Source organism: Candidatus Uabimicrobium helgolandensis (assembly GCF_041508025.1).
GTDB lineage: Bacteria > Planctomycetota > Uabimicrobiia > Uabimicrobiales > Uabimicrobiaceae > Uabimicrobium > Uabimicrobium helgolandensis.
On record NZ_CP165719.1, the window covers coordinates 225515 to 456200 of the forward strand.

159 protein-coding genes, 2 tRNA genes and 1 pseudogene (2 of these 162 cut by a window edge) are annotated in these 230686 nt (G+C 34.9%); 76 read left to right on the forward strand and 86 right to left on the reverse strand.

Going from position 1 to position 230686, the window contains the following annotated elements:
* Both UABHE_RS00765 and UABHE_RS00770 read left to right on the forward strand, forming a co-directional pair.
* Positions 1-654: the 3' portion of a sulfotransferase domain-containing protein gene (locus UABHE_RS00765; RefSeq protein ID WP_372368230.1), read on the forward strand. The gene continues 249 nt to the left of window position 1, outside the view; only the last 654 of its 903 coding nucleotides appear in the window; its start codon lies beyond the left edge, outside the window; it ends in the stop codon at positions 652-654.
* Between the two features lie 28 nt (positions 655-682).
* Positions 683-1522, forward strand: a complete 840-nt coding sequence (locus UABHE_RS00770) for an EamA family transporter (RefSeq protein ID WP_372368231.1) — start codon at positions 683-685, stop codon at positions 1520-1522.
* 143 nt (positions 1523-1665) lie between these two features.
* Here the strand turns inward: UABHE_RS00770 and UABHE_RS00775 are convergent, their stop codons facing one another.
* A complete protein-coding gene (locus UABHE_RS00775; RefSeq protein WP_372368232.1) occupies positions 1666-2253 on the reverse strand; it encodes a YigZ family protein in 588 nt (195 codons plus the stop codon).
* A gap of 212 nt (positions 2254-2465) precedes the next feature.
* Complete coding sequence (gene rsgA / locus UABHE_RS00780; protein ID WP_372368233.1) at positions 2466-3530, reverse strand: ribosome small subunit-dependent GTPase A; 1065 nt, start codon at positions 3528-3530, stop codon at positions 2466-2468.
* 447 nt (positions 3531-3977) lie between these two features.
* Between rsgA and UABHE_RS00785 the strand changes: the two genes are divergently transcribed.
* The 4 genes from UABHE_RS00785 (at position 3978) to UABHE_RS00800 (ending at position 9426) form a co-directional block, all read left to right on the forward strand.
* Complete coding sequence (locus UABHE_RS00785) at positions 3978-6137, forward strand: helicase HerA-like domain-containing protein (RefSeq protein WP_372368234.1); 2160 nt, start codon at positions 3978-3980, stop codon at positions 6135-6137.
* Positions 6130-6780, forward strand: coding sequence for a thiamine diphosphokinase (locus UABHE_RS00790; protein ID WP_372368235.1), 651 nt, complete (start codon positions 6130-6132; stop codon positions 6778-6780). The genes UABHE_RS00785 and UABHE_RS00790 overlap by 8 nt, the downstream gene beginning before the upstream one ends.
* Before the next feature lie 187 nt (positions 6781-6967).
* The gene (locus UABHE_RS00795) at positions 6968-8536 is read left to right on the forward strand and encodes a prenyltransferase/squalene oxidase repeat-containing protein (protein ID WP_372368236.1); all 1569 of its coding nucleotides are present in this window, start codon (positions 6968-6970) and stop codon (positions 8534-8536) included.
* Between the two features lie 308 nt (positions 8537-8844).
* Positions 8845-9426, forward strand: coding sequence for a molybdenum cofactor guanylyltransferase (locus UABHE_RS00800; RefSeq protein ID WP_372368237.1), 582 nt, complete (start codon positions 8845-8847; stop codon positions 9424-9426).
* 96 nt (positions 9427-9522) lie between these two features.
* Here the strand turns inward: UABHE_RS00800 and UABHE_RS00805 are convergent, their stop codons facing one another.
* The 4 genes from UABHE_RS00805 to UABHE_RS00820 all read right to left on the reverse strand — a co-directional run bounded on the left by UABHE_RS00805 (position 9523) and on the right by UABHE_RS00820 (position 13071).
* Positions 9523-10593 (reverse strand): tetratricopeptide repeat protein, encoded by a 1071-nt coding sequence (locus tag UABHE_RS00805; protein WP_372368238.1) that lies wholly within the window; start codon positions 10591-10593, stop codon positions 9523-9525.
* Positions 10583-11329 (reverse strand): L,D-transpeptidase, encoded by a 747-nt coding sequence (locus tag UABHE_RS00810; RefSeq protein ID WP_372368239.1) that lies wholly within the window; start codon positions 11327-11329, stop codon positions 10583-10585. Before UABHE_RS00810 ends, UABHE_RS00805 begins: the two co-directional genes overlap by 11 nt.
* Positions 11330-11557: 228 nt before the next feature.
* Entirely contained in the window at positions 11558-12682 is a 1125-nt protein-coding gene (locus tag UABHE_RS00815) for a mechanosensitive ion channel family protein (protein ID WP_372368240.1), read from the reverse strand.
* Positions 12683-12684: 2 nt separating this feature from the next.
* Positions 12685-13071, reverse strand: a complete 387-nt coding sequence (locus UABHE_RS00820; RefSeq protein WP_372368241.1) for a RidA family protein — start codon at positions 13069-13071, stop codon at positions 12685-12687.
* Positions 13072-13552: 481 nt separating this feature from the next.
* Here UABHE_RS00820 and UABHE_RS00825 point away from each other — a divergent pair.
* The 3 genes from UABHE_RS00825 (at position 13553) to UABHE_RS00835 (ending at position 15067) form a co-directional block, all read left to right on the forward strand.
* Positions 13553-13648 (forward strand) — tRNA-Sec (locus tag UABHE_RS00825).
* Between the two features lie 35 nt (positions 13649-13683).
* Positions 13684-14277, forward strand: coding sequence for a hypothetical protein (locus tag UABHE_RS00830; protein WP_372368242.1), 594 nt, complete (start codon positions 13684-13686; stop codon positions 14275-14277).
* A gap of 25 nt (positions 14278-14302) precedes the next feature.
* Complete coding sequence (locus tag UABHE_RS00835) at positions 14303-15067, forward strand: hypothetical protein (protein ID WP_372368243.1); 765 nt, start codon at positions 14303-14305, stop codon at positions 15065-15067.
* Between the two features lie 56 nt (positions 15068-15123).
* On the opposite strand, the gene UABHE_RS00840 is transcribed toward UABHE_RS00835, so the two are convergent.
* The 10 genes from UABHE_RS00840 to UABHE_RS00885 form a co-directional block, all read right to left on the reverse strand.
* Positions 15124-18090 carry a response regulator gene (locus UABHE_RS00840; protein WP_372368244.1) on the reverse strand — a complete coding sequence of 989 codons (2967 nt, stop codon included), beginning with the start codon at positions 18088-18090 and terminating at the stop codon, positions 15124-15126.
* A 97-nt stretch (positions 18091-18187) separates the two neighbouring features.
* Positions 18188-19207: a chemotaxis-specific protein-glutamate methyltransferase CheB gene (gene cheB, locus UABHE_RS00845; protein WP_372368245.1), complete on the reverse strand. Its 1020-nt coding sequence runs from the start codon at positions 19205-19207 to the stop codon at positions 18188-18190.
* Positions 19207-21414 carry a response regulator gene (locus UABHE_RS00850; protein ID WP_372368246.1) on the reverse strand — a complete coding sequence of 736 codons (2208 nt, stop codon included), beginning with the start codon at positions 21412-21414 and terminating at the stop codon, positions 19207-19209. Before UABHE_RS00850 ends, cheB begins: the two co-directional genes overlap by 1 nt.
* Before the next feature lie 20 nt (positions 21415-21434).
* On the reverse strand, positions 21435-22469 hold the full coding sequence (locus UABHE_RS00855; RefSeq protein ID WP_372368248.1) for a chemotaxis protein CheW: 1035 nt from the start codon (positions 22467-22469) through the stop codon (positions 21435-21437).
* A 3-nt stretch (positions 22470-22472) separates the two neighbouring features.
* Positions 22473-24266, reverse strand: a complete 1794-nt coding sequence (locus tag UABHE_RS00860) for a methyl-accepting chemotaxis protein (RefSeq protein ID WP_372368249.1) — start codon at positions 24264-24266, stop codon at positions 22473-22475.
* 111 nt (positions 24267-24377) lie between these two features.
* A complete protein-coding gene (locus UABHE_RS00865) occupies positions 24378-25718 on the reverse strand; it encodes a CheR family methyltransferase (RefSeq protein WP_372368250.1) in 1341 nt (446 codons plus the stop codon).
* Positions 25719-25930: 212 nt separating this feature from the next.
* Complete coding sequence (locus UABHE_RS00870) at positions 25931-26908, reverse strand: hypothetical protein (RefSeq protein WP_372368252.1); 978 nt, start codon at positions 26906-26908, stop codon at positions 25931-25933.
* Between the two features lie 134 nt (positions 26909-27042).
* Positions 27043-27115 (reverse strand) — tRNA-Ala (locus UABHE_RS00875).
* Between the two features lie 124 nt (positions 27116-27239).
* Positions 27240-27761, reverse strand: coding sequence for a hypothetical protein (locus UABHE_RS00880; protein ID WP_372368254.1), 522 nt, complete (start codon positions 27759-27761; stop codon positions 27240-27242).
* Between the two features lie 66 nt (positions 27762-27827).
* On the reverse strand, positions 27828-29489 hold the full coding sequence (locus UABHE_RS00885) for a serine/threonine-protein kinase (protein ID WP_372368255.1): 1662 nt from the start codon (positions 29487-29489) through the stop codon (positions 27828-27830).
* A gap of 40 nt (positions 29490-29529) precedes the next feature.
* Between UABHE_RS00885 and UABHE_RS00890 the strand changes: the two genes are divergently transcribed.
* Positions 29530-34746: a HEAT repeat domain-containing protein gene (locus UABHE_RS00890; RefSeq protein WP_372368256.1), complete on the forward strand. Its 5217-nt coding sequence runs from the start codon at positions 29530-29532 to the stop codon at positions 34744-34746.
* 345 nt (positions 34747-35091) lie between these two features.
* Here the strand turns inward: UABHE_RS00890 and UABHE_RS00895 are convergent, their stop codons facing one another.
* The 4 genes from UABHE_RS00895 to UABHE_RS00910 form a co-directional block, all read right to left on the reverse strand.
* A complete protein-coding gene (locus UABHE_RS00895) occupies positions 35092-37932 on the reverse strand; it encodes a response regulator (protein ID WP_372368258.1) in 2841 nt (946 codons plus the stop codon).
* 311 nt (positions 37933-38243) lie between these two features.
* Positions 38244-39011 (reverse strand): response regulator, encoded by a 768-nt coding sequence (locus tag UABHE_RS00900; RefSeq protein ID WP_372368260.1) that lies wholly within the window; start codon positions 39009-39011, stop codon positions 38244-38246.
* Positions 39012-39051: 40 nt separating this feature from the next.
* Positions 39052-39801, reverse strand: coding sequence for a response regulator (locus UABHE_RS00905; RefSeq protein ID WP_372368261.1), 750 nt, complete (start codon positions 39799-39801; stop codon positions 39052-39054).
* A 235-nt stretch (positions 39802-40036) separates the two neighbouring features.
* The gene (locus UABHE_RS00910) at positions 40037-40636 is read right to left on the reverse strand and encodes a hypothetical protein (RefSeq protein ID WP_372368262.1); all 600 of its coding nucleotides are present in this window, start codon (positions 40634-40636) and stop codon (positions 40037-40039) included.
* A gap of 198 nt (positions 40637-40834) precedes the next feature.
* On the opposite strand from UABHE_RS00910, the gene UABHE_RS00915 reads away from it, so the two are divergent.
* From UABHE_RS00915 to UABHE_RS01005, 19 genes are read left to right on the forward strand one after another with little or no spacing between them, the layout of a single operon-like run.
* A complete protein-coding gene (locus UABHE_RS00915; RefSeq protein WP_372368263.1) occupies positions 40835-43852 on the forward strand; it encodes a protein kinase in 3018 nt (1005 codons plus the stop codon).
* An 8-nt stretch (positions 43853-43860) separates the two neighbouring features.
* The gene (locus UABHE_RS00920; protein ID WP_372368264.1) at positions 43861-44331 is read left to right on the forward strand and encodes a hypothetical protein; all 471 of its coding nucleotides are present in this window, start codon (positions 43861-43863) and stop codon (positions 44329-44331) included.
* Positions 44332-44370: 39 nt separating this feature from the next.
* The gene (locus UABHE_RS00925) at positions 44371-47808 is read left to right on the forward strand and encodes a protein kinase (protein WP_372368265.1); all 3438 of its coding nucleotides are present in this window, start codon (positions 44371-44373) and stop codon (positions 47806-47808) included.
* Between the two features lie 11 nt (positions 47809-47819).
* Positions 47820-51296: a serine/threonine-protein kinase gene (locus UABHE_RS00930; protein ID WP_372368266.1), complete on the forward strand. Its 3477-nt coding sequence runs from the start codon at positions 47820-47822 to the stop codon at positions 51294-51296.
* A gap of 9 nt (positions 51297-51305) precedes the next feature.
* Positions 51306-54782 carry a hypothetical protein gene (locus UABHE_RS00935; RefSeq protein ID WP_372368267.1) on the forward strand — a complete coding sequence of 1159 codons (3477 nt, stop codon included), beginning with the start codon at positions 51306-51308 and terminating at the stop codon, positions 54780-54782.
* Positions 54782-55645 (forward strand): AmmeMemoRadiSam system protein B, encoded by an 864-nt coding sequence (gene amrB, locus UABHE_RS00940; protein ID WP_372368268.1) that lies wholly within the window; start codon positions 54782-54784, stop codon positions 55643-55645. Before UABHE_RS00935 ends, amrB begins: the two co-directional genes overlap by 1 nt.
* Positions 55645-56190 (forward strand): class IV adenylate cyclase, encoded by a 546-nt coding sequence (gene cyaB, locus UABHE_RS00945; protein ID WP_372368269.1) that lies wholly within the window; start codon positions 55645-55647, stop codon positions 56188-56190. The genes amrB and cyaB overlap by 1 nt, the downstream gene beginning before the upstream one ends.
* Positions 56191-56198: 8 nt before the next feature.
* Positions 56199-57119 carry a serine/threonine protein kinase gene (locus UABHE_RS00950; protein WP_372368270.1) on the forward strand — a complete coding sequence of 307 codons (921 nt, stop codon included), beginning with the start codon at positions 56199-56201 and terminating at the stop codon, positions 57117-57119.
* Positions 57120-57127: 8 nt separating this feature from the next.
* Positions 57128-57991, forward strand: coding sequence for an NAD(P)H-hydrate dehydratase (locus tag UABHE_RS00955; protein ID WP_372368271.1), 864 nt, complete (start codon positions 57128-57130; stop codon positions 57989-57991).
* Between the two features lie 3 nt (positions 57992-57994).
* Positions 57995-59206: a serine/threonine protein kinase gene (locus UABHE_RS00960; protein WP_372368272.1), complete on the forward strand. Its 1212-nt coding sequence runs from the start codon at positions 57995-57997 to the stop codon at positions 59204-59206.
* 5 nt (positions 59207-59211) lie between these two features.
* On the forward strand, positions 59212-60255 hold the full coding sequence (gene lpxK, locus UABHE_RS00965; protein WP_372368273.1) for a tetraacyldisaccharide 4'-kinase: 1044 nt from the start codon (positions 59212-59214) through the stop codon (positions 60253-60255).
* Positions 60256-60264: 9 nt separating this feature from the next.
* Positions 60265-60765, forward strand: a complete 501-nt coding sequence (locus UABHE_RS00970) for a hypothetical protein (RefSeq protein WP_372368274.1) — start codon at positions 60265-60267, stop codon at positions 60763-60765.
* 13 nt (positions 60766-60778) lie between these two features.
* Positions 60779-62761: an arginine--tRNA ligase gene (gene argS, locus UABHE_RS00975; protein WP_372368275.1), complete on the forward strand. Its 1983-nt coding sequence runs from the start codon at positions 60779-60781 to the stop codon at positions 62759-62761.
* A gap of 1 nt (position 62762) precedes the next feature.
* A complete protein-coding gene (locus UABHE_RS00980) occupies positions 62763-63959 on the forward strand; it encodes a pyridoxal phosphate-dependent aminotransferase (protein WP_372368276.1) in 1197 nt (398 codons plus the stop codon).
* A 12-nt stretch (positions 63960-63971) separates the two neighbouring features.
* A complete protein-coding gene (locus UABHE_RS00985) occupies positions 63972-64697 on the forward strand; it encodes an FAD binding domain-containing protein (protein ID WP_372368277.1) in 726 nt (241 codons plus the stop codon).
* Positions 64698-64747: 50 nt separating this feature from the next.
* The gene (locus UABHE_RS00990; protein WP_372368278.1) at positions 64748-65191 is read left to right on the forward strand and encodes a (2Fe-2S)-binding protein; all 444 of its coding nucleotides are present in this window, start codon (positions 64748-64750) and stop codon (positions 65189-65191) included.
* Positions 65184-67505, forward strand: a complete 2322-nt coding sequence (locus tag UABHE_RS00995; RefSeq protein WP_372368279.1) for a xanthine dehydrogenase family protein molybdopterin-binding subunit — start codon at positions 65184-65186, stop codon at positions 67503-67505. Before UABHE_RS00990 ends, UABHE_RS00995 begins: the two co-directional genes overlap by 8 nt.
* A gap of 1 nt (position 67506) precedes the next feature.
* Entirely contained in the window at positions 67507-68547 is a 1041-nt protein-coding gene (gene ansA, locus UABHE_RS01000; protein WP_372368280.1) for an asparaginase, read from the forward strand.
* Between the two features lie 27 nt (positions 68548-68574).
* Entirely contained in the window at positions 68575-69708 is a 1134-nt protein-coding gene (locus UABHE_RS01005) for a hypothetical protein (protein WP_372368281.1), read from the forward strand.
* Positions 69709-70319: 611 nt separating this feature from the next.
* On the opposite strand, the gene UABHE_RS01010 is transcribed toward UABHE_RS01005, so the two are convergent.
* The 3 genes from UABHE_RS01010 to UABHE_RS01020 form a co-directional block, all read right to left on the reverse strand.
* Positions 70320-70538: a hypothetical protein gene (locus UABHE_RS01010; protein WP_372368282.1), complete on the reverse strand. Its 219-nt coding sequence runs from the start codon at positions 70536-70538 to the stop codon at positions 70320-70322.
* A 58-nt stretch (positions 70539-70596) separates the two neighbouring features.
* Positions 70597-71808: a patatin-like phospholipase family protein gene (locus UABHE_RS01015; RefSeq protein WP_372368283.1), complete on the reverse strand. Its 1212-nt coding sequence runs from the start codon at positions 71806-71808 to the stop codon at positions 70597-70599.
* A gap of 277 nt (positions 71809-72085) precedes the next feature.
* On the reverse strand, positions 72086-73600 hold the full coding sequence (locus UABHE_RS01020; protein ID WP_372368284.1) for a sigma-54-dependent transcriptional regulator: 1515 nt from the start codon (positions 73598-73600) through the stop codon (positions 72086-72088).
* Positions 73601-73798: 198 nt separating this feature from the next.
* Between UABHE_RS01020 and UABHE_RS01025 the strand changes: the two genes are divergently transcribed.
* Together UABHE_RS01025 and UABHE_RS01030 are read left to right on the forward strand one after the other, a co-directional pair.
* Positions 73799-75100 carry a diguanylate cyclase domain-containing protein gene (locus UABHE_RS01025; protein ID WP_372368285.1) on the forward strand — a complete coding sequence of 434 codons (1302 nt, stop codon included), beginning with the start codon at positions 73799-73801 and terminating at the stop codon, positions 75098-75100.
* On the forward strand, positions 75084-77831 hold the full coding sequence (locus tag UABHE_RS01030) for a response regulator (protein WP_372368286.1): 2748 nt from the start codon (positions 75084-75086) through the stop codon (positions 77829-77831). Before UABHE_RS01025 ends, UABHE_RS01030 begins: the two co-directional genes overlap by 17 nt.
* Positions 77832-77981: 150 nt before the next feature.
* Here the strand turns inward: UABHE_RS01030 and UABHE_RS01035 are convergent, their stop codons facing one another.
* The 7 genes from UABHE_RS01035 to UABHE_RS01065 form a co-directional block, all read right to left on the reverse strand.
* Positions 77982-79250, reverse strand: a complete 1269-nt coding sequence (locus tag UABHE_RS01035; RefSeq protein ID WP_372368287.1) for a cytochrome P450 — start codon at positions 79248-79250, stop codon at positions 77982-77984.
* A 31-nt stretch (positions 79251-79281) separates the two neighbouring features.
* Positions 79282-80004, reverse strand: coding sequence for a hypothetical protein (locus UABHE_RS01040; RefSeq protein WP_372368288.1), 723 nt, complete (start codon positions 80002-80004; stop codon positions 79282-79284).
* A 3-nt stretch (positions 80005-80007) separates the two neighbouring features.
* Positions 80008-81144 (reverse strand): acyl-CoA dehydrogenase family protein, encoded by a 1137-nt coding sequence (locus UABHE_RS01045; protein WP_372368289.1) that lies wholly within the window; start codon positions 81142-81144, stop codon positions 80008-80010.
* A 6-nt stretch (positions 81145-81150) separates the two neighbouring features.
* On the reverse strand, positions 81151-82332 hold the full coding sequence (locus tag UABHE_RS01050; RefSeq protein WP_372368290.1) for an acyl-CoA dehydrogenase family protein: 1182 nt from the start codon (positions 82330-82332) through the stop codon (positions 81151-81153).
* Entirely contained in the window at positions 82313-83458 is a 1146-nt protein-coding gene (locus UABHE_RS01055; RefSeq protein WP_372368292.1) for a cyclopropane-fatty-acyl-phospholipid synthase family protein, read from the reverse strand. Before UABHE_RS01055 ends, UABHE_RS01050 begins: the two co-directional genes overlap by 20 nt.
* A 493-nt stretch (positions 83459-83951) precedes the next feature.
* On the reverse strand, positions 83952-85379 hold the full coding sequence (locus UABHE_RS01060) for a sodium:solute symporter (protein ID WP_372368294.1): 1428 nt from the start codon (positions 85377-85379) through the stop codon (positions 83952-83954).
* Positions 85380-85544: 165 nt separating this feature from the next.
* Entirely contained in the window at positions 85545-87410 is a 1866-nt protein-coding gene (locus UABHE_RS01065) for a serine/threonine protein kinase (RefSeq protein ID WP_372368295.1), read from the reverse strand.
* A gap of 748 nt (positions 87411-88158) precedes the next feature.
* On the opposite strand from UABHE_RS01065, the gene UABHE_RS01070 reads away from it, so the two are divergent.
* Positions 88159-88344 (forward strand): hypothetical protein, encoded by a 186-nt coding sequence (locus UABHE_RS01070; RefSeq protein WP_372368296.1) that lies wholly within the window; start codon positions 88159-88161, stop codon positions 88342-88344.
* A 453-nt stretch (positions 88345-88797) separates the two neighbouring features.
* Positions 88798-89646, forward strand: a complete 849-nt coding sequence (locus UABHE_RS01075; RefSeq protein ID WP_372368297.1) for a leucine-rich repeat domain-containing protein — start codon at positions 88798-88800, stop codon at positions 89644-89646.
* 632 nt (positions 89647-90278) lie between these two features.
* Here the strand turns inward: UABHE_RS01075 and UABHE_RS01080 are convergent.
* Positions 90279-90677, reverse strand: coding sequence for an STAS domain-containing protein (locus UABHE_RS01080; protein ID WP_372368299.1), 399 nt, complete (start codon positions 90675-90677; stop codon positions 90279-90281).
* 249 nt (positions 90678-90926) lie between these two features.
* Between UABHE_RS01080 and UABHE_RS01085 the strand changes: the two genes are divergently transcribed.
* On the forward strand, positions 90927-91112 hold the full coding sequence (locus tag UABHE_RS01085) for a hypothetical protein (RefSeq protein WP_372368300.1): 186 nt from the start codon (positions 90927-90929) through the stop codon (positions 91110-91112).
* Between the two features lie 8 nt (positions 91113-91120).
* Here UABHE_RS01085 and UABHE_RS01090 read toward each other — a convergent pair whose 3' ends face one another.
* The 4 genes from UABHE_RS01090 to UABHE_RS01105 form a co-directional block, all read right to left on the reverse strand.
* On the reverse strand, positions 91121-91648 hold the full coding sequence (locus tag UABHE_RS01090) for a YdcF family protein (RefSeq protein ID WP_372368301.1): 528 nt from the start codon (positions 91646-91648) through the stop codon (positions 91121-91123).
* 379 nt (positions 91649-92027) lie between these two features.
* A complete protein-coding gene (locus UABHE_RS01095) occupies positions 92028-93401 on the reverse strand; it encodes a hypothetical protein (RefSeq protein ID WP_372368302.1) in 1374 nt (457 codons plus the stop codon).
* Positions 93402-93474: 73 nt separating this feature from the next.
* On the reverse strand, positions 93475-97206 hold the full coding sequence (locus tag UABHE_RS01100) for a hypothetical protein (RefSeq protein ID WP_372368303.1): 3732 nt from the start codon (positions 97204-97206) through the stop codon (positions 93475-93477).
* A gap of 2 nt (positions 97207-97208) precedes the next feature.
* Positions 97209-98510, reverse strand: coding sequence for a DUF5690 family protein (locus UABHE_RS01105; protein ID WP_372368304.1), 1302 nt, complete (start codon positions 98508-98510; stop codon positions 97209-97211).
* 125 nt (positions 98511-98635) lie between these two features.
* On the opposite strand from UABHE_RS01105, the gene UABHE_RS01110 reads away from it, so the two are divergent.
* The gene (locus tag UABHE_RS01110) at positions 98636-99598 is read left to right on the forward strand and encodes a CDP-alcohol phosphatidyltransferase family protein (protein ID WP_372368305.1); all 963 of its coding nucleotides are present in this window, start codon (positions 98636-98638) and stop codon (positions 99596-99598) included.
* A 70-nt stretch (positions 99599-99668) separates the two neighbouring features.
* Here UABHE_RS01110 and UABHE_RS01115 read toward each other — a convergent pair whose 3' ends face one another.
* From UABHE_RS01115 to UABHE_RS01130, 4 genes are all read right to left on the reverse strand, one after another.
* Entirely contained in the window at positions 99669-100361 is a 693-nt protein-coding gene (locus UABHE_RS01115) for a rhomboid family intramembrane serine protease (RefSeq protein WP_372368307.1), read from the reverse strand.
* 2 nt (positions 100362-100363) lie between these two features.
* Positions 100364-101935 carry a tetratricopeptide repeat protein gene (locus UABHE_RS01120; protein WP_372368310.1) on the reverse strand — a complete coding sequence of 524 codons (1572 nt, stop codon included), beginning with the start codon at positions 101933-101935 and terminating at the stop codon, positions 100364-100366.
* A 4-nt stretch (positions 101936-101939) separates the two neighbouring features.
* Complete coding sequence (locus UABHE_RS01125) at positions 101940-102515, reverse strand: hypothetical protein (protein ID WP_372368311.1); 576 nt, start codon at positions 102513-102515, stop codon at positions 101940-101942.
* A gap of 242 nt (positions 102516-102757) precedes the next feature.
* Positions 102758-103789 (reverse strand): serine/threonine protein kinase, encoded by a 1032-nt coding sequence (locus UABHE_RS01130; protein WP_372368312.1) that lies wholly within the window; start codon positions 103787-103789, stop codon positions 102758-102760.
* A 227-nt stretch (positions 103790-104016) separates the two neighbouring features.
* On the opposite strand from UABHE_RS01130, the gene UABHE_RS01135 reads away from it, so the two are divergent.
* Positions 104017-105102, forward strand: coding sequence for a hypothetical protein (locus tag UABHE_RS01135; protein ID WP_372368313.1), 1086 nt, complete (start codon positions 104017-104019; stop codon positions 105100-105102).
* 8 nt (positions 105103-105110) lie between these two features.
* The gene (locus tag UABHE_RS01140; RefSeq protein WP_372368314.1) at positions 105111-105686 is read left to right on the forward strand and encodes a hypothetical protein; all 576 of its coding nucleotides are present in this window, start codon (positions 105111-105113) and stop codon (positions 105684-105686) included.
* 145 nt (positions 105687-105831) lie between these two features.
* Here the strand turns inward: UABHE_RS01140 and UABHE_RS01145 are convergent, their stop codons facing one another.
* The 4 genes from UABHE_RS01145 to UABHE_RS01160 all read right to left on the reverse strand — a co-directional run bounded on the left by UABHE_RS01145 (position 105832) and on the right by UABHE_RS01160 (position 114091).
* The gene (locus UABHE_RS01145) at positions 105832-106233 is read right to left on the reverse strand and encodes a dual specificity protein phosphatase family protein (protein ID WP_372368315.1); all 402 of its coding nucleotides are present in this window, start codon (positions 106231-106233) and stop codon (positions 105832-105834) included.
* Between the two features lie 11 nt (positions 106234-106244).
* Positions 106245-109355 (reverse strand): WD40 repeat domain-containing serine/threonine-protein kinase, encoded by a 3111-nt coding sequence (locus tag UABHE_RS01150; RefSeq protein ID WP_372368317.1) that lies wholly within the window; start codon positions 109353-109355, stop codon positions 106245-106247.
* Positions 109356-109546: 191 nt separating this feature from the next.
* Positions 109547-111679, reverse strand: coding sequence for a protein kinase (locus UABHE_RS01155; RefSeq protein WP_372368318.1), 2133 nt, complete (start codon positions 111677-111679; stop codon positions 109547-109549).
* A 69-nt stretch (positions 111680-111748) separates the two neighbouring features.
* Positions 111749-114091, reverse strand: a complete 2343-nt coding sequence (locus tag UABHE_RS01160) for a HEAT repeat domain-containing protein (protein WP_372368319.1) — start codon at positions 114089-114091, stop codon at positions 111749-111751.
* A gap of 140 nt (positions 114092-114231) precedes the next feature.
* Here UABHE_RS01160 and UABHE_RS01165 point away from each other — a divergent pair, with 140 nt between their 5' ends.
* The 4 genes from UABHE_RS01165 to UABHE_RS01180 all read left to right on the forward strand — a co-directional run bounded on the left by UABHE_RS01165 (position 114232) and on the right by UABHE_RS01180 (position 124646).
* Positions 114232-116778 (forward strand): protein kinase, encoded by a 2547-nt coding sequence (locus tag UABHE_RS01165; protein ID WP_372368320.1) that lies wholly within the window; start codon positions 114232-114234, stop codon positions 116776-116778.
* A gap of 146 nt (positions 116779-116924) precedes the next feature.
* Positions 116925-118721 (forward strand): translation elongation factor 4, encoded by a 1797-nt coding sequence (gene lepA, locus UABHE_RS01170; protein ID WP_372368321.1) that lies wholly within the window; start codon positions 116925-116927, stop codon positions 118719-118721.
* 742 nt (positions 118722-119463) lie between these two features.
* Positions 119464-122667, forward strand: a complete 3204-nt coding sequence (locus tag UABHE_RS01175; protein WP_372368322.1) for a protein kinase — start codon at positions 119464-119466, stop codon at positions 122665-122667.
* A complete protein-coding gene (locus UABHE_RS01180; protein WP_372368323.1) occupies positions 122667-124646 on the forward strand; it encodes a S8 family serine peptidase in 1980 nt (659 codons plus the stop codon). The genes UABHE_RS01175 and UABHE_RS01180 overlap by 1 nt, the downstream gene beginning before the upstream one ends.
* Before the next feature lie 185 nt (positions 124647-124831).
* On the opposite strand, the gene hemF is transcribed toward UABHE_RS01180, so the two are convergent.
* Entirely contained in the window at positions 124832-125722 is an 891-nt protein-coding gene (gene hemF / locus UABHE_RS01185) for an oxygen-dependent coproporphyrinogen oxidase (RefSeq protein ID WP_372368324.1), read from the reverse strand.
* A 1-nt stretch (position 125723) separates the two neighbouring features.
* Entirely contained in the window at positions 125724-127262 is a 1539-nt protein-coding gene (locus UABHE_RS01190; protein WP_372368325.1) for a sodium/solute symporter, read from the reverse strand.
* A gap of 130 nt (positions 127263-127392) precedes the next feature.
* Between UABHE_RS01190 and UABHE_RS01195 the strand changes: the two genes are divergently transcribed.
* From UABHE_RS01195 to UABHE_RS01205, 3 genes are read left to right on the forward strand one after another with little or no spacing between them, the layout of a single operon-like run.
* A complete protein-coding gene (locus tag UABHE_RS01195; RefSeq protein WP_372368326.1) occupies positions 127393-129051 on the forward strand; it encodes a hypothetical protein in 1659 nt (552 codons plus the stop codon).
* A gap of 21 nt (positions 129052-129072) precedes the next feature.
* Positions 129073-129999: a hypothetical protein gene (locus UABHE_RS01200; protein ID WP_372368328.1), complete on the forward strand. Its 927-nt coding sequence runs from the start codon at positions 129073-129075 to the stop codon at positions 129997-129999.
* A gap of 7 nt (positions 130000-130006) precedes the next feature.
* Positions 130007-130687 carry a M15 family metallopeptidase gene (locus tag UABHE_RS01205; protein WP_372368329.1) on the forward strand — a complete coding sequence of 227 codons (681 nt, stop codon included), beginning with the start codon at positions 130007-130009 and terminating at the stop codon, positions 130685-130687.
* Positions 130688-131242: 555 nt separating this feature from the next.
* Here UABHE_RS01205 and UABHE_RS01210 read toward each other — a convergent pair.
* The 6 genes and pseudogenes from UABHE_RS01210 to UABHE_RS01235 form a co-directional block, all read right to left on the reverse strand.
* Positions 131243-131464, reverse strand: a complete 222-nt coding sequence (locus tag UABHE_RS01210) for a hypothetical protein (protein ID WP_372371724.1) — start codon at positions 131462-131464, stop codon at positions 131243-131245.
* Between the two features lie 12 nt (positions 131465-131476).
* A pseudogene (locus UABHE_RS01215) lies at positions 131477-131545 on the reverse strand (hypothetical protein); the annotation flags it as partial.
* A gap of 23 nt (positions 131546-131568) precedes the next feature.
* A complete protein-coding gene (locus UABHE_RS01220; protein WP_372368331.1) occupies positions 131569-132132 on the reverse strand; it encodes a hypothetical protein in 564 nt (187 codons plus the stop codon).
* Between the two features lies 1 nt (position 132133).
* A complete protein-coding gene (locus tag UABHE_RS01225) occupies positions 132134-132541 on the reverse strand; it encodes a reverse transcriptase domain-containing protein (protein WP_372371549.1) in 408 nt (135 codons plus the stop codon).
* A 946-nt stretch (positions 132542-133487) separates the two neighbouring features.
* Positions 133488-134216: a transposase gene (locus UABHE_RS01230; RefSeq protein WP_372368332.1), complete on the reverse strand. Its 729-nt coding sequence runs from the start codon at positions 134214-134216 to the stop codon at positions 133488-133490.
* Between the two features lie 129 nt (positions 134217-134345).
* On the reverse strand, positions 134346-137045 hold the full coding sequence (locus tag UABHE_RS01235) for a hypothetical protein (RefSeq protein ID WP_372368333.1): 2700 nt from the start codon (positions 137043-137045) through the stop codon (positions 134346-134348).
* Between the two features lie 219 nt (positions 137046-137264).
* Here UABHE_RS01235 and UABHE_RS01240 point away from each other — a divergent pair, with 219 nt between their 5' ends.
* The 5 genes from UABHE_RS01240 (at position 137265) to UABHE_RS01260 (ending at position 143049) form a co-directional block, all read left to right on the forward strand.
* Positions 137265-137789 (forward strand): RNA polymerase sigma factor, encoded by a 525-nt coding sequence (locus tag UABHE_RS01240; protein ID WP_372368334.1) that lies wholly within the window; start codon positions 137265-137267, stop codon positions 137787-137789.
* A complete protein-coding gene (locus UABHE_RS01245; RefSeq protein WP_372368336.1) occupies positions 137789-138241 on the forward strand; it encodes a zf-HC2 domain-containing protein in 453 nt (150 codons plus the stop codon). Before UABHE_RS01240 ends, UABHE_RS01245 begins: the two co-directional genes overlap by 1 nt.
* On the forward strand, positions 138238-138552 hold the full coding sequence (locus tag UABHE_RS01250; RefSeq protein WP_372368337.1) for a YbjQ family protein: 315 nt from the start codon (positions 138238-138240) through the stop codon (positions 138550-138552). Before UABHE_RS01245 ends, UABHE_RS01250 begins: the two co-directional genes overlap by 4 nt.
* A 35-nt stretch (positions 138553-138587) precedes the next feature.
* Entirely contained in the window at positions 138588-140957 is a 2370-nt protein-coding gene (locus tag UABHE_RS01255) for a CocE/NonD family hydrolase (RefSeq protein WP_372368338.1), read from the forward strand.
* 460 nt (positions 140958-141417) lie between these two features.
* The gene (locus UABHE_RS01260; RefSeq protein ID WP_372368339.1) at positions 141418-143049 is read left to right on the forward strand and encodes a DNA alkylation repair protein; all 1632 of its coding nucleotides are present in this window, start codon (positions 141418-141420) and stop codon (positions 143047-143049) included.
* A gap of 70 nt (positions 143050-143119) precedes the next feature.
* On the opposite strand, the gene groL is transcribed toward UABHE_RS01260, so the two are convergent.
* A complete protein-coding gene (groL, locus tag UABHE_RS01265) occupies positions 143120-144808 on the reverse strand; it encodes a chaperonin GroEL (RefSeq protein WP_372368340.1) in 1689 nt (562 codons plus the stop codon).
* 18 nt (positions 144809-144826) lie between these two features.
* The gene (groES, locus tag UABHE_RS01270; protein WP_372368341.1) at positions 144827-145117 is read right to left on the reverse strand and encodes a co-chaperone GroES; all 291 of its coding nucleotides are present in this window, start codon (positions 145115-145117) and stop codon (positions 144827-144829) included.
* A gap of 417 nt (positions 145118-145534) precedes the next feature.
* On the opposite strand from groES, the gene UABHE_RS01275 reads away from it, so the two are divergent.
* Positions 145535-147433 carry a HEAT repeat domain-containing protein gene (locus tag UABHE_RS01275; protein ID WP_372368342.1) on the forward strand — a complete coding sequence of 633 codons (1899 nt, stop codon included), beginning with the start codon at positions 145535-145537 and terminating at the stop codon, positions 147431-147433.
* 75 nt (positions 147434-147508) lie between these two features.
* Here the strand turns inward: UABHE_RS01275 and UABHE_RS01280 are convergent, their stop codons facing one another.
* Positions 147509-147883: a group 1 truncated hemoglobin gene (locus UABHE_RS01280; RefSeq protein WP_372368343.1), complete on the reverse strand. Its 375-nt coding sequence runs from the start codon at positions 147881-147883 to the stop codon at positions 147509-147511.
* A gap of 210 nt (positions 147884-148093) precedes the next feature.
* Here UABHE_RS01280 and UABHE_RS01285 point away from each other — a divergent pair, with 210 nt between their 5' ends.
* From UABHE_RS01285 to UABHE_RS01300, 4 genes are read left to right on the forward strand one after another with little or no spacing between them, the layout of a single operon-like run.
* Positions 148094-148510 (forward strand): Rrf2 family transcriptional regulator, encoded by a 417-nt coding sequence (locus UABHE_RS01285; protein WP_372368344.1) that lies wholly within the window; start codon positions 148094-148096, stop codon positions 148508-148510.
* A 43-nt stretch (positions 148511-148553) separates the two neighbouring features.
* Positions 148554-149945: an aldehyde dehydrogenase family protein gene (locus UABHE_RS01290; RefSeq protein ID WP_372368345.1), complete on the forward strand. Its 1392-nt coding sequence runs from the start codon at positions 148554-148556 to the stop codon at positions 149943-149945.
* A gap of 7 nt (positions 149946-149952) precedes the next feature.
* Positions 149953-150930 (forward strand): flippase-like domain-containing protein, encoded by a 978-nt coding sequence (locus UABHE_RS01295; RefSeq protein WP_372368347.1) that lies wholly within the window; start codon positions 149953-149955, stop codon positions 150928-150930.
* 8 nt (positions 150931-150938) lie between these two features.
* Positions 150939-152312, forward strand: a complete 1374-nt coding sequence (locus UABHE_RS01300) for a phenylacetate--CoA ligase family protein (RefSeq protein ID WP_372368349.1) — start codon at positions 150939-150941, stop codon at positions 152310-152312.
* 16 nt (positions 152313-152328) lie between these two features.
* Here the strand turns inward: UABHE_RS01300 and UABHE_RS01305 are convergent, their stop codons facing one another.
* Complete coding sequence (locus UABHE_RS01305; protein WP_372368350.1) at positions 152329-153306, reverse strand: YHYH protein; 978 nt, start codon at positions 153304-153306, stop codon at positions 152329-152331.
* Between the two features lie 368 nt (positions 153307-153674).
* Here UABHE_RS01305 and UABHE_RS01310 point away from each other — a divergent pair, with 368 nt between their 5' ends.
* From UABHE_RS01310 to UABHE_RS01350, 9 genes are all read left to right on the forward strand, one after another.
* On the forward strand, positions 153675-155975 hold the full coding sequence (locus tag UABHE_RS01310) for a protein kinase (RefSeq protein ID WP_372368352.1): 2301 nt from the start codon (positions 153675-153677) through the stop codon (positions 155973-155975).
* A gap of 86 nt (positions 155976-156061) precedes the next feature.
* Positions 156062-156910 (forward strand): hypothetical protein, encoded by an 849-nt coding sequence (locus UABHE_RS01315; RefSeq protein WP_372368353.1) that lies wholly within the window; start codon positions 156062-156064, stop codon positions 156908-156910.
* A gap of 35 nt (positions 156911-156945) precedes the next feature.
* Complete coding sequence (locus UABHE_RS01320; RefSeq protein WP_372368354.1) at positions 156946-157869, forward strand: exo-alpha-sialidase; 924 nt, start codon at positions 156946-156948, stop codon at positions 157867-157869.
* A 251-nt stretch (positions 157870-158120) separates the two neighbouring features.
* Positions 158121-161453, forward strand: a complete 3333-nt coding sequence (locus tag UABHE_RS01325; protein ID WP_372368355.1) for a protein kinase — start codon at positions 158121-158123, stop codon at positions 161451-161453.
* Positions 161453-162010 (forward strand): nucleotidyltransferase family protein, encoded by a 558-nt coding sequence (locus UABHE_RS01330; protein ID WP_372368356.1) that lies wholly within the window; start codon positions 161453-161455, stop codon positions 162008-162010. The genes UABHE_RS01325 and UABHE_RS01330 overlap by 1 nt, the downstream gene beginning before the upstream one ends.
* 23 nt (positions 162011-162033) lie before the next feature.
* Complete coding sequence (locus UABHE_RS01335; RefSeq protein ID WP_372368357.1) at positions 162034-163230, forward strand: PQQ-binding-like beta-propeller repeat protein; 1197 nt, start codon at positions 162034-162036, stop codon at positions 163228-163230.
* A 100-nt stretch (positions 163231-163330) separates the two neighbouring features.
* Positions 163331-166789 (forward strand): protein kinase, encoded by a 3459-nt coding sequence (locus tag UABHE_RS01340; RefSeq protein WP_372368358.1) that lies wholly within the window; start codon positions 163331-163333, stop codon positions 166787-166789.
* Positions 166790-166942: 153 nt separating this feature from the next.
* Positions 166943-170479, forward strand: a complete 3537-nt coding sequence (locus tag UABHE_RS01345; RefSeq protein ID WP_372368359.1) for a protein kinase — start codon at positions 166943-166945, stop codon at positions 170477-170479.
* Positions 170480-170567: 88 nt separating this feature from the next.
* On the forward strand, positions 170568-171644 hold the full coding sequence (locus tag UABHE_RS01350; protein WP_372368360.1) for a serine/threonine protein kinase: 1077 nt from the start codon (positions 170568-170570) through the stop codon (positions 171642-171644).
* 340 nt (positions 171645-171984) lie between these two features.
* On the opposite strand, the gene UABHE_RS01355 is transcribed toward UABHE_RS01350, so the two are convergent.
* On the reverse strand, positions 171985-173652 hold the full coding sequence (locus tag UABHE_RS01355; protein WP_372368361.1) for a cyclase family protein: 1668 nt from the start codon (positions 173650-173652) through the stop codon (positions 171985-171987).
* Positions 173653-173912: 260 nt separating this feature from the next.
* Here UABHE_RS01355 and UABHE_RS01360 point away from each other — a divergent pair, with 260 nt between their 5' ends.
* On the forward strand, positions 173913-175133 hold the full coding sequence (locus tag UABHE_RS01360) for a hypothetical protein (RefSeq protein WP_372368363.1): 1221 nt from the start codon (positions 173913-173915) through the stop codon (positions 175131-175133).
* Positions 175134-175199: 66 nt separating this feature from the next.
* Positions 175200-176282, forward strand: a complete 1083-nt coding sequence (locus UABHE_RS01365; protein WP_372368364.1) for a hypothetical protein — start codon at positions 175200-175202, stop codon at positions 176280-176282.
* Here UABHE_RS01365 and hpnA read toward each other — a convergent pair.
* From hpnA to UABHE_RS01385, 4 genes are all read right to left on the reverse strand, one after another.
* Positions 176272-177267: a hopanoid-associated sugar epimerase gene (gene hpnA, locus UABHE_RS01370; protein WP_372368365.1), complete on the reverse strand. Its 996-nt coding sequence runs from the start codon at positions 177265-177267 to the stop codon at positions 176272-176274. The genes UABHE_RS01365 and hpnA overlap by 11 nt on opposite strands.
* Positions 177268-177280: 13 nt before the next feature.
* On the reverse strand, positions 177281-178603 hold the full coding sequence (locus UABHE_RS01375; protein ID WP_372368366.1) for a BamA/TamA family outer membrane protein: 1323 nt from the start codon (positions 178601-178603) through the stop codon (positions 177281-177283).
* Between the two features lie 222 nt (positions 178604-178825).
* Positions 178826-180523 carry a membrane dipeptidase gene (locus UABHE_RS01380; protein WP_372368367.1) on the reverse strand — a complete coding sequence of 566 codons (1698 nt, stop codon included), beginning with the start codon at positions 180521-180523 and terminating at the stop codon, positions 178826-178828.
* 221 nt (positions 180524-180744) lie between these two features.
* A complete protein-coding gene (locus tag UABHE_RS01385; RefSeq protein ID WP_372368368.1) occupies positions 180745-181332 on the reverse strand; it encodes a nucleoside triphosphate pyrophosphatase in 588 nt (195 codons plus the stop codon).
* 23 nt (positions 181333-181355) lie between these two features.
* Here UABHE_RS01385 and mvk point away from each other — a divergent pair, with 23 nt between their 5' ends.
* Genes mvk through UABHE_RS01400 form a run of 3 tightly spaced genes read left to right on the forward strand, consistent with a single transcriptional unit; the run spans position 181356 to position 184802 of the window.
* Positions 181356-182297 carry a mevalonate kinase gene (gene mvk / locus UABHE_RS01390; RefSeq protein WP_372368369.1) on the forward strand — a complete coding sequence of 314 codons (942 nt, stop codon included), beginning with the start codon at positions 181356-181358 and terminating at the stop codon, positions 182295-182297.
* A gap of 16 nt (positions 182298-182313) precedes the next feature.
* Positions 182314-183744 carry a hypothetical protein gene (locus UABHE_RS01395; protein ID WP_372368370.1) on the forward strand — a complete coding sequence of 477 codons (1431 nt, stop codon included), beginning with the start codon at positions 182314-182316 and terminating at the stop codon, positions 183742-183744.
* A gap of 20 nt (positions 183745-183764) precedes the next feature.
* On the forward strand, positions 183765-184802 hold the full coding sequence (locus tag UABHE_RS01400; RefSeq protein WP_372368371.1) for a transporter substrate-binding domain-containing protein: 1038 nt from the start codon (positions 183765-183767) through the stop codon (positions 184800-184802).
* A 215-nt stretch (positions 184803-185017) separates the two neighbouring features.
* Here the strand turns inward: UABHE_RS01400 and UABHE_RS01405 are convergent, their stop codons facing one another.
* The 7 genes from UABHE_RS01405 to ribA form a co-directional block, all read right to left on the reverse strand.
* On the reverse strand, positions 185018-185506 hold the full coding sequence (locus UABHE_RS01405; protein ID WP_372368372.1) for a CAP domain-containing protein: 489 nt from the start codon (positions 185504-185506) through the stop codon (positions 185018-185020).
* Positions 185507-185514: 8 nt separating this feature from the next.
* The gene (locus UABHE_RS01410; protein WP_372368373.1) at positions 185515-186276 is read right to left on the reverse strand and encodes a class I SAM-dependent methyltransferase; all 762 of its coding nucleotides are present in this window, start codon (positions 186274-186276) and stop codon (positions 185515-185517) included.
* Complete coding sequence (locus UABHE_RS01415; RefSeq protein ID WP_372368374.1) at positions 186263-187291, reverse strand: glycosyltransferase; 1029 nt, start codon at positions 187289-187291, stop codon at positions 186263-186265. The genes UABHE_RS01410 and UABHE_RS01415 overlap by 14 nt, the downstream gene beginning before the upstream one ends.
* Positions 187292-187669 carry a 6-pyruvoyl tetrahydropterin synthase family protein gene (locus tag UABHE_RS01420; protein WP_372368375.1) on the reverse strand — a complete coding sequence of 126 codons (378 nt, stop codon included), beginning with the start codon at positions 187667-187669 and terminating at the stop codon, positions 187292-187294.
* A 531-nt stretch (positions 187670-188200) separates the two neighbouring features.
* Positions 188201-189169, reverse strand: coding sequence for a zinc-binding alcohol dehydrogenase (locus UABHE_RS01425; RefSeq protein ID WP_372368376.1), 969 nt, complete (start codon positions 189167-189169; stop codon positions 188201-188203).
* Positions 189166-190122: a RibD family protein gene (locus UABHE_RS01430; RefSeq protein WP_372368377.1), complete on the reverse strand. Its 957-nt coding sequence runs from the start codon at positions 190120-190122 to the stop codon at positions 189166-189168. The genes UABHE_RS01425 and UABHE_RS01430 overlap by 4 nt, the downstream gene beginning before the upstream one ends.
* A gap of 3 nt (positions 190123-190125) precedes the next feature.
* Complete coding sequence (gene ribA / locus UABHE_RS01435; RefSeq protein WP_372368378.1) at positions 190126-190710, reverse strand: GTP cyclohydrolase II; 585 nt, start codon at positions 190708-190710, stop codon at positions 190126-190128.
* A gap of 399 nt (positions 190711-191109) precedes the next feature.
* Here ribA and UABHE_RS01440 point away from each other — a divergent pair, with 399 nt between their 5' ends.
* Positions 191110-192204, forward strand: a complete 1095-nt coding sequence (locus tag UABHE_RS01440; RefSeq protein ID WP_372368379.1) for an SPFH domain-containing protein — start codon at positions 191110-191112, stop codon at positions 192202-192204.
* On the forward strand, positions 192204-193265 hold the full coding sequence (locus UABHE_RS01445; protein ID WP_372368380.1) for an SPFH domain-containing protein: 1062 nt from the start codon (positions 192204-192206) through the stop codon (positions 193263-193265). The genes UABHE_RS01440 and UABHE_RS01445 overlap by 1 nt, the downstream gene beginning before the upstream one ends.
* Positions 193266-193505: 240 nt before the next feature.
* On the opposite strand, the gene UABHE_RS01450 is transcribed toward UABHE_RS01445, so the two are convergent.
* The 7 genes from UABHE_RS01450 to UABHE_RS01480 form a co-directional block, all read right to left on the reverse strand.
* Positions 193506-194894, reverse strand: coding sequence for a hypothetical protein (locus UABHE_RS01450; protein WP_372368381.1), 1389 nt, complete (start codon positions 194892-194894; stop codon positions 193506-193508).
* 78 nt (positions 194895-194972) lie between these two features.
* Positions 194973-197150 (reverse strand): hypothetical protein, encoded by a 2178-nt coding sequence (locus UABHE_RS01455; protein ID WP_372368382.1) that lies wholly within the window; start codon positions 197148-197150, stop codon positions 194973-194975.
* Positions 197147-198595 (reverse strand): patatin-like phospholipase family protein, encoded by a 1449-nt coding sequence (locus UABHE_RS01460; RefSeq protein ID WP_372368383.1) that lies wholly within the window; start codon positions 198593-198595, stop codon positions 197147-197149. Before UABHE_RS01460 ends, UABHE_RS01455 begins: the two co-directional genes overlap by 4 nt.
* A 421-nt stretch (positions 198596-199016) precedes the next feature.
* Positions 199017-200891, reverse strand: a complete 1875-nt coding sequence (locus UABHE_RS01465; RefSeq protein WP_372368384.1) for an STAS domain-containing protein — start codon at positions 200889-200891, stop codon at positions 199017-199019.
* 268 nt (positions 200892-201159) lie between these two features.
* The gene (selA, locus tag UABHE_RS01470; protein ID WP_372368386.1) at positions 201160-202515 is read right to left on the reverse strand and encodes an L-seryl-tRNA(Sec) selenium transferase; all 1356 of its coding nucleotides are present in this window, start codon (positions 202513-202515) and stop codon (positions 201160-201162) included.
* Positions 202508-203230, reverse strand: a complete 723-nt coding sequence (locus UABHE_RS01475; protein ID WP_372368387.1) for an RNase H family protein — start codon at positions 203228-203230, stop codon at positions 202508-202510. The genes selA and UABHE_RS01475 overlap by 8 nt, the downstream gene beginning before the upstream one ends.
* Before the next feature lie 15 nt (positions 203231-203245).
* Complete coding sequence (locus tag UABHE_RS01480; RefSeq protein WP_372368388.1) at positions 203246-205330, reverse strand: tetratricopeptide repeat protein; 2085 nt, start codon at positions 205328-205330, stop codon at positions 203246-203248.
* A 643-nt stretch (positions 205331-205973) separates the two neighbouring features.
* On the opposite strand from UABHE_RS01480, the gene UABHE_RS01485 reads away from it, so the two are divergent.
* Entirely contained in the window at positions 205974-206822 is an 849-nt protein-coding gene (locus UABHE_RS01485; protein WP_372368389.1) for a lysophospholipase, read from the forward strand.
* Here UABHE_RS01485 and UABHE_RS01490 read toward each other — a convergent pair.
* The 6 genes from UABHE_RS01490 to UABHE_RS01515 all read right to left on the reverse strand — a co-directional run bounded on the left by UABHE_RS01490 (position 206817) and on the right by UABHE_RS01515 (position 218603).
* Complete coding sequence (locus UABHE_RS01490; protein WP_372368390.1) at positions 206817-208145, reverse strand: protein kinase; 1329 nt, start codon at positions 208143-208145, stop codon at positions 206817-206819. The two genes, UABHE_RS01485 and UABHE_RS01490, sit on opposite strands and share 6 nt — an antisense overlap.
* A 313-nt stretch (positions 208146-208458) precedes the next feature.
* Positions 208459-209457, reverse strand: a complete 999-nt coding sequence (locus UABHE_RS01495) for a PrsW family intramembrane metalloprotease (protein ID WP_372368391.1) — start codon at positions 209455-209457, stop codon at positions 208459-208461.
* 455 nt (positions 209458-209912) lie between these two features.
* Positions 209913-210275, reverse strand: coding sequence for an STAS domain-containing protein (locus UABHE_RS01500; RefSeq protein ID WP_372368392.1), 363 nt, complete (start codon positions 210273-210275; stop codon positions 209913-209915).
* A 178-nt stretch (positions 210276-210453) separates the two neighbouring features.
* Entirely contained in the window at positions 210454-211569 is a 1116-nt protein-coding gene (locus UABHE_RS01505; protein WP_372368394.1) for a prenyltransferase/squalene oxidase repeat-containing protein, read from the reverse strand.
* A 374-nt stretch (positions 211570-211943) separates the two neighbouring features.
* A complete protein-coding gene (locus UABHE_RS01510) occupies positions 211944-216602 on the reverse strand; it encodes a tetratricopeptide repeat protein (RefSeq protein WP_372368395.1) in 4659 nt (1552 codons plus the stop codon).
* Between the two features lie 12 nt (positions 216603-216614).
* Positions 216615-218603, reverse strand: coding sequence for a SpoIIE family protein phosphatase (locus UABHE_RS01515; protein WP_372368396.1), 1989 nt, complete (start codon positions 218601-218603; stop codon positions 216615-216617).
* Positions 218604-218997: 394 nt separating this feature from the next.
* Between UABHE_RS01515 and radC the strand changes: the two genes are divergently transcribed.
* The 3 genes from radC (at position 218998) to UABHE_RS01530 (ending at position 220958) form a co-directional block, all read left to right on the forward strand.
* Positions 218998-219684, forward strand: coding sequence for a DNA repair protein RadC (radC, locus tag UABHE_RS01520; RefSeq protein WP_372368397.1), 687 nt, complete (start codon positions 218998-219000; stop codon positions 219682-219684).
* Positions 219685-219808: 124 nt separating this feature from the next.
* Positions 219809-220087: a hypothetical protein gene (locus tag UABHE_RS01525; RefSeq protein WP_372368398.1), complete on the forward strand. Its 279-nt coding sequence runs from the start codon at positions 219809-219811 to the stop codon at positions 220085-220087.
* A complete protein-coding gene (locus UABHE_RS01530; protein ID WP_372368399.1) occupies positions 220014-220958 on the forward strand; it encodes an agmatine deiminase family protein in 945 nt (314 codons plus the stop codon). Before UABHE_RS01525 ends, UABHE_RS01530 begins: the two co-directional genes overlap by 74 nt.
* Before the next feature lie 185 nt (positions 220959-221143).
* Here UABHE_RS01530 and UABHE_RS01535 read toward each other — a convergent pair whose 3' ends face one another.
* Together UABHE_RS01535 and UABHE_RS01540 are read right to left on the reverse strand one after the other, a co-directional pair.
* On the reverse strand, positions 221144-224341 hold the full coding sequence (locus UABHE_RS01535; RefSeq protein ID WP_372368400.1) for an SUMF1/EgtB/PvdO family nonheme iron enzyme: 3198 nt from the start codon (positions 224339-224341) through the stop codon (positions 221144-221146).
* 394 nt (positions 224342-224735) lie between these two features.
* Positions 224736-226568: an efflux RND transporter periplasmic adaptor subunit gene (locus UABHE_RS01540; RefSeq protein ID WP_372368401.1), complete on the reverse strand. Its 1833-nt coding sequence runs from the start codon at positions 226566-226568 to the stop codon at positions 224736-224738.
* Positions 226569-227361: 793 nt separating this feature from the next.
* On the opposite strand from UABHE_RS01540, the gene UABHE_RS01545 reads away from it, so the two are divergent.
* Positions 227362-228120: a prepilin-type N-terminal cleavage/methylation domain-containing protein gene (locus UABHE_RS01545; protein ID WP_372368402.1), complete on the forward strand. Its 759-nt coding sequence runs from the start codon at positions 227362-227364 to the stop codon at positions 228118-228120.
* 109 nt (positions 228121-228229) lie between these two features.
* Positions 228230-228961: a prepilin-type N-terminal cleavage/methylation domain-containing protein gene (locus UABHE_RS01550; RefSeq protein ID WP_372368404.1), complete on the forward strand. Its 732-nt coding sequence runs from the start codon at positions 228230-228232 to the stop codon at positions 228959-228961.
* Positions 228962-229050: 89 nt separating this feature from the next.
* On the opposite strand, the gene UABHE_RS01555 is transcribed toward UABHE_RS01550, so the two are convergent.
* The 4 genes from UABHE_RS01555 to UABHE_RS01570 all read right to left on the reverse strand — a co-directional run.
* Positions 229051-229305, reverse strand: coding sequence for an FmdB family zinc ribbon protein (locus UABHE_RS01555; RefSeq protein WP_372368405.1), 255 nt, complete (start codon positions 229303-229305; stop codon positions 229051-229053).
* 4 nt (positions 229306-229309) lie between these two features.
* Positions 229310-229849 carry a hypothetical protein gene (locus UABHE_RS01560; protein ID WP_372368406.1) on the reverse strand — a complete coding sequence of 180 codons (540 nt, stop codon included), beginning with the start codon at positions 229847-229849 and terminating at the stop codon, positions 229310-229312.
* Complete coding sequence (locus UABHE_RS01565) at positions 229842-230447, reverse strand: HEAT repeat domain-containing protein (protein ID WP_372368408.1); 606 nt, start codon at positions 230445-230447, stop codon at positions 229842-229844. Before UABHE_RS01565 ends, UABHE_RS01560 begins: the two co-directional genes overlap by 8 nt.
* Before the next feature lie 74 nt (positions 230448-230521).
* Positions 230522-230686, reverse strand: the end of a protein-coding gene (locus UABHE_RS01570; protein WP_372368409.1) for an ATP synthase subunit C. Its footprint extends 258 nt past the window's final position; only the last 165 of its 423 coding nucleotides appear in the window; its start codon lies off the right edge, out of view; the stop codon is at positions 230522-230524.

A 230686-nucleotide genomic window follows, 5' to 3' on the forward strand; every position in this document is an offset into this window, starting at 1 on the left:
ATATTTCAACCGTGGTTTATGCATTCACGAGGGAAAAAACATTTTAACAAACGCAAATTCTACACTTTTGAAAAATCTCCGGCCTACTTTAATAGCTTAAATTATCAAACCCCTACAGCAGAAATTGTGGAGCAAATGATGCCTAGCGCAAAATTAGTTTTATTATTGCGCAATCCCACGGACAGAGCGTATTCTGCATATCAAATGGGAAAAAGAAATACTAGATTTCGTGAGGCTAATAAAAGTTCACAACAGAGTTTCGCAACTTTGATAAAACGCAAAATGGAATGTATAGAGGAAAAACCGAGTGATCTCATTGATCTTGGCCATTATTCTCTGTATTTACAGAGATGGCTAGATGTATTTCCTCGCGAAAATATATTTATCATTTTTCTGGAAGAATTTAAGCAGGAACCGGTTACAGTAATGAAAAACTTACTGTCTTTTTTAGAATTGCCTCCACTGGATTATACACCGTTTATTGAAAAAAACTTTCGCGGTTTGTGGGTAATAAAGAACAGATCTTCAAAAGGAAATCGCAAGCCTTACAAATCTATGTCGAAGGAAGCAAAAGAGATTTTGGATGAGCACTACTCTTCGTGGAATGAGAAATTGAAGAAATTATTACCTGATCGCAATATTCCGTGGAGTTAACTTAGAATCGTTTGGGATTATTTAAGTCATGCACAATAATATCTATTTTTTAGTTTTTTTGTCTGCTTTCATGCACGCACTATGGAATATTGCTGCGCGAAAAGTAAAAGGAGATATGGGCGTTTTATGGATAAGCATTGTCTTAGCAACAATGATTAGTCTTCCTTCATATTACTTTATTTCTATAGACACACCAACGTATTTAAAAGCATTGCCATATATACTGGCCACTGGATTTATTCACGCTTTTTATTTTATCTTTCTTGCTAAAGCTTACGAAGAAGGTCATATTTCATTTGTCTATCCTATTGCGCGAGGGACAGGTGTTGCTGGAACTGCAATTATTGCTCTTTTCTTTTTAAACGAAGAAATTTCGATGTTTGGTTTTCTTGCTATTGGCTGTGTTCTTGCTGGAATAGTAATTATGGCTCTAGGAAATTATACATCAGACAAAAGATCTGCACTGCTTGCTTTTGGGGTGGGAATTACTATTGCTCTTTACTCTATTATCGACAAACTTGGAGTGGAACAGATACATCCAATAATTTATATTTCGCAAATGTTTTTGTTTTCTATTTTTTTTACAGCTCCTTATATTGCTTTTAAGTACAAAGATTTGTGCCGCAACGCTTTGATTGATAAAAAGAAATATATTTTTATCGTTGGATGTGGAACAATATCGACATATGCATTAATATTATTTGCCTTTCGCTTGGGAAATGTGAGTTATATTGTTGCGCTCCGTGAATGCTCTGTTGTTTTAGGAGCACTTTTTGGTATTTTCTTTTTCAAAGAACGAGTGAACGCTTTAAAAATAGTAGCAATTGCAATGATTGTATTAGGTGGTGTGCTACTTAAGGTTAGCTAAGTTAGTTCTGAGCTTGTTCTACACTTTTAAATATAGAAAATATTTTGTGCAATTTCGTGACTTTGAAAACTTGATGCCAACGCATACAAGAGCGAAAGACATAGCAAAGAAATAGAGAATCATTAGCCAAAAAGCAAGCATAGTTATTTTTTAATCTTGATAAAATGATTGTTTTTTGAAAGAAATTCTTGTAAACCCAAATGGTGCTTTTCTTCTGCTGATAAGTGTAAAATAACGTTACTACTATATTCAGTGTTGGTAATATCTACACTTAGTTGTTGAAGTTCATATTGTATTTTATCGTTATGCTGATAGTCACATTCGATTGTGTAATCGAATGTTTTCACTTGTTTGATCAAATTTGCAGCAAGAATTGCTTCTTCGATAGCTCCTCCGTAAGCATCAATAAGACCACGCACTCCCAATTTAACTCCACCAAAATAACGCGTTACCACAGCAAAAACACCTACTAATTCATACTTGTGCAACATACGAAGTATAGGTTGGCCTGCTGATCCAGAAGGTTCGCCATCGTCAGAACAATGTGATTTTTCTCCGTTTTCTCCGATAATGTACGCCCAGCAGTGATGTCGCGCTTTGTTGTGTTTTTTACTGATCGATTTTATATGGGCTTTATTTTCTTCTGTAGTTGTAATTGGAATTAAATGTGCTATGAAACGCGAACGTTGTGTTTTTATTTCCGCTGAAGTTGTTTCCTCGATTATATTCATAAATATTACCTTTGTGTTAGATTTGATTATTGTTGATTTAAGCAAGTCGCAAAAATTTTTTGAGCGCGTTTCAAGTCAGCGTAGAATTTGAGTATTATAGCGGCGTGCTTTAAAAACTTTTTACGACTCACTTAAGAAGAATACTTCCGAACTGATGCAAAGACTAGGAGAGCGAAATTCGCTCTCCTAATTCTGAATCCAAAGTAACTAAATTAATCGCGATACTTTAATTTCATTTTCTTGCGAATCATTTTCGAGAGTTGCTTGTGGCGCTTTTTCTTGTCGCGTTTTGTTTTGTGATCGTCTGATTTTTCAAAGTACTGGACTTCGCGCTGTAGTTTATAATAACTTGCCAAACGTTTTTTGTCTAGTTGCCCTTGTTCAATGGCCTCTATTATAGCACACTGTGGCTCGTTTTGATGCGTGCAGTTTCTGAAAAAGCACTGTTTCGACAAAGATTCAATTTCGCCAAAAGATTGGTCGATTGATTCGCTAGAACTCCATAATTGTAATTCGCGTATTCCTGGTGTATCAATTAGAAGTCCGCCGTTTGGTAAAAGAAACATCTCTCTGTTTGTTGTTGTATGTTGACCTCGATCGCGAAATTTTCGTACTTGCTGCACTTTTTGTACATCTTCTTGAAGCAGAGCATTTACTAATGAAGATTTTCCAACACCTGAAGAGCCGACAAAAGCAACAGTTATGCCCTCTGATATATGTTGTTTTAATTCGGTGATTCCTTGATTTTCAGTTGCTGAAGTTGCGAGTATAGAAATATTCGGGTAGGTGTCGTGCAACCCTTCGATAACTTTTTGCGCATGAAGACAGACATCACTTTTATTCAATATAATAATTGGTTCGCAATCGCTTTCGTAAATCAAAGCAACAAATCGCTCTAAACGTCGGAGATTTAAATCATAGTCTAGACCCATTACTACAAACACTTTATCTAAATTTGCTGCAACGATTTGTTCTTTTATTTTTGAACCGGCAGCCTTACGCGAAAATTTATTCTTGCGCGGTAGTATGGAAGTTATTTGATAGTGACCATCTTGAATATTTGTGGTTACCCAGTCGCCTACGGCAGGAAAATTTCCTTCAAGTTCATAGAATAGTTTTCCAGAGAGTGTAGCTTGCACTGTTGCTTCTTCAACATAAATTGTGTAAGCATTTTTGTATTGTGCAGCAACTCTTGCGACATTGTTGTTGTCTAGAACTAGGTTTTGTTTTTTATGATGACTATGGAATTGGCACCATCCTAAATGTTTGATATTCAATGTTTTGATTCCTAAGAGAATTATTAGTGTAAGGATAAACTAAATGAATTAGGAAGCAAAGTGATGGTGAGAGTAAAAATTAAGGAAAAGATAATAAGTTATTGTCTTAAGATAAAATTTTCTTAAGTGAGTTTGGAGGGATTTTAAGCTGGCCTGAGGTTTGAGTATAACATTAAAAGAGCCTGAAAGTTATGTTTAACTACACAGGTTGATATATTCAAAGACAGGCAGGTATCCCAAAAAACTTTTGCGGCTTACTAAACTACCATCACCTTGCTTCCATTGAACGGTCTCTTTTTTGGCTTTCATAAAACTTCTCCTTTAAAAAGGTTTTTATTTGCGTATATATTTATTTTGATAAGTTGTTATTCCTGATGGATTTTTTTCACTACCGAATGATACAATGACAAATACAACTATGCAAGATTTTTTTATGAGGAAATAAAAATGAATATATCCATTGGCAAAACAGACGAAGCTGAAGATATTCAAATTCGCGATAAAACTTTTTTGCGCCATATGGTGTGTCTTGGTGCGTCGGGAAGTGGTAAAACTGTTGCATGCAAAGTAATATGTGAAGAATTTATTCGCAATCAAATACCAGTAATAGCGATTGATCCTCAGGGGGATATAGCGAGTCTACTTTACCCATCTCTTCTTGAAGATGTCGAAGATAAGGGGATTTCGCAGAAAATGATTGATGAATATAAAAAAAATGCGGAAGTTATCATTTGGACACCAGCAAGTTCTGTAGGGGTTCCGTTATCTTTAAATCCGATAGGCCTTATTCAGGATATTGTTGAGCAACAAAAAAGCTATGAAGAATGTTTGCGCTCAATCTCGTTGTCCGCTGACAGTATTATTGGTCTTATAGGCGAAGATATTGATAACGATAGTGGTCGTTTACTTTCTGCTATTTTAAATATTACTCTTACTTATGTGGTTGAACAACGTTTAGAAATCGAAAGCTTTTCTGATCTTGCAGATTTACTACTTGACTGTCCTGAAGCCCTCAAGAAAAAAATTGCAGCGATTGCTTCGGCAAAAGAATTATTGCGTTTATCCAAAAAAATACGCTTGTTAACTGTTGGTGCAAAAAAATTACTTTTCGATTTAGCAAAGCCTCTTAATGTCGAGGAGCTTCTCGGTTTATCTTCTCCCAGAAAGTCGAAAAAAACAAGACTGTCGGTTATTTATTTAAACACTTTGTCTTCGCAAGAAGAGAAAGAATTTTTTGTCGCGCGCATTACCAGTGCTTTATATGATTGGATGCTTGCTAATCCAAGTAATGAGTTACAAGCTCTATTTTACATAGACGAAGTAGCTCCTTTTATTCCTCCTGTGAGGAAACCAGTATGCAAAGATATACTGAAGATTTTGTTAAAGCAAGCACGAAAATATGGAGTAGGGTGTTTAATTGCAAGTCAAAATCCTGGGGACATTGATTACAAAGCTATTTCGCAGTGCTCAACCTGGAATTTAGGGCGACTTATTTCGCGCCAAGACATAAAAAAAGTAGAAAAAATATTAAGATCTATTTCTCCTGAAGATGCAGAAAATATAGTAAGTGAGCTCCCTACTCTTAATGCCGGACAGTTTTTACTTTTTGCGCCAGATGAATATACCTCTATGAAAAAATTCCAAGTGAGGTGGTTAATCACCGAACACAAAACTTTAGATGAAGAGCAAGTAAAAGAAGCTGTTGATGATGATTTGCGAAAAAAGTATCTTAATAAAAATACGCTTCCTAAAAAGGCAAAAAAACAAATTCAAGAAAACGCAGTTAGCAAATCTTATGACAATAGCGATAACAAAAACATTCAAGATTTGCAAGTTAGCGAGCGTATACTTGCGCTGCTCACAAAAGAGGCTTGTTGTTTAACATGCGCAGAAATAGCTGACAACCTAGAACTAAATGCTGCAACGATACGTAAATATCTAGGTAAACTGACGAGCAAAATAGCGCGCGCAAAACATGGACGCTCTTTTGTTTACTGGTTATCAGAGTATAAGTTTTTACCTCAGTATGGGTTAACACAACGCATAGAGGTTGCCAAACTACAAATTTTAGAGCAAGAAGCGGTGTCTCTCGCTCAAAAAAGGTTAAAAAAGCAATTGATTTTTTTCGATATTGAAGAAATCAGTAAAAGCCATTTAATTTATATTCCGCTATGGCAAGTCCATTTTACAGAAGAAATAGAATCTTCGTTTCTTATTTTTTCAAAAACGAGCAGTAAAGATGAAAATATATACTTTGATGCCTTTAATGGAAAAATAGCTCTCTATGATAGAGGGCAAGGTTTCTCATTTGTCGATACGCCAAAAGATAGCCCTTCTGTTCTTTGTGATTTGGATGATGTATGCACATTTCAAACGATTTTTCCAGGAGAGATGGACTTCAAATGGTCTCTATATAAAAAAATGCTTACTGAAAATCAAATTCAAAAACTGATTGCGCGCAAATTTCATATCAATGTACATCATACTCTAATTACATTCTTACCTGTATGGCAGTTTGAAATTGTGGTAAAAGATACGCAAAAGAAAAAGCGTTTATTGTTTCTCGATGGTGTTACAGGTATGCCTATCGAGGTTCAGTATGAGTAAAGTTGCTATTATGTCAGGAGGAACAACTCCACAAGAGGATCATTTTTTTAAATCGTTACTTCCAAACTACCAATTTTATGTAGCTGTTGATATGGGAATGGATGTTTTTCATCGTTTGGGTATTAAGCCAAATATTCTTGTAGGAGATTTGGACTCCATCTCTTCGGATATCGATATTGAAGGTATCGAACTACATAAATTTCCATGCGACAAAGACAAAACTGATACTGAATTAGCCGTAGATTATTGTAATAGCAGCGGTTTTTCGCATATAGATATTTTGGGTGGAATTGGAGATCGTTTAGACCACACTCTAGCAAATGCTTATCTTTTGGTGTATGCCAATAAACCAAATAACCGAGTTCGTTTACTAAACTCAATCAACACTATTTATTTGTTAACAGCGGCAAAAGCGGTCGAGATCAAAGGTAAAGAAAACGATATAGTGTCTTTGATTCCAATAACGGAAAATATAGAGGGATTAACTATTAGAGGATGTCGCTGGAATTTAGAGAAAGGTAGTATTTCTCAAGGAAGAACTCATGGTCTTAGTAATTATTTAAAAAATACCACAGCAAATTTATCTATTGCAAAAGGTATGACCTTTGTATTCCACATACAAAGCCGCTCTGAAAAAATTTAAAATTTTTTTAAAAAATATGAACTATCTAATAAAAAATACGTTTTCTTTATAAGAAAACAAAATATTTTGAGGTAAAACCCCTATAATAATTTATCTATTTGAGGTTTTTTATAAATAATGTTAAGCTGTAATTATCTCAAAATTTACAATTTATAAAATAAAAATTGATTCGTTGAAAGGCCATAATATGTCGGAATATCTTGAAGATGATGATTATGTTGAAGATGATTATGTCGAAGAAGATTTTAATGATTTTTGGCAAGAACAACTCCAAAGAACTCCATGGTGGATGATTTCTTTAGTTGTACACACTATTGCCGCTTTTATCGCCACACTCATTGTATTTGAAAAAGCTCCTGAAGCGCCAGAATACGAATATGTGGCAGAAATACAAGAAGCCAAAAAAGAAGAAGTAAAACCTGAACCTAAACGCGATGTTTTCAAAAAGACAAAGCCTGTAAAAGAAAACGAACCGACAGTTGAAGATCCTGTAGTAAAAGAAGCTAAAGTTTCCGATCATAATGAAAGTGATGATAACGAAGAAAACTTTACGATGAAAGGAAACGAAGACGCTGCCGCAGACAGTCCATTGCAGGGAAATTTTGATAGTAGTTTTATCGGAGCAGGGGGAGCAGCAGGAGGAAAATTTGGTACGCGTTTTGGTGGAAAAGCAAATTTAGTAAAAGAAGGTGGTGGAAGTGCTGCGACAGAAAGCGCTGTAAAAGCTGGCCTTGAATGGTTAAAACGTCACCAAAGCGATGATGGCGGTTGGGACGCAGATGGCTTTATTTCTAAATGTGGATCTGATCCTAAAAATCCTGGAGAATGCGACGGCGCAGGTTACAATTGGGTAGATCCAGGAGTAACAGGGCTTGCTCTATTATGTTTTCTAGGAGCGGGAAATACAGCAACTACTGGTGAGTTCAAAGAAGTTGTTCGCAAAGCCCAAAAATATCTAAAAGAAAATCAAGATGAAGAAGGATGCTTTGGAAAACGCCAAAGTCATTATATGTATAATCACTCTATCGCAGCTCTTGCGATGGCTGAAGCATATGCTCTATCGAATTATAATCCTTTATTGCGTTCCTCTGCACAAAAAGGTATTGATTTTTTAGTGAAATCACAAAACCCAGGAAAAGCTTGGCGTTATTCTTACCAATGCGGTGACAATGATACTTCTGTTACTGGTTGGGCGGTAATGGCACTTAAATCTGCAAAAGTTGCGGAGCTAGAAGTTCCAGAAACTAGCTTTACATCAGCATTAGTATGGGTCGACGAAGTGACAGATGAACACTATTATCGAACAGGTTATATCCAAAAGGGTGATACCGGTGCGCGACTTCAAGGGGTTGAAGGTTTCACAAAAGGTGAAGCAATGACAGCAGCGGCAATGACTTCTCGCGTTTTTGCGGGGACAGAAAGAAGCGATGCACGACTACACGGTGGCGGTGGATTACTTTCGAACTCTTTACCTGCTTGGGAACAAGATGCTCAAGGTCAAAGTCTAGTAGATTTTTACTACTGGTATTACGGAACACTTGCAATGTATCAAATGGGTGGTGATTTCTGGCAAACATGGAACGATAAAATGAAAGTAGCTTTAGTTGAGAACCAAAAGACTGCTCAATGTGTAAATGGTTCTTGGGACCCTGCGGACCCTTGGGGAAAAGCAGGTGGTCGCGTTTACTCAACAGCAATTAATGTTTTATCACTAGAAATTTATTACCGCTATGCTAAAGTATTTGGAGCAAAATAAGACAAGCTCTAAAATCATAATCATCACAAATATTTGATAATCAATTTTTGTTGAGCTGTTTTAAAACTATTTGCAGCTTGCTTGATGTAAGAAGTGTCCCAGAAAAAAATACCTTATTTTCTGGGACATTTTTATTTAGGGTCTGTTATTAATTAAATGGCCACTGCGATCCAGGCTATTTTGAAATCGGCGTGACGATTACGGTAATTTGTGGTAATTCATTAGAGTTTTGAAGTTTGATAGAACATAAGAATTTTTCTTATTTGATGACATGCCTTAAACAGACATAATTTTTAGGAAGTAGTATTGTGCCAATCTGTGGAGTGGTATTAAGTGGTGGTAAAAGTTTGCGTATGGGACATGACAAGGGACAACTTGTTTATTACAGTTCTCCGCAAGCAATTCACTGTTATAAAATGCTAGAAACTCTTTGCCCTACTATTATTTCGTGCCGTAAAGAACAGTCGAAAAACTACCACGGATGCAAAATTGTTACTGATAAATATGAAAATTGTGGCCCAATAGCAGGATTACTTTCTGTATATGAAGAAACGGCAAGTGCCCTTCTTGTCATCGCTTGTGATTTACCTTTTGTTACAGTGGAATCTATGTCACAATTATACCAAGAACGAGATAGAACTAAAGCAGCTACGATTTATAAAGATAAGAGTAATAAATTACAGCCACTTTGCGCTATCTGGGAGATTGCGGCTCTTGAAAAATTAAAACAAAAACTTCAGTGTGGTCAATACAGTTTAATGAAGACGCTACAGGAACTACCTTGTAAACACATTACAGTTACAAATCCAATGACATTTATCAACGTAAACGATAATACTGCACGCCAAAAAACTATTTCTGTTTTGCTTGAAGAGCGTGACCGTATTTAGGATTTTACCATAGTGTGTTTGCAACGAACTACAATCTATTTACTAGCGAATTTTGGGTTGTGTCTTTCAAAAGTGGCTCTAAAATTTGTAACTTATCTATTTTAGCGCATGTAAGTTTTGACTAAGAGTTTTAGCTAGTTTTGAAGCTTTTTGCCCTGAAACAGTAATATCAACTTCAGAATAAAAATCAGTAAGTTGTATTATCACTTCTTCTATTTTTTGTAAAGCTTCTTTACTACGATTTGAACGATTAGCAACTTTAATAAACTGCTTTATAAAAGTTTCTAGTCGTTTAAATTGATCACGCATACTTTGTTCAAAATTGTTAGACTGCTCTTGAGGAGTGTTTTGGCCTTCTGCTTCAATACAAGCTGTCAAAAAAATAAAAGCGTCACTGTACTGTTGGCGTTCCTCGGACAAAGATGCTAGGTGAGCATAGATATTTGCTTGTTCGGCATTATTTCCTGTTTTTTGGTATGCTTGTAAAGACTCTTGCAAATATTTTTTTCCTAGTTTTTCTCTTTTATTTTCAAACAAATACTGTGCATAATTTTGATACTGTTTACCTGCTGAATTGTGATTTCCATCACTCGTATCAACACGTGCTTGTTCAAGTTTATATTTCCAAAGATCTTTGACTATAGCACTACGTTCAATATTATTTTGAGCATTTTTTAGAGCTAAAGAACACACTTCAATTGCCCCAACAAAATTACCTATTTCTTCATAAGCTCTACCTGCATTTACGCGGTATTTATTCGCAAACAATTTGTTTTCTGTAAGCTCAGAAGCCTTAATATAACATTCAGCGGCCAATTCCCATTTGCGAGCATCTTCATAGTAAAGAGCTGCATAAGCCATCCATTCCTGCTGTTGTCTTTTGGTCTTTTTCTCTGATTCTATCAATTCACAAGCATAAACATAGCAGTCTGCTGCCATTAGTTTTTCACCCATTCTGGTGTAACAGTGAGCTATTCTTTCATAAGCTTTTGATGCAATGAGTGGTTTATCTTCATATTTTTCACTGATACCTGTGTAGTATTCAATTGCTTGTTCCCAGCTATCATTTTCTAATGCTTGCCCTTTTTCCCACAAATCATTAGCAAAAATAATAGTTGGTAGTAAAGTTAAAATAGTCATTATTGTAATAAATGTCCTACTTTTCATTTTTATTTTCCTCTACTATTAGTTTTGGTAAGTTCATTTGTTTCGCATAACTTTGATACACACGTTTTGGTAATTGAATAATCCGAGGTTCTTTTTTGGGATCTATCCAGGTAATAAGTTTTAGGATGTTCTTTTCGGTCATTGCTGTGCAGCCAGAAGTATCAGAGTCTGGAGATTGCCACAAATGGATGAATATACAACTACCATCTCCTTTAGTTACTGGTGTAAGATTGTGCTCAACGACAAGAACCCAACGATAAAGATGATCTTTGCGCCGCATATGCTCAAATGAATCCCAATCTTTGTCTACATTACGACTATCAATTACTTGGTTGTAATATTTACTTTTAGAATCATCAACACCTACCCAATCGCTAGAAAGAGGTGTATATTTTAATTTCGTGTTCTCAGGTGGCTTTTCAGCATAACCATATAACATATCTGTAATTTTAAAAATGCCAGCAGGAGATTTTCCATCTCCTTCTTTTTTAAAAACAATATCTTTTGATGGTAGAGTAAAATCACCCTTGCCCCACGCAAGTCCGTTGCGTCCAATAACTGCAGGCCAGGATTCTTTTTGTTGCCAACTATCTTCTTCTTTTTCTAATAAGTACAAAGTTGCTTTTGAGTCTTCCCATTTGTCATTCACAACAACAATTACTTGTTCTGTAGAGCTACTTATTTGGGAAAAAGTAAAGCTAAGTAATAAACTTAACGTTGTTAATATTTTTATCATTTTATATCTCAATTTAAAATTAACTTTGTTATTTAATCAATGCACAAGCCCGTTAATAACAATTTGCGCTACATCCTTTAAGGGAATTGGGTATTTTATTTCACCCACACACAAGCCACCCTTAATTAGGGCGTGTTAACATTTATTTTTCCAATAAATCGGTAATTTGAAAAACCTAAATGTCGACGCGCCCTACCAATAAATAATGCAACAAAATTCAAAGGAATTCTAAGAAATAAGTTCAAGTTTCGGAACCTGTCCTTTTTCTCCAGAGCGTAAATAAACGCTGAGAGAATCAAATGCAAACTCAACTCCAACTTCTTGTAGAGCTTTCATTATACCTAGATTAACTTTCTCGCGTATTTCCACAAACTCCATCCACACAAGTGTATCTGTGAAGTAATAAAGCATAACTTCTAGAGAACTGGCACCAAACCCAGTAAAGCTAACAGCGTAAAAATCTTGGTGCACACCTTTGGTATTTTTAAGAACATCTTTGATGGCAGCTAAGGCTTTTTCCATTTGTTCTGCTGTTGTTTCATAGGTAAAACCGAGTGTTGTAGATACACGACGACGATGCATACGTGAAAAGTTGTCGATAGTTGCATTTGCAACAACACTGTTGGGAATACTAACTTCCGTTTTGTGAAATGTTCTTATGCGTGTACTGCGAAAACCCACCGCTTCAACGATTCCTTCGTGACTATTGACCTTAATCCAATCTCCAACTTGAAATGGTTGATCACTGAATATAGTAACAGAGCCAAATAGGTTAGACAGAGTATCCTTTGCAGCCATAGCAAGCGCCAATCCCCCGATACCTAAACCAGCAAGAAGGCCAGAAATTGAATACCCTAGGTTTTGTACGATTAACGCAAAAGCAATTAGTACTATAAATATTTTTAATGATTTTGATATTAGAGGAACGAGTTGGTCGTCTAATTTACTTTCCGTAGCACTTGCGTGCTTTTTCATATAAACCATTAAAATATCGACAAATCTAATAAACATCCATGCTGCTGAAAAAGCGATTACCGTAGCAAAAAATGTAGAAATAAAGGCATTTATTTTGCCATTTTCATCTGAAAATGTTAAAAATTGGACTGCTATTCGCAAACCAATAAATAGAATAATATACCCTAGTGGTTTTTTAATTTTTCCTAATATTTTTGCGTCTAGATCTTCGCTCTTACTTCCCACCCAATTCATCAAGCGATGATAAACTACTGAGCAAATAATAAAACGCAAAACAATAGCAATAAATACTATAATAAATACTGTTAGGTATTGACCAAGAGTGTTTCCTAGATAAGGATCACGCCAATTTTGTAAAAGTTCTATAAATTCTTTCATTTTTATTCCTTACACAATGCGACAGCTTCTATTTCTATATTTACATCTTTAGGTAAACGGCTAACCTCTACACATGCGCGAGCAGGTTTACTTTCGCCAACATATTTTTCATAGATATCATTAAATTCTACAAAGTTATTCAAGTCTTTTAAGAAAACATTGACTTTGACTAAATTTGTCATAGAGCTACTACCTGCTTCGAGGACTGCCTTGAGATTTTCTAAGACCACTTTGCATTCTTCAGCAAAAGTAGTGTTTTTTAACTTACCACTTTTAGGGTCTAGCGCAATTTGTCCAGATAAAAACATTAATTCACCAACGCGAACAGCTTGCGAATAAGGGCCTATAGGTTTAGGGGCGTTTTCCGAAAATATCACTTTTTTATCCATGATTTCTCCATAAATATAATTTTATTAAAGCGTGTCCTTTAAATTTGGATTAAGGGATGTGGTAGAAAATGATTTACTATCACTGTATTTAATCGCTATATAATATTGTTTCTACTAGCTTTAGTAAAGCACAATCCGCCGCTTATTTTACAAACAAATTCGTTCTTTTATTTCGGAATGTTGGTATTTAAATTTTTACAAAATACGAGTTATTTTAGTTAGTAGCAAGGTACTTGGAGAGCGTAGAGTTGTGCTTTGTAATCAGAAAGTAATAACAAAAGTCTAAAATAACTTGTGTTTAAGCAAGATAAATGTTGACGCACCCTATAAAAATATCATTGACAATACATATTCAAATGTCTTATTATAATCAAACAATTTAAATCTTAATATTTGAACACAAAGATAATTTATTATTTTTTGGTATGGTGTTTGATTATATGTTTTTTATAAACACATCTAAATAATAACAAAATTATACGGGAGTAGAAAAGTCCTGGCGGGCTTCGCTGGCTTCAACCCAGTTGAAAGGTCGTTAAACATCTTTGGTGGGTTCGATTCCCATGTACTCCCGCCACACCCTATTTGGTACAGAAAGACTGTAGGTGTTATATGTCATCTGAAGACACATCGGAAAATAATGACTCCCTTCCTAGTGATGATGCAGTCGTTTTTTATTGGCGTAAGTTAATACTTGCAGGGATTTTAGTTTTATTTATTGCTACAAATATAGCACTAGTTAGAAGCTATCGTCGTGAAAAAAGCAAACGTATTGAACTAGATAACAAATACAAAAAATACCAAACTAATCTTGGTGCTATCGGACTTCAAGAGGCTGCGAATTGGCAAGCAGAATTGCAAACATGGCCTATCATTGAAGAAGGAGCGATGCTTATACAACAACAAAAGTATAAAGAAGCTCTAACAAGATTCGATATTATTGCTAATACTAATTTTGAGCATGTACCTATCGTATATTTTTTTCGAGGACAAGCGTTATACGAGTTAGGCGAATATAAACGTGCGATACACGATTTTAGCAAGTACTACGATATAATAGCTACCTCTCACTACACTCTTTTTCTCAGAGCAAAAAGCTACCTAAAAATCGGAGAAAAACAGCTAGCAACCGAAGATTTAGAACAAGCAATTCAACATGTTGGTACCTTTGAAGAAGCTGAAACATTGTTGAAGACATTAAAATAATCAGGGATAGATTAAGGCTAGACAAATGCTAGATACAATCATGATAGGTATGGTTCGTTTAAATAGTCGCGACAAGATGATTGGTTATATGCGTAGTGCAAAAAGCCAACCAGGAATTGAAGTGACGAGCTATTTTCGTATACCTATTCACGCTGTATTCGACAATGAGGGTTATAATACTTATAAAGACTATCTCAAAAAAGAAAATCCTGAATTCAAAACTTGGGTAAGTGACATAGTTATCCAAAGCCCTCCTCCTCTTCGAGAAGCTCGTTACTACGCTAAAGCAGGCAATGAAGCATTTCTTCAAGATTTATATGAAATGGAAAAAAAATCCATTCGCTTTCCTAAAAAACTCAAAGACGCAATTTATCAATCTATTGAAAAATACAATCGCGTAAAAAACGATAATGACTCTGATTCTGATGAATTTGAAAACGAGTATGAAGATCATATAGGTAAAGAACAAATTGTAGCTTCGCAGGAAGCAATAAAGCTATATGGTATGCTGCAAAGATCTCGTTTTGATGGCGGACGCCCAGGACAAAAAGGGGAGTTTCGTATTTTACCTTTTGTTCGAGTGAAGGGTGATAAAACAGCACGCGAACTTCTTCAACATTCAACAAATCTTGTCTGTGATTTTTTACTCGAAAATCCTCGTGTAAGTAAATATTCAGAAGCTGAAGGGGTCGGACTCAAGCGAAAACTAGGTAATCTATTTTTGGAGATTCTTTATAAAGAACAGATTGAATTCATGCGCCATCGTCTAAAGTCGATGACTTACTACTAAGTCCTACCTCTATTCAAACCTATTCAGGCGTATTCAAAGCAAATAATAAATTGTTTTTACAGATTCTTGCTATTTTCACAGTGCTTTTTTATCAAATGCTGCAATATATATTGTTTTACTTGTAGAACTATATTTTCAGAGGTGATTGGTTTTGTAATATAGCCGTGAAAGCCAGCATTGTAAGCCTTGTTTGTGTCTTCAACGCGAGCCATTGCACTGCAGGCGATTATTGTTATTTTGCGATCTAATTTTCGTTTTTGCAGATTTTTTAGTAATTCAAATCCTGTCATTTCAGGCATAGCTATGTCTGTTAGAATCACCGTTGGAACTCTTTCTTCTGCTATTTGTAAGCCTTTTTTTCCATCTACTGCGTTATAGATTTTGTATCCTGAGCGCTCAAAAATATTGTTTGCTAAATCAAGATTCATTGGAGCATCATCAATAATAAGTATGTCTTTAGCAATATTTTTAGCGGTTAATAAAGCATCAAGCGTTTTTTCTGATTCTAAAATATTTTCCAAAAAAAATTTGGTATGTGCCGTTTTTTTTCCAATGTGTATTATTGGTGCGCTAAAGGAGGATTTTTTGAAAAGGTTTGTGGATTTTGAACAGTTATTATCTATGAAAATAGCAAAAGCGTTTTGTGTTGCTATGTTATCAGTGATATAAAAAGGCAAGTTGCGCAAACTTTGTTTTATTTTTTTTTCTATATTCGTTCCTAAACATACTAAGACTGCCCGTTGTTGTTCTGCTCGTTCTTGATTTGATTGTTCTAGGGGAGAATTTTGTTGTAATTGCTTATTATGTAATGGAATTTCTATTGAAAATATGGACCCTTTCCTCAATTCACTTACAACTGAAATTTTAATTCCCAAAAGTATACACAGTTTTTTTGTAATTGTAAGCCCTAGACCTGTGCCACCGTATTTTTTCGCTATGGAATTGTCACCTTGGTGAAAAGATTCGAAGAGGGTGCTTATTTTATTGTCGTCTATTCCGCAACCGGTATCTTCGATATCAATTTTTATAGAAGTGTTAGTTTGAATTGCTTTTAATGTGATGTGCCCTTCACTTGTAAACTTTATTGCATTTCCTACCAAATTATTGAGTATTTGATGAATTTTTAAGCTATCACTTTGTATAGTTACTAGTTTTTGAGGAATTTCATAACGCAACTCAACATTCTTATTTAAAGTTAAACCTTCACTTGTCAAAATAACATTGTCAATGATTTCATTAATATCTACTGGACTAATTGAGACTTTCATTTTTCCAGCCTCTATTTTAGAAAAATCAAGAATATCGTTGATTAATTGCAGAAGGGTTCTTGCTGCTACTCTTGCATTGCTAAGGCTTTTAAAGTATTTTTCTGGTAAATGAGTTTTACATCCTTTTAAAACTAGAGAAACATAACCTATGACTGCATTTAAAGGAGTGCGAAGTTCATGACTCATATTGGCGAGAAACTCATCTTTGTAAACATTTGCCTGTTTTAATTCGCGATTTTTTTCCTCTAAAGCTTTTTGTTCTAATATCTGCTTTTGTTGCATTTCGATTTCTTGGTATTGTTTTTGTAAAGATAAATTTTTATTTTCTAGAGTGGAAACCAACTGCTTTACTTTTTCTGTTTTTATTGCGTTACTTATGGCTATTGCAATATTGGTGCTCATAGGTGTGATGTGCTGCATTATTTTTTTCGAATATGCTGAAATACTGCCAAGAACTAAAACTCCGAAAAGTTTTGTTTGGAAGAATATCGGAACTAGTAATATGTTTTTCGCTTTGATTTTGCCTAAACCAGTATCAATTTCTAGTTCGAATGGAGTCTCTTCTCCAATCAAGAGAGTTTCCCTGCTTTTTGCAACTTGTCCAACTAAACCTTTGCCTATGTCAAAAGATTGCTCCAATATATCTGAATTAACTAAGTTATAAGAAGCTTGAATAGATAAAGTTTTTTGGTCTTTTATGAAAAAAGCACCTACTTGGGAATTACTAAAATGTGAAATTTCTTGGAGAGATTTTTGCAAAAGAGAATCTAAATTAGGCGCATGATTAAGTGTTTCAAGGAGGCTATTATATGCTTTTAGAGGGGCAAATAACTTCATTTTATTTTGGGTAAAAATATTCTGGACAAGATTTTTTGCTTCTTCGCATATTGTGCTCAAAGCAATCTCTGTTTCTGTAGAAATCTGCACGTTTGCTAGGCCAATCAAACCCTGTATGGAAGAATCGGTTTTAAAAGGCAGAACGTCAGAGTAAAAATTCAATTTTGTATGATCGATTTCTTTGTTTATCTTCCAGTAATAATTATCGCCATCTTTTATGTTGCGTTGTGTTAAACTGTGAAAAGTTGAATGGATGTAAGATTTTACACTGTCTAAGGTTGAGCTCGATTTTTCAAAGGAACTAAGAAATGCGGTATATGATTTTTGACCATCGTCAATCATGATAAAATAAACACTTGCTGGAAAAGTTTTTTGTAAAAAAATCAGAGTTTGTTTCTGGAAATCTTTGATTTCTTTTATTTGAGAAAGGCATTGTGTAAAGTTAAATTTCAAACTAGATGCGAATAATTGCTGATAAAACAGTTTTAATATTCGTGATAAAACATCTTCTGTTGTGTTTCTTTTCTCTGCTACAGAGTGATTTTCAAGTAAAAACTGTATAATATTTTCTACCGTTTTTTCAAGATCAAAAGCTCCTGATGGTTTTATAAAATAAGCATCTGCTCCAAGAAGATAGCTCCAATGTTGTTGATTGTAACTGTCGTTGCCAGTTAAGATAATAATTGGAATATTGCGGAAATAATCATCTTCTTTTAGAATGCGACAGGTTTGAATACCATCAAACCTCGGCATTTCTAAGTCAAGAATAATTGCATCTGGAAGTTCAGAGTATGCTATTCTTATAGCATCAATACCATCTGTGGCAGTAACAACTTCCATTCTTTTGTTTTCTAATGCTTTTTTGGTCATTAACAATGATATTTGGCTGTCATCAGCTAATAAAATTTTCCAATGCATTTTTTTTCCTAGTTTTATTAAGGTGTCTTATTATTCATCTTTTTTTGTTTACAAGATGATACACCTATTCGACAATTTTATTGAGATCTATTTTTCATTACTTGTCAATTAGATTGCTCAAAATAACGGGAATCTCTTTTAGAGGAACTATATGCTGTGCAGCACCTATTTTAATCGCTTCTTGAGGCATTCCAAAAACAATACAACTTTCTTCGTTTTGGGCAATGGTTACTCCTCCTAGCAATTGCACTTTTTTTAAGCCAGAGGCTCCATCATCACCCATTCCAGTGAGTAGAACTGCTATTGTGTTTTTTTTGTAGTGTTGCGCAGCAGATTGAAAAGCCTTGCTTATGGAAGGGCAGTGCTCATTTTCTAACGAGCCTTTATTCGAATAAAAAGTGCCATCTTTACTTAATTGTAAATGATGCCCTTCTAGAGGAAAATATACATTTCCACTTTGTGGTTTTTCGCCTATTTTCATTGTTTTTATAGGTAGTTTGCATGAAGTAGAAAGCCAATCAATAAAGCCTTGTAAGAATCCTTTACTAATATGTTGAATGCAAATGATTGCTGCAGGAAAATTTTGCGGGAGTTGCGACAAAATACTTTTAATCGCGACAGGACCGCCAGTGGAAGCTCCAATAATGATAATTTTGTTATTGGGGGCATTTTGAATTGGTGATAACTGTCTAGTGGTAAGACGTTTTCTTATGGGGACTACTCCTGAAAGAATCTTTATCTTGCGTATTAGTTTTTGAACTAACTCAGTATTATTGGGATTTAATCCAGCTTTGGGTTTTGCGAAAAAATCTATAGCCCCGGCTTCTAACAGCCGAAATAAGTTTGTCTTATCTTCGTTTTGTACGGAAGAACTGATCACTAAAATGGGACGAGGATCACGTTCCATAATGATTTTTGTTAGTTCTTCTCCATTGATATTTTCCATATGTAGATCGGTGCAAATAACGTCAGGCTGGCATAAAGGAATTAATTCTAGAGCCTCTTGTCCACTTTGAGCTGTTCCCACCACTTCAATTTCTGGTGAATACGACAACATTTTTTTTAAGACAAATAACGCAACACGCGAATCGTCCACAAGTAATACTTTGTAAGCCATTATACTAGCCTTCTTAAGGTATTTATAAGTAATTCTTGCTCGAAGGTTCCTTTTGTTATGTATGCGTTCGCTCCTACTTCAGCACCATGTTTTCGATGTTCGATTGTTGCCAAACTTGTCACAAGAATAATCGGTAGGTTTTTGTATTTTTTCTGCTTGCGTAATTGCGCTGTTAGTTCAAAGCCATTAATATGGGGCATTTCAACATCCGAAACAATAGCGTCAACAGTTGTTGTTTTTAACTTTTTTAAAGCGTCTGCACCATCAACAGCAATAACGACTTCGTAATTTGCTGCTTCAATAATTCTCTTTTCCTGGGTTCTCGTTGTAATAGAATCTTCAACAAGTAGAACTTTTTTCTTTGCGCTTTTTTGCAAATACGTTTCTGTAGAAGATGAACATTTTTGTACCGATTTTATTAAATCTTTTGGGTTGAGTACTGTGCAAATTTGTCCTGAACTAAGTATCGTGAAACCTGATATATTTGGTACTCTCTTGAGTATATTGCTGTTCTGTTTTACAACGACTTCTTGTTCATCAATAAGCTCGTCGACAAAAATTCCTAGTAATTCATTATTTTGACGAATTACAATGCACTGATATTTGTTTAAACGCGTAGTTTCTTTGTTCAATATTTCCTCTAGGCTTATAACTGACAGAGGTTTACCTCCGAAATTGATTGTAGCGCGCGATTCTAAAAAATAAATATCACTACTGTTAACAATACATGAGCTGTGTATGTGTTCTATAGGCAATGCATATACCTGTTCTTTGATAGAGACAATCAATACTCTCGCTGTAGCTAAAGTAACAGGTAAGCGTATGATAAATGATGTTCCTTCTCCTAGCCGGGAGTGTACATTTATTGTTCCTTTTAATCGTTGTACATTTTTTTGCACAATATTTAAACCTAAACCGCGTCCAGATAGTTCTGTTAACGTAGTGGCCGTTGAAAATTCGGGTTCAAAAATAAGTGATTGAATTTGAGAATCGCTCATTTTTTCTAGTTCTTCAGTATTGTATATATTTTCAATTAAAGCGACTTTTTTTATGTTGTCAATATCAATACCTCTGCCATCGTCTTTTATCTCAATGGTAATGTTCGCTGTTGTTTGTGAAGCTGTAAGTTCGATAGTGCCTTGTGGTGCTTTGCCTTTTTTTTGGCGTTGATTTTCGTCTTCGATACCATGACAAAAGGCATTGCGAATAAGATGATTTAAAGGTGCTTTCATACTTTCAAGAATAAGTTTGTCTGCCTTTGTTTCTCCACCGTTAATCACAAGGTTTACGTTTTTATCTTGTTCATTCGCTAAATCACGAATCATACGTGGAAATAAACCAAATATTGTCGAGAGCGGCAGAAGGCGAATGTCGCAAATACCTTCTTCTATTTCGTGCGTTACAAAATCTAATTTTGCACTGTTTTCATGTGCCGTATTCAGTATTGTTTGTAGATTATTTCCCATATTATCTAAATAATCTTGTTCTTTTTTGTTCCATTGCTGTAATTGATGAGCAATATGAGGATGTTTTCTTTGTAGTTCGCGATAATAAAAACGTTTTTCGTAAGAATCTTTATTCCATTCTTCCCACAAAGTAATTAATTTGTCTATCTTGTCACTCCAACGCTCAATTTGCTTTTTTGTTACAACAAGTTCTCCTACTTGGACCATTAAACTATCTAACTTTTGCGGTTCAACACGAATAGTGTTTATATCATTGATTTGCGATGGTGGAATTTGTTCCTTAAGCTTATTTGAGCTGGTTATATCTATTTTTTGTTGTGTTTTTTGTTCTGCTTTGAGTTCTGCTTGATTTGCTGGAGGATGATTATCTTTACCTTCTAGTTTTGAAACTACCTTCGCGACATCAATAAAAACTTTTTGCGATGAAACAGTTCTAAAAACAAGTTGGCGTAAATCATCTAATCCGTGATAAAGACGATTTAGTGTTTCTGAGGATAGTGTTGATTGCCCTTGTTTAGCAGCTCCTAAAACACTTTCAAAGATATGAGCAACTGTCTCTACTTCTTCTGCTCCAACTAAACGTGCTGCTCCTTTTAGGTTATGAGCTTCGCGAAAAACTTCGTGTAAAATTGTGGTGTCGTGTATGTGTTTTTCTAAATGTAGTAGGCCGTTCTCTAGTTTTTGAATATGCTCTTCGCTTTCAATGCGAAATAAGTTACGCAATTCTTTATCTTCTATCATTGGCGCAAAACTTCCCCTCTTTAAACTTGCTCCTCAACAACTAAGTAGCTCAAAATATTCGTTATATCTAAAATGGTAAGTGTTTTGTCTTTGTAGTGGGTAACTCCTTTGTGGTATTGCTTATTCTCTAGTTGAGCGATAGGTGTGGAAGCAATGTTTTTTCTATCTAAGTTTGCAACAGCAAACACATTATCGACAGGAATACCAACGAAGAAATTATCCATATTAATAACAATAGCTTTTGCGTACTCTTTAAAACTTGTACTAAGTTGTAATACACTTCGTATGTCTACTAAGGTTAAAATTTCTCCACGTAGATTAATGTTACCTATGATATATTGCGGACAACAAGGAACAGGTGTTACCTTGGAGAGCGAATAGGTACAAAATTCGCGAACATAATTTACATCTACACCGTAGTATTCGTTGTTTAGTGAAAATACGGCAAGAGAAATTGTATCAGTGTTGTCTTCTTCTACAATAATAGGTTGTTTTAATATTTGCGCGCGTTTCGCAAAGATTTCTCGCTCTTGAATTGTAGCTTGAGGAGAAAAGTATTGTGTTTCTTTTGATAATTGTTCTGTTTCGCTTTCTTGTATATCTAGATCTTCTTTCTCTTCTATAGATACATCTGTTATGTGGTTTATGAGAAAAGAGTGATCTAGTAACATCGCTATGTCGTTTTCAATCCGGGCCATGTTTTTTACAAATAGCGATTGTTGACCCTCTCCGTAAGAAGGGGTCGAGGTTATATCTTCTTTCATTATATCGTAAACATCGCAAATCTCGTTGACAATAAGACCTATAAGTATATTCGAAAACTCCAGAATAACTATACTGTCTGTAGTTGCATATTTTATGGGAGAATATCCTAAACGGACATTCAAATCCATAATAGGTATTATTTTTTTACGAATATTTATAACTCCAACGATGTGTCTTGGAGTTTCAGTAACAGGAGTTACTTCTGGTAACCACAAATTTTCAACGACAACACTTGCATCAATCGCATAAAGGAAACCGTGCACTCGAAAAATAAGATATGTTTTTTTCATAGTTTAGACCATTGCTTTTAATTTCTTTGAGGCCTGATTGAGTTGCTGAACGCCTGTTCGCGTTTTCTTAATTCCAAGAGCTGTTTCTTGAGATCCAGATTCTAAATCATTCATAGATTCACCCACTTGTTTTATTGCAGTGGCTTGCTGTTGCATGTTTAGTGATATTTGCTGAGTATTTTCGTACAAACTGTTCATTGCAATTGTGACTCTTTGAAATGACTCTGCTGTTTTTTGAGCAAGAACAGTGCCTCCTTCTACACTTTTTGTTCCCTCTTCAGTAACCATTACTGTTGAATTCGTCGCTTTTTGGATGTCAGCAACAAGTGTATTTATTTTTTCGGCTGATTTTTTGCTTTGATCAGCAAGCTTACGAATTTCGGCAGAAACAACGGCAAAGCCTTTGCCGTACTCTCCTGCTCTCGCGGCTTCGACAGCGGCATTCAATGCTAACATGTTTGTTTGTCCAGCAATTTCAGTAACAAGATTTGTAATATTTCCTATTTGACTTGTTTGCTCACTTAGGCGTAGGATTCTGTCAGCAATGGCCCCTACTTTTTCTTTAAGGTTGGACATTTCCATTAACGTTTTTTCTACTGTTTTTGTGCCTTCTTCAGTTAAGACTAAGGTTTGATTTGCTCTTGCAGCAGCTTCTTCTGCTTGTTCTGCGGATTTTCGAGAAGATACCCTTAGTTCTTCCATGGTAACAGTAGTTTCACCGACGGAAGATGCTTGCTGAGCCGTTGTTTGCTCATGCTCATCGACAGTTGTTGATATTTCAAAAGCTACATCGCTAAGACGATTAGCAGCTTCATTGATTTGTTTTGTCATTCCCACAGATAAAACAATGGCAACAACTAAAGCGATAACAACAAGTGTTACCATCCAAATATTTGCCCACATTTTTGAAGTGGATAAACTTTGGAACCCTTCGTTCATCGCACCGTGAATTAAATCTTCGACTTCTTCTGTTATTTTGTTAAAACTCATGAAAATTTTATCAAAATTTTCATCTTGCTCACCACCTATTTTACTTACACCTTGGTTTTTTTGCCAAATACTATAACGATTACGTGCAACTTTTTTAAATTCATCTATTTGACCTAACAGTTTCTTTTTTGTTTGCGGTTGCATATTCCAATTTTGCACATTGCGTACAACAGTATCTATTTCGTCAAAAACAACTTTGATCGTTTCCGCTTCATCTCCACTTAAAATTTCTTCTAAGAAAAGGTGAGCATTCGCAATTAAGTATTTTACTTTACCAATTTCTCTAACGTCTTTGATATTTGTACTTTGTTTTGAAAATAGATCTAGATTATCTTGGATACTATGATATAGAACGTCAAAACGTTGGTCTGATTGACTTCCTGTTTTTACAGATTGTTGTATTCCAAAGCGTTTGTAGCGTTCTTGCGCGATTTTTATAAACTCGTTGAGTAGACCCTTTACTTGAATTATCTTTTTTTTGACTTCTTCGTTGTTACTTGGAATAAATACTTGTTTACTGTTTCTCCCACCTTTGATGATTACATCGCAGTACCAAGTGCAACTATTGAGTAATTTCCATATATCTTCTATATCTTCTTGTCCACCACCCATAATTTCTTCAAACCATAAGTGCGCTGTTGTTGCATTTAGTCTTATTTCCATTGCAGCACTTGCCAAAGGTACTAATTTTTCTCCAACGTCTTCACCTTTGTTACCAATAATATTAGCGAAATACATGTTACATAGTCCGATAAAAACACCTAGCAGCGCAACAAGCATAAAACTACGAAATAATTTGTTTTTCATCCTTTTCCCCAGCGATTATGAAAATATTTTTGGAATAGCGATTTGACATTCTATGATTAAATTCTAGTGGTAAGAGTCATGGTTTCATTCGATTTGTTTTTGTCAGGCCGCTTATTTGGATTGAGTCTCTTTTTTTATGTACGATATAAGTTCTTTTACTGTGTTTTTGCCCTCGATGACAAGATCATCAGGTAGCTTTTGTAAAAGTTCTAACATACTATAGCGTATTTTTATAAAATTTTCATTTTCTTTTTTTATTTTATATATTTCACTTAATTCAAGATATGCAGTTATTTGTCTTGGATCGAGATATATAATTTTTTTTAAAAAGACTTTTGCTTCTTCTAAATGTCCTTGTAATTCCGCTATTTGCGCAAGTAAGTAATAAGGCTGTATCATTAGATTATCTTGGGCGAGGACTTGTTTGCAAAGAGATATAGCAGTCTTATATTCTCCTGTATTTGCATAAGCTTGCGCAAGTAGAATATGTAGTGGTAGATTTTTACTATCATCTGCGTCGATATAATTCTTCGCTTTTTCAATAGCCTTATAATGCTCTCTTGCATCAAGTAATTTTTGAATATGTAGGAGGGAATTATTTTTATGGAGAACAGGTGTTGTTTGTGTAATTTTAGTGTGATTAGTTGTCAAAGATGCTTTTTCTCTTTGATAAACTATTGATTCGAGAAAAACCGTTGTTTTTAAGTTAGGTATTTTCAAGTAGCTAGGAATTTCGTTATGGCCTGTTATTAGGAAGCCATTGCTTGCTAGACATAACGCAAATTTTTTGGCGATAGTATTTACAACAGGACTAGAAAAATAAATAAAAACATTGCGGCAAATAATAAGATGGATATTTTGATACTGAAATTTATCGCGGTGTAAATTACAGTACCGGAAATTAGCCATTGTACGAATTTTATCTTTGAGTTGCCACTCGTTATTTTTTTTATAGAAGTATTTATCACGTATTTTAAATTCATCTAAACGAAAGGACCAGTCACTATAAGTAGCTTGTTGGGCTTCTTTTAAATATTTTTGATTTATGTCTGTTCCTAGAATAGAAATATTCCATTTGTGCCACTGAGGTAATAATTCATTTACTAGTATTGCCAACGAATATACTTCTTGTCCACTAGAACATCCTGCGCTCCATATGTGCAATGTTTTATCTTTGCGTTGTTGTGAAATTAGTTGCGGCAGGATAGTTTCGCGGAGTAACTTAAACTGTCCTGTATCTCGAAAAAAATAACTTTCACCAATGGTAAGAACATCAACTAGTTGTTCCCATTCTTTCTTGCTCTCAAGGCTATTAGTTTCTAAAAGATTACATAGTTGTTGTTCTGTACAAGTGTGCTCTTGTAAATAGCGTTGTATTTTTTGCTTTATGCTTTGGGAACCTTTGATTTGCATTCCCGTTTTTTCGGTGATAATTCGCATTAAATTTTGCAATAGATTTGTCCTAGACGTTTGATAATAAATTGGCTTATTTTTGTATGGAAAAAACCATGATAATCATTGGATGATACTCTAGGATGATGAAAATGAGGTAGTAAACTTAATCGATTTGATTCTGTTGCGATAATTCAATAACAAATTTTGTGAAATCAATTTGTTAAATATTTAACAAATTGATTTCACACAGTGCAACAAATTAGGTTTTCTTAAAAATCAGAATCATCGCTTGCTTCTTGTAAACTTATTTGTATTAGTTTGGTGTTTTCGCGTTCACTTGCACGAACATTGATGTTTAAACCTTCAGCTTCAGCTGTATCTGTAAGAAGTTCTGCTACTCCCCCTACATTTCTAGTTGGGTTAGAAATTTCATATTCAAAATGCGCAGACTCAGCAATCACTTTTTTGATACGAAAGTAATTTTCACTTTCGAGGTCTTTTAATACAGTTTTGAATATCTGAAGTTTTTCTGGTATTTCAATAACACCGCGAATACGAAAGCTACTTTTTATAATATCACCCAAGCGATTTTCTAGAGTAGTTTGAAGTTCGGAAGCGAGTTGCGGCAGGACTGTTTCGACAGCTCGTCTTTGTTTATCATCTAAACTTCCACTAGGGTAGTATTTTCGACCAGAACTTTTTACTATGTTTGCCAAGTTTTGTTTGCTAAACATGTCAACAACACGACACCCTAGGCGCGCCTCATAAAATCGTTTAGGCTGACCTCCTATATTTCCATCATACGGATTGACCTCGCACCATAAGTAAACACAGATGTCAGCAGCGCTGAATTTACGAAAAAGAATATCTTGATATGTAAGCATACCACTACCTGTCGTCGACATTACTTCATCTTTGATATCTTTATCAAGTTGGTGAGTGTCTATTATTGTAAAAGTACCACTTAATGCTTGTGTTACCTCAGCAAAAATCATTTCTTGTTGGACAAGTACTTTTTTTACATGATCTCCCGCAAGAATCACTGGGTATTCTTTTACTTTTCTTCTAAGCTCTTCTTGTTGCCAAGAATTCGAATCGTTATGTACAGGATCTGGAGTTGCATTGCCTCCGCCCATGTATGCAGGAGTTTGTTCTCCTGGATCATTGATTGGTCGTGTTACCGTAGTTTCTGCGCATGATAGTATAAAAAAAATCATGCTAATAAGAACAAGAGAAATATTTTTCATACTTTTTCCGTTTCATAAAATATAGCTTTTGCTAACAAAAATTGGTTTGAAGTGGTGTGAAGGATGTTTTGGTTGTTAGAGTGGGTTTGTTGATTGGTCAATCGGGTAAAAATTTAGTTTTTGTGTGTTTTCGATGGAGAATAGGGGATTCGAACCCCTGACCTCAACAATGCCATTGTTGCGCTCTCCCAACTGAGCTAATCCCCCTAGATTTGAAATGAAATCATAACGTAAATTATCGTTTTTTGTCAAGGAAAATATTAAGTTCGCTGCAAAAAAAATTAGAATATGTTTTGGGTTTTGTTATAACTGTGTGGATGATTAAGATCTTTTATTGTTTACGGTATAAATTACCGCCTTTTCTGTTTAATTGGTTTCCTGACATTCTAAATGTTACTTTTTCAGAGAGAGTTTTTTCGCGAACAATATTAATGCCATCGCGAATGGTGGTTTCTGATGTATACTTTACTAATATTTTTGCACTCTTTTGTTTCCAAAGAAAATCACGATAGTAAGTATATAAGTGTCCATTAAAATCTTTGTCTCTCGTTGCTGTGCCGCGCCCGCCTTTTTGAAAACTCATATGAAAATTTTTATCTGCCGCTTCCCAATTCCCTACAACGCTTTTTGTTCTTTTTTTATTTTTTCGAGTTCTTCTCGTATTTTTTTTCTTACGTTTTTTAGTGGGCTTTGTTGGTGTAGAAAGACTTGTGTTTTGAGATGAGTAGTTACTTGTGGAATTGATTGACGAGTTGTAACTTAGATCTACTGTCGATTCTGAAGTTTCTTCACTACTACTACATCCGTTTAATATGATAACTAATGCGAAAAAAAAGATTATTGTGTCTTTCATGATTTTCTAATGAACGAGAGTTTTCTCGGTCATCCTTTCAACTTAGTTCGGGCGTGTCGACACGCTCTAGGGAAGCTTCTTTATTCTGAGATTTTTTACGTATACTAGTGCTGGAACATTCTGTATTTCAGGGGCTAAACCAAATCCAACAATACCTGGATTGGCTGCTGGTATGCTAAAGCGTGTTAAACGATGATTTGTGTTATCTATCTGTATTAGTATTTTGTTATTTTGAGCAATGGCAGTTACGCTGTACCAACGATTTTTATGAGGAAATACGCGCATTTGTCCTAAAAAATATGGGAATTGCGCGGAAGATATAAAATTGCGCACAAAAATGCCTAGCTTTCCTTGTTTAATAAAAACATCTGCCTTGAATTCATAGTTTTTCCATTGGGGAAAATCGCTAATTTTCATGAGTCCAAATGAGGTAGTTACAGTACCTATCCACACTCCATTTTTCTGAGTCCATTTAGCATTATAAACAGACGATATATTACTAACTTTTTTGAACTGTCTATTTGAGTCACTAACTTTTTTTTGATTTTTGTTGGCATTTGTGTTCAGATTCTTGCTTTTGTTTTTATTCGTAGATGTGTCCATTTTTTTGGGTATTTTTGTGCTTGTTGTAATTTTAAGTTTTTCTTGTTGTGTCTCAGGAGAACTTAAAAATGGGTATATACAAACAAAAGCAATTATAATACCTATACTAAAAGAGAATAGTAAGTGAGTATAATTTCGAGAGTAAGTAGTCGTTGGGTTATTTTTGCGATGAGATGTTTTAATATTCGGTTTCGCGCGACGTTTAGATAGAGCTTTTTGAGGAACTACATTGTTAGTATTAATATTTTGCTTTGTCGAGGCCTCTAAGTTTAATGTTGCGTTGTTAGAGTTCAGTAGTTGAGAAATCTGTACAATATTTGTTAACAGTTCATTTATACTTTGGTAACGATTGGCGATGCCTTGGTCTAAGGTTCTATTTATAATTGATTGGCATTTTACTGAGATTTTTATGTCATAATCATTTATAGAGCGAAGATTATTTGTTGCGAGATTGTGAATAACCTCAATATCAGTGGAGGCATCAAAAGGGGCGCAACCTGTGAGTAGATGATAGAGTACTGCTCCTAATGAATAAATATCACTCCAAGGTCCTATTCTTTCGATATTTCCATTTGCTTGTTCTGGAGAAGTATAGTGTAAAGATCCACTGATTTCACGTAGTTGCGCGGATTTAAGCTCTGAGTGATGAATAGAAGAGCCACAACCGAGTAGGTAAACTTGTTTTTTTGTTAGAAAAATGTTTGTAGGAGAGAGACTACAGTGGAGGGTTTGTTTTTCGTGTATTTGTTTTACAATTAAGGAAAGATCTTCTATAATCTTGACAGCTTCTTGCTCTGAAAAACGTTGATTTTCCTTAATGTATTGGCTGAGCAGGGAACCTTCTAAGTATTCCATTACATAATAAGGGTTGCGATTGATTTTTCCGCAAGTAAGTATTTTTGGAATACCATTTATGTTAGAAAAAGCGTTTAAAAATTGTACTTCTCTTTCAAAGCGACGAAGGCGTGAAGGTGTCGAGCTTTGGTCTATGATTTTTAAAACGCGGTAATGGGCATTGTCGCGCACTTTGTAAATTTTAGTAGTTGCTTTAGAGTAAATTTCTTCAACCACAACATAACCAGAAATGTTCTGTATGTCTTTATAAAATTGGTTTGAAGCGGACATTGTGCCCTCCACTACTTTGAGAAATATGCAGGAATAAATTATGGAAAACATTTATCAAACATGTCAGCGCTGTAAACAAGGAAAGATAACGCATTATTCCACTAAAAACAAATGGATAAATATTGCGCTTGTGACTTTCTTCGTAATAATGGGTTACTTTTTTTTCACTACGGCAGCTTCTATTATTGCTGATAAATTAGTTGACAAAGAAATTCCACTCACAGATTCAAGACTTAAACAGTTACTAATAACAGCGATTCTTACAGCTGTTGTTGTTATCCCAGCACACTATTTTTACAATATCTTAAAACATCTGCGTTCATGGCTTACAAAAGAATGCCCGTATTGTGAACAAGGTTATATTATTGCACAACGCGCGTCTAATATTCAAGCAATTATTTACTTCTTCGATTTATTTCTTTTTCAGCAAATTTTGCTGCCGATGTTCAAAACGTTAACATTCCAATTTTTAAGAAAAACCCATAAAAAAGTATATCCTATTATTGCGTTTTTGAAATTTATTTTTTATCTGTCGTTATTTTTCGGAGCGATTCCATTTTTAGTATTTTTACTAGGCCGAGATCATCTACTTGGTTTGGTTGTTGCTATTTTTGTGATGGTGTATATTTTGGGGCTTATTTTCTTTGGAAGCGAAGAAAATCGCGTTTATCAAAAAGGCACTATTTTTCTTTCCATACCCTTGTATTATGTGTGTATGGTTGAAATATTTCGCTGGTCGTGGTTTTTATCGTCAAAAGATTTGTCGATAATTCCAGACCAATCTAGTTTTTTGTGGATGGGGATTGAAAACTTAATTCGTACACAACTATTTATGGATTTGTTTGAAGTCTACGATCTTGGCATTGCCACTATGAGTGCAACTACTTTTTTGACTCACAGTGCTATCTTTGCTACGAGATTAGTTATTGATATTGCTTTAATTGCGATGTTGATTCAGATGGCTATAGATAGTTTTCAACGCGCACGGCACTACAAGTTCACAGGAGAAAAAGTTGAGAATATAACCGAAGGTGAAGTTCTAACAGATTTAGAGAATTTGGTTCTGACAGGCAGCCCTAAGAATATCCACGATGTAAAAGAAAATTTAGAAACTGTTCTCGGAGTCGTTCAACAAGTAAAACCATATGTAAAAAGTGTACAGCAAGTGGCTTTTAACGAAGAAGATAAAAAAGCTGCTGAAGAATGTAGTTTGCAGATTGATCAATTGCAACCAGGTGAAAAAGAGGAAAAGCAACCCTACTCTATTCATTTCTTACAAAGAATTTTGGCGATTGTTTTTGTGTGTGCTTGGGCCTCTTCTTTTTCTTTAGGTATCAATACCTTTATCCGTAATGTTACGGCTCACGAGATATCTTTGCTGATGGCTGCTGCAGAAAGAGATCAATTTAAACTTGATCCTATTGCGCGACAAAATTTTTATTTAAAAGCGATTTCAAAAGATCTTACATATCATCCTGCCATTTGGAAATCCGCACAAACATATTTGAAAATGGCTGATGCGAATTTGAATTTGTTAGATACCGATGAGGCGCTAAACAATATTGAAGGATATTTCGAACAAGTCTCACTGTTGCGCGAAACTAAAGAGTATGAGAATTTATATCAAAGTAAAGTGACTGACTTGCAGCCTGAAGCTTACATGTTGCGGGGATTGGCATTTTTATTACAAGAGCGTACTGATCTAGCCATTGCAGAATTACGCCGTAGACAAACCCTTGTGAACAGACGTTTGATATTTAATATTATGCTGATGCAAACATCGCAAGGTCTATTTACAAAAAGCGCTGGCGATTTACTAGAGAGTGCTTACTCGGAACTTGGTTTTGATGCGGAGAATCCTTCTCTTGTTTATGGGCAACTTTTGGATTCTATTATAAATGGAAAAAATAACCGTTGGTATAAAGTAATTTATGATCTAGAACGAGTTTTAGAACAAAATAAAATTAAAAATTCTAATTTGAAACAAAAATTTTGTTTGTATCTAGCGCAAGCAGCGATGAGGCAAGGTAAAAAAAGCTACGATGTTGCTGAGAAATATTTTCGCGAAGTTTTGAAAATGCAACCTAATAATTTAGAGGTAGTACTTGGGTTGGCAAATTTATATCGCTTACAAAAAAAGTATCAGCAAATGTATGATATTTTACTCACTGCTCCCCAAGAAACGCGAAAAGTTTCTTACAATGCTTATTTACTATCAACTTATGTTTTGTTAGGAAAAAAAGATAAGGCCCTTGAGTTATTAGGCTATATTGATACTTATCCGGTGCGTAAACATCTTAAAGGATATGTGAAAAAGTACTTGTATGATAGTTTTCCTGAGGAAAGTCTTCTTGATGCTGCATTTTCATGGGATGTTGCTTTAGTTAAAAAACAACGAACTGTTGCTTATTTTTATTTAGCACTGCAAAATATACGCAAAAAATCATATGGAAAAGCTGCTGACTACCTGCGTCAAGTTATTTTACTTGGCCAAAGAGATTTAGTCGAATACCATCAAAGTAAAATCGAGTTCGAAAATATACAGATACTTCTAGAAAATAAAAACTATCAACCATATCTGTTTTTCGAAAAAGCATATTTTGAAAAATTAAATGATCTGGTAAAAACGGAATTACAAAATATTATTTCACCAGAAAAGAAGGCTATTGAAGGGTTAAAGCTCATAATGGAGAGCTCGTACCAAGAAAATAAAAGGCGTGGTATTCGTGCTTTAACTATTCGTCCGATTGTATCTGCAAAAAACTTTTTGCCGTTTTTGGTAACAGCTCTTCAGGAAAATGACGATGAGCTTAAGAAGGTAGCTCTAGAAGGACTTGTTGGGATAGGAAGCCTTAGTCTACCAGCAAAAGAATATGTCGAAAAAGAACTTGCACACTCACTAGAAGATATTCGTTTGCTTTGTGTGAAAGTTTTTGCTCAGTGGGGGAAAGAAGGGATCGAGTCTCTTGTTAAGGCGTTGGAAAATGATAGCGAGTATGTGCAACGTGATGCTGCGTATGCTTTAGCTCAATTAGGTGAAACGGCCAAATCAGCGGTAAAAGAGTTGCAAAAATTATTGAGTAATGAAAAAAGTATGGTGCGATTTGCGTCATTTACCGCACTAAGACAGATTGGTTCTCCGCATAACAAAGAAGCTCTTTTTGGAATTTCACTGAAACACAATGATCGCGATTTACGTTTAGCCGCAATGAGTGAAGTGGAAAAACATTATTCTGGTTTTTTTGATGAATATAAAAAAGATATTGTCCCATTTTTGATTGAAACATTACTGCACGATAAAGATGGACAAAACCGAAAATGGGCCGCTCTAAGATTACTTATTTACCAAGATAAGAAGATTTTAAATGATAAAAAAATCTTTTCCGAACTGGAACAAAAAACAAAATTGTCTTTATCATCATCGAATTTAGATGAAAAACTTAGAATGGCTATATGGCTACTTAATACTTACGATTTATGGAAACAAAAAAAAGAGCTTGCGCTTTCAGCAATAACAGAAAGGTGGAAGTTGGGCGATACTGAAGATCAACGTCGTGTTACTAAGCGTATTCTTTCTCAAGTAGTGAATAAAAATGTTCTTTTATTGCGCGCAGCATTTGAAGATAAAGATAAACATGTTAAAGATGCTGCACAATTTATGGTGGAACAAATGGTAGAAGCGCAAAATTTTTCGCAAACAGTTTCCGCTGTCATTGCTTTTTGTGCGGAGATAATGAAAGATAAAAATAATCATGTTAGAGCACTTAGTATGATTAAGTTTGCTTTGCAAAAAAAATTAAAAATATCAATGCCTGTTTGTTTGAAGTTTATACACCATGAGCAAAAACAAGTTCAAGAGCTATTCGTTAAGGCAATCGTTTCTGTCAAAAATGATTATCAGTGGACGATATCAGATATCAAAAATATTTTTACTGGTTTAAATAAAAAATATTCAGTGGTCTCATCTTGTAAAGTAGCGCACCATTTTCGTTTACAACATCCGCGGTTATTTTCTACGTACGCGCGGCTTCTTGAAAGCGAACAAAAAGAAGTTTTATTGTACTGTATTGATCTTGTTGCACTTTATTCGAATAAACAAGAGGTGAACAAACTATTTTCAAAATTGGCTAGTACTGTAGAAAATAAAGCAGATGTAGCGGACTATTTGTTTCGCAAGTGGTCCGCTATATCTACTTTTAAAGAATGTTACGATATGTCTCAGCAATATCCTTTCGCAGCTGGAAAATTCCCCTCTATTGTTTTGGAGCTACAAAGAAAACGCAATTTACAAGAAAATGAAATCACTGAATTCTTGTTTGCGTGGATGAAAGGGGCAAACAAAGATGCTGTGGTAAGCGCTACTGCTATACTTCCGCGTTTAAAAGTTTGGCCTGCCGAAGCAATGACAATTCTATTAGATTTGGTACAAACAAGTGATGAAGCTGTTAGTAGTGAGGCGCAGCGTGTTCTTTTGGAAATGACTTCAATATATGCTATTGAAGACTTGCGTACATGGTTGAAGGATGTGAGCCCAAGAATACGATCTGCAGCAGTAAAAGCAGTTGGTAAAATGGGCGTGCGTGCAGCAGAGCTTTTCCCTATTGTTCTTTCTCTGATAGATGATGAAAGCACACAAGTACAAGAGACTGTGGTTTCGGTGTTTTCTTCTATTGGAAACCCAGTAATACCATTTTTAGAGCAAGCATTAAGTAGTAGTGATCGTAAGAAAATCAATGCTATTGCATGTTTACATCAAATGGGTGAGCAGGACTCAGAAGTGGCGATAAAAACGTTAATTAAGTACATGAATTTAAAAGAAGATAATTTTACGCTTCTTAGTTTACGTGCACTTGAAAAACATACTTCAATTCGCTTCCAACCGATTGTTTTACCAGCACTACAGAAATTGAGTCTTCGTTCGGAAGAGTCGCAAATTATTTATTGGTATTTAATGTATGTTATTGGCGAAAAGCAGCAAGCTTTAAAAGAACTGACTAATCTTCTAGAAGTGTCGCAAAAAAATAGTCTAAAAATATTAGATCGTTTAATTAAAGTATCACCCAAGTATGTTGTTACTTATTTAAAAAAAGCCATGCAGCAGCGTTATAGCCGAATAGACGCTATACAGGCAATGGAAACACTTGCTAAGATAGAAAATGTTGCTGGTGTGACGATTATTTTGAATGAGATGAAAAAAGACGCAAATCCCGATGTACAACGTAAAGCACAAGAGGTTTTAGATTTATTATCCAAGTGATAAAGTTGTTTGTTTTTAGCTATAGATATAGGGCGTGTCATCATTCAAAATATTGTGTGTTTTTTCGAGCCCGAGCCCGTTTGCGAGCCCGTTTGCGAAACTTTCACTAACAATTTATCAAAGAAGCAAAGTTTCTTTTTCCATCGCAAAAAACTAGTATTGAACCAATAAATCACTTTCTGTCGCTCTCAAAAAGTTTTCGGGCGCGGGCTCGCAAACGGGCTCGGGCTCAATACTACTGGCGTGTCATCATTAAATGAATCCGTTATATTTTTATCTGTATTGAATGATGACACGCCCTAGCTAGTTCAATGATTGAGCCTATTTTTTTAAAGTAGGCTCAATCTAGTCACTTAAGTCATCGAGGATTTGTTGCAAAAGAATCAAAGTTCTGTGGAAAATGTCTTTAACATTTTGAAAAAGTTTTTCTAGGAGAGCAAACTCTGCTGTCTTAGCTTTCATTTCAATATCGCGGGCGTTGATGGATACTTCTTTCGCGCCTATATTTGCAGAAGATCCAGCAATTTTGTGAGCAGCGAGCATTATTTGTTGCCTGTTTTGGTTTTTGATTGCTTGTTCAAGGATGTTTATTGCTTTGGGTGTATCCTCTAAGTACAAGTTAAACATTTCTTTGACAAAATCTTCTCCATATAGTTTTAGGTCTGCAATTTGTTTTTGATCTAGTAAGATTTTGTTATTGATGGCTTTTTCTCCTAATTCTTGAACTGTAGATGTTGTTTTTGCTGTAGAGGAAAAGCATTCTTGTATAGTGTTTGATATATCACCTATTTTAATTGGTTTGCTTATATAACCGTTCATGCCAGCAGTAATACATTTTTCTTTGTCGCCCTGCATAGCATTTGCAGTCATTGCAACAATTTTTGGTCTATCATCACTATTCCATTTTTTTATAATGTGTGTAGTCGTTTGTAAACCATCCATTTCGGGCATTCTGATATCCATAAACACAAGATCGTATTTTTTTAGTTTTAGCGCTTCAATTACCTCTAGTCCATTTCCTACGGTATCAGGTAAGTACCCCAATCGCTTTAGGGCATGTTGGGCTATCAACTGATTTACAACATTGTCTTCTGCTATTAAAATTCGCAATGGAATTTTGGTAGACAAATGTAGGTTTCCTCTTACTTCTGAATTTTCCGAAGCAGATGTTGTTTGTTGAGAATAAATATTTATAAGACCGCTGTATAGAGAAAACTGCTTAATTGGTTTTGTGATTATCTCTACAATATTTATTGGTATTTTATCAATAAGAGTATCTTGGTCTGAAAGAAGAATAATAGGTGTAGTGCAAAATTCTAATGTTTTTAGTGCGAAATTTACTCCATCCATTTGAGGCATTTTCATATCAGCAATAATAATGTCAAAGAATTTTTGTGACAGTGTTGTTAAAGCTTTTGTTACCGATTGTTCAATTTCAACTTGCATTCCCCAGCTTTTACAAAGATCTTTAGTTATATTAAGACTTGATTCGTGGTGACTTATGATTAATATCTTTCGGTTTTTTAATAGCGTATTTGTGTACGAGCTATTTATTTTTTTGTTGGAAATAATTGATTTTCCGACAGTTATTGTAAAGTGGAATGTACAGCCTTGGGTTTGATTGTTTTCGCACCAAATTTTTCCTCCCATAATTTGAATAAGTCTGTGACAAATACTTAGGCCAAGACCTGTGCCTCCTTTTAAGTGTTCGTCTTGAAAGAAAGGACTAAAAATATTTTTTATCTTGTCTTTCGATATTCCTATACCAGTGTCTTTAACAGAAAATTTCAAGGAAATATTTGCCTCTGACTCCTCTTTTTTTTGCACTGAAATTTCTATTTCCCCTTTTTGGGAAAACTTTATAGCATTATTAACTAAGTTTATTAATATTTGGCGTAAACGTGTAACATCTCCGTATAACTGATATGGAATAGTCGGATCGATTTTGTATGTTAAGTTATTCTCTTTTATTGTTGCTTGTTGTGTTAGTAAATCGAGGAGATCTTCAATACATTTTACAAGTTCAAAATTTTGGTATTCTAACTGCATTTTTCCTGCTTCAATTTTAGAAAAATCTAGAATATCGTTAATTATAACTAATAAAGATTCTCCGCTTTTTCTTATGATATTGACAAACTCTATCTGTTTTTCTGAGAGTTCTGTTTCTAAAAGTATTCCTGCTATTCCAATTACTCCATTCATCGGAGTGCGAATTTCGTGGCTCATGTTGGCTAAAAATAAGCTTTTAAGATTATTAGCGGTTTCTGCTTCTTCTTTGGCTGTTTTCCATTCGTTTTCAAGTTTTTTGCGTTCAGTGATGTCCCTAAAAACAACAACCCCTCCTTTTAATTCTTTATTACTTTTAACAGGAGATGCTGTGGCAATTACATGAATCCCTTTAGGTAGAGATTGATTGCGAATTACCATTTCAGTAGGTTTAGGACTTATTCCTTTTATTGCTTGAAATAGGGGCAATTTATCAGAGGGAAAAGGAGTTATTTTGTCTGGAAAAAAAATACCGTACTGCTCTTGCCATTTTTTAGGGTTATTAGAATTAACTTCGCCACCTGTGAATTTTTTAGCCGCTTTATTAAATAATTTGATGTTGCCTTCGACATCTGCAAAAATAACGCCTTCTCCCATACTTTCAAGAACCAATTGTAGTAATTCTTGTTGTGTTGTTAGTTCTTTTTCTAGTTGTTTCTTGGCTGTAATGTCTGTGATAATAGCTAGGAAACCGAGTGGATTATTTTCTACATCTTTAATTAATAGTCCTACTGAATCGCTAACAAAAACTGTGTCATCTTTTTTTTTGTATTTGATTTGATAAGATGACGAACTTACCGTAGAGGATTTGTTGAATCTTTGTTTCCCTTGCTTTTGATAATCGTTTTTTGAAGTGTATAATATTTCGGTTTTTTTTGAATATACTTCTTGTTGTGAGTATCCAAATAAGTTGCTAAAAGCTGGATTTGTCAGTACAATTTCTCTCTCAAGGTTAGCCATCACAATTCCGTCAGGCATAGCATTAATAATACTTTGAAGTTGTGCCTTGGTTTCTTGTAGAATTTTTTTTTCTTTTACCCTCATAGCAATCTCTTGCTTGAGTTTTTTGTTTAAAGTGACTACTCCAGGTAGTTCTAGCGCTTTTGGAAGAATCTGAATAATTGAGATTGCTGCTGCCATTGAAATGAAGCCTGTGAAGATCTTTATCAAGCCAGAAAATCTATAAACAGGATAATAAAAAGTCCAAATTTCAAGAAAATGAGTAAAACCACAGCTGACAATAAATGCTGAAAATAAAAAAAATAGTGCAGGGAATGATTGCTCTCGTTTTTTTAAAAAAAACAAAATTATAGTAAAAGAAATTATCATGTACGCAATCCAAGTAAGTGCATCTGCTGTTATATGGAGCCAAACTAGCTCTGAATTCCAGCCTCCTCATGCGGTACGAGGCATAAAGCCTGTAGTGTCAAATAACTTACTAAAAAACTCTATCATTGTGATTGTCCTGAAGAAGAATTTTTATTTTCGTCCATACGACATGCAGCATTTAATATAAGAGGGGTAATTTCTAATTGTCTTTCATATTCTTCTGTTGATAGTACTTTCTTAAAAAAATGATATTCTCCTGATGTCCATGTTAGTATCTCGTGAATAATGTCCACGTATTCGTCAAATATTTTACCTTCGATTTCTGCTTTTACAAGAAGACCTTCTGATATGTTGAGACGACATATTTTTTTACCCTCAATTGTGTCTTTTAAAATGAACAACCCTGTTTTCTTATCATTTTCTAAAAATGTTAAGAAAGAGGCTATGCCTAGTTCGTCAACTAGACCATATATTTCAAATTGCTCTTGTTGTAGTTTGGAGTAAAAATATTCTTTTATTCTTTTGCTATAACCAATAGCTTTATTTACTCTAAATATCAATTCTTGTGTAGGAAAAGGTTTTTGCATAAAATCATCTGCGCCATTTCGAAATACGCAGGCTCGCGTATGAAGAGAGCTAAGAGATGTCATAAAGATAATAGGAATGAACATAAAGTCGGGTAGTTGGCGATAATTTTTAGTAAATTCCCACCCGTCCATTTCTGGCATTAGTATGTCTAATAAAATTACATCGGGGATAAAATTTTTAGCTTTTTCTAGTCCATCTTTGCCATCTTGTGCTTCAAGTACTTCAACATTTTGATTTTGAAGTACAGTTTTTACCATGTGGCAAATTATTCTGTCGTCGTCTACTACTAATACTTTACTCATAGCTCTTCCTTAAAAGTTGATTTTAAAGTTAAAAGTAGATTTATTGTTTACTAATTGCTTGTAGTAGTAAATCTGTAGGAGATAAATCAATGTTTTTTTCTGTTGTTGCTGATAAAAATTGAAATTCTCCTTTGTCAATATATAAAACGAAAGATAAAAGTTCCTCGATAGATTCTACCTCCAGAGTGGATGTGTAGTTTGTTATTCGTCCTTGTTCAAAACCAAAAGTATACTTTTGGCCTTTACTTTTTAATTTAAATGTTCCTGAAACTTCCGTTGATTCAAAAAAGCTAAGCAACGATGCCACTGATATTTCACATACTTCGCCTGAAAAAATTACTTTTTCTTTTAATTTTTTAAAGCGACCAGTTACATTTCTCTTAATTTTTCCCGATTGAGAAATAGCTTTTTCTACGCGGTAAATAAGTTCTTCTGCAGGAAAGGGCTTGTTGATAATGTCATCAGCACCAATGCTGAATACTTTTTTGCGTATATCTAGCGAGTCGGAGGCTGTCATCATAATTGTTGGAACAAAAATATATCTTTTACTTGAGCGAATTTTTTCTACGACTTTCCAACCACTCATTTTTGGCAAAGCGACATCGAGTAAAATTAAATCAACTTCTATTTTTTGTTTTAAAGCCGAGATGAGTTTTTCTCCTGAAGGATAAGATTTAGTATTTTCATACCCCTCTTGCCATAATATATTTTCGATAAAATTACAAATGAATTCATCATCGTCAGCAATAATTATTTTTTTGTCGTTGTTTTTATTTGGCTTACTATTCATTTTGTGGTCCTTGTATATAAGGTTGCTAACCCAAGGTGGAATTCTTAAATAAAATACCAATAGACATAGGTATACTATATCACTTGGGTATTTTCTAGTTTAAAACAGTTGGTGTGTTAAAGCTATAAGTATTTGGTTTATTTTGAAGATCTGTATGAAAAAATTTAGAGGTATTTAGATGAATTAAATAGAGTTGGTGTTCAACTCTATTTATTTAAATAATGAGGTCGTGTTACTAAACACTACAATTGATATTGTCGTAGTCCATTTCCCACTTGCGACGTCCATTATATATTAAACAGAACTGGTTTAATACTCTCCATTTACGTTTTTCACTATAATATTCTAAATAGGCAAGGTGTTTTTGTGCTTCTTCGTGTTTTTCCATTGCCGCAACAGATGAACCACCTTTGTTATCTGATTGAAAACCATAAATGCGGTTGACACTTTCGTAAGGTTTTATTGTTGGTTGCGCTGGAAAATTTCCGATGCCTATATCTTGAAGCAAAGAAACTTCTTTGTATTCATAGATCCAATCTAGTACTAGATCGTTTTCTCCAGGAACCACAACGCGGATTCTCATATCATTTACCGCACGGGTTACCGCACCGTTGTTTATAAAAGTAACTGGAAGCACCAATTTTACAAGACGAATATCTTTTGAGTTGAGTGGTTGAGCAACGTACATTTTTAGTGGTAAAGCTTTTAACCTACCTATTTTAAAGCGGCTATAGTATAAAGATACCAATGCTACAATTGATCCGAAGATTGATAACATAAAAGAAACATTGTCGCTAATTTCGAACGCTGATAGTACAAAAAATAAATGTTCCATTGAAGGCTCCTGACAACAAATAACGATACAATCCAAAATTTAAATGTTCTATGCCTATACAACATAAATCCTTCATAAAGTCAAGATACTGTTGCGATTATTTTCCTTACCCAAAAAATAGTCGCTGGTTATTAAGGATACTTTTGATTAAAATATACACCGCTTAACAACTTGAAAAATTAGCAAGGGGTTTGTATCTTGAAAAATTGGTTTGTAAAGTCGAACAACAGTGAGCAAGTTTTTGGGCCATACTCTCAAGAACTTTTACAACAGTACGTTAAAGAGGGTAAAATTCGAAACGGAGAGCATCTTGTCTCGACGGATCGCAATTCTTGGAATAGTATTGATGTTTTTTGGCAATCTACTGCTGAACTATCTACACAGATGATCGGAAAATATCGTGTTATAAAAGAACTTGGTCGCGGAGGAATGGGCGTTGTTTACCGTGTATTTGATACTGAGTTAAAACGAGACTGTGCTTTGAAAATGTTACTACCTGAGATTGCTAATGATTTGAAAGCAACAGAACGTTTTCAAAAAGAAACTCTCGCATTAGCAAAAATTCATCACTCGAATATTGTTCAAATCTATGAAGTACATCAAAAAAAGCCCTACTTTTTTGTAATGAATTATGTTGATGGGCAATCTTTTAGCGAGCATATTAAACAATTAAATATTTCGCAAAGATTACAGCTGTTTAGCAAAATATGTGGTTCTGTTGCTTTTGCACACAAACAAGGTATTTTACACCGCGATTTGAAGCCCGAGAACATTTTGGTTAAGGCAAACGGTGAGCCTGTTATTGTGGACTTTGGAATAGCTAAAAATATCGAATGTAGTGTAGATTTAACAAAAACAGGAGATCTCGTTGGTACGCCGAAGTACATGTCACCAGAAGTTGTGCTTGGAGAGATTGTTGATCATCGTAGCGATGTGTATTCTTTGGGAGTTATTTTATATCAAATACTCACAGATCGTTTACCTTTTATTGGAGGGCATGTGGTTGAAGTTATGCTGAGAATTACCTCAGAAGATCCGATAGCTCCTTCGCTTTTGAATGCATCTATTCCAAAGAATAGTGATTTAGAAATAGTATGTTTAAAAGCTTTAGAAAAGAAGCCGCAACAACGCATACCTAATGTTCTTTATCTTCAATCAGAAATAGATAATATTATTCACAAGCACCCAATAAAACTAAAGCCACCAACACTATGGCAGAATTTTAGTAAATGGCGAAAAAAAAATCCTTTACTATTAGTGACAGTAACAGCGATGTTTATTATTACTTGTTTAACTACTATTTCTATGTGGTTAGCACAGCGGCACAATAATTTTTTGCAAGAAGAAATCAAAATTTCTAGGGAAAAATTGCAAGAAGAAATTAAGACTTCTCAAAAAGAAATGGTCAGCGCTAAAAAAAGTGCTATGTACAATATACTTGAGACATTAAATTCTGGTATGGCAATACAAAATATATTTGTTGGTTATAAAAAAATAAAGCGTAGTTATCGTTATCTATACGAAATTATGGACAAGGTTCCTTTAGAAGAAGTGAAAAAGGATTATCGGCTCCTAAATATGCATTTACAATTTAATATTTTGAGTAAATTTCCTACCTTAACAGAAAAAAAAATGCCGGAGAGTTCATTTCCTTGTGTTTTTTCTCCTCAAGGAAAATACATTGCCAAAATGTATCGTGAAAATTCAAAAGCGATCTTATACATTTGGAAAAACAATAAAAAAAATTCATTGCTTAAAGATAACGCTTTCTTGAAAATCAAAAATGTAAACCATCCTAGAGTTTTATTTTCACCAAACAATAAATATATTGTTTATGAAGGTGTAAACAAGGAAAAAAGCAACACAAAGGGTGAAGAAATAAAAGAACTTTATGTTTTGCATTTGGAAAAACAAAAGAACGTTTTTTCGTGTAGAAATGGTTCTATTTTAAAGTCTACTTTTTCAAAAGACAGCCGTTACTATGCTTTTCGTTTACAACAAAAAAGAACTTGTTGTTTAGTTGATTTACACGATAAACGCAATTTTGTTGTTCGTACTTTTCCTGTAGGAAAATATACTGATATTTTGATTTCGCCCCAATCAAAATGGCTAATTGCCCAAAACAGGGCAAAAAATACACTGGTTATGCATAACATCCCAAAAAATATAACCAAAGAATATAAAGAAGAACTTTTTTCACGAACTTGCCGAATGTGCTTTTGCGAAGAGCATAAGATACTTATTGTTTCTTTCTCACGTATGCAAGTATTTGACCTTCGTAATCAAAAAATGTTTGAGTCATCCAGCTTATTAGGAGCCTGGCTACAATCCGCGCCCATACCTTTAGTAGGATCGTATTTTGCCATGGGAGAAAAAGATGGTCGCCTTATTTTAGTAAAACGAAATAATGACGATTCTATTTCTCAGGAAAGATTAGCTCACTATTCAGAGGTTCCTAATTCGAATTTGGTGTTTGAGCAGCCCATTTTTCTCGCAGCTAGCAAAGATAATGTTATTGAGCTTCGTAATATACGCGGAAAGAATACTATTTCTACTTTTGGTGAAGGTAGTAAAATACACCAATTGCAATTGACATCCGATAAAGAAGGGCTAAAAATTCTATTTTCTACAGAGCAAAACTACAAAGAATATAGACTCCCCTTCACAAGGTTAAGGATTTCAGATAAAGGTGTAAAACAAATTCTGCAGAAATTTACCGATATAACCAGTGATTTGAATCCTATACACTCTCTTGCTGTAGAAGATAATACTTTTATTTATGGTAGTAATGTAGGCTTTATTATTTGGAAAGATGATGCTGCGGTATGTTCACATACTTTTGATAATGTTCATTCGGTAAAATATAATAAAAAGCGTAACCAAGTTTTCATAAATACTATCGAAGGTAATGTTAAAATTTATGATGCAAAGAACGGTTCGTTCGTTAAAACATACAAAAAGCCTAAACTCAAAGGAATTTATGGCTTTGAGTTTTCTTTAGATCGAGACTATCTGTATTTTTTTTGTTCAAATCCTTCGGGAATACACAAACAAAATATACAAACAAAAACTACAAAATTTATTGCCCAAACCCAACGAATAGGAGCATTCTTAGAACTAAAGAATCAAAATTTGCTAGTGGGTCGTGGTGGTTGGTGGAAGAATGACAATAAGGTATATTTCATAACCCCTGGCAATAAAAAAAGCGAATACTAAAAGATGTAATGTTTAATCAAATAAATGCCTTAGCTACAAATAAACAACAAACGGTTTTTGCTGTAGGAGACATAACAGGTCAAGTTATTATATTTAAAGATATTTTCAATCCTAAACTGCAATATAAAATCAAAACAAGTAGTAAGATTACTAAACTATCTTTTTCTCCATATGGAAATTACCTTGCTGTATTCTCAAAAGATAATTGTTATGTCTACGATTTAGAAAATCCTAAAAATAGATTCAAAATGTATGAAGGATTCTACAAAGAAGATTGTACTACTTTTCATAATAATTGGTCAAAAGCGTATGTTTTAGATGGTGTTGGCGAAGTTATTGTTTTTGATCAGTCTTATATAGTTAATAAAAATAAGTTTCGTGAGAAAATTATCGATTGCGAAAAAATCATATCAAGCATCGATAGTGATTCTAGATCTCTTATACAATATATTGAAGATATTGAGAATATATTGAAATAAAACAAAGAAATATAATTTACAAAAATAAGGGACATTTATATGGTAAAAACGTGGTTTATTAAGTCTTCTAAAGATAGAAAAATTTTTGGACCATATTCGCAAGAAATCCTACAACAGTATATCCAACAAAATAAAATTGATTGTAGTGAATATGAAATATCAGATGATGGTAATACTTGGCGCGACTTTAGCACTACTCATATTTCTGTTCCTGTTCGTAAAAAAAGTCCAACGCAAATGTTAGGTAAGTATCGCATTATAAAAGAACTTGGGCGCGGAGGAATGGGAATTGTTTTTCAGGTAGAAGACACACAATTGCAACGTAAGTGTGCTGTTAAGATTCTGTTGCCGGAAATTCGCGAGAGTTTAGATGCTGTTCAACGCTTTCAAAGAGAAGCAAAAGCTGTTGCGCAGATTCAGCACCCAAGTATTATTCAAATTTACGATATATGCCAAACTCCGCAGCATTTTTTTGCGATGGCTTATGTTGAAGGAGTCAACTTGCAACGGTACATTGTTGGAAAAACTATGCAACAAAAGTTGCAGGTGTTTCGACAAATTTGTCATGCAATTGAGTTTGCCCATAATAAAAATATCATACACCGAGATTTAAAACCCGATAATATCATTGTTGACAGTAATGGAGTACCAGTTGTTTTAGATTTTGGTATTGCAAAATATATTGGTGAGTCTACTGACCTAACAAAAACCGGAAACATATTTGGAACTCCGAAATATATGTCTCCTGAAGCAGCAAAAGCGCAAAAAACAGATCATCGCAGCGATATCTATTCTTTGGGAGTAATTCTTTATGAAATATTGACGGGGACAGTTCCTTTTACAGGAGAAAATCCAATAGAGTTACTATTTCACTTAACCACAAGTGATCCCATTGCTCCTTCAAGACTCAATGTTTCAATCGCTAAAGATAGTGATTTAGAGGTTGTTTGTTTGAAAGCTCTCGCAAAAGATCCTCAAAAACGCATTGCCAATGCCAGTTTTTTCCATTCAGAAATAGATAGTATAATTCACAAACGTCCTATTCAGTTAAAACCACCAACATCGTGGCAAAAGTTTAGTAAATGGTGTAAAAGAAATCCTGTGCCGTTTGCGATTGCGATAATCGCTTTTGCTATGGCTGTTGCTATATTTGTAGTGCAAAAAGATGTAAAAAAAGCACAGACAGAAATTGCTAGAGTTAAAAAAAATGCTATTGATAGTACACTCGAAACTCTCAATGCTGGGTTGACAGCACAGAATATATTTACTAATTACCGGAAAATAAAATTGTGTTATAGCTACTTGAAGGAAATTTTAGAGGATATTGATGCCTCAAAAGCGAAGGAAACTTACCGAAAACTTAACATGCATTTGAAATTCAATATACTTTCTAAATTTCCCAAAATGCTTGAGAAAAAAATGCCTGAAAGTGATTACCCTGCCAGCTGCTCTCCTCAAAATAAATACATCGCAAAAATGTATAATAAAAACTCCACTTTGTATATTTGGAGGAATGACACCAAGCTTTCTTTTACAAAAAATAATGCTTTTCTAAAAATAGAGAAACTTCGCAATCATAAAATAGTGTTCTCTCCTGACAACAAATATCTTGTTTACGAGAGCCCTGGGCAAAATCGTATCGTATTTTTCGATATAATTGAGAAACAAGCCAAGTTTTCACATGTAAACAGCCGGGTTGATAATATACACTTTTCTTCTGATAGCCGTTATTGTGTTTTTCGTTCGTGGGTAGAGAAAGGTGGAGAAATTGAAAAAGTCTGTAATTTAGTAGATTTGCGAAATTTTAAAATACGTACTTTTATAACAAAAAAGTATTCTAGTATGGTTATCTCACCGCAAACAAAATGGTTAGTTATACAAGATAAAAAACAAAGCCGGTTGATTATCCACGATATTCCGCAAAATAAAACAGAGTATTACGGGGAAGAAATTTTTCGCCACGATTGCCCAATGTTTTTTACAAAAGAAAAAAATAAATTGTTCTTCATTTCTTTTTTTACAATAGGTGTATTTGATCTTGAAACACGTAAAATAACCTCTTCTCCTTCTATTTCTGTAGGTCATCAAAAGAATACTCCTTTAATAGAAACTTCATCCTCTTATATTGCGATAGGGCAAAAAAATGGAGGCGTTGTTTTGGCAAGACCAAAGAAGGATTTTATTGCTCAAGAAAGTATGTCTAACTACTCAGATATTCTGGTTTCTGAATTAGCTTTTGAGCGTGCTGCATTTCTTGCTGTTACTAAAAGAAAAACTATTGAATTGCGGGATATATACACAAAAAATATAACTTATATTTTTAGTGAGAATGAAAGAGTGCAGCAATTACAACTCCAGCTATTTTCAGAACAAGGTCTAAAAATTTCGTTTGTAAAGAAAAATTCTTATAAAGAATATATTTTGCCTTTTACAAAATTAAAAATAGCTGAAAGTATAAAAAATATATTAGAAAAAAGTAAAAAAATAACTTCTGACCTAGATATCACACATACAATGATATTAGATAAAAACCTTTTTGTGTATGGAGGGAAGCTTGGTTTTATTAAATGGATGGATGGAGTTTCTGAGCTTAAACATTTTTGGGTAGAGGTTACCGGCATTCATTACAATCGAAAGTTAAAACAAATTTTTTTGCGTTTTCAAAAAGGAAGCAAAGTTAAATTTTGCAATCTGTCTAATATACAAGATATTAGAAGATATGAACATGGATTTAAAGAGAAAGACATCAAGGATTTTGTTTTCTCTCAAGACAAGGAACATCTTTACTTTTTTGCCGAATCACCAGAGCGTTTAGTTAAGCAAAATTTACGAACTAAAAGGAGTGAACTAATAACTAAAACTGCGCATCCAATAAAAATTCTTTTGGAATTAGAGAATGATACTCTTGTGATTGTTAGCCAGGGAGGGGATATAAATACTTGTGAAGTGTATGTCGTAAAGCCAGGTAATCAAAAAATTCGCATACTAAAAAATAGTAATCTGGATCAGATAACTTCTCTTGCTACAGATAAAGCGCAAAACTTTTTTGCGGCAGGTGACAAAAATGGTAACATTGTTTTGTGGGAAGATATTTTTTCTCCGAAGTTGCTTAGAAAAATCAAAGTTAGTAGTGAAATAACTAATTTGTTTTTTTCTCCTAAAAATGATTATCTTGTTGTCGTTGCTAAAGACAATTCATATGTGTACGATTTAAAAGATCTCAATAATCGATTTGAGATTTATCGTGGATTTTACAAGAAAAAAGGTATTGTTCTTGCGGATGATTGGTCCAAGGTATATATTCCTGACGGAGCCGGTGAAATAATGATCTTTGACCAAACTTTTTGGGTTGACAAAGGAGCTTTGTATCAAAAAATATTAGAATGTGACGAGATAGTTCAAGCGATGACGGGACAAAAAAAAGGTTTACTTCAAGATATCAAAACGATTGAATCAGCACTTGTCAATGCCAAATAAGGAATAGTTATATGCCAAAAACATGGTTTGTTAAATCAAATAAGGATGGAAAAATTTTTGGACCATATTCCGAGGAGATACTACAGCAATATGTCCAGCAAGGCAAGATCAATCGCAGTGAATATGAAATATCAAGAGATAGTAAAATTTGGCATTACTTTAGTGCTTCTGATAGTCCAGTACAAAACTCAATACAAGAATTGGGTAAGTATCGTATTATAAAAGAACTTGGTCGTGGAGGGATGGGAATTGTTTTCCAGGCAGAAGATACACAATTACAGCGTAAATGTGCTCTTAAGGTTTTACTGCCAGAGCTTCGCGGGAGTTTAGAGGCTGTAGAGCGCTTTCAAAGAGAAGCGAGAGCTGTAGCTCAGATTCAACACCCAAATATTATCCCGATCTATGAAATATGTCAGACTCCACAGCATTTCTTTGCTATGGCCTATGTTGAAGGGGTAAATTTACAGAAATACATTTTTGATAAAACTATACAGCAAAAACTGCGTGTGTTTCGTCAAATCTGCGAGGCAATTAAATTTGCTCACGATAAAAATATTATACACCGTGACTTGAAACCAGACAATATACTTGTTGATAATGATGGCGTTCCTATTGTTTTAGACTTTGGTATAGCGAAGCGTATTGACGAGTCGACCGATTTGACAAAAACGGGAAATATATTTGGAACTCCTAAGTATATGTCTCCTGAAGCAGCGCGGTCGCAAAAAACAGATCATCGCAGTGATATATATTCACTAGGAGTAATCCTTTATGAAATGCTAACTGGAACTGTTCCTTTTACTGGCGAAAATCCAATTGAATTATTATTTCACTTAACAACAAGCGAGCCGACTCCTCCTTCAAGATTAAATGTTTCTGTGGCAAAAGATAGTGATTTAGAAATTGTGTGCTTGACAGCTCTTGCAAAAGATCCTGAGAAGCGTATTTCTAATGCTGCATTTTTCTACTCAGAAATAGACAATATTATTCACCGACGGCCTATTGAGTTAAAACCACCAACATCATGGCAAAGGTTTAGTAGGTGGCGTAAGAAAAATCCACTACCATTTGCGATAGGTATAGCAGCGATCATTATTCTCAGTTTAATGACTCTCGCTATATTTGTAGTGCAAAAAAAATATGAAAGTTCTACGCAAAAAGCGCAAGAAGAAATCACCAAAATAAAAAAAAATGCAATCAAGAATACTCTTGAATCAATTAATAATAATTTGGGTGCACAGCGCATATTTGAGAGTTACGAAAAGATCAAAGAATGTTATCAATATTTACGCGAGATTTTGCATGATATTCCCTCTACAAAAGCTAAAGAAATTTATCGTGAACTAAACACTAATTTAAAATTGAATATTTTGGCTAAATTTCCAATAATATTGGAAAAGAAATTACCTCCAAGTCCTTATCCATTAATCAGTTCACCTCAAGGTAAATATCTTGCTAAAATGTATGTCAAGGATTCAGTTAATACCCTGTATGTTTGGAAAAACGACAAACATTTATCTTTAACAGAAGAGAATACTTTTCTCAAGTTGGATGATGTTCACAGTCACAAAGTTGTATTTTCACCTAATAATAAATATCTTGTCTATAACGCTAGACGTGATTTAAGCATTGTTTTTTATGACTTAGTAGAAAAGCAACCAAAGTTTTTGTATTCGAATAGTGCTGTTGATAATGTACAGTTTTCTCTCAATAATGATTATTGTATTTTTCGTTCATGGACAACTAAACAAAAAGAAGAGCAATGTAACTTGATGAATTTACATGACTATGCTATTCGTTCTTTTTCATTGGAAAAATATTCAAGTACTCTTATCTCTTCTCATTCCAAATGGCTTGTCATCCAAGATAAACGGAAAAAAGGACTCCTTCTCCATAATATTCAAAAAAATAAAACTTTCTTTTATGAAGCTCCAATTTTTTTATTTAATTGCTTTATGTGTTTTAGTGAAAACGAAAATAAAGTTTTTGTTGTTTCTTCTACAAGAATGGGCATGTTATCTCTGGAAAAATGGAACAGCAAAGAAGGTATTCAGTTTTATACTTCAGCTTCTCTTGTGTTTGGTGACGAGCTGAGCTTTCCTCCTATACGAACAGCCCCATTTTATTTTGCTATGGGTAAGAAAGATGGAAGTATTCTTTTAGCGAAACAAAGTAACAATTCTATTTTTCAAGAACGATTATCTAGCTATTCAGATGTAAGTATTTCACTGCTTTCTTATCAACCAGATGTATTTCTTGCTGCTGTAAAAAACAATATGGTTGAGTTACGTGAAATTTACACAAAGAATATTATATCTTCTCTTAGAGAAGACGGAAAAATATATCAATTAGAATTGGCTTTGGCTAAACAAGGATTAAAAATCATGTTGGCGAAAGAGCAATCTTACAAGGAATATACACTACCGTTTACAAAATTGGAAATTAAGGACAAAAATATAAAGAAGATATTTCGTGGCTTCAAAGTTTTGAGTATGGATTCTAATATGACACATACAATGATTGCGAGTGGTCATACTTTTATATATGGTGGTAATATTGGCTTTATTGTGTGGAATAATAACGGTGTTAAGCATAAGCATATTTTAGCTGATATTGCTCAAATCAGGTATAATAAGAAATATAAGCAGCTTTTTTTGCGTCTAGAAACAGGAGAAATTGAGGTTTATGGTGAAGAAAATATAGAAAAAAGATTACAATATATTCACGGCATAGACAAAAGAGGAATCACAACCTTTGAATTTTCGCAAGACCAAGAACATATATATTTCTCAATAAACAATCCTTCGCGACTTATAAAACAAAACATAACAACGAAAAAAAATGAAACAATGTTATTAACAAGATATCCTGTTTTAAAAATTTTAGAGTTAGATAAAAATGTTTTTGTTCTTGGATGCCAAGGATGGTCTCCAGACTCTTGTGAGATATATTTAGTTGGGCCAAATAATTCAAAAACATTGCTATTAAAAAATACTGGTTTGGAGGAGATAAAAGCACTTGCAACAAATAAGTCGCACAATCTCTTTGCTGCCGGAGATAAAAATGGCAAAGTGGTGTTATGGAAAAATTTGCGATCGCCTAAAATATATAAAGAAATTATGGTTAACAGTGAAATAAAAGCACTCTCTTTTTCTTTTAAGAAAGACTATCTAGCGATAATATCTGTTGATAAAATATTTATATATGACTTACTAAATTTAAGCAAACGATATGAAATGTATCATGGTTTTTCTAAGATAAAGGGGGTTGTCTTAACTGATGATTGGTCAAAACTATATATTCCTAACAGTGTCGGAGAAATAATGATTTTTGACCAAGATTTTTTATTGAATAGAAAGGCTTTTTACAAAAAGATATTTGAATGTGATAGTGCAATTAAAAGAATGGGACAACAGGCAGAACGAAAAACAAAAAATTTATTAGAGTACATAAAAAGAATTGAATTAGAACTTGCCAAAACAGAATAGTGAAAAGACATGAAAAAAATAAAACAATTACAAGAGAAGGGTGTTATATTACCGCATCCACAGACTGTATCAATTGCAGAAGAAGTAAAAATAGAAAATATAGAACCAGGAGCTGTTCTTTATCCTGGAATTAAAATCGCAGGAGAAAAAACCTTAATAGGCTCTGGTAGCAAACTAGGAGCTGAGCACGGCGGTATTTATACTAACGTTCGCTGTGGACGTAATGTTACTCTTGGAAGTGGTAGTTATAGTAATAGTGTATTTTTGGATCATGTTGAAATACGATCTGGTGCTGAAATGCGTAAAGGAACGCTGTTTATGGAGCACGCTAGAGCTGCACATACTGTTGGATGTAAGATGACAATTGTTAGTATGTATGCAACTCTTGGAAGCTTGATTAATTTTTGCGATGTCTTTGTTAGCAGTGGAACAAATGCCCCTTATGCTTTTACTGAAATTGGCAGTGGGGCTATTCACTATAATTTTACTCCTGAGGGTTTGAAATTTGGTTCACTCATTGGCAGTGGAGTTTTGGGAGAAATGGGGTTGTCTCCACGGGTATTTGTTGGTGGACAAACGCAAATAGTGGCTCCATGTCGTATTGGAAGTGGTAGCCTTATTCCTGCAGGTGTTGCTATCCGTGGCTTTGTGCCCGAGAATACCATGGCGGTATCAACAAATTTAAAGCCTGGAATGAAACCTTATCATCCTGAATTACTAACTAATAGTAGGCAAAAATTTTTGGCCACTACAGAACTAATGATTCATTATGTACTTCTCGAAAAATATTTTAGAAAAGTACGTTGTGCACACGCTAAAAAGAACGATGATAACTTTCTCTACAGGTTGTATAGCTGTGCCGCAGATAATATAAATGATAATTTTTTAGAGAGAAAAAAGTGGTTGTTCAGTAAAGCTGAGAACAATTCCCCTATTCATTTTATAGCAAAATTACCAGAGTCATCAGATAGGCATGCAAAATTACAGAAAAAAAGTTGGAAGAACAAAGCTTTATTTCACGAAAAAAACATTAAAGAACATCAAACAATAATAAGTACAAAAGACCTTCTTGGCTCAAAAGTACAACAACTAGCAAATTTAGATTTGAGTATGCCAGATTTGTGTTTTGACAATACCTCTTTTGAAGAATGGATTTATAGCTTAAATGAAAACACCAAACAGCAAATTTCTAATATGTGGCAACAAACGATTGATGAGCAGCAATCGTTGTTTTCTAAGATATTCTCAGAAGAGGTAGAAAAGAATACAGAGCCTTATGATGATTATTTACATATTTTGCGCGATCAAAAACAGCTTATTGTCGATTTTGATCATGTTGACGAGGAACTTGGAATCGTTAATGATTGCAAGCGTCGCAGTAATGAAGAACTTACTGTTACACTTGGACGTGGTTATGGAGACATTATAAGGCACTTAGCATCTTTCGATTATCCTTTTGTTGTTGATTGGAACTTGCTACATAGTTTTTCAGCGCAAACAAAAGAATTGCAAAATTTTGTTAGTAAGTCACTGTTCCGACTCCACGGAACAGATGGAATCCGCGGAAATGTACACTATTCGAATAATTCTTTTGCCGATTCAGTGGCTCGTTACATAAGGTGTGGTGACTTAACACCACAATTGTGTAGTTTACTTGCATATTCTAGTATTCTTGCTTTTGAAAAAATATATGGAAAACCAGCTGTTGTTGGAGTTGCAAAAGATACTCGCGATTTGTATATCGATGATTCGCTTCGTAGTGACTGTTTGTATGAAGCTTTAAAGCAAGGAGTCGCAGCTACAGAACGCACTGTATATGATTTAGGGATAATGCCGATAGCTAACGCTCCTTATGTTCTAGCAAGCAGTGTTTTCAAAGAGAAACAACAAACAATTAATTTAATTCTTTACAAAAGTGCATCGCACAATCCAGCTTCCCAAGATGGCTTAAAAATATTTATTGAAGATGAACATGGCCGCTTTGTCAAGGCAATGTCTAAAATGGAAAATACAATTACCGCATTGATTTTTTATTATGCTGTAAATTTTAGATTGCCAGACAAGTATAACAATGTATGTTTATCGTCAATTGCAGAACATATATTTACTTCGGTGGTTAACAGTGGAGCTAATTTGCCTGGCACTACGGATAGAGATGTTGCTATTGTTTGTGATTTGTCTCACGGAGCTTTGTCTGCTCCCTCTTATAAGGATGCTCTTTCGTCTGCGATTAAAAAATGTGGTATCCAAAAAATTGAGTGGGTAGGTGATAAGCCAAACGGCACAAATATTAATAATAATAGTGGTGATGACCGAGTTGGTGCAGGCCATTTTGAAAATGTGGAAGAAATAAAACGAAATGATATTGAACTGGGTGGTAAATACAATGGTTTTCCGGCGCTCAAAAAGTTATTTGCTTATAAAGAAAAACCACAAACAATAGCTTTTGCTATTTTCATGGATGGAGATGGTGATCGTGGAATTACCGCTGTTTATAATCCGTTTACTGATATTGCTTATATTTTTGATGGCGACAAGTCTCTGTTTTTGCAGATTCGTTCTGCAGTAGATAAAAAAAGTTTAACAGTAGGAACAACCATTGCCTTTACAGTTGATTCTAGTATTCCATTTATGAATGCGATGCGAAGCTGCGTTGAGGAGCTTCACCCTACGGAACTGGTTATGGGACAAAATACTACAATCGACAAAGTCAATTTACAAATAACGCCTGTAGGTGATAAATATATACTAGAGCAACAATGTTTTGGTGGAGAAAAATCAGGACATATTATTCGTGGTAATCATATAAATGATTCGCAACAGGTATATGTTGGTAATGGTTTCTTGGCGAATATCCATACAGTGTTTTCTCTTTTAGATTTAATCAAGGCAAATAACAGTGATAGTTTTCAAGAAATAGCGCACTTATATCCTGTACCAAAAAGTATTAGTGTTTACGTATATTTTGTGAAGAAAGAACTTTGGTATTATGAAAGTTCTTTGTGGAAGAAAGTTGTTAGTTGTATACAAAAACATTTTTCAGATTATGTTTTAGAATGCACGAAATTTGCTCAAGAACCAGACACATTATTCTTTTGTAGTGGTAAAGATGATACTCTGCAATTTTCTATTGTTGCACGGCCATCGGGAACGGAAAACAAAATGGGGGTCAAGTTTTCTGGCACCTTGGACAATATCAATTCTTTTGCTGAAGTAAGCGAGGAAATATTCTTTCTTTTAGTGAATGAAATGAAAAATACTGATTTAAGTTCGACAAAGATGGAACACAAAATAATGAAAAATCTTGGAGATAAAAAACAAGATGTTTCTGATGTTAAATCTCAGTTAGTGCCGCAGGGGGATCCGATAATGGTTTCTCATTTCTTTACTGTAGTCGAGGCGCTTGCAAAGCAAAAATTGGTGGTTTACGATGGTGTCTCTATCTCGCCAACAGCAAGAAGTAGTAAATATTTAGGAGCAATATAATGCGCCGCGAAGCAGCACATGCCGGTTTTTTTTATCCCGAAACTAAAAAAGAGTGTGAACTTGTGTTTCAGCAGTTTTCAGAGAGAAGTAACGAAGTGGAGACGATTTTAGATATTTGCGCTGGTATTGCTCCTCATGCTGGTTGGAGTTTCTCTGGCTATACTGCGTATTTGGTATTTGAGGCGCTAAAAAAATCTAGACCGCAAATACAGACATTTATTGTATTTGGAGCAGTACATGTTGCAGGTGTTTATGCACCGTGTACTTGGGGGAAAGGCGTTTGGAATACTCCGCTAGGTGATATACATGTTGATGATGAGATTATAGAGGAGATCGTTGCCAACGATCTCGTCGAAATAAAGCCTCAGCTACATCTACGTGAGCACTCTATCGAAGTTCTCGTACCATTTATTCAACATTTTTTTCCGCAAGCAAAATTAGTTCCGATAATGATGCCAGTAACTGAGTCGGCAAGTGCGTTTGGCGATAAAATTGCGCAAATGGTTTCTGGAAATGATGGACGGAATTCTGTTGCGACAATTTGTTCTACAGATCTTACACACTACGGGACGCGTTTTCAGTTTGTTCCGGTCGGCATCGGGCAAAAAAGTATCCAGTGGGTAAAAAATAACAATGATAAAAGAATTATTGATTTGATGTTGGAACTTCAAGACGCTAAGATTGTAGAAGAAGTGCAACAAAATTACAATGCTTGTGGTGGCGGTGCAATCGCAGCTACTTTAGCTTTTGCAAAAGCTACGGGGAAATCTCGCGGGAAATTGTTGCACTATACCACAAGCTGGGATGTTGATCCTTGTGAAGTAGTTGATAACTTTGTTGGTTATTCAGGAATTGTAATCTAATGGCGACAGAAATAGAGATAAAAGTTCTAGACATTTGTAAAGAAAATTTAGAAGATAAAATACAAAAATTAGGAGCTTCCTTGGAAGGCGATTGGCTGATGGAAACACTTATTTTTGATTATCCAGACAGACGTCTTACTCAAAATAAGTCGTATGTGCGTATTCGCAGTGAAGGTAAAGACATAAAGTGCACTTATAAAACACCTCTTGGTCAACAACTTGAGCACAAAATTATGGAAGAGCACGAAGTTGTTATCGATAGTACCGCCAACATGAAAAGTATTCTCTGCGGATTAGGTCTAGAAGTTATTTTACATTTCGAAAAAAAACGTCAACACTATGTTTACCAAGAATTTGTTTTTGATATTGATACATTACCTAATATACCAACATTTTTAGAAATAGAAGCTCCTTCTAGCGAAAAGCTAGATGAAATTCTTTGCCAATTAGATATTCCTAAAGAAAAAGCGAACACTATGGGGCCAAAAGAAGTGCTAGCACATTATGGGCTAAACATAGACACAATTACAGAGATGAGATTTTAGGTGCAAAAATGCATAAAGATATTATCAAGGAAATTCATACTCTAAATGAAAAACTGCTACAAAAAAATATATTTAAAGGTGGTAAGGGCTTTTATCAGTTACTAGATGAAAGACCAAACGTAAATAAACGAAATGTATTTTTTTGCTTATCAATGGAAGAAGGTAAAAAATATATACTTGAGTTTGCACCGCCAAATTTAAACCATGTTGAGCTTCAAAAGTATTTACGTCGAGCTCTCTTTTTACTAATTCTTGACCCACGGCGCAATGTTGTTTCTGCAAGAGATTTTTCTATCGATCCAAACCAAGGGTTTGTGGTTCTTGATTGGGTTGCTGGCGTAGAGTTACATGCTATTTTGCGTAAGTCATCTTTGATCACAATAAATGAAGCTCTGTGGATATTGACAGATCTAACCAAAGCTCTGGAGCACTTAGCCGATTTTTCTTTTGTGCATCGTAATATTCATCCACGCAATATCATTATTCGCAAACAAAGTGCGGATGCGTATTTGTCTGGACTTGAATATCTTGCGCAGTCTGATTTTATGGAAACAAAGCTTGTCGATATAAATACAAATTATATATCTCCAGAGCTAATGCGTTCTTTGATATTTCCCGATACGAATATATATTTAACACCAAGTAGTGATGTATATAGTATTGGCGCTATATTTTTTCATATGCTTACAGGAGTACCTCCTTTTAGTACAAAGAGAAATTTGGAAAAATGGAGCTCTAAACGATATAAAGTTCCCAAATTAGAAGACGTACAGACAAGTCGAAAACAAAAGAAAATGTTGCAATTCCTTATTAAGAAGATGATGGAATTTGATCCTCATAAGAGATGGTCAACAATGGAAATTCGCGATTATGCATATGATTGTTTAGATGTTTCTGATCGCGATAAAGATATGCAGCGCTTTTTATAGGAGCATTTATGCAAGAAGTACGAGATCTTCCTAAGCTGTATCCTCGTCAAAAAGATGCGCACAAGGGAACGTGTGGCAAGGTCTTTATTATTGCTGGTTCACGGGGAATGATGGGGGCAGCGTATTTAGTGACGGAATCTACCTTGCGCTCAGGAGCAGGACTTGTAACACTCGGAACTCCTGCTAGCGAACAACGTGTCGCGGCAACAAAAGTTACTTGTGCTACAACTTATCCTCTTGAGGCAACTTCTACAGGTTCTGTATCTTTGGAGGCGAGTGACCAAGTTGTTGATATGACTCGCAAATGTAATGCAGTAGCAATAGGGCCAGGAATGTCTCAAGAAGCGCAAATGTTGGTTCGCGATGTACTTCCTCGCATTAAAGTACCTATAGTTATTGATGCTGATGCTCTTAACGCTATATGTGGTTATACTGATATTTTAAAAGAGCGAAATGCTCCGACAATTATTACTCCTCATCCCGGAGAATTTAGTCGTTTAATTGATCAACCAATTGATTATATTGTCGAAAATAGTGAGCAAGAAGCGTTAAAATTTGCAAAGGATTACAACTGCATTGTTGTTTTAAAAACAGCTCCGTGTAAGGTCGTAAGCCCACAAGGTGAATGTTTTAATAATATAACGGGCAATCCAGGCATGGCAACAGGTGGAAGTGGTGATGTTCTTACTGGTGTAATAACTGCTTTACTTTCTCAGGGGCTTTCTGCTTTTGCTGCAGCGCAGTTGGGGGTTTATCTTCATGGAGTTGCTGGTGATTTAAGTAAAGAATATATAGGTGAATATGGGATGATTGCCAGTGACATATTACAGTTTTTACCACATGCTTTTCAAATACATTTAAGTCAGGAATAAATAGTGGAGTATTATCTTTCGGATAAAGAGTTTATGCACGCAGCACTCCAAGGAAAATACCTCACTGCGGAGCAAATGGCCAAATGCAAACAATCACAAAAAAATGTTGCCAAACACAAAGATAAGATGTTGCACGAATTGGCTTTATATCACAACTTAATCACAGTAGAACAAATGGATTTACTGTACAAAGAGACTCGCAAGAAAAATAAATCTTTGGCTATCGGTAACTACGAGATTAAGTCTATCCTTGGTGAAGGGGGATTGGGAGTTGTATATCTCGCGAAGCAACTTTCGATGAAGCGCAATGTCGCACTTAAAGTACTTTATCGCAAATGGGTGCAAGACGAAGAATTTCGCAAAAGGTTTCTCCTTGAAGCACGTATTGTTGGTAAATTATCGCATACAAATTTAATACAAGTTTTTGATATTGGATATGACAAGGGACATTATTATTTTTCTATGGAGCATGTCCCTGGGCGTACTTTAGAACAAATGATAATGAAGGACGGTTATATTTCTTTAGAAAAAGCGATTGAAAATACTTTTCAGCTTTTGGATGCTCTCAACTACATTTGGAAAAAGAACTTGGTACATCGCGATATCAAACCAAGTAATATTATTGTGAATAAAGAACAGATTGCCAAGTTGGGAGATTTTGGATTTGTAAAGTCTAAGATGGATGAGCAACTTGTTCAAAATGAAGACTTTGTTTTGGGAACACCTGATTACATGTCCCCAGAGCAAGCAATGGGAAAAAGTGATCTTGACTATCGTAGTGATATTTATTCTTTAGGTGCTACGATGTATCACATGATTACCGGTTCAGCTCCCTACGATGGTTCGGAGTCGGTAATTATTAGGCAACATATCAAGGCCGCTATCCCTTCTCCATTAACTATTCGCTCGTCTATTCCTCCTGGTGTTTGCCAAATTATTGAAAAAATGATGGCGAAGGAGCCTCATGATCGTTACCAAAGTTATGAAAGTCTAAAACGCGACTTACTTTTAGTAAAAGAAGGAAATTCGCCAAAAGCAAAAAGACTGGACATTAACAAGTCAACGATAGCAAGGCAAGATTTTTTTGGGCTTCCAGCTCAGATGCACAAATTAGAACAAGAAATTAAAAGACTAAAATATCGGGAAGTATACTATCAAATTTTAATAGTTATACTTTGTTCAACACTAGTAATTATTCTACTGCTCGCTGGCTAAATTATATGAGTAAAACCTCTTTTGTTCACCAATTACAAACAAGTAACAAGCCTATATTTTTTTTGTTACGCCCCATTCTTAAAATCACTTCTGCGATTTACGGACTTATTACTCATGGAAGAAATGTAGCTTACAGATATAATATTTTAAAAAGCAAATCTTTGATTACTCCTGTTATCAGTGTTGGGAATATTATTGCTGGAGGAACGGGTAAGACGCCTACGGTTATTTGGTTAATTCAAAACTTTCCGCTAGATTTTCCAAAAGCAATATTGTTATCGCGTGGTTATGGAGGAGATGAACAACAAATTTTTGCAAAGACTCTTCCTGATGTTCCGCACTTTACAGGCAGTAAGCGTTTTGACGCAGCGCAACGTGCTTTGAAGGAATATGGAGAAAATATTGTTTTCGTACTTGACGATGGTTTTCAACACCAACAATTGCAGCGAGACCTTGATATTGTGTTGATTGATGCAACATGCCCTTTTGGTTATAAGCATATGTTGCCGCGAGGTTTTTTGCGCGAATATTTGAGCAACCTGAAGCGGGCAGATGCGTTTATAATAACTCGTAGTGATATGGTTACAGCACAACAATTAGAAAATATTCAGCGTAAATTAAAGTATATTGCAGGTGAAAAACCACAAGCTATTTCTCAGCATGTTCCTGCTTATTTTGTAGAGCATAGTTCTAAACGGATTTGCGATAAAAATTCTTTTGTAGGTAAAAGAGCGTTGTTGTTTTGTGGAATTGGTAACCCTCAAAGTTTTTACTATTTAGTCGAAAATCTTGGTATTGAAGTAGTAGAATTAAAAATCTTTGACGATCACTATCAATATAATGCTGAGGACATAGCTGATATTTGTTCTGCAGCAAGAGAAGTTGATATGATAATAACTACATCGAAAGATGCGGTTAAAATTCGCGAACATGATCTTGAGGGACCTCTTTGGATTTTAGAGATAACTATTGATGTTATTAAAGGTAAAGAGCAACTTATGAAGTTGGTTGAAGACAAAATAAAAGAAAGACAAGATACACAAGGTTAGGAAATAATTATGATTCTAGTACAGATGGTTGAGATAAAATGGGGAAAAGAATATCGCGGAGCGCCGAAAGCTGCCATTCGTAACAGCGTTTCTGAAGCTTATGAATTCTTACCTTTTCTTTCACGAGAAAAAAAATACGGCTACCAATCATTTTCCTGTTACGCATGGAGTGATTTCATAAAATCGCACATCGAAACAAAAGAGCAAGATGAAACTCCACAGCAAGAAACTCATATTGGATTTTTTTTACAAGAAAATGAATTAAAAACATACTATTTACCCAATTGTGACCAAGGTGAAAAATTCGCGTGGGAAAAAAGAAAGTTTGCTTTTAAACTTAAAGAAAATGAGTGGGGACAGATCAAGTTCAATGGGCGTTACGAAGTAGACGAAGAATGGATTTATACCAAAAATATATATAATATAGGTCGCTTTACAAATCCGCCGTCAAATGTGTTTATAAGCAGCAAAGCGGATTATCTTTACGAAGATATGAAAAATATATTATAATTAGGAAACAACTATGTTTTTACAGGAATTCACAAATAATTTAAAAACGGAAATTTGTCAAAATATCAATTGCGCTTTCAAAGATGCAGATGATGTATCTGTAGACCTGGTACATTTTAGTACTCCGCCAAATAGCGATATGGGAGACTATGCTATTGCATGCTTCCCCTTTGCCAAAAATCTTAAAAAATCTCCTGTAGCGATTGCTACAGAAATTGCTAAATGTTTTAGTTCATCTACTGTTATTAGCAAGATGGAAGCTGTTGGACCATATGTAAATATTTTTATTGATAAAAAATTGTTTACTGAAGTAGTATGTCGCACTGTTTGGAAAGATGGAGAGAACTTTGGACGGGGTGATGCCAAAAACAAAACAGTAATGATTGAGTACTCTTCTCCAAATACTAATAAACCTTTACATCTGGGTCACTTGCGTAACAATATCCTTGGCATGGCGATAGCCAATATACTAGAATTTTATGGGTATAAAGTAGTTAAGGTAAATCTGGTCAATGATCGCGGTATACATATCTGTAAATCAATGCTTGCATACAATAAATGGGGAGATGGAGAGACGCCAGAAAGTAAAAAACAAAAAGGCGATCACTTTGTTGGCCATTATTATGTTCTCTTTGATCAAAAGTTAGAGGAAGAAAAATGCAACTATGCTGAGAATAAAAATATTGATCTTAAAGAACTCAGTAGCGAGATAGCTAGCTTAAAACAACAAGTACGCACAGTTAAAGATGCAGCAGAAAAAAAACAATTGCGTAAACAACTAAAAGAGACAGAGCAAAAACAAGAGCAATTTAATGATGATTTTTTGGCAAACTCTGAACTCTACAATGAAGCTCTTGCAATGCTGCAAAAATGGGAAAATAACGATACTGAAGTTCGCGAACTATGGAAAACAATGAATTCATGGGTTATGGAAGGCTTTCATCAAACATATGACAAGTTGGGATGCAAGTTCGACGATTTTTATTTTGAAAGTAATACTTTTTCCCTTGGAAAGGCATGCGTTCAGCAAGGCGCTGAGGACGGCGTTTTTATAAAAAAAGAAGACGGTTCTATTTGGGTGAGTGGTGAAGCTTTAAAAAAACAAGATCCACAGACATTCAAAAAGTTTGTGCCAAAAGATAAGTTGTTGTTGCGCGCAGACGGTACCTCTGTATATATTACCCAAGATATAGGAACTACAATATTAAAAAACCAAGCCCAGGAAATAGATCAGTGCTTGTTTGTGGTTGGAGAAGAGCAAGAACTACATTTTAAAACATTATTTAGTATTTTAGGAATACTTGGCTACACGTGGTCAGAAAAATGCCGCCACATTTCTTATGGAATGGTTAATCTTCCAGAAGGCAAACTTAAAAGTCGTAAAGGAACAAGAGTAGATGCAGATGAACTTGTATCTGAGATGCAAGAACGAGTCACTAATATTATTACCTCAAATGAAAAAATTGATATTCCCGAAAGCGAAGTAAGTAGTGTTGCTGAGGATATTGCTCTTGCTGCACTCAAGTTATTTTTGTTAAATATTTCGCGAGAAAAAGCATTGTTATTTGATCCTCATAAAGCTATATCTAGTGATAGCGAAGACTCAGGGAAAAGTAATGCTATTGCATTTACAGGTGATACGGGTCCTTATATTCAGTATGGTTATGCACGTATTTGTGGAATATTTCGCAATGCTGATAAAGAAGCGACTACCGATATTGATTACTCTCTTTTGAATTCTTCACATGAACAAGCGCTTTTGTATAAAGTAGCGAACTTTCCGCAAGTAATTTTCAATGCTGCTGAAAATGATAGTCCGCATTTTATCACAATGTATCTTCTCGATTTAACCAAACTATTTTTCAAATTTTATGGCGCGCACAAAGTTATAGGTACAGAAGAAGAAGCCGCAAGATTACTACTGTGCAAGATTGTTGCCCAGGTAATTCACAATGGTATGAAACTTTTAGGGATGAATGTTCCCGAAAGGATGTAACATGGAGCTTAACCGTACGCTAAGTAAAGTGACCCCTTCTCTTACCTTGCAGTTAGTTGCTAAGGTAAGTGAATTAAAAAAAGAAGGAAAAGATATTGTCGGATTTACGGTTGGTGAACCCGATTTCTCTACGCCAGAGCATATAAAACAGCAAGGTATTGAAGCAATAAAAGACAACTTTACTCGTTATACTGCCGCTGTTGGAATAATTGAGTTAAAAGAAGCGATTGTCAATAAACTACAAAATGATAACGGTTTGACATACTTACCAGAGAATATCGCAGTTAACTGCGGTGCCAAGCATTCGGTTTCTAATGTACTAATGGCCCTTATCAACGCGGGAGATGAAATAATCATTCCCGCACCTTATTGGTTGAGTTACCCAGAAATGGTTACTTTGTGCCACGGCAATAGTGTTATTGTTCCGACCACCAAAGAGTCAGGATACAAGATGACCGCCGAACAGCTTAAGAAAGCTATTACACCAAAAACAAAGGCTGTTATTATTAATAGTCCAAATAACCCGAGTGGGGCTGTTTACAGTGAAAAAGAGTTGGAGAGTTTAGTCTCAGTTATTGCTGAAAGTGGAATATGGGTAATTAGTGATGAAATTTATGAAAAATTGATTTATGATGATAATAAACATTTTTCTTTGGCAAAATACCCGCAGATAAAATCGCAAGTAATTGTTGTTAACGGTGTTTCAAAAGCATATGCAATGACTGGATGGCGCATTGGCTATATTGCTGCACAAAAAGAAGTTATTCAGGCTGTTGCTAAAATTCAAAGTCAATTTACTTCTAGCCCTTGTTCTATTTCGCAGCGAGCTGCAATAGCAGCTATTTCGGGTTCCCAACAAGAGGTCGAAAAGATGAGAGGGGTTTTTGAAGAAAGACGTAACCTTGCCTGTGAATTGTTATCAAAGATACCGGGCTTAAGTGTTGATAAAGCGCCAGGAGCTTTTTATCTTTTTCCACAGTGTGATGGTTATGGCAAGGTAACTGCTGATGGAAAGGCGATTAATAACTCTCTTGATTTAGCTGACTATCTCCTTGAGAAGCATCACGTTGTCGTTGTTCCAGGGCAAGCTTTTGGTTGTGATTTGAACTTTCGCATATCATATGCTACTTCCCAAGAGCAAATTAAAAAAGGTATTGAGCGTATACACCAAGCTTTTATTGAGTTACGCCAAGCGTAAGGAGCTAATTTTATGTGGACAAGTGTACAAAACATTGAACAACCAGCAACTTTATTAGAAGCTAGTAAACTGAATAATAGTGAGCATTCTACTTTGTTTAGTGGAGGCACCTATCTAGTTGCACAGAAAAACAAGAGCATTCATACTATTATAGATATCAACCATTTAGTGGAAAATAAAATAGAAGAAAAAGAAGAAACTATATCAATTGGGGCAGGTGTTACTCTTCAACAAATAGCAGAGCATTTTGCAAAGAGTGTTATTGGACGTTGTGCACAACAATCTTGTTATTCAAAAAATATTCGCAATCAACGTACTATAGGTGGAGAAATTGCTCAGCAAAGTTCTACGTCCGACATTAATGTGTTGTTGCGTACCATAAATGTGAATCTAAAAGTTTTTGTGGAAGACCAATTAATCGATGTTTCCATATGTGAGTGGAATGGTAAGGGTATTATTAGTGAAATTACTTTTGCAAAAGATGCGAATATCGATCTTAAACGCTATGCGGTGATTCCTTCTGCTCCACCATTCGTGATTGTTGGATATAACTATACTACAAAAAATTGTATTGTTGGCGGAAGAACAGATAGATTTGCGACTTTTGTAGTAGACAAAAATGAACAAGTCGATAAAGCTTTGGAAGGCTGTTTCACAGATGATCATAATGGATCAATAAAATATAAAATACACGTAGTTAAAGTCGCGCTAAACGATTTTACCGAAGGTACACCTTAAGGAACGTGGCCAAAATAAATCAAAGTTTTTAATTTCGAATAGAGGTTGTTATGAAAATAGCATTTACGTTAAATGGACAAGAGACGAAAGCAGAGTTTACACCTGGGGAAACTTTGTTTCATTATCTACGCAGTGATGAAATTTATAGTGTAAAAAATGGTTGCGAACTAGGTGAATGCGGTGCTTGTACAGTTCTTGTTGATAATAAAGCTCAAAATTCCTGTCTTATTTTGATGCATACGTTAGAAGGAACTGTAGTAGAAACGATTGAGAATTTAGGTAGTAAAAGTAATTTGCATCACCTTCAACAAAAGTTCATTGATGAAGGAGCTGTTCAGTGTGGGTATTGTACACCAGGAATGATTTTAGCTTCAGAAGCACTGCTTCGCGAAAGTGAACAACCAACTTCAGAGCAAGTGAAAGATGCTTTAGCAGGTAATCTATGCCGTTGTACAGGATATGTTAAACCGATAAAGGCGGTGTGCAATGAATGATAAAAAAGAAGATAAAAAAGAAGATAATGCAGAAATGAAGTATGTTGGTAAAAAAACCGCACGAGTAGATGGTTTGGCTTTGGTGTCGGGACAGCCTGTATTCGCTGACGATATTAAGTTACGTAATATGTTGCATGCTAAAATTTTACATAGCCCTCATGCTCATGCACATATAAAAAGTATTGATACTAGCGTCGCAAAAAAAGTACCTGGTGTTAAGCTTGTTCTTACGCATGAGGATTTTGATTTACATTATTACACAACAGCAGGCCAAGGTTACCCGGAACCATCTTCGCGTGATACGCGCATTTTGGATTCTACGGTTCGTTTTGTGGGAGATCGTGTTGCTGTTGTCGCTGCGGATACTATTGCTGCTGCAGAAGAAGCAATAGAAAAAATTAAAGTCGAATACGAGGTCCTTGAAGCGATTTTTGATCCACGTGAGTCGATGACATCGAAAATTTTAGTTCACGAACAGTCCGATTTAACAATGGTTCACGATCATAAACGTAATTTAATTGCGGAGCTGAAAGCTGAACTTGGTGATGTCGAAACAGCGATGAAGGGTTGTGACCACGTTTTTGAAGAAGAATATTCTGTTCCTTATGCACAGCAGTCTCATATTGAGCCGCATATTGTTGTCACATGGTTTGATGAGCATAATCGCTTAATTATCCGGACAGCAACACAAGTACCGTTTCACGTACGACGTATTGTCGCTGAGGTTTTAAATTTTCCTGTTGGTAGAATACGGGTAATCAAGCCGCGTATTGGAGGTGGATTTGGTAGCAAACAAGAAATCCTCAATGAAGAATTATGCGCTGCAATTACCTTGAAAACAGGTCAGCCGGCAAGAATAGAGTATACACGTGAAGAAGAACTGTATGCTGCTCGTTCGCGACACCCTCAGATTTTGAAGGTGCGCATGGGAGTCAAAGATGACGGTTTTATCGAGGCGATTGATCTAAATATTCTAGAAAATGGTGGTGCTTATGGAACACATTCTTTAACAGTGATGTCAGTAACCGCAAACAAGGCTCTATCATTCTATGCTGCCCCGCACAAAAAACTTCTTGGACAAGCTGTCTATACTAATATGTCTGTACCTGGTGCTTATCGAGGTTATGGAGCTCCGCAAGGGTTTTTTGCTATGGAAGTAATGCTGGACGAAATTGCTGCAAAATTAAAGATTGATCCAACAGAGTTACGCCATAAGAACTATGTAAAAGAAGGTGATGATGTTCCAATTGCGAAGATTTTAGGTGAAGGTGGCGAAGGCTATCCGATGGTAATTTATACTAGTGGAATGGCGGATTGTATTGAAGAAGGCAAGAAGCTTATCGATTGGGATAAACTATACAGCGAAGAGAAAACAGGCCGCGTACGTCGCGGTGTGGGTATGATTGGTTGCGGACAGGGTTCTGGAATTCCTGGCATAGATATGGCTGCAGCTTTTATTAAGATGAACGAAGACGCGAGCTTTAACCTTCTAGCAGGAGCTACTGATATTGGAACGGGTTCTGATACAATGATTGCGCAAATTGCTGCCGAAGTTCTTGAAGTTCCTGTCGAAAAAATTATCGTTTATTCCTCAGACACTGATATGACGCCATTTGATACAGGGGCTTATGCTTCAAGTACTACATATATTTCCGGTGGAGCTGTGAAAAAAGCTGCCGAAAAAGTAAAGCAACAAATACTTGATATGGGAAAAAAGCTTCTTAAAGTGGAAGAAGCGAAGATTGAAAATGGTAATGTTATTGCCAATGATGGTCAGTCTGTTTCCTATGAAGAAATATGTACAAAAGCTTTTTACACACATGAACAACATCAAATTATGGCGAATGCTTCTCATATGAGTTATGATTCACCTCCACCGTTTAATACAACTTTTGCTGATATTGAGGTGGATACAGAAACTGGTATTGTTCGCGTTCATAAAATTGTATCGGTTTCCGACGCTGGGCAGATTATCAATCCACAGATGGCAGAAGGGCAAGTTGAAGGAGCTATTCCGCAATCTCTAGGTTATGCTCTCTCTGAGTTTATGGTTTTTGATGACAAAGGTGCGCCAATTAATACCAATTTTTTTGATTACCACATTCATACAACAATTGATATGCCTGAGATTGTTGTAAAATTTGTGCATACTGATGAGCCAACGGGTCCTTTCGGAGCGAAAGCAATTGCCGAAATTCCAATCAATGGACCTGCCCCAGCTATTGCCAATGCTATTTACAATGCTTGTGGTGTAAGAATTCGCGAATTGCCAATTACTCCAGAAAAAATCCTACAAGGACTAGGAAAAATTTAGGATGAAAAAGAAAATCTCCATTCTCTACACGGGTGGAACTATTGGTATGATTAAGGAGGGCGGGAACTATGTTCCTGCCCCTCCAGGGTATATTTCTGAAGCGCTTAATGGCATTCAGGAGCTTCATCGCAGTGATATGCCAGATTTTACGATTGAAGAATATACACCAGTTATGGATTCAGCGAATATGGTTCCAAAAGACTGGGTAGCAATAGGGGAGTACATAGCCAAAAATTATTCTTTCTTTGATGGATTTATTGTACTCCACGGAACAGATACTATGTCCTATACAGCATCAGCGCTTGCTTTTATGCTCAAAAACTTAAGCAAGCCTGTTATCTTAACAGGAGCACAGATTCCTCTTTCGGAATTGCGCAGTGATGGACGTGATAATATTATCGCGGCGGCTATTATAGCGCAGAAATTTGAAATTCCTGAGGTTTGTCTATATTTTGGCGAAAAATTATACCGAGGCTGTCGATCTATAAAAGTAAATGCTTCTGGATTTGGGGCATTTGCTTCTCCTAATTATGAACTGTTAGCGAACTCTGGCATTGAAATTAACGTTCGCAATGACTTACTTCTTCCTATGCCAAGTTCTGACAATGTTTTCGAGTTTATACCTTTTGCAACAGACATCATGATCACATCTATTCGTATATTTCCAGGAATTTCACCACAGCTCTTGCAAGAAATTGTAAGTTCTCCTATCCAAGGTCTTATAATCGAGGCTTACGGTATAGGCAATATTCCTGAATCACCGCAATTATTATCTATTTTTGAAGAAGCTGTAAAGCGCGATATACTCATCACTGTTTGTAGTCAGTGTTTGTTAGGCGAAATAAGTTTAGAGTACTATCGTGGTGGTTCGGCATTGCAAAAATGTGGAGTTGTTAATGGCGCTGATATGACTATTGAGGCTACTTTGGCGAAAATAATGTATCTTTTTACATTAAAAAATGATATAGCAAAAAAGCGATTATTAATGTCGAAAAATTTACGAGGTGAATTAAGTTGTGAATTATACAGCACTCTGATTTGAGGTCATTTATTTTTATTTGGAGAAACTATGCGTACTTTTATATTTACAATTATCCTTTCTCTTTTTATACCATTTGGTTTTGCTAGTACTAGTTACATCCAGTGTGTTGAGGGAGAAGCTAAGTTTATTGCTGAAATAACCGAAGAAAAAGGCCAACAATTTGTACTGGCAAGCCTTGAAATTAAAGGAGAATCAGTTACTGCTGCAAAAATTTGGCTAAATGATGTACCATTGAAACGCTTTTTGTCTCTTGAATTTAGCACAGAAAAACGCTCTTCAATGCAGTGCGACTTGCAAGTTTACAATGTTCACACAGATAAACTTGATTCACGTTTATTTGACATATTAGTCGCATATAAACAAAAAATTTATCGTTTTAATCATGTTGCGTCAATTCCTGTATTAACAGAAGACACTCTAGACAATGATCCAGACCCTGATCCACAACCCTCTACAGAACCAATAGATATTGCATTTGAAGATATTCGCGTGGAGTTAGGTGGTGGTATAAAGGTGATTCATGGAAAGATATACGACTTTACCCAAATGGAATACCACGGTATTGCGCGTATACGCGGCAAGACAAAAAAATACAATCCATTTTGTCTTTTTGGTGTAGGCTCTATAGATTTTAGTGGTAAAGCAAGTGTTTTGGTGTATCATCACAGTTTTAAAGGCAATAGGTATTTGGAAAGCACCGTAGAGGTTGACGGCTATTCTCCACTCATTTTTATCCATACAGGTGTTCGTTATCGTTTTGCAAAATACGCTTCCACAAAAACAAAGCGCATTTTAGTTAACAAATCCGCGGGACCAATTACTAACATTAAACTATCTCTTCGTTACGAAATAAAGGGTCAAAAACATAGTTTTATTAAAACGTTACCTAATTTTGAACCAGTAGTACTAGATTTGAACCCATACTATCAATTAAATCCTGTACTAGGTAGAATTACTCCTCCGATCCAAGAAACATTAACTAAATTCGAAGTAGAAATTCCCGACGGTCGCGAAGAGGAAAAACAAATCACCATTTTAAATACAAGTGGTGAAGAAGTGAGTAATTTAAAGATAGATGTTTCGTTTTCTTCAGGTAAAGGCCAGCAAAATAAGGAAGTGACTTTTGAGCTAACTGGAGAAGAAGAAGTTATTTTAGAATAGTATTCTGGGCCGTGTAAATAGAATTTTTCCTTGCAATTCAAGGGATCTCTTGAATTGCAAGATATTTGAAGTAAAACAATAAAATGAAAGAAGTTTAGCAAATTATTTTATTTCGCCCAATAAACACGAGTACTTCGGATGTTCGCATTAGAAAAGAAGTCGGATGATTAAATATATGGTCAAGGTCATTTAATTCTTTTTTTGTTGATTTTTCAAGAAATGCATAAGGTACTTATTTTGCTTGCTATAGAGCTAACAATAGCAAAAATCTTTTTTTGAAATTTAAGATAAATTGAAGACAAATAAAAAATCTCAATTATAAGCTGCTACCTTCGTAACATCGAAGAAAAAAATGAATGTAAATTATCAAGAAAAAAAGAATTAAATGACTGTGACCAAATATATTTATGTGGAGAATTATACGCACCAAGTGTTGGCTTTCAATTGGGAAATAAATTACAGAACAATATGAAAACTATAGCACTAGAGATTATCCTAAAATAACAGCAATGTTCCCCTACAATCACAGACCACATGGTACCAACCCAACTTGCTTTTTTCCAATAATGTCCTTACACAGTAAAAAGCCTCCCGCAAGGTCATAGAAAACATTAGCGAGTAATGATGCTTTTGGTATTAAACCAAGCAATAATAGGATTGGGAATCCAAACTATTGTGTATCCCAAGAAACTACTTTTTCCCGACAATTCTATTTTTTTAATGGAACTATTTTGATTGTCTATATCTGATATTGGTCGTTTTTTTAGATGATTCAAGTCGACAGTAAAAGATGGGTTGTCAATTTGAGAAAAATCTTTCACTTTTGTCATATTTTTTCCTCTTGGATTGGTGTTAAAAGTGGCTTGGGCATTTGGGAACGATTTATTGTTAAACACATACTTTCATTTGTTCACAGCAGTTTTTGGACGTTATGTGTTGCTGCGAACAAAAAAGTTTTTTTGCGTAATGGTAAGATGTTTGATAGACGGCATCTAGAGATTTAATTTCTTGGTTAGAAAGTTTTTGCAGTGGAGGTCGTAAATAAAAGTTAGCTATTTGTCTACATTTAGAATGATTGGCGATGCTATTGATTGTACAACTACGCGTAAGTAAGTCAGCAATAGAGGGGAATGATTTCTTTTTTGTACGAGATTTTAATATTTTCCATGGCGATGGAGTCTTGGCAAAATCACAGTCAAAAGGTTGGTAAGAACTAAGGTCGGAGATGATGATTGTACCGCGACAAAGTTCTTTTAATGTTAGCGCTGGAACGTTTTCAATCACTCCGCCATCAACTAATATTTGAGAATTATGAACTACTGGTGGCATTAGTCCTGGTATAGCACTAGAAGCTTTGACCGCTTTCCATAGCTTTCCACGACGATGAATAAAACGCTTAGCACTAGAGAGGTTTGTCGACACGCATACATAAGGAATCCATAAGTCTTCTATATGCAAATCGCAATAGAGATTTTTCAGAAAGGAATCGTGTTTTTTGCTACTAAATAAAGAAATCAATGGTAAGGTATATTGTTGTAAGTATTTCTCTTGGCGTTGGAAGGATGCGAGTAATCTATAAGGTGAAATGCCCATAGAAAAGCATGAACCAAAGCCAGCGCCACAACTCACACCAACAATCATATCTATTGGAAGTTGAGTTTCTTCCATCGCTTGCCATATACCTAAATGTCCAACTCCCATCGTTCCGCCGCCGCTCAAGGCAAGTCCAATTTCATTTCCTGTTAAAAAACGTGCAACGCGTGTAAAGTCTCTATCTTTATGCCAACGAACGTGATAGTGCTTTTCGAAAACTGGTAACCATACTCTAGTATTTTTTGGTAAAGTGTCATCTTTGTGAAGTAACACAAGAGTTTTTTTGCATTTAGGAAAAATAGATTGTAGTTCGGATAAATGAGGCTTTTGATTACCCCATGCAACTACAACCACAGATTTTTCAGAAAACTTTTCTTGATTGGATCGATCAATATCAATTTTTATAAAAGGTGTTAGTTGGAGTAGTTCTTTTTCTAAGCGTTGTTTGAACTGTAATAATGGCACATCGTTACCATATGAGCACATGGTAATCCATTCCCTATCCATAGTATACTTCCTTTGCATTTGCGTTTGTAAAAATCAATTTGACAAAAAACAAAGCAATTTGTGTGCCGTTAATAGTAGATGATCTGAAGTCTTTGTTTGGTTTAGGTTTAAGAGAAAAAGATAAAGGGAGAGAAGTAGTAATGCTAATAGAATTCCATAGAAAACGCCATTAGTGCTAATATCGTTTTCTATGAATGATTGGTATAAGTTTGTCGACACACCCTAAGTATATCATTTATAGTATTGATATGATGGAAGATAGATCGTATATGAGTTTCTAAGGCAGTCTGTAGTAAGACCATCTTCTTTGGCCTTCACGTACAAGGTTACCGGTTTTATGTAATTTCTTTAGCAAATAGGAAGCGTTATTGATATCAATTTCTAGCAAATCGCGACATTGGCGATTGTTAATTGTTCCTCTTTTCTCTACATACTGTAGAATAACTTGCTCTTTGCTTTGTACGCTCAATAAAGACGGAGCTTCTAGTTTTTCTTCTGTGTCTTCATCACTTTCGAAAAGTTGGAGATGTTCTGGGTGGATCGTTGCTCCGCAGCGAATTAAAGCGTTCTCTATGATATTTTTTAATTCTCGAATATTTCCAGGAAAATAATATTGCTCTAAAATAGCAACGACCTCACTAGATAACTGTGGTGGTTTGCGTCCCATTTCTTTTGCTAGAATTTCTATAAAGTGGGAAGTGAGTAAGTGGATATCATCACGGCGTTCTCGTAAAGGAGGAAGCTTCACGATAAATCGTGCAATGCGAAAGTACAAATCTTGGCGAAAACTACCTTCTTTGACTTGTTGAGTAATACTACTGTTTGTCGCGGCAATTATGCGTACATCTACCTTGATAGATCGATTGCTACCAACAGGTGTAACTTCGCCGTTTTCAATAGCACGCAATAATTTCGTTTGTAGATTTAAAGGCATGTCGCCGATCTCGTCGAGAAAGAGAGTTCCTTTGTCTGCGCATTCAAAAACACCTTTTTTGTTGCTTGTTGCTCCTGTAAAAGCACCAGCAATGTGTCCAAAGCACACGGATTCAAATAAGTCGCTGGGAATAGCACAACAGTTGAGTGCCATAAAAGCTCCCTTACGACGTCCACCAAAATGAATGGCGCGTGCAATGAGTTCTTTTCCAGTGCCACTTTCTCCTAAAACGAGAACATTTGTCGATTTGACATTTTGCACTTTGCGAATGTCACTTAAGATACGCTCCATTGTTTTGCTTTTGCTGACAAACCCAGAAATTCCCCATCTTTTCGCTTCTTCTTCAGAAAGAAGTGATAATTTACTATCCACTTTTCGCAACTGCTCTCGTGCTTGTTCGCGTTCTTCAATAGTTTTTTTCAAATCGTGGATGGTCTGCTGTAACTGATCGTTTTTCTCTTGTAGTTGAATTGTTAGGTTATGAATTTTGAGGTGAGTATGAATTCTCGCTAACACTTCTTCGGCATCGAATGGTTTTGTTATGTAATCAACTCCACCAATGGAGAATGCTTTTGTTTTGTCGAATGTTTCATTGAGAGCGCTAATAAAGATAATCGGTATATTGCACAAATCAGCATCTTTTTTGAATTTTTGGCAAACCGCGTAGCCATCCATTTGTGGCATGCAAATATCTAGTAATATAATGTGAGGAGCTTTTGCTTTTGCTGCCCGCAAAGCATTCTTGCCATTTGTGGCTGGACGAACACAAAAACCTTTTCCTTCTAATAGAGAAGATAGGTATTGTAAATTTTGCGGCACATCATCCACAATTAAAACTTCGATTAGGGAATTGTCCATTTTTTCCTCTACATTAGCAAATTTTCTCAATAGAACGGGTAAACGCCAATAGATTTCTTGGAGATTCTTAACTCTATGATCAAGTAAAAGAAGGGATTGCCGAAAGTTTTTTGTTTAAAACACATAAGGCACAAAATTTGATTATATGTACAGTATCAAAATATTATAACTTTATTTTTCTTGATTGCGAGGTCAAAAATGATCTACCCCAAAGCTAATATTGTTGTCGTTGACGATACGCGGGCAAATTTGCATCTACTCAACCAAATTTTGACTGAGGCTGGATACCAGATACGTCCTATTCCCGATGGAGAACGTGTATTAAAAGCCGTAGAAAAAAGTCCTCCAGACCTTATTTTGCTTGATATCATGATGCCTGGTTTAGATGGTTATAGCATTTGTGAAAAACTCCATGCAAATCAGAATACGCGTGATATTCCGATTATTTTTACCAGTGCCCTAAGCGATGCTTTGGATAAAGTAAAAGCATTTGAGGTCGGTGGTGTTGATTATATTACCAAACCTTTCCAAAAAGAAGAGATTCTAGCGCGGATTGAAAACCAACTTACGATCCAACGTCAAAAACACCTTTTAACAAGTATTTTAAATAGCTCTCTAAATGGAATTATGGCACTTGAAGCTATACGTGATAACGATGATAAAATTGTTGATTTTCGTTGGTTAATGGTCAACTCTGCGACAGCGAATATGTTTAAATTTTTATCACAAAATATCGTTGGAGAAAATTTAATAGCACATTTTCCTGGTGTACAGGAAAATGGTTTATTAGAGAGCTTCATCACTGTTGTCGAAGCAAACTCTGTTCTCAATAAAGAAATTTATTATGATTATATAAATTTTCGTGGTTGGTTACAAATTGTCGGAATGAAGTTGGGAGATGGTTTGGTTGTTACTTTTTGCGATATAACTTCACATAAAAAACTAGAACTCACTTTACAGGCACAGGCAAACATTGATGGTTTAACAGGAATCGCCAATCGACGTCTTTTTGATCATTATATCCAGCAAGAATGGCAACAGTGTTATAGGAAAAGCGAATCTATGTCTTTGATTTTATGCGATGTCGATTATTTTAAGTTGTATAATGATCATTATGGTCATCAAAAAGGAGATGAATGTTTAAAAAAAATAGCGAAGGAAATAGAAAAAAGCGTTTGTCGCCCTCGTGATCTTGCTGCACGTTATGGCGGCGAAGAATTTGTCATTGTGTTACCTACAACAAACAGCATGAATGCTCTACAAGTAGCAAATGCTATCAAAAAAAATATTCAGCGATTACAGATACGCCATGAAATATCTCCTACCAGCAATTATGTAACTATAAGCATGGGAGTAACTACTGTTACTCCAGCACAACAGCATGGTTACCAGGAATTAATCGCCAGTGCTGACCAAGCATTGTACAAAGCGAAAAAACGTGGACGTAATACCATTGAACAACAAACTATTGAGAGTAGAGCACATGTTAAAATTATCTAATATTTGGATTGTATTTGCTTTGTTATTGACCTCGACATCTTGGTGCGAATTAAATAGTTCTAGTTCTTTAGTTCTTGATTCTAATACAAAAGTAGATCAACGCTACTATTTGTACTCAGTTTTAGAAATTTTACCTGATCCAGAAAATAAATGGAAGATAGATGACATTCTAAAACAAGAACACAACTTTCGTCCTAATGATACTGCTCAAACAGGACTCTCTTCTCATATTTATTGGTTGCGGTTAACAATAAAAAATCGTTCTATGCAAACAAAGAAACTCATCTATTACCTATATCCCAATCACGAAATAGAACAATATTCATTTTCAAGTAGTGGAGAAAAATTATACCAGCGCACAGGCATTCTCGTGCCCATTCCTGGCCGTTCTCAAGTGTTAAATCATGACGAGTTTTCTGTTTTACCTCTTGTTATCGAAAGCAAAAGTACGCAGACATTTTACTTTCGTCTGGCTTGTGATTCTAAATTTTTGATGCGCTTTACCAATCAAAAAATTTACGGAGAAGCTTTTGACAATGATAGTTTTTCCAAAGCATTTTTTTACAAAACGTATTGGCGAGGAATTGTATGCGGCATTTGTCTTCAAATTGCTCTATATCATCTTATTTTTTTTGTTGTAGTTGGAGGACGAATATATTTATTTTTCAGCGTTTATATTTTTTCATTTGTGTTGGGGGATCTTTCTTTCTTCGGTTTTGCAACCAGAATTTTATGGCCAAATACCCCAGAGTGGAATTTTTATTTCTTATGGATAGTATCTGGAGTATGGACAGTTTTTTTTATCCACTTTAGTGTTGAATCTCTAGATATAAAAAAATATGCACCACGTTGTTATCAAATCACCAAGTTTTTAAAATCTATAACATGGTTGAGCATTGTTGTTTTTTGTGTTTTTCCTGGATGGATGTCTGGGCCTTTGGTGTTGTTTTTTACGATGAATTTTGCGTGGCTTTTTGCTATCGCTGGCTATTTGTTTTGGAAAAAATTTTCTCATGTTCGTTTGTATTTTTACGCTAATATTCTGTTTGTTTTGTCTTTGTCTTCAGCATCATTTTATATAACAATGGGTTTCTCTAGATCCCTTTATTATGTTGCGATTGCTGATTTAGGTGTCATTCTTCAAATGTCGTTGTTTTCAATTAGTATTGCGCAAAAGATCAATCAGATTCGCAAAGAAAAAGAAGTCGCTCAATTGGAAGCTCTACAAGCCGCGCGCAAAAATGAAACTTTGATTTATGAACAAAACTTAGTTCTTGAACAAAGAGTAGCCCATAGAACTATTGAGCTCAACAAAGCGAAAGAGAACGCTGAAGCATCTAGTCGAGCAAAAGGTTCTTTTCTTACCAATGTCAGTCATGAATTACGTACACCTCTGAATGCGATTCTTGGTTTTACTCAGTTACTCCATCAGAGCCAAAATCTACCAAAAAAGGAACGTGAACATCTGCAGATTGTACAGCAAAGCGGACAGCATCTTTTGAAGCTGATTAATGAGGTTCTTCATCTTTCTAAAATAGAAGCAGGTTACCTGTCAATAGAGGAAACGAGCTTTGATCTACATATTTTGCTCGAAGATTTAAAAAAGATGTTTCACATTAAAATGGAGAATAAAAACTTACAGTTTGTAACGGAATTTTCGCAAATCCCTCAGTACATCTACACTGATGAAGCAAAGTTACGCCAGATATTGATCAATTTATTGAGTAATGCTGTTAAGTTCACTTCTTGTGGGGAAGTTAGATTACAGGTAAAAGAAAAGCATACTATGTCCTCACAATCGCGAATGACTAGTTTGATTACTTTTGAAGTTGTTGATACTGGCCCAGGAATTTCTTCACGGGAAATAAAGAAATTATTTGATGCGTTTGTTCAAACAGAAACGGGACGTCTAACCAAAGAAGGTACAGGTCTTGGACTGAATATAAGTCAGAAATTCGCACATTTATTGGGGAGTGAAATCAAGGTAGATAGTTCTATCGGACAAGGAACGACCTTCACCTTTGATCTACAGGTGGGAATTTCTAAAGAAGTGGATGTAAAAAACTCTGATCCAAAAAATGTTATTGGATTATCACCAGGGCAAACCTCATATCGTATTCTTGTTGTAGATGACAATGCAAATAATCGCCAACTACTTGTCGAAATTTTACAACCACTTGGTTTCGAAATCAAAGAAGCCGCTGATGGCAAAGAAGCTGTATCTCTTTGTGAACAGTGGCAACCTCATCTAATTTGGATGGACATAAAGATGCCGATCATGGATGGCTATGAGGCAACAAGGTGCATTCGAAATATACCCATGGGGAAAAAGACTATAATTATAGCTCTTACTGCCAGTTCATTTGAAGAGGATCGCACAAAAATTCTAGCAGCAGGTTGTGACGCTTTTATTCGCAAACCGTATAACGAGCAAGAAATTTTTAAGTGTTTGCAACAACAGCTAGGAGTAGAGTATATTTTACACGACACTGCCGTTGAAACGAGCATAAATTTAAAAGCAGAGAGTTTAAGATTTGAGAGCATGGCACAGTTACCAAAAGAATGGTTGCTTAAGTTTGAAAGTGCCCTCACAGAGGCAAATGTTCGTAGTATGCGTAATCTAATCACTAAGATTCAGGATCAACATCAAGATACTGCTCGCGTATTGGAGAAATTACTCACAAATTTTCAGTATGATGAAATTACCCAATGGATAGATAATAATAAGTAAAGATTGGTTTTCGATACTTGAGGTTCGCAATCGTAAATGATGGCTTTTCGATAAAACAATCACGAACACATAAATCGAACTGCACATCGTTCAGTGGATATAGCTTTAAGTTTGAACTGAATGTGCTTGCAGATTTCAGAAACGGGGAACCTAACGATTTTTTATTTCGATGTGAATGTTATGTTTAGGAACTAGTGCACTTGAAAAACATTTTTCTACTTTTATCCCTTCTTGCAGTTTAAAATCAAATCGTTTTCCTAATTGAGCTAAAGCAATTTTTATCTCCATCATTGCAAAATGCTTTCCAATGCAAATTCTCGGTCCATTTCCAAAAGGAATGTATGCTTTTTTCTGATTCGGTGTGAGTTTTTTGGCAAATCGTTCAGGTATAAACTCTTGGGAGTTTTTCCAGTATTTTTTATTGTGATGTAGCATATAAGGTGAAAAAAGTATGATGGATTTTGCCTTGATTCTATGGCCATCTAGCATTTGTTTTTTAGGGATATAACGGGAAATTAGCCAGAAAGCAGGTGAATAGCGCATCGATTCGTTGATGATTTTTTCCATATAATCTAACTGGTGAAGTTTTGCTAAGGTTAAAGGTTCTTGTCCTACTACTTCATCAAGTTCATCATGAAATTTCTTTTTTATTTCGTTATTCGTGCACAAGTGATGTAATGTCCAGGATAGAGTGAGCGCCGTGGTTTCTATACCTGCCATAAAAAACAGTAGTATTTCACTAACGAGTTCTTGTTCATTCATGTACACTTTTTTATCCATATAGAAAGCCTGGGTAAGGTCGTAAATAAAAGAGTTTTTCTTTACTTTATGGCGAATGATATTTTTTACAATAGAGCGAAATTTCATCAGAGAGGCGTTTAACTCCCTATTCTGTTTAGATGGGATCCACAATGGTAGAAAAAAGCCCTTGCTGATTATTTTTTCTACTGTTACCACTAATAATTGGATATTTTCAAGAATTTCTTTACTATCTTTTTCGGTGAATGCCGTACCAAATACAGTGTGTGAGAGTGTTTTTAATGTGTAATGGAAAGACATAGAGCTTATATCTACTGTTTGTTGGTGGAATATTTTGCCAGTTTCCTGCTCAAAGCACGCACAGATATCATTAAAGTAGCTCTCTATTTTTTTTCGAAAAAACATTGGCGAAAGCGTCTTGTTCCTTGATTTCCAACGTTCCTCATCTATCTCGACAAGAGAACCTTTGATGATTTTTTTACCAATAGCATATATTGGCCCACCTTTTATATAATTCTCTCGTTGTTTAAGAACTTGCTCTATACCGCTTAGTGAAGATATATAATAACATCTCATTGGACCCAGTCTAAATTTAGCAACAGGTGATTTTTTTTCTAAATTAGCTAAAAAACTAACTGGATCTTGGTGAAAATTTTTCATCTTTTTCTCTTATTAAAGAAATATAAATATGTTAGCTTCTACCGAAAATAGGAACTAAAAATAACCTACTAAACGGATATACAGAGTAGAAGTCATCGTAATGTTCTTTGGTATAATGGTGATTACAGTGAGCCTGTGCAAGGCGATCAAATTCCGACGAGCAAAAGAAATAACGCAAATACCATGGACATATTTCGCGCCGTGATTGCACATCCATGTGATAGTAACGATGATTGATTTGGGTGAAGATGGCCAAAAACGAAGGTAATATGGCAAAAATGGCAGGATAACCCCATAGAAAATATATTACTAAGCATATGTAAGGATGCGGGGTTAGTACAAAGAGAGAGTAGTAATTGATCATACAACTGATATTGGCGATACTTAACCCGTGATTACTACACTTTAAAGCTCTGATAACCCACGGTTGATCGGAGAATCTTTTTTCCATTGTTTGTTTGAACTCTTGGGGAACAATACCTGTCGAAGTTAACTCTGATCGTGCGTCCCAGGCATGTTTATGATGAGCAATCAAGTGATGAACATAATGAGGATATAGCCACCACTGAAAAAATTTGCTGCGCACAAATCTCCACTTACCATGCCAGATATAGCGATGAATCATATAATCGGCAATAACAGCACATACATATCCGAGAAATAAACTAATGGTAATTTGTGTTGCTGTGTACCAAGAAGCGAATATGAGAGATAAAAAGAAAGAGAAAAGAAAAAATAAACCAAATATTATCATCGTTTAATCCCCCAAAGTTATTTTGCCATATCTGATGCGATGAAATATCGAATCACCAAAAAGAGCTACTTGCATTTTTGCTCGCTTCAAATAGAAGCCCAGATCTAACTCATCTGTCATTCCAATACCACCGTGCATTTGAATAGCTTCATTGCTAATGAGTTCTAATGTATCATTTGCTTTTGTTTTTACTAAACTGGCCAAAGTGGCAATATCCGATGAAGATTTACGTTTTTCTATTGTATCGATGGCTGCTAGTAAGGCTGCCTGACTCATTTCTAAAGAGCTGTACATCCGTGCACAGCGATGTTGCAACGCTTGAAAAGATCCAATGTTGACACCAAATTGTTTGCGAAGTTTCAAATACGATAATGTAGTTTCTAGTAGATGTTGTGCTGCTCCTAACATTTCAGAAGCTATTGCGATCCTCGCGCGATCCAAAATTTGCTCCAAGGCCTTTTGTAATACTATGCCTTCGCCTAATAGATTTTCTTTAGAGATTGTAGCATCCACAGAGAGATTGCCATAATTGCGATTGTCAATCATGGATAGAGGTGTTATAGAAACACCATCTTGCGTAGAGTTTATGATAACGATAAAGAGGTTTTTGTTGTCATCACGACATACGACAAATACAATATCTGCTCCGATAGCATCGATGACAAATGTCTTCTTGCCTTGTAGTCGATAGCTATTGTTCGTCCTACACAATCTTGTTGTTATGTCGCTTTTTAAGTGCCTTTCCGATTCTTCTATAGCAAAAGCGACTTTCAATTGCCCTTGGGCAATTCTAGGTAGCATAGTTCGTTTTTGTCTTTGTGTTCCCAATATATTGATCGCAGATACACCAAGTAATCCTGAACTAAGTAAGACGGTTGGTGAAAGATACCTTCCCATTTGTTGAGCTAGTAAACACAGTCCTTTAAAATAGGGACCTGTGCCACCATATTCTTCATCAATGTCAATGCCAATCCACCCCAATTTGGCTATTTCAGCTAGATGCTCGGGGGAATAACGTTTGGGATAGTGATCACCATCATCCCTAATTTCGCGAAAATGTTTGGCATCCATGTATTTGCCAAGATATTGTTGCGCACTGTCGAGTAACAATGTATCTTGCGTGTTTAATGTAAGTTCCATATGACCTCACTTTTTTGGCAGCTGTAGAATTTTCTGAGCAATAATATTTAACTGAATTTCGCTAGTTCCGCCCTCAATGCTATTTCCTCTCGATCGTAACCACTGTCTAGTAAATACTTGTTCTTTATTTCCCAAAGTAGGCTCGTTCCATCCTAGACCACTACAACCTAGTATTTTTAATAGTGTTTCATATCTGCGTTGTTGGATTTCTGAACCTAACAATTTAAATAACGAAGCTAGGGAGGTAAGATTTTTCTGTTGCACAGCTCTTAACATGGTGAGGTCAAAACATTGGATGTCCATCATTAACTTTACTAGCTCATCACGGCGTAGTGAAAGCGATTCCTTCTCTGTTTCATTACTTAAGTATTTCTTGACTACTTCGCGAATTTTGAACTTGTAAGGCTCATTTTCTAACAATTGAGCAACTTCAGCAACGGCTTGACGTTCATACTGCAAAAGATACATTGCTACTTCCCAACCATCATTCAATGAACCGATTAAATTGTCAACTGGTACCTTTACGTCGTCGAAGAACACAGCAGAGAATTGCGTGCTACCATCAATTAAAGTAATTGGCCTTATCGATACTCCAGGGCTTTCCATATCAATAAGAACCAAAGATAATCCAGCATGTTTTTTTACTGTTGTATCTGTTCTCACTAAACAAAAAATCCAATCACAGTGGTGGGCATTGGTCGTCCATATTTTGGCTCCGTTGACAATGAAATCATCACCTACAAGTTGCGCTTTGGTTTTCAAGCTAGCTAAGTCGGAACCCGCATCAGGTTCAGAGTATCCCTGGCACCAGCGTATTTTACCGCTTATAATAGGAGGTAAAAAACGTTGCTTCTGTTGTTCTGTTGCGAATTTGAGTAAAACAGGTCCAAGCATCCATAAACCAAAGCTAAACAATGGTGGACGTGCTTTTATCGCTTTCAATTCTTCTTGTAAAATTTGGTTTTCTTGTCCAGAGAGTCCCCCTCCTCCGTATTTTTTTGGCCAAGTCGCAGCAATCCAGTTTTGGTTGTGCATTGCTTCAAACCATTTTTTTGCATCTGGGTGAGGCCATGTTGTCGTTCTTCCTCCCCATGGCCACTGCTCATATGTAATGGGAGTACGCATTGTAGGAGGGCAGTTCTCTTGTAACCAATTTTTGACTTCGCACCTAAACTTTTGCAACTGCACTGATATTCCTTTCATTTAGCGAGGAGTGACTTGTATTCGTTAGACATTTTTTGTCGTTTATATTTTTGTCTTGTAAAACAATCCATTGCGGCAGCATGGGAGGATTCTTTCCTGCAAATTGCCATCCCCAAGAACCATGTTTGTTTAAAAATGGGATTTTGGTTTTTTCTTTAATCTTATGGAGATAGTAAGGATCATTTAATAAAAATATTGGCATGTATAATAGATATTTTGGCAACCACCTCCAGACTTTAGTTGAAGCACGCTTACTCCACTCTTGTGTTGTTAAATGATAGTCGAGAGTCACATCTTTTATTACTTTTGTACTATATTTATCGCTGTATTTAACTAGGCCATCTTTTTCTAGAGGGTACCATCCACCATTGGCTCGCTCAATAATATAAGAATTGAACCTTTCAGAGAGTGTAATCATGGGTCTTCGAAAGTGAATACAAGTAATCATTACTTTTGCTACAGGTGAGTTTTTATTTAATAGTAGATGAATTCGATCAAGGATATCTTGGTAGAGCTTTTTTGGGTTTTTCCGAGTGACTACAGTTGGCATGTGTTCCAGACAACCATTACAGATAACAAGATCATATTTGTTGTGAAAACTCTTGTCTAGTTGGAAAAAGTCTATATTGTGCACCTGAATATCCATATTTTGGCATAAAGTCATTTGTTCAGGAGAAAGCGTGATTCCTTCGCAAATACAACCAAAGTCTTTGATATACTTAAGTAAATCTCCATTACCGCAACCTATTTCTAACACTTGCATTCCTTTTTTGATATCTGTGTGATCAATGATCCATTGGTATTTTTCTTTTTGGGCTTGTTCAAGGCTTTTGCTCTTATCATTATTGTAAAATCCCTCGGTCAAAGCTTTGTTTTCTCCCATAGCAATTGGCCAAATCAAATCTAGAAAAGAATACATGTTGATCACTTTATTGGAGTGTGGGTCCAATACTATCATTCCTTTGTTATGAAAAATTTCGATAGTGATTTCAACTAAAAATGGTAATAAGAATACAGGCCATGACCAAGAATGGGTACACAGATAAAATATCGTAAAACAGATAATACTGTTTCTTATCAAGCAGTGAATAGATAAACCAGTTTTCATCATTCAACTTTCTGTTGGCAACTATTTTGGATGTTCTTTTAGACGTTGTTGTTGTCTATGAAAATAGTATGCCAAGGTGTGTTGGTTTTTTGAACTACTCGTTTGTGAGGGAAGTTTTTATTAGAGTTAAAGAAAGTTTCGTTTTTGTAACGTTTGGAAAGAGATTCTAATATTGCTAATAGACTCCAATAGGTAGCTAATAGACTCCAGTAGCAAAGTGGATTGAAAGGCATCAGAAATTAAGGCAGATTCTTTTGAGTTAACAGGAAAGGAAGTTCTTTTAGAATAGTATTCTGGGTCGTGTAAATAGAATGTTCCTTGCAATTCAAGGGATCCCTTGAATTGCAAGATATTTGAAGTATAAACAATATAAAATGAAAGAAGTTTAGCAAATTATTTTATTTCGCCTAATTAGAAAAGAAGTCGGGTGGTTAAATATATTTATGTGGAGGATTATACGCATTGAATATTCTTGAGTTGAGTTTTGTTCAATGGATTATACGGCTTTCAATTCCAAAGAATAGTTGTCGTTGGGAAATAAATTGCAGAGTAATATGAAAACTATAGCACTAGAGGCTAATCCTAAAAAAATAGGTTTTAAACCAAGAAATGTTAGCATTTCTTGTTGAGCTAAGATAACAGCAATACTCCCTACAATCACAGATCCCATAGCACCAGCCCAACTTGCTTTTTTCCAATAGTGTCCAACTATGTAAGGAAAAAAAGCGCCACCTGCTCGCAAAGTCATAGAAAACATTAGCAGAGTAATGATGCTTTTGGTATTAAACCAAGCAATAATTGATCCTAACAAACCAATCATTATCATACTCATTTGGGTCATTTTAAGTACTTCTTTATCAGAAGCTTGTTTGTTTATGTAGATTTTATATATGTCGTTTGCGAATATTGAGCCTGCTCCAAGCATATTTGAATCGGCGCTCGACATTGTTGCGGAGATAATACCAGCGAATAAAAATCCAGCTAAAATAGAGGGCATTGTTGCCATAGCTAGAGAAGGTAGAGCATATATTGCCCCTTGTTCCATGAGTTTAGCATCCATTTTACTCTCGGAAACCATGGCAAATGCAATTAGCCCTAAAATAACGGGGATAAAAGCAAAAATAACATACACGCCGCTCGCGATTAGCGATCCTTGGACAGCAGCTTTTTCATCTTTAGCGGCATAATATCTTTGTACTGCTTCTTGTCCTACCGCAAAAGAAGTAACGTAGATCACAACAAGAGAAATAATAGTGCCATATCCTATTCCCTCAGTGAAACTTAGCTTTTTAGCTGGCATGCTTGCTTTTACTACTTCCCAACCACCAACTGCATCTAGAGCATAAGGAACTGCGATAAACATACCACCTACAATTAAAAACATCTGTACAAAATCAGTTAGGGTAACGCTCCAGAGTCCCCCTAGTACAGCGTAAACAGTAACAACAATAGATACAATGAGTACGCAAGTGGTGTAATCCCACTGAGTCATTACCTGTAAAACTACAGCAGAAGCAATAAATTGAGCAGCTGTTAGGCCGATTAGTGGCAACATCATGATGAGAGCGGTGATAAATCCAGGAGCATTTCCATAACGTCTTCGAAAGTATTCCGGTACGGTTTTAACCATGGACTGTCTCAGTTTTGGCGCAAAAAATGAAAGAATAATAAAAGTAACAGCCATAGCTAAAACATACCATACAGCGCTGAGACCCCATTCTCCATATGCTTTTTCTACAACACCTAAAGAGCTTCCTCCACCTATTTCTGTTGCTGCCAATGTTCCGGCCATCATTACGGGTCCTAATCTACGACCAGCAACCATAAAATCATCATTGGATTCTATTTTCATCGAAGCATACCAACCAATGCCAATCATTCCCAATAGATAAAAAACAACGACTGTTATTACTATAGTGTTCATGTTTTCTCCTTGTAATTGACAATAAACATAATAAAGTTGATTCTAATCTAGTAAATATTATTGTGAAGGTGTTGCTTCGCTAAGATTTACTCTAACTCACATACTTACTTGTTTTTCGGATTATACGGTTTTGAATTGAAAATTTGCTACCCTCTACAAAATCGGTCAATTCCTTTTGGCTAAAAGAATTCCAATAACAGCTAAAAGATAGCTTTCCACAACAAATGGCATGGCAATCATGTGCGGAGGAAAAGGTATACCTAATAATAATTTTGTTAGGAAAAAAACGACCACAGCTGCGGTAGCGGAGGTTAGACCGACGATTAAAGCTATTTTTCGTTTGTAAGGTATGGTTATTCGAAAAAGCGCGATTAAAAACGATGAAGCATAAACACCTGTTATTGATGCTTCGGGACCATGATCTAGCGAGGCAATGAAAAATGCCATGGCAGTAACCGATGATATTTCGAGAAGCACAGAAAGAGTAAGCAGGGGTTTCATACGCGTATAGCCTTTTCTTAGAAGATATAATGCTACTAAGAAAAATCCAATTATCAGTATGCTACAAAGGAAAGATCTCATGTTATTTTGTGAAAGATATACTTCTACAGGAGGAGGAGGAAGAGTCAAAACGGCAATTTGTCGAAAAATGAAAGCAAAAACTATCAATTTTGATATTTTAATCAGTCTTTCTGAAATAGCATTACACTCCCTCGTTTCTGCTGCATTTTTTATTTGTTGTTGTAAATTGATAACAAGTTTGTCTTCTGGTGATAAAATATCAATTTGCGATTGCGCCAGCCCTAAATCGAGATTCTTAATTGCTGTTTGAGCATACTCTAACCGCGCGTTGTATGCACCTTCTTCTGCTTCTTTGTTCTCTTTCCACAATTCAACAGCTTGACAAAACCCAGCAATTGCTCCAGAGAAATAGTTGTAGATAACCCCATGTTCTCTATCCGAGAGATCTGCTTTTTTAATTTTCTTTCTTGCTGCCTCAAACATTTTCTGAGCGTTTTGCGAAACTATGATACTCTCTTTGTGTTGTATGTAACCTTCGATGTCTTTTTTTAGTTCGGATATACTTTTATAGCGATCTTTTGGCTTAAATGACATCGCCTTTAAGCATATTTGTTTCAGCTCCCGAGAAACATTATCGTTCCACTTTAACTCCTTGTGTTGCATTACAGAACTTAAAGTCATAGTAAACTCTTCTGCAAGATGAGGAGGTTTTCCCATTAAAATTTCGTAAAGAATTGCCCCTAATAAATATATGTCGGTCCATGGTCCTAGCTGTTCTCCGTCTCCGTTTGCCAATTCTGGAGCCATATAAGAAGGTGTTCCGAGAGGATTTTTTACTAATTGTTTAGAGGGAAAATTACTATTTGGTTCATCTCGAAAATCAACTGCAATTCCCCAATCCATAAGAACGACTTCTCCATACTCTCCAATCATTACATTATCAGGCTTTAAATCATTATGTACAATCCCCTTATCGTGGGCAAATGCAATCGCATTCATTAAATCGAGCATAACCTCTAAATTTTTTTCTAAGCTATATGTTTTATGGCTCATAATTTCGCGCCACGATTTTCCTTCTACCAGCTTCATCACTAAAACAAGTTCTGAGTCTTCGTTTGCTCCAAGATCATAAACTGGTATGATATTTGGATGATCTAAATAAGCGGTTATTTTTGATTCAGAAACAAATTGATATCTAGAACCTGTTTGTTGCGTATTCGCTATTATTTTTTTAATCGCTACTTTTCGCCCAAGGCTAGTTTGGTAACCTTTGTATATAATTCCCATACCTCCTCGCGCAATTTCTTCTTCAATTTCAAAATCGAGCCCTTTTTTATCAGGAGATGAAGGCGATTCTTGCGCTACTTGATAATCAATAGAAATTGTTTCTAGTTTTTTCTCTGCATCGTGGTTGAGATCATCTTCCCATTTATTAGAGTTGAAAGTGGCATCAGTAGTACCATCCCAATTATTTAAAATTTTTTTCCAATGTTCGTCAAAATTGTCCATAAATTTTACCTCGCTAAAAATTGCTTGTGCATGTTCGTTACTTAGGGCGTGTCATCATTCAATACAGATAAAAATATAACGGATTCATTTAATGATACGCCAGTAGTATTGAGCCCGAGCCCGTTTGCGAGCCCGCGCCCGAAAACTTTTTGAGAGCGACAGAAAGTGATTTATTGGTTCAATACTAGTTTTTTGCGATGGAAAAAGAAACTTTGCTTCTTTGATAAATTGTTAGTGAAAGTTTCGGAAACGGGTTCGCAAACGGGCTCGGGCTCGAAAAAACACACAATATTTTGAATGATGACACGCCCTAATTCAATTTCTATTATTTATTCTCTTTTGATTTCTACCTAGATATTTTATATATTTTGGCAAGCTTTCTAAAGCTTGAAAAGTGTATTTCTAGCATTCCGAACACAAATATTTGTAAATTTTGTTATTGTACACAGAACTTAGATAATATCCAGAAGCATATTATCCATAAAATATTCAGATTAGAAAAGCGATGAAGAATGTTTTGAAGTTGATTCAGGAGCGGTGTGTGAAAAATCTACTTGGCTAGAACAGCTATAAAATAACGAATACGGTCGCTCGCCTTGTCTTGTTTACTATTTTTGCTGCCCTTTGTGCTTGTTGTGCTCAGAAGTCTAGTAAATATAGTGCTTGAACGTTTTGGGTGAGGTGAACATTTGGTTTTGTTATTATATATACATAAATAAAAATCATACATTCTTAAAGGGAGCAAAAAATGAAATCATATCTAATAAAACTAGTTATCTGTTTACTAACACTTTGCTGTTGCCTATACTTTTCTAAAAACCAAATCACTTTTGATGTTGTTGCCATTTCTATTCTTTCTTGCCGTTATTTTGCAGTGTTTTGTGTTGAGTGTTTGTACACAAGATTGGAAAAGAAAGATATCTTAGCTGTATAACTATTCTACAAATCAATACTACACCTACCAAAAATATCAGTTCTTGCTAAAACTTTTTACAAAACCTATTGGTTGAATGGTATTCTACAAAATTCTTTTATGGAATTTATGTTTATAGAACATTTCCAAACTCACCGAGTGTTTAAAACCTAATAGTTTTATTCTGTTTGCTTGAATAGGATTAGGTTTAAAGTTCAGAAATCGATTCAGAGCATTAAAATTATTCACAAGTAATCTTCTCGTTCCTTCAAACTTCTCTTTATCGCAGATCATATCTTCAGCATATGTTTCCAAGCGAACCATCTGCTCTAGATAGTTCATCAACCATGCCTTCCCAGTAACTTCTAGGACTCATTGCTCCCATTCCTTTGGTCTGTCCACAGGTTTAAAATTATAAAACAACTTGAGCTTTTGCCTTTTTGATTTTATAATGTTTTTATTTTGAGGTTTATTTTGAACGGATTTAAAAGTGAATCATTAGAGTATGTTAACAGTAATACGAAATATAACGCTTGCTCTTTTTATCTAAACCAGTTGTACAATATTAAAAATTCTACTTTTGATAACTGTTCTTTTAGGAGCGATGCAGAGTTTGGGGATCTTGAACATTGTAAGTTTAACAACTGTGGATTTTCTAAAAATTTTAAACTTTCTCTGGCTTGTAAAAAGCTAGAAAAAATACCAACATATATATTCCAATTGGAAAATCTTTCAGAACTAAATCTGTCGAGCAATGAACTGAGCAGTGTGCCTTTTGAAATTACACAGTTAGAGAATCTTTCGAAATTAAATTTGTCTTCTAATAAACTTTGTAGCTTACCTCCTGGTTTTGGGCAGCTAAAAAACCTCTCGGAGTTAAATCTGTCGAGCAATGAACTGAGCAGTATGCCTTTTGAAATTACACAGTTAGAGAATCTTTTGAAATTAAATTTGGCTTCCAATAAACTTTGTAATCTACCTTTTGAATTTGGACAGCTAAAAAACCTCTTAGAGTTAAATCTAGCTTATCATCAATTAGAAACTCTACCTCCTGAATTTGGACAGCTAAAAAATCTCCTCAAATTAGATTTATCTTACGGCGAACTAAGTACTCTGCCTTCTGAATTTGGGCAGTTAAAAAATCTATCTGAATTAAATTTATATTCTAATAAACTACTAAGGACTCTGCCTTCTGAATTTAGACAATTAAAGAATCTTTCGAAGTTAGACCTAGAGCGTACGGAAATAAGTACAGAGTTACGAGGATTCATTCAGTGGTCTTTGCCTTACTGCACTGTTAAGGAATACTGTGACTTGTATTGAGTGGGTATGTGAAGTATTTAGTATTGCTTTGTAAAAAAAATAGGTCACGGTCATTTAATTCTTTTTTTCTTGATAGGGCGTGTCATCATTCAAAATATTGTGTGTTTTTTCGAGCCCGTTTCCGAAACTTTCACTAACAATTTATCAAAGAAGCAAAGTTTCTTTTTCCATCGCAAAAAACTAGTATTAAACCAATAAATCACTTTCTGTCGCTCTCAAAAAGTTTTCGGGCGCGGGCTCGCAAACGGGCTCGGGCTCAATACTACTGGCGTATCATTAAATGAATCCGTTATATTTTTATCTGTATTGAATGATGACACGCCCTAATTTACATTCATTTTTTTTCTTCGATGTTACGAAGGTAGCAGCTTATAATTGAAATTTTTTATTTGTCTTCAATTTATCTTAAATTTCAAAAAGAGATTTTTGCTATTATTAGCTCTATAGCAAGTAAAATAAGTACCTTATGCATTTCTTGAAAAATCAACAAAAAAAGAATTAAATGGCCTGACCAAAAAATAAAGTAGAGGAATACCAACGCTCTTGGTATAATTAAGTTGTGGCTTTTGTAGTTTATGTAGTAAAACACTGTTTCTTACAGAGCAGCGGATGCATGCCCCGCCAGAAGTCACTCACGCCTGTTCATTGTCTAATTCAATTTTCGCTTCTATTATTTCTTTTCCTTTGATTTTATCTCCCAGAAATTCCAAACATTGTTTTAAGCTTTTAAAGGTTTGGAAAAAATCTGCTTCTAGAATTCCTAGTATATCAAATATTTGTAAATGTTGTTGTTGTGCGCATAGCAAAAGAGTGATTTTTTTTCTTTTAGCTTTTTCTGATATTGTTATTAATAGCATTGTTCCTGCTGAGCTTAAATAGCATCCGTTGGTTAAGTCTATAATGATAAAAGAAGATCTTTTACATGCTGTTTCAAACGAGTTAAGAAGATTTTTATAGCAAATCCAATTTTCACTTGTTCTTTGTCCATCTACATAAACCATTTTGGTTTGGATGATAGTTAGGTTGCTCATTTTTAATCCTAAAAATGTTTTGAAATTGATGTTAAATGCTATTTTGAAAAAATGTTTTTGGCTGTAAGGCTATGTAAATTAGCTTACGTGGAGTATCATCGCGTCTTATTGACTTATTTTATTGACTTTGAGCCTTTTTGTCTTTTGAAATGTAGTAAATATAGTGCTTACGGGTTTTGGGTGATAAGAGTATGGCGTTTTGTTACTATGTATACATAAATAAAAATCATACTTATTAAAGGAAAAAAAATGAAATCATGTCTATTGAAACTAACTGTATGTTTACTAACACTTTGTTATTGTTTATATTCTTCTGAAAACCAAATTACTTTTGATGTTGTTGCAATATCTATGCTTTCTTGCCGTTATTTTGCAATTTTTTGTGTTGAGTGTCTATATACAAAACTAGAGAAGAAAGATATTTTAGCTGTATAGTAAAACAACTATAGTTCTCGAAAGTAAGAGCTTCGCTTTTGAGGTTCTTTAGAATTCCAACAAAAACTTAATTTTTCCAAGAAAATTTTTTCAAGCGAATACAACTGCTTTTTTTGTTCTTCACAAACACAATCTTTTGCTCCTACAAAGGTAATATTTATACCTTTACCAATAACATTACTAAATATTTGTTGAGCTCTTGCTATATGAAAATTAGAGGTGATCACAATAATATGTTTCCATTTGTAATTATCGATGAAATTTTTTTTAACAAAATAAGCATTGCCGATTGTTTCCATTGATTCGTCTTCCATGAATATATCTTTTTGTGGCACTTGTAGTATTTGCAAGTATTCTTTCATTGCCTGTGCTTCACTTTTCTTAGTAAGCCCTCCACCACTAACAACAACAGGACAACGATATTTATGGTAGTAATCCACAGCTAAAATCACTCGCGCTTGCGCTAATTGGTTTAGTTGGTCTTGTTCATCAAGCGCCATTCCTAAAACAACAATTGCTTCGTATTTTACATCCAAATTACATTCCTTAAATAAACTTTACTAAAAACAATGTTTTTAATGAATTGCTTGTTTCCTTTATTTTTCGCCAGCGCACATCTCTTTTATAGTAGTTATTTGTATTCTTTATAGGGCGTGTCATCATTCAATACAGATAAAAATATAACGGATTCATTTAATGATACGCCAGTAGTATTGAGCCCGAGCCCGTTTGCGAGCCCGCGCCCGAAAACTTTTTGAGAGCGACAGAAAGTGATTTATTGGTTCAATACTAGTTTTTTGCGATGGAAAAAGAAACTTTGCTTCTTTGATAAATTGTTAGTGAAAGTTTCGGAAACGGGCTCGCAAACGGGCTCGGGCTCGAAAAAATAGACAATATTTTGAATGATGACAGGTCCTACTTAATTCCTGATTTTTTATTAGTAGTTTTGAGATATTCGCGTAAAAACTCATATATCTTTTCAGCGGCGATTTGGTTTCCTTCTGCGTTGTAATGAGTATTTTGCTGTAGATATAATTCCTTATTATTACTTTCAAAATAAGGTAGAAGATCTAGGTACTGAATGTCGTTTTTTTGGCAGTAAACTGATAAGAATTTTTGTGGAAGTTTTAGTTGGTAGTCTTGCCACTTAATCTCGTATTTAGTTTGCAACTGTGATTGTAAAACTCTGTCACTTTGGAATTGATCTGGATGAATTACCATTATATATTTTGCTCGTATATTTTGTGTATGTTTGCGTATTTTGTCTATAATCGCAATCGTTTCACTCCATTTTATTTTTGGAGGAGGAAACGGGCGACAAATTTGTAATCGTTGGTATTCGATTGTTAGAAAGGTGTTTTTTTTGAACATTTTCTTATTGTTAATAACGTTTTTCCGAGTTTTGTAATAATTGCGGAGCCACTGTGACAATCCCCAATAGTGCGGACGAAATTTCATAATACCGCTGCGCTTACGAACACTAATTTCGGCAAACTGAGAAGTATTTGTGTCTGGATTAGCAAAATCATTACCTACAAAAAATCCATGTACAACAATATCAGGCTGGTATTTGGCGGCAAATTTTTGAAGAATATATAATTGATGTAGTGGCTCGTAGCCTCCTACAGAAAAATTAATGATCTCTACTTTTTTGTTTTCTTTTGCAAATAGGTTTTGGAGCAGATAGTGATAATTTTTGTGACCACCAGCGCGCCCAAATGAATCACATAGCCCTAATATTCTCAAGGTATTTTTAGGCTTGTTTGGTGAAATTTTTTGCGGCCACGAAGATGATATTTCTCGTTCAAACGATTTTTCGTTCTCCGGAATTTTAGAGGTCAATAGAAAAGTATTAAAAACAACTTCAGTTAAGGCAATACTTACAACTATAGTTGTAGCAGCTAAAGTGATTTTAGTAATAACTTTTCGTGGATGATGGCTTGCCAGAAAAACAAGAGCAAATATAACGAAAAATAGGAGAAGTATAGGTGCGGGTACGATCATTAGATCAATAAAACAATCGGTAACGAGCAGAAGAGCTGTAATGGTAATGGCGATTGGAATTACTTGGTAAGTAAGTAATCTTTGGTAAAATATCTGGTAACGCTTTTTATTGATAAATATCCAAGAAATAACAATTATATTGATCGCTTCTATACATAAAAGTGTGAAATAGTTATAGCTGTAACGCGAAAAAACTTGGGGTTCATGGCTCTTATGGAAGAATAGAACTAGGAGCACACATAGATTTATCGTAACAAATCCCCAGCGAATGATATTTGCAAGCATTTTTTTCCTCAGAGGTAGATTTATTCTATTTTATTATAGGACACGTTCTATATAGAGCGTGTCCTATATTTGTCTAATGCGGAATTTGTGCTTCTAAACTAATGATGGGGCTTGCGATTACTCGGTGCTCATTTTCAAAAGCACGTTTTATCGCATCTAAAGCTCTTAAATACTCGCGTAGAGTATTTTCTTCTACCCACCCTCCTAAGCGAAGTTCGTTGCGCAAATTACTTACAGCAGATTGCAGTTGGAATATTTCACTGTCAACATTTACGTTGATAATTTTATTTTGTAAGTATTTTGCTAGTTGCTTCTTTTTTGATAAAGACACTTCTTTGTTAATATTTTTACCACGGCTTTTAATAAATTCGAGGCTGTAATCAATCTCAGCTATTTGCTCTGGATATTCCTTAATTGTGCGCATACGTTTTTCTATTGTTGAGTGTATTATGCGACTTCCTCGTCCTTTTAAAGAGCTTACTATTTGCGAAGCAAGCGATTCGTATTGTACGAATATTTGGCCGATATCATCGTACCAATTTCCAGGAGAGCGTTGTAGCTGTTTTAAGCGATTTGCTTTTTGTTGTTGTGCTAGTAGTTTTTTCTCCATTTGTTGTTTTTGCTGTGGATTTTGCATTTTATTGATAATATTGCGCGAATTTTTTTCCAGTGTTTGTAGAGTTGATAAAACAGAAAGACCAGGGGATTCTTTTTGGCTGTATGGCTTTAACATCGTAACAACAGCGGCGAATTTTTTTTCCATCATTAAAATTTGCGCTTCTTGTAATAATTCGTTTATCTCTTCTATTTCCTGTTTACCAAAATCAACGTATTTTTCTGCACCAGAAAAGCCTACTGTTTCTTTTAAAACTTCAGGATAAATATTGCGCAAAGTGATTAGATCATTTTGAAGAGTTGGAATTGTTTTACGAAGGCCAGCACGTCTTTTTTCTAGTTCAACAATAAGTATTTGCGCTGTGTTTGTTCTTCCTTCACTTTGCTTTTGCAGTTTAGCCTGACTTAATTGATTATTTAAATCTGTTTGTAAGTCTTTAAGGTCTTGCGCAAAATTTGCTGGGCTTAGACGCTTACCTTCGTATTTTTCAAGTACTGTCAAAGCCTCTCTGTACATTTTTTGATTACTTAGTCTTTTACTTTCGCGTAGTTTTTTGCTGTAAAAACTATATACTCGCTTTGCAACAATTAATGTTTGTTTAGAAGAAATATCTATGTCTTTGTGCCCTTGACTTGTTGGAAATTCTTTTTTGAGACGCACCGCTTTTTTTTCTAGAGGCAGTAAGATACTTTTTAGTTTTGTTGTGTATTTTTGAATTTTATTTTCTATGTGAATTACGCGCTTAGCTAACTGAAACTGCTGTTTTTGTTGATCAATAACGGCAATAAATTGTTTGATCTCGCTTAGAGATTGAGTAATTTCACCAATACTTGTTTTTACTTTAGTTGTAAGAGATGTATTTGTAGAAACGAGCTTTAGAGCATCAGCAATTTTTTTATTTTGGAAGTTGTTTTGCGCGAGTTCTATTTTCTTTTGTACTTGTGTGTTTAGCTTTTTAAATGAAGAATATTTTTCTCGGTATTGTTTTAATTCTGTTATGAAAGCGTGATTTGAAGGAAGTACTTTGTCAAAGTTATCTATTTGCTTTGAGAAGTTTGTTAGCATTGTTTGCAGAGTATTTTGTTGTTTTTGTATGTAAACGATACGCTTCGAGTATTGTTTGGCGCGCTTACTATTTTCTACTTGTAATGCTTTTGCTGTTTGGCGAATTTCACGCATGATGTCTGATGCAGCGTTAAGATCTTTCATTATTTCTTCGTATTTGTTATTACTGTTTTCTAGTTTTTCTTTTGCATCAGCGGTATTGTTATTGTCTAGGTGTTCATTAGCTGTTGCTATTAAATCACGTAGGTACTTAGTATGATTTTTCGCTAGATCAATACTTGCAGCTATTTGCGTTGGTGGTTGTTGAATTCCCAAATTAGTTGGAATATTTTTTATTTCTTGCAATAGATTTTCCACACTAGGAGTAATCTTTTTAAGATCGTCGTATTGCTGTGATTTTTGGACGATGATTTGTAGTACTTCACCTTTATCACTTTTTTTCTGTCTTAAAACTTCTAGCCCTTGGATTTTTTGGTCTATATCTTCGTAAATATTTGTTAAACCTTTGATAATGTCCGATTGAAATTTACTGTACGGTGCAATGATCTCTTCTATTGTTTGAGAGGATTTTTCGTTACCGCTTAGTATTCTCTCGGCTATTTTGTGATCATTTTCTTCGACAATAGATTTTTCAGCTTTGCGTATGGTCTCTTCTAGGTTATCAACTTGCTTTTTGTAAATTCTCATCTTAGTTGCGATATTGATGTCCAAAGGAATTTTGTCTTTAAAATCTTCGTATTTTGTGTCTATGAGTAGTTGTTCTTCTTCAATGGTGTCAATAAGTTCTTGTGCGCTAAATGCATAGTTGCGTAGTTTACGAAGAACAGTAGTAATATTATCTTCTTGTAACCATTCGTTTTTTAGAGCGCGATTAATATAGCGCGTTGTTTTTAGGCTAGAAACTATACGGCGAATAATATCTAATTTTATTTGATAATGTTCATCGTGTTGGTCGTTATGAGGTTGCAATACTTTTAGAGCTTGTTCGTGTTGCCCCTTTTGAAGAAGCTCGTTACTTTTGACTATAGTTTTTTTAAATTGAGAGACAAAGCTTTTGCTTTTTACTATAAGTGGCTGTATACGTGGATGGGGATCGATGTATCCCAATGTTGCAGGGTATTTGTCGACAATTAACTGATAGAGTTTGTCAGCTTCTTGTGTGTACTCTTCTATATCACGTAACTCTTGCTTTACATGTGCTACTTCTAGATTCGCTTGTATTTTATTTTTTTGTTTACCAAGATAGTGACGAATAGCTGGGCCATAAAAATGCCAGGTTGTTCCACCAATAATGACAAGAGTAATAATAATTACTGAAAAGCGTTTTAATAAAGCAGAGCGCGTTAAAGGTAATCTTATTTTTCCTTTTGCTTCTCCTGATGGAGCAAAAGTAATTCCATATCTACGAAAAACAGCAAGGTCCTCAGGAGAGATTGTCATTCCTAGTTTACCGTTAATGGTATTTCTTTTCACTTGCTCACATAGAGTTTTATATTTGGTTTTTCCGCGATCAATATTAAATCCATAGCGAGTGAAAATAGCGCTATCATGTTCGCTAATTTCTATATCATCTTTTTTGTTTTCTTCTTCGAAAACCATGAGTAGCGGTTCTATGGGTTTTGAGTATTTGTCGACTACTTTTTTGACATCAGGTATATTTTTGTCATCACCAGTAATTGTTTTGGCGTAAGCATCATAAAGAAATTTCCTTGTGGTTTTTTTCTTTTCTATATTAATATTATGCCGTGACAATATTTCTGAATCTTCGCGACTTAGATTGACTTGCTGTTCCATAAAACGATGGCTATCTAGCCATATAATCATTTCATTCAATGAAACTTGATGACAAGTTACATTGTAATTTTTAGATTCATAGCGAAGCGGAGAGCTTACATGTTTTTCTTTATAAAATTTATTTTTATAGAAATAAATAACCCAATATTTTGATCCAAAAGGAAACAATATTGCGTGTTTGTTATCACCAGTAATGACTAAGACTTTACTTTCAAGACCGTACTTGGATATCAATTTTGATAAATTTGTCGCATTTTGATTCTCATAGACTGTGACTTGAGTAATTCCTTTTATAAAGTCGCGGCATTCACCATAAGTTAAGTTTTTCATAGTTATTCCTTTTTATGTTTGTTTCCAGCAAAATACATAAAATACAATAAACTTGCAGCGAAACACAAACTACAAAATACGGAAGTTACATAAGAGAAAAGTCTAAAGAAAGAAAGCATCGACATCTCTCCGTGCCAAAAGTTTTTATAGAGATTAATAGCAATAGTTCCAATGTAACCAACGGAGTCTGTTAAATAAATCATAAATACAGCAGTGGCGGTTACCCCAAAGGCGGCGATTAAGCGATCAAAGAGAACGCAGCCGTATGGCACATAAGCGAGGTAAAGCCCTAACCCCACTAAAATCATCCACACAGAACCATCTATGATTTGTGCATCAAAAAGAAGAGTGCTAATGCCTATAAGTAAAGTGCCTGCTAACATTATATAGTGTGTGACAAATAACCCTATACGATTATTCTTTACTAAATACAAAAGGGCAAGAAAAAACATTACCACAAATGGAATAGGAGCTTCTGCTTTTGTGAAAATGAGAGGTTCAGAACCGTATCCAAGACCAAGCCAAATTTCTGCAGCAAAATCATCACGTACGCCTCGGTAGGCTGTCAAAAAGAAATATAGAATTGTTAAAAATAGTAAGCCAGGAAAAAACATTTTGATAAATTCACGACGTTGACTACTATTCATTGGAACGCGTTTAGTCCTTGCTTCCTGATCTTTAGGGGTAGGATCAGGCATTAAACTTAGTGCCCATATAGAGAGTAAAAAAATAGGGAAAAAACAAGCGCCTGTAACAAAAGGCATCCAGAATTGTGAGATGCCATGATTTAGCCACAAAGCACCTACTGTTTTTACTGCTCCGCTTGCAATAATGTAAGAACAACTAAGGCCAGCTCCTAACAACTCTGATGTTTGCCGTCCTTCCAAAAATCCAAAAACTAAACCCCAGACCATTCCTAGTGGAATGCCATTTAAAAATATGGCTATCGTTCGGACTACAGGATCGTCAACAACAGCAAATAGTAATAATGCTGCTTCTGCCCAAGAGATCATTAGAATTAATCCCCACGCACGATACTTGGCTTTCATCTCGGACACAAATTTTACACCAAGACATTTTGATAGTGCGTAACCGATGAGTTGACTAATGATTAAAACAATTTTAAAGTCTATTCCCCAGAGACTAAGTCCCTCATATGTGGCAACAGTAAATGGTTTGCGAAATCCGTACATACAAAAATACGTCATAAAAGCAGCAATGATTGCATATGAGCAAAAGACAAATACTGAAGTATTTTCAAGACGTGTAGTGATGTTGCGATTTAGCTTTGTGATTATTTTCATATTTTTTCTCTTCTATGAATATGTTATGCTTGTTTTTCGTAGCATGTCTATGCTCCCTAAGTCGCCTAGAGAGCAAAAAAAATGTTTTAACACTCTTTCTCTCTGTATTAGTATTAGGTTAGATTATGGAAGAATATAAATATACTGTAGATGAAAAATCTTTGATGCAGGGTTTTTTAACGCAATTTGTGTGGAAACCTATTGTACAATGCTTACCAACGAAGCTCAAACCAAATACAATAACTATTTTTGGTTTTTTTTGTATGCTTCTTAGTGGTGTAAGCGTTTATTTAACTTTTTATGGGCACAATTGGGCTTTTTTGACTGCAACCTTATTATTGTTTATTTATACTGCTAGTGACAATATTGATGGTATGCATGCACGAAGTACAGGCCAATCTTCTCGGCTTGGAGAGTTTCTTGATCATTGGTTAGATTCTTTTAGTTGTATAGTTGTTAATATGGGAATGGCGATTGTGCTTGGTCTTCATGGATGGATTCTTGCTTTATATTGTATTTCTATTGGAATTGCATTTTTTTGTACAATATGGGAGCATCACTATACCGGCGTTTTTCATAGTGGTCGTTTAGGAACAAATGAAGGTTTGTTTATGGTGATGGGCGTTTATTTAGCCGCTTTTATTTTTCAAAGACCATCATGGTTACAATATGATGGAACAACAACTCATTTTGTAACTATTGCTATTATTTTTGCAATGATTATTAGTTTTTACACTGCGTTGAGGTGTATCTTGCGTGTACGAAAAAATCTTTGGGAGTGCATTCTTTTACTTTTTGCAATGTTCACAATTGCAGCAGCTAACTACTTGCTTTATATTCCTGATGTTTTGGCTGCAGTTTTAATTTTGGCATACAATACGATGTTTTGCGGAAAGCTCTTTGTTGAACATCTTGTTCAAAAAACATCTCCATATCGACACTCTATAACTCTTTTACTTACTTTATTAGCAATTATTGTTATGGTTTTCGGAATGAATATTTTTCCTTATGTTCTATACGGAGCGTTTGTTTTTGCAGGGATTGCATTACTTCTTGATGGCGCGAGGGGTATTTATTATTTGCGTTAAGAGTGATCCTGCGTTTTTTTGGTTGGAGTACTGCGATCGCAAATTGCAAACTTCAATCAGAATTACATTCCTAATATTTTTTTCGAATTTTAAGGTTTTTTCGAAAAGGATTTTGACCAGTTTTGGTTTTTTTAGGAGTGGATTTACTTTTTTTCTTGGCTAGAAGAGGTTTAGGTTTTGGCTTTAACTTTGGCTTAGCTTTTTTAGGTTTTGTAATGATAATGATTTTTTGCGGTGCTTTTTTTGAGAATCTGTGTGCTGTAAATATACCTGCCAAAAAACCAAAAAGATGGCTTTCCCAAGACACACCTGGTTCCCCTGGAAGCACTTGAAAAATCATACTTCCATAGATAAAAATTACCAAAATAGAGACTAAAACAAATACAAATTTTTTGCGAAAAAATCCAGCGGCTACAATGTAGCCAAAAACACCAAAAATAACACCACTAGCCCCAATATGATTTGCTTCCCGGGCAAAAATCCAAGTAGCAAACCCTCCTATTATCATTATGTTTATTAAAATAGAGAAAAACAAAGCAGGTTCGATAAGAGCTAAAATACAACCAAATATAAAAAAACTGGTGGTATTTGCCATTAAGTGGTATATATCACCATGAAGAAATGGTGCAGTAAATATACCAGCAATACCAACAGTTTCTCTAGGTATAATTCCATATTGGCGAATATCAGTAAAAATAGCAGATATAAGATGAACAATCCATAATACAACGATAATTTTTACAACGTTCACCAATTTATTCATAATTATTCTCGTAAGAGCTGTAAGATAAAGTTAGCAAACTCATCATCAGGAACTCGTTGTACAAGTCGTTCAAAAATAATCTGCGCTTGTTGTTTATGTCCTGTTGTCGCTAATATATATCCAAAAATGGATAGAACTTTTATATTCGTTGGTTGTTGTTTGACAATATCAGCTAGCTCTTTTAGGTGTTTTTTAAAAGTAGACGCTCGAGGATAATATTGAGGCCAATCTAAAACCGTTAGTTTTTTATCAATGACTGTTTTTTTGAGAAGTCCGTATGTGCCCTCATATTTTTTCATTGCAAAACTTGACATACATAGTAACCATAGAGCTTCTTTCCCATCGTTACTTGTAATTTGTCTGGTAAAGAATTGCGCTGCTTTTTGATATTTTTCCTGATAAAAAAGTTCTAGTCCTTCGCGAAGTGTAGGACGATATAATGAGAAATCTCTTTTAGAAGATTTCTTTACTCGTCGCGGTTGTTCTATACGTTTGCGAGGTTTTTTTTCGGTATCTATTTTTCGTGATGTTTCTTTGGGTGTTTTTGGTCCTTGAAGAAACTTTTCCCACAAAAAATCAATTTGTTGTGGATGATATTTTTGTTGGCGTAAGTGTTCAATTGCAATTTGTACGCGCTTTGTTTCTCCGCGCAAAAAAGATAAATAAGCCCATAGAAAAAGAAGATCTAAGTCCTCTGATTTTTGTTGAATTTGCTCTTCTAGTTTTGCAACAGTTTCCTCAAAGTAACGTACTTCTCCAAATTGCTTTTCCAAAGAAAATTGTTCGTCAAATGCTTGGGGAGCAAGCTGAAAAGCTTTGAGTAGAGATTTTACAGCGTGAGGGAATTTTTTAACTGCGGCGAAACTGTGTGTTAGATTATAGAGCGTTTGTGGGTTTTCAGGATATAACGCAAAAGCTGTTCCCCACTGCTCTACAGCATTTACAAATTGCCCTTGTCGTAGATAGCTATATCCAATTTGTTCTATTTGCTCGTAACTTAAATAAAAAGAATTGGCTTTTTCACCGCTTACCATTTCATAGAGTTTTTGAGCTTCCATATGGCTGTGGTTTTTAGCTAAAACTAGTTGATAAGCTGTTTGCGCTTTTTTACGATTTTCAGAAAATTGACACAAAAATCCAAACAATAAGTAAGTGTTTTCTGGACGATTGGTGGTTAATAGCCAACGTTCAAATTCGTCTCTTTTCCTTAAAAATTCAAAATTGTCGGGAAAAATAGCTAAGAAATTAAAACGCGCCTGTTGCCAGTGAGGATAAAGATTAATAGATCGGCGGAGGAGATCTCCGCCCAAAACATACTCTTTGTTTGCAAAACTACACAGGGATAGATAAAAAAAGGGAACAGGGTGGTCGGGGCTTTTCAAAGCAGCAGCAGCAAATTTAGAAGTAGCTTGCGAAAAGTTGCTGCTTTGAAAAAAATTTTCTCCAGCAGTAATATCTTGCTGAGAGTCTGTGATGTTTTGCTTTTTAGCATAACGATGCAAGTCATTAATATTACTTTGAGCTTGCAACGTTGTTATAAGTATGATAAAGGAAAAAAGTATATATTTTAGCATAAATCTAGAATGTTTCTGGTGAGAAATCTAAAGCGTCTGCTTCCTCTGTTTCCTGTTCTTTTTTGATTCCCGCTTGCGTAGGAGTCGCTGATCTTCTTGGTGCTTGTTCTTTATGTGTAACTGGTTGCCATGCTTGTCCACTGTATGTGTTAACCTGTCCGCTCATTACATCCATAATTTCATTATATAAACGAGCTTCCATAGCGGCGTTACTACCAACATTCACCCAATGATGATTTGGTTGATAATTTGAGTGTCCCCATGCCTTAGGCTCAGATACATCAAGTTGTTCTAGAACGCGAACAGAAGGGGCATAATAACCGTCTTCGTCCTGTACTATTCGTGTAACCACTTTTACGCGATTTTTGTTTGATGCAAAATCACCTTCTACGCGGCTTACAGCAATAAGTGTATCTTCTCTTGTTTTTGAAGGTTTAACTGCTAAACCGTGACGGTTCATTACGGTTTGCGAAGCAACCCAAGCACGATCATAGTCATCGTTGCTTATAAATATATTACGACCGCAACCTGTAACTAGCAGCATGGAAAATAAAACAATGGTTACTGCAAATAATCTCATATATATTCCTCGCTTAAGTTTAAGTTATTAGATAAGGATTTAATAGAATATAAATTCTATGTCACTGCGTATAAGTGACACAATAGCAAGTAATTATTCCTATAATAATAGTAGCACAAAATCTTTTTTTTGCAAATGTATTTTGTGATTAACGCACGTTATCTTTTTGCTCGAACATGTTGATAAATAATCCTAAGATAATTAACAAATGGCAATTAGCTTTGAGTTAAGTGGCTTATCACTTATTTCATGGTTGTGAGGGTTTCCTCTATTTTTATTTTTAACTCAGCGTAATTGTTGTAGCGGTTTTCTTTTTTTGGAGCCATGGCTTTCTTGGTAATTTCAATGAGCGCTTCTGGAATGTTGGCATTGAATTCTCTCATGGGCCTTAGTTTTTTATTTTTTATTGCGTGCATTATATCTACAACATCGGAAATATCATGAAAAGGTTTATGTTTTGTCGCCATGAAATACAAAGTCGCTCCTAGAGCATAAATATCCCCACGATGATCTAAATCTTTTTGGGTAAAGTATTCTACAGGCATAAAATGAGGTGTTCCAGCAATTACTCCGTCTAAGGTGAGTGCATGGTAATGGTTACCAAGGCTCTTAGCTAAACCAAAATCAACAAGCATTGGCATATTTCCTTGATCACGGTGCATAATGATGTTTTGCGGCTTTATGTCACGGTGGATGATCTTGAATTTTTCATAACCGTATTCTAAAGCAGAGGCTAGGCGATGTATAACAAGTAGTTGCATTGGGTAATCGTCGTATAGTTCATCAATCGCTTCATCTAGTGTCGGTCCTGGAATATAGTCCATGGACAAGTAAGGGTTACCAGAGATATTACCGCTACCTTTTACCTTTACTATATTATGATGATTGAGTTCTAAAAGAATCTGAGCTTCGCGAATAAAATAATTTACAAAACTTCGTGACATTTCCGATTTATTTTTTCCTTGGATATACTTTTTAAATTTAAGTAGTTTTAGTGCTATTTTTTCATTGCGATCAGGATCATACGCCAAATAAACTTTTGCAAAAGTCCCTTCTGATATTTTTTTTATTACTCGGTATTTACCAAGAAACATTGCTGACGTACCTTGTTTAAGAGGGGAATCATAAACTTTGCGCGTATGTAATTTATCCTCCGCACCAGGAAAAGTGAACATCACTTTTCCACATTTTCTACAGTTTATTTTTACAACGGAATTCTCAGTCACGTGAACTTCTATTTGGTTCTCACAGCAGCTAGTCTTATAGGTTTTCAAAAGTTTCTCCGTTTCGCTTTTGCCGAATAGATATTACTACGCAAATTTTTGCAACAATATAATTTTATAGTTCTTTAGAATTTAACTGTCGCGGATAAAAAAATCAAAAATATTTGAAAAAAAATCTCAAATAGGCCTGTTTTGTCGGAGCAGTCTTTATACTAGGTTTTATAAATATTAATATTTTATTGTGTGGATGATCTTTTCGATTTTAAAAGGAGAAACTTATGTTTAAAACAACATTTTTGATTTTTTTATGCGTAGTTACAAATATTTTTGGTGATGAACAAGATAACTTTGATCCAAGTCAATTTTTAGATACAGTAGTGAAGTTTCCGCATTTGTTAGAAAAAGAGCGTTTACTCTCTTCGCCTAAGTCTAAACAAAGAACAAATACGCGTCGAAGTTTTCGTACTAGAACTCGTTCTCTACCAAAACGTATTATTCGCAAAGGCATTACTGACCGAGATGTTATTGGCAATAGTGAAGTTGCAAATGATGTGTTTGTTATTGGCACTCATCTTGGAAAAGAAGTAACTAAATCTTTAAATAAAAGCTTTGCGAATACTTTTTCAAAAAAGCAAATCAATCAATTACAACAACAAATTACAAAAGCGGTAAAAAGTACTACACGAAGTTTCGATAATACAGCTTTTTTTATTGATAGTAAAAATGCAGAATTAAAAGCTTTTGTTCGTGCAGATGATTTTGCTGGTCGCTCAGGAAGGTCTTTTGAAAGATCTGATTTATTAGGTAAAACTGTTGCTGTTGGAAATGAAAACTTTACAGTAGTGGCGGCAAAAAACTTTTCTCCTATTGTTATTGATTTGGATTGTAATGGTAAACCAGATGTTGCTAAAAATGAGTGGCGTCCTCATGCTCCTAAATTTTTTGGCGAGCGTACAGCTTTATTTGATATCTCAGGAAATGGAAACTTGGAACTAATGGAATGGTTGGGTAAAAACGATGCTTTACTTGTACTTCCTGAAATCGATGGTAGTGTAGTCGATGGTCATAATTTATTTGGTACGGCAGGTGGATTTAAAGATGGTTATGCAAAGATGGCTATCATATTAGATGTTGATAAGAACGGTTGGGTTGAAAAAGAAGAACTAGAAGGACTTTATTTATGGCAGGATCGAAATTCGGATGCCTATGCGCAAAAACAAGAAATGATTGAAGTTGTTGACTATGGTATCGAAAAAATAAAAGTATCTCATAAAAACTTTGTTTCACATTGCTATATCAAGGGGAAAAAGGTAACTACATGGGATTGGTGGCCAGCAGCATTTGAATTGCAAAAAAACAATTAGGTAAATATATGAAATTTTTCGGATTTTTATTTTTATGTACTTGTTTATTTTTTTGGCAATTAGGAAGTGAATCTTCAATAACGAACAACCAACGATCTATTTTTTTGCGAGATATCGATGAAAGTAAAATTTTACATAAAAAATTTGATGTGGGTGGGTTTAAATCTAGTGACGAGATGGTAAAAAGTATTTGTGTTGCTCTTTTTACTGATAATCCTAGCCAAGAATTGTTTAATAGAGAGCTAAAAAAAATTTATTTCTACTCTTTAAAAAAACAACTATCTGCTGATTTACTTAATTTACAAGGGCGTCTCTTTTGGTATAAAGTACATTTGAACAATCAGGAAAAAATGTGCGCGGATTTCTGGTCTATTCGTTGGAAAGGTTGCGCAGCGCAATCTTGGAGAATGGCGAAACAAAGATACAGTAATGATTTCTCTAAATTTTGTTTGTATATTCAAGAATGGATGCCAGAAAAAGAGATGTTTACTATGGAAGAATATAAAAAATATATTTGTAATGAAAGCGCAAAAGATATGGTTTTTTTACTGCGTAGGGCTTTTGACGCGTCATCAATTGAATAGTCATTGTGACTTTTGGCCGTTAACGTAATCGTAGTGGTAGCCGATCAATTTTAAAGTGCAATTATTTTAATACCAGAAATAACTATAATCACTTATGAGGCTACCTTGGTTTAGACTATTTTGAAATGGATTAATTTCATAAGAATCATATGCAGTATAATAGTTCTTTGAGTCCTGTAGCAATATTTATTTGACGTTTTTTAGATATAAGATTAACAGCTTTGTCTACATCCATATTTTGGTATTTTATGAAATAGCCAGCAACAATACTAGGAGAACGACTACGTCCCGCATGGCAATACACTAACACAGGAGAATTGTTTTCTATAAAGTCGGCAAGCGTGTCAACTGCTCTTGTGAATAGCTGTATAGAGTTGCCATAACCATCAATGAAATTGAATACTTCGCTATCTTCTATATCGTTTATTTTTTTGCGCTTTTTTCCGTCGAGTCCAAGAATAGACTTCATATTGTGCTCTTGAAGTAATTTCTTGTTTTGAGCATCAATATGATTTCCTATTGCTATTTTATCTGTGATCCAATTCATGTTAAGTCTTCCTATTTTATAACAGAATAAATATCTTGAGGAACTTTAAAAATCAAAACGTTACCGTTAGTTGAGGGAATTGCTATTTTTGACCAATCGGAAAAAATATCTGCACTATGACCTTTGAAGTAACCATCATAAATTTTTCCGGAAAAATCATTGATTAAATCAAAAATCACAATATCTTTTCTTGAGAATACAGCAAAATATGTTGCATCACTGCTTGGTTTAAAAGACATTTTCTTTATATCTTGTGTAAATTCGATATCCTTCCACTTTGTCCATTTTGAGTTTTGGCGAAAGAAAGAGATTGTATTATTAGCATACACCACAGCAAAATATTTCTCCGAAGGATGCCATTTTATGGCTGTAATTTTCCCTTTATGCGTTCTAAAGTGAAAACCGTTATTGAGTTTTCCTTTTAAAAATTCTTTATCATATATTCTTATGTCACCTTTTTGTGTTCCGATGGCAAGTAAGTTTCCTTTTGGACTTGGGGCGGCATAGGAATTTTCTAAATCAATCGTTGTTCTGTTTCTTCTATCGATATTACAAACAAATATTTGTTTCCCACTACTTACAATGATATTTTTATCATCATGTGAAAACTCCAATGAATTTATTGTGTTATTGAGTTTAATTGTTTGTTGTATTTTCAAACTATCCATATTAAGTAAAACAATTTGTTTTTCTTGGGCATTTGCTAGTATTTTTTCATTATAGCTAAAGTGAAGAGTTCCTATATTTCTTGCTCTAAATTCGCGTAAAAGAAAGAATTTATCTTGTTTGTTCCATATAAAAGAACCTATTAAAAAAGGTTGTACAACAAAATTTCCTCTAGGGCTAACGATAAGTGGTTGAGAAAAAGTAGCGTTGATTTCGAAATTATGAGATTTTTTTGCATTAAAAAAGAGCTCTTGAAATTCTTGGTTTGCTAATAATTTTTTTGAAAAGTAGTTTGCAGTGTTCCATTTTTGGACAATAACGTCTTTTTTGTACAAAGAGTGAATCCATAGATTGTTGTTTTCAAAAAATAAAGAAAATGGAATATACTGCAATTCTATCATTGAGATAAGTCTCTTCGTAGTGTCCCATAACATAGCGCGTTTATCTTGGCCAATGCTAGCCATAATTCTACCATCATTACTGAGTTTAATGTCTTTTATATTATTAATATGCTGTCCAATGATTGTTTCTCTTTTTCTGGCAAGATCATATACAAATAACTGTCCAAATGAATCGCTTGCAGTTAAATATCGATTTTCATGACTAAAAGTTAAACTTGTGAATTTGTTTCTATTATAGCTAAGAGAATGTTTTTCTTTTTGTTTTTGTATATCCCAAATAGATATTCCACCACGCACACAAGCAGCAAGTAAGGAACTATCTTTACTAAAACAAATATTTCCTTGCGCATGTTCTATAATTGTCTGCCTATTATTTTTTTCGAAAGAGTGAATTTTTACTTTGCGACCTTCGGTAATTGCTAACCATTTATTATCAGGAGAACACGCAATTTCACTTATGTGACCTGTTACGGGAAAAAAAGTCAGTGCTTTTTTGAGTGAAAAGTCGTATGCGCTTATTGTGAAGTTTTTTACAAAATAGGCTCTTTGAGAATTATGAAACAAAACATATTCACTTTGGCATGGAGTGGTGAAAAAATTTTCATCGAAATGATAAGCGTTCTTGTTTGGAGAGAATTTACCACAAACAAATATAGGCTTGTCTTTATAGACGATGCCTGCAAAGTATTTCTTGTTTTGCGAAACAATTGCTTTTCTGAATTTTACAAAACGGTATTCTTTTTCTAACACTGGAGTATTAGGAAGTACTGTATGGAGATAGAAAGAAAGTTGTTGACTATAATCTTTTTGTGGTAGTTTTTGGATAATAACATGGGCGTTTTTTATATTGTTTAAAGCTTGAGGATAATTTTTTATTACGATATTTGCTTTGGCAGTTTCGAAATGAGCTTTAATTAAACTTGCTCGGCCGTTATCTAAGGCTTTTGCTAGCTCGTTTTTGGATAAGTTTTCATTGTATAGAAACAAAATAGTCAGTAGGGGAGTTACAAAAAAGAGAATAAAAAGTAGAGTTACTGGAAGAGGATGATGGTAGCACCACAAGCTAATCTTTTTTAATACATGAGGTGGGCGAGTTATGATTGTTTGGTTGTTGATAATACGTTCTATTTCCCGACGTAACAAACTAACTTTTTGGTATCGGGCCTGATTCTTTCTCTGTATACAGTGCATACAGACTACTTCTATATCTTTATTGATTTTAGGAGAAAAACTAGAAAGAGTAGGTGGTTCTGACGTTGAAATTAAATATAATAACTGTAAGGCACTTTCTTCTTCAAAAGGAGTTCTGCCGGTGAACATTTTATAAAGAATAACACCTAAAGCATATAAGTCACTGCGTTCATCAGCCTTAAATCCACTGAGTATTTCAGGAGCAATATAATGTGGTGTTCCTATAATTTCTCCTGTTTGGTAAAATGTATTTTGGGTATCAAGTTGTCTAGCAATACCAAAGTCCATAACTTTAATATTTGTGCCGTTAATCATAATATTCTCAGGTTTGAGGTCACGGTGCACAATTTTATTTTTATGAGCGAATTCTACAGCTAGGCATATTTGTTGGAATACTTTAAGTCGCTTTTTTATGGTTTGCTTTTTTTGCATCCACGTTTCTAAAGTTTCGCCATCAATAAGTTCCATAGCAAAAAAATGTTTTGGTGAAGTTCCTGTATCGTATATAGATACAATATGAGGATGATCAAGTTTTGCCATTGCTTTGGCTTCTTGAATGAATTGTTTTTGAGACTTTTCGTTTGCTTTTATCAAAATTTTAAGCGCACAATAACGATTCAAAGATGTATGGTGGGCTTTATAAACAACACCCATTGCTCCTCGGCCAAGTTCTTTGATAATGGTATAGTCACCGAACTGCTTTGATGCGAAAAAAGAATGCACTTCTTGCCAATTTTTTTGATCGCAAGATAAAAGATCATGACTTTGTAATAGGTGTTCTTGTATATATTTTTTTATTTGATGTATTGAAAAAGGTCCTTGGGCTGTAGTCGTTCCTTTTTTCTTAGTGTACCAATTTTCCATATGACATTCCAAACTGGTTTATTTGATGGTATTAACAGTGAGTTGCAAATGTGCGTTTTATGCCTACCATTTGAAAATTGTTGTGATTTTTGTTGAATTAAAAACTTTCGAACGTATTGTTTTTTCCAAAAGTACATCTTCGTAACACTACAATTACCAGATGTAAAAAAAATTGAAAAGACAACGATTTCTTATTTCTTTCGTCTTTCTTTTTTCTTAGGAAAAATACTAAAAATTCGTTTTCCAATTATTAGACGAAAACCAAGATCAGGAGCTCTGAACATATTTCCAGCAGAGCCAAAACGCTGTGTTTCTTTTTTCCCTAAAAAGCTGCTTCTGTGTATTTTTTTAAAAATCTTAGTCTTATCTTTGGGCCATTTTGATCCATAGATCCAATTTTCTAACCATTCTCCAACATTACCGTGAAAACTACATCCCCCCCAAGCGTTAGCAAATTTTTGGTAAGTATATATAGGAACAGGTTTGCCATAATTAATATTTGCTTGTTGGTGATAGAGTTTGTCGCCTACGTTGTATTTATAAGTAGAGCCTGCTAGACAAGCATATGCCCATTCTTTTTGGTGTGGAACTCTTATCGAAGAGTATTTTTTTGATTGTTGGTTGAGTTTGTTGCAAAATCGTTCTATTTCAATCCAGTTCATTAGTGATGCTGGTAGGTTATTTCCTCTAAACTTTGAATGGTTTGTCATTTTCATTTTTAACCATTGTTCTTGAGTAACTTCGTATTTCCCCATGAAAAAAGCTTGAGGAAAGGTTACTTTTTCAGTAACCTTTTTTGATTTTTCTTGAAATACGATACCTGGTGGAACTAAGAAAAATTTCATATTGAGTTTGCGAATCTCTTTTTTGATAGGCAAACCATATTCGTTTGCAAACCATATTTGGTATTTTTTTGCATAATCTTTTTGTTTCGAAAAAGGTAAGCTTTGCCACTTTGTTACTGTAAAATCAAATAGTCTTAGTTTTTTGTTCCATCCAGCTTCCCATACCGACTTTGTAAAAGCAATGTTTTCCAATTGCTTTTCTTGTTCGGGAGGAGTTTGTTTTTTGTTGTTTGATTGTTGCTCTTTGTTTGGTTGTGTTACTTTTTTTGCTCTAGATGGTGGATTTTCGTCGATGGACTTCCCTAGAAAAAAGGCAAATATTATCATAAAAGGTATTAAGGCGAATACTAAGGGTGTTTGATTTTTCTTTAAAATATTTACTATTTTGCGCATAGTTCCTGAAGATGCTTCTAGTTTTTCGCCACGAGAAAAACGTTGTAAGTCTCTTTTTAAGCTCGCTGCATTTTGGTAACGCTTTTCTTTCTTTTTTTCTAGGCACTTTATACATATATTTTCTAAGTCTTTTGGGATGCGAGGCTTTATTTTGCAAGGAGAGGTGGGATGTGTGTTTATGATTTGGTTTAGCATTTGTGCATAACTTCCTGTGGTAAAAGGAGGTTTACCAGTAAGAATTTCGTAAAAAATGGCTCCTAATCCATACACATCACTTCTAACATCTATGTCTCTTGTCCTCCCTCCGGCCTGTTCAGGTGGCATGTATTGCAAAGTTCCCATAATCATTCCTGTTCGGGATAATTTTTTACTAGCTTGAGATGTTTTTGCTAAACCAAAATCCATAACGATAGGTTCGTTTTTATCGTCGAACATTATATTTGCTGGTTTTAAGTCGCGATGAATAATACCTTTGCTGTGAGCGTGGTGTATAGCGTCGGCAATTTTCTCCATTAATTCTACAGATTGGCGTATTGATAAACTCTTGGTACGGTCTTTTAAGCAATCTCCTTCTACTAAGTCCATTGTAAAATAAGGATGTTTATCTTCGATACCAATGTCGTAAACGCGAATAATATTAGGGTGGTTAAAATTAGCTGTAGCACGTGCTTCTCTTTGGAATCTTTGAAAATCTATACTGTTTTCCCCTGCATCCAGTAACAACATTTTTAAAGCAACTTCTCTTTGTAGTTGTTGATCGTAAACTTTGTAGACTCTTCCCATGCCACCACGACCAAGTTCAGATATTATTTCGTAACGATTAAAAGATGGAACCGATTCTTTTTGTTTTATTTGTGATATCGGGCCAACGGTTTTTATGTCTATTTTAGTTTTTTGTTGTATTTGCGATGCTTCTCGCCAAAGATCATTGATTTGCTGTTGAGAAATATAACCTTCGCTATTTAAAATATTAAGTAGAGATGTTTTTTGTTGTTTCTGTATCGCGAGACATTTTTGTATCTGTTCTGTATTTAAAATACCTAATTGCAAAGCATGAGAGATTAAGTTTTTTTCATTTGTTGACATGCTACTACCTCTATTTGCGATTATTTTGTTTAAATTTAGTGTAGTTTATCTCTGTTTTTCTAAGTAGAGTTATTCGTTTTCATCGTCTTTTTTGCGAATATTGAGTTTTATGTTTGTTTTTTGCCCTAGACTAAAGGGAATTTTTTTCTGATCGGTTGATTTTTTTTCTGTTTTAGGTTTTGAAAAAATTGTTGGTATATGCGATTTTGCTTGCGAACTTTGCTCTGAGTCATTTTTGTGTAGCTGGAATGATTTTTCAGACGCATTATTTGCTTGTATACTAAACGGTTGGGCTTGTTGTTCTGGGCTATTTTGTTCAGAAAAAGTAGGTTCTGTCATTTCTTGAGTTGATTCTTGTGTTTGAGAATTGGAAGTGATGCGATGAAAACGCGAGCGAAAATTATGGAGCATCGCCTCATTTTCCTGCGGAGAGTCTTGCGGGTTAGGTTTTATTGTCTCTTTTTTAATATTGTGGATTTGGGATAAATCAGGTTCATCAGGTATAGCAAGAGTATTTTCATATTTAGTGTTTGACTGAGACTCATCGGGTATAGCTACCGTATCTTCATATTTAGTGTTTAGCTGAGGTTCATCAGGTATAGCGAGAGTATCTTCATATTTAGTGTTTGGCTGAGGTTCATCAGGTATAGCGAGAGTATCTTCATATTTAGCGTTTGTTTGAGGTTCATCAGGTATCGCTATTGTATTTTGCGGCTCAGAACTAGAGTTTTTATTTTCAAAAGTAGGACTTTGGTAAGGAATATTGTTAGCATTACGCTCTACGAAATTAATTGGATCTTGGGAAAGAGGAGGAACATTTGCAATTTGTTGATTTGGTTGTGGTTGAACTTGTGGGTTGTATTGTGGTTCTTCTATAGCTGCAGATTGTATTGGATCCGCTGGTTCCTCTGGAGGAAAAAAAGCATCTCTATGGGATAAGTTATCTATGCCTAACACAACGGATTGTTCTTGGTCATCATTTTCGTTTGAGGTATTATTTTCTAAGTGAAGCCCCATTTTTTCCATTTCCACGCGAAGTTCTTCTTTGTCATTTTTTCTCTCTAAATCAGGAATAGCAAAAGGAAAGGGATTTTTTTCGTTCATTAGTTTCATTTCAGTGTGGAGAAAAAGATCACATTGTGGAGTTGCTATTTCTTCCAAAATCTTCATTGCCTCGGGTGTTTCAAATTTATATATAGAGTGAAGAGCTGCGCGCCGAATGTCTTTCGATTCATTGGATAAATGTTGTTGTAGAAAAGGTAGTTTTTCTGTGAATTGTAATTGTCCATATGCGCTAACAATTGCCCACTCTAAAAAGAAGTCTTCTTCATGTTCTTGTAAAATAGAAATCGTTTGTGGTAGTTTGTAACTTGCAAGTATTTCAATTCCCAATAATTTAATCCACCATTCTACGTTTTCGCGCAAAATAGAGCCAATTCCCTCAGGTATACGTTCATCATTTAAATTCATTGAGATAATGAGGGCGTCTACTCGATGGTTAAGATCTTTGTCATGCAGTAGTAAAACGATAACTTCTGTTATTTCCTTTTCTATTGTTTGGAAAGATTTAAATATTTTTTTCTTTATGTCAAAACTGAGATTGCGCATGCGGTTTAATAAAAGAACCGTTGACTTGTGCAGGTCAGGTAAACTTGCAAAGAAAAGAGCGCTCGATTTGCGAATGCTTTGCTGATTGTCCATCAGGGCAGGGATAATTAAATCCACAATGTCGACATTCATTGCTAGAGCGATTTCCTTTAATGCTTCGATCAGGAGTCCTTGGTTATCCTTAGTTTCGCGCGACATAATTTCAAATATTACAGTAATGATTTTTATATCTTTTACTTTTGTTAATCTTTTAATAATACGACGACGAATACGTTCACTTTTATCCATAAGTAAAGGGCATAATAAAGTAAAAATTTCATTTTTTTGTATCGAGCGACTAAGTATGTGAACGCATAAGGATCGTACTTCTTCGTTGGCGTCTTTTAAGCTAATTGAATACATTGGAATGTAAGGTTCGATGTTACCCATGTTTTTTAATATTTTGAGAACTGTTATTTTTTGTTGAGGTTTTCCGAGTTTGATGTGTTGTTGTAAAAAAGAATCTAAGCCAGTTGGAGCTAAATTGGCGATAATCAAAGACATCTTCTCTATCATTTCATCATTTTTGCCTTCCATTTCACCCAGGAGAATTTTCATAGTCTCCTTGCTCTTGCTTTTTGAAAAAATAGCATAGCTAAAATCGCGATAGTTTTTGTCTTCTGTTGTTAACATCCATGCCGTATTTTGTAGTGTTGCTTGATTAGTTGCCTTTAGCTTGTCTAACAATTCTATTTTTTCTTGGGCATTATTGTACGAATGGGTTCGTAGATGTGTCAAAATACTTCCTACACTTTGTAAACTCATTTTAGGCCTCCTAGTATTTGTGCTTGAAAACTCGGAATTTTCTTTACAAACTTTTGCTTAATTATACAATACAATTCAAAAATCAAGCACTGAAAAAATCAAGTATATTTTTTTAAGGGGGGGCACATCGCCCTAGGTTTATGCTAATAAAAATTATTCTGATATCTGTCATTTTGTTGGTAGTTATTTATCTTTATTTAATGGATATTAAAAGTAGAAATAAAGAAGAAAAAAGTGTACCAGCAACAGACGTAACCCCAAAGAAACTGCGTAATATTCCCGCTGATGTCAAGGTTGAAATTCTCAATTTAGAGTTACCTGAAATAGTAGAGCAAGCTCAGAGAATGTGTGAGATTAGTTTCACTATAAAAAATAATAGCTCAGATGAGGTCTCTATTGAATCAGCAGATTTGTTGTTTAAGAATGACAAAGAAGATGTTTCTCACGAGTATATTGTTTTGCCAGATAACGAAAATGATTCTACGATTGCCGCTGATAGTAGTATTACTATAAAATTAGGTGTTGATGTTGGTTATAAAGCTTCTCTAGGAAAAGTAGAAGCGACCCCAGAAGTTTTTGTATCAAAAAATCAACAAACTTATAATGTGAGTAATAGTGGTAGTAAAAGCTGGCTTATCGAACCTCGTGGTAGAACTTTTGTTATTTCTTCAGAACATGACAATGAAGAAATAGCTGGTGAAGCTTTTAGTCTAGCTCTTCAAACAAATATTGACGGAGTAACGGATAGTTCGTACAAAGGAGTTCGTCGCATATACTTTACAACTTCTCAAGGAAGTTCTGATGTACATACGGCTGAAATTCCGGCCTATATGGATGTTGAGTTTTCTGATGGGTGTGCGCGCACGCAAAAATGTTTTCGCTTTTACAATATAATAGAAAAGCCAGTGATTACGGCAAGTGATACTAAGCCTGGTGGTGCACAAGGGTCTACGACAGGTGTACTTATCCGTCCTGCTGAAACAGGAAGTTTTCAGCTAGTTTTAACTTCGCCTCAAACTACGGGAGTTCCAGTTCAAGGTGAAAATAGTTTGTTAGCACTTGACGAATATAACAATCTTAAAATAGATTATCAAAGTGATACGGTTATTTACACTAATGCTAAAGACTGTAGGGTAAGTGGCCTTAGCGGTGGAAATGAAGATACGGTTAGTGGTACTAGTTTTGTCGATGGAAAAGCAGATTTGACCTCTTTGGGGCTTGTTTTTGACATACCAAAACTAGATGAACCTAACATGGTAAAGTTCATCGTCGCAGGCGATGAAAAAAGTGGCGAAAGTAATGAAATTCTCATTTTACCGAGTTCTCCAGCTCAAGCTTCTGTCGAAGAGCAACGTAAAACGCGCACAATTTTAAAGAAAATGATGAATTTTCGTAAGAAGCGCATTTTTGTCGCAAATTGCGAAGAAAATGTTTTTAATATGCTGCGCGAAAGTTTTGCTAATCTTTACGATTTACAACAAGTAAAGGTATCAGAGGACAATTTAAATGTACTTATTGATAAAAAACCAAATCTTCTGTTTTTAGATGCTGGAAATCCAGACTTAGATGGTTATAAGATTCTAAAGAAATTGCGTTTACAAGCAGAGCTAGAGAGTCTTCCTATTTTATTTTTAGGTTCACCATACGAATCAGAAGATAAAATTCTTTCGGTTTTGAAAAGCGGCTGTGGTTATGTAACAAAACCTCTTACAATTCCCGACTTAAAAGCACGAGCGATAGAACTTCTAGAAAAATCAGCTATTGTACAAGGAAAGCTTCCTGTTAGAGGTGGACGACTTCAAGGAAGTGACCACTTAGACTACCAAGTTGTTGGAAAAATTGGTGAAGGTGGAATGGGACATATCTATCAAGCTATTCGTTTGCGAGATAATGAGAAAGTTATTGTCAAATACTTACCACCATCTGATTACAAAAATCGTAAAGCGGTTATGCGCTTTATGCAAGAAGCTTTAACTGTTATCAATTTTGACCACGACAACCTAATACGTGGATATGACTTGATGATGGACCGCAACAAGTGTTTTTATGTAATGGAGTTTATTGATGGTGAGACTCTAGAAGAAGCGATACGTGGTGATGGAAAACTTGCTCCTTTAAAGGCTCTTGAGATTACAATGCAGGTTTCTAGAGCATTAGAGTCTTTGAACCAAGAGCATCATTTAGTTCATCGCGATATAAAACCAGCGAATATTTTACTCACTAAAGAAGGTGTTGTTAAGCTTGTTGATTTTGGAATTGCTAAGGTAACAGATCAGCACTGTTCAATGACTACGCGCGGTATTATTTTAGGAACGCCGTATTATCTTTCTCCAGAACAGATCTTAGGGAAAGACGTTACTATTCAAAGTGATATATATAGTCTTGGAGCAACATTTTATCATATGTTAGTTGGTGATGTTCCTTTTGAGGGAAATGACGTTCTTGATATTATTCATCAGCGCTTGAGTAAAGATCCTCGTGATCCTCGTGAGATATGTCCTGACATACCGTTGGCGATATCAAGAATTGTTATGAAGATGATGCAAAGACGTCCAAGTAAACGTTATGAAGACGCAGAAGAGTTGACAGATGAACTTAAAAAAGTTTTAGACTGCATAAAAACAGGGCGTTTAGAATCTCTAGAGCAAGAGTTATTAAAAGAAAAAGAAGAAGAGACACAAGAGTAATTTTCTTTGAATCGTTTCATGAAAAGCAGATATAATATTGTGCGTCTATAAGTAGAACTGGTTATGAAATTGGATATTGGTTCCTTGTGCATTACTAGTTGTAGACACACTCTATATCTGCTTTTTCGTTTATTAAGTGAAAAACAATGGAAAATATTAGAAATTTTAGCATTATTGCGCATATAGATCATGGTAAGTCCACTTTAGCAGACAGAATGCTACAAATCACCAAAGTGGTTGCTGATAATGATTTGCGTGAGCAAACCTTAGATACATTGGATATAGAACGCGAACGTGGAATTACGATTAAAAGTCAAACTGCGGCACTACCGTATGTTGCCAAAGATGGAAAAGAGTATTTACTTAATTTGGTAGATACGCCAGGACACGTAGACTTTTCATATGAAGTATCACGTGCTTTAGCATCGTGCGAAGGAGCTGTTTTACTTGTCGATGCCTCACAAGGTGTCGAAGCCCAAACCGTTGCTAACCTGTACTTGGCATTAGAAAATAACCTTGAAATCATTCCAATCATTAACAAAGTTGATTTACCTTCTGCTGATGTTGAAGGTGTACTGTTGCAAATTGAAAATGAATTAGGTCTTCCCGCGGACGAAGTGATTCTTGCTTCAGGAAAAACGGGAATAGGTGTTGAAGATATCCTAGAGGCAATTGTTGAACGTGTACCGCAGCCAGAAGGAAATGAAGAAGATAAGGTTTCGGCTCTTATTTTTGACGCGACTTATGATGCTTATCGCGGAGCGGTAATTCACATGCGTGTTTTTAATGGTGTGTTAAGGCCGGGTGATAAAGTGAAATTCATGTTTTCTGGTGAAAGTCACGATATTGAAGAATTGGGGTATTTTCGAATACATCGTGAAAAACGCGATTCACTCAAAGCAGGAGAAGTAGGCTATATTATTCCTGGGGTTAAACGAGTAAGTGATATTAAAAATGGTGATACGATTACTCTAAATAGTGACCCTTGCGAAGGACCACTTTCTGGATTTCGCGAAGTAAAACCGGTAGTATTTTCCTCTTTTTACCCTATTGTTTCCGATGATTATGAAGACCTTGCACAAGCAATGGAAAGATTACAACTAAACGATGCATCTCTTGTGTATGAGAAAGATACTTCCTCTGCTTTGGGTTCAGGGTTTCGTTGCGGTTTTTTAGGTTTGTTGCACTTAGAGATTATCCAACAACGTTTAGAACGAGAGTTCAATCAAAGTATTATTGTGACTGCTCCGTCAGTTCGCTATAAATTTTTGCTGTCCGACGGGTCAACAAAGTTTATAGACAACCCTGTTGAATATCCCGATTTAACTTTTATAAAAAAATCTGAAGAGATTTTTATTCGCGCAAATATTGTTTTGCCGGCAAAATACCTAGGTGCTATCATGCAGTTATGTATGGAACGTCGTGGAATCCAACAAAACATGAGCTATATAGATACAAAACGCGTCGAGCTTATTTTCGAGTTGCCTCTGGGTGAAGTAATGTTTGATTTTTATGATCAACTAAAGTCTATGTCTCGCGGTTACGCTTCTTTTGATTATGAAATTCTAGACTATCGAGAAAGTGATCTTTCTAAAGTAGATATTTTGGTGTCTAGCGAACGCGTAGATGCACTATCTATTATTGTTCACCGTTCGCGAGCTGAAAGCCGTGGTCGTCACATGTGCGAGCGCCTCAAGGAAACAATACCGCGACAAATGTTCAAAGTTCCGATTCAAGCAGCTATTTCTGGTAAAATCATTGCACGCGAAACTATTTCTGCGATGCGTAAAGATGTATTGGCAAAATGCTATGGTGGTGATGTCAGTCGTAAGCGTAAATTATTAGAAAAGCAGAAAAAAGGTAAGAAGCGTATGAAAATGGTAGGAAATGTCGAAATCCCACAAGAAGCCTTCCTTGCTGTTTTGAAAACAAAAGAAGATTAAAGCAACGATTCTAACTCACCACTATCCCTATATTTAAAACTAACCTAAAATTTATTCACTATTCTATTTGCAAATAGAATAGTGAATAACATATCTAAATAACAATACTACTTTTCCTATACTTACACATTGCCTATCTCCTACACCTGGATCCTTTTCCTTGATTGATTTAATTAATGACGCTTCTTACTAAGAATAATAATCCCTAGAACACTGAATACTTTTGTTTCAGTATCAGAGCAGCGAAAGACACCAAGTGCTTATAAATACTACATTTTTAAAATTTTGGATTTTATTTAGAATTCATAAGCTCAGATATTTTAAAAAGTATTAATTTCTGGGCAACTAGGAGTGGCATAGGTATCAATTGTCTTCAAACCCAGATAAAACTATTCGGTGTTCTAGGGCGTGTCATCATTCAATACAGATAAAAATATAACGGATTCATTTAATGATACGCCAGTAGTATTGAGCCCGCGCCCGAAAACTTTTTGAGAGCGACAGAAAGTGATTTATTGGTTCAATACTAGTTTTTTGCGATGGAAAAAGAAACTTTGCTTCTTTGATAAATTGTTAGTGAAAGTTTCGGAAACGGGCTCGCAAACGGGCTCGGCTCGAAAAAACACACAATATTTTGAATGATGACACGCCCTAATATATAAAAAATATTTACAAATGTTTAAAAACAGATATCATTGTATCTTTCATTTCCATTAATATAGAATCTTGATCGGAGTTTATTATGCGGGCGGTCATTTTTTGTACATGCGGAGAGGAACTCTCACTAAAAGCAGATAAATGCTTAGGTTGTGGTTCGCCAATATCTCCTCATGCACGACAACAGCTAGAATTTCTTAATCAAATGCTAGCCAACAATATACCTAATAACACAGAAGAGACCACAGCAACAGTAGTTGATGTCAAAGCTATAAAAGCTACACTTAGCACTAAAGATCAAATTAGCGAGGACGCTACAGGGGCGATAGTTGATAACATCAACACAGTTACCGATAATGTCAAAGATGTAAAAACTACACTTGGCACTAAAAATCAAATTAATGAGGACACTACAGCAACAATTGTTGATAGCACAAAATATGTCGAGACAAAAAATCAAACAATTGCTAAAGAAGCTATTGATAATTACCAAAATAGCACAGAAACAGGTGCAGATAATTTAAACGAAAAGATAATTTTAAGTAATGAAAATAATGAATCTGATGACGAGATAGAAAAACATCAGTTTGGTGGTTATACTTTAAAAAGAGAACTAGGTCGTGGTGGAATGGGAATTGTCTACGAAGCTATAGATAATAAACTCGAACGAACAGTTGCTCTAAAAGTACTAATTAATAAAGAAAATACCAATGAAACAGAAATAAAAAGGTTTATTCGCGAAGCTAGAACAGTCGCCAAATTAGATCATCCTAGTATTGTAAAACTATATAGCGTTGAAGAAACACCGCGTAATTTTTTTACAATGGAGTACGTTGACGGCAAATCACTGAAATGCGCTTTAAAACAAGGTAAAATTTCTTTTCGCGAAATTTCTATTTGGATAGAAAAAGTAGCAAGCGGTTTATATCAAGCTCATGAACAAGGAATTATTCACCGCGATATCAAACCGTCAAACATAATGATCGACAAGAACCACATGCCAAAATTAATGGACTTTGGTGTAGCAAAAGAAGTCAGTTCTGAAGATAGTTTATCAAAAACAGGAGATATACTAGGAACTTTGATGTATATGCCACCAGAACAGATAAATAATGAAGATGTAACACCAGCATCTGATGTCTATTCTTTAGGAGCTACTTTGTATGAGGTGATTACGAAAGTACCTCCTTTTACAGGAGATAGCTTTTTTAACATCATTAACAAAGTATGTCATCAAGATGCTATTGCACCAAGGCAGATTAATCTCTCCATTCCTGTGGATTTAGAATCAATATGTTTAAAATGTTTAGAAAAAAATCCTAAAGATCGCTACTCTTCTTGTTTAGAATTAGCAAAAGATCTACGTAAATTCCGGTTGAACCTACCAATTTCTGCACGTCGAAATACACGATGGCTGCGAACTCAAAAATTTGTAATGCGCAATAAATTAATGTGCACAATTGGTACTTTTATAGCATCTCTACTAATAGTAACAGGGTCTATGTTTTGGGTAAACTCTCAAGTATATGATTCTCTTTCGACGGCAGAAAGAGAAAAACTTAGTGCCCAAGAAAAAGCCAAACAAGAAATGTTGGCAAAAGAACAGGAGAGATTAGCAAAAGAGAAAGCTTATCAATCAGCGATAGATGCTGATACAATGAGGGGGAAAGCTGAGAAAAAAGCAGCTCTTGCAAAATCAAGAGAAGCTAAAGCTAGAGAAAAATTATTGCTCGAAAAAGAGCAAAAGCTCGGAGAAAAAGCCGAAAAGGAAAAGCTATTAGCTCAACTCAAAGAAGAATATTTGCGCCAAATACAAAAACAAAATTCTGATGTTCCACTGGAAGTACTAGAAGACAAATCTATACAAATAGCAGTGGGAGACAATTTTGATATTGACGAAGATACTAGTGGCAAATCATCACAAACCGATGAATTATTGTTAGCTGATCGTCTTTTTCCAATCAATGCGCCACCAAGCTCTATTCCTACTCCTCCTGATACTCAACCAACGCCGCCAGGAGACAATTCTCCACCAGAAGGTGAAGAAGCAAATATTATACCTGATGATGGTTCTCTTATTACACCAGCTGTCAATACAGAGGTTAATCCAATTCTCACACTCAATCCAAACAGAAAACTAGAAGAACAAGAAATCATTTCTTTTTCTTCCTCGCGATTTAATACCACTCGTCCTTTTGTTACGCAAGGAAGCATAAGCCCAACCACAGAAAATAATACTTCGGAAAATACAGAAAGTAACCAAGAAACACTATCAAATAATCAAATAGTTATTAATCAACAGTCGCTGCAAGAAAATAAAAACAACAGAATCAACAATGAGTCATTGTTACAAAATAACAATATTATAAAAACAGACTCGCCGCCAAATAATACATCTAATCAAAAAGCAGCGATACTTAACCTTGCTTTTTCTGCTGATGGAAAAATGGTAGCCAGCGGCCACATAGATGGAACAGTGACTGCTCACGATATTGGGTACGCACAAGATATTCAATTTACTATAGAAAGTGAAGTTGTTGCTGTAAAAATATCTCCCAATAATAAATACATTGCTGCAACAGGACGTAGTGGTACAGTGAAAATATGGGATTTTGATTATTTTGAAGGTATCCATTCCGTGTCACTGGACAACGAACATGTAAAAGACTCTTTCATAATCGACCCTCCTGAATTTCATGAACAATATAATACAATAATGGACTTTATAGTATATTCTCGAAAATTAGAGTCGATTATCTATGGTAATGAAAATCGTGTACTGGTAGAAAAGCTAGATTTTAATGATGGTCCTATTATCGTTGAAGGTGGAGGAAGTAGTGGAGATGAAGTAAAAAATGATCCAAAGGAATACAGAGGAATTAATCCAAGTAATATTCGTAGTCTCATAGAAAAAAAAGAAGAAAACTATGTTGTTGCGATGTCAATGTTTATTTCTAATCGCTACACTATTACCGTTGACATGGATGATCGTATAAAATTGTGGAAAATAACAAAGTCTCGCCAACCTATTTTTTTAACTGAAATAGAGCACAATACAAAAAATATTGTTAGTTGTGCTGTTTCTCGTGATGGAAGTGTTTTAATCACCGGTTTAGAAGATGGTTCCGTTAGATTTTGGAGCATTCCGCGGCGACAACAAATTTCAGTATTTGCAGGTGTGCATAGTAAATCAGTGCAAGCTGTTGCCTTTTCTCCAAAAGGTAATATTGCTGTTTCTGGTGGTCTCGACGGAGTTATGCGTTTTTGGTATTTTGAGAGGAAGAAATAATGAGTAGATTTATAATTTTAACTATCTTTTTCTCTACGACTGCACTTTGCTTTGCACAGCAGAGAATAGGACAGCTCTTACAGGAAAAGTTGGTTGCGGAAGATATCCAGCAATATGCACTTGTTGAGTTGCATCAGCACATTGATATAAATTCCCAGGCGCATCGAAAATCTATCAAAAATATGTGCACGATGCTAGAACAACAAGGCAACATCTCATCTTATTATTTTTTTGATATGGTGAATATACTAGCAGTAAAAGCAAATAAAGTCGCAATTGAAGAGCTAGCAAGCCATCCTGATATTCAAAGTATCACTTGGGACAAAAAATATAAATGGATAAACCTACCAGATGTAGAGCATTCTGCAACAAGTAACTGGGGGCTCAGTTATATGAAAGTAAAAGAAGCTCAGCATCTTAGTATTGGTAAAGATGTAACTATTGCTCTTTTGAGTACAGGAGTAGATTTAGATCATCCGCAGATCAAAGAGCAAATCATTTTGCAACGCGCGAAATCCTTTATTCCCGATACTACTCCTTTTGATGACCACGGGCATGGTACTTACTGCGCTGGTATTACTGTAGGTAAAAACTTCGGTGTTGCTCCTGGAGCAAATTTACTACCTGTAAAAGTTGTCGACCATAACGGTAATGCTCGTTTATCGCAAGTAATTCGTGGTATTGAATATGCCTGTAAACAAAAGGTCGATGTTCTACATTTGCCAATAGGGGCTAATCTAATTCATCATTCAATTATGGAAAGAGTTTTCTCCAAAGTTGAAAAATTAGAGATTGCTTGTGTAGTAGCTGCTGGAGACAACGGGCCACAATTATCAACTATCCAAAATCCAGGATCAATAAGTTCTGTTATTACTGTTGGAGCTATAGATGATAGACAACAACTCGCTCAATTTAGTAGTCGCGGGCCAACAGAACGCGGAGGAGAAAAACCGGAGATTGTAGCTCCTGGAGTTGGAATTCCTTCCATATGGCCAACAGAGTTTTTACAACAAAATAAAGTTATTCATGGTACGAGCGTTGCTTCTTCATTTGTTGCTGGCATCATTGCTTTAGCTCTAAACAAACAAAAAGTATCGACAGTAAAACTAAAAGAACTTTTTGTCACCAATACTTTTCACAATCAACAGCGCAATTCTTTTGGATATGGTGTTATAGACGCTCTTTCCACACTACAATCATTAAAAAAAAATAAGCCTATCTCTACAATATCAGATAATGAAGTGATTAATCAAATTCCGATTAAAGACAAGGACTTTAAACCAAAAGCAAACAATTTCAAACAACAAATTTATCATTATATTCAAACTTTGCTAGGAGAGGCAGGTCTATTTACAAGAGTAATTATCAAAAACTTTGTATTAGAAAACCGCATTGATCGCGACATTGCATTTTTTGATATGCGTTTTGTTCAAATGCGTTTTCCTCGTAGTATAAAAGATATTAAGGGTTTTTCTGTAAGTAGAAACAAAGAAACAAAAGAACTATATCTCCATTCACGTTTTGAGGACTCCCACATGGCACCATACTATTCTACGATAACACCTCAAACACTAACATTTTTAATCAACAATAGACGTAAAGAGTCGACTTCCCTTAGAAAAGGACTAGGACTTCCTCGATTAGAAAAACTAAACAAGAGCGATATGTTAACACTAGTTGCAAAACAAATGGCTGAAAATATAGAAGAAATCAACGAAATCAATTACTTCAATATTGGCCGTAGAGCTCAAGAGTCGGGATATAAAGGGCGAGTTGCTGTTAATGTATCATTCTTTAAAGAAGCGCAAACAGAAACCGAAAAAGACAACCAGGCTAAAGCTATTGGTTTTGGATGGATGAAAGATATTGAAACAAGGAAAAACTTGTTAGGAAATTATAACGAAATAGGAATAGCTATTATTGATAGCTCTCTTAAAAATGGGAAATGTGTTGTTATTATTCTCGGTAAGCAGGAATAAAGAGGTTTGTGGTTGTGACTTAATATTTTATGTAGACTACTAATTTTGAAAATATACAAATTATTTAGTAAAGTAGTTTTTACTTTGTATTCTTGTTTGATTTACTATTTAAAGGAGTTTTACTCCTTTAAATAGTAAATCAACAGCGCTAAATTGTATTGTCCTAAAATTATTATACTTTGTAGCTATTTTGCCCAATCTTGCGCTTGATAGTATTCTATCATTTCTGCGTATGGTGAACCTGGTTGTGGCTCGTGCATATACTCATAACGAACGCTTGGAGGAAGTGATGCCAAGATAGATTCTATTCTTCCATTGGTCTTCAAGCCGAAAATAGTACCGCGATCATAGATCAAATTAAATTCCACATAACGACCACGCCTGTATAATTGAAAATCGCGATCCTCTGTTGTGTATTCTTTTTCGAATGTACTTTCAAATATAGGTAGATAACAATCTATAAATCCTGTAGCAAGTGATTCTACCATTTGCCAATTTTGCTCTGTCACGTCTATGTAATCATAAAAAATACCACCGATGCCGCGCATTTCTTTGCGGTGAGGTATGTAGAAATAGCGATCACATTCTTCTTTCATTTTGGGGTAGTGATTGTTATCGAAAGCATCTAGTTTATTCTTCCAGAAGTTGTGAAAAAAAGTAAAATTTTTTGTGTCGGGAAGATATGGTGTTAAATCCGCTCCACCTCCAAACCACTGTTTCTCTCCTTGGCGAATATAACGAAAATTCATGTGCACTGTCGGCGCGTGAGGATTTCTCGGATGCATGATAAGTGATACACCTGCTGCTTCTAAGTAGCTATCGTCATTTTGTAATTTTTTGGCAAATTCGGGATTGATATGTCCTTTAATTACTGATGTATTGACAGCTCCTCCTTCGATATGTTTTCCACTTTTAAATATACGAGTGATTCCTCCACCTCCTGGGTTACCATAGTGGTCTTTACGTTGCCACTCGTCTCGTAGGAAATTATCTCCTGTAAGTTGTTGGAGTTTTGTACATATATTTTCGGCAACTTTGTGTATTATATTTGCCATTTTTTGCGTGTTTTCGTGCATTTTATTCGCCTTTTTTCATTGTCCATATTGTTAATTTGTCTAAGTTTTGTTGACTAGGCTTTTTGATCCATGATGTCGTGTACGCTGCAGCAACGAAAACTATATTGACTATTATTCCTGTCCAGTAACTGTCAACATCTATAACTAGCATCTCTGGTAAAAGCTGGCTGCCACTAAGTATCAAATATATATTTGCAACAATAGCAATTACTAAACCAATACTTGCGCTGGTATTATCTACGCGTGTTGTGAATAGACCTAACAAGAATAGGCCAACTAGGCAACCTCCTAGTGTTGAGTTGATAATCCATACTAAATCAACAACTGTGTTGTTGTATTTTGTTGCCAAAATAGCGCCGAATACCATTATTAGTGATGCTGTGATGATGATTGCCTTGGCAATGTTTAAATAAAATTTGTCAGAATGACCTTTGTGTGTGTATGGTTTAATAATATCAACTACGGTAACAGTTGATATTGCGTTTAGACTAGAATCCAGCGAAGACATTGCTGCTGCGAGTAAACCGGCAATTATAATACCTGCAATACCTGCTGGTATGTTATTGATAATGAAAAATGGCAGTATATTTTCTGGACGTCCAAGTTGTTTATCGAGATCGGCAACAGGGAACTGGGCATAGAAAGCAAATAGCGCTGTACCTAAAAATGCGAAAAATACCCAAATTGGTATGCTAAAACACGCACAGATAGCGGTGGCTTTACGCGCTTCTTTTGTGGATTTGGCTGCAAAATAACGTTGAACTACATTTTGGTCACTAGAGTACTCGCGTAACCAATGTACGAGCCCTGTAAACATAATGACCCAAAAAGTTTTACGACCTAAATCCCAGTCGAAGTCGCCTATGTGAAATTTATTGTTGTCAGTGGCAATTTCCATTATTTGTGTGAGGCCTCCTGGCATTTTGTACCAGATACAAGAAAAACATAGAACTCCACCTACGAGTAATACGATTGTTTGAATGACATCTGTCCATATAACAGTTTCTATTCCTCCAATAATCGTATAAAGAGCCACAAAAATTCCAACAACGGCAATTACATATTCTATAGAATAGCCAGTTAAAAATTGGATAGGAAGACAAAGAAGTAGGAGTACCATAACAACGCGAGCAAGTTGTAAAATAATGAAACTAAGAGTTCCATATAATCTTGGGACTACTCCATAACGTTCGTTAAGATATTCAAACGCAGATGTGCGTTTACTACTACGAAAAAAAGGAATAAACAGAACAATTGCGATAATGGTAACTATGGGGAGAAATAGGTTAGGAGCTATTTTTATCCACGAACTTTTATAGGTTTCTGCTGGTATACCAAGAAAAGAGTTTGAGCTAATGGAGGTTCCTACCATTGATAAACCTATGACCCAGCCAGGGAAGGATCTATTCCCCAAAAAATATTGTTCTGTAGAGTTGTTCTTTTTGGCAAAAAATAAGGCGATCGCTGCAATTCCTAACATATAAACTGCAATAGCCGTTATATCCAAAGGGCGTAAATTTACAATATTGACAATAAACATTATATACCTCGTTAAGGTGTTGTGTGGTGCATTATTTCCTTGACTTATGACATTTGAGTGTAAATAATAGCAAATAACCCCCCAAAAAAAAACATAATCATAATGTGGGGCACTGCGAAAGAGGAAAATTATGGAACATCTTGTTGATATTGAAAACTATTCACACTTGTTGTTTGGTGTTATTGCAATTCAAGAAGGATTAATCAATAACTTGCAGCTGTTAGAGGCATTAGAAGTACAGCGAGAAGATCCTGAAAAAAGAATAGGTGTTATTTTTAAAGATCTTGGTTACATGACGATGCGCCAAGTCTTACAGATTTTAAAAGAGCAAGGAAAATTTAGAGAAAAAGAACCGACTAAGTGGCCATACATACCGGATACAATGTTAAAAGGGCTTGTATACTTTTCTGATAAACCAGTATTGCAAAGTGTTACTATGAAAAGTTTATTAGAAGCGCAAAAACTATTTCGTCAGTACCGCGAGCAAAAAAGATTTAAATCATTAGCGAATATTCTTATTCAAGATATGCAGCTGACAACGTTACAAGAATTGAAAAAAATTCAAAGTAGTATGGTTTTTCACGCGAGAGCATGCGCTGAATGTTTGCGGTTATTTTCATTGTACAACTACGATCTAAGTGTTAAGGTTGAATGCCCAGTCTGTACAGGAAATGCTTTGGACTTAGATGTAAATTCTTGGAAAAAACGTAAAGAAGAAGAAGAGATTTCTCAATCTAAATTTTTTAGTGTATTAGATGGTTCTGAAGAGGAAGAAGTCGATGAAGTTTATAAACCTCGGGCAACAATGGCTTTGGCAAACTTTTATGAACTGTTAGAAAAAAATACTACAAATAAAGTAGAAGATAGTACTCCGAGCTCAAAAATAGAAATTGGCAAAACCCAAGCGATGCCAATGATGAGAAAACGCGGAGGAGTAGAAATTGGCAAAACCCAGGCGATGCCAATGATGAGAAAACGCGCAGGGGTTGCTCGCGAAAAAAAAGATTCAAAACAAGAATTAAAAGAGTTATATGAAAACCTAGAGGAAAAAGAAACTAAACGCGAGCAAAACAAAGTAGAGAAGTTATCTAAAGAGCATAAAAAATTAAAAATTCGCGAAGGCAAAGATACCGTTTTTATAGCAAAGAAACGTCAAGGCCGTAATTCAACTTTTAAAGTTGCAGCGGTAGTAATCATTGTTTTTTCTGTGTTTATTGGTTTACTTGCTTTTATTGGAAATACACCTTCAAAATCGAAGAAGCTTATTATTAGTGAATTAAAAGATGATGCTCCAATTACAATAAAAAAACATAATAAAAAAAAGAAATCACCTAACGATTTAGCTGAAAAAATAGTTTCGAAAGTAAGTAGAGAACTAGCTCGTGGAGGCATTCCTAATCAAAGTAATCTTAACAATTATCTAAAAATTTTGTATACCGAGAAGGATAAATATCAGCAAAGCGGAGATTTTTGGAATTTACTTGGAAGACTGTATATATATAAAATATTTTTAGATCGTTATGATAGGGGTTTGTTACCAGGACGCATTAATAAGATTAAAATAGCAGCCCAAGAAGCATTTATTTTAGCGCAAAAAAATTATGAACGTAAGCAAAAACGATCAATGCTGAATTTAACCATAACCAATTGGATGCCTGAAAAGCACTTCCAAATGACTAATAAAAATGTTGTGAATTATAAGTCTAGTCACAGAGCGGTACAAGATATCGCGATATTTGTATCGCGAATACCTTCTATTTTAGAATTGCGTAGTATAAAAAATAACTAAAACCTGCAATCGAGATAAAAAATGACAAAAATTAAATGCCTATTGTTTTTGATTTTCTTTACCGTAAGTGGTTTTGCAGAGTTGAATTTATTCAAAATTAAATCTGCTAAACTTTACACCAAAAACTATCCATGGTTGGATGAATTGCACCTTGAAATAGAAGGAACGGCTCGTCGCGGGTTGAATAATGCTTTACTCACAGTATCTATTTATCATGAAGATGAAAAAGTACGTTGGTTTGATATTATTGTGCGAGATTCCAATTTAAATTTTCAAGGAAAATGGGGACCTGTTAATACTGGGATTCAAGAAATTCAAAGAGGTATTTATACGGTGAAAGTTGAGTTAGCTTTAGAAAAACAGCGTACTGAAGTATTTAAACTCTTAACAAAAAAACTCAATGATAAAAAAATTAACCATTACCTAAAAAAATTTACTATTGGAAAAGCTTTACAACGTAAAATTCAACAACGACAAAATCAGTCTTTTTACTTACAAAGAATAAAAAATATCCATGGTATATTTGAAGAAATGATAAATAAACGTAATGGTGTATTTCGTCATATAATGAATGTTAATCAAAATTCCGTATCAATTAAACAGTGGCGAAAATGGTTTAATAATCGTTTTTCTACTCGTATAGCAAAAGAAAAACAACTTTTAGAAAAGCGGGAAAAACAATTTCTATCTTTACAATATAAAACAACACACAACAATATGAAATTGTATTGCAAATTTTTAAGAGAACTCACTGTAAGCTATACTAAATCTTTTTATTCTTATCGTAAAAATAGACAAAAGAAACGCTTTATTCCTCCTTACACTACGCGCGAATTTACAACACATCTGCGTTATATACGGCAATTACATATCGAAAGCCAAAAAGAGATGGGGATATATTTAGAAGAAAAACTGGGGTTTATGCCTCCGCAAACATCTTCTCATTAGGATAAAAATGGAAAAATTACAAGAACTTGAACTAACAGGTCAAGTTAGAACACATATCGAACAAATAGAAGAACCTCGCTTTGCAGCACATCCAAAGACGGTGAAAGCTTTTATGGCAATGCGTAAAGCTGCGGCTAAGGATAACATTATTCTTGAACCGTTTAGCTCTTTTCGCGATATAAAAACTCAAATACGCATTTGGAATAAAAAATTTTTAGGACAAAAACCTCTTTATGATGCTGAAGGAAATGTGCGCGATTACTCACTTTTAGACGATAATGGAATTATCGATGCGATACTTGGATGGTCGGCTTTGCCTGGAGCTTCTAGACATCATTGGGGAAGTGAAATCGATGTCATTGATCGTGCAGTGATACCACCAAATTATAAAGTGCAATTGTTACCAGCCGAAGTAAATGAAAATGGTATATTTGCACATCTTCACGATTGGTTAGATCGCAATATTCATCGTTTTGATTTTTTTCGCCCTTATAAAATTTATCAAGGTGGAATGTTTTCCGAGCCATGGCATTTAAGCCACGCACCTATTTCTAGCCAAGCTCAACAACACCTTTCTGTTGAAATGTTTGAAAGAGTTATTATTAATAACAATATCCACGGAAAACAGTTGTTACTTCGCAGGTTGCCGCAAATATTCACCGAACATATAACAAACATTTCACAATAAAACGAAAAAGCAAGTAAGTTGAGAACTGTATTTATCTTCTATAGTTTTTAACTGTTTCGTTTTTAAAACTGCAAATTGACAAGTAGTCTAACATCTGTATGACCTATTTTGGCTGTATGTCTTGTGATTTTGCCCATTTCCTATAGTTCGTAAAATTAGAAAAGTATTAACAAAATGCTAATCGCGAATTTTTTTGTGTCAAAAAACTATTTACTTGTTTCTCGTAGACCTAGCCGCTTACAAAACCCCCCAACAAAACCGGAAATAGAGGACACCCGCACAGCGCGGCAACCCGAAACACCGAAAGGAACTCCGCCGCCCGGACGGACCGCCCAGTTACCCAAGTATATCTGTTTACCACTACGGTTTAATATACTTACCGTTCCTATTAAAACTCAAAAATCTAAAAAGATCATCGAACAGTATTGTGATTGATTACCGCTGGAGAATTGCGCTCCAGAGGATAAGTAAGAGGACATATGCGTTTTTAAAAAGGCATATGCCGAGAGCAAAAAAGAAGCTCAACCTGTCGTTCCCTGTCAGAGACGGCGAATTTTAGAAAAGCTTTCCAAGGTTTCCAGACGTGACAATGTCTATCCACAGGCAGACATCGGGCGGTTCTGTGGGAAAGCGTTCCGAGAAATTTTGTGCACGGCGCGCAAGTACAAGGCTTGCCGCAAGATGTGTACTTATTCCAAAAAAATGAGCAAATTTATAGCGACCAATAAGGCTAGTAAAAGCTGGATTTACTTCGATAATTTCAACACCACTTCTCATAGCTTGGCTCTTGATGAGAGCAAATTTACTATAGGCAAAGGAGGAGATCATTCTTTTGTATTTTGTAGTTGATGAGCTCAAGTTACTTTTCTTTTTCGAAAAATCTAGTTTTTCGATAACAACAGGTTTTTGTTCTTCACAGCGAAAGAAATGATTTGCTTGCAGGATTCAGCGAGTGTTGCAGTTACTTGATGACAAGTACGATCCTGTATAAAAGTATATATTTTTTGATGACGAACAAGGTTACCATGTCTATTTGTTTCTGCAACTGCTATGTAAGAATGATTTAAGTCAACACCAATAGCTCCCCAGTTTTTATTGGTTATTACATCTACATTTTTATATTTTGTGGTTACAAATAGATACCAATTTTCTTTTTTACGTACAAAACGATAATTCATCGCTTGATTTTTTTGCAATACATATTTGATCACATCTTGTTTGTAACTGAATTTTACGGGAATATCAACATAACGCCCAAATTCTTTTTCTAGAGCTGGGATCACTCGCACCTTTAGTTTGTTTGCAATCAATTGGCAATTTTGGTTTCCAAATTTCTTTCGAGTAGGTTGAGTACTCCACTGACTTAGGCCAATGTTTGTTTTCTCTGTTATCCGCACAGTTTCCAGCAACAGTGCCACAGTATCTTGTCCATATCGATGTTGCATCTCAACCCCAATCAGTGAACTTCTGTAGGCTTGCTGTTAATTTCGCCTGATTAGTACGATGCTTCACCTTGAAGTAACCATTTTTGGTTTTGCCACAGTAGTGGACGAATCCCAAAAAGGTAAATTCCTTTGGTTTTGATCCTAATGTGTATGCGTTTTCTCTCGCAAATCTTCCGAATTCAATGCATTGTGTCTTCTCCATAGCTAGCTCTAGCCCAAATTTGTTTAGGCGTTCTTTTAGTAGCATCTGAAAGAATTCAGCTTCGTCGCGGTATTGAAAACAAGCCAGGAAATCATCTGCAAAACGAAAATAGTATGCTTTGCCCTTGCTTTGACTGCAAATGGTGTGTTTGAACCATAGATCTAGCACATAGTGTCCATATATATTTGAGAGTAAAGGCGATACTATTGAGCCTTATGCAAAGTAATCGACGAAGAAGCCTATAATAGCAAAAAATTCTTTTGATTTACTTTGCATAATATTCCAATCTAAGAAAGTAAATTTCATTTTCACTTTTAAAATTGGAATAAATAATGAAAAAAAACACTCAAAGAGTTGAATACGGGCCAGACTTTTTTTGTGATTTGTTGAATACGGGTCAGACCTTTTTTGTGATTTGTTAATACGGGCCAGACCTTTTTTGTGTTGAATACGGGCCAGACCTTTTTTGTGTTGAATACGGGCCAGACCTTTTTTGTGATTTGTTAATACGGGCCAGACCTTTTTTGTGATTTGTTGAATACGGGCCAGACCTTTGAATACGGGTCAGACCTTTTTTGTGTTGAATACGGGCCAGACCTTTTTTGTGATTTTTTTGTGATTTGTTGAATACGGGTCCGACCTTTTTGAATACGGGTCAGACCTTTTTTGTGTTGAATACGGGCCAGACCTTTTTTGTGATTTGTTGAATACGGGTCAGACCTTTTTTGTGTTGAATACGGGCCAGACCTTTTTTGTGATTTGTTGAATACGGGCCAGACCTTTTTTGTGATTTGTTGAATACGGGTCAGACCTTTTTTGTGAAAAACAACAGGAGTATTTTTTCGAAACCAATAAACCAATTAAGGCTTGATATGTACAAATGCTTACTAACAAACAGATAAATTAATGAATAATGTTGTAATGGAAGTGGGGAATTTAAAAAATGATTAATTATTTATTATGAGACGGACCTTTCCACTCGGATCTTATACATGTAATTAAAGATCTATTCTTGATCATGAATCTTATACATGTAATTAAAGATCTATTCTTGATCATGAATTCAATTACTATTTTGCACAAAATGATGGTGTTGATAGACTTTGAGCACGTTTTCGTAGGGATTTTACTTTGGAATTACAGAGAATCATTACTAACTCGTATCTCTATGAGTTTTTCTTAACGTATATATTTCCTTTTCTTTTGTTTTGTGATATTTACGTTTTTTATAGTATTTGTGATTGGCATATTTCTGAATAGTATTTTGTATAAATTGTTTTGAACCGTATATAATACCATAAGTAATTGGTTGTTGCTTTTTTAACAAGCCTTTTTCCTGCATTGCTGACTGCATTATTTGGCGGTATTTTTTTTGCCTTTGTTTAGGTGAAGAACCTAGCTGTAAATATTGATCGTGGTAATCTATTTGAAAAGTACCTTTTCCATATGCATGTTGTTTGTAGCTAGAGTATTTCCAATTTTTAGGGTGTTTTTTGGCACCGTTTCTTGTCATATTTAGTTCAACATAAAGCAGGCAATTCATGTAATATTCTTCTGAGTCTATAATGGTTGAATGATATCTTCCTGCCCAAAAATGCCCCGTTTTCCCGTATTTTTTATTGTATGCTTTTGCAAAATGGCTTTGAGCATACTGCATAAAAAGAGATAAATATTTGTTTTGTGGTGTACCCAAAATCAAATGAATGTGGTTATTCGTCGCGCAAAATCCGTGAATATTTACATTGTACTTATCTCGTGCTTTGTTTAGCATTGTTAAATAGAGATTAAAGTCTTCGTGGTTATTGAAAAAATGTTGGCGATTATTACATCGTGCAACAACATGGTATATCCCGCCAACATAGATTAATCTTGGAGCACGCATCTTGTTTCCTATTCTCTTTATCAGAAGTTTTCTTACTCTACCACTGTATTCTACAATTTTAGAAAAACTTTTTTAACATTTCAAAAAGCTGGATTATATTTATTGATGTATGCTACTGATACAAATTTTCTAAGGAAAGTGGACGGTTTTTGTTTTTGGGTAAGGAAAAAGAATAATTTGCGATATCGATCCCAAGGAAGGGCATTCTAAGCCACCATTTTCTTTCTTACCAATAATAAAACTTACTTTATATGAAGAAAATTGATTGTTTACTATCGTCATTTTTTTGGGAACAATCATATCTTTATTAGAGAATGTTTCCACTTTTCTATTTGGAATTTCGACGATAACTTGAGGAAGTTTAGTATATTTAGTGTTGTTATTTTTGGTATAAGGGATCCAAGTAACAGGACCAAGTATGGCTTTTTTAGCAATATAAAAAGAATTTGTATAACTACTGTAGTTATGATAACGATGTTTATACTTTGCTTGATCATATTTTGCATAAGAAATAAAATTGTCGATTGTGGTATTGCCACATAAGTTGATTTCTTTGGCAAAAGGAAATAATCCACCTTTATATGCTTGGTGTCTTTTAAAACCATTAATAAAAAGTGAATCTCTTGGGTCTATTTCGTTTAAAACTAATGCTCCCTGCTCTTCATTCGTGAAATTGTCGATTTTTATACGCCCATCTAATTCCAGTGTAAAAATTTCTTTTTCATCATACCATCTAACAATCACATGGTGCCATGTGTGAGCTTGCCAGTCTAAGTTAGAAATATTGGTTTTTATATGACGGCGAATAAATGTGCGTTTTAGATCTTTATCTTTAGGATTTATTGTTCCATATGAGACTATTTTTTTCGAATGGTCAAGTGTGAATACATAAGTGTAGTATGTACGCAAAAAGTGTATATAACCTAAGGGATCTATAAATAAAAACATTTGAACGCCTTCATGAAATCTACCATTTTGTAACTGTGTGTTTGAGTTATTTTTTTGTTTTATTCCTTGCTGTAATTTATTTTTTGTTGTAGATGAAAATAACGGAAAGTAAAGACCTGGCGTATTCTTATTTCCAATAGGTTGGTCTAATTTTATCCAAAATTCGATGCTCCCGTTGTAATTTGCAATATGACTGTCGTTTTGGGTATTTGTATTACGAAAGTTGTGTGATAGTGATTTACGAGAAAATGCATGGGTAACAAAGTAGTGGTTGTCTTTGTTGTTTTGATAAAAAGCTTGACGAGAAACAAAACCATCATGACCAATGTGATTTTGTAAATATGAAAAAGAGTTTATAATATTATTACTTGAGATTTTTGATTTATATGCAAATATCGTAGTGTCGTTGTTGTTGGGTGAACCAAAATAACTAATTTCTGTGTTTATTTTAGTATTGGGCTGTGGAAAATTAAATAAACCTTTTGGTGGTTTTTTAGCGGTAGGCTCGATGAAGTTGTTGTTTGCGAAGGTTATTTCTTTTGGAGCGCATAATGTATTTTCAAATTGTGCTGTAGGTTTAGTGAAGTCTTTTGTTTGTGAGTGACTAAGTGTTTCTCCCCAAACGACTAGTATTTTCAATTTTTTTGTAGAAACAATTTGCTGGTTTGCTGTGATGTAACTTGTTGAGATAACTGAAAAAGGTCCTGTTGAAAAAAAATGTAATTCCACTGTATGGCCAGGATAAAATATATGCTGTTTTTTAAAATACATGTGTTTTTTTGAAACGTTTGTGTGCATTGGTGTATTGGGATTATAGTTGTTGTTTATTTTGTGGCAATTGAAATTGCTTTTAAGAGTATCGCGCCATGTTTGTACCCATAGTTCTTTGTTAATATCTGGTGGGCAAATAGGAAAATAACGTGAAGGTAAATCATAATCTATAAACTTAGCAAATTGTGAAAAAGAGTAAAATGGTTGTCCAAAGGTGATACGCTTTTTTATATACTCTGCAATATTTTTAGCACTGGCATCGGCAAAGATAATAGTTTTTTGTACAAGATTTTTATTTGTGTAGTGCGAAAATTTTTTTGCTTTTTTTGTGTAGAAGTTAGCTGTTGCTTTTATGTTTGTAATGAGTGCATATAAAAGTTCTGTCGAGATGTGATTGATATCGATAGTTGAACGTAATTCATAGTACTTTGGTAATGGACCTTTGTAGTATATAGGGAAACTTTTTGTGTTATTTATTGTAGATAAATTCTCCATGAATTTTTGAGCTGCTGGTGTGGGAGGAATATATCTACGTAAAAAAGAGAAAAGATGCTCGTTGGATAAAAAGCGTTTATTGTTAGTTACAGGAAATTTACTAATGATTTTTGCAATAGTGTGTGGCTTTTTAAGTTTACATTCTTTTGCCAAACTAACAAGTATTGAATATAAGGTTTGATCTGAAAACTTTTGGTATTTTTTTGGGAAAGCAATGTAACTATTAACATTTAGTTTAGCTGTTTCATTGATTAATTTTATTGTGTATACATTGCTGTTAACTCCGTAATTGCCAATACGATTTTTACCTGAAATTTTTCCAGTGGCCCCGCTATAGCCAATAGAGTGGATAAAACTTTTTTGTAAGAAAAGACCGCTGTGCAAATCATTTTTTATTATCTTGCCACGCAGTAACTTCTGAAAAACACTTGCCAAAGCATGGTCTATTCCTGCATAGGCTGTTAGGTTTGCCGTTGTTTGTAAAAGAGTATTTTCACTTTCTAAACGCGAAGATATTGAAAATCGTATAAAAGAAAGTGCTAATAAAGAAAGTAAAGACAGGGCAATAAGTACTACAATGATAGCAAGTCCACGTTTCTTATGTAAAAAAGTCATTTTATGCTCCTAATGTGAGGAGGGTACAAGTGAAAATTTTTTAATTAACATTAATTTTCTAATGATTGTTTTTTATGATAGCAGACAATGTGACAAAACACTTAATTTCAGAAAAAAAATTTTTTGCGAATAAAATAACAAGTAGCTGAGTATATAGAGTAGAGTCTGTTAGTTTAGGTGCACGTCCTACTGAATAAACTAAGGCAGGTTAGGAATAGTATGTCTGAAGAACAAAATTATATTAAAAATTGCCAACGTGGTGATCGCGATAGCTTTGAGTTTATTTTTAATAGATACCGTCAAAAGGCATATCGTGCGGCTCTTTTTATTACCAAAAATCCTCAAGATGCCTTAGATGCTTTGCAGAACGCATTTATTCGTGCTTATCGTAATATTAATAGATACGATGTAGATAAAAGCTTTTATCCGTGGTTTTACAAAATATTACAGAATTGTTGTTATACACAATTGCGGCGAAATAAAAACAACTGTGAGATAAAAGAAATAAGTGATATGCAGTTAAATCCTGCATGGATTGTACAGCGTACAGAAAAGCATCAAAATATTATTACCGCTATCAATAGTTTATCGGCAGTGGACCGCGAAATACTGCAATTGAAGTATTTTCAAGAATTATCGTACAAAGAAATTGCAGAAGCGTTAAAAATACCTATTGGTACAGTTATGTCGCGTTTGTACAGTGCAAAAACGCGTTTACGAGAGTTATTAGACAAGGGAGAGTAATGGACTGTGAACAAGTAAAAATATTACTTATGGCTCAGGAAGATGGAGAAATTACTTCTTCACAGCAAGAAAAATTACATAAGCAGTTAGAAAACTGTAGTGATTGTTCGTGTTTGCAATACTGGCAAAGTTTTGCAGAAACGGAGGCTGAAATGCAAAAAATAAAGTTTGTTGAGCCACAGGAGCAGGCATGGAATATATATTGGGATGGCATATATAATCGGCTAGAAAGACGCCTAGGATTTATTTTTGTTAGTTTTGGGGCTGTGATACTAATTGCTTATACAATGTATGAACTTCTTAAAGAGTTGATGTGGAATGTTGAAACACCTGCACTTGTACGAGCAGGGTTAGCTATTTTTATTATTGGAATGATTATTCTTTTTGTTTCTGTGGTTCGCGAACGACTTGTCCTTAGAAAACATGACCCTTTTGAAAGGATCAACAAATGATGATTGTAACAACAGATCGGATCATTGGTAAGGAAGTAAGAAAAACATTGGGAGTTGCTAAAGGAAATACTATTCGTACGCGTCACATGGGGCGAGATATCATGGCCCTTTTTAAAAATATAGTTGGTGGTGAAGTACAAGAGTATACTCAACTTCTTGCTCAAGCTCGCGAACAAGCATTAGAACGTATGAAGACGGATGCGCAGAGTTTAGGAGCAAACGCCGTTATTCAAGTGCGTTTTACTACTAGTGTTCTGATGGGGGGAGCTGCTGAAATGTTAGCTTATGGGACAGCCGTTGTTGTTGAATAGGGTTATTTTTCACTTATTTTAGTTAGGAATTTTTGATGAAATTAGTTTATGTGTTCATTTTTTTGTTAAGTTGGTGCTGTGCTCAAAATAGCACTGGATCAAACTTAGCTGGAATGCCTGACCAAGCGATTTTTAAATTATACCAAAATCAAAGTGAGCTTGGCACAATTGATTATCATCTTGATGAAAAAGGTAATTACAATCGTACTTTTAAATTGGATTATGCAGGACAAACTTTAATTTACAAGCTAAGTATTGTTTGTGACGATAATGGATTATGGAACAAGGCCGAAATTGAGGTACCTATGTATCATTTTTCGGTTTTGCGAAAGAATAATAGTGCTCACTACTCAATTAATGGGGAACCAAAAACTACCAAATTAACCGATAAATATTTCTTTCATGAATCTTATGGACCTGCTTTAGAAAGCTTTGTTCTCAAGCAATATGATAAAGAAAAAGGTGGGAAACAGAGCTTTTCACGGTTTGCGATTCCTGCTGCATGCTTAGATGCAGATGTCGAATATAAAGGAAACGAAGTACGTAGAGTAAAAGGTAAAACTTGGACTTTTCAACGTTTTCACATGACAATTGCTAGTATTGGTATAGATGTGTGGGTAGGAGAGGACTTCAAAGTCTACATGATGAACGTTCCTATTCAATATGTTACATACATTCGCGATGGTTTCCAGGATTTAATGAAAGTAAATGATGAAGATCCACTACTTTCAAAGCCTACAAATGAAGTAAAAAAAGAAACCAAGATGATTGCAATGCGCGATGGTGTAAAGCTTGCTACTGATCTGTATTTTCCAAAAAATGTTTCAAAAGCTCCGGTAATTCTAGTACGCACTCCCTATAAAAAAGAATTAGGAGAGAATAAAGGTAATTTTTATGCGCGTCGCGGTTACATTGTTGCGATACAAGATTGCCGCGGTCGTTTTTCGTCAGAAGGTATTTGGGAACCGTTCATCAATGAAGAAAAAGATGGTTACGATGCTGTTGAGTGGTTGGCAGTACAGTCGTGGTCTACAGGAAAAGTCGGTATGATTGGTGCATCATATGTCGGATGGACACAGTTGTGGGCAGCAGTAGCAAAACCTCCACACTTAACGACAATTATTCCTAATGTCGCGCCACCAGATCCTTTTTTTAATATTCCTTACGAATATGGAGCGTTTTTTATTTTTGGTTCAATATGGTGGGCGCAAATACTTGAGCAAAATGCAACAGATGATCTATCAGGAAAAACAATTTCAGATATATCTGAGCGTGCTTATGATAAAGAACTACTTTCTTTACCAGTGATTGACTTAGATAAGAAATTATTAGGAAAAGAAAATTCGTACTGGCGTAAGTGGATTAAGAACAATAGCAATAACGAATACTGGCAAAAAAGTAATTTTATGAATAGACTTAGTCAATTAGAAATACCGGTTTTTTTACAATCTGGTTGGTTTGATGGTGATGGGATTGGTTCGAAATTGAACTATAGTTATTTGAAAAAATCTAAGAATAAAAATCAAAAGCTTGTCTTAGGGCCTTGGGGGCATACTGATCAATCTTCTCGATCTATCGGAAGCCTGGAGTTTGGTGAACAAGCAGGTTTGGATTTACAGACTCTTTATTTACGTTGGTTTGATTATTGGTTAAAAGGAATAGACAATAAGATTTGCGATGAACCTTTAGTTAAGATCTATCTAATGTTTTCCAACGAGTGGGTGACTGGTGACACTTACCCTCTTCTGCAAACAGTGCCTACTAAACTTTTTCTTTCTAGTGAAGGTAAAGCAAATACAACAAAAGGCGATGGGGCGCTTGTGTGGAGCAAGCAAAAAATAAAAGAAGTACCTGATTCTTACACTTATGACCCTGAAGATCCTACCCCCGCACCTGATTATGTGAACGAAGAAGAAAATAGCGAACTTTTTCGTAAGAAAACATTAGAAAATCGCAGTGATATTTTGGTATACGAAACTGCGCTGTTAGAATCAGATGTAAGCATTGCAGGACCGGTTTCGTCGGTACTCTATGCTTCTAGCTCTGCAAAAGATACTGATTGGTTTGTGACTCTTGTTGATATTGATGAAAAAGGGGAAGCTTTGTCATTAGTAAAAGGCGTTATTCGCGCTCGTTTCCGTCAATCAACAACTACGCCTGTGTTTTTAGAAAAAGATAAAGTTTATTCTTACAGTATTGATATGTGGCAAACTGGTATAACGTTTCGTAAAGGGCATCGCATTCGTATTGAGATTGCTTCGGCAATGTTTCCATTGTTTTCGCGAAATTTGAACACAGGTGGGCACAACGAAATGGATACAAATTTTGTTACTGCAAAACAAAAGATATATCATAGTTTAGAATACCCGTCACATGTAGTGCTTCCTGTTATTGAAAAACGATAATCACATTAGGAATCTGTCATCTATTTTTTAGAAAGACAGCTGTAGTATACATGTTTATTTGAAGCGCTTTGGTAAACCCAAAGCGTTTTTTTTTGTACTGATTACGGAAAGAAGATAAAACAAAGCATAAAAAAAAATTATAGCGACGCAATAGCTTTTCTTGGAGTGAATACAAGCATTCTGATTGATGTAACTCTTGATTTATAAGGTCTGAAGGATTACTTTGTTTTAAAAGGGTTAAAGGTCCACGCTGAAATGTGAGCTACAAAAATAGAAAAATGATTTAAAAATCACAAAATATAAATATTTTATTCTTGGAATAGAAAAATAATCATCTTATAATTTAAAACTTTCCGAAAACACAAAGTAATTCAGCAGAAAACAATAAACTTTTTGACCTAATCGAAGGATGGTTTATTTGTTGTATGCGCCTTTTCATTCACCGTTTAAAGGAACGTGCATGGACTACAATGAAGCCATGAAGATGCTGGAAGATATGGGAACTGCTCAGGGAGTGAAGATATACAAAAAGCACGGAGCAAAAAATAATCTCATATATGGCGTTAGCTTTGCTAATCTTAACAAGTTGAAGAAAAAAATAAAAACACACCACACACTAGCCCTCGAATTATGGAATTCACATAACTTAGATGCTCAAGTTCTTGCAACAATGATTGCAGACCCCCTACAATTTTCAATTCAAAACGCACAGAAATGGATAAAAAGTGTTCAATTCTATATGGTAGGTAGTTACCTCGCTGGCCTAGTTGCCAAGACTTCTTTTTTTAAGAAATTAATGCAGACGTGGATGAAAAGCGACAAAGAATATTATAGACAATGTGGTTATAATATTTTGAGCGATGCGTTGAAAAATGGACAAGATATTAGTAAAGAGGAGTGTAAAAAGTACTTAAAAACAATTGAAAACGAAATACATGAATCATTAAACCGTGCAGGATATGCAATGAACAATGCAGTTATTGCAATCGGCGTATATCAGTTAGAGGAAGAAGCGCTTAAAAGCGCAAGACGTATTGGCAAAGTAAAAGTTGATCATGGCGAAACAAGCTGCAAAACTCCCAATGCCATAGAACACATCAAGAAATCATTGAAAAAACTAAAGGAAAAATCTACAATGGCCAAAGCTAAAACAAGCAAAAAAACAGAAGAAAAAAATAAAAAAACAACAAAAAAAGCTGCTGCTAAGAAGGTAACTCCTAAAAAAGCTGCTGCTAAGAAGACAACAAAAAAAGCTACTGAAAAAGCAACTCCTAAAAAAGCTGCTGCTAAGAAAACAACAAAGAAAGCTGCTGAAAAAGCAACTCCTAAAAAAGCTGCTGCTAAGAAGACAACAAAGAAAGCTGCTGAGAAAGCAACTCCTAAAAAAGCTGCTGCTAAGAAAACAACAAAGAAAGCTGCTGAAAAAGCAACTCCTAAAAAAGCTGCTGCTAAGAAGACAACAAAGAAAGCTGCTGAAAAAGCAACTCCTAAAAAAGCTGCTGCTAAGAAGACAACAAAGAAAGCTGCTGAGAAAGCAACTCCTAAAAAAGCTGCTGCTAAGAAGACAACAAAGAAAGCTGCTGAGAAAGCAACTCCTAAAAAAGCTGCTGCTAAGAAGACAACAAAGAAAGCTGCTGAAAAAGCAACTCCTAAAAAAGCTGCTGCTAAGAAGACAACGAAGAAAGCTGCTGAAAAAGCAACTCCTAAAAAAGCTGCTAAGAAGACAACGAAGAAAGCTGCTGAAAAGGCAACTCCTAAGAAAGCTGCTGCTAAGAAGACAACGAAGAAAGCTGCTGCTAAAGCAACTCCTAAAAAAGCTGCTGCTAAGAAGACAACAAAGAAAGCTGCTGCTAAGGCAACTCCTAAAAAAGCTGCTGCTAAGAAGACAACAAAGAAAGCTGCTGAAAAAGCAACTCCTAAAAAAGCTGCTGCTAAAAAGACAACAAAGAAAGCTGCTGAAAAAGCAACTCCTAAAAAAGCTGCTGCTAAGAAGACAACAAAGAAAGCTGCTGAAAAAGCAACTCCTAAGAAAGCTGCTGCTAAGAAGACAACGAAGAAAGCTGCTAAGAAGACAAAAGCTAAAAAAAAGTAATATTCAAATAAAAAAACCGGCCTATAAAAGCCGGTTTTTTATGATCTATTTTGTGTGTGGGTTTGAGAATTTAGAAGCCCATGCCTGGCATACCACCCATGCCACCCATGCCACCCATGCCACCCATACCACCCATACCACCCATACCACCACCACCTGGCATTGCAGGTTTTTCTTCTTTAATTTCGCTAATTAAAGCATCAGTAGTTAGTAGTAAAGAGGATATGCTTGAAGCATGCTGTAAAGCACATCTTGTTACTTTTGTTGGATCAATGATCCCTGTTTTAACTAGATCACAGTATTCGTTAATATTCGCATTGTAACCATAGTTGTTATCATCAGATGCTAGTATGTTTTGGATAATTACAGAGCCATCTAGACCAGCATTTTCAACGATTTGTCTCAATGGTGCACTAAGTGCTCTCTGTACTATGTCAATACCTGTTTTTTCATCTCCTTGGCTTTTATCTTTTAATTCACCAAGAACTTTACGGCATCTTAGTAAAGTTGCACCGCCACCAGGAAGTATACCTTCTTCTACCGCTGCGCGCGTAGCATGTAGTGCATCTTCAACTCGTGCTTTTTTCTCTTTCATAGCAACTTCAACAGCAGCTCCAACGTATATTTCTGCAACTCCTCCTGAAAGCTTTGCTAATCTTTCTTGAAGTTTCTCCACGTCATAATCAGATGTTGAGTTTTCAATTTCGCGGCGTATTTGCTTGATGCGACCTTGTATATCTTCTGTCGTTCCTGCGCCTTCGATAATTGTAGTATTATCTTTGTTAATAATTACTTTTTTTGCGGATCCAAGATCTTCAACAGATATATTTTCAAGCTCTATACCAAGATCTTCAAATATAGCTTTGCCACCTGTTAGTATCGCAATATCTTCAAGCATTGCTTTACGACGATCTCCGAAACCTGGAGCTTTTACTGCACAACAGTTTATAATGCCACGCAATTTATTCACAACTAAAGTAGCAAGTGCTTCACCGTCAATATCTTCTGCTATGATTAAAAGTGGCTTGCCTGCTTGTGCTACTTTTTCAAGTATAGGAACTAGGTCTTTTACTGCTGAAATCTTTTTTTCATGCACTAAAATAAGCGGATTTTCAACAACAGCTTCCATGGAGTCTGCGTTTGTTACAAAATGAGGAGAAATATATCCCTTATCAAATTGCATTCCCTCAACAAGATTTACTGTTGTTTCCAAGCTTTTTCCTTCTTCAACAGTAATAACGCCATCTTTGCCTACTTTTTCCATGGCATCGGCAATAATATCTCCGATAAGCTTGTCGTTGTTAGAAGCAATTGTTCCAACTTGTGCGATTTCTGTTTTATCTTTGATAGGCGTACTATTTTTTTCTAGGAACTCAACGCATGTTTCGACAGCTTTTTCAATCCCTCTTTTTAGTGCCATAGGGTTTGCTCCCGCAACTACGTTTTTTAAGCCCTCTTCAAAAATAGCTTCCGCAAGTACAGTAGCTGTTGTAGTTCCATCTCCAGCTATGTCAGAAGTTTTTGAAGCAACTTCTTTTACCATTTGCGCGCCCATGTTTTGATACGAGTCTTCTAGTTCTACTTCTTTAGCAACTGTCACTCCATCTTTGGTTACAGTTGGAGCACCAAAGCTCTTTTCAATTACAACGTTGCGCCCTCTAGGTCCTAAAGTTACTTTGACTGCACGAGCTAGAGTTCTTACGCCTTGGCGTATAGCTTCTCTTGCTTCTGCGTCAAATGCAATTTTTTTCTTACCCATGGATTATCTCCTTGTTTGTTACTTCACAATTACTAAAATTTCATCTTCTGATAAAATAAGATATTCTTCACCATCGATTTTTACTTCGGTTCCTGCATAAGATGAGAAAATGACTCTATCACCTTTTTGTACTGTAAAAGGAGCCCTTTTTCCATCATCTAGAAGACGTCCACAACCAAGTTCAATTACTTCACCTTCTTTTGGTTTTTCTTTAGCTGCTTCTGGGAGAACAATGCCTCCTTTGGTTTTTGCTTCAGCTGCTAAACGCTTTAATAAAATCTTATCTCCGATAGGTGTAATGTTAGCCATCTACACTCTCTCCTTGATATCGAATATGTTGAAAAATAATGAGCAAGAGCAAACTATTTTTTCATATTCTGTAGGTCTATATTTACAAGAAAACTCTCATCAGAATTTTCTAAACACTTTACAAATTTCAAGTATCTTGTTTTCTTAATCCAACATAACTTTTCTATTTGCACGACAACTTAGGTATGGTACAATTCAGAAAACAAAACTTACTGTATATAATTTTGTCTACAAGACAAAGCAAAAAAAGTGCCTATCAAAACAGAAATATAAATATATTTTTAAAGTCTACAAAATAAAAGACTTACGAAAAAAAGCCATTTGAGCAAAATAGCATTCTTTATATGCCATGATGACATTTTGTTTTGACGATTGAGCCAATGTGACAAGTTGCGCAGATGTAAATGAGAGAAATATATGATATTTTGGAAAAAGCAAAGTAAAAAAAGCACTTCTGAAGAAATAAATCAAAAATTATTAGAATTACCGCAATCGCAAGATATACCGCAAAACTTTATTTTCTTGTTAGAAAATTATTCTCTTCAACAAACGACTTTAAGTTTAGAAAAAATCTTGAGTGGTTGGCCTATTGACACGATTCTCGATTTAGGTAAAAATCTTGCTACGCTTGAAGATAACAAATTATTTTATAAATTTATTCAACAGTTTTTTGTGTGCAAAGAAGAGCCTGAAACCGTTATTTTTTCGCTGCAAATACTAGCAAATGCAAAAAATGCAAAAATTAGTGATTGTTTATACGATAAATATTTGGAAATATTTAATGCTCAGAAAGTAAATGCAATATTTAGTATTGCTGTTAGAAAAGAACATCCTGATGCCGAAACAATTGCACTTATGTCAGGAACTTGTGCAATTCCTTTTTTGTGGCTGTGGCAAAAAACATTAAAAAATAGACAAAGTAAAATTCGCTTAGAAACAACAAAAATACTCGGACTTTTTCCATGGCAGCAAACTAAAATAGCTAGTTTGTTGGTTGTTTTACTCGAAGATAAAAAATCAGAGATATGTAAAGCTGCCGCTTTTTCATTGGCAAAACTTGGAAAATATTCGGTACCATCTCTTACTAAAGTTCTTGTAAAAAAGGATGCTCGTACTCGCACACTGGCTATTTGGAGTTTGGGGAAAATAGGGGAAGATGCGGCCAATGCAATTCCTTATTTAGTTTCTTCATTATCAGATGATGATCCTAAAGTTGTGCGTAATGCTAAATGGGCACTTGAAAACATCGGAGAAGGTGCGAGAGAAAGTATCCTTGAGTCTCTAGCAACAGTGGGTAATGTAAAACAACGAATTGCTTTACTTGCACTCATTTCCAACTTTCCTCCTGCAAACGATGTTGTTGATATTTTACTAAAGTTAATTGATGAACCTGACGATGATTTATGCGAAGCGGTGATTCGAACCTTAGGAAAAATGAAGGACAAGGCTTCTAAAGCAATTAAGAAGTTGAAAAAATTTTCCAAGTCGAAGATTCCTATGATTAAACTGGCAGCTATATTTGCTTTGTCGCAAATAGAAGAAAAGCATCAAGACTTACATCCAATGCTTTTTCAATTGTGTGCCGATGAATCTCCTAAAATTCGCCAGGAAGCTTTACAGCTTACAGTGAATATTGCAAAAAAATCTAGTAAAACACAGAGAATCGTGATGAAGTCGCTTGATGATAAAGATGACAATGTAAAAAAATCAGCTGTTGAATCTCTCGCCGAATTACCAGAAATCGATAAAAAAATTATGCCGAAGTTACGTTCGTATCTCTTAGAAGGAGATAGAGAACTTCGCGTAGCAATTATGAAAACGATGTTAGATTTAGAGGTGAAAGACTATGAATCAATAGGGCCGCTTATTCATATACTTCAGTCGAGTAGCGATAATGAGAGTAACGAATATGCGCTTTTGAATCTACAATCCATAGGAGAACGTAGTGTTATACCGCTGATGAAAGTTCTTAACAAAGATACAAAGTTACGTAAACAAATTAGTAATATTATTGCGGAAATTTCTGAACCAGCTGTTCCTAAGCTATTAGGACTTCTAAAAGGAAAAAACGCAAATATTCGCAAATCATCGATTAAAATACTCGAAAAAATAGGTCAGCCTGCGATACCTGGTTTAGTGAATGCTTTAAAAGAGGATAATTTTTGGATTAAAAAAGCTGCAACAATTGCTTTGATTAACATTAAGGAAAATGTACCAGAGCATTTAGTTGTATTACTTAAAAGCGATAATAAAGAATGGCGGCAAGCAGGGTTAGCTGTTTTGAAAGAAATTCATATTGATAATTTAGAACGTTAGAAATTAGGGGCGGTTGCAAAGCCGCCCAAGTACGATTACTAAATCAAATGTTTTTTGACGACTGATAAATCGTAATCACTTTCCTAAAACATCACCTCTTATTGTTTCTGCTACAGCTGCTACTTGCTGGATTAAATCATCAGCAATACCTAGACTTTTTAATGTATCTGCTAAATTTTCGACTACCGCATCAAAATGAGAGTCATTTAGACCTTTTTCTTTAACTAGTTTTTCGTGCGCTGCGCGCATATTGCGTCCATTGTAAGTTTTCATTCCACCAAAAGCATAAGTTAAGAATGCTTTTTGATGATTTCTTTGTTTTTTCATGTCGGTGTTTGTAAAAAAGTGATTAATGCGTTCATCTTTTAGTACACGATCGTAAAATTTATCTACTGTAGTTTCCACTGCAGGTTTACCACCTAATTTTTCAAATAGATTTTTATCGCCCATTGTTGCTCCATTCATCTATATAAAAATAATCGAGAGATTGTTTATTAATTTTAAACATGTATTTATTATGCATGTTTAAAATTACTTTACAATTGAAAAATTTTTTTATTTACTAAGACAAGCAAATTTTAGAGAAAAGCTATTTCATTTTTAGAAACTTTAGTATTTTGAAGTAGAGACGAGTTCGAAAAAAATGTTCAAGGGAATATTATGCAATTAACATCGTTTACTGATTATTCGTTGCGAGTACTTATTTTTTTAGCCGTACAAAAAAGAAGCTCTATTTCTGTGATTGCTAAAACTTATGGTATTTCGAGAAACCATATTGTAAAAGTAGTGCACAATCTAAGCAAAATTGGATATGTAAAAACTGTTCAAGGGCGAGGAGGTGGTATTTCTTTAGCTATGTCAGCTGAAAAAATCAATTTAAAAAATTTAGTGGTACAGACAGAAAATTTTTATATAGTAGAATGTTTTCAGCCACAAGGGAAATGCAAGATTACAAATGTTTGTAAACTTCAAAATATACTATATGAAGCTAAAAATAGTTTTTTAGATACTCTAGAAAAATATTCTCTTCAAGATATTGTGAATAATGAAAATGAAATAAAGCAAGCTTTTAAGTAGAGACTAGTCTCTAAAACCTTTTTGAATTTAGCAGGAGCTACCAGTGAGTTCTATTTCTACTATAATAGATAACTTACGTGAAAATCGTTGGTCTATTTCTCAAACCAACGCTACAGAACGCATAAAAAAGTTAAAAAATTTACGTAAGCATATTTTGGAAAATCGAGAAAAAATTTACCAAGCACTGCGCAATGACTTTCAGAAAAATGAAGTTGAAATAGAACTTACCGAAATTCAACCAGCAATAGCAGAAATTAATTTTTGTATTAAGCGTTTAAAAAAATGGATGAAGCCACAAAAAGTTAAAACACCTCTAAGATTAATGGGAACAAAAAGTCGACTGTTATACGAAGCAAAAGGTGTTGTTTTAATTATTTCTCCGTGGAATTATCCTTTTCATTTGGCAATTGTTCCTTTGATTTCAGCAGTTGCAGCAGGAAATTGTGTGGTGTTAAAACCTTCTGAAATAACTTGCGAAACAAGCAAGCTTTTACAAAGGCTTTTATCGCAAGTTTTTTTAGAAAATGAGGTTTCTGTTGTTGAAGGTGATGCTAGTGTTGCAAAAGAATTACTTACGTTTTCGTTTGATCATGTTTTTTTTACTGGAAGTTCAAATATTGGAAAACAAGTCTTAGCAGCGACAGCTAACAATTTAACTTCTGTTACCCTGGAATTAGGTGGGAAAAGTCCTGCGATTGTTGATAAAACAGCAAATATAAAAAAAGCAGCAGAGCGTATAGTGTGGGGAAAATTTTTGAATGCGGGGCAAACTTGTGTTGCCCCAGACTATGTTTTTGTCGATAGGAAAATCCAGCAGCAATTTTGTGAGGCTGTGATGAAAACACATGAAAAATTTTATGGCAGTGCAGAACGACCAAAAATAGGTAATATTGTAAATACAAAGCATTGGCAGCGTTTGCGCGGCATTTTGGATGAAGAGAAGCAAAGAGGTGCAAAAATCCTTTTAGGTGGGTTTAGCGATGAAACAGAACGCTATTTTTCTCCTACAGTTATTTGTGGTGTATCTTTAGACTCTCCGATTATGGAACAAGAGATCTTTGGCCCTATTTTACCTATTATTTTCTATGATAACATTGAAAATGTAAGTGACTTTATTCGTAAAAAAGATAAGCCTTTGGCTATATATCTTTTTTCGCAGTTACGAGCAAATATTCGACATATAATTACGAATACTACATGTGGAGGGACCTGCATTAATAATGTCGCTATCCATTTAGGTAATCCATATTTACCATTTGGAGGAGTAAATACAAGTGGAATAGGAGAATATCACGGCTTTTTTGGCTTTAAAACTTTTTCTCATGGCAGATCTGTTCTTTATCAAGGTAGATTTTCGGGTTTGTCGTTTATCTATCCTCCATACAACAAATGGACAGAGAAACTCGCGCGTAGTGTTACAAATATTTTTTCTTGAGGACTGAATGAAAATATTAAAAAATATGCTTCTTGTTTTGGGAATAGTAGTAATTATTGGCCTGGTGTATCAAATAGGCGCTCGAAACATATGGCAAGAAATTAGACAGTTAGGTGTTTACGCTCCTCTGTTTTTACTTCCGTATTTTGGAGTTTATTTACTTGATACACTTGGTTGGAAGTATTCTTTTAGTCGCAGTATTTCAGTGCCTTTTTCAACTCTTTTTTACGCTAGAGTCGCAGGAGAAGCAATTAATCACGTCACTCCCACAGCATATTTGGGGGGAGAGCCAGTAAAGGCCTATATTCTAAACAAAAAAAATAATGTTCCTCTTGCGCATGGATTTGCGTCGGTGATGGTTGCAAAGTTTTTGATGGTCGCTTCAGAAGTAATTTTTATTTTGATTGGAATTGAAATTGCGATGAATGTTTTAGGCGACCGGAGTAATCCTGTTATAGTAAACATTCAGTTGTCTATAGCAACTTTAGCCATTTTTCTCCTTGTTTTTCTTGCGCTTCAAGTTTATGGTTTTGGCAATTTTTTTAGTAAATGGGCTGCTAAAATGAAAATATTAGCGTCTTCTCTTACAAAATACAAGGAAGCGTTAACTAAATTTGACTCTGTTCTTCTAGATTATTATCGAAATGAAAAAGGTAGACTCATTACTTCTTTTTTTTATTATTTTCTAAGTTGGTGTTGTGGTGTATTTGAAGTGTATGCTTTTTTTGCTTTAACAGGGCAAACGGTGAGTTGGTCAACTATTTTTGCGATAGAAGCGATTGCAATGACAATTAAAGGAGCAGGTTTTTTTATTCCAGGCTCTATTGGTGTTCAAGAAGCTGGTCAGGTAATGTTATTCAAAATGTTTGGTTTCGATTCTAGCGTAGGTTTGGCTTTTTCGATACTAAGGAGATCTAGAGAAGTTTTGTGGATTGTTATCGGCCTGTTCTTACTTGGGAGAAATTGGGAAAAAAAATACTGTTAGGAATAGTGATGCTTAAGATATTCACATTTAGTAAAAAATTAAGAAAATCAACGCGCCGCTCTTGGGAAAAAAGAAAAAAATATCAAGCAAAACGGTTTGAAAAACTTATGTACGAAGCTAAAAAAATACCTTTTTGGAAGCAGCGTTTACAAGGATGTTCTTGTATTCAAGACCTGGATAAAATCCCTATTCTAACTAAAAAAGAGCTTATGGAAAATTTCGATTCCATTCTTGCCTATTGTGATGTTGATCGAAAATCAGTAATGAATTTTTTTTCTAATGCTGCAAGCGCACAACGAATGCCCTCTAAACATTTTGCCTTTCGCACAAGTGGCACAAGTGGTCAAATTACATGTTTAGTTATTGGTGAGGAGGATGCTGAACGTATGGTATCTTCTTCTATTGCTTTTGGAACAGTGCCAAGCTCTGTAAAAACAATGATGAATGCTTTGTTGGGAAAAAAAATGCGTATAGCTTCTATTATATTAGAAAGCGGCCATTTTCCTGGAACATTCTATTCTCATCTCATGCAAAAATTTGTGCGAGTAATGAACTTAGTTGCCTATTCTGAAATTGTGGACATAGGTCAGCCTATAGAAGAAATTATCGCGAAATTAAACGCAATAAAAGCTGAAGTATGGGTGAGTTACCCATCTATGTTGCGTGTGCTGGCACGTCAAGCATTCATTGGTAGTTTAAAGGTACAACCAAAACATATCATTTGTACAAGTGAACCACTAGATCCCTATACAATATCCGTTGCGAGAGAGCAATTCTCAGACGCAAAAATACATAATGTGTATGGAGCAGGAGAATGTCCTTTTATCGCGAGTTCATGTCACAATGGAATTCTTCATCTTCGTCCAGAAGTCTCTATTCTGGAGAATATAGATGAAAAAAATAAAAGAGTTTCTGATGGTGTTTCTGGTCATCGTGTCGTAGTCACAAACTTGAATAGCTATTCTTTTCCTATTATTCGATTTGTTCTTGATGATCGTATTACTCTTAGTAAGGAAAAATGTATTTGCGGAGATCTTTCCCCTACTATAAGTAATATAGATGGAAGAACTGATGATATATTTTGGTTACGAAATGAATCTAGGCAGCAAACACCAATCCATCCATGTGCTTTTGAACCACCTTTGATCAGTGATCCTCGTGTTGAAGAATATCAAATTATTCACGATCGTGATAACCATGTCCATATACGTATAGCTACAAAAGAGGATATTTCTGTTGAAATGAAAAATAAATTTTGTAAGCATCTTGAAAAACTTAATTTACATAATTATCTTGAATCCGATTTTGAATTTTGCACTGAAATTCCACGACAAATTTCAGGCAAATTTCGTCGTTTTGTTAGTAAAGTTCCCCAAGATTAGAGCATTTACTCACTTATTAATCTTGTTGATTTTTTGCGTGAGTTTTTATTTTTTGTAAGATAGCGCTAGGGACTTTATGCCATTGTGGGGGTCTTCCTATGCGTAGATTATTATTGCGAATTAATTCATGGCAATATCTACAATGGCGAAAATGTTTACCTAACAATTTTTCTTGAGAGGATAGGCTTTTTTGAGGACGATGACCTTTCTTTTGTTTTTTAAAGGTAAAATCAGGAGTTCCTTTAAAAAAACGCGGAACAAAAGGGAAATCTTCTGTTAGATAGTAGTGGTATGTCCCTTGTGGGTATTCAGGGGTAACGCCAAATTTACCGTTGCATTCATCTAAATCTCCTGTGTTAGCAGCATATATATAATCAGCAACAAAAGTCCCATCATAGTATCCTCTAGGACCACTCTTGCGCATTCCTTTTTTTATTTTGTAACTAGAACGCATTTTGCTAATTTCATTATTTTTGTAGCCGTAAAGAGCATATATTGGAAAACCATCCGCTGCATAACCGACCAATGTAACGTCAGGGGTTGTGACTTTCTTTGTTAGCCATTGCCACGGTATTCCATGATAATGGTACATGCCATTAGGTTGAACATGAGCATTGTTCATATCTAGCCCTAAATTAATTTTTCCAGAAAGAGCTTCATAACGCCATCCTGAATGACGATTTCGTTGCCAGAACTCTGCTGTTCCTGGATCAAATGGAATGCCATTTATCGCCACTCCGAATAAATAATGAGCTACAGGTACAGTATTCTTTGCAACTAAAGGTTTGCTCTTTACTTTATAAACGCGTTTAATTTTTGAAATTCGATTAGGGTTGTTTCTATTGGGAAAAGAACCATGTAAATGGTTTGGAATACTGTTTGTAAAGATATAGCGATAACCACGTTGATCATCTATGCGTACAAAGCTTTTCTTTTCTGGGGCAGATTGTAGCATCAAACAAAAAAATCCACATATTATTATTCTATAGCTCATAACTTCTCCTTGGTTTGACAAAATAAAAGATAATTTGTTTTTCTATTAGCATATTACGTGCCATTTGGATTTTTTGATTATTTGCTGTTTTCATTGATTACAGTTTAATTGTGTAGGTTTGTTTCTACTGGATTAGGGATTCCGTTGGTAATTGTTATGACTCATGGCCGTATAGTTTATGAATAGATAATAAGTGTCAATGTTGATAATAAGTATCAATGTTGATATAAAAAAATGCAACTCAAGCTTACTTACCCTTTTCAAACGACCATTTCTTCTCGTTTTGCGAAAGTTAGATTTATAGTGGCATATTATTTGCCATATTCCTAAGTAGATATTTTCGCAGTTCAGTTAGAAAAGGAATCGTTATGAAAAAAAATAACCCAAAAAATAATCAAAATAATGTAGCTAAGACTTTGCTTGATTTGCGTAGTACGAATCAAAATTGTCCAAGTACTCATCACACTATAATTGATGCGCGTGATGAAATTACTAAGCAGACAGTGTTTACGGAAGCTAATAAAAGTTCACAACGAACTATGCTGGAGGCAAGACCAACACAAAATTTTGCGGATACATTTACCAGTGAAAAAGAGCAGTCAGCTACGAGAGAGCAATCCCAGCAAACAAATTTACCTAATGTATTTGCCGATAAGTACAAAATCGTAGGTGTTTTAGGTTCTGGTGCTATGGGAAAGGTTTTTGAAGCCATTGAAATAGGAAAAGCTCGACGATATGCTATTAAAGTGATTCATAAAAATAAAGAAGGCTCTGAAGAAATAGTAAAGCGTTTCTATCGTGAATCAAAATTATTACAAAAACTAAATCATCCAAATATTATTAAGATTCACGAGCAAGGTGAATTTCAAGGACAACCATATTTTGTTATGGATCTTGTTAAGGGTTGTACTTTTACGGAAATTATTAAACGACCAAGTTATCCGTTTAGGCGCAAGTTAGTTATTCTCATTCAGGTATTAGAAGCTGTGCACAGCGCACATAGAGAAGGTATTATTCATCGTGATTTAAAACCTGATAATATAATGGTTACTAATGAGGGGAAAGCTTTGGTTATGGACTTTGGTATTGCGCGAGATCAAGGAGATAATCAATCTACGAAATTAACAAAAACAGGTATGTTGGTAGGAACACCTTTGTACATGTCTCCTGAACAGATTAATAGTGAAAAAACTACGGCAAAAAGTGATATATATACTTTAGGTGTTATTATGTACGAGGTTATTACAGGCAAAGTACCCTTTGATGGTAATTTAAGTAAAATCATGTGGCAAATAGCGCATAGTGATCCTGTTCATCCAAGAGAAATTTCTGATAGTGTACCCAAAAATCTTGCAACGATTTGCTTAAAAGCGATGATAAAGGAAAAAGAAGAGCGTTATACAACTGCTCGTACAATGGCAAATGACATTAAGCGCTATTTAAAAGGGCAAAAAATATCCGCAAAACATCCTGTTAATATTAAAAAGTGGTTCTTGAAGAATCGTTCATTTGTTATTTCTTTCACTATTTTATGTTTAGGAGTGTTTTGGAGTTTGGGTGGCGATGACAAAAATGTGAAAAACGATAACGATGAATTAAAGATAAATCAAAACAATATTGCGAATTTACCTGAGGAAGAAAATGATACAAAATTTAAAAATGACCTACCTTTAGAGAAAGAATTTAGCCATAAAAGTGAAAAAGAAGATAAGATACTAAGGCGAAACAATCAAAAAAATTCAGATAACTCGTCGGAGGGAATGCTTACTGAAAATCAAAAAGACAAAAATGATTTAGAAAGCGTGTATAACGAAGAACGACCTAGGAAAGAAATGAATAGCCGTAGTCATCGGCCAAGAAAGAGGCACCAAAATAGTAACGAAGATCGTTTTTCAGAGGAACAAGAAGAAGAAATGAATAGGCGCCAAAATAGTAAGGACGATCGTTTTTCAGAAGAACAAGAGGAAGAAATGAATAGCCGTAGTCATCGGCCAAGAAAAAAGCGCCAAAGCAGCAACGAAGATCGTTTTTCGGAAGAACAAGAAGAGGAAGAAATGAATAGCCGTAGTCATCGGCCAAGAAAAAGGCGCCAAAATAACAATGAAAATCGTTTTTCGGAAAAACAAGAAGAGGAAGAAATGAATAGCCGTAGTCATCGGCCAAGAAAAAAGCGCCAAAGCAGCAACGAAGATCGTTTTTCGGAAGAACAAGAAGAGGAAGAAATGAATAGCCGTAGTCATCGGCCAAGAAAAAAGCGCAAAAGCAGCAACGAAGATCGTTTTTCGGAAGAACAAGAAGAGGAAGAAATGAATAGCCGTAGTCATCGGCCAAGAAAAAGGCGCAAAAGCAGCAACGAAGATCGTTTTTCGGAAGAACAGGAAGAAATGAATAGTCGTAGTTATCGTCCAAGAAAGAGACGCCAAAATAGTAACGAAGATCGTTTTTCCAAAGAACGGTTTGAGGACGAAATGGGCACTAGTGGTCGCAGCATTAGAAATAAAGAAGGCTCTGACGATAATCGAATAATAGGCCAACATTTTCGATATTGTCAAGAATGCCATGATCTGATAAGAAGAAATCAAATAGACCTTGGTGGTCCACCACCGAATTGGTCGCGCGTTCCGCAGAAGATTTTAAAACAAATCAAGAAGCATGCACAAAATAAGTAGATTTTTATTGGATTTGACACAAAAAATCTCTTATTGTGATGTTTTATGAAGCTATCATTTTTTCTTTGAAAAATCGGAGTTATTAATTGAATTTTAGTGAAAATTACGATGCAAAAAAAACAATTGTTTCTGTTTTTATTATATTTTTTTTGTCCCTAGTATATCTTTACGGTGTTATTGCGATTGTTCGAGTGAATATTTTATTTGAGGTATTTATATCTTTACTTTTTCCCATTATGTGTATCGGATTTAAGGTAGATCAGAACTTTTTACCAAGAGTAAAGCAATTATTTTACATCGAATCAATATATAATATTTTGGTTATTTTAACTTTAGTTTTGGTTTTATCAGGGATGTCCTCTTTGTATATTGCCTTATCTTGGGGTTTTGTTGTTTTTTTTGTTATTCAGATTATTGGTTTTATAGTGATTCAAAAAAAAAGAAAGAGTTATCTAGGTATTTTACAAAGTTTAATGGGCATTTGTTTGATGTTTATTTGGTTTTTTCACAAAGAAAATACTATTTCTACTATCGATAACCAAGGTCGGTTTCTAATGTGGGGGGAAGATGCACCTTTATCAATACAGATTGTTTATACGCTATGGTTTTTAAATGTAATTTTTCTGGAAAGTGTTTTACTTCCTAAATTATCTCAAGCAATTGTTCAGTCGTCTTCGTTGTTGTTATGTTGGTGTTCTGGCGAATTTTTTCACGCACGTCTTCTTACTGCATGCCATTTATTTATGCTTGATGGATTGTTTGGTTACTCAAAACACGGTTGGTTAGGTAGTAAGTTTTGTAGTATACCTGAATCTTATTATGAGAAATTTAGTAGACTACGCCCTCTTCTAAAAATAATTATGTTTTGTGGAGTTTTAGCTACTTTTGTTCTTAGTTTTTTTTATGGGTTAGATTTAAAGGGTATTTTGGCCTAAGCCATACTAACATTAAGCCTTTATAGAAAAAAATTATGGAAATTATAGAAAAACAAGTTGTTTACGAAAGCAGAAAATTTTGCCATGGAGCTACAATCGTTGTGTGTGAAAACGAGTTGATTTGTGCTTGGTTTGCAGGAGAATATGAAGGCCACCGTGAAAGTTCCATTTATTTAGCTCGCGGAAAACAGTGGTCTTCTATTTCTAGAGTTATTTCATCGTTTGAAACCCAAGGAGTCGCTTGTTGGAATCCAGTACTTTTTAACCATGATAAGCGACTTATTTTGTTTTATAAAACAGGTATTATGCCGTCTAGATGGTGCGGTGTAAAAATTGAGTCAGAGGATTATGGTAAGAATTGGTCTGATCCACAAAAACTGCCGCAAGGAATTGTTGGACCTACGAAAAACAAGCCTCTAGCCTTGGCTGGTAATGAGTTTGTCTGTGGGTCTAGTAGAGAAAGTCCTTATTGGCAAATATATATGGAATATTGTGATGGAAAGTCTTGGATAAAAAGCCCGCCACTAAATGATAAATCATTATTTTTAATTCAACCGACAATTACAAGATGTCATTCTGGGAAAATATTAGCATTATTTCGCAGTTCCCATGATTTTATTTATCAAAGTTACTCTTCTGATGATGGTAAAAATTGGAGCCTACCACAACCAACAACTTTGCCAAACCCAAATAGCGGTATAGATATGGTGACGTTGAAAAGTGGTGACATTGCTGTTGCTTATAATCATTCCTCGAAAAATCGTTACCCTCTTAGTATTGCTATTAGTTCTAACGAAGGCTGTTCTTGGGAACATGTTATAGAGTTGGAAAGTGAACCGCACAAAGAAGGCTATTCTTATCCGTCTATAATCCAGGCTAGTGACGAGAAAATACATATAGTTTATTCATGGAAATGCCGCAAAATATACCACGTAGTCTTAGATCAAAGTCGATTTTGAGTAGATCATTTGTTATTGAATCTTATCAGAATTAGAGTACAATAATAATAGTATAATGAGACATCTAAAAAAAATAGCGAGTTAAGATAGCACGGTAACTTGTTCTTGCAACTCATTTTAAACTTCATCAGATATTCTCTTCACTAGATTACCCACTAAAAGAAGTTTGCTATTTAAATGATGTGTCCAATTTTTGGTAAATTTAAATGCGGATACATCTAGGTTGTTTACTGTAAAATAAAGGAATGAATATGAGTAATACCATTCTTCTTTTAGACGAAGATAATGAAAATCGCAAACGAGTAAAGTTGTTTTTAGAGGAATATAGCTGTACTGTCTATGAGGCAAGTGATGTTAAAATTGCAACAGAATTTTTTTTTACTCACGAAATAGATATGATTGTGTCTTCAGTCAAGTTAGGGTGGGACTTCTGTCCTATTGTAAGAGAATCAACTAGCACACGACCTATTATTATTTTAGCTAAAGAAAATAGTAATTATGAACGAGTCCATTCTAAAATATTGCGAGCAGACGCTTGTGTTTTATACCAAGAAAATCAACAATTTATAGAGCACTTAAGTGATGTAGCCGAATTTGTAGAAAAAAAAATGCATCGCGAAAAGCGCCAAATTTCGATGGCAGGTAACCTTGCAGATATCCCTTTTATTGAAAATTTACAAAATCTCCTCCATTACTCGAAAACAGGGTGCATTAAAATACAGAATGGTGCTCTTCACGGTAAAGTATTTTTTGAAGAAGGTAAATGCGTTCATGCGGAGATAGATCCGCACTACAGTGGGGTTCATGCGCTTTATAATATTTTGTATTGGCAAAATGGAAAGTTTCAGTTTTTGGAAGGCGAGTTATCATCTGAACAGACTATCAATCAAGATACTACAGGTATCTTACTTGAGTGGACACGTCTTGACGATGAAATAAACCGTTTATTTTTAAAATCAGGCGCTTTTACAAAAGAGCAGATATTTTTGATACGCGATTGTATTTTTTCAGGACGTGTTTCTGAAACAACAATGCACGAAGTTATAAAAGAGACAATCAAAGAAAACAAAACTTTTTTAGATATTTTACAAGAAATAGATGTTTTCTCTGCTGAAGAAATAAGCTTTTTTTGTAAAAGAGTTTCAACAATAAACCGTAAAAAAACTTTACGCGCAGTTGCCAAACATGACCACTTAGTAGAAAAACTTGTAAATGATTATTCTGAAGATGAATTACAGTTACAAGATTTTGTGTTGCAAAGGTTGATATCAAGTTTATCTCTTTTGTCAATGAAGCAAATAAATGAATGTATACGAGTTAAAAATGCCAATGAAAGAAAAAGTTTATGTGATGTTATTCTCGATAAAGGATATCTACGAGGAAGCACCATAAAAAAACTAGAGCATTTTCAAGACGAAGAAGGTGATAGTTTATTATTTGACTACAACATTTTGCAAAAAATTGGTGAAGGTGAAAAGTCTATTGTTTACAAAGCAAAAAGAAAAAGTGACGATAAAGATGTAGCCATTAAAATATTTATTCCTGGTATCGAAGAGAGTGGTCGCAATGTTTTACGTTTTATACAAGAAGCAAAAACATCGAGTCGTCTGAATCATAAGTATATTGTTCCAGCAATAGACTTTGGAATAATTTATGAACTGTATTATACCGTACAGGAGTATGCTATAGGAGACTCACTGAACCATACTTTTACTCAATCAGGAGCGCTACCAGAAAAAACATTGTTGTTGATTCTTCGGCAATTAAAGGAAGGTTTGAGATATTTATGGCAAGAACACAAAATTGTACATCGCGATTTAACTCCACGAAATATTATTTTCGATGGGAAAAATATAAAAATTTGCGATTTTGGTCTTGTGAAAAAAATAAATGATACTAAAAGCAAAGAATTATCTCCGCTAACAGGAACAGGAATGTTTATTGGAACGCCTGGTTACATGGCTCCTGAAATTCTTACCAGTAAAGATATTACATTTCGCGTTGATTTATATGCTTTAGGTATGACTTTATATGTATTGTCTACAGGTAAAGCACACGTTGCAAGTACTTTGGCACGAACACAGCGCATTAGTATGGCTCCTTATCAAACTTTTCAACTTGAACCTCCTAAGTCAAGGAGACCAGAACTATCTACTGCTTTTTCTCATTTTGTAATGAAACTTTTAGATCCTATTCCTCTTCGACGTTGTAAATCTTTAGATGAGTTTGAAAGTGATATCGATCGCGTACTTGTTGGTAAAAATCCGAAACGTTTGCCTCAAAGTAATCGCAAAAAAACAATAGCAATAGCGGTTATTTTTACTTTTTTAATAAGTATTATTATTTCGTTTTATATTGCTAACCAGAAAAAAATACAAAAAATTAAGTTAGATATTATTCTAGAAGAAAAAACAGCAAAAGAACATCTGACGAGTGGTAATTTAGCTAAAGCAAATCATCATCTACTGAAAATGATAAATTACTGCGTTCTACTTTCAGAAGAGCAAGCGTCAGAATGTCGTGAAAAAGTTTTCGAGCAGTGGCTGTCTCACGCAGATAAATATAACAAAGATGATAATGTAAAAAGTTGGGAAAATGCTAAAATTTGCTATGATTACGCAAATGTAATCCGTAGTACACCCACTGTTTTAAAAAGGCGAAAGGAAATTACCCAGAGAATTACTCGAAAATTAGAAAAAATAAGACAGGAACAAGCATTTGCAAAATTTTCTTTTTCAATTAATCGCATTTGGCTGAGTAGTGCGCAAAATAAAAAAAATACTACTTTTCTTACCGGGCAAAAAGTGTGGTTGTTTGCTGAAATAACGGTTGATAATTATTTACCAGAATATGAACTTTTTTTTCACTATGGGTTGTCTTCTCAGAAGCAAAATCGCATATTAAAGTTAAATATTCCAACGCGTAAAACTTTCGTGATAAAACAGATGTTACTTCAGTCTTCAGATCCTGTAAATGATAAAGTTTATGCAGAGTTAGCATGCGATAAACGCTTAAAAAAAATTGAGCCAATCATATTATCTATAAAGCATCCTGTTGCCAAAGGTACTGTTTGGGGAAAACCTCGTTCTTTATTTGCCAAGCACTATCAAAGTCGTCTAGCTAAATGGAAAAAAAATAGTGGTGTGTGGGCACCAGATGAGGAGAGCTTGGGGATTTTTGCCTTAGGCAGCGGAGAAATTACGCGGTCGATAAAGTACAAAAAAGCTTGGCGGATTTATGGGAAAATAAAGGGGAACAAAAAAAACAAGGAAATATGTATTCAGTTGAGTCTTTTGAATAGTAAAAAGGTAACGCTTAGTTTTCAGCCAATAGCAGGATCTTATCTCGTAATGGCTTTTGAACCTGTAGGGAAAAAACGTAAGGTATTTAAGTCGAAAATGATAAAAATGGCAGGTACTTTTGACTATGTTATTGAAAACTATATTCATTTTGTAAGAATAAAAGTACAAAATCAAAAACTATGTGATATTCCGGTTACTAATAAGATAAAACAACTTATGTTATGTGTGAAAAAATCGCAGTCTACTTATTTTGCAAAGTTGATATGGCAAGGTGCAAAGTAATGTCTTATCTTGAAAAAATAATAGGTATCTTGCAGAATAATTCTAGAATCTACTATATTCTAGAAGAAGTAGAAAAAATGGATCTGCCAAATTGGTATTTGGGCGGTGGCTGTATAACTCAAAGTATATGGAATAGTCTTTGCGATAACAATGACGACTACGGTATAAAAGATTATGATATAGTCTATTTTGATAAAGATGTTTCTTTTGAAAAAGAGACTGAATATATTTTAAAAATACGCGAAGCTTTACCAGGTATTGACACTGATGTCAAAAATCAAGCGCGCGTCCACTTGTGGTATCACGACGTTTTTGCTCAAAAAATAGATCCTTATTCTTCGGTTGAAGAGGCTATATCTTCGTGGCCAACAACTGTTGCATCTATCGGGGTACGTAAAGTAAACGAAGAGCTTATTGTATACGCACCGTTTGGCTTAGAAGATCTTTTTTCTCTTATTGTGCGGCCAAATAAAATACAAGTTACTCAAGATATTTATATTACAAAAACTAAACGATGGCTGGAAAAATGGCCGCAACTCAAAGTTGTTTCGTGGTAAACAACTATCTTTAGGAAAAATATATGAAAAAACTATTATTAATTCTTGTTGTATTCAGCGTTTGTGTTGCTGATGATTGGCCGTATTTTTTAGGCCAAGATTTGAATGGGATTTCTACAGAGACAAATATTAGTAAAAATTGGAATAAAAAGCCGCCAAAGAAAGTATGGGAAGTAAAAATTGGCGATGGATATTCTGGTATTACGGTTGTGGATGGTTTAGTTTACACCGCTTATGGTAAAAATCGCGAAGAGTATTGTGTTGCAATTAAAGATGGTAAAGTGGTGTGGAGTAAGGTTATTGGACCTTATTTTTATTCTAATATTGGTTCAGGACCAAGAGCAACACCGACAATTCACGATGGTCATTTATATATAGTAGGAGCATATGGAGATTTTCATTGTTTGGATGCTAAGACAGGCAAAACTATATGGAATTACAATATTTTACGTAAATTTAAAGCACAAAATCTGAAATGGGGAATGTGCAGTTCTCCTTTGATTTATAAAAATATGCTTTTGTATAATGTCGGTGGAACAAATGGAAACTCTATTGTTGCTGTCGACCAAAAAACCGGAGAGAAGATTTGGTCTTGTGGTAGTGACATTGCTTCTTATGCTTCTCCTACAATTGCTAATCTGTGTGGAGAAACGCAAGCTATATTTTTTACTGGAAAAGGTTTGTTTTCTGTAGAGCCAAATAGCGGTAAACAGCTGTGGCGTTTTGATTGGCCTGTGTATAAAAATGCGGCAACGCCTCTTTGCCGAGATAACTATGTCTTTTTGTCATCTAGTTATGGCGCAGGCGCTGGAGCATTGTTAAAAATAGGGAAGAAAAATAATCGCTACTCTGTAAAACTAGTATGGAAAAATCGTCGCTTTAAAAACCATTATACAACTTCTATACTATGGAAAGATCACATATACGGATTCCACAATCGTTTGTTTGCTTGTATTAGTTTTAATAACGGAAACAATGCGTGGACACAAAGAGGCTTTGAAAAAGGTCTTCTTGTGGCAACAAATGACGGTCATGCTTTTGTTTTGGGACAAAGAGGTAATTTAGCTTTGGTAAAATTAGATCCCAAAAAATATGTTGAATTAGGGAGTTTTAAGCCATTTGCAAAGACAACTAATTGTTTAGTTGTTCCTACTTTGTCTAATGGAATGTTGTATGTTCGCGATAATAAGCGCTTAGTATGTTTGGATATATCTAATTAAGATGTTACACGCGAAAGAATGTTTTGCAAGTAAGGATCTTGTAAATTTCTAACAAAAGTTTAACCAAGGTTGTTTATTAAGCTATCTCGTCGGAGGAATAATGAATCATCAAGAACAGCTTGTTTCTCGAATTATTTTTCAGCAAAAATGGATGAATGAACAACAAATTAGAACAGCTTATAATCATTTTTGCGCTAACAACCTTGGTATCTCTTTTTTAGAGTTTCTTGGACATCAAAAATTCATTACTTTGGAACAGAAAAAAGTAATTGTAAATATAATAAACTCTTCGCTGCGTAAAACTCAGAGAGTAAGCACGCCGAGTAAACCTGTAGTTACTCGCAATAATTTTGTTATAAAAGAAAATCAACGCTTTTTACAATATATAGTTGAAAAAAAAATTGGGCATGGTGGAATGGGGACAGTCTATAAGGCCCGTGATTTAAAACTAGAACGTGATGTTGCAATTAAAGTACTGTCTAAAACTAGTGCTGCAAATGTTGAACGGTTTGTTAAGGAGGCGCGAACTGTTGCGCGTTTGAATCATCCTTATGTTGTGAAAATATACGAAGTAGGTCAGTCTCCGGTAAATTACTTTACCATGGAGTATATAGAGGGAGCTACTTTAGAAGATTATATATACCAAAACAAAGTGTCTTTTAAAAATTGTGCTAAACTTTTTTATAAAATAGCTGTTGCTGTAGATTTTATTCACAAAAATGAAATTATTCATCGAGATATAAAACCTGCGAATATCATGATAGACAAAAACAGTGAACCACGGCTTATGGATTTTGGTTTGGCAAAAGTTGACGAAGGAAACTCACTACCTTCAGGATTTATTGGTACACCTTCGTATGCTTCGCCAGAGCAAATAAACTCTATGGAAGTAGATCACTATTGTGATATATATTCTTTGGGAGCAACGTTATACGAAAGTTTAACTAAGACAGTTATATTTCAAGGAGACATGGTTCATTTAGTTTTTCAAATTTTAAAAATAGATCCTGTACGCCCTAGAATTCTAAACCCATCTATTCCACGAGATTTGCAGGCCATTTGTCTTAAGTGTGTAGCTAAAAAGCCACTGTATCGTTATAAAACGGCTAGCGATCTAGCAAAAGATCTCAGCAATTTTATGCAAAACAAACCGGTAGTTGCAAAATCGCCATCTTACTTTGAAGTTTCAAGGAAATGGGTGGCACGCAATATGTTATTATCGCTATTTACACTTCTTCTTATAGTCAGTATCAGTTTAGCCTTAGTTATATTTGTTACTAAAAGTGAAGAATTATCGACAGCGAATGAACAATTATCGACAGCAAATGAACAATTGCAGCTTCAAAAAAAAGATGTTGAAGAAATGAATAAAGAACTTTCGCGAGAAAAATATAAAATGCAATTGCGTTTATACAAATCTTCGCTTCGTACAATGCAAAATTCTCTTGCAATTGATAACTTTATGTCTTTGCGCGAAAAGGTAAACTATCAAATACAAGAAGATCCATTTATTCAAAAAACTTATTTAAAATTATCTGCTCAAAAAGATTTTTCTAAAACTATGGAAATTAGGTTGTTGAATAATTTGTACTTTCAACCTAAAAAAATAGTGACGAAATATCACTTTTATACAAATTTTGCGATTAATCAGGCAAGTACTTATATTGCAGTTCATGACGTTGATGAGTTGAAGGTTATTGATTTATTAACAAAAAAAAGTAATGTTTTTAAATTTAAAAACACGTTATCGAGCTGTTGTTTTCACCCGTATAAAAATGAAATGTTTGTCGGCGGAAAAAGAGGATCTGTGTACAAAATTGATCTTTCCAGTGGGAAAATTGATACTTTTAGAGATCACCTTCAAACAAAATCTTGGATAAAAGCATGTTGTTTTTCGCCAGATGGAAACTTTGTTATTTATTCGATAATGAATCCTTATGGAGAAAGTTCGATTGTTTTTCGTGATTGGGACACACAGAAATACCAAAGAGTGCAACCGAAAATAGCAAGCCGCGGCGAAGAAGGCGTGCCTCGAAATATGGAATTAATTACCCGTATTGCGTGTACTAAAAAGAATAATGTTATTTTTTTATCTTTGAAAGAGAATGTCGGATTTTCTATACGTTATATTGCGAGTTCTTGGACACAAGAGAAAGTGTTGTTTTCAGCAGGTGGTTCTGCGATAACTGATTTTTCTTTACACGAAGATAATTTAGTTGTTAGTAAAGATAATGGTTCTATGACGATGCTTAAGATAAAGGAAAGCGCAACAAATATTAACTACAAAGAAGTCTTTGATTTTAAAGATAAAGGAAATTTGTCGCATGACAAAAAAATAAACTCAGTGCTGACAAATGATGATTTTGTTATTTCCTGTGGAGAAGATAAAAAAGTTAAGATGTGGAATTATCAAGGTGAACTGCAAAAAACTATTCCAGATATGCATCTAAAAAAAGCCTATTATACAAAAAAAAGCAGTAGTTTTATTGGTTTAGATCACAATCATGAAGTTGAATTGTGGTCTTTGCAACGAAAATCTCCTGTAGTAATAAAAGAAAAACAACCGTTTGGTGGTATTTTTGTTAGCCCTCAAGGCCGCTATCTTGGCACAAGTATCAAAACTCATGTTTCGGTTGTTTATTTATGGGATTTAAAAAAACGCCAACGTATAGGAATTTTCCCGAAAGAATTTAACAAAATTAACTTTAGACAAATAAAAGGAATATTTTTAAACGAAAAACAAATACTTACGCGCGGAAAAACAGTTGTAAGGTACTGGAATATTCATGGGCAAAATGATATTAACCAAATTCTAAAATACAAAGATCGACAATATACTCATCGTAGTAATGTTGTTGTAACAAATTATAGCAATGGTTATATTATCACTAGCTCTATAAATAAATTATGCCTATGGAACAGAAAAACAAAAAAACTCGCATTTGAATGGCAAACACCGTTGCACAAAAAGTCAGAATTACGAGCCCAAATTTATTTTGCTGACTTTTACGATAAAGAGACATTGATTGTAGGATGTTTAGTATTAGACCAGGGCTTTTTTGTTAAATTTATTGATATTAAAAATAATAAAACTAACAAAAGTGAATTTGTGTATACCAATAAATATGGTGAATACTTACCATTCAAAAATGTTGTACATCGCCACAAAATTCTGACCATTGACAACGAAAAATACATCTTCTTCACCGCAAAAAAGCCGCAACGCCCAAAAGAAGAACATTCTTTTATCTATATGTTTTCCTGTAATTCTACGTTGCAGAAACAAAAACAACTGGCCATTTTTTCAGGACATGATGGCCAAGTAAATAGTCTTGCATTCTCCAAAGATCTTGCACGTATGGTATCAGCAGGCAGTGATCGCACTTTAAAAATTTGGGATTTACAAAACATAAAACTCTACCCTACTCACAATACATATTTATTGTCTTTGCAAGAACATACGGCTTCGGTTACGGGTGTTGTTTTTAATAAAGATTGTAGCGAAATGGTCTCTGTAAGCGAAGATAAAACTATTCGCATTTGGTCGTTAAAACACTAAAACTGTGTGACTCAATAATTATACATAGCTTTTTTCTTTTATTGTACTATGTCAAATTTTTGTTATAATTTTGTTGAACTACATGTCTATTAATAAAATAGGTGTTCTTCTTCGAAGTTTGTTTTGTGCAATAATGTTCATTAGGGGCTCGATATGTCTGAGCATGAGGTCTTTTTACACGCAGCAATTGCTTTGAAAATAATCACTCGTCAGCAGGCGCAAAAACATTTTATTGATTTTAAGCAAACAAATGAAAAATTTTCTCAGTGGATATGTAGTAGAGGTTTATCAGTTGAACAAGTTTTGCAGATTGAACAATATATAAAAATGCACCAAACGCGCGTACAGCCTCAAACAAACCAAATGGAGCATTCCTTTTTTATTGAGTCCAATAATCCTGAACGTTTTCAAGAAACTATGGAAATCGAAACGCAACAGCTTAATCTGGTTCCAGGGACGCAGTTTAATCACTACACTATACAAAAAGAACTTGGTCAAGGTGGGATGGGAATTGTCTACCAAGCACTTGATAAAAAATTGCAGCGTGTTGTTGCGCTCAAAGTAATAAAAGCAAGTATTGAGTTAAATGATGAACAGATAAGACGTTTTGCTTCAGAAGCACGTGCAGTTGCAAAAATAAATCACTCTTCAATTGTTAAAATTTTTGAGATAGGCGATAGTCCTGAACACTATCTTGCAATGGAGTATATTCCAGGCAAAACATTAAAAGAGTGCCTTAAAAGTAAGAAATGGACACCAAAAGCTATAGCAAGGTTTATTCGTAGATGCGCTCTAGCTTTAGACTTTGTGCACAATAAAAACATTATCCACCGCGATTTAAAACCAAGTAACATTATGCTTGATCAGGCTGATAGCCCTAAAATCGCTGACTTTGGACTTGCAAAAGAAATTGATAGAAAAAAGAGTGCTAGTTCTGGATTTGTAGGAACTCCTTCTTACGCTTCTCCTGAGCAGGTGGGAGGAGCAAAAAATATCTCCTCTGCAACTGATATTTATTCTCTCGGAGCTGTTTTATACGAACTCTTGACAAAGCGTCCTCCATACCAAGGTGAATCAATACTTAATATCTTTTTCCAGATACTCAATCGAGATCTTGTTGCTCCCCGAACTTTAAATCCCGATATTCCGAGGGAACTTGAAGCGATTTGCTTAAAATCGATGAACAAATCCCCTAAAAGTCGTTATCGTAACATGCGAGAGTTTGCTCGGGACTTACAAAATTATGTTGAAGACAAACCTGTTATTGCTAAACCTCCTAGTTATGTTGAAAAAATGGCAAAGTTTGTTAAACGCAATAGATTAATTTCTTCCCTTATATTCTCTACATTTTTGGCATGTTTAGTGGTGATTATTTATCTTTTAGAAGTAGTGAAATTAAAAGAAAATATGCTTGATCTAGAAATAAACATCTCTAAGTTACAAACAAAAGAGAAAAATCTTATAAGCGAAGGACAAAGACTCAAAGACGAGGGACAAAGGCTCAAAGACGAGGGACAAAGGCTAAAAAAAGAAGAGAAAAAGCTTATAAGTAGTATTGCTCAGCAAAGGAGAGAAATAAAGAACCAAGAACATAAATTAAAGAAGCAAAAGAAAAGTTTTTACCAGCAAGAAATTGATTCTCTGCATAACAGTATTCAGCGCGATGGTAATAGTAAAGATATTGAAGATCGATTGGACAAAATACAATCCCTTGAAAATTGGGAGTGGCGGTGGTTGTATCATCAAAAAGATAAGTCATTACATACTTTTAATTACAATAAGGAAGGAGCTATTTATAGTCATTTTGAGCCAAATGGTTTAGTGAAATCCTTTTTTTCCCACCGTTCTTTTGTATGGAAACTTAAAGGTAAAAAGCAAGCTGAATATATAAAAAAAGCTAATATTATGTATAAGAAGGAAGCTCTTAAAAATATAAAACTTAGCCCTGATAAAAAAACGTATATTTGTATATATTCAAAAGGGGTTATTATTTTAGAAAATTATCTAACAAAAGAGAGAACTGTTATACAAAGGCCTAATAAAAATATAAATGAGATTGCGGATGTTAGTTTTCGCGAAGATAGTAGGAAAGCGCTTGTTTGGGGACTAGGAACTATTTATATTGTTGATTGCATTCAAGCAAAAATCGTGCTTACTATCGATATCTCAGGATTGGGGATAAATCAGTCGTATTCTTGCTATTTTATAAGTAAAGACACTTTGTTGTTTTGTTCAAAAACTCACGTATATAAAGTTAACTTAAGTAAAGTGAAGAAGAAAGTTTTAAACTTTACGGAAACTTTGCGTAGTAATAAGTCTATTATCGAAGCAATCAATTTTTCATATATTTCTACTATTGAAAAATTGATTCGTACGCCTAAGTTCTGGGTTATAGCAAATAATAGTACTTTGTATATTTATAATTTACAAAATAAACGTCTTTTGCCTTTATCTACGAACAATAGACTCGAAACAAAAGGAATGGCTTTGTCTCCTGACCAAAAATATCTAGTTTCATGGGATAATAATAATATACGCTTGTGGTCAGTTGATAATAAAAGAATGATAGGGTCTTTTTTCGGGCATGTTTTTAAAATTACCGCATGTAACTTTTCGAAGGATAACAAATATTTATTTTCCCATGATTTAACTGGAAATGTAAAGGTTTGGAATCTATTAACAAAAAATTCTCTTAACTATAAGAATACGTCTATTTTACATAGTAAGACAATCGATAATTTATTGATAAATGTTGGTACAGGCAAAGTAACTATTTGGAATTTGCAAAACAAAAAGCTACTGGGTAAGCATATAACTATGTTAGAGCATAACTCTGTTGATGCTATTAAAATCGCTCCTGGTCGCTATCTCATTATTGCGGGGCACTTAGCTAATAATGGACTTTCTGTATTTGTTTGGGATGGTAAAAATTTGCTCTTAGAAAAGTTTTATAGTAATATTCATCAAAAATTTTACAAAACCAAGAGGCCTTCTAACCGAGCAAAGAATAATATTCCAAATTGCTTTTTTGTCAAATACCAAGGAGAACAGCTTCTGGTAACAACATTTCTAAACAGTGTTTTTATTTGGGATAAACGTTTATGGAATGAAAATAACGCTTCTCCGAGACAAATATTTACTCTTGATAAACGGAATATTAGAGAAATTATCTATAACGAGTATTTACAATGTTTTTGTATTATCAACAATGTGAATATTTATTTGTGGAAACCGTTTACTCAAAAGTTTAAGACTCTTGATTCTCGTGTGATAAAGAAACAAACTCAGGTTGGTGACTATAAATCTGCTGTTTTGTTTGATCGTGGCCAAAAAATTATAATTGGCGATGAGAGAGGTCATATATTTTTGTTTAAGTTGAAAACTTTAAAAGTAGAGAAGCTTTTTCAAGGACATTTTGACATGGTGACAGTTTGCCAACTGAATAAAAAAGAAACTCGCTTGATTTCTACTGATGTTAAAGGAAATGTAAATTTTTGGGACATGACAGATGATCGTTTTAATCTAAGTCCGTTACTTAAAGTGAAGTTTTCTTCGCTTTACTCTTTCACTTCTATTAATCAGGTAATCATAGTAGAGGAGGGACCAAAAACTATTAAGAACCATATTTTGTTTACAAGTCGCGAAGCTACTCGTATTTTAGACGCCCCTTTCATAAAAATAAAAAAATAAAAAATTTTAATTGTACATTCAACTAATTAGCCGTTAGAATTTACGCAATGTCACGCAACATTTTCATATGAATAATTGGGAACAAACCATGGCACAAATACACAACTTTCAATGCAATAATTGTGGTGCAGCAATGAGAATGGCAATTAGGCCAAACAACGCCTTAATACATATCACTTGTCTACGTTGTCGACAGGTTGTTTTTAACAATCAAGGATCTGTAAATCAAAGCCCTGCCACAAATCAAAATCCCTCAACTTCAATAAAAAAACAACCAGCTGGAGCACAGCTTGGAAAATCTTTCGGCGATATCAAAGTACCACCAGCAATTCCTCAAAGTAAGCGTATCCGCATTAAAGACCAGTATACAATGAAAAAGCAGCTGGGAGAAGGGACGATGGGTCGCGTATTTCTTGCTCATGATGATAAAAATAATGAAGATGTTGCGGTGAAAATTTTGGTCAATACCAATGAAAAACTTCGTAAATACTTTCAGAGAGAAGCATTGGTACTAAACGATCTACAGCATCCTAATATAATAGGATTTAAAGATTGTGGTAACCATAATGGACGATTGTTTATTGTTATGGAGTACATAGAAGGACAAACCTTACTGGATCGATTAAAATCAGGTCCCATACTTCCACACCATGCAGCTCACTTAATGAGTTATGTTTTAAGCGCTTTGCACTATGCTTATCAACATAACATTGTCCATCGCGATATTAAACCAGCAAATATATTTATTACTAAAAATCGCGAAGTTAAAGTTATTGATTTAGGTTTGGGGAAGGTAATAACTGAATCTGTGGATTTAACAAAAACAGGGCAAATTATGGGTACGTGTTTTTATATGCCTTTAGAACAAATTCAAAGATCAAAAGCTGCTGATCATCCTGCTGATATATATGCTGTAGGAGCTACTCTTTATCATATTCTTACAGGCATGGCTCCCTTTGAGGAATGTGGGCGGACTCTTGATAAATTATTTTACGCGAAATTAAAAAATAACTATATTGGTTTAAAAAAACGCAAACCAGATTTACCTGATGAGATTATTGGTATTGTAGAGAAAGCAATGGGACACAAGCCCGAAGATCGTTATAAAACTGCAGAAGAAATGCGTTTAGAGTTACAAAATTTCTTGCAAAACCACAAAAAATAAAATACGCTGCGATAAAAGTTATTAATTAGAGCGTATATGAATATTAATACTAGTTTGCGATGCTTCTACATAGACTAAAGTCAATTACCTCCAATGAGTGACGAAGTAAAAGCTTTGTTGATTTACGATATTCCGCGTCGGCTAAAGGTGATTGTTCTTGAAGATTGCGTACACTAAAAACTGAATACAAAGGATATTTTAAAGTGTACGCTGATATAGTTCTTAAGGCTTAAAGAAATGCAAGTCCTCCCGTGGGAGGACAGTTGACTAGTTAGAGTAGTGTCGTAAACCAACATCTTTCCTATATGCTTTGAGTTATAATAAAAGCTAATCGAGAGTGCTAGTCTTTGAATGCTACAAAGCGCGCCCAACATGAGGCAAGTTCCATACCTTTTTGAATAAAACATCCAATAAAATAACGACCACTTTCCATTTGTGCAATTTGATTACCTATATTTTCTGCATGAATAATTCCCTTAGGGAATAAATTAAGGTGCATATCTTGGTAGTACTGATCTAAAGGATATACCTCGTCCCATTCCTTACCGTAAACCTCTTTTATCTTGGCGTTTGCTTCTTCGAATGTTTTAGGATGCCATAATCTTTGGATTGTATTCATAGGGTGTTCCATGGCAACGCAGTCTATCGCTAACCATTTTATTTCTTTTTCAATGCACCACTGAGCAAAATCAGGTGACGGACCTGGGTGACGAATCATATAACGAAATTCATTTGAATCAGGACTGTTCCATCCATACTTGTGATAGCCGGTTTTTATAAAAAGTATATCGCCCTTTTGTACATCCACTGCTTTTTCGATCATTTCAGGTGTATAAACGCTTGTATCACTCACATGTTCAGATATATCAGCAACAGACCCTGGCCCAAACCACTTGTCAAATTCAGTTTCGCCAATTGTTTTTCCGCCTGCATGGAAATGTTTTTCACCGTCCATGTGGGTTGCTAGGTGAAAGCTTGCCTTACAATGTGCATTATTACGACCAAGTCCGAAGTATTGTCCACCGACTCGTTTATGATAACGTACACTAAGAGGCTCATAGTTAGCCCACTGTGGTGTTTGCACACTAAAAGGTAGGGTTAGATCAAGCATGGTTGTTTCGTTCATTGCCGTAAAAAAATCTTGCTCATCCATATTCTCTGGTGCTTGAAGAGCAACAGCACGGCACCATGCAGATTCGACTTCCATAAAAGGAATAGGTTGGATCATTACCCAAGCGCGTTTGTTACTGAGTTCTTTAACTTGTCCTCCCAAAGACTCAGCAAATAGTAGACCTGCTTTAGGAATAGTAGTATGAGTTAGTTCATAATAAGCATCTGGAGGAAAACACTCATCCCAACTTTTGTCGTGGGTTTCTTTTAATTTAGCTTCAGCTTTTTCAAATTCCCGAGGATGAGCGTAACGCAGATTGGTATTCATAGGATGTTCAGCAGAACCGCAATCAACAGCAATCATCTTCAGTTTCATATCAATTGCCCACTGAAAAAACTCTGGCGAAGGGCCAGGATGTCTTAAAAAGTAGCCAAATTCTTTGTTTTCGACTCCACCTTGAGCATTATCGTTGTATATATCAGGTTGATCGTATCCATATTTATGGTAGCCAGTGTTGATAATTAAAATATCACCTGATTTTACTTTTGCTCTTTCGGTGATCATCTCTGGTGTGTATAGACTGTAATCCGACACAGCATCCGATATATCGACAACAATTCCTTCTCCACATAAATCGGTGAGAGGAATGTCGGCAATTGCTCTTGATCCTGAGTGAAAAGCCCGTGGACCGACAAGGTGAGTACCTGTGTTATTTGACCATTCAATTAATTGACCATTGGCCCCTTGTCCACCACCAAAAGCTCCTGTTAACCTCTTAAAAAAATGTACTTGAAGGGGCATCTCTCCTGGCCAAGGTGGTGTAAAAATACTTAATGATTGTGTTAAGTCGTACCATTTGGCATCGCTAAGTAAACGCATGGATTTTTGTTGATCCATATTTTTTTCCTTACTAAGTGTCTACTAATGTAAAGGGTATGTGGCGTACTGCTTGCACCCTAATGTAAAGCGTACAAAATAATTGTTTTGTTGCTTTTTGTCAAACACTGAATAACAAAATGCCCCAGGTTAATAAAGATAAAGAACCTAAATAATCGTAAAATCCATAAAATAAAAAAATATGACCTTGCTATTTTTTAACACAAAATTTACAATAAATATTGTATAAATATTCGTATATAATATGAAAGGGGTATGGTATGAAATATTTGATTCTTTTTCTTCTCATTCCTGCATTAGCTCTTGGTAGTTTATATGCAGATGATGAGAGTACAACTACAAATGCTGCCGCAGACAAACCAGAAAGTTTTATGGATAGTCCTGTAAAAAATAGTGAACTTCCTGCCGTTTTTGGTATCGAATTTCATGATGATTTACTACGGATTTTCCGTACTGGTAGTGGTTTCGGACCATTTTTAGAACAAAACCATGGTCAACTAGGATTAGGACATGTTCTTCAGTATCTAGCTGACTTAGGTGCACATCGCCATTTTGGAGATGCTGACAACATTAAAGGTGAAGAATTAGGAAACGGTCGTTTTAATTTTGGTAATACAGGCCACAATGAGTTTGGTTTTGTAGAAGGTGATTTTGAAACATTTACTTCTGCGATTTCAAATTTTGTCTCAAACTTTAATGCAAGCAGTGAAGTATTTAACTCTGTTATTATGCAAGGTGAAAGTACTTTTTTTAATTCTTTAGGGCAAGAAACAACAGAAACAGATCCTGCTTCTGTTTATGATGGTTCAGATGCAGGTGCAAATACTGTTTCTGTATATGCTGGAAGAAATACAGCAGCAGCTCCTAATAGTTCTAGTTATTATAATTATGGCTATTCTAGTGACGCTGGAGATTACACCAATGAAATAGCGCTTGCTACAGTTACAACTCCTGATGGTGTTTTTGAATTAAATGCTTTTGGGGTAACAACTCCTATTGTTTTAGACATGGATGGAGATAAGCGTTTACAAGCATCTGCAGGAAAGTGGTTGCCACACTTTTCTTTTGAAAAAGGTTTAAAAAGAGCTTTTGATATCAATGGCGATGGTTTTCCTGAAGTGATTGAATGGGTTGGTCCAAATGATGGTCTTTTAGTTCAATATACTGGTGGAGAAATTAACGGTAATAACCTTTTTGGTGATGCTGGTGGTTTTGACAACGGCTTTGAAAAACTTTCCCTACTTGACAAAAATAGCGATGGTGTTCTTAAAGGCGAAGAATTAGAGACTCTAAGTGTATGGCAAGATAAAAACAGCAATGCTAAAGTAGATAGCGGCGAAGTTCAGTCACTACAAGAACTGAATATTACTTCTATTGGTACAAAGCATCGTTTGTACACTTCTTCTTTCGAGCAAAATGGTGAAACTAAAATGTTGTGGGATTGGCATCCAGCAACATTCACTGTAAAAAAGATTAAGTAATTTTTATTACAAAAAAAACCGTAGTTTAAACTGCGGTTTTTTTTTTGCCTTTTTAGGAAGTAAAATATGCTATATAAAAAAATGATTATTGTTTTTGTTTTTTGCATTCAAGTGCTTTTTGCAGATAAATGGGATATCTCTCGTAAAGAGCTAGAAAAACAAGGAATAAACTATAAAACATTGATAAATTCTATTTTATCTGAACAACATCAATTTGTTTTAGCTTACAGCATTCTTAGTAAGGAAGATAAAGCTAAAGGCAATGTCTATGCTCTTCATAAATTTACTCTAGAAAAGGATGGAAAGATAGGAGTACATACAGTCAAGTTACCTATCTTCTTTTTTGGTGGTATTGCGTTAACAAATAAGGGGCGAAGTGCTATTGTTGTTGGTAATTACGGTACTAAAATTCTTCGCGTTAGCACGAAATCTTTGAAGTTTAAAACTATTTATGAGTATAAAAAAGGTGTTTCTGGTTATAAAGCAAATGTTTTTACGGTGGGTCATCGTGGTAAAGTTTTTCTGGACGGCTATTTCTACGATGAAAACCAATTTTCTCAAGGTGATTATATTGTTGAATTTATTGAAAAGCGCAAGAAAAAAACTGTTGATTTTGTCAAGAAAATTGATTTAAAAAAGCTTTACAACAAGCTTGGTGGGGTGCCAAAAGTTATGAATCTCCATACAGGAGATATTGCTTATATTTCTGTTCCAAATTATAAAGAAAGACAAACTTATCTTCATTATTATAATAAAGGGAAAACTGAAATTGTCGACAAGGGATTGTTAATTGGGGCGTTTGCAGGTGCACATCACCGTCTTTTTTATACAGTGCTTCGCGATAAAAAAACGAGAAGAAGTTATGTCAAAGATTTAAAAACTAAGAAAGTTTGGGAATTTGGCAAGCCGCAAGTACCTTATACTTATCCTTTTATATCAAAAGACGGCAAAGTTATTTTAGCTTGCACTGTTGATATAAAAGAACAGCGTATGACTGTATATGTCGCTCGCGAACAAGATGATTACAAGTTACATGTCTTATTAGATGATGTAAGCGTTGGTCCTTTTAAACTTTCAAATAGTGGTGATTATTACCTTTACTATAATAATAAAGGTATTGCTGTTGAGAAAATGAGTTCTAAAGAGTAGGTTTTTTAGCATAGCCATTTGCATAAAACCACATTACTGCTTCTTCTAAAGCTCTTTCGACTGAGGTGATGGCATAACCAAGTTCTTGTTGTGCTTTAGTGCTGTCAAAAAACATATACTTTTTTGCCATCTTCACCCCATCGAGAGGGATTGGCGGAGTTTTTCCGAGAAATGAAAAAAGTCCTTGGCTAATTGCTGCAGAAGTATAAGCGATAAAATAAGGCATTTTGACTTTTGGAGCAGGCAGAGAAGTTATTTTTTCAAGTGTCTGTAACATCTCGATAAGTGTTAAATCTTTCCCTCCTAAAATATAAGACTCTCCTACTTTTCCTTTCTTGAGTGCTAATATATGTCCTTGTGCTACATCTTTAACATTTACAAAATTCAATCCTGTATCTAAATACGCAGGCATTTTTCTTTGCAAAAAATCAACGATAATTTTTCCTGTAGGGGTAGGTTTGACGTCGTATGCACCTATTGGTGTACTTGGGCTGACAATTGTAACTGGGGCACCTTCTTTAGCGAGCTTTTTTACTTCTATCTCTGCGAGAAATTTAGATTTTTTGTACTCTCCTACCATATCAGCTACAGTTGCAATGCTTTGTTCATTAACAGCAGTTCGATCTTTGGCTAGTTTAAGAGTAGCTACAGAGCTTGTGTAGACTATTTTCTCAACATTATTTTCTACGGCAAGCTCAATTAACTTTTTGCTTCCGTCGACATTGATTTTATAGAAAATACTTGGGTCTTTTTCCCATAAAGTGTAGTGCGCTGCGACATGAAATAAATATTTACAGTCTTTTAGGGCATTTTTTAAAGACTTTTCATCTAATAGATCTCCCCGGCAAATCTCTACACCAAGATCTTTAACGTGTTGTTGAGGATCAGATCTAAGTAATAATTTTACGGGGATTTTTTCGCGAATAAGAGCTTTTGCAACACTATACCCTACAAACCCAGATGCTCCTGTTACTAATGCTTTCATAAAATAACTTTCTTTAGAAAGGATAATCAAGTCCGGCAAATATTGCACTTCCTTCGTCACCGTAACCAATATCCACAGCGGCAACAATTTGCGATCGAACTACAAAACGAACTCCAACACCAAATACAAAACGAATATCGTTAGGTGAAACAATTTCACTAATAGAGTTAGCTACCTGTCCTATATCTGTAAAAATAGCTGTTTCTATGTCGAGACTAATACCACTTATAAGCCAGCGATACATACGTATACGCTCTTCAATATTTAATAAAATTAAATGGTTGTCGTAGAAACGGCCATCACCGTAACCCCTGAGCGTATCTGAACCTCCAAGAGAACTCTGCTCGTAGAAAGGTAGATCTTCACCGTCTACGAATTGTACTAAACCGCGAACTACAGTTAGGTACTTGCGTTCATCATCGAACGCTAAATATGTTCTTCCTTCCATTCCATAACGACGAAAAGAAAAAGAACTAAGAATAGGCTCCTGACCTACTTCGAAAAATACGCGGCCATAAGAACCCATTGTTGGGGTAATTTGGTTGTCACGACTGTCGTATGACAAAGACCATTTAAGCGATGTTGTGTAGCTCCCATCAACTCCTTCTTCGTCGGGAAATAGGTCTTCTAAACTAGGAACATCGTCAACCACTCCATCACCTGGTTTTAATGCGCGAAAAGAAAGACCAATGCTGCCAAATATGTTTTCCCACAGTTCTTTGCGCAAATCAGCGAATGCTTCAAATTTTATTAAAGTAAAACTCGTTTCGTCGTCTTCTTCTGAGTCAGCTCCGATTCCATGAAAACGTTCTGTTGGACTTCTTTCAAATATAGTTTGACCTTTTAACTGCATATCATGGCAATAAAATTCATTGTGTTGATATTCAAATAGATATGTCCAAAAATTTTCTGTGGAATGAGAAAATAGTAAAACATACTGGATATTTTCGGTAGGAAAAGCAAAATAATTTACATCGAGAAAAACACCTGTAAATTCATTATAAACTAACAAAGGGGCCACAATACTATCAATGTGACCATTGGTTTCTGATATAACAGCAAGTAAAAAGCCATATGTATTTCCTAAGTTTGGATTAGATGAAAAAATGGGAAGTGGAACGGCAAATGATTCATCTTCTGCTGCTTGCAAAAGAGTATCAGATTCTTCTATAAAATTTTCGGAATCTTGCTCTATATCAAATTCAAAGGGATTTTCTTTAGGAACGAGAAGTTCAGGGTTTTGGCTAGTAAATTCTGGCAGGAGTTTGTTTTCTTCGCTCTGGTTTTGAGCATATAAAACAGAAAAGGCAAACAAAAATATAAGTATATATTTCATTAGGCGCACCATCTGGAAAGATCCAGGTATCATAAGGTTTGATTTTTTTATTGGAGTAGAGAGCATGTGCTCTCTACTTCAGTAACTTACTTAGGGCTTGGGAAATGTGCCATTTTTCTTTTATCCACTAGTGGTTATTTTTCAATTGCAGAGCTGTACTATGCTCATTTAAAATATCTAGCTGATGAATAAATTTTTGTGATACATTATTTTTCAAACCTCTTATTTGTTGATTTTTTCTTTACGTTGTTCTTTCGTCTCGTATGGTTCGATGGTGTCCTTTACTTTGCTCAAGTCTACTTTGTAGGCAACAGGACGGCGGCTTTCGTCGTAACATCTTTCCCACATTTGAATAAACTTCTCTGCTGAATTTTCAAGGTCGTTTGTCTTTACTCCCAAATTGTTTAAATCGCGAATAACATCACCAATTAAACCAATGTGGGCAAAACCTTTGGTATCAAAATCGCTGCCTACTCCATTTGCAAAACGATCACCTTGTAATTGCTGTTGATGTTTTGTTTCGAATTTAAAACCACTAGCAGAACAAGCATCTTTACCATCAAATCTAGGAAGTATTTGAGTAATGAAACCGTTCAAATCACTAGCAAAAGCTACTTGTAGGTTCAATTCACGAGAAGCGAATTGGTACATTTGTGCAAAAGAAACAGACGAACCATGGCAACAGTTTTTTACTGGCGATTTTTTGTAGCCTAGAGTTTCATCTTTACCTGTACGTAGTCCAAACATTCCTCCTGTAGAGGCAATGATGTGCGCGTACTCGATAGATGTAGATTTTTCTTCTTCGCCTTTTGCGCCAGCCATTATTTCGCGGATATGCCCATGTGAAACGAAAAGTGGATAGTGTTTATTGCTTTTTGAAAGGCCAAATGTTGTTGTAACAGCGCGCTGAGACATATGAGCAATATCTATGAGCATATTGCGCTTCATCATTTCATTTATCAGTGTACTTCCTTCTTCTGATAAACCAACTACATTCATACCATTTTCATCTTGTTTAAAGCCAAAATCGTTTTCACCGCGCATATGTTTTTGAGCAGCTTGGCGAACAGCTGGAGGTAATTCTTTCCAAGTACCAGCGCTGTAGATCGCGGCAAGATTTTCTTTTACGATATTTGTAAATTCGCTTTTATCTTTACCATCTAGCATATTGCGAATAGCTTGGAAAACATAGAAAATCGGATGGTGAGGTGCTGCACCAGAAAAACGATTGTTTAGTTGATGTACAGGTTGAAGAGAACGAATACCCATTTCGTAGTACTCATCAAGTTGTTTAACCAAATCGTTATCGCCGAAAGGATCTGAAGTTTCGATTGCTAGTACTACTGCCAATTTTCCTTCATGAATAATGCGGCGAGCATCAGCAGGAGACAATGCTATTTCATACCAGTCGTGCTCTTTGTCAAAACGCCAAGCAGCTTCGATTTGACGTTTAATAGCAGGAATATCAGAGCATCCCCACTCTTTAACGCGGTGTTTTTCGGGTATAACATGTGCCAAAGGTTCGAAGTTTACTGCAGACATCACAATAATGTTTAAGCCTTCTTCATGCGCTTTTTTTAACCAGTCAGCATGAACTTGTTGGTGACTAATTGAGTCCCAACGTGGCCATCCGTTAAATTTAGGATAACCACCTGTACGTTCTAAGTGAATACCTAAAAAACCTTCGCCTATAAGATAACCGTGGTCATTCATACCACTACAAGCGCACAAAGCTTCTTCTTGTGAACCAGTATGAGAACCATACAACCATCCACCACCAAAAGCATATTCTGTCATTTGGTGAATGTGAATATCTGCAAATCCAGTTACTGCTTTACCAGTGGTTGCTGTATTTTCGTCAGCAAACAAACAAAGGTTAAAAATAAGAGCAGCAATAATGAATTTTTTTGTAGATAACATAACTCTCCCCTAATAAATTGAGAAATCTTTATTTCGTGCCTTTCTTCTTGTAACTTAACTATTTTGGATAGAGTTACAATACGCTTTCAAAGTATCTGACTATTGCCTAGGCGTAGTTATATAGAAAATTGAAGTGGCACGCTCTAATAGTCTAAATAGTTGATTTATTTTAGGTTAGTTGTTATATTTTGTCAATGAATATATTCCTGTTTACAAGAGCTCTAGACAAACCACTTTTTTAAGATTTGCTTAACTGGTAAACCTATTACATTATGCAAATCGCCATCAATTTTGCGAATGTTTTGTATGTTTTCGATATCAATAGCTCCAGCACGTTCTAAAACATTATTAGTGTTTATATAATCTTGTATTTTTTGCTGCGACATAGGTTCCATTTCAATATCTGTAACAAAACAATCGCAACAGTATCCATTTGCTAAGGAGTAAATGCAAACTCCTGTAACCACTTGATGTTTACTACGAGATAAATTCCAGATCATTTCATATGCTTCATTATTGTTTTTTGGCTTACCTAGAATTTTATTGTTTAGAACAACAATTGTGTCAGCGGATAAAACCGCAAAAAATTTTCTTTGTTGCAATAAAATTTGATGTTGTTGTATTACATTTTCGGCCTTTTGCCGAGATAGTTCAATAACGGCTTGTTTAGGGGTCCAATTTTCATTAATATTTTCGGTGATGTTCGCTGGAATTACTGTAAAAGAAATCGCGAACTCCTCCAATAATCTCTTGCGTTGAGGTGAATTAGACGCTAGTATGATAGGGTGTTTTTTGTTGATTTTTTGCATTGTTTATTAATCCTGAGGATAAAATGCGCGGTTATGGAAAAATTATTTTGTTTGGGGAACATGCAGTTGTTTACGGCTATCCAGCGTTGGCAACAAGTATTGATGTTGGAGTGCGATGTAAAGTTACTTCGCACGAATATTATGAATTGTATGTGCCAAGTGAATCATTAATTATTACTAACGAAGACGATCATGTTCTTGGCCAAGTATTTAACAAAATTTTGTCTTATTTTCCACAAAAAAAAGATTATTGTCGCATAGAACTTTTTCCCGAAATTCCTTTGGGAGCTGGTTTAGGAAGTTCAGCGGCTACTTCTGTTTCTATTATTCGTGGGTTATTAGCTTTTCATGAGCTACATTGGGAAAATACCAAGGTAAACGAGGTTGCTTTTGCTGCCGAAACGATTTTTCATGGTACGCCGTCAGGAATTGACAATACCATTGCATGTTTTGGCGGGATGTGTTATTTACGAGAGGCAAATAAATTCCCACGACCACAAGAAAGTTATAAAGAAATACCTTTACAAAAATTAACCATCTCTTTGATGCCCTCTTTGCCACAACCTCTTTCTTTAATGATTGTTAATACTAAACGAGAACGCAATACTAAAAATATGGTTTCTAAAGTGCGTAGATTGCGTGAGAAAAACTTGAACTTTTATGATGATATAATGAAAAGAATCGGTAGTTTTCCTCAACAAGCTATAGAAGCTTTTGGCAATAATAATATGAACGTTGTCGGTGAATTACTCAATCAAAATCAAAGTTGTTTGCGTGAACTAGAAGTATCTTGCGAAGAAATTGATTTTGTGTGTGAAAAAGCCATTGAATATGGAGCCTTGGGAGCAAAGTTGACTGGCGCAGGTGGTGGTGGATGCGTAATTATTCTAATTTCTAATAGAAATGAATTAGAAAAATATTTAGTGGGTCATGGTTTTGAAGTTTTTTACGCTCTTTGTGGTTAACAAAGGAAATGATGTAATGGATCAAATAGAATTTCTTTATGCAAGTGTAGGTGTTTCTATTACTGATAATTCAGCTGGCTATGGAATAAAAAAGTTTTTAGAGTATAAAAATAACGACATGCCTGACAATGTGAAAAAAATGTTATGTTCTTTACAGGAACGTTGTCGAGAATATGAACATGTATTTAGCGTTTTGGCTCGTAAAACGCCGTATGTGGCTTTGGTTGCAAAACATAATGCTAAAGTGACACTTGTTATTCCTGCGCAAGTTGGGATCGAAAATAACAAATTTTGCATTGAGGGTAAAGTTGTACATGATTTGAATACTCTATTACAAGATCCTAAAGAAATTCAGTGGGAAATTCTGGTTGGGGATGATGTTGGCGAAGAGAAATTAGCGCGTCTGGGACAAGAACAAATACGAGTTATTTGCGATTGTTTGTATAGTGATACGGAGAAACAACGGACCTTCCTACTTTTTCGAAAGTGGTATGGTGTGGGTCCTACAAAATCGAAAAGCAGTTTTTTACTTGTTTGTTTGTTGACGATTGTGTTTTTAACTATAACTGTTTATTTACAACGTGATAAGATTTTAATTTTATCACAAAGTGAATTCCAGCAACGTTTGTATAAAGGAAACCTCTCTTTAGAGTTGCCAGGTAGTGTTAAAAAAGGCTTATTCTCGTTACAAAAAACTATAAAAAATATACGATTACACGTTGATTTATTGAATACAGAAAATCAAAAAAATCAAGAAATGTTGAATAACGAAGAAGAACAATTAAAAGACCATCAGTCATTGATTAATAAAGAACACGCAAACGAAGCACTTGCGCAATTCCAATTAGAAAAATTAGAAAAAGAGCGTAAGAAACAGAATTTTTTGAAAAAAATTATGACCGTTTTTTCGAAAAAAATTAAAAAGCAAAAGCAAAAAATCGCTGAAATAAGTAAAAAGATAGCTTCTCTAGAAGCGCAGCGCAAGGTAATGGTAACTAATATAAGTAGTTTACAGAAAAAAAAGCAATCTACAGAGTTAGAAAATGCTCTATTGCTATTTTGTATAAAAGTAGAACATTACTTCAGTAAAGAAGTACCAGAAATATATTCTTTGCAATTACCCATCCTAGAAGAAAATGAAAAACAAGTTAGCACCTTTGCTAGAAAAGAATGTAGTTACTCACTAAACAAAGAAGAACAGCAAAGTCTAGAAATACTTTTGCAATATGCACAGAAAATAGCTTTGAAAAAACGCGCTCTTAAATTCGGAAAACAAGCAGTAAAGAATGATTTCTTTTCACGTTTTTTACTTGGAATTTTTGATGAAAAAGCGTATGTACTAGAAAAAGAAATTCCACATATACAAAAAATGCTTCCTATAGAAGAACATAAAGATTTTCAAATTCTTGTCGATTTTTATATGAATGTCTGTTTACAAAACAAGTAGACCAGAGCATAGGATTCAAAATGCAAAAATTTATTTTCTTATTTTTATTGTTGTGCCTAGCGGTAGCAGAAAATTCCCTCACTATCGGTATAAAATCAGCGCCACCATTTGTTATTTTATCAGAAACAAAGCCGCAAGGATTTTCTATTGATTTAATTGAAGAAATAATAAAGAGTATTGATAAAGATATAAAGATTGCTTATCGCGTAGATCAAGGAATGTCTGACCATTTGACAGCAGTAGAAGAACAAAATGTTGATTTGGGAATTGCAGCTACAACTGTCACATTTGAGCGCGAAGCGCGTATGGAGTTTTCTCAACCGTTTTATTATAGTGGTTTAGGTGTGTTAGTTCGCGAAGAACGATCAGCAAAATGGAAATTGATTTTTTCACAAGAAACTTTCATTCTTCTGATTTCGTTAGGCATTTATGTTATTGTTATCGCGAATTTGATATGGTTCCTAGAACGAAAGGAAAAAACTTTTATTCCTACTTGGCTTTCAGGAATTGCTCAGGGAGCTTGGTGGACAATTGTAACCATGTCGACTGTTGGTTATGGTGACTTTTCTCCTAAAACACGAGCTGGCAGGTTTTTGGCTGTGTTTGTTATTTTTAGTGGGATTTGTTTATTTGGCCTTCTTATTGCTTCTTTTTCTTCGGCATTAACCGTGCGTAATATACATGGTGATATCAAAAATATTCACGACACAATGTCATTTCCTGTTGCTGTTGTCAAAGAAACAACAGCAGAAAAATATATGGCTAGAATACACACAAGCCTCTTACGCACCGAATCTCTGGATTCAGCTTTAGAAATGTTAGAATTGGGAAAAGTTAAAGTTGTGGTCCACGACATGCCTATTTTAAAATATTATATGAAAGAGAATACTCAACCGAATTTAAAATTGATTGAAGGAATTTTTTTTCCTTCCGCTTACGCAATATCTTTTCCAATTGCAAGCCCATTACGCAAAAAAGTCAATATCCGTCTTTTGGAGATTATGGAAAGTGAATTGTATAGCAAATTAATACTAAAATGGTTTGGAAAACGAGAATAAAATACCTAGGAAATATTTAGCTATAGAGGTAATAACATGTTTGTTTAGTATAAAAAATGATGTGCAATTTGATAGTGAGGTTCGTAGTTGCAGAGTGATGTTCCATATGCACCGCATTACCTTGCTTTATATTATGTGTCACAACTACGTCTGATGAGGTTTGAACTACGACGTGCTACGAGCATTAAATTTATAAGTAACTGGTTAAGTTAGCCTTATCTTGATGTGGGTTGTAAAAAAATATGAGTAATATAGTAGTGCCCTTTACTATTTGCCACTACCCCAATACCTGTTTTTATGAATTTTTTGTCAAGTAAGTTTAAACGATGGTCTTTACTTTCTAGCCAAGCTTGAATAACTTCATTTGCTACAAAATTTCCTTTGCTGATAAGTGCTAAGTTTTCTGCTGCTAATAGAAATTTAACTCCTGAAAGAGATAAACGGCGGCTTAATTTTCTGTTTTGCGGGTCGGTGTGAGAAAAAAAATCTTTTTCTGCCATATATTTACTATAATTTTCAGCGATCTTTCTTAGCTTTTCATCTGTAACAAGAACAGGAAGTTTGTATGTTTTTCGTACCTTATTGCTTTCTGCAAGAATGGATTCAGCAAGAGAATACATATTACTACTAGAATAAAAACTAGGGGTAAAAAAACTAGTACATGAGCAAAACGTAATTGCGACAAAAAAGAAAATGTAGTGCATTTTTACTCCTATGGGTGGGCAAAAATATCTGAATGAGATATATTTAAAACTACAGATTTTTTTTGAAACATTATTTGCTTATTTTGAATCCATTTTTTGAGTGCAAATTTATCTGTTGTTTCGTTAATGGCATGATACATGAATTCCAAAATATAGTGAACCATATTTTGATGAGAGTAGTTGATTACCCAATTACTATTACCAATATGAATATTATAACAAAATGTATTTAGCAATACATCCACTATTTTTTCTGTGCACTTTGCCCCCATTGCGCAACCAAAACTTTGCTGACGGATCATGTGCTCTTCATATAATTTTATGTATGTGTGATCTTCTGGAAGTTGTGGGGTAAAACTCATCGATTTGTAATTTAATGTAGTTAATAATGATGTTTTACTAAGTGATATTTTTTTGGCAAAATTTGTAAATTGTTCAAGAGAGAATAAGTCGAATACCGCATTGGCTGTAATTAGGTTTATGTTGTTAAAACTATTTATATCATGAACTGAATGTTGCTGAGTTTTTACATCACTGAAAGACTTTGAACGGCAAATTTCGAGTAAATTAGAGTCATTGTCCACAAGAGTCCACGAATCGTTTACAAATTTTTTGCGATAATATATGAAATTGTTGCCTGTTCCTGTTCCTATGTCCATAATATTAATTGGTGTAGAAAAATACTGTAGAGCGTTTTTTTCGATGCAGTTGTTACGCGCGTTATTGTCAAATGCTTCGCGCTCAGATAACCATCCTTCAGAAAACGACATTGCATTCCTTTTGTAAAATGTGTTTAAATTTTGCCGATGACTCTTCCCAGGAAGGCAGAGAACGACGCCTTTTTAATGATTTTTCCTGAAGAGAACTACGAATTTTAGACGATGTGATTACTTGTTGTAACGCTAGTGCTAACTGTTGTTGGTTATTTGGAGGGACAAGGAAAGCATTGTCACCTAGGACATGAGGAATTGCTCCTCCTGTCGTAGAAATGATAGGCAACCCATAGTTAACTGCTTCTGTTAAAGCCATTCCGTAACCTTCGTAGTGAGATGCTAGTACAAAAATATCTGCTTGGTAGTATTGTTTTTCTAGTTCTTTACTTTCTAATTCGCCTTTTAGAGTTACTTTTTCATTTAAGTTATATTGCTCGATCAATTTTTTTAGATTATGTACTGTCGTTAGATCGCGATTTAAACTGCCCACGCATGTCAAATGCCAAGGTAGATCTCGTATATCATTTAAAGCCTTAATCAGTATATCGTGACCTTTTCTTTGAGTAATAGTTGCAACACATAACAATTGAATTTTTTCTTGTTTTAAGGATAGAGGCACCAGGATTTTTTCTTCATTTCCTGGACAAACTACAGATATGTTTTCGGGTTTTATGTTGTATAGCTTGTCAAGCTCACAGCGTGTAAAATCGCTAGTCACAATAATGTGTTTTGCTTTGTGTAACATTGTTTTTTCTATAGAGAATAGATATTCCTTTTGCGCAAAGGTTAGCCCTTTTTCTTTACACAAAGGATGATGAATTAGTGCAAGATACGATTGCGATTGATAAGAAACAAATGCTGGTAATGCTAGACCATCAATCACTGTTAAGTCTGTCTCGAAAAGTTGTTGTGGGATGTACATCTCTTTATTTACAAAAGGGAAGTTTCCAGATAATTCTACGATGTCTACTTGACAGTTTAATTGCTTTAGACCACAAGTGATTTTTTTGTCATAGATATAACCACCTGTCAGTTGATGAATAGATCCTGGTATAACAAAAGAGATCGCCATCTAGACATTTCCACTGAAAGAGGCCCAAGCAGTATGTGATTCATTTAGCGTTACTTTTAAAGAAGTAACTAAAGAATCGTTTAATTTATCTCCGACCTGTTTGAAAATGTGTTGCGCCAAAAACTCCGTGGTTGTGTTTTTGCCTTTGAATTTTTCAATTTCATCTAAATTTTGGTAGTTTATCTCTTGCAAAACATCTTTCACTATTTGTCCTGCTATTCCCATATCAATTACAATGCCGTTTTCATCTAGTTTTTCCGCAATAAACTCTACATCGACAACATAAGTACATCCATGCATATTTTGCGCGGGGCCAAAAATATCCCCTTTTAATGAATGAGCAATCAATATATGCTCTCTGACACCAACACTAAACATATTATATTCCTTTACAAAATTGAGTCTGACACGAAAAATTGAGTCTGACACGAAAAATTGAGTCTGACACGAAAAATTGAGTCTGACACGAAAAATTGAGTCTGACACGAAAAATTGAGTCTGACACGAAAAATTGAGTCTGACACGAAAAATTGAACACGAAAAATTGAGTCTGACACGAAAAATTGAGTCTGACACGAAAAATTGAGTCTGACACGAAAAATTGAGTCTGACACGAAAAATTGAGTCTGACACGAAAAATTGAGTCTGACACGAAAAATTGAACACGAAAAATTGAGTCTGACACGAAAAATTGAGTCTGACACGAAAAATTGAGTCTGACACGAAAAATTGAGTCTGACACGAAAAATTGAGTCTGACACGAAAAATTGAGTCTGACACGAAAAATTGAGTCTGGCACGAAAAATTGAGTCTGATACGAAAAATTGAGTCTGACACGAAAAATTGAGTCTGACGCGAAACTTTACATGAGATCGATTCCAAAGCTTTTAGTTAGGTTTACATATTAGTCTATTTACTTGTATAGTCTACGAGATAGGCTAAATTATTTTGGGTATGATTTTCAATATCTTCAAATTGTTGTGCTAAATTTTCAAATGATATTTTTGTAGTAATATGGGAATCAAAAATTGGATTTTTCAATAATGAAAAAACTAGGTCTTTACGCTTTTTATAAGACCAGTTTTTTTGTTTTTTGCTTGGTATATTTGATACTTGGGAACAAATAATTCTTTTACGCATCGAGTGAAAAGTTGTTCCTAGGTTTACCGAAATATTTTTAGTCCCATACCAACTTAGTTCTATTACGCGTCCCTCAAAATTGACAGAATCAATAGCTGTTTGTAAGCCAGAACTTGAGGCACTGCAGTGAAAACTTATATCATAAACTTTTGGTTTATCTATGACTTGGAAACCTATTTGACGTGCTAATGCTTGTTTTTTCGGGCATATGTCGTAAACATCTACTGAAACTCCGGGTATTGAGCTTGCAACTCTGGCTATCAAAGAGCCAATGATACCAAATCCTACAATTAATATCTTATCACCAATTGCAACGTCTCCATCCCAAATAGCTGTTACTGCAGTTTCCATGTTACTTGCTAATGATGCGCGGCAGTCAGGAATATCTTTTGGTACTATGTGCAAATGTTCTGTAGCTATGTCGCAAATATTTTGATGAGGATGCAAGGCGTGAACTGTGGAGCCTAGTAAACACTCTGTACCTGAAATTACTTTTCCTACAATAGAGTAGCCGTATTTTACTGGAAAACTAAATTCGCCTTCCATGTATGGACAACGCATTTGTTTGTACATGGATATTGGAATTTGGCCGCCAAATACGGTTTTTTCTGTTCCTGGACTGATATTTGAATAGGTTGTTTGAACTCTACAAAAACCAGAAGGTAAATCAGGTAGTTTTTGTTGTTGTAGAGTTGCGCTTTTTGGTTTAGTGAACCACAATGCTTTGGCTATTGTCACTTGGGAACTCCAACAAACATTACTTCATTAGCCATTGAGAAAAATTTTCCATTAGTAAATCGCTGTGCGTCTTTGATGTTATCTATTGTTTCTGAGCTAGCCACTCGCATACCATTCCCGATTAACATCGGTGAAATGTGAATTTGCATAACATTGAGAAGGTTATTTTGTGCGAAAGAAGAGATAAGTTTTGCCCCTCCTTCTATATAAATTGAATGAATAGCAAAGTCATAATATAGTTTTTTTAGCAAGTGATTTAAAGAAATTTGCCCATTTATTTTGGTTAATTCTATTATATTCAAAATTGAATGGGCATACGGTTGTGTTGTGGCGTGGATAATTGTATTGGTGTCAGCATCTATTAAACTGGAAAAATCTAAATTTTTATCACCACCAACAATTACTCTAGTTGGGCAATTACCATCAACATGACGTACGTTTAGTTTTGGATGATCGTAGGTTACTGTATTTTTCCCTACGAGTACAGCATCGCACAATGCGCGCATACGATGTGCGTGAATTAAATTCTCGTTATTTCCAATCCATTTAGAGTGCCCTGAGTTAGTTGCGATACAACCATCTAAAGACTGAGCGGTGTGACTTGTTGTATACGGTATATTGTATTGTTTTGCATATATATTTGCAAAACAATAGGGAAGATACAGTGTTAAATAATTGGCAATATAGTTAGGAATATTATTTTTTGACCAAGTTAAATTTAACTTATTGTCTATAATAACTTCGTTTAAGGACGTTCCATTACTAGAGGAACCAATGTATACAGATACTTTGTATGTAGCATTTCCACATGCATCTTCGTTAATAAATATATTTTCACTACCTTGTTTACCAAAAAGTAAATGGCAAGTATGGACTTTATTGCTTGTTTCTTTTACTTTTTGGCGTAATAAAGAAAGACAAATCCAACAACTATTTATTATTTCATTTTTCATGCATTACAAATCCAAGAAATGCCCCATGCGATCTCGTTTGGTTTTTAGATAGTCGATGTTATCATTGTACGATTTTAAATTTAATGCTACTCGTTCAGTAACGGTAATAGGTGATTGAGTAAATTGTTCTAGTTTTTTTGGGTTGTTGGTGATTAGACGCATGTTTTTTATTTGTAGGTCACCTAAAATGTGTACGGCTATTTTATAATCACGTTCGTCAGATTGAAAGCCTAGTTTAATATTGGCCTCTATGGTATCAAGCCCGTCATCTTGGAGATTGTAAGCACGTAATTTGTTTACAAGGCCAATTCCTCTACCTTCTTGACGCAAATAAATGAGAACACCACTGCCTTCTTCTCCCATCATTTTTAAGGAAGCATGAAGTTGTTGGCCACAATCACATCGCCTTGATGTAAATAGATCACCGGTCAAACACTCAGAGTGAATGCGAACAATTGGATTTTGCGAAAAATGTTTTTCTCCTATAGAAAGTGCGAGGTGTTCTTTAGTAGATTCATCTTGATATAAATGGAGATTAAATTGACCATAGTCTGTTGGAATCCTTGTTGTTACAATTTTCGAAATCATAGTTCTGTTCCGCTCATTGATTTAGTATGTGATATGTTTCATATAAAATATTGTTTTTATTGAGAAAAGCAAGAAAAAATACATAAGGTACTAGGAAAAATGTTGTAATCAATTAAACTTTTGGTTAGAAACTAGGGTGTGCGACATTTATCTTCCTTGTAATTTGACTCTTTTGGAGGTTATCTTTGTTACTTTTCAATTGCAAAGCATGAATAGGCCCTTCAAAGTACCTTGCTATTCCCCAAAATATCACATATTATATAAAACCTAAATGTCGGCATACCTTAATGATTTTTATAAAAATTTCCTGCAAAATTTAGCGCAAGTACGTATATAATTAATCAAATCAATATTCAACATATCGAAATAGCATATATTCTTTACAAGAAAGGCAATAAAATGACAGACAGGAGACATAATCAAACTCCTCAATACCAACCAAGCCTAAAAGATATTTCCCCATTACTAACAGGCACAGGTATTGTTTTCGTATTACTTATTGGTTTTGCTTTGGCAATAGCATTTACGGGAATTACAATTGTAAAGCCTGGAGAAGTAGCGCTTATTATGAATAATATTACTGGAACAGCTACTCCAAAGGTTACTAACGGAACAATTGTACATCTTCCTTTTGGTATGACCAAAGTATACAAACTAGATAAAACACAGCAACCAATTCGTATGCAAGGACATGACGGCGTACAAATAAAAACCAATGATGGTTCTAACGTAACGATGAATGTTGAAGTACAGTATCAGGTTATACCTGCTGAAGTACAAAAAATAATCAAAATTATTGGGCGCGGAGATCGCTACAAACAAGGTTTGGTACGCGCTTATACACGTAGTATTATACGAGATACACTTGGAACGCTTTCTGTAACAGAAATTGCAAACCCGAGTAATCGCGATGGTAAATTGGATGAATCTAAAACGAAAATGAATGAGAGTCTTGTCAAGTACGGAATTACAGTTAGCTTGATTACTGCTACTAATCCCAAATTCAATTCTGATTATGAAATGATGATCAAAAAGCGTAAAGAAGCAGATCAGGAAGTGCGCAATCAGAGATCAGCACAGATTACTGCTCAGCAAGAGCAATACAAAAAAGTTGCAGAGGCAACTCGTATTAAAAAAGTAGCTATTCGTAAAGCAGAAGGAGAATTAGTCGCAAAAATTATCGTTGTCGTCGAAAAAGCTAAGCAAATGTTAGAAAAAGCAGAAGCTGAAGGTTACACTTTAGAAAAACAAGGTGAGCAGGCTCTTGTTGAAGGGAAAAATGAGTCGGAAGCTATCTTAATAGAAGGTCTGGCAAAAGCAGAAGCAATTAAGAAATTATCAGAAGCGTATGAAAAAGGTGGACAGGCTCTCGTACGGGAAGCACTTGCCGAAAAATTTCGTGGAGTTATTCTCGAAGGAAGACCGTATAGTTTGTCGACAAATATTGATCGCTTTAAAATGGAAAAAATAATAGGCGCACAGGAGAAAAAATAATGAAATACTTACCTACCATTGTAATATCTGCTTTTATCATTGTAATGCTATTCTTTATGATTTGCGTAGAAATTGTACCGCTTGACAAAGTCGGTGTGCGTAGTAATATGCTTGGCCAAGGGGTTGAGAAACTAGACTTAAAACCAGGAATGCGTATTATTATACCTGGTATTCACAAATTGGATATGCTAGATCCTACACTTCAAGAACTTACTTTTGCCTCTGAGCGAGGAGAAGGCCCTTTAAAATTGAGAACAAGTGATCAGTACACTACTCAAGTAGATCTCACTATTTTTTTTCGCATTCGTAAAGGAAAAGCATGGGAAGTACTGACTAAAATGGGGCCAGCATATGCTTTTACTCATCGTTTTGGTCAAATTGCTCGCGATGCAATTTGGCGGGTAATGGGAAAAATGAAAACAGAAGATTTTTATTCCTCGGCAAAGCGTATTGAGTATTCAAATCGAACAATTCTTTATATAAATAAAGAATTGGCAAAGATGACCGAAGACAAAAAAGGTATGTTGATGGCAGAAAATTTACTTATTCGTAAGGTTGTGTTTGATCCGCGTTTCGAAACGCAACTGATCAACAAACAGTTGTTAGATCAACGTACTTTACTTGCAAAAAGTGAGAAAAATCGCGAAGAAGAAAAAGAAAAAACTGAGCTAATTGAAAAGAAAACGGCTGCAGATGTACTCGCTATAAACGAAGGAATGCGCCAAGAAATTAAAACCAAAGTTTCTGAAAATGAAAGAAAAGTGGCAGAAATTGTTGCGGATGCGAGTTTAAAAGTAAAAACGCGACTTGCGATTGCAATGCGCTCAAAAAGAGAGTCCATTGCTAACGCTGAAAAAATGAAAGAAATTGCGCGAGCTACAGGACAGAAAGCGATCAATGAATCTTACCAAAGTTTTGGTGGTAAAATGTTGCTGAGTCGCAAATTTGTAGAAAATATTCGCATTGGTAAAATTGAAATCAATACTAATCAAGTAAATCCATTTGATACAGAACAATTTTTGAAGATGGTCGGTGCTGATTTTACAAAAGACAAAGAATAGTTATTGCCTCTATTGAATACGGAATAAAGCGTTATTCAAATTAAAGTATTATTCGATAGAGGCAAAGGCTAGGAAGTGAAGCTGAGCTTCGTCCTCCTAGTCTTTGTTTCTATTGAATAATACCTTATTTCGCATTTATTGTTAACGGTAAAAAATTTCTTAAGTCAACAGTTATCAAGCTTAGCCTCTATTGTAATTTCTGAATTCAACAGTTGGGTTTTGCATAGAATAGTTATATGCCTACTTACTTTGTAAGTACTGATATATAAAATTTGCTACAACAACATGCCCTAATGGTGTCCAGTGTTGGTCATAAGTAAAGTACATTTGTTCGCCAACTTTCACCTTCTTTTGTAAAATATTAGTCAAAGAAACAAATTCTATTTTGTTTTTATCGCAGAAATCTCTGATTAGTTGTTCTTTATACTTTAAACGTTGCAATACTTTTTCAAAAAAATCGTTGTCCGATAATTTTTTTCGCATTTTTCTTTTGTACAACATACAGAAGTCGTGAAAATCTGTTTTGGATATTTCTTTTTGCATCACTGGTAGCACTACATGAGGTTTTGTCGGAGCAAAAATAAGAATAAGACGTATGTTCTTTTTGTTACATAAATCCTGTATTTTGGTGAGTGCAGATTGTACGTTTTTCCATGCAGAAGAGTTTTGCAGTTTTTCGTATGGTACATAGTGTTGCATTATTCGTTTGACAGGAAATGAGTGGTAAACTTTGCTGTTTGCAGGGTACTCTAAAGGTAGCCAGTCTATGGCATTGCTACTAGTTTTCCCTGTGTTTGTTTCTGTGTATGCAATTAAGAAACTCTTAATATAGTTGCGGATAGGAGATGTTTTAAATATAAGTTTCATGCGTTTAGAGAGTGAAATTGTTTCTTTATGATCAGAAAAAATTTGAGTGCGGCGGAAATCATTGCCTTCATATATTGTGCATATGGCGATTTTAGGCTTTAGTTCCAAAGCATATTTTTCAAATGTAATTAGATAATTTAAAGGGTCGGATCCAGCCATTCCTAAGTTACATAATACTTTTCCTACTTTTTTTTCTAATAGTTTTCCCCAAACTTGATTATCAGAAACTTCAGGTCCTTCAGTGAATGAATCTCCAACAAGAACTATATCGCAATGTTTTAAATTATTGGAATTGCGAAAGCCTTTGTTGTCGATGGTCATTGTGTATGGAAACTCAGGATAACCTTTTTCTATACGTGAGTAGCTTTTTTTCTGTAACGGGATATCTTTGTAGATACCAGAATAAGTATAATTAGGCGGTCTATGGTAGTTTTGATTATTTCCAACATATCGTTTTGAGGATAAAAGTCTTAGTGAGAAGTCGAGAAGAACAATAGTTGGAATTAGTGCTAATAGAACAGCACATACACGAAAACAGCGCTTTTTAAACATTTTACGTGTATTTGCCCAAACAATATACAAGATAATAATAGAAACAGCGAAAATAGCAATATTTCCAGTAAGTCTTGCAACAGAGTAGTGACCGAGTAATACAGTTTTTTTTATTGCAATCATTCGTATAACATTACTGGGAATAATCCATACAAAAGTATTTATAATAAATAGTAGTATTGTTGTTGTTATAGCTATTTTTTTATTCATTTTCTTATCCGTCAATATTTTAATGTTGGTATTTAAAGAGCAGTTAGGAATTGGAAGTCAGAAAGTTATTAATGGTGTTTACAGCTTTTGCATTCGTCCAGATTTATCCATTATACTGTGCAGTTTTTCGTAGACTGTTGGATGAATACTCTCTGGTATATTTAGTTCTTTTATTGTATGGTCATTGAAAAATCTGCTGAGATTGTACGCTATGTTGTAGCCGGTAATTTCTTTTGTTGAAGTAGAAAAATTGATACTGCCATGTTGTTTGAATAGAGAAATAATTACTTTACGCAAATTGATTGGTTCTTGCTTTTGCAAAATATTTTGTATTTTTTGTAAAACTCGTATACAGTTAGGAAGATCTTTTTGTTTTGCGAGTTGCTGAGCTGACTTTGCTTTTTTGATTAAGAGTTTTAAGTTGTTTGGTATTTTGAGCTCTGAAAATGTGTTTTGTATGGCGCGATCAATAGTTTTCTGTTGGTAAGAGATGCTTTTTATTCTTTGTGCAATGTCTTGTGGGGAGACGCCGTATACTACCAAATTTGCACCTTGGTATTGTACATTCTGTAGTTGTACTAATAAACCTTCGTAACGTTTGATATATCTGCCTTCTTGAACTAAGATATTATTTGTTTGTATGTTTAGCTGTTCTTGTAGCTTGCGGCGAACAAGACTTGTTATTTTGTTTTGTAGCTTTGTAGGAACAAAATTTAAACTTGTTTTAAATTCGAGAAAAGTAAATTTTTTACTCGATAGAAAACTTTCGATTAAATGTTCTAAGGGTTGCGCTACATTCTTACACTGTGGTTGTTTTTTTAACTCACTTAGTGTTTTTTGTAAGTCTTCGAGATAGCGATCTCCATACAAAGCATTGATAATTCGTAAATTGATATCATTTGTGTATAGTATCTGGGGAAGTATCTGTCTAATGTTGGTTTCGCCAACTGTTCCAAAATATAAGTTGAGTATTTGTATTAATTGATGAGGAGTTTTTTCATATTCACGAACAATACATTTTATCTTATAGATAATTTGTAATTCTTCATATTTTGTAATAGTTGTTAATCTTTTTAAAGGATATTTACAAAGCAAACTTTTCAGACCTTGAAGGTGAGCTGTTTTTTCTATTTCGCGGCGAAAATTGTGGTGGTGATTTTGTATCACTTGCTCTATTTGTATTAGTAGATATTGATAAATTTGCTTATTAATTTTACGTTTATTGCTGATTTTGCTGAGTAGAAGCAGTATTTTATGGAAAGTTTTTTCTCCGTAGTTGATAATGTCAAGTGTCGTTTCTGGTTGTAGAAGCATTTTTTGGCGTATTAATAAACTATCTTTAAGTTGAGTTAATATTTCTCGCTGTGATTTTTCTAGTTTTGAAGAATTTAATATACCTTTGATTACTCGAATAAAATCTCCAGGGTTACACGTGCATAAACTTTTGCGTTTATGTTTATCAATAACAAATTTTATTTTTAAAAATTTGTGATTTAGAATAGCAGCGTAACCTAAATAAGGTTTTTTTTGAGGTATACGAATGTACACTTCTTGTTTATAAAAAACCCAATCCTGCCCTTTTTTGTATTGATGCCATGTCCACAAGGAAGTTTTAGTTATTTCAGGCTGAAAAAACTTACGTTTCTTTAACCATCCAAAACTTTGCGTTGAACCTTTTTTGAGCCAATTTTTCGTATTATTAGCATATTTTTTGTAGCGTTCGGTATTAGAGAGTACATTTCGTAATGTTTGTGCAAGGTTTGGCGATTTTTCTAGTTCAAATTCACAGGTTTCCAGAGTGTCTATTTCTTCATCTGGTTGACGAAGATCAAATGATATAAAGTCGTCTTGTTTTGATTGAACCTCTACATGAACAGGTTGTGCTATACTACTTTTATCTACCTGGAGTTCTATCGATACTTTTTTAATTAGTTGTGGAGATAAATCTTGCATAAAAGTTATGATTTGAGAGATGGAACTTTTTTCGTTTATGTCATGTTTTTGTGAAATAAGTCGAAGATTCTCCTGGAATTTTTTTATATTAGATGTGATATCTTGGCTATATATATAAAGAGCTAGAAAACGCAAAATGTTAGCGTTAATGGTATGTTTACTATCTAAATCGTAAAACAAACGTATAAAATCTTCTTCTGTTTGCACCCATTTTATTTGCTTTTCCGTTAACTGAGAAAATGCTTTCCATAAAGTAACTAGCTCAGTATTACATTTTTGATTTGCAAGTTTTTTCCAGTTCATTGTTTTTTATTTCTTAATTTATGGACTACTTTCTTGGCAACTTCATCAACAATTGTTGCGTCTTCTGATGAAATAGCAAAATTTGTTTGAATAGATGAAATTTTTTTGAAAAAATTTAAAGTTGTTATATCAGGACGCAATATTGAATCTATGGCTTTTTCTCCGGTGATAGAGGTGGACTTTTCTTGGGAGGGTAAAACATCATATAAACTAAGTACTTCGTATTCAAGATTTTTGTAAGGAGTTTGCCCTTTCTTATTTGTGAACTTATTTGCTTGTTTAAATACATATTCCATGTAGTTTTTGGTACGCAACCATGATACCTCTAAAGGCCTTTGGGAATAATAGGCGACATCGAGGTCTCCAGAGTCTAATTTATCAACGTCAAAATATCCTGACCCGTCGATAATGATAATTTTCGCTTTCATTCCTGGGTTTTTATCTAAAATAGATGTAAAAATTTGCATCAAACTTTCTACACCATAGTTGTCGTATATTCCTCCGTCAGAAATATTTAGAAATCTTGATTTTTGTGTATAATCGCGGAGAGTAACAGGGCCAAGTAAGTTGGGAACAGAGGCTGATGCAACTACTGCTTTTGATACGCGGTAGGGGCTAATATCAGAGTTTAGCGTTTCAAAACCAATCGTTTTAAAGGGGATGTGGCTTTCTGTTGTTGCATGTTTTATGAAGCCAGCTTCGCGAAGTGCTTTGAAATATTGGGAGCTGTTAAATTGCGAATCCTTAATAGTTGAAAAAACAAATTTGTGCCCACCACTGAGATCTGTACCATTTATAATAAGTTTAGGAGCTCCATTTTTCTCTGCTTGTAGTAGATCGCGAAATGTAGCATTTCCCCAAAAGTTATCTTCCCATATCCCTGCAAGTAAATCTCCTCTGTTGTAATAAGTTACCAAGTCGAGGACCCAAAATCCACATAGAATTCTTGCTAGAGCCTGTATTTGAAAATTACAGTGCATTGCCTTTTTAAATTTATCAAAAAATAAAGGATCGTTCTTGCTTTGTTTGTTATTGTAACGAGCCAAGCAGTAGTAAGCTGATGCTAGGCTGCCTCCCGAAACGCTTGAAATATAATCAATTTCATCAACAATGGACTTTTTGGAAGCAAGCTTTATTTTGTGGAGTTCTTTTATTATACTTGCGAAAAAATAAGCAGAACGACTTCCACCACCTGAGACAGCAACGCCTACGAGTACATCGCCGTATTTTTTTTCAATCTGTATCTCTTTATAAGGAGTTTGCCAGTTATTGTCGTATTTATATGCTCCCCAAAAAACATACTCTTTCAAAGGGTAAGTGACTATATTTCTTGCTGCATCTACAGTTGTACCTATAATAACTCCGCATCCTAGTAATAAAGAGCAAAATAAAAGGCATAATGCTTTGCAAAAAAAAGATTTTGTGTTTCGAAAAAGAAAAAACATATTGTTCGTCCTTATAAAAAGGAGAGATTGTTTTTGATTTGAAAGGTGATGTTTAAAGATGAATCTTAGGTACGTTAATTGTTGATGCTGTTTGGTTAAGTTGTATCTCCGAAATAGTGAATACAACCGTTTGTGATTTTATGTCGATACTCTCCTTTTAGGAGAGCAATCTATGTATATTAAAAATGCTTGGTTAGGCAAAAAATTATTACTGATCTTAATGATAAAAACTCAATGTTATAAAGTTTCGATTATCATTATGCTTAGGGCCTGTCATCATTCAAAATGTTTTTTCGATCCCGAGCCCATTTCGAAGTTTTTTTGGGATCGGGATCGTAGTCTCTATTTTTACTAGCTAAGTTATATTGTTAATGTTGAGACATCAAATAGCATATTAGTACGTCTTAGCTTTTTGATAAAATTATTGCATTTTTTCACGACTTAGTTTTTCAATAATATCAATCTTTGGGGAAGACTTTTTGAGAAAGAAAAATGAAGTTATAAGGAGTATAAATCCAATAGCAATGTGGCCCCAAACCTTTTGATCTGCGGGAATATAATCGTGTAAGAAGTTGAGTTGTTTTGATGAATGAGACAGTAGTGCTACAAAGCTAAGAATAAAAGTAACTAATACAGCATAGTAGTTTTTGATTTTAAATGGCGTTTTTATAAAAGAAGAGGTTTGACCTTTGTATAATGTTTCTACCCATCCAGGAATATCACCGCTTGTAGAAGGAGTGATCCAGAATTCAGCGCTTAGGTTTTCTTTTGAAAGATCTAGACTTACTCTTTCAGGTACTACTTGGCAACCAGGAAAGCGTGGTACGAGCACAATATTGGTGTTTTTTAATTTTGTTAGAAATTCTTTGCTACCATCTACTACATCAATTTTAGATACTTGTAAAGTTAAAGGAAATGTTTGATTTTTCTTCATTTGATTATAATATTCAACTACTGTGTACCACTGTAGTGTTTTTTCGATAGGTTTTTGTACTACACGTGGTTGGCGTGAAGATGGTCGTACTCGCTCTAAGCTTGTGGGAGTAACTCCTCCAGACATAAATGCTGATTGCGATGGTGGTAAACTTTGTTCAACTTTTGGAGTTTCTTGGATAGCACTTTTTGAGTTGTCGTCTGAAAAAACTTTTTGAATAAGAGATAAAGAGACTTCTTCGTCTTTTTTCGGAGTTTGAACGTTTGAATATTGTATGTCACTTTCTTGGACATTACTTTCTTGGACATCACTCTCTTGAACATCACTCTCTTGAACGTCCTCTTGAACATCACTCTCCTGAACATCACTCTCTTGAGCGTCACTCTTCTGAACGTCACTTTCCTGAACGTCAGCTTCCTGAACATTACTTTCCTGAGCGTCACTTTCTTGAATATTCTTTTTTGTAGAAGAACTATGTTCAAGAACAGAGTTCTGGGAAGATCTGTTTACTTGAACTTCAGATTTTTGTGGTTCTAAGCCTTCAATGTTTAATATAGATGATATCCCGTCGTCAGTTATTTTATCTGCAAGATCCGATAAACTACCTGTTAGTTCAAAATTTGGGTCGTCTTCTAGCTCTACGGGTTTTTCAGGTTCGTAAAGGTCAGGTTTTTCCTTTTCTTCTTTTTCTTCTTTTTCTTCTTCTTTTTCTTTTACTGGAGATTCTGTTCCTGTAAATTTTAAAGTGTTACCTTGTTTTTCGGCAAGATTTTTCTTTAAATTAGGCAAGGTTTTTTTATTTAGAAGAGATACTGCATCTGATTTACTATCATCTTCATCATCTTCATTTATTTCTTCTAATAAAGGAGCAGCACTTGGCTGTTGTGTTGTTTCATTAACGGTTGTGTTTGACTCTGATTCCTGTGGTTCTTCATCTTCTTGTAGTTCTTCATCCTCTTCGTGCTCGTTTTCTATAGTATCACCCGATTTTAGTTGTAGTTCACCTGAACCAAAAGAGCGAAGGGCAACATCGCGGTTTTCATAAATGGGCAAGGAAGAATCTAAACCCAACATATCAAACAGTACTCTGAATTTTTCGGCCACATTTACTAGGCGAATTCCACCACCAACAACATTTACTTTATGAGCTATATTGATGAGTAGACCTAACCCTGAACTATTCAGGTATTTAGTATTTGACAAATCTAAAACAAAACGGCATATATCGTTTTTAAACAACTCTTGGATTTCAGCTTCAAAGATAGGAACGCTTTTTTGGTCAATTGGTCCACAAAGTTGTAGCAAGGCAATTTCGCCTACACCATCTTGTTTATAATATTCTGTATCAATGGTGAATTCCATGGTATTATTCCTCTATAGTAAGGCAAGTTATAAGCGCTAGTGGTTATTGAATTTTGCATTAGGGTGCGTCTACATTTACCTTTTTTATAATGCGGGTTATTTGAAGTATTAGCTTTGTTACTTTTCAGTTGTAGATGTAATTCTGCGTTTTCAAGATGCCTTACTTTGTCGTTGCATTATACAAAAACCTAAGTGTGGATGTACTCTAATGTTTGTGCACACATTTTAGTATATCAAAGCCAAAGCTGCACAAGCAAATGTATTTTTTTCACAATAGTTTACCTAAAATGGCAATGACTTCTTTACATTCTTCCTTGAGTAAAGATCTTGGAGCAATATACAAAGTATCATTCTTTATTACTGTAAATAAGGCTGGATCGTTCAATCTTAGTTTTTGTGCTACTTTTGCTAAGGATCTACTACTCGTACGGATGGCTACTGCAAATGACTCTATTTGTGTTGCTGGTAGTGCACCACTTCCTGTGTATGATGGAAAATTTTCAACAGTTATATGGTAGTGCGATTTTTTTTGTAATGTTGCACTGATATTTTGGGACATTTTCTGAGTTTGAAGTGGAGTTCTTGTTAACATTTCAAGTATAGGATTTGTTGTTAAGGAGCTTTGTTGATTATTTTGTAGAGTTTGTTGCAAAATAAGTGTAGTAAATTTATCTACGCGTAATGCGCGCATAAGTGGATTGTTACGTATACGAGTTATAAACTTTTCTTTTCCAACAATAATTCCTGCTTGGCAACCTCCTAAAAGCTTATCGCCAGAAAAAGTAACTATGTCTACTCCACTAGTAATACTTTTTTTGATAATTGGTTCACTTGCTAAAAGAGGTATGTCAAAGTCGTTAATAAGTCCTGAGCCTGCGTCTTCGATGAGAGGCAAATTATGTTTTTTCGCTAGCTGAGCAAGTTCATATGTGTTTGGTGTAGAAGAAAAGCCAACTATTTTATAATTACTAGTATGTACATATAAAATAGCTGCTGTGTTCTCGTTGATGGCCGCTTCGTAGTCACACAGATGTGTTTTATTCGTACATCCTACGATTCTTAGTTTGGCTCCACTTTGCTCTATAACTTCAGGTATTCGAAAACTTCCGCCTATTTCGACAAGCTGTCCACAACTAACAATAATTTCTTTGCCTTTGGCTATTGCTGAAATAGTAATTAAGACCGCTGCAGCATTATTGTTTACGACAGTCGCATCTTCTGCGCCTGTTAGACTAGTCAGTATTGTTTTTGTGTGCTCATCGCGATGGGATCTTTTTCCACTATTGCAATCAATTTCTAGGTTAATGTAGCTGGCAAGATTTTGTTGAACTTTTGCAAGTATATGAGGGGAAATAGGGGCGCGACCTAGCCCTGTATGCAGTATTACTCCGGTTGCATTTATACACCTACGCAAACTATTTATTTGTGTGGTAATCGTATTCTTGATGTTTTCTACAATATCAGAATAAATAACAGTTCGCGTAGAAATATTACTGCGAATTTCTTGTAAGTGCTCTCTTATTACTTTTAATTTAACATTCTGAGGAGCCTGGATACTTTGAATACAGTTATCTTCTAATAAACGACTCACAGAAGGAATTTGCTTATATTTGTTTTTATTCATTTTTTGAATTTTCGATAGCAGCTACAGCTAATTGGTCAGCTTTTTCATTTCCAGGAATGCCTGCGTGCCCTGCAACTTTTTTCATTTGCAAATACTTGAAGTTTTTCATTATTTCCTGAATAGATTTAATAAGTTCTTTGTTTTTTTTTGCTTTGTAGGCACCGTTTAGAACAGAAAGAGCATACTGAGAGTCCGTAAATATTGTTACAGGGTGTTGGTTATTTTTTAATGATTCCAGAGCTTTTTTGATCGCCTTTAATTCTGCAATATTGTTTGTCGCATGTCCTATATATTCACTAATTTCTTTTTTATGCGCTCCGTAACTAAAAAACACACCAATTCCTGCTGGACCAGGGTTTCCCGTACAAGCTCCGTCTGTATAAATCTCTATTTGTTGTGTGACAGATCCCGGAGTTGTTGGTTGGTCTTTGTTGTTAGAACTATCTTTCTTTTGAGAATACTCTGTTTTGTTCTGTTCTGTTTTGTTCTGTTCTGTTTTGTTCTGTTCTGTTTTGTTCTGTTCTGTTTTATTTTGTTCTGTTTTGTTTTCTTCTGGTATATCTTGTATATCATCTAGTCGAGCATTATAAACTTTGTCATCTTCAACATTTCGATATTTTATTTGCGCAAGGTTGTTTTCAATAACTATTTGACCTTGCGCATCAACAAGCGTGTACACTTTACATTTTTTAAATTTTTTACGCACCCACGGCATTTTTTATTCCAAAAATTAGCTTGAACTTAAGTTTTGTAAAATTTCTTCTGCTTCTTGTAATTCTTTCTCCATACCTAAATTTTGATAAATTTGGATAGCTTCGTTGATGCTTTTTTCCGAAGCTTCTTTTTGATCGCTTTGCGCCTGAACTATTGATATTGCAATTAACGTCGAAGCTAATTCTACTTTTTCATCTAGCTGTGTTAGCATTTCTACATTGGCTAAATAACATTCAATTGCATTCTCAAATTCACCTTGCATTGTGTAAACGCGTGCTAGGTTACCATGAGTTCGTATTAGATTCATAACGTCGCCAAGTGCTACGAATATTTCAACAGAACGTGAAAAATATTCTTCAGCAAGACCACATTCCTTGCGACAGGTATTTATATAACCAAGGTTGTTGTATATCGCAGCAAGGTGCTGCCAATCGCCCATTTTTTCATAACTCTCTAGAGCACCTTCGTAATATTTTACTGAATTGTCATAATTCTCTAATTTTGCACAAATATGCCCTAGGTTACAATTAACAAAAACAGAAGATAAAACGTCTTTTTGAATTTGGTAGATTCCATGAGATGTTTTATAGTGTTCGTACGCACGTTCATAATCTAGGGCACTCATAGATATAAGCCCTAGGTGTTGGTGTACTTCTTCTAAAGAAGAGTGGCAATAATACTCATTACCTATACGTAGTGCTTCTTGTAGGTTTTTAGTTGCTTGCTCCCAGTCTTGATTTTTAATTAGGGATGCACTTAAATTTAGAAGCGTTTGTACCATTTCACTGTATTGGTTTTTTATTTTTTTAGCTTCAAGACTTTCGTTATAGTATCTTTGGGCTAATTCGTAATCTTCATCTATATCACAAATTCTAGCTAGTTTATCTGTTACTGAAGATATTCCACTTATGTTTTCTAGCATATTGTAGATGGAGAGAGCTTCACCATAATGTTGTACTGCGCGGTCGGTTGCGCCAGCGTTCCAGTAGGTGTCTGCTAAAAGAACATTTTCTCTAGCGAGTTGTTGTTCGTTGTTAGAACGGCTCCACAAGGAAATTGCTTCGTTGTGATTGTGTATAGATTTTTCTAAGTGGCCCTGCTCAAAGTATATTGCTCCTTTAAGACGGTGTACTCTAGCTAATCCTCCACTGTTCATTTCGCTTTGGTAACTACTCATCGCATAATCAAGTGTTTGTAGAGAATGTGAACGGCTAATCACTTGGTTAAGTAGTGCACCCGAAAATTCAAGTAAGTCAGCATCTGTATTTTTGGCTTCTAACCACTTGTTTAAAGGAGAGAGATCTAAATCAGCTACTGCTTCATTGACGTGTTGTAAATCAAAAACTTCTGCTAAAATATCAGGGCTATAAGGAATTAAATGTACGTTTCCTAATTTTTCGAGATGATCTAGAGCTATATTTTTTTCCGTATACATCCAAAAAATTGGCTTTTCGGGATACTTTTTAGCTAGCTGAACAGCAAATCCATAGGTCTTTTTCCAGCAAAAATCGTTTGGATGTAACCCCATTAACAATACGGCTTTTGCTTTATCATTCTTGGTTATAAAATGATAAAATTTTTCTAGATTTGGCGATGCGCCTATAAGCCTATGGCTTTCGTTGTCTAAAGTTTGTCTCAGCGAATCTTCGTTGTCTATGCATCCGTTTAAATAAGAAATATAAGGAATGTTGGTGTCGGCATGCTGCTCAAAAGGAATGTCAGTGTACTCTTCTTTTAATGCAAGTGACAATCTATTGTCAATGTCTATAGTACCAAGTGCTAGAAGTTTTTTGCTGGCTACAATTTGTGCAATGGTTTCGTAGAATGGATCTGCCTCTGTGTATTTAAAACTTTGTAGAGGCAAAAACACATCGTCGGTAAAATATTCATAAAATACTCGATAAAACGCTTCTGTTGTTAAGTTTCTATCTTTTACCTCTGAAAGATAAAGTTCTAAAATATCCCAGCTATTTTGGAGAGTAGATAAAAATTTTTGTATGAAATTTGTATGAGAAGAAGGTTGCTTTATACTAGAACCCACTAGTAATACTAACTCTTTATTTTGGGAAAACTCTTTTAATTGTTTTATATGTCTAGCCATAGTAATAACTTCATTCCAATAGTTGTAAACATCAAAAAAACTAGCGCTTAACAAAGCAACATATTTCGTGTTATTTTAGGTGTGTTGACATTTAGGTTTTTATATAATATGAGATATTTTAGGAAGTAGCAAGGCACTTTGAGAGCGCAAAAGTTGAGCTCTGCAACCGAAAAGTAACGAAGCTACTCTCTAAAAGAACCAAATTATAAGGAAGATAAATGTCGACACGCACTAAGGAGTTTGGAAAAATTATGCTATTTTACTAGCTCTTTTATCCATCAGCGTTGTTATTTTTAATTACAGAACCATACTATGCACATTCAAAATATGTAGCTGATGAATAAAATTCCTGCGCAAAATTTGGTACATCGTTTTTTCCAAACCCCTTTGTACTTTGGTATTTTGTTACTTTGCGTTACAAGAGGGCGCTTTTGCCGTACCTGCCGTATTCAAGTGGCAGTATCTATTGTTGTAAATTATAGCAATTGCATAGAATCTTTCAAAGGAAAAAGCAAAGGCTCGATTTTTTTTTTGACAACAAACATCACCTTTGTTAGAGTTGCTAAAAACCAAATTTATAAACTATGCCCAAGTTATGTAGTTTTGGCTATTAATTTGAGTAAACTATTGTTTAGAGAGTTTTATGGGAATGAGTAATCAAAGTGTGCTTTATTGCGAAGGATTCTTTCCATCGGAGAATAGATGGCTATTCTATAGATATTGGCAGCAAAATTCCGATGCTAAGGGTGATATTATCGGTATTCACGGTGCTCTAGATCACAGTGGACGCTACAAAAAAATTGGTAAATCTCTTGCAGAAAAAGGCTATAACTTTTATGTTTTTGATTTGGCTGGTTATGGTCGTTCGGAAGGAAAAAGAGGTTTTGTGAATCAATTAGAGGATTACCTTGTCGATGTAGGGAATTTTTATGCTTTTCTTCGTGAATTTAAAGATATGAAAAATCCTTTTATTCTCGGGCATAATATGGGAGCTCTTCTTGCTATACTCTTTACACAATTAGGCCAATGTTTTGTCAAAGGTAATATTCTTTGTAGTCCTCTTTTTCATATGAAAAATCAACCTTCTATATGGAAAAAAGTGATGGCTAAGTTTTCTAACATCGCTCTGCCAAAATTTGCTGTCGACTATAAAATAGATGTAGAAAATTTAAGTAATGATCCAAACGTTGGTCATGAATATTCTTTGGATCCTTTTATCCACGAAAAAGTTACTGCAAGATGGCTTTGTGAATTGTATAAAACAATGAAACAAGTACAATCCAAAAAGTATATGATACAAACCCCAACATTAATAATGCAAGGGGATGGTGATACTACTTCAGACGTCGCAGCAACAAAAAGTTTTTTCGCTGGCCTACGTTGCAAAAAAGAATTTTTTCTTATTCGTCATGCAAAACATGAAATTTTAAATGAAATAGCAAATGATAAAATTATAGGAAAAATGCTAGCCTGGACCGAAGATAACTTATAGAGAGTTATGTACCCCTAAATCTGGAATTTCTGAGCGTGTATCAATTTCTCTAAGGCCAGGAAAAACTTGTTCTAATGTATTTGCTAGTCTATAAATTTTGACACGTTCCATTAAAGGAGCTGTACAAATATCGTAAAGCTCAAATAATATTTCTATAAAAAAATCTCTAATTTCCACATCTGATCGACTACGACTCATTAATTCTATTTTCTTCATTAGTAGTTTTGCCGCCATAAATCTCCCAGAGGAAAACATATCTTCTTTTCTTTTCTTTTTTGTTGTTAGCGATTTGCTAAATTCTCTTGTTGGTAAAGAGCCAAGTAAAGAGCGAATATGTTGAATGTCGATTGTTTGTTTTTGCAACACATCATTATTTTGATAGAGGCGGTTCATATAACGCTGACACCAATGTTTATATTTTCTCAATATGTTTTTTTCGTTAAATAAATGCTTTATTTTTAAAAAAACATCTGGTGTTGAGAAAGTGTCGATCGAAGACATTGAGAATAAATTTCGCCCCGTTAAACAACGCATTAAAATAAGGCCCAAACCCCAAACATCTGTTTTTTGACATACCTTACTTAAATTATAATACACGTATGGTTTATCATACTCATCTGTACGAATAGAAATGAGTTCTGGTGGTAACCAAATTGGCGTTCCATGTAGGCGCCCTAATATTCTTTCTATTTCAACTTCATTGATTTCACTGTTACTACGAGCAGTTCCGTAGTCTGTGATAATAGGAGTTTCGCCGTAGAACATTATATTTTCGGGCTTTATGTCATTGTGTACAATATGATTAGAGGTGATGTGTTTTAGTCCTAAGGTGATTAAATAGAAAAGTTTTAGGGCGTTTACAGGATCTACTGGTTCATTATTTAGAAACTCTGGAAATATATGATATATGGGTTTGTATATATGAGTTAAGTAGCAAGGTATTTGCTCTTGTCCCCAGAAAAAATAAAATGGAATAATTTTGGGGATATATTTCGAACCGATTCTCTGTAAGGTATTGAGTTTTTGAATTTCATTATTGATATAGTTTCTTGTAATTTCAAGAGGGTCTCTAGGAATTTTTAAGGCTAGATATTGAGTAGGTTGATTGATGTAACAAACTTTATATACTTCTCCATAGCCCCCTTTTCCCAATAATTTTTCTATGCGAATAGTTTGGTTTGAACCATCACTTGAATTTGCCAAGATACGATTTTGATTAATATATTTACCTTGTAAAATATGTTCAAAATGCTCTCTCGCCTGGATATTAGATTGGCATCTTTTATTTGTTATATTTATAGATCTGTTTTGTAGTTGCGTCATGGTTTCTAATCTTAGGGATAAATTTGAAATTGGGAGGCCAGCTGAAAATATTTATCTAACATCTATTAGAACAAGTGATTTTATAAAGAAGATGAATGTGTGTTTGATTACTTAAAAATTAAGTAATAGCCCACTAAGGCGTTTAATTATACATACTTTGTTTTTTTTTTCAAATAAAAACAATAGTCTTCTTTGAGTATATTTCTGAATGAATAAATTACCTTTGTTAAGTTATTTAGGGGGTGGCGACGTTTATTTAAGGTTATGTAAAAGCCTAAATGCGCCCCCCCTACAATTGAATTGTTAACAAAAATTACTGAATATCAGAAGGAATACCTAAATTCTTAAAGTAGTTTTTATCATTACGCGCTTCTTTCCAGTTGTTTTTAATGATAAGCCAAAAAATATACAAACCGGTAATTACAATGATACTGTTTACGAGTATAGATGCGTTGCCTATAGTAATGCAAAAATAATTGAAAGAACCGTGTACAAGAGCCGCAAGTATATATCCTTTAACGAAGTCGCCTAGATCAGGAACTCCTTTGGCTTGCTTTGCTTTTGCTAATACCAGTGCGATTATTGTCGTGAATACGGCATGACCTAAAGCACATAGTGATGCTCGTATTGCCACCATGGTAATTACATTACCAAGTAATTGATTTGCTTTACCAGTAGCTTGTGTAAACTGATAATAATAAAATAAATTTTCTACAGCAGCAAACCCAAGACCAACGGCAAAACCATAAACAATAGCATCTAGAGTGTCGTGGTATTCAGGGTGTTTAGAAAGGCGAAAGAGCCCGATGCCCTTGGCTAATTCTTCGGTAACTCCAGCAAGGCAAATTGAGATAGCCATCGTAAATATTCCTGCGGTAAATTGATTTAGGTACAAGGCAATTACAGTGGATATTGCGCCCCACATAAATGCGCCTGCAACATATAATTTTGGTTCTGGTTCGTATTTATCTAGTAGGTAAACAATCACTAAATATACTAGTGGACATCCAAAAGCTACAAATAAAAATGATGGTTTTTTTGATGTTAACTCAAGTGCACTAGGCAAAAAATAGGCTGCTGCAAAAAAAGCCACTAGTACAAACGCAATTTTAAAAGCAAATCCCTCAAGGATCTCGTATGGTGGAGCTTGCTCTTTGTTTTCTATAGGTAAAGATAGTATCTTTTTGCGATATTTTTTTGTTGTTTTTGTGTACTCTTCGTTATCAATTAAGTTTTTTTGTTTTGCTAAATTGAGAAGTTGTAAAGTTCTTACTAATTTAGAGCGTAGTAAGCGCATTTTTTCTTTTGTCATTGTGAAATGGCGAGATTACTGGTTTCCCGCATCTCCTTTCTGGAATAAAGTATTCTGTGCATCCCGAAAAAGGAGCACTTACATAAATTGAAGTGACCCGCCAAAGTCTTTATCGATTCAAGCTCTGTTCTTTTTAGTTTCTAGTTTTATTGCTCCTTAGTTAGGCAGCCTTTATCGCGTTACACTAGAAAATAAATACTCTGCGCTGGGCGAGTAACTACTTTTGTTAGGTCACTTACAATAAAAATTTTTAGGTATATTAGAGCTTTGTACTTAGAAGCATTACATAAAAATTAAATATAGATACTCTAAAATATTGATTTGATAGGTAGGTTGGAGGATGTGGGTTAGTAATTTAGTGGTAATATTTCTGATGAATAAGTTAATTTTAGAGAAAACTTTTAGGAATAAACTATTGTAAGCATTATTCCTAAAAGTTATTGAATGTGCACAATTTATAAAGTACCTTTGATATACTCAATAGCTTTCTCTTCATTTCCTACGATTGGTAACCGATCAGAAAGCCCAATCGTTTCTATTAAGTTTTTAAACTTATCCGCATTTATAAGACAAGCACATCCACTCGCCATACTAATTTGAGATGTAATATTGATGAGAACACCAATACCTGTACTATTAATATTAAGGGTTTGTCCAAAATCAAAAATATAAAATTTTATGTTTTTGGTATAGCATTCACTAATACTTGCTTCAATAATCTGCATACTTTTTTGGTCTACAGAACCAATGAAGCTTAAAATAGCTACATCCCCGATTGTGTCATAATTTTTTAATTCTGAAGTAATTTGGAATTCCATAGGTTTGCCAAACCTTAAGATAAAAGGTCACTGTGTCTTGAGTATTATATTTTAGTATAATTACTATCTGTACTCTTGTCAATTACATATTTCCAGTATTGTCACATCCTTGCTTTTCTAATTCTGTCTTTTAACTGTTACGATACTAGTTATTTGATCAGTTATCAAGATTTATTTGTTATTTGTAGCAAATAGATAGCGCTAAAACAGCATAAGCTGTAACAAGTCTTGGATCTGCTTCCCACCATCTATCTTCTTCATTTACCCATGAACCATCTTCTTTTTGACTATTAAGAAGAATCGTAGCTAGATCTTCGCGCCAGTTATGATCTACATTTTTATCGTCAGTGATAACATTTTGATTGTAGACGCTCATCGTTTTGGCGAATGTGTGGTAATAGTAAAAAAGACCTTGTTTTCCAGCCCCTGGATTTTCGCTGAGATCATAATTACGAGAAATCCATTTGTAAGCAGATTGCACACGTGGGTCATTTTTATCAACGCTAGCATATATGTAACTCTTTATTCCGGCATATGTCATACTACCATAAGAACGATATTTTTTTCCAGTTTGTGTTGCATCTGCACCTGCAGGGCTGTTAGCAGGATAATATACGAAACCACCGTCATTTGCAACCCAGCCTTTTTGGTCGTTACTTTCTGTGCGATTTTGACAACGCTGTAAAAAAATTAAAGCTTTTTTGTATACTTGATGGTCTTTTGATAAACCTGAGTCATGTAGAGCTTCTAAGGCATATTGTGTGTTTGATAAGTCGGGGCGCTCATCTCCGCCATAACCAATACCTCCGTACAAAGGGTCTTTTGTTGGATCGTAGCCTTCACCTTCGTCACACTGTAAATCCACTAAAAATTTTTGTGCTTTCTCAATAACTTTTTCGTGCTGCTTCGCTACATCTGGATTTCCTGTAAGCGCCATTAAGGATATTGATGTTGTATAGTTTGCTAGTTGATTCGTGTATATTCCGCCGTTTTCTTTTTGTAAGTTTATTATGTACTCAATTGGTTTTCGTACCCAAGGACCGTCTTCTGGACCGTATTTACGAGGGCTTAAGAAAAATGAATATAGAATAAGTGCGGTAATACCAGGGTGTCCCCAGTGTCCTTCTTTGTTTTGTGAGTATCGCAGAAAGCGTACACCGCGATCAATTGCTGATTTAACTTTGCTTTTTGTTTGTTTTGAAAGTTTGATAGAGTGATCTAAATTTTTACTATCGGCAAGTGCAATACTTGGTAATAGCATGCCTATAAATAAAACTACAGTTAAGTATTTCAAACCAAATCTCCTCAGTTAAAAGTTAATTTTTATTAGGACGTGTCATCAATTAAAACTTACAATTTGAAAATACATGACCTTGATCGTGACCCTTACCGTAGCCGTAGTCGTAATCGAAATAATCAATAGTATGTTTTTGAAAAACTTATTAAATGCTCGGTCACAGTCACGGTGAAGGTCACGACTACGGCTACGATTACGATAATTACTAACATCTAATTGATGACACGCCTTAGTAAGTATTTGTTTTAGGAATACGCCTAGTGATTTTTCTACATATCTAAACGTAGTTTAAATAAAAAAGTTCTTTAGAATTTAGGGAGTCAAACTATCTTGTGCACCGATCTAAGATAAATACACTCTATTATTATGCATTATTTCAATAACAAGTTTTCCCAAAACTTAATAAATTCTTTGTGTATTTTTTTTTGGCGTTTTTGTAACACAAGTTCATACAAAAGCTTTTTAGCTTGGCCTTTACGCGAAGTTTCATAAAGAAAATTAATAAATGAATCTTTGTACCTGCTGTTTAAGAAGAAGTGTATCCAGGTATAACTAAGAGAACGGTGTATTTCAAAATTAATACCATAAAAACTCTCGTCATTGAGAATTATGTGTAAATTTTCTTGATGGCTACGAATATGTTCTATGGTTTTTAAATAGTGATATAAAGAAAATTTAGGATAATGTGCTAAGTAAATAAGCAAACCTTCCTGTAACCAGTTAGGAAAATCTTGTTGCGCTATTAATTGTCGTAAAGATGCTTTATGTAGTTCAGAAGTAAAAATATCATTGTGAGTATCACTGGAGCCAACTATTTTGTTTTGTAAAGGCATGAATATAACATTACTACGTCTTGGAAAAATAAATAAATGATGGTCTAAATAACTTTGAGGAGTTTGTTGTGATGAAGATATTTCAACGGTAACTGTTTGCGAAGATTTCGCTTTTTTCATTATTTTATTGAGTTTGTCATATGATTCTTGAAGATAATCGCTGACGATTTCATTTTTTTCAGTCAGTAAATAATGTTTAAAAACGTAAGGAGATTCGTTTTTTTTCACTGTTGAGAAAATTTGTTTTGCTTCCTCATTACTTTTATCTTGTCCGAGGTATGTTTTTAAAATTTCTTGCCCTTTTTTGATATCATTGTTCTGTAAATACCAATTACACAACATGTAATTAGGAAGAAGTTCTTCTGGAGCTAGTGTTTGTGCTTGAAGGTAATCTTGTAGAGCATCTTTGCGTTGTTGTAAGAAATTACGTGCAATACCTCTAACTATATAAGCGGTGTACAGTTCTTCGTCGTTGTTATCTTTTAAGATTTGTATAACATCACTACTATCTTTTATTGCAGCAATATAGTTTTTCATTTCGTTGTGTATTCTTGCTCGCGTTAGAAGAACAAATGGGTTTTGCGGGTATGCCGCTAATATTTCATCTATCAACTTTCTACTTGAAATTAAGTTACCACTGACAAAAAGTTTATAGCAATTGATTAAAGAAGACCGTGTTGTACTGTCTAGTTTAATGTAGTGGTTAGATAAGGATTTTGCAATACCATTTATCCATATGTTTTTGTCTTCGCTTTTCTCTAACTGCTTTGTTTTTTCAGCAATTACTTGTTCTTGAAACCAATTTTCATCAATTTGTCCAAGAATAACTATGTCGTCAAATCGCACTCGTGAATCAAAAGTTCCAAAACTAATGCCACCTTTTTCATATGTTGTATTTTCGCGCGCGTTTAATAATCTACCGCCACTTAAATCTAAAGAAAGTTTTCCTTTGTGTGCGTTTATATTTATACGGTAATTTTTTCCACTGGGAATAGTTGGTGATTTTGCAAGGTCAATAATTTCGAATCGGCCATCTTCATAACTTTGAATAACGTTTTGGCTGTTCTTATCTTGTAAATTTTTTTTCCAGTTAAGAGCAAATAAATAGCCACCACTATCACGCGGATTTTCATGGTAAATTTTAGTATATAAATTATATTTACTACGTGGTGCTATTTGTCCTTTGTATTTTACTTGAAGCCTTCCTATAAACGGTATCGCTAAGTGGGCGAAAGCAGGAGATGTATCGTCTGCTGTAACTTCTAAATATTCGTTAATGATGGCTCCAGGGGAAGATGTTTTTCCTCTGGTGACATTTTCCCAGGCCCCTAGTTTCATAGAAGATGAAAAATTATACGCCAATCTCCATCGTTTTCCTGTACGTTGAGGCGTACCACCGAAAATTTCTTGTGCTATTTTTTGTTCGTTTATATTTTGCTGAGACGGTTTTTTATAGTCTAAAATAGAAAAATCAATGACTGTTTTGTTTTGGTGAACAACAATGCCGTAGTAGCGCGCTTGTAAGTATGACATTGTTTGCTGTGCAAAATTCAATTTTTGAGTGATATTTTCTTGCGGAAAGTACCAACGTTCGTTTATATAGTTAAAGCCTAAGTAGTGTCTCGCACCACGGTGATTTGGTGCTTGAGTTAGAACCAATTCAAATTGTATTTGAGCTGGCAATTTCAAGTTCTGATCTTTGCACCATAAACCAAGTTCATATTGTGCATGAATATCGTTTACCGGTATTTTCTTTGCGAGCAACCAGTACGATTCCCAAGGTGCAGGAAAGCTTTTTTTATCGCGCACTAGTGTCTGAGATAAATATCTAATACCTTGTTTTGTACGCAATGTATATAATTTTGAGTCTGTATTTTGAGATATGTAACCGGTTAATAACTCTTTACGATAGGTTACTTGGGTCCATTTTCCTAAACTACTTTGCAAATGCCACTCATCGTTAAACCATACAAAGTTGCGGCGCATTTTCTCGTAAACTTCGTTTTCTTTTTTTACGGTGCTTGGTGAAGTCCACCTTTTGTTGTAAAAAACATAGCCTTGTTCTTTTACTTCTTTTATATATCGAGATCGGCGTATACGTAGTGATTCTTTTTGTCTGTTTTCCCATACTTGTAAAGGAGAAACTTCTTTTTTAGGTATACTTTGTTCTATTTGTTCTTTTGCTCTTTTTTTCTCTTTTGCGATTAGATTTTTTTGGATTTTTTCATGTTGTTTGTGAGAAATAATTTCACCTTTGTATACTACATATCCTCCTTCAGGTATAGGAATACTTGTTTTATTAGACATTAATTGCCAAACTAAGTTTTTCTGATGAGGGTTTCTTTCTACAAATGAAATAAGTAGTTTTTTAGCATACGATGGCAGGTTGTATTCATAGCAAAAAAGAGCTGTTTCCCACGGATATTTTTGGGTTATTAAGTAGGTTGATAATAGATTGTATAATTCTAAGGGAGTTATATTTTCACGAGGTATCTTATAGCCCTCTTGCTCACTTTTCACAAGGAAATGTTCAGGAGTTATATTTTCGATATATACACTTTTGTTTGCTAGAATGATTACTTTTTTTTCAATATTAATAATATCATTGAGAGAAGATATCAGTTTATTAAGAGAGTGAAATTCTCCTGCACGCATAGATAGTTTTTTGTTTTGCTTTTCATCATTGTTTTGAGAAATTATTTTTAGATAGGTTGAATGAACTTTTAAAAATTGGTATTTGTTGATTGCTGCGCGAGAGATTTTATATAGTTGTTCTATAGATTGTTTTTTAGGTTTGATTTTGTTTTGACTTGTATTGTTTGTATTTTTTTTGCTTTCATTTTCACTAGGCTTTTGTTGGTATGCAATAAATATTCCAACAAAAATAAAAAACACAACTGCGGCAATAGAAAAAATAGTTTTTTTTATTGCTTGGTCAGCTTTTTGGTAGTGTCCAATGATAGTGTTTATTGTTTTTACTTCTACAGGACTAGCGCGTTTTAGACGTGCGCGTAAGTTTTGGATTTCGTTTTGTAGGGCTTTTTTCTGTATTGTTTGCGATGTACGAAATGTTTCATCTAGTTCTTTAGCAAATTCCTCTGTTTCCTCAAATTCTTGAGGATCTGCTTCTTCTTTCGCTGGTAATTTGATAGGAGCTTGAACTGTTCCGTCCAAGTCTTTGTCATTTTCCGCAATTTCACGTACTAGTTTGATTCTTTGAGAGTTAGCCCATTTTTTTGCAATAGATTCTCTCTTTAGATTTCCCTTGAGCATTAGTATGTCTGGTAAAGGTAAGTCAATTCCAAATTTGGCAAACTGCTGTTTGATTTCTTTTCCTTCTTCAACAACACTCTCTTTTAGTTGGTTTTCTTTCTGCATTAGATCAAAAAACTCTTGTTCTTTGTCACTTAAACGTACAAGATGAAAACGCAAACCATATTCGATTCCTGATACTTTTTTTAAAAAAGAAGCTATTTTCTGGCAATCAGCTATAGATAAAAAACCTAGATAAAAACAAACTTCTAAGTACTTTAAACTAAGACGTGGAATTTCGAGAGTATTTTCCCATTTTTGGAGAGCGTCGCTTGATTCACTAGTGGTCATTCTGTTATTGATAATAGCAATCTGGTTGATTAGAATTGCTATACTTTTTTTTACCGTTTTACTTGTGAAATCTTTGGCTATATTTAGTTCACTAATTTTACTTGTGGCATCTGAAATGATCTCTTTTATTGGATTTGAGAGGAGCTTTTTATGGAACAAGATATTGAGCAGTGGTGTTTTTATGCCAGCGTTTTCTAATTTTTTTTGAATATCAATACATAAATTGAATTCTTCTATACCTATTGCAAATTTTTTTTTGAATTCTTCTGCTGAATTTTCATTTTCTTGCAATGGTATTTTTTCTTTTGCGCCAACGGCATTATATAGAATTTCATCATCGGCAAAAGTAAACTCACAAACTCGGTAGTTGCGTACTTTTTTTATTTGTTGAGAACGAATCATGGAATAATAAACAGCAAAAATTTGCTCCGTAGAAAGTAACCCTCGCTCGTACATAACTTGCGAAACGTATCTTTTTATACCAAGAACTCTTGATGTGCTTACTTCTACAACGCACATTTTTATATCTTCGCGGCTGACAAACTTATATGTGGCAGCAGTTCTTCCAAATAAAACATCACTGTTTTTTACCATGATACGTATCCTTTACTTTACTTTAAAAGCAAGTATGGTGATATCATCTGCATCCTCTGTCATGCCCTTTGAAAATTGAGCAACATCGTCTTTTACAATTTGAATCATTTCTTCCAAATCAGATGCATTCGACAATTCAATGACTTCACATAATTTCTCAAAACCATACTCTTCGCCAGCTTTCGATTTTGCCTCAGTAATACCATCAGTATACTGTATAATCATATCTCCTGATTGCAGTTGAATCTTAGCTTCTTCGCATTTTAGCGCCCAAGGAACTCCGATAATAGTACCTTTTGGTAGATATGTTGTAAGTCGCGGATCACGCTCTTTGTTGTAAAGAATTATAGGGTTGTGTCCTGCGCGGGCAAAAGAAAATACTTTATTTGTTAAATCAAGAACCCCGTAACCTACAGTGGTAAAGGTAGTGGTGTCCATATCAGGATGAAGCTCTTGATTCGCATACTCTAGTACTTCGGTTGGAGAATCTAAGTTTTTAGACATCAATTTAACTATAGATTTTACCATTCCCATAACAACAGCAGCTTCGACACCGTGCCCTGTAACATCACCAATAACAACACCCATTTTATTATTATCAAGTTTGACAAAATCATAAAAATCGCCACCTATTTCTTCCATAGGTTCAAAAGTAACATGGAATTCGTAGCCTGGAACTTCTGGTGTTTTTGGAAACATAGCGCGAATGCGTTTTTGGGCGATAGATAGTTGCTGTGTTTCTGTATACACTTTTATATCTTGAAGAATTTCTTCTGCTTTTTGATATCTTTTTGTTGGTGACGGCTCTAAGCATTTCATCACAATATCGCTTAATGGTTGTGGAACAGATGGTTTAACTTTATTTGGAGCTAGTTTGGGTTTGTATTTCAAAGCTTTACCATATTTATTTGGATCTTTTAGTATTTCTTCACTGTATGGTAAACACCCACACAAACACTGGTAAAAAATAACCCCTAGAGAATATAAGTCTGTGCGGTAGTCAACATCTGCAGCACTTTTGAACTGTTCTGGAGATATATATCCTTCTGTCCCCATTGATTGTCCTTTGGCGGTCAAGTAAAGTTGTTCTTCGTTAGGGTCAACTATTTTTGATAATGCCAAACCAATAAGCTTTAGATATTTGTCATTCGTAATCATTATGTTTGATGGATTTACATCGCGGTGGATAATATTTTGGCGATGAGCAAAAGACAGTGCACTTGCTAACTGACACATAATTTCACAAGTAGCTTCCATATCTAAGTTTCCTTTATCTCTTAGCATCGAAGCGAGAGTTTCGCCTTCTACATATTCCATGACTACGTAGTTCATGCGGAAATCTTGACTAATTCCCGTATCGTAGATTTGAACGATATAAGGGTGATTTAAACGCCAAGCAAGATTTGCCATATTCATGAATCTTTTGACAAGAGTTGGGTCGTTTAAGTGTTGCGGTGCAACAGTTTTAATGGCAACAGGACGTTTCAGTGATTTTTGAATGGCTTTGTAGACGATTCCCATATTTCCATAGTCGAGAATTTCTTCAAAATAGTAACCATCTATCTCGTGGCCAACAGGGTTGCTATGATCTTCGATTTCTTTTTTTTGTTCTTTTTTTGTTACAGGAACTTTAATTACGATGGGTAATCTAGAAAATTTGGTTGAGCGAAATAACTCACGACCTGAGAGTTCATATGTTTTGATGTTTAGTAAAATATCTTTGGTGAGATAAATAACATCTCCACTTTGTATTTGTTTACTGTCTTGTACATGTTCAACATTTACATGGATCCCATCATCTAAATGGCTATCTACCCAAATATCACCATCTTTATTTTTGATCACACATGAGTAGCTATCATCGATATTGTCAGGCGTATTGAGATCTTCTACTTCTTGAAGAATAATACCGAAAGAATCGCCCATAGGAACATATTTAGAATATCTTCTTTGCTGATTTTTAATTTTATCTATTGCAGTAATAGTTATTTTTACAGTCATAACAGTCCCATATCCATAAGCCATGAAATGTTTAAAATATACATTTATATTTAAGAAAAATTTATTTTATGATAGCCGCACTTTACAATGATGTCAAGTATCTTATGCGATTTCGTTGGAAAGTTTCTAGTGAATTATTATTGTTTTTTTACAACCTCTCGATAATTGAAGCGTGTATACAAAATAAATAGATTTTGTATAGGATGTGTGGAAAGAGCGAATGTATAGAAAATTGGCGTGTTTGTTAGGGGCTTTGAATAAGATTTTGCCGCTGTAGCTGCTTTTGTCAGGTCGTTTAGTATAATGTTTATAACTTGTGCTAGTTGTACTTGTGCAAGCTAAAAATAGTTCTTGGTTGTTTTCTTTTCTTGGATTATTTAACTAGAAAGAAAATATGAAAAATTTTCTACGTTCTTTATCCCCGAATGAAAAACCTCGCGAAAAAGTAGTTGCTCATGGTATTTCTATTCTTTCAGATCGCGAACTTTTTGCTCTAATTTTTCGCAGTGGGACTCGTAACCACGATGTGCTTGATGTATCAAGAAAAATGTTAGAAGAGTTTCCAAGTCTACGTGTTCTTTCGACAGCAAGTATTGCTGAATTGCAAAAGTTACCAGGGATTGGTTTAACGAAAGCGATACAGGTCCAAGCTTGCTTGGAAATAGCGCGTAGGTTTTGCCAGAAAGTAGCAGAAACAGGTGAAGTTTTATCGAGTAGTAAACAAGTGTATCAACATTTTCAATGTATGCTTCGCGACGAAAAAAAAGAAAAGTTTTTTTGTGTCCACTTAGGTAGTAAAAATCAAGTTTTAAAGAAAGAACTTATTTCTATTGGTTCTCTTAATGCCTCAATTGTGCATCCGCGTGAAGTATTTTCTTCTGCAATAAAAGAAAGTAGCAATTCTCTTTTACTGGTTCACAACCATCCTTCGGGAGATCCGACACCGAGTAAAGAAGATATAAGTACAACAAAAAGGTTAATCGAGGTGGGAAGTATAGTTGGGATAAAAATTATAGATCATATAATTATTGGTGAAGGTTGCTATGTAAGTTTTGCGGAACAAAATATCGTGCATTTCTGATGATTTTTTGCTAGTCTAGAGCAGGTCTTAGTTACAAAAATTGGGTTATGTATTTAGACATGATGCATATAATGCCTTACGCTTTGTACACAAGGTATAATATCTTAAATTTGGGAGAATAAAATTGAAAGAGTTTATTTGTGTTGTATTGCTGTTTCTTGTTTCTTTTGGTTGGGCACAAACATTTGCTCCTAAAAACTTAACATTGAAAGAAAAGCAGCAAATCATTGATCAATTTTCAAGCGAAGGTGATAGTTGGGAAATTGTTTGGGGAAAATATCTTGCGTCTAAAAAGAATTTTCGTTTTAGTCCGCCAAAGGGAATGTTCATTGCGCCAGCAGAATTTGAAAAAAGCGAAGGTGTTTGTTTATCGTGGATTGGCTATAGCCGTTTGCTTCCGTAGCATTGCAAAAGAAGTGGCGTTAACTGATAAAGTCTATATCTCTACAAGTTCTCCTGAGTATGTAAAATCTATTCTTGAACAAGATCAGTGCAATATGGAAAACATTATTTTTATTCGCGAAGGACTTAATAGTGTTTGGATGCGCGATTATGGTCCCTGGTTCATTTATACCAAAGATGGAAAAAGAGGAATTATAGATCTTGTGTATAATCGTCCACGACCACGAGATGATAAATTCCCAAAAACCCTAGGTGATAAATTCGGATGGGAAACATTTCAGTGTCCACTTATTTTACCAGGTGGAAATCTTATCTTAGATGGTAAAAAAACAGCAATTATGACAGACGTTGTTTTTGATCCAAAACAAGGAGGAGATCCAAATCTATCTGAAGAGCAACTTAAAGGTTATATGAAAGACTATTTCAGTTGCGACCAAATCTATATTGTTCCTGATATGGAAAATGACGGAACAGGTCATATTGACATGTTTTGTAAGTTACTTGACAACCGCAATATAATCGTTGGAGAGTATAAAACGCCAATGGACGGTTTTGGTAATAACTTTTATATATTGAATGATATAGCGAAGAAACTTGCTGAGATGAAAAATAGCGATGGAGAAAACTTTATTGTTCATCGTATTCCTATGCCGGCTTACCATTGGGGAACGAGTTATACGCATACGAATTCTTTGATCGTCAATAAAACGATTTTAGTTCCAGTTTATGGTCGCGGTACAGATGAAGTAGCCTTGAATGTATATAAAAAACTTATGCCGAATCATCGTATTGTTGGTTTAGATTGTAATGAAATTATTGGCGCAAATGGTGCTATTCACTGTATTACTAAGCTTGTTATGGCTAAAAAATAAATAGGATGGCAGGTCACTTAGAATAGATTTTCTTTATGACTGCGTGTTGTGGGGGTGGTCTTGTGCTAGCACAAGATCACCCTACATACACTTAGTTTAAGTAGATCTAGAAGTTACAATTGTTGTAACTGTTTATAAACCAAAGACATCCATAAGAAGTCGTACATCTTTATGGAAGTGTTTTCTTAACGAGGACTGTCTTTTACACAACGAAAACCAATAAATGGTGCTGTGGCGTTTGGCTCTTCTCCTACCTCGAAGTATCCTTGTAAACGATAACGTGTACTATTGAAAGAGCCACCTTTTATGGTTTTTTTGTTATTGTTTCTCTTGTAAGAACTAGAACACCATTCTGAGACATTTCCACATAAATCGGATACACCTTCCTGGCTTAAATCGTCTTTAAAATGTCCAACAGGCGCACTGTATGGAAATTTGTCTTTATACATGCCTATTTGTCTAAAGTTTGTGCGGAAATGTTTGCCGTCGCGTGGTGGCTTATCGCCCCAAGGATACAATCTTCCATCTATAAAACGCGCTGCACGTTCCCATTCACTTGCTGTAGGTAATCTTTTTCCGCGCCACTTTGCATATGCTTCAGCTTCGTAATACGTAACATTAATCATTGGTAGATTTACTTCGCTTGCATTTGGGTTTTTCCAATTTCGTGGTTTATTGCGTTTATTTCGCCAACCTTTGCCTTCTTTACTCCAAAACTCATCTTTTGCATAAGCTTTACTCACAAAATCAGCAAATTCGCCACGGGTTACTTCGTAGCGATCCATGAAGAATGAAGGAATTCTTTGTTTACGGTATGGAACTTCAAAATCATTTTGTTTTCCGAAAATTGCTAATTTTTTGGGTATGTATACCATGTTATTTGGGGTATTGAGTTCAACCCAATTATCGTTCCAGAAATTTTTTGCAATAGCCATATTTGCATCGTATTTGAAGCACATATTAATAAAACTATTTGCTAGTTCTATTCTATTGTTTTTGAAAAATACAACGCTGGTGTTATAACAAAGTTCGGCTAAATCTTTGCGATGGTCTTGGTATATTTTGGTAACTAGACCACTCTTATCTTGTTGAGCTTGTTTTGCAATATTTTGCGTTTGTTTAATTCGCTCTAACATTTTATCATTTTGTTGCTTTTGTATTTGAATTATTTCTTTTTTGAATTTTTCGCGTTCTTTGCGGAGTTTTTCCAGCTCTTCTTTTGCTATTTTAGCATTTTGGATTGGTTTAGGGTTTTGATTTTTGTTTATGTTTCGATTTGGTTTCTTTTCTTCTACTTTTTTATGGATTTCTTTTTCTGGAGGAATTGGTCCAATAAACATGCCTTTTTCAAATAGTTGCAACATTTTTTGACCGACTTCTAACATATTGTGACGCATTTGTGTAGCAGCTATACGAAAGTCTGTTTCTAAACGACTGCGTTTTTGCTCAACATTTTTTATATCAGATTCTAGTGTTTCCATCTTTTTTTGCAAATGAGAACGGACGTTTCGCAAGTAACTTTCTAAGCCTTTGATTTCTGCGGCATTTTTATCTGTATTTTCTGCAATGTCTTTTACTTCCGATTGCTGTGCCGAAAATAATTTTTTGCGGATGTTTTCCGATTCTCCACGCAGAATGTTTGCGGTTTCTTTTAAGGATTTATCCATAGAAGAGTCTTTATTTTGCAGTAGTCTAATATTTTTATTTAGATTTTGAATATCTTCTTTTTGGCGAGTAACTGCTGTGAGCATTTCGCGTGCTTGTTGTTTAGAGCTTTGATGTTTCTGTGCTTGCGAAGAAAGAATTGTTTGTATACTAGATATCGTTCCGAGAGTATCCGTGTCATTTTTTTGTAGTATTTCAATGTGTTTATTAATCTCTTTGGTCTTTTTTTCCATCTGGCCAGAAATAGCATCTAGTTTTGCAATTTCTTTGTCTTGATTGTCGTCGCGGCTTGAAATGTTTTTTATCGTTGATTGTATCTTGCTGTCTTCTTTTGCAAGTAGTTCATCTTGCTTTTTTAAAAGAGGTAGTTGTTGTTCAATAGCAATGTCTTTTTGTTGTAAAAAATTTAGGTCTGTCTGGATTTTTTTGGTGGTCAATCTTACTTCTTCAAAACCTGACTTCAATGTTAACATGCTCTGGACATAATTGTTGTTACCTGGTAATGGTGGGCATAGACTATTGAGCTTTTTGACTTGTTTCTCTAATTCGAATGTGTCTTTATTTAGTTCATCAATTTGTGCAAATTTAGTTTGCCACTTTTTTGTTTTAGTGTTTAGATCTTTTTCTTGAGATGTTAACCAGCGTTTTTGCTCGTTTTTGAACGTTTGAATCGTACTTTTTACTTGTGTATTTACACTGGAATTTAGACCTTCAATATTATTCTTCATGTTGCTAGTCAATGTTTGTTGTTCAGTCAATTGTTGTTGAATGTTATCTATTTTTTTACTAAGTACGCTTGCTTTTTGTAATTTTTGTAATTGTTTTTTAAGGTCTTTATTTTCGTTTGTAACTAGATCGTAGTCTTTTTTTAAATCTGCAATTTCTTGAGAATTCATGACCACTAGCTTTGTCAAATCTTTTATTTTATTTGTGCTGTATTGTTGTTGATTTTGCCATTTACTCATGGTTTGTTCTATTTGTTGTTTTTGCTGATTTTCTAAAGCAAGTAGTTTGCTATTCATTGTCGTGACAAGCTTTTGCAGTTCTTGTTGTTTGTCTTTTTGTAGATTATCCATAACAACACGCATGTCTTTATCAAACTTTTTTACACTTTTCTGCATTTTTTTTTGCTTACGCCCTAAATCACGTATACTAGATGCATTGCGATTTACTTGGCTGACGCTAGCGAATGATTTAATTTCCTTTTGTATAGAAACTAAACGTTGTTCTAGTGCATCTCCAGATACAGAATATCTTACTAGCTGGATTCCTGTGTTATTTTCCTCTATGTCATCGAACCAAGGATAATCACCTATTTTGTGCTGTTTTTGTGCGAGTTTCCACATGTTTTCACTAGGGACAACCCAACCTTGGTTTGTTGCATAGGCGCGTGCTTCTGCTTTTGTTATACCCTGTACAGCTTGATATTCTTTTCCTGCTGGAGGACTCACCTCTTTCCAAGTTCTTGGAGCTTGATCACCGTTTTCTATTTTAAATTTTTGAGAGAAATTTTCGAGTGCATTTGCATCCCACAGATGTTTTTTGTTGTAGCCATCTTCTTCAATGAACAAGAAGAACTCTTGATTACTAATTTCTTTTTTGGCAAGATAAAAAGATCCAATATAGATCCCGTCAACTTCTCCGCTCTTAACAAAGAGTACTTCTTCTGCATATAGTACCGAAAAGAAAATACTTAGAGCGCATATGTATTTTTTCATCAATTTGTGACGAGGATACCCCGACTTCTATAAGTTAGGGAGGAATCGTCACTCGAACGCGAATGTGATAAACATGAGCCCGATACCTTTTTCAACCTCGCATCTCCTTTCTGGAAGTAAAAATATCCATCAACTCTTTGTATTAGTTTACAACAGCGATGGGGAATTCCTTGTACTGTAGAATAATTCGTTTTGATATTGAAATATCCGCTAGATCTTACTGCGATGCGACTATAAATACGGTGTAATCCATCCTTCGTTTTGTTATGCGATTGTTAAACCTCGGCCATCCCTTATAAATAAAAATAGGGTAGAGATTTTTAAATCTCTACCCTATTTATTGTATATATTTTGTTGAGGCGTGTCTACATTCATCTTTTGTGTAGATCACATCTTATTTTTTTTCGTCCATGATAGTGATATCTTGGTTGTCTTTTAATTTTAAAGTATTGTCAGCAACTATTTTTTCGTTTGCATATAAGTTACTTACACTTATGTAATTATTTTCTCTTGTTTCTCCAAGTTGCACATCTCGACGGAGTACCTTATTTTGACCTTCCAAAATTACAAAAACGTAATTTTTGTTGTTTTCGGAGAATACCGCATTTTGTGGAATGGCCATTACTTCGTGTTTTTTATCATACTTTAAAGAAGCTTGTTGACCTAGTTCTATTTGAGCGTTTTTGTTACCGACTCTAAGATGCAGCCACAATGTTGTAGGTTGTGTGGAGGTATCTTCGTTGACATTTTCGATAATAGCAGCATAGGTTTTTTCTGCAATAGTAACATCTACAGTATCATCTTTACTCCACTCTCCCGCTTCACCTTTTGGAATTCGAAAGCTACATAAAACTTGATCTACCTCACCTAGAGTATATATTTTATCTCCAGAACTTACTTTGCTATTGTTATTTGCATGTACCTGAGTTATAAAACCACTAGCGGAAGCTTTTATCTGTTGCTTGCCACCCATTTGTTTTTTTAATTTAGTGAGCTCAGATTGCCATGCTTTACTTTTCTTGCGGTACTCTAGCATTGTATAGTAAATCTTGGCAGCTCTTTTGGTTTTACTGTCAAGAGTAGATCTTTTGTTTCTTGGAGTTTTTACATACTTTGTATAGTATTTTTTTAAAGTGTTACGTGATTTGGCATATCTACTATAGGTTTTTTTACCTTTTGCATAACGCCCTTTTAAACTGTTGTATCTGGCTTCTACTTTTGGGTCGCCGCTTGAACCCACGACTGCAATTGTTTGGCCTTTTTTTACTTGATTGTTTGTTGTAAGTAAGTCAGAAATAGTACCACTAATGCTTGCAACAACACTAGATTCACGAATAGGTTTAACTTCGCTTTCATAGTTATATGTAGTGTCAGAAGAAATATTTTGGACTACATAAGTTGTCACTTGTGGCTTACTTTGTGTTACCTCAGGTGGGAAAAAGAAAAAAAGTGCTACTACTGCAAATGTAAGTAAACCAACGCTCACACCTGCCATCGTTCGAACTTTTTGCCTACGTTGCATTTCCACCGATGAATAGTGAATGTTACTTTTAGGGGTAGAGGTACTGACAATTTCTTCATCAGAACTATCTACGAAATCTATTGCTGCTTTTACGGAAGCTTCATCAATATCATCATAATCGTCAGAGATACCCATTTCCGATTCAGTGAAAAGCTCTGCTTCTTCGCGGTCGCGCGGTAAAACTTGATTGACAGAATCGAACAATAATTCACCTGTTTCTAATAGATCTTCACCACTGCTCTGCTCGAAAATCAACTCTTCTGTATCTTCTTTAACACCTTGAATACGAGGTTTTTTCATTTCGCTGGAAATGTTGAGTATTGGTTGATTGTCATCTTGCGATTCTTCCATTGACAATAAAGGACCACTATCATCAATATTTACAAATGCGCTACTTTCATCTGCTAACTCTGCGTGTAGTGCCATTGATGATCCGACCTCTTCTATGGCACTTATAGCTCCACTATCTACCTCATCTACAAGCAATACTTCTTCACTACTCTCACCGTGGCCACTTGGAACCATTATTGTCCCAGCATCCATTTTATTACTGCGTATATTTTCAATTTCACTCTTGGCGAATTTTATATTTTGTCCGTCATTAATTGCATTTACTTCTCCTTCGGATACAAGCCTTTTTAACTCAGATTCCTCCATCTGTAGTTCACGCAAGACATCCTGAAAAGAGTAATATTTTTCAGCCATGAAGTTCCCCTAAATTTGCTTAGGCACGTTTATTTGCCTTAATTGCCAATAACGTCATGAGGTTTATATTTTGCGAAAATTATAGCAAACTATCTATAGCAAATCGAGAAAAATTTATGAAAACCACATATTCTAGCGTGTCCTTAGGGACTGTCACCAGTTAGATGATGAGCGTAATTTTGACCGCGAGCCTAGCCGTCATCGTAGTTGTAGCCGTAATGGCGCCTAGATAAAAAAAGTACAGCTTCTTTTTGAGAGAACAAAAAACGGTAACTGTCATGCTTATGTTGACGGTGATAGCAACGATTGTGAAATGTTGTATCACTTATAAAATGTAGAATATAAATAAAAGTGTGCTTTTTTTCTAGTGAATGGGAAACTATGGATTGACAAAAATTGTCATTGTGATTTTGGGGGTGACAAAAATTGTCACATAATAAAGCATGTGGAAGGCACTGGAGAAAAGTTATATCTTTATAAAGTATCTTTTTTTATAAAGAAGTATGTTTCGATTTACAATCCATATTATTTATGACTAGCGGAAGGTTTATTGAGAGTATTTGTCTATCTTGTATTAAGGCATTTTCAAGAAAAAAAATGTTTGGGCATGGTTGTTGCATCGACAAAACAACAAAGAATGTTTGTTTGTTTGAAGTATGTTTTTTACTTTAAAATAAAAATAGTATTTAAAATTTGTATTTCAGACTGATAAAATAGAAATATATAGAGATTATTTTTATGTGGGAGTAATCTCTTAAGTAAATTAAGTTTCCTAGATTATGGAGATATCTAAATGCTTAACAAGAAAAAAAAAGGTTTTACCCTTATTGAGCTAATGATCGTTGTTGCGATTATCGCGATTATTGCTGCGATTGCTATTCCTGCTTTCCTAAGAGCAAGAATTACAGCTAACGAGGGTGGTGCAATTGCTACTCTAAAAAGTATCTTTACCTCTGAAGGTTTATTCCAAAGTGGTAACATTCTTGATCAAAATCTAAACGGTTCTGGTGAATATGGTACGCTTGGTGAACTCACTGGTTCATATACTCGTCTTGCGGGTGCGGGTGGTGCAGCTGGAGTAGCAACAGGTCCAGGACAAGTACAAGCATTCATTACCGCTTCTCTTCAACCAAACCAACCTGTTACTGCTGCTACTGCTGGTGGCGCTGGAAGCAAGTCTGGATATTTATATCAAGTAACTTTACCAGGTGCTGTTATCGTAACAGATACTGACAATACTACCGCTAGCGTTGCTCCTAACAACGGAGATGCTATCTTCCAAGAATCTCGTTTTAGAGCATACGCATGGCCAAATGTTTTTAACAACACAGGGATTCGTTGTTTTGCAGTTAATGAAACAGGCGAAGTTTTAACAGCTTCTAACGCAAACGCTGGTGTGGCAGTGTACCAAGGTCTTGCTGCTGGTCCTTTATCAAGTGCTGCAACAAGTACAGTTGCACCGGCTCCTGCTGACAACACTTTTTTTGCTGGTCTTTTTAAGTCAGGCGATGCAGGTGTTGATCTACAAGTTTGGGTTGCTGCTGGTAACTAATTGCAATTTCTCTAATAAAAATAAAGTGGGAATTTCCCACTTTATTTTTTTGCCAGATCGCGACCTTAAATTACTTAAAAAAAGCAAATTAATGATATAGAGACTATTCATGTTATCTACAAGAAAAAAACAAGGTTTCACACTTATTGAGTTGATGATTGTTGTGGCGATTATAGCCATTATCGCTGCGATTGCTATTCCTGCTTTTTTACGTTCTAAAATAAACGCTAACGAAGGAGCAGCAATTGCTTCCTTAAAAGGAATACATACTTTTCAAGTACTATTTCAGAGTGCCTCGACTATTGATTTTAACGCTAATGGCACAGGTGAGTATGGAACAATGGGGGAAGTTTCAGGAGCTTATTTACGCACTTTAACAAGTCCAGGTGCTCAAGGGATCACTCAGCCATTTTGTCCTGCTTCTTTACAACCTCAAACGGACGGTATTAGCCGTAAAACTGGTTATTCTTTTGTAGTATTTTTGCCTACAAGCGGAGCAAATCCTATAACTGACGCTTCAGATACAGCGGCTAGCGACACTGGAAATATTACAGATGCAATACTACAGGAAACGCGTTTTCGTTCTTATGCGTGGCCAACTGTTTTTAATAATAGTGGACTTCGCTGTTTTGCTGTAAATCACAATGGAGAGATCCTGATTGCTGCAAATACGCTTGCTGGAGGTTTACCTCGCTACACTGATACCGTTGTTCCTAACTTTGATGCTGCAGTTTCTACTGCTGCAAGCGCGCCGGCTGAGGTAGATGCATCGCTTTCTGGAGCTTTTATTTCGGGAACAGTCGCTGTTGATACACAGACTTGGACAACAGCAGGTGGATAGGTTATGTATCTCATTTCAATAAAAAACTCGTAATCACTGCACTAAGTAACTACGAGTTTTGATTATTATTTGGTAGTATTTTGTTTATTTTAAAGTTTTCGAAATTTGCCATTCCCTTCATTCACAAGCTTTGTGAAACCTTTTTTCTTAAGGTTTTTATCTGTCATCATATGTTTCTTGCCAACTGAAAAACCAAATGGCTGAATTATCTTTTTAATTTCGGCACTACATTTTGGGCATTCAGTTAGAGCCTCGTCTTTAATTGACTGCATTATTTCAAATTCTTCTGTGCAGTATTCACACCCTTTTTCTGTTTCTTTCGCTTGGTATACATATATAGGCATAAGGTTATTCCTTTATGAAAGATGTGGTTATATAGCGAATAGTCGGACTATTTTTGGTAAAGTCAATCAATCCTTTTTCCCCATCGCGACCACTATGCTCAATAATAATATCTGCTGTTGCATTTTTTGTTCGCGTAACTAAACGCACATCAGGATCATCAAAATCTATGCGTCGCGCATAATCGCAATAAAAATAACGCGCGCTTTTGTGGGCAAATTGTAAATTCGCAGGGAGTTCATACTCTCCATATGGAGTTCCTCGTCGAGGTGGAGAAGAGCGTTCTAATAGTTCAAATATTTTTACTGAATTTTTGTCAACAATAATACATATATTTTTTCCCGTACTTAACGCTAGTTTTTGTGCACTTTGAAAAGCGTTTCCTGTGTTAGCACATGCTTCTTCAAGTTTACTTGCTAGACCTTGTTCTTCTGCAAATAATTCTTTATCAGAAAGAAGTGGTTTTTGGGTAAGTTTTTTTGAAGGGGCGACGGTTTGTATACATCCGCAAAATATAAACCCAATAAAAAATATATATTTATTCATTGTTTTTCCACCATTTTTTCCACGTATTATAATTAGCAGGATATTTTTGTTTCGTTTTACGTAGAAGATTTTTATGAGCCGTTTTCGTAATATCACGTTCCCAGTGTTGTAATAGTTGCACTAAATACTCAACTTCTGCGATTTTATTTATTGTTGTTGCTGCTCTACGATATAAAAGATTATTTCGATCGAAGGCTATTTTGATTAAAAGAGGAAGTGAGTTTTTAGTCCCTATTTTTGCTAGTGAAATAATTACTTGTTCGCGAACTCGTATATGTATTTTATCGTTTTGAATACATTTTAACAGGACATTTTCACTTGGCAAATTTAATTTTTCGATGATTTGAATAACACTTTTTTTTGCTGTGTAATTAATTTTCTCGTGTAAAGCAGCGTACAAATATGGTTGTGATACTTGCCCTATCTTTACTAAATTATTGTATGAATTTTTGTCGTTATTTTCTAGTGAAGATATCCATTTTGTTATTTGCTGTGCTAGTAGTGGATGGGCATTATTTGTGGTTGAAATGAGTTTTTCGGGTTGGGTATAGCAAAGAGATAAAAGCAAAAAAAATATGAATTTTTGGCGTATGTCCATTGAGATTTCTCCTATTTGAGAATCTTTACAAGATAAAATGATGAGTGATTATCACTCATCATTTTGTGCAATAATTAAGCTTGCATTGCAATCATACCAAATACCATTGCAAATACAGCAAAACTTTCTGTTACACCAACAGGAATCCAGCACTTTCCGTATACAGTTTTATCTTCAACTGTCGCACGGATAGCAGCGGCACAACAACGCCCTTGCATGATACTTGAGATCATAATAGC

What these genes read in the sequence shown, in the direction of transcription:
- UABHE_RS00770 (WP_372368231.1), top strand. Translation starts at nt 683, where the DNA reads ATGCACAATAATATCTATTTTTTAGTTTTTTTGTCTGCTTTCATGCAC.
- UABHE_RS00775 (WP_372368232.1), bottom strand. Translation starts at nt 2,253, where the DNA reads ATGAATATAATCGAGGAAACAACTTCAGCGGAAATAAAAACACAACGT.
- UABHE_RS00785 (WP_372368234.1), top strand. Translation starts at nt 3,978, where the DNA reads ATGAATATATCCATTGGCAAAACAGACGAAGCTGAAGATATTCAAATT.
- UABHE_RS00790 (WP_372368235.1), top strand. Translation starts at nt 6,130, where the DNA reads ATGAGTAAAGTTGCTATTATGTCAGGAGGAACAACTCCACAAGAGGAT.
- UABHE_RS00795 (WP_372368236.1), top strand. Translation starts at nt 6,968, where the DNA reads ATGTCGGAATATCTTGAAGATGATGATTATGTTGAAGATGATTATGTC.
- UABHE_RS00805 (WP_372368238.1), bottom strand. Translation starts at nt 10,593, where the DNA reads ATGAAAAGTAGGACATTTATTACAATAATGACTATTTTAACTTTACTA.
- UABHE_RS00810 (WP_372368239.1), bottom strand. Translation starts at nt 11,329, where the DNA reads ATGATAAAAATATTAACAACGTTAAGTTTATTACTTAGCTTTACTTTT.
- UABHE_RS00815 (WP_372368240.1), bottom strand. Translation starts at nt 12,682, where the DNA reads ATGAAAGAATTTATAGAACTTTTACAAAATTGGCGTGATCCTTATCTA.
- UABHE_RS00820 (WP_372368241.1), bottom strand. Translation starts at nt 13,071, where the DNA reads ATGGATAAAAAAGTGATATTTTCGGAAAACGCCCCTAAACCTATAGGC.
- UABHE_RS00830 (WP_372368242.1), top strand. Translation starts at nt 13,684, where the DNA reads ATGTCATCTGAAGACACATCGGAAAATAATGACTCCCTTCCTAGTGAT.
- UABHE_RS00835 (WP_372368243.1), top strand. Translation starts at nt 14,303, where the DNA reads ATGCTAGATACAATCATGATAGGTATGGTTCGTTTAAATAGTCGCGAC.
- UABHE_RS00840 (WP_372368244.1), bottom strand. Translation starts at nt 18,090, where the DNA reads ATGCATTGGAAAATTTTATTAGCTGATGACAGCCAAATATCATTGTTA.
- cheB (WP_372368245.1), bottom strand. Translation starts at nt 19,207, where the DNA reads ATGGCTTACAAAGTATTACTTGTGGACGATTCGCGTGTTGCGTTATTT.
- UABHE_RS00850 (WP_372368246.1), bottom strand. Translation starts at nt 21,414, where the DNA reads ATGATAGAAGATAAAGAATTGCGTAACTTATTTCGCATTGAAAGCGAA.
- UABHE_RS00855 (WP_372368248.1), bottom strand. Translation starts at nt 22,469, where the DNA reads ATGAAAAAAACATATCTTATTTTTCGAGTGCACGGTTTCCTTTATGCG.
- UABHE_RS00860 (WP_372368249.1), bottom strand. Translation starts at nt 24,266, where the DNA reads ATGAAAAACAAATTATTTCGTAGTTTTATGCTTGTTGCGCTGCTAGGT.
- UABHE_RS00870 (WP_372368252.1), bottom strand. Translation starts at nt 26,908, where the DNA reads ATGAAAAATATTTCTCTTGTTCTTATTAGCATGATTTTTTTTATACTA.
- UABHE_RS00880 (WP_372368254.1), bottom strand. Translation starts at nt 27,761, where the DNA reads ATGAAAGACACAATAATCTTTTTTTTCGCATTAGTTATCATATTAAAC.
- UABHE_RS00885 (WP_372368255.1), bottom strand. Translation starts at nt 29,489, where the DNA reads ATGTCCGCTTCAAACCAATTTTATAAAGACATACAGAACATTTCTGGT.
- UABHE_RS00890 (WP_372368256.1), top strand. Translation starts at nt 29,530, where the DNA reads ATGGAAAACATTTATCAAACATGTCAGCGCTGTAAACAAGGAAAGATA.
- UABHE_RS00895 (WP_372368258.1), bottom strand. Translation starts at nt 37,932, where the DNA reads ATGGCAGCAGCAATCTCAATTATTCAGATTCTTCCAAAAGCGCTAGAA.
- UABHE_RS00900 (WP_372368260.1), bottom strand. Translation starts at nt 39,011, where the DNA reads ATGAGTAAAGTATTAGTAGTAGACGACGACAGAATAATTTGCCACATG.
- UABHE_RS00905 (WP_372368261.1), bottom strand. Translation starts at nt 39,801, where the DNA reads ATGAATAGTAAGCCAAATAAAAACAACGACAAAAAAATAATTATTGCT.
- UABHE_RS00910 (WP_372368262.1), bottom strand. Translation starts at nt 40,636, where the DNA reads ATGGAACATTTATTTTTTGTACTATCAGCGTTCGAAATTAGCGACAAT.
- UABHE_RS00920 (WP_372368264.1), top strand. Translation starts at nt 43,861, where the DNA reads ATGTTTAATCAAATAAATGCCTTAGCTACAAATAAACAACAAACGGTT.
- UABHE_RS00925 (WP_372368265.1), top strand. Translation starts at nt 44,371, where the DNA reads ATGGTAAAAACGTGGTTTATTAAGTCTTCTAAAGATAGAAAAATTTTT.
- UABHE_RS00930 (WP_372368266.1), top strand. Translation starts at nt 47,820, where the DNA reads ATGCCAAAAACATGGTTTGTTAAATCAAATAAGGATGGAAAAATTTTT.
- UABHE_RS00935 (WP_372368267.1), top strand. Translation starts at nt 51,306, where the DNA reads ATGAAAAAAATAAAACAATTACAAGAGAAGGGTGTTATATTACCGCAT.
- amrB (WP_372368268.1), top strand. Translation starts at nt 54,782, where the DNA reads ATGCGCCGCGAAGCAGCACATGCCGGTTTTTTTTATCCCGAAACTAAA.
- cyaB (WP_372368269.1), top strand. Translation starts at nt 55,645, where the DNA reads ATGGCGACAGAAATAGAGATAAAAGTTCTAGACATTTGTAAAGAAAAT.
- UABHE_RS00950 (WP_372368270.1), top strand. Translation starts at nt 56,199, where the DNA reads ATGCATAAAGATATTATCAAGGAAATTCATACTCTAAATGAAAAACTG.
- UABHE_RS00955 (WP_372368271.1), top strand. Translation starts at nt 57,128, where the DNA reads ATGCAAGAAGTACGAGATCTTCCTAAGCTGTATCCTCGTCAAAAAGAT.
- lpxK (WP_372368273.1), top strand. Translation starts at nt 59,212, where the DNA reads ATGAGTAAAACCTCTTTTGTTCACCAATTACAAACAAGTAACAAGCCT.
- UABHE_RS00970 (WP_372368274.1), top strand. Translation starts at nt 60,265, where the DNA reads ATGATTCTAGTACAGATGGTTGAGATAAAATGGGGAAAAGAATATCGC.
- argS (WP_372368275.1), top strand. Translation starts at nt 60,779, where the DNA reads ATGTTTTTACAGGAATTCACAAATAATTTAAAAACGGAAATTTGTCAA.
- UABHE_RS00980 (WP_372368276.1), top strand. Translation starts at nt 62,763, where the DNA reads ATGGAGCTTAACCGTACGCTAAGTAAAGTGACCCCTTCTCTTACCTTG.
- UABHE_RS00985 (WP_372368277.1), top strand. Translation starts at nt 63,972, where the DNA reads ATGTGGACAAGTGTACAAAACATTGAACAACCAGCAACTTTATTAGAA.
- UABHE_RS00990 (WP_372368278.1), top strand. Translation starts at nt 64,748, where the DNA reads ATGAAAATAGCATTTACGTTAAATGGACAAGAGACGAAAGCAGAGTTT.
- UABHE_RS00995 (WP_372368279.1), top strand. Translation starts at nt 65,184, where the DNA reads ATGAATGATAAAAAAGAAGATAAAAAAGAAGATAATGCAGAAATGAAG.
- ansA (WP_372368280.1), top strand. Translation starts at nt 67,507, where the DNA reads ATGAAAAAGAAAATCTCCATTCTCTACACGGGTGGAACTATTGGTATG.
- UABHE_RS01005 (WP_372368281.1), top strand. Translation starts at nt 68,575, where the DNA reads ATGCGTACTTTTATATTTACAATTATCCTTTCTCTTTTTATACCATTT.
- UABHE_RS01010 (WP_372368282.1), bottom strand. Translation starts at nt 70,538, where the DNA reads ATGACAAAAGTGAAAGATTTTTCTCAAATTGACAACCCATCTTTTACT.
- UABHE_RS01015 (WP_372368283.1), bottom strand. Translation starts at nt 71,808, where the DNA reads ATGGATAGGGAATGGATTACCATGTGCTCATATGGTAACGATGTGCCA.
- UABHE_RS01020 (WP_372368284.1), bottom strand. Translation starts at nt 73,600, where the DNA reads ATGGACAATTCCCTAATCGAAGTTTTAATTGTGGATGATGTGCCGCAA.
- UABHE_RS01025 (WP_372368285.1), top strand. Translation starts at nt 73,799, where the DNA reads ATGATCTACCCCAAAGCTAATATTGTTGTCGTTGACGATACGCGGGCA.
- UABHE_RS01030 (WP_372368286.1), top strand. Translation starts at nt 75,084, where the DNA reads ATGTTAAAATTATCTAATATTTGGATTGTATTTGCTTTGTTATTGACC.
- UABHE_RS01035 (WP_372368287.1), bottom strand. Translation starts at nt 79,250, where the DNA reads ATGAAAAATTTTCACCAAGATCCAGTTAGTTTTTTAGCTAATTTAGAA.
- UABHE_RS01040 (WP_372368288.1), bottom strand. Translation starts at nt 80,004, where the DNA reads ATGATAATATTTGGTTTATTTTTTCTTTTCTCTTTCTTTTTATCTCTC.
- UABHE_RS01045 (WP_372368289.1), bottom strand. Translation starts at nt 81,144, where the DNA reads ATGGAACTTACATTAAACACGCAAGATACATTGTTACTCGACAGTGCG.
- UABHE_RS01055 (WP_372368292.1), bottom strand. Translation starts at nt 83,458, where the DNA reads ATGATGAAAACTGGTTTATCTATTCACTGCTTGATAAGAAACAGTATT.
- UABHE_RS01060 (WP_372368294.1), bottom strand. Translation starts at nt 85,379, where the DNA reads ATGAACACTATAGTAATAACAGTCGTTGTTTTTTATCTATTGGGAATG.
- UABHE_RS01065 (WP_372368295.1), bottom strand. Translation starts at nt 87,410, where the DNA reads ATGGACAATTTTGACGAACATTGGAAAAAAATTTTAAATAATTGGGAT.
- UABHE_RS01070 (WP_372368296.1), top strand. Translation starts at nt 88,159, where the DNA reads ATGAAATCATATCTAATAAAACTAGTTATCTGTTTACTAACACTTTGC.
- UABHE_RS01080 (WP_372368299.1), bottom strand. Translation starts at nt 90,677, where the DNA reads ATGAGCAACCTAACTATCATCCAAACCAAAATGGTTTATGTAGATGGA.
- UABHE_RS01085 (WP_372368300.1), top strand. Translation starts at nt 90,927, where the DNA reads ATGAAATCATGTCTATTGAAACTAACTGTATGTTTACTAACACTTTGT.
- UABHE_RS01095 (WP_372368302.1), bottom strand. Translation starts at nt 93,401, where the DNA reads ATGCTTGCAAATATCATTCGCTGGGGATTTGTTACGATAAATCTATGT.
- UABHE_RS01100 (WP_372368303.1), bottom strand. Translation starts at nt 97,206, where the DNA reads ATGAAAAACTTAACTTATGGTGAATGCCGCGACTTTATAAAAGGAATT.
- UABHE_RS01105 (WP_372368304.1), bottom strand. Translation starts at nt 98,510, where the DNA reads ATGAAAATAATCACAAAGCTAAATCGCAACATCACTACACGTCTTGAA.
- UABHE_RS01110 (WP_372368305.1), top strand. Translation starts at nt 98,636, where the DNA reads ATGGAAGAATATAAATATACTGTAGATGAAAAATCTTTGATGCAGGGT.
- UABHE_RS01115 (WP_372368307.1), bottom strand. Translation starts at nt 100,361, where the DNA reads ATGAATAAATTGGTGAACGTTGTAAAAATTATCGTTGTATTATGGATT.
- UABHE_RS01120 (WP_372368310.1), bottom strand. Translation starts at nt 101,935, where the DNA reads ATGCTAAAATATATACTTTTTTCCTTTATCATACTTATAACAACGTTG.
- UABHE_RS01125 (WP_372368311.1), bottom strand. Translation starts at nt 102,515, where the DNA reads ATGAGATTATTTGCAGTAACCATTGTTTTATTTTCCATGCTGCTAGTT.
- UABHE_RS01135 (WP_372368313.1), top strand. Translation starts at nt 104,017, where the DNA reads ATGTTTAAAACAACATTTTTGATTTTTTTATGCGTAGTTACAAATATT.
- UABHE_RS01140 (WP_372368314.1), top strand. Translation starts at nt 105,111, where the DNA reads ATGAAATTTTTCGGATTTTTATTTTTATGTACTTGTTTATTTTTTTGG.
- UABHE_RS01145 (WP_372368315.1), bottom strand. Translation starts at nt 106,233, where the DNA reads ATGAATTGGATCACAGATAAAATAGCAATAGGAAATCATATTGATGCT.
- UABHE_RS01150 (WP_372368317.1), bottom strand. Translation starts at nt 109,355, where the DNA reads ATGGAAAATTGGTACACTAAGAAAAAAGGAACGACTACAGCCCAAGGA.
- UABHE_RS01155 (WP_372368318.1), bottom strand. Translation starts at nt 111,679, where the DNA reads ATGTCAACAAATGAAAAAAACTTAATCTCTCATGCTTTGCAATTAGGT.
- UABHE_RS01160 (WP_372368319.1), bottom strand. Translation starts at nt 114,091, where the DNA reads ATGAGTTTACAAAGTGTAGGAAGTATTTTGACACATCTACGAACCCAT.
- UABHE_RS01165 (WP_372368320.1), top strand. Translation starts at nt 114,232, where the DNA reads ATGCTAATAAAAATTATTCTGATATCTGTCATTTTGTTGGTAGTTATT.
- lepA (WP_372368321.1), top strand. Translation starts at nt 116,925, where the DNA reads ATGGAAAATATTAGAAATTTTAGCATTATTGCGCATATAGATCATGGT.
- UABHE_RS01175 (WP_372368322.1), top strand. Translation starts at nt 119,464, where the DNA reads ATGCGGGCGGTCATTTTTTGTACATGCGGAGAGGAACTCTCACTAAAA.
- UABHE_RS01180 (WP_372368323.1), top strand. Translation starts at nt 122,667, where the DNA reads ATGAGTAGATTTATAATTTTAACTATCTTTTTCTCTACGACTGCACTT.
- hemF (WP_372368324.1), bottom strand. Translation starts at nt 125,722, where the DNA reads ATGCACGAAAACACGCAAAAAATGGCAAATATAATACACAAAGTTGCC.
- UABHE_RS01190 (WP_372368325.1), bottom strand. Translation starts at nt 127,262, where the DNA reads ATGTTTATTGTCAATATTGTAAATTTACGCCCTTTGGATATAACGGCT.
- UABHE_RS01195 (WP_372368326.1), top strand. Translation starts at nt 127,393, where the DNA reads ATGGAACATCTTGTTGATATTGAAAACTATTCACACTTGTTGTTTGGT.
- UABHE_RS01200 (WP_372368328.1), top strand. Translation starts at nt 129,073, where the DNA reads ATGACAAAAATTAAATGCCTATTGTTTTTGATTTTCTTTACCGTAAGT.
- UABHE_RS01205 (WP_372368329.1), top strand. Translation starts at nt 130,007, where the DNA reads ATGGAAAAATTACAAGAACTTGAACTAACAGGTCAAGTTAGAACACAT.
- UABHE_RS01210 (WP_372371724.1), bottom strand. Translation starts at nt 131,464, where the DNA reads ATGAGAAGTGGTGTTGAAATTATCGAAGTAAATCCAGCTTTTACTAGC.
- UABHE_RS01220 (WP_372368331.1), bottom strand. Translation starts at nt 132,132, where the DNA reads ATGCAACATCGATATGGACAAGATACTGTGGCACTGTTGCTGGAAACT.
- UABHE_RS01230 (WP_372368332.1), bottom strand. Translation starts at nt 134,216, where the DNA reads ATGCGTGCTCCAAGATTAATCTATGTTGGCGGGATATACCATGTTGTT.
- UABHE_RS01235 (WP_372368333.1), bottom strand. Translation starts at nt 137,045, where the DNA reads ATGACTTTTTTACATAAGAAACGTGGACTTGCTATCATTGTAGTACTT.
- UABHE_RS01240 (WP_372368334.1), top strand. Translation starts at nt 137,265, where the DNA reads ATGTCTGAAGAACAAAATTATATTAAAAATTGCCAACGTGGTGATCGC.
- UABHE_RS01245 (WP_372368336.1), top strand. Translation starts at nt 137,789, where the DNA reads ATGGACTGTGAACAAGTAAAAATATTACTTATGGCTCAGGAAGATGGA.
- UABHE_RS01250 (WP_372368337.1), top strand. Translation starts at nt 138,238, where the DNA reads ATGATGATTGTAACAACAGATCGGATCATTGGTAAGGAAGTAAGAAAA.
- UABHE_RS01255 (WP_372368338.1), top strand. Translation starts at nt 138,588, where the DNA reads ATGAAATTAGTTTATGTGTTCATTTTTTTGTTAAGTTGGTGCTGTGCT.
- UABHE_RS01260 (WP_372368339.1), top strand. Translation starts at nt 141,418, where the DNA reads ATGGACTACAATGAAGCCATGAAGATGCTGGAAGATATGGGAACTGCT.
- groL (WP_372368340.1), bottom strand. Translation starts at nt 144,808, where the DNA reads ATGGGTAAGAAAAAAATTGCATTTGACGCAGAAGCAAGAGAAGCTATA.
- groES (WP_372368341.1), bottom strand. Translation starts at nt 145,117, where the DNA reads ATGGCTAACATTACACCTATCGGAGATAAGATTTTATTAAAGCGTTTA.
- UABHE_RS01275 (WP_372368342.1), top strand. Translation starts at nt 145,535, where the DNA reads ATGATATTTTGGAAAAAGCAAAGTAAAAAAAGCACTTCTGAAGAAATA.
- UABHE_RS01280 (WP_372368343.1), bottom strand. Translation starts at nt 147,883, where the DNA reads ATGGGCGATAAAAATCTATTTGAAAAATTAGGTGGTAAACCTGCAGTG.
- UABHE_RS01285 (WP_372368344.1), top strand. Translation starts at nt 148,094, where the DNA reads ATGCAATTAACATCGTTTACTGATTATTCGTTGCGAGTACTTATTTTT.
- UABHE_RS01295 (WP_372368347.1), top strand. Translation starts at nt 149,953, where the DNA reads ATGAAAATATTAAAAAATATGCTTCTTGTTTTGGGAATAGTAGTAATT.
- UABHE_RS01300 (WP_372368349.1), top strand. Translation starts at nt 150,939, where the DNA reads ATGCTTAAGATATTCACATTTAGTAAAAAATTAAGAAAATCAACGCGC.
- UABHE_RS01305 (WP_372368350.1), bottom strand. Translation starts at nt 153,306, where the DNA reads ATGAGCTATAGAATAATAATATGTGGATTTTTTTGTTTGATGCTACAA.
- UABHE_RS01310 (WP_372368352.1), top strand. Translation starts at nt 153,675, where the DNA reads ATGAAAAAAAATAACCCAAAAAATAATCAAAATAATGTAGCTAAGACT.
- UABHE_RS01320 (WP_372368354.1), top strand. Translation starts at nt 156,946, where the DNA reads ATGGAAATTATAGAAAAACAAGTTGTTTACGAAAGCAGAAAATTTTGC.
- UABHE_RS01325 (WP_372368355.1), top strand. Translation starts at nt 158,121, where the DNA reads ATGAGTAATACCATTCTTCTTTTAGACGAAGATAATGAAAATCGCAAA.
- UABHE_RS01330 (WP_372368356.1), top strand. Translation starts at nt 161,453, where the DNA reads ATGTCTTATCTTGAAAAAATAATAGGTATCTTGCAGAATAATTCTAGA.
- UABHE_RS01335 (WP_372368357.1), top strand. Translation starts at nt 162,034, where the DNA reads ATGAAAAAACTATTATTAATTCTTGTTGTATTCAGCGTTTGTGTTGCT.
- UABHE_RS01340 (WP_372368358.1), top strand. Translation starts at nt 163,331, where the DNA reads ATGAATCATCAAGAACAGCTTGTTTCTCGAATTATTTTTCAGCAAAAA.
- UABHE_RS01345 (WP_372368359.1), top strand. Translation starts at nt 166,943, where the DNA reads ATGTCTGAGCATGAGGTCTTTTTACACGCAGCAATTGCTTTGAAAATA.
- UABHE_RS01350 (WP_372368360.1), top strand. Translation starts at nt 170,568, where the DNA reads ATGGCACAAATACACAACTTTCAATGCAATAATTGTGGTGCAGCAATG.
- UABHE_RS01355 (WP_372368361.1), bottom strand. Translation starts at nt 173,652, where the DNA reads ATGGATCAACAAAAATCCATGCGTTTACTTAGCGATGCCAAATGGTAC.
- UABHE_RS01360 (WP_372368363.1), top strand. Translation starts at nt 173,913, where the DNA reads ATGAAATATTTGATTCTTTTTCTTCTCATTCCTGCATTAGCTCTTGGT.
- UABHE_RS01365 (WP_372368364.1), top strand. Translation starts at nt 175,200, where the DNA reads ATGCTATATAAAAAAATGATTATTGTTTTTGTTTTTTGCATTCAAGTG.
- hpnA (WP_372368365.1), bottom strand. Translation starts at nt 177,267, where the DNA reads ATGAAAGCATTAGTAACAGGAGCATCTGGGTTTGTAGGGTATAGTGTT.
- UABHE_RS01375 (WP_372368366.1), bottom strand. Translation starts at nt 178,603, where the DNA reads ATGAAATATATACTTATATTTTTGTTTGCCTTTTCTGTTTTATATGCT.
- UABHE_RS01380 (WP_372368367.1), bottom strand. Translation starts at nt 180,523, where the DNA reads ATGTTATCTACAAAAAAATTCATTATTGCTGCTCTTATTTTTAACCTT.
- UABHE_RS01385 (WP_372368368.1), bottom strand. Translation starts at nt 181,332, where the DNA reads ATGCAAAAAATCAACAAAAAACACCCTATCATACTAGCGTCTAATTCA.
- mvk (WP_372368369.1), top strand. Translation starts at nt 181,356, where the DNA reads ATGCGCGGTTATGGAAAAATTATTTTGTTTGGGGAACATGCAGTTGTT.
- UABHE_RS01395 (WP_372368370.1), top strand. Translation starts at nt 182,314, where the DNA reads ATGGATCAAATAGAATTTCTTTATGCAAGTGTAGGTGTTTCTATTACT.
- UABHE_RS01400 (WP_372368371.1), top strand. Translation starts at nt 183,765, where the DNA reads ATGCAAAAATTTATTTTCTTATTTTTATTGTTGTGCCTAGCGGTAGCA.
- UABHE_RS01405 (WP_372368372.1), bottom strand. Translation starts at nt 185,506, where the DNA reads ATGCACTACATTTTCTTTTTTGTCGCAATTACGTTTTGCTCATGTACT.
- UABHE_RS01410 (WP_372368373.1), bottom strand. Translation starts at nt 186,276, where the DNA reads ATGTCGTTTTCTGAAGGATGGTTATCTGAGCGCGAAGCATTTGACAAT.
- UABHE_RS01415 (WP_372368374.1), bottom strand. Translation starts at nt 187,291, where the DNA reads ATGGCGATCTCTTTTGTTATACCAGGATCTATTCATCAACTGACAGGT.
- UABHE_RS01420 (WP_372368375.1), bottom strand. Translation starts at nt 187,669, where the DNA reads ATGTTTAGTGTTGGTGTCAGAGAGCATATATTGATTGCTCATTCATTA.
- UABHE_RS01430 (WP_372368377.1), bottom strand. Translation starts at nt 190,122, where the DNA reads ATGAAAAATGAAATAATAAATAGTTGTTGGATTTGTCTTTCTTTATTA.
- ribA (WP_372368378.1), bottom strand. Translation starts at nt 190,710, where the DNA reads ATGATTTCGAAAATTGTAACAACAAGGATTCCAACAGACTATGGTCAA.
- UABHE_RS01440 (WP_372368379.1), top strand. Translation starts at nt 191,110, where the DNA reads ATGACAGACAGGAGACATAATCAAACTCCTCAATACCAACCAAGCCTA.
- UABHE_RS01445 (WP_372368380.1), top strand. Translation starts at nt 192,204, where the DNA reads ATGAAATACTTACCTACCATTGTAATATCTGCTTTTATCATTGTAATG.
- UABHE_RS01450 (WP_372368381.1), bottom strand. Translation starts at nt 194,894, where the DNA reads ATGAATAAAAAAATAGCTATAACAACAACAATACTACTATTTATTATA.
- UABHE_RS01455 (WP_372368382.1), bottom strand. Translation starts at nt 197,150, where the DNA reads ATGAACTGGAAAAAACTTGCAAATCAAAAATGTAATACTGAGCTAGTT.
- UABHE_RS01460 (WP_372368383.1), bottom strand. Translation starts at nt 198,595, where the DNA reads ATGTTTTTTCTTTTTCGAAACACAAAATCTTTTTTTTGCAAAGCATTA.
- UABHE_RS01465 (WP_372368384.1), bottom strand. Translation starts at nt 200,891, where the DNA reads ATGGAATTCACCATTGATACAGAATATTATAAACAAGATGGTGTAGGC.
- selA (WP_372368386.1), bottom strand. Translation starts at nt 202,515, where the DNA reads ATGAATAAAAACAAATATAAGCAAATTCCTTCTGTGAGTCGTTTATTA.
- UABHE_RS01475 (WP_372368387.1), bottom strand. Translation starts at nt 203,230, where the DNA reads ATGCCGTGGGTGCGTAAAAAATTTAAAAAATGTAAAGTGTACACGCTT.
- UABHE_RS01480 (WP_372368388.1), bottom strand. Translation starts at nt 205,330, where the DNA reads ATGGCTAGACATATAAAACAATTAAAAGAGTTTTCCCAAAATAAAGAG.
- UABHE_RS01485 (WP_372368389.1), top strand. Translation starts at nt 205,974, where the DNA reads ATGGGAATGAGTAATCAAAGTGTGCTTTATTGCGAAGGATTCTTTCCA.
- UABHE_RS01490 (WP_372368390.1), bottom strand. Translation starts at nt 208,145, where the DNA reads ATGACGCAACTACAAAACAGATCTATAAATATAACAAATAAAAGATGC.
- UABHE_RS01495 (WP_372368391.1), bottom strand. Translation starts at nt 209,457, where the DNA reads ATGACAAAAGAAAAAATGCGCTTACTACGCTCTAAATTAGTAAGAACT.
- UABHE_RS01500 (WP_372368392.1), bottom strand. Translation starts at nt 210,275, where the DNA reads ATGGAATTCCAAATTACTTCAGAATTAAAAAATTATGACACAATCGGG.
- UABHE_RS01510 (WP_372368395.1), bottom strand. Translation starts at nt 216,602, where the DNA reads ATGGTAAAAAACAGTGATGTTTTATTTGGAAGAACTGCTGCCACATAT.
- UABHE_RS01515 (WP_372368396.1), bottom strand. Translation starts at nt 218,603, where the DNA reads ATGACTGTAAAAATAACTATTACTGCAATAGATAAAATTAAAAATCAG.
- radC (WP_372368397.1), top strand. Translation starts at nt 218,998, where the DNA reads ATGAAAAATTTTCTACGTTCTTTATCCCCGAATGAAAAACCTCGCGAA.
- UABHE_RS01535 (WP_372368400.1), bottom strand. Translation starts at nt 224,341, where the DNA reads ATGAAAAAATACATATGCGCTCTAAGTATTTTCTTTTCGGTACTATAT.
- UABHE_RS01540 (WP_372368401.1), bottom strand. Translation starts at nt 226,568, where the DNA reads ATGGCTGAAAAATATTACTCTTTTCAGGATGTCTTGCGTGAACTACAG.
- UABHE_RS01545 (WP_372368402.1), top strand. Translation starts at nt 227,362, where the DNA reads ATGCTTAACAAGAAAAAAAAAGGTTTTACCCTTATTGAGCTAATGATC.
- UABHE_RS01550 (WP_372368404.1), top strand. Translation starts at nt 228,230, where the DNA reads ATGTTATCTACAAGAAAAAAACAAGGTTTCACACTTATTGAGTTGATG.
- UABHE_RS01555 (WP_372368405.1), bottom strand. Translation starts at nt 229,305, where the DNA reads ATGCCTATATATGTATACCAAGCGAAAGAAACAGAAAAAGGGTGTGAA.
- UABHE_RS01560 (WP_372368406.1), bottom strand. Translation starts at nt 229,849, where the DNA reads ATGAATAAATATATATTTTTTATTGGGTTTATATTTTGCGGATGTATA.
- UABHE_RS01565 (WP_372368408.1), bottom strand. Translation starts at nt 230,447, where the DNA reads ATGGACATACGCCAAAAATTCATATTTTTTTTGCTTTTATCTCTTTGC.